This is a genomic window from Nitrosospira multiformis ATCC 25196, from assembly GCF_000196355.1.
Lineage (GTDB): Bacteria > Pseudomonadota > Gammaproteobacteria > Burkholderiales > Nitrosomonadaceae > Nitrosospira > Nitrosospira multiformis.
Genome location: NC_007614.1, coordinates 1,210,045 through 1,440,730, shown reverse-complemented (window position 1 = coordinate 1,440,730; position 230,686 = coordinate 1,210,045). Strand labels below are relative to the sequence as shown.

Sequence of the window (230,686 nt, the reverse complement as noted above, 5' to 3'; positions counted from 1 at the left end):
AGCATTTTGGTTTGCGGCGGTCTGCTGGTTTAAAATAACGATCTTGCCCGCAACCGCCGAGCTTGAGCGAAACCGGTTAAAATCCAACTGAAATCCTTTGCATTTATTACTGGAGAGACATTGTGCTGTTTGAGCGCGTCAAACCTGTGGATCAAATTCTGGAGTCGGCTGAAACCCGAGGGCTCAAACGACAGCTTGGCGCATTTGATCTGACCATGCTGGGAATTGGCGCCGTCATCGGCACCGGCATCTTTGTATTGACTTCGGTTGCCGCGGACAAGGCAGGTCCGGGCATGATGTTTTCCTTCCTCATAGCCGGGTTTGTCTGCGCGCTCGCCGCCCTTGTCTATTCTGAAATTGCCGCGATCGTACCGGTGGCAGGATCGGCCTACACCTACTCTTATGCGGTGTTCGGTGAACTCGCCGCATGGATGGTCGGCTGGGCGCTGATTCTGGAGTATGCGATCGCCGCAGCAGCGGTAGCCGTTGGCTGGTCCGGTTATATCAATGGCTTCCTGAACGAAATAGGCTACGGGCTGCCGGTTGCCCTGACGGCAGGACCGGCGGACACGATTGCCGGGGCGGACGGGACCCCATCGGCAGGAGGATTCAACCTGCTGGCATTTCTGGTGTCGTTGTTCGTCACCGTGCTGCTGGTCATGGGCACGACAAAAAGCGCGAGGTTTACGGCAGTTCTGGTTGTCATAAAAATTATCGCGCTTACTGCATTTATCATTCTTGCCTTGCCGGCGGTAAATTCCGTAAATTTCCAACCCATGCTGCCCAACGGATGGGGCACACCGCTTTCAGGAGTGGGAATCCTGGGTGCCGCTGCCTCCATCTTCTTTGCCTATGTCGGATTCGATGCTGTTTCCACCGCAGCCGAAGAAACGAGCAACCCAAACCGTAATGTGCCGATAGGATTGATAGCTTCATTGACGATTTGCACTCTCATTTATCTCGTCGTCGCCTACGCCGCAGTCGGAGCAGTGGGAGCGCAGCCGGGAGGTGATTTGTCCCTCTCCAAAGAACCGCTGGCATTTGTGCTGCGCGAGGTCGGTTACCCGACCATAGGCAACTGGGTGGCTTCGGCGGCAATTGTCGCACTGCCCTCCGTCGTGCTCATGATGCTCTATGGACAGACCCGCGTCCTCTTCACCATGTCTCATGATGGATTGATGCCCAGTATTTTTTCTCATGTACACAAACGCTTTCACACTCCCCATATTGTCACCCTGGTCACGGGAACGGCCGTCGCGCTGTTCGCTGCCATGTTTCCGGTAGGCATGCTGGCTGATATTTCCAATTCCGGGACGCTCTTCGCTTTCTTCATGGTCGCTCTCGGCGTGATGGTCCTGCGGCGCCGTGCGCCCGATCTCCATCGGCCTTTCAAGACCCCTATGCTGTGGATGGTCGGCCCCCTGGCAATGGGGGGCTGCGGTCTGCTGTTCGTCAGCCTGGGGTGGGAAACAATCAGGCTATTCCTTGCTTGGGCAGGTACCGGCCTGATTATCTATTTCGCATATGCCCGCAAGCACAGCCATCTTGGAAAACAACAGGCAAACTAGTGCTTTCAGATTAAAATGACCGACATGTTTTCCCAATCCCGGTACCATGATTTTGGGTCCACCCGCCCATTCCATGAGTCGCACTGCCCCTGACAATTCGAACGCTGAAGACGAATGGTGGAAGAAAACCACCGTTTATCATGTCTATGTGCGTTCTTTTTACGACTCCAATGGCGATGGAATCGGAGATATCCAGGGCATCATCGAAAAACTGGATTATCTGCACGATCTCGGATATGAAACAATCTGGGTGTCGCCCTTTACGCAAAGTCCACAAAAGGACTTCGGCTACGACATCAGCGATTACCTCTCCATCTCTCCTGAATATGGCGATATGCCGCTCTTTGAGAAACTGGTTGAAGAGGTGCACCGGCGCAGCATGAAACTGATATTCGACCTGGTGCTGAATCACACTTCGAGCGAGCATTCCTGGTTCATCGAATCCGCAAGCTCGCGCGACAATCCCAAAGCCGACTGGTACGTCTGGAAAGATGGAAAAGGCAAAAAGGGTTTGAGGCGCCCAAATAACTGGCGCGCCATGGCAGGTAACAAAGCCTGGACTTACCATCCGCGACGGAAGCAATTCTATTACACCGCTTTCCTCCCTTTTCAGCCCGACCTGAACTACCACAATCCTGAAGTCAAACAGGCGATGTTCGAGGTCATCAGATTCTGGCTGAACAAGGGGGTGGATGGATTCCGTCTCGATATCATCAGTGCCATCTACGAGGACTCAGAATTGCGCAGCAACCCTCCCAGTCCCCGTTTGACCCCATCGGATAAATCGCTGTCCATCTTTTTCCAGAACCTGAAAAACAATTTTCTCCACGAAAAGAGCTTCGAATTCGCTATCGAGCTGCGGCGCGTAGTGGATGAGTTCGATAACCCCAAAAGGGTGCTTATCGGGGAATCACATGGAGATGAAGCACTGATCCATCGCTTCTGTCGAAACGATGGGCAGCATGGATTGCACGCTGTTTTTCTTTTCAAGGCCATTTCCACACCTTTCAAGGCGGAAAAATACCGCGAAATGCTGATGACATTCGAGAAGCATTTTCCCGAACCGCTGATACCCACTCTCGTCTTTGCCAACCATGACCGCAACCGTGTCATCAGCCGCCTGGGAGGGAGTATAGAAAAGGCAAAACTGCTGGCCCTGTTCCAGTTTACCTGCCGGGGGATTCCCTTCACCTACTTCGGTGATGAGATTGGCATACCTCGGGTAAGAATTCCCCTGAAAGACGGAAAAGATGCGATTGCCATCCAGCATAAATGGGTACCGCAGTTTCTGGTTGATCGCAGCAGTGAAATTCTCAATCTAGACGAGTGCCGTACCCCGATGCTATGGAATGAAAGGCCCAGGGCAGGCTTTTGTGGGAGTTCAGCAGAGCCCTGGTTGCCGGTGGCAGACAGCTTCAGGGAAATAAATGTGGAAAAACAGATTTCGGAACCGCATTCCCTTCTCAATTTTTACAGGAAAATCCTCCTGTTTCGCAACAGGACGCCAAGCTTGCATGCGGGGCGCCTTGAAATCTTGCATGACCTCTGCAACCGGAAAATTCTCGCCTACCGCAGAATATTCAATGAAGAGAAGCACGTAGTGCTCCTCAACATGTCCCGCCAGCGGGTTAAAATCCCCTTGAATAAACCCGTACTGCTTTCCACGCATCCTCAAAGCCCTGTGCATCAATTACAACCTTTCGAAGGGCGCATCATCAACGAATCGCATTGACAACGGCAGCGGGAATCTTTCTTTCTCGCTGAGAAGAATGCGGGCTAACCCTGTCAGTTTCATTTGAATGAGTGTTTTCAATATCTACTAGGAGTATGACCTGTGGTAATTCTTCAAGCTTTAACGCGCAACATCATTTCTGCAATTCTGTCTGCAATCCTCATGCTGCCGACGGTGTTGCTGGCCGATTCAACCAGCAGGCCGCTCAAGGCAAGCGTAGAGACCCATGAACAGCCTGGATTCAGAGCGGATTGTCCTTCCAAATTCGGTGGTACCACTACAGGTATCGGCAAAAGTACCCACATGGGCAAGGTTTCGCTCAAGGCGATCGACTGCATTACCCCCATGGAGGATCACTTTATTTTCGAGGGCACGTTCACCTTGACGATGGCAAACGGCGATACCGTTACCGGCTTGTACAAAGGTGCATTTGTACCGGCCGATGATCAATCCAGGTACAACCTGAGGGATGCGAAATTTGAAATAAGCAGCGGAACAGGGCGTTTTAGCGGAGCAAGGGGAATTGCGGAATTGAAAGGAGATCAGGATATCGCGACCGGGAAAGGGAAAATTGAAATTGATGGAACGGTTTCATACTGAACCGCTGAACGGGGATAACAGTGAAAGAGGAATTCTGCCCAGGTTCCCGGCGGCGGATGAATACTTACTATGTCCCGGGAATTCCGGAAATCCTCGCTGCCCCTCGTCGAAGGTTCTGGCATATAAAAAACCCGCTTAGTGCGGGTTTTCTCACTACTCACGCTGATTGTTTTTGTTTTCGGCGTGCCATAAAGCCCATCAGGCCAAGACCTGCCAGGAACATTGCGTAGGTCTCCGGTTCTGGAACTACTCCAGCCACAGGAGTCTGGGTCAGGGAAAATGTATATGTGTTCCCAACACCAGGATCGGGCAAGTCAAGACTGTAATATGACTGAATCGCAGTTTCCCCAGCTTTCAGCTCTCCCGTGAAGTTAAGATCTCGGGGGCCAGTCGGTTCAAAAAGCGCAGGTTGATTTATTGATGAAGAATCGAGTGTGAAGCTGGGAGTGAAATCGGGTGCGAAAAAATCATCAGCCGAGTTAAAGCTGGTAAAGACTACACCATCCCTTGGAGCGCTTGATGACTCATTGATGTGCAAGTGAAAGCTTGAAAAAGCTTCCGGCGTATTATTCTTGATCGCGTCGTATATATGGTAAGGGACACTAACACCAGTACCATCTTCGTGAGCAACCGTGAACTTGAGAGTGATGGGATTAACACTTGAAAACGTCGTTGAAAAATTCAAAACTGCTGACGAACCTAATTCACTAAAAGAAAATGACCCCAAGCCTGGTCCGCTTGCTGTAACTCCGGTAATGACGGAAGAGGCGTCTGCTGTAGCAGCCGATCCTCCAAAAATCATAGCAGCGATTAGATGTAGTAGTTCAGATTTAATCTGACAGTAGGGCCTTGCGAAAAGCGGGGTTACCCGGTTTGATAGAGGTGCGAATCTTTATCAAATTGAGCGCTGAAAGCGCAAAGGAGTAACCCCATGAGTAGTGTTCAACAAAATGTTATTAAGCACAAGGTAGGGCTGCTTAATCTGGCAGCCGAGCTTGGCAATGTATCGCGTGCCTGCAAGGTGATGGGCTTTTCCCGGGATACCTTCTATCGGTATCAGTCAGCGATGGAAAATGGTGGTATCGATGCCCTGATTGATGCCAATCGAAGGAAGCCCAATCCCAAGAATAGAGTTGAAGAAGCAGTCGAGATGGCGGTAGCTGCATTTGCCCTTGAGCAGCCTGCATTCGGGCAAGTGCGCGTTTCCAACGAGTTACGCAAACGCGGCATCTTCATTTCTCCTTCAGGCGTTCGCTCTGTCTGGCTGCGCAGGGACCTGGAATCATTCAAGAAGCGGTTGGCGGCACTGGAATGTCATATCGCGCAGACTGGAGAAGTGCTGACCGAAGCGCAGGTTAGTGCCCTGGAGAAGAAGCAGGACGACGATGTCGCCCATGGGGAGGTGGAAACCGCCCATTCAGGCTACCTTGGCAGTCAGGATACCTTCTATGTGGGCACGATCAAGGGCGTGGGTCGTATTTATCAGCAGACCTTCGTCGACACCTACTCCAAGTGGGCCACAGCCAAGCTCTATACGACCAAAACGCCGATTACAGGCGCGGATTTGCTCAACGATCGGGTACTACCCTTCTTTGCAGAACAGGACATGGGCCTGATCCGAATTCTGACCGACCGAGGCACTGAATATTGCGGCAAGCCAGAGACTCACGATTATCAGCTCTATCTGGCGCTCAATGATATTGAACATACTCGCACCAAAGCCAATCATCCGCAGACCAACGGCATCTGTGAGCGCTTTCACAAGACGATCCTGCAAGAGTTCTACCAGGTCGCGTTCCGGCGCAAGATATACCGATCAATCGAGGAGTTGCAAATTGACCTGGATGACTGGCTGCACTACTACAATCACGACCGCACTCATCAGGGCAAGATGTGCTGCGGGCGAACACCCATGCAAACATTAATTGACGGAAAGGAGGTGTGGAACGATAAAATCACATTACTGAACAGTTGAATCTGATCTGACAACTGCACCAGTCAAATCGGGAAACTGTCTGATGGGATCGCGACTACTACAGATTAGAGATTTTGTTGTTACATTCATTATTTTCCTCCAAAAAATTAAATTTTCCCTCTTGTTACTTACGCCGATCGTTAAATGCTAAAGCCTATTCGTCGGCGTTCGAATGGCATCTTAGATAATCTGCATATGTATTTATATTGAGAAGAGCAGGCGATGAGGCTACTTACAGCTCTTCATTACGCTGCTGTTCCGTCATGCACAAAATTTTATTAATACAGCCTTAAAGCGGGCTCATTGATCTGCAAATCTTTTGCGTTCTGCTCGGCGCTTCCGGCTTTAACATATGACGGGATCAATAAAATGAACGCCTGTCCCACACGGTTGAGCTCATTGTCCGATCGATTATTTTTCTGTTTTAATTTCCGGCAATCATTAGACCGGATGATAATTGCCGGAATTTCTATCTTCCCCGCAACTTATTATTGAGAGACTCTAACCATCCTGCTACGCAAGGAGGGGGGAACATCTTCCAGAAGAACAATGCGGGCGGTGTTTGGCTCAACTGCTCTAGCCCGCTTTGAGCCTTGCAAGGTGACATCTATTTCATTCGTATCCAGTTTCCACATGGCTCCCGTTGCAGGATCAACGATGAGCCAGCCAATAACTCCTCCAAATACCAGATTGCCTGCCACATACCAGCCGTTAACCCTTGTATCCACAGTAACGTTTTGTTCTGCAAACCCTTCTTTTTTTATGTTTACTGAGTACTTTTTACCGCTGAAATAACCCTTTTTCTTCTCGAGGGGCAAGGAGGTAGGCGTTTTGCCCTCGAATATTTTGGTGCCGGATTCATCCACAATCACGACAGTTGCCTGATCAGGTGCACTTCGAACATTCAGAGTTTCATGAGCACTGTTCCCCATGATGGTGGCACAAGCAGTCAGTACAGTCGAAGCGAATAAAACCGGCATTCCTTTCCACATCTTCATATTTCCCTCTTCTTCCTAACAATTGATAAAATGTAAAGCTTGAGTATGAGCTTTAGAATGCCATCCCGATAGAAAAACAGGCAGCATTCGCAGGCCCTGCTCTGACGCAGTTATTGATTATGGATAACAAAACAAGCAACGCTGCAACCCGCGGCAGACGTATCGAACCCGTCTGACGCGAGGTGAAAAGCAGCCTCTCGAGCTGACCCTCTTTCAGGTGGCCCACTCAGGCGGGCCATGTCTATCAAGTTTGCTTTCTTCATCACCGCTTCTCTTGATCATCCGAGCTAGGATCGTGGAATTGAAAGGAAAAATCATAAAAATTCGGTTAAATATCGGTTAAATATTGCTCAACTTATTTTTCTCAACCTCCTCCATAAGACTTGAGATGTGTCAGGAGCAATGGAATGCAGACAACTTACTTGGAATTCCATCCTTTCAGGCTGGATAAGATCAACGCCATCCTATGGCGCAACGATCAAGTAGTACCGTTACGTCCGAAAAATTTCGCTATGTTGTGTTACCTGGCGGAGCGGGCTGGCACCCTGGTGACCAAGGATGAGTTGCTTGACGCGGTATGGCAGCGCCGCTTCGTCGGAGAAGCAGTGCTGAAAGTATGTATCAACGAAGTGCGGCGGGCTCTTGGAGACAGTGTTTCCGCTCCCACCTATCTTTTAACCGTTCCCAAACGCGGCTACCGTTTCATCGCGCAGGTTACTGAAGTCAAGTCGTCAGAGGAAGTGGAAGAAGTAATCTGCCCCGTTTTCCCCAAAAACCAGCGCTCTGACAAGGTCGCATATTGGATAGACCGCCCGTCTCCACAAGCTCGCTTGCTGACAATCTGGCAAAAATCACTGGTGGGTTCGCGCCAGATCGTTTTTGTTACCGGGGAAAGTGGAATCGGCAAGAGCACGCTGATCGAGATGTTTCTCTCCACAATATCCAGTCAAAGCCCGGGGGTTTTGCGCATGCGCTGCATAGAGCGCTTTGGCCAGGGTGAAGCCCTGCTCCCGATGATCGAGGCAATTGAAAAGCGTTGCAATGCGCCAGGGGGGGGAAAACTCGTTGAACTGTTATATCGTCACGCACCGGTTTGGCTTGCGCAATTGCCGTCCGTGCTTCGCCCCGAGGAGCGTGTGGCGCTTCAGCAGGAGATTTTTGGCGCAAGCCGGGAACGCATGGTACGGGAAGGTTGTGAACTGCTGGAAACCTTGAGCAAAGTGCCCCTGATTCTCGTGCTTGAGGATCTTCATTGGAGTGATCATGCGACTCTTGATTTTTTAAGCTTGCTTGCGCAGCGTCATGTGCCAGCATACTTGATGGTGCTCGCCACCTATCGCCCCATCGATGCAAGCCAGCGGGTGCACCCAGTTACAGAAGTTCACCGGGATTTGCAGTTGCGAGGAATCTGTTCTGAAGTCGCCCTTGAGCCGTTTTCCTGCAATGAAGTCAAACATTACCTCACTCGACGTTGCCCAGGCATAAATATTCCCGATTCGATCAGTCAGGCACTTTTCATAAGAACCGGTGGACATCCTTTGTTCATATCCAATCTGATCGAATATTTAATGGAGCAACATCAATGGTCACCGTTATCCCAGCAGATCGGAATCGATACAGCGCTGCCGGAAACGATCCGCCGCGTCATCGAGCGTGAAATCGAACGGCTCAGCCATGATGAACAACGGGTGCTGACGGTGGCGAGTGTCGCGGGAATGCGGTTTAGTGGGAACCTGCTTTGCAGTGTTCTGGGTATGGAGATCGCCGAAGCAGACCGCTGCTGCAATGCCCTGGTTAGACGAGGCCAGATATTGGTGTCCGATGGAATGGAGCAAAGCACGAAAGGAGTTGTCGCGGGCTACTATGCATTCCGCCATGCCCTGTACCTCGAAGTCTTCTACCAACGGCTTTCTCCCTCCGAAACGATACGAATGCACCTTCGCATCGGAGAATACCTTGAAAAGGCATACGGCGAGCAAAACGTGGAGCATGCAGGGGAACTCGCCCTGCATTTTGAAAACGGATGGGATTGGCTTCGCGCCATCCGCTATCTCGTGCAGGCGGCTGACAACAGCACCAGGCGCTTTGCCAATCGGCAGGCACATGACTATCTGGCGCGCGCCGTTCGAATGATAGAACGCTTGCCTGATGAGCAACAAGCGAAAACACGCATAAGCCTCCTCAAGCAATCAGCGGCGGTAAGACGCTCAATGGGCGATATGGCAGGAGCAAAAACTGATCTGGAGAAAATGCTGGCAGCCGCCAAAGCTTTGGGAGACAGCCGGGAACAGGCGGTGGGACTCCTCGAATTGAGCCGCGTCCTTGTTTTGTTGAACCGTCTTGAATGTCTCGAGTTTGCGGAGCAGGCGGTCTCTGCTTCCACAGCACTTGAAGACAAGGTTTTTCATTCAATCGTCAAGGGCATGTGGGGTGGCTTGAATCTGTTGCTCCGGCCATGGCGGGAGGATTATTCTGCCGCTTGTCACGAGTCTATGGATGCGGTGCGCGCAACGGGAAATCCCCTGGCTCTTCACTCGCGCTTGACTCAGCATATTTACGTTGAACTGCTTGCCTCGAATTACCAGGCTGCTGCGACGACAGCAGTCGAAGCTCTGGCGTTATCACGCGTAATGGGAGATGGCTACATGTTCATCGCGGGCCATTATTACTATGGATTAACGCTGCTGCATAAGGGTGAATGGGGCAGATTGCGCGAAACCGCAGAGCAAAGCAGGCGCGCGTTCGAGGGGCATGACGCTGGCTTGCTGCTTCGGTTGCATCGCCACATCCTGCTGGGATGGTTGCATGTGGTAAGTGGCGATTTTTCGGGTGCCAAAGCGTATTGCGAGGAAGCGCTGTCAGAAGGCGTCGGTGCCTGGGCTGACTTCGTTTCGGTTCATTGTTCCGCAATCCTGGGAAAGGCCTTGCACGGGCTAAAAGATTATGCGGGAGCCATTCGATGCTTTGACGCTTTTTTTCAGGCGGAAAAGAATAATGCTCTCCCGATATTCTCCAACTATTTCTTCCCTGCTTGCTTGGGAATGGGAGAAACATGGCTCGCACTGGGAAAACTGGATAAGGCGCGTCGCTATGCGCAGCGCTTATATGATCTTTCCAGCGGTCCCTCTGAACGCACCTACCTTGCACTCAGTCATCGCCTGTTTGCCGAGATTGCGATAGTAGAAGAGAGCTGGGACGAAGTACATTCGCATATTACAAAAGCACTTGAAATCGTGGAAAATGCGGAAATTCCCCTTGCAGCCTGGAGGGTCTACGCGACTGGAGAAAAACTGCATTATCGGCAGGATGACGGGAAAAGGATGGGTTACTACCGATCAAAAAAACAGGATGAAATCGATCAACTCCTCAACTCTCTTCAACCGTCGGATCCTTTAAGGAAACATTTGCTGAATCTTGCTGGAACCCATGAATGCGATTCTCTTTCACCGGTCAGATACAGCCCGCTTTAAGGTCCCTCACGGCCTCCGGCTTCCCATGTACACAGCAAACCGTTAAGGGGCAGTGGCGACAGCCCGAGTCAATTCTCGGGACAGCAACGGCAGAAGTAGGCAAAAGTTGATTTTTCCGGGCTCTCAACTCCGACTATCAACTATAGAGCGGGCCGGCACTCTCCCCCGCTCATCCTCCTTCAGCATCCGGATCGGCCCAGTGTCTGGACATTCCCGCGGCAAACAGGAACATCCACATGACCAGAACAAACGGGAACGTGAGAGTCGGCAAGCCTATGGGGGTAAGGAAGCTGGCAAGGCCTGCCTGGCATACAACTGTCATCAGGCCCGCCAGCACGGCGAGAGCGGCACTTTTCCCGCTGGGTTTGAGAAACACCCAGCCAATGGCCATCATCGTCAAAACCGGATTGAATGCGTACAGACCCATTTCGATCGCATTCAGGTTTGCGTTCAGAAGGGTCGGAAAGACGATGCCGACAAAGGCTCCGCCTACCGCCATCAGGGCGCCGCGCAGGGAAACAATGGCGATGCCGGCCAGAAACAGAATACCGACTGTCACACTATCCGCGAACATGACTTCGCCCACCCCCTTGAATAGCGCGACGGGCCAGTTTTCGACGGCCAGCCCGCCCGCGCCTGGAACAGCAACGGGAATACCGGCAGCCGGCAAAACGGGACTGCGGGTGAAACTTTCAAAACCGTAGACCGCGACCAGGAACATCCACGAGGTCAGGACAAATGGCGAAGTCGAGGCAGGAACCTGGTAGGGGCGAAGAATTCGCATGAGAGCAGCCAGCACGACACTCGATAATATCGATGCAAGAATGACGTACAGCCATAACTGCGGGGAATGCTCCAGAAACAGGAACAGACAGGGACCTACCAGCGTCCCGTTGAAGCCATACAGGCCGGCGTCGATATCCTTTTTCGAGAACGCCAGCAGATGGGCAGTCACGGTACTCGTGAGCACTCCTACGGTTGCCGCTGCCCCGGCAGCCACTCCGCCGATAAAGAGCGCTATCAGAAAAATGAGTCCGGTTAATGCGTTACAGCAGAAAAATACCTGTCCAACACCTCTCAGAATCACCCGCAGGGGTTGAGGGAACGCGCGGTCGACTCGGGATGCCCAGTCCATGATATATGGAAACCCTTACAAAACTATGTATGAAAGATGCAGTAGCGCGCTTTTGCCAGGCTGCCGGAAAAGGAAATCAGGCATGATGATGCTGTGACCGGACCTCATCCAGCAGTCCCTGCTTCACGATGAAGTCGATTACCTGGTCGACTCCTTCCCCCGTATGCAGGTTGGTAAACACGAAGGGCCGTTCGCCACGCATTTTCCTGGCGTCCCGTGCCATGATTTCGAGATTTGCTCCCACGTAGGGAGCAAGATCGATCTTGTTGATGATGAGTAACGCAGCACGGGTAATACCGGGCCCGCCCTTGCGCGGCACTTTTTCGCCCCCGGCCACGTCTATGACATAGATCGTCAGATCGGAAAGTTCGGGGCTGAAGGTGGAAGCAAGGTTGTCGCCGCCCGATTCGATCAGAATGAGATCGAGTTCCGGAAAATCGGCAGTCATGCGCGCGACGGCCTCGAGATTGATGGAAGCATCCTCCCTGATGGCCGTATGGGGACATCCCCCCGTTTCCACGCCCATCAGACGCTCCGGGGGCAGCGCATCGGCACGCAGGAGAATTTCCATATCTTCCCTGGTATAGATGTCATTGGTGATGACAGCCATTTCATACCGATCGCGCATTCTCTTGCTGAGCGCTTCACACAAGGCCGTTTTTCCGGAACCTACGGGACCACCGATTCCGACACGGAGTGGATTAGATTGTTTGTTCATTTTCTGTTCCCATCAAGAACTACGATCGATAGATTCGGCTGTATTGAACCTCGTGTTGCATCGACAGCAGCGACAAGCCGGGAGCCCAGCTCGACAACTCATCATCCGTAAGCTGGCTTGCGCGAATCGAGCAGGCTTCAATGACGGGATGCAGGGACAATAGCAACCGCTGCCCCGAAAGCTGGCCCAGCGGAACCGATTTGACACAGGCCAGCACCTGATTCTCGGCCATTGAAAACAGCATGCCCAGCAAGCTCTCTTCGTGCGGGATACCCAACGCTTCGGCAGCACATGCAAATGCCGTGGGGAGCGGAATCGCCTGTTGGTTTTCCAGGATTGCCCGCATCGAATCATCCCCGAGCTTGAGATCGATGACCAACTTTGCCAGTGAATACCCCATCTGCACCGTTTCGGCACGAAACTCCGAGGTCTCGCGGGAAGCAACGAAGCATTCCGTCCAGAAGCTTACCGCAGCCTCATCCCGCTCCGAAAAGGCCTTCAACAGACGTTGCAGAATCGGCAACTCGAAATCCGTAAAAATTCCCAGCATTTCAACGAGCCACTCGCGTGCGGAGGTTTCATCTCGAACCAATCCTTGCTCAATGGCCGATTCCAGGCCCTGGGAATACGTATAAGCCCCGATCGGAAGCGAAGGGCTGGCAAGGTGCAACAGGGCCAGCAGGGCGCGGTATTCTTTCATTATTACCGGGAAGGAATGTCGGAGGGACGATGGATTTTCTGGTGCACCGGAATCGGAGCGAGCGGACCATGGGCATGCCCCTGGCTCGACTCCCCATGATGATGATGCCCTCCGCTGCCGTATGCCCCCGCCTCCGGCTCGAACTGTGCATCTTCCTCGATGACTGTTGCCCCGAGTCCTTCCAACATTTCCTTCAGCACGTTGTCGCGGGCGATGCGCAAAAACCCTTCACCCACCTGGGTCTGAGTATGGCGGTTACCCAGATGGAAGGCACAACGCAGCAAGTCATGCGGGTTTGCACAGGTGATGCGGTAGGTGGATTCCCGGGCGGCAACGATCTGAACCACGCGACCGTCGTCCCCCATGAGCAAATCGTTGTGCCGCAGCACGGTGCCTCGCGGGATGAAAATGGCTACTTCTTCCCCTGAGGAAAGTGCGGTGCGCAGGCGGCTGTTTTCGCGCGACTCATACGGTAGCACGAGCTGTGCGGATACTTTGTCCGCAGAGTTTATCCTGGTGTTCAAGGTGAGCATCTATAGCCCCTAAAAAAGGAAATACCTTTGCGCCATCGGCAGAACGTCCTCCGCCCCGCAGGTCAGCAACTGTCCATCCGCCCGAACTTCGTATGTTTCCGGATCGACTTCCATTTTAGGTGTCGCCGAGTTATGGATCATATCTTTCTTGCGCAGGTTGCGCGTATTCTTGACCTCGATCAGATTCTTATCCAGCTTCAATTGATCGACCAGACCTGCAGCCAGCGCTGCCTGTGAGACAAAGGTAAAGCACGAGGTCTTGATACCCCCGCCATATCCCCCGAACATGTAACGGTAATGGACAGGTTGCGGGGTGGGAATCGAGGCGTTCGGATCACCCATTAAAGATGCCGCAATCATTCCACCTTTCAGAATCACGGAAGGCTTTACGCCAAAAAACGCGGGCCGCCACAACACCAGATCTGCATATTTGCCCACCTCCACCGAACCGAGGGCGTGCGAGATGCCATGTGTGATCGCCGGATTGATGGTGTATTTGGCGATGTAGCGTTTGACGCGGAAATTATCATTCTTCGATGTATCTTCCTGCAAAGTCCCGCGTTGTATTTTCATTTTGTGCGCGGTTTGCCAGGTACGCAGAACCACCTCTCCAATCCGCCCCATCGCCTGCGAATCAGAGGACATCATGGAGATTGCACCCATATCCTGCAGTATATCCTCCGCAGCTATGGTCTCCTTACGAATGCGCGACTCGGCAAACGCGAGATCTTCCGGGATGTTGGCATGAAGGTGATGGCATACCATCAGCATGTCGAGATGTTCATCCAGCGTGTTGATGGTATAAGGCCGGGTTGGATTGGTTGATGAGGGCAGCACGTTTTCCTGACCTACGACGGCGATGATGTCCGGCGCATGCCCTCCACCGGCCCCCTCGGTGTGGAAAGTATGGATGGTACGGTCCTTCATGGCTGCAATCGTGTTTTCCAGATATCCGCCTTCATTGATGGTATCTGTGTGAACGGCAACCTGGACATCATACTTGTCCGCCACCGCCAGGCAATTGTCGATAGCTGCGTAGGTCGAACCCCAGTCTTCGTGCAGCTTCAGTCCGCATGCCCCGGCAAGAATCTGCTCTTCCAGCGGGGTCGGAAGACTTACATTTCCCTTGCCGTAAAAACCGGTGTTCATCACCATGCCATCCGAGGCCCGCAACATGGAATGAATATGCCAGGGGCCCGGCGTACAGGTCGTGGCTGCCGTGCCCGCTGCCGGGCCAGTGCCTCCCCCCAGCATCGTGGTAATGCCATTCATCATCGCATCTTCTGCCTGCTGCGGGGAAATGAAGTGGATATGTGAATCGATTCCACCCGCGGTCAGAATCATGTTCTCGCCGGCTATGATTTCCGTCGCCGCGCCGATCGACATCGTAACATTCGGCTGGATATCGGGATTGCCCGCTTTGCCGATCTCGGCGATCCTCCCGTTCTTCAGACCGACATCAGCCTTGACGATGCCCCAGTGGTCGATGATTACCGCGTTGGTGATGACCGTATCCATCACTTGATCGTGATTGTGCTGTGATTGCCCCATGCCGTCGCGTATTACCTTGCCGCCCCCGAATTTCACTTCTTCACCATAGGTGGTGAAATCCTTCTCGATTTCGATCATCAGCTCGGTATCAGCCAGGCGAATCCGGTCGCCGGTCGTAGGGCCCATCAATTCCGCGTAAGTCTGGCGGGAAACCTTGAAACTCATTCTTTAGCTCCTTTCTCGTTTGATGCGGCGATCTCTACTTAAGCTTGCCCATTACTTTCTGGTTGAATCCATAGACGATCCGGTTACCCGCCAGCTCCACCAGTTCCACTGTCCGTTCCTGCCCGGGCTCGAAGCGCACGGCCGTTCCGGCCATAATGTTCAGGCGCATGCCGTAGGCTTCCTCGCGATCGAATTTCATCGCCGAGTTGACTTCGTAAAAATGAAAATGGGAACCAATTTGAATCGGGCGATCGCCACCATTTGCAACCTTCAATGTCTTTGTCTTTCTGCCGACATTGAGTTCGATCTCGCCGGGTTGTGTGGTTATCTCGCCTGGTATGAGGGGATCTCTTGCCTTTCTTACCGTCTTTGCCATTATTAATCTCCCACGGTTTCTCTTTATACGATTGGATTGTGGACGGTCACGAGCTTGGTACCATCCGGGAAAGTAGCCTCGACCTGAATATCGGGAATCATTTCCGGCACACCTTCCATGACATCGGCGCGTGTCAGAACTTTTCGCCCCTCCGACATCAGCTCTGCCACCGTATTACCGTCACGCGCCCCCTCGAGAATCGCGCAGGTAATCAAGGCAACCGCTTCGGGATAATTGAGCCGCAAACCGCGCGCCTTTCGTCTTTCCGCGAGCAATCCAGCAGTGAATATCTGGAGCTTGTCTTTCTCTCTCGGTGTCAGATCCATCGTATCTCCTCATTAAAAATCTCAAATGGTGCGGAAAAATGCCTCCCGCGATTTTCCAAGCACCATCCTCCAAAACTTGCAGAACAGAACAGCATCAGGTATTCCAGCTGCGCGGCACGATCGCAGGCCGGCCGAGCGTGATGGGGCGTACGGCCCGCCAGATGCAAAGCATCACATGTCTGGCCACTTCACTCGAATCTCCCAGAAAACGTGCCACCAGCAGCGATTTCAATTGGGTAATCCCCACCTGCCCCGATTCTCCGCCGATGCGCACCGCCTCTTCCCGTACAAGATCGATCGCCTGCGCTGGAAGGGGTTTGCCACTCATGATAAAAGTGGCGCAAACGGCGCGGCCGGCAAGTGCAAGCCTTCCATTCATCGCTTTGCTTCCGCCCTCCAGACGAAGCTTCTCAAACCAGACCAGCTTTCCCTCCTGGCGGATACTCGTATGCTGTTTTATCTCACCGCTATCGAACGATTCTCCGAATGCCGTACGACCAAAGCATAGAATCTCGCAACTCATGTAAACCGAATCTTTCTCCAGCTCGACCTCGTGATGGAGCATCACTCTTGCATTATTGAAAAAAATCGTTTCCTGCGGCATCCACTCCAGTACACCGCCTGCTTCCGCATGCAGGTAAACGTGCTGGCGTGCGGTCCGACCTTTGGATTTGTACCATTTTGTTGCGCCGGGAGAAGTTATCTGAGCATGAGCGGATGGACCGACATGTACTCGTATTCCCAATTCATCCCCTGCGACCACGCCTCCCGGCGGGTGTATGACAACAGCTTGGCATACCTCATAACCCTCCGGATAGAGAGGTTTCTGCACCAACAAGGGGCCATGATGATCTCGCTCCACCATGCGGGTGATGCCGGAACTCTCCGCAAACTTCAACCGCAAATGAGCTCTCAATGGAGAATCTGAAGCCATATTCACCTTCGGATCCGATGGCCTTCCTTCAGAAGAGGTGGGCGGGCACAGAGTAGCAATACTGCCGGATGAAGGTGTCGAATTCCCATCAGGCGGGTTCAAATGGGTTTTTGCGGCTGATTTCAAGATGGCGCTCCCGGAATAACTCAACTAAATCTCCTTCTCCGCACCTCAAACCTCATTCCCGGATAAAAAATCAAATGCATGCCGAGTGCTTGACCGAAATATGTAATGCCTACATTTGCAGTTGAAACGACAGCTTGAATACATCAACTTTCTCGCCAGCCACATCCGGCGCATAGTTCAGCCGTTTGGTGAATAGATCCCCGTGTTGGTAGTACGCTGAAATTCGAGCATTGAAACCGTCAATGATATAGTTGACACCCGCTTCAATTTCTTCCCTGTTGCTGCTGTTATTTGGCTGGATACTTGTGAATCGGCCATAGGGTTGAAACTGGCCAATACCGATCCTCATGGGCAGGAGATAAAGCCCGGTGACTGTCCACGATTTACCATCGAACATGCAAAAGCAATCTGGATCTTGAAACGCCGCAGGTGAATAGTTGGCATAAAACTGCTTGTACTCACCATTTGCGGTGATTACACCCATGTTCCGGGGTAGCACTTTTTCAAAAAGGGCGTCCCCGACCAGTCCCAGGAAATCACTTCGATGCGCGAAGGAGCCGGCGCCATTTTTCTGGTATGAAACGCCGAATGCAAGCGCGAGAATATCGCCGGCCTTGCCAAAATAGGTGCTGCTGGTATAGTAACCAGGATTCTTTTCTGGATTCAAGAAGTTATATGTGAAACGGCCAGCCCATAATACGTCATCGCCCTGATTGGGGCCGGCGCTACGGGATGACTGGACTCCGCGGTAGACACCGACAGCATATCCCAGAGTACCGCTGATGAAGCCAGGTTCAAGGCTTCCCCAGAATGTGCCTCCATCGTCGCGTCCATAGCGTCCAGCTCCACCGCTGCCAAATTTGGTACTGAAATCCTGGGAAAAAAAAGGTGTCTTGAAGGCGTCATGTGTTGATTGAAAAAAAGGACCGCTCAGTTCGCCCCGTTCGGTCGGCACCAGCATACGGCCCCCCCAGATGTTGAAATAACGGTTGAGCTCAAATTTTCCGATCGCATCGAGTACGTTGTACGACATCTTCGGATTATCCCCGGGATGGGTGTTGTTGCAGAAAAAACATTCCGTATTGACTTCGAACTTGAGGTACTGATGTATCTGCCCATTCAAGTAAAAACGGGCATTATCAATGCTGAAATCGCCGCTCCTGAGATTACCCGTGGCAGGATTTTCCACCCATAGCCCGGTTCCACGGAAACCTATTCCAAGCGTCACCCACTTAGTTTCGTCGATTGCATACTTTGGACCTTTTGGAAGCGTGACTTCTGCTGCCTGCGCCCACGAGGAGAGAAACAGGGAATCCATAATCAGCGCCAGTATCGCAAGCGATACGCTGCAAACATGAACGAGAAATTTCCGTGGCTTGCAGAAAAGTTTCCGCGGGCGCACCTCGACCGGTGCCGATTCATTATTTCGTACCTTATCTGCTCTTTGCATGAAGTTCTTCATTACCAAAGTTTCTTTTGTTACCCGACTGATAATCGGTTGCACAATCATGCAGGAATTTTTAGTATTCATCATTAGAAAACATCCACAGCTTCCAAATTTGGTATATGAAAATTTCTTGATATTTATTACATTACGGATCAAAGCTGCTTAAGCAGCCAGCCCTGGCTACAAAAAAACCCACCGCGGGTTCCTGATTATCGTGAATTTGTTCACGCTGATTTTCTGCAAAAAAAGCCCTGCTTGATGGCTATAGGGATATATATATAAAAATATGAGAATCGGTTTTTTCACGAATTTCTCTCTCGCCTCCATCCTATTCGTGCTCACCGTGCTCATATTTCTTTCTTCTCGGGCGTTAAACACGCTCGATGAGGTTACCGAGGCTGAACGTCAGAAGCACCGATCGCTACAACTGGCAAATGAGCTGTTTCGCAGTTCCGAGGATTTGACCAGGATGGCTCGCACCTATGCAGTAACAGGTGATCCTGCCTATGAGCATAGCTTTTTTGAAATACTCGATATCCGGAATGGCATAAGGCCGCGGCCTCAGGATTATCCGATTGCCTATGCTCATCTGGAAAATACCCACCCCCCCGGTGCAAGGGAAAATACGATTTCTCTCATGGAATTGATGCGCCGCGAAGGTTTCAGTGAAGGGGAACTGGATCTGCTGCGGCAGTCGCAGGAAAATTCGGACAACCTCGTCAGGCTGGAAAAGCAGGCATTCGCCGCCGTAAAAGGACTATGTGAAGATCAACAGGGGAATTTCAATGTGCCTTGCCCCTCCCGGCGCAATTTTGCGATCGATCTTTTGTTTGGCAAGCGTTATGAGACTGAGAAAATCAGAATCATGGCACCCATCAACCAGTTCATGCTCGAACTCGACACACGCACCCGGAATAAACTCAGTAATCTGCAGCTCAAGTTCGAGCAACAAATCCTGCTGATACTGGTTGTACTATGCTTTGCGCTGTTCTTTGCGACTCTTGCCACTTTTTATACACGCCGCAACATTCTGCTTCCCCTCGATTACCTCAGACGCCAGGTAAGCGGTATTGCACAAGGCAATTATTCGACTCGTTGTGCTATTTCCACCCGCAATGAAATCGCCGAGCTGGGAGCAGGTTTCAATTCCATGGCAGAAGCCATTGAACATGAAATTATCAAACTTAGACAAGTCGAAGAATCGCTGCGCGAACGGCTGAAGGAAATTAACTGCTTTTATTCGATCCGGCGAGGCATGGAGTCCTCATCGCTGGAAGAAGTATGCGACACAATCGCGACCGAACTCATCGCAGCAATGCAGTTTCCACATCTCGCCGGTGTCAAAATCGAAATGGATGGCAAGGAACTTGTATCCGATCCATACCACGGAAATCATGTACATGAATTGCAAAAACAGATCACCGTTCACGGTGAGATACGTGGCTGGATAAAACTGTTTTATCGCGGGGACCGGTTCTTTCTGCTGCCAGAGGAGCAGAATCTGATCGATGTAATCGGAGACGACCTGGGACGATGGCTGGAACACCAGCAGACCGAGGCACGGGTTCTGGTGGAGCAGGAACTCCGGGTGCGTGACGCAGCGATACGGGAATTTGCCGCCCACCTCGAGCGAATGCGGGAAGAAGATCGCAAATATATTGCACGGGAGATCCATGATGAGCTCGGCCAGCTTCTGGCGGCGCTGCACCTGGAAATCTCGTTGCTAAGAAGCGCGAAAGATCATGGCAGCGAACGGCTTGAAACCATCAGACACAACATGGCCGAACTCGTCGAGAAAGCGGGCCAGAGCGTGCACAATGTGGCGGAACATTTACGTCCTGCTTCACTGGGACTGGGAATCGAATCGGCCCTTACAAAACTGACCAGCGAGTTCAAAAAACATACCGGCATCTATTGTGACCTGCGACTACCCGAGGAACCGGTGAACCTGGACGAAGACCAGACTGTTGCAATATTCCGTATCGTCCAGGAGTCACTGACAAACGTGACGCGGCACTCAGGGGCGAACCGTGTGGAAATCCGGTTATTCCGGGAAAAGGACGAAGTCATTGTCGAAATTTGCGACAATGGCAGAGGATTCGATCCCGAGAGTGCGAAAAAAGGAAAGTCATTTGGATTGGTTGGAATGCGAGAACGGGCCGCAGCACTCCGGGGTTATATCGCTATCACAAGTGGGCCAGGTCAAGGTGCGTTGGTTCGTGTATCAATTCCGCTGAGGCGAAACGAGCATTTTGATTGCACTGCCTCTGGCATTACAAATAGCCCATCCCTCCTTCATTCCATTGTTGCGGAGTACCGCGCGCTGCCCGTATCTTCACAAAATAATGGAATATCCGTTTCATGAGCATCGCTGAGTACCCGTTTTCAGGAGAGCGTGCTTGATCATCAAGACCTTTCTGGCTGACGATCATCGGCTTTTTCGTGATGGTTTGCGACGCATTCTTGCCGAAACAACAGATATCGTAGTCGTAGGCGAGGCTACGGATGGACTCGATGCTTTGAAAAAAATGCGCCTCGGGGGATGGGATGTGGGGTTGCTTGACGTCAGCATGCCTGGAATGAACGGGCTCGAGGTGCTACAACGGATCATGGACGACGATCCAAAGCATCGCATACTGATGCTCAGCACCTACCATGAAGACGAGTATGCCATTCGTGCGATACGCGCCGGTACTTCAGCCTATCTGACAAAAAATAGCCCGACTGACCTGTTGATATCGGTAATTCGCCGACTGGCGCATGGGGGAAGATACATAGATCCGAAACTGGCCGAGAAACTTCTGTTCGACCTGGGTCCCTCTTCCACCATGCCACGCCACTCCGCCCTTTCCAACCGCGAACTCGATGTTCTCAAGCTCATCGCAGTCGGAATATCCCTGACCGAAATCTCCCAGAAGCTGAAACTGAGTGCGAAAACGATCAGTACCTATCGTGCGCGCGTCCTCGAAAAAATGGGCATGCAGAACAACGCGCAACTGATCCGCTACGTGGCGGAGCATAAGCTGCTCGAATAGGAATTCATGCAGATCGATCCCACTTCGTGCAGCGGCCGGATGCGATTCCCGGAATCTCTTCGGCCTGTCCTGGTTTACTATCCGCAGCAACTCGGCTCTTCAGGTAAGAGGACTGCTATGAACATGCGGCTCGGATTCATGAAAATCATGCTCCTGCACGATTTCTATTGGTAGAAGATGCAACTTGCCATGCCGCACTCCCGGTGTGGCGGTAACGAGGTTGGCAAAATTTTTCACACTCTTGATCGTACCCCTCAGAATGGTCACTTCCAGACAATTATCATGATCCATATGCACGTGCATGGTGGAGAGGGTAAGGTTGTGATGATTGTGCTGTGTTGAAGTAACACAGCGCGCCAGCTCACGTTCGTGGTGATTATAGATATAGCTGAGCGTTGCGATACAGTATCCATCAACCTGTTCTTCCTGGCGCGCGGTTTCAATCATGTTTCGTATCAAATCGCGAACGGCTTCGGACCGGTTGAAGTAGCCCAGCTTGTGCATTGCGGATTCGAACTGCTTGGCAAGCTGATCATTCAGTGAGATGGTAAGACGTTCCATTGCCTGGCTCCAGATATTCAATAGTTCGATAGGTTATTCAGCAGTATGCTGATCTTTAAAAATTCCCGACCAGATTGATCCGGAAAGAACGGCTTTCGATAGGATGAAAGTGCCTGTCGGCAATACCGGCATCGGGCTCATTGGGAAGTCGGGAGGTATAGTAGTAATCAATCGCGTGAGCCTTGGTATTGAATAGATTGAATACCTGTAGCATTACGCGGAATTTCTTATCGATCTTTATCCCGATCTGCCCATTGACTGTGACGGTATTGCCCGACTGAATGCTGTTATCCTCCACCTGCGGTCGTTTTCCAAAATAACGGATCTGCATGCTGCCAAAGAGAGGACCCAGATTGTCCACGGCAACAGCAAATTTCCCCACCCCTTTGACTGCGCCGGGAATGTGATTGCCTGCCGGATCCCAATCGGTAAACCTGGCATCGGCCAACGCATAATCCAAATCCATCATTAGCCAGTTATTGGGCATATAGAATGCCGAAAGCTCGAACCCCTTGCGTCGACTGGGACGGCTTGCCTCGGTCGTGCCGGCATCCCCCACGAATAACAGCTCGGAGGCCAGATCCAGTTGAAAAAATGTGATCGACGCCTGCAGTCCGGGGATGATGGCTGTGCGTAGTCCCGCCTCATACCCCGTAGAGCGGACGAGTGGATGGACTCTGCTTACAGGTTCTCGGGATTTAGGATCCACGGTTGTCGTCACACCTCGCGCATCGTTGCTATGGAACCCGCTGCCGTAGTTGAAGTAATACTCCGTCTTCGCCCATGGGCCAAAAATCAGGCTGAGCTTGGGATTCGTGATGCTGTCGTATTCCCTGCCGGAATTGGCGTCAATATTGCTATTGATATCAAACCAGTAAAAGTCGCTACGCACTCCCGCCACGCTGCGAAATTTTTCCAGCCATTGAACGCTGTTTTGGTAATAGAGACCCACACTGTTTTCGAGCACATGGTCTTTACGCGTAACCGACAATACCCGGCGCTGCTGCGTGCTTAGCAGGCCATTATCTATAACATCGCTCTGGACCTGGATGCCCGCCAGATTTTCGAATGCGAACCCTGCCAAACCGGTTACCCACGTATGATTCAGGTTGAAGGCAGACTGGAAGCGTTTGTCGGTTTGGGAAAACTGATCACCATTGATGGGATCGTCGAGGAAATAGGTAAAATTGGAAAACAATGCGAGATTGCTATGGATAGTATAGAGATTTGCTCTCGTCACTCCATGATTGCTCGTGTGTTGCAAGGCCGCCGATAAACTGAAGCGATGGGATTCTCCCCCGTCGCTCGGGTCAATTGCGCCCAGGCGAGGAATCAGACCCCACGTTACTGCGCGTTGTGGTATCTGATCGGTCGCATTCCAGTTTCCACCATAACCCATTGCGGTGATATTGAATCGGGTGTTGCCCGTATTTTGACTGTAGCGCAATACAGCGTTGAATTTCTTGTAATTCTCTTTGTTAATCCAGGGGCCATCCTTGGTCAGCAGTTCAAAAGCATATAAAAAATTGCCGTTGCCCGCCTCATAAGATTTTGCCAATAATCCACGTATGAAGCCCTGCTGGCCTACTCCGTAGTTGGCAATGCCACGCGGCAGCTTATCGACATAACTCATACTGACCGCACCTGCCGAGGAGAAATCGCCCAGATCAGCATAATAAGGGCCCTTTTGATATCGCAATCCACCGGCCAGTTCGGGAATGATGAAATTCATGTCGGCCCAGCCCTGTCCGTGACCGTGGGAACGTTGGTTTACCAGCATGCCATCCACGGTTATCCTCAGATCGGTTCCATGATCGAGATTGAAACCACGCGCAAAGTACTGATTAGCCTTGCCTTCCCCACTATGCTGGGTGACGATAAGGCCGGGAACGGTTTCGAGCAATTCCCCCGGTCGATAAACCGTCCGCTCATCAAGCTGGCGCTTGAGTACAGTGCCCTCGTTTGCCGAATCGGCAGTCCCGATGAGATTTCTGGCATCAGCCCGGACTTCCACTTCATTCAGGGTCAGGATCCCTGCTGCGTTGCTGCACCACGGCACCATCATTCCCGCAAGTACCGCTTCAATCGAAAGAACAACATGGCAAACCGATCGAGCCGAATAAGTGCGGCAATTGTCTCTGATAGCGCGCTCTGATCGATATTCATATCCCACTCGAAACAGGTTCCTTGCTTGATTTCCTTATAGTGAAACTTGAACCACAATAAATAAAATGGTAGGAAATATTGCAGATTCGTAATACCTCCAGACGAAAGACAGGGAAAAACCTGCAATCCAGCTAAAGGTACGTGCAAATAATGCGCATGTCTGTCGGGAGATATCGAAATGACCGGTAGGGCTAAGTGAAGCCTTTGTCAGGATTCCCCTACATCATCGTAAATGGATTGATGGTAAGCTTCATAAGCACCTTAAAGCCTGATCGATCTTCAGCCAAAGCGCGACACCATTTCTCATCGACAAAAAAAACAGCCGTGCAGCTTCGTCAGATTGCCCTTCCATTTCTACTGCTTCTGTTAGTGCAACCGCCACCTTCCCATGCCGGAAATGCGGCCAAAAGGCTCTTTATCGTCACAACCGTGGCGCCCATCACGAATATCGTCCGCAATGTGAGCGGGGATTATGCAAATGTGACTGGAATTGTTCCCGATGGAACCGATTCTCACACCTTCGAGCCGGTTCCCGCAGATGCAAAGCTGCTGGAAACGGCCGATATCATTATTGCCAATGGCCTCGATCTCGAGTTGCCCACCCTGAAGCTGGCGGAAAAGATCACGAAAGGAAGAGTACGGATTCTCGAGCTGGGAAACCGTATCTTGCGCAAGGAGGATTGGCAGTATGATTTCAGCTTTCCCCGCGAGCGTGGCCATCCCAATCCTCATCTCTGGCCCAATATCGCGCTGGCAATGCGTTATGTCGAAGTCGTGCAGGACGAGCTCATCGCGCTCGATCCCGTACACAAGGAAGGATACATGGCAAATGCATCGATGTATCTGGGCAAGCTGCGTAACCTGGATAAGGCAACCTTTGCTTGCGTAAAGACCATTCCGGAGAAAAATCGCAAGCTCGTGACTTATCATGACTCCTTTGCGTACTTCGCTCCCCGGTATGGGATGAAGATCATTGCGGCGGTTCAACCCTCCGATTTTTCGGAACCCGGACCACGAGAGGTAATCCGCATCATAAAGCAGATCAGAAACGAGAATGTACCTGCTATTTTTGGCTCGGAAGTTTTCCCCAGCAAGATCATGGAGCAGATCGCCCGCGAGACGGGCGTCAAGTTCATAGATCAGCTTTCCGATGATGCGCTGCCCCCACCTCCGGAAAACTCTTTCATCGGCATGATGGCGAACAACATGAGGATAATGACGGCAGCACTCGGCGGGAATCCGGGCTGCATGGCAGATGTCGACACGAGCAATATCAAGTACTGAGTCGCACGTACATCCCGCAGCAGTCAGCCTGATCGATGTGACGGCAGGCTACGGACCTCATATCGTCTTCAAGCGCCTGTCATTGAAAATCGACAAAGGTCAATTCGCAGGAATCGTGGGCCCCACCGCCTGCGGCAAAACGACGCTGCTTAAAACCATTCTGGGCACGCAATCGCCCCTTTCCGGCACCGTGCTCCTGGATGGGCAGGCATTGAACGACATTCCGCGCGGCATCATCGGCTATGTGCCGCAATTGGGAAGCGTGGATTGGCGTTTTCCCGTTACCGTGGAAGAGGTCATCCTGATGGGCTTCTATACAGGAAAGCGGATATGGCCCTGGCCAAGCGTGGAAGAGCGGGAGCGTGTCCACGATCTGGCACACAGGCTGGGGATTTACCGCTGCCTGCGCCAGCAGATATCCAATACTTCGGGAGGGCAGCGCCAGCGCGCATTTCTCGCCCGAGCCCTGGTCAACAACCCGGCGCTGCTGGTGCTGGATGAGCCTACCACAGGAGTCGATATCAAGGCTCAACATGAAGTGCTCCATCTGCTGGGGGATATCAATAGCGAAGGTATTACCATTTTGCTCACCACGCATGACCTTAACGCCGTTGCTTCACACCTGCCCTGGGTAATATGTTTCAGGAACGGCCTGATAGCGCAGGGAAGGCCTCGCGACATCTTTACCAATGACATTCTGACCAGGACATACGGGGGCGATATCACTATAGTGAGGCATGAAGATTATTTCCTGATTGCCACTGGTACACCCATTCACTTTTCAGACAGCGACCCGTGATCGAATTTCTTCTTGAGCCGCTGGAGTATGAATTTTTCTGGCATGGTCTGCTGGCGACACTGATGGTGGGGGCTTCCTGCGGCTTGATTGGAGCGCTGGTGATACTGCGCGGGATGAGCTACGTGGGTCACGGACTATCCCATGCAGCGTTCGGCGGAGCAGTGGTTGGATTCATATTGAATCTCAATTTTTATGCCGGTGCAGGGGCAATGGGCTTGCTTGCGGTGCTATTGATCAATAGGATTACCAGGAGCGGCACGATCAAGCTGGATGCAGCCATCGGCATCGTCACGAATGCCATGTTCGCGCTGGGCGTCGCCATCATCAGCCAGGTGCGCGCCTTCAGCCAGAGTTTCGAAGCAGCCCTGTTCGGAAATATCCTTGGAATCACGGAAGGAGATCTGCTGCTCATCGGGTTCGTTTCCCTATCCACCTTGACGACGATGTTCTTGATGTACCGGCCGCTACTCTTCTCTACTTTCGATCAGGAAGCGGCGCGAGTGTTCGGCATCAGGACAGCCAGCGTTCAACTGATATTCTCGCTGCTCCTCACGCTAATCATCATTGCTTCCATGAACGTCGTAGGCGTCACCATGATCGCTGCCACCCTCATCACCCCCGCAGCTACGGCCCGCCTCATGACTGACTGCTTCAGCCGCATGCTGATCTATGCATTGATCATCGGTGGGACAACGGGAGTCGCGGGTATGTATCTGAGCTACATTTTCAATACCGCGTCGGGGGCAACCATCGTTTTATTTGGGGCTTCGTTATACTGTCTGAGCTGGCTTATCAACTTCCTTCATGACAGATATATTCTGCAGAATCATCTTGATGGAAAATCCGATTTCGTTCAAACGCCACAGCATCAAAGTGTTGAACGAAACGAGGGTGGACTTTAAGTCAGATTTGGATCAATGCGCTTGTCACAGAAAATAGCTGAACTCTTGCCCACAAAATCCTAATCATTTTTATCGTTCACCGTACGGAAAAAAATCTCACCCTCCTTGATCATCCCGAGTTCATTGCGCGCGCGCTCTTCGACAGCGTCATATCCCTGCTTGAGGTCCCGCACTTCCGCATCCAGCGCGGAATTGCGAGTCTTGAGTTTTTCGTTGGTTTCATACTGGGTTGCAAGCTGCTGATCGACCTCCCATACTTTCAACCAGCTACCCTTACCCAGCCATAGCGGATATTGCAGCAGAACAATTAATGCCACGAGTATAAGAGTCAATACTTTCACTTCGGCTTCTCCCAGGATTCCTTCCATGAGGAATTCCTGACCTGTCCGCTCGGATTTGAAAAGGCTTATTTCAACTGGTAGAAGGCACCACGACCGGGATAACTGGCGGTGTCGCCCAGATCTTCCTCGATGCGCAGGAGTTGATTGTATTTTGCAAGCCGGTCGGAACGGGAAAGCGAACCGGTCTTGATCTGCAATGCATTGCTTGCCACTGCGATGTCCGCGATCGTGGTATCTTCGGTTTCACCCGAACGGTGCGAGACCACTGCTGTATAGCCGGCACGCTTTGCACTTTCAATCGCATAAAGCGCTTCGGTAAGCGTCCCGATCTGATTGAGCTTGATCAATATGGAATTTGCGATGCCCTGGGAGACCCCTTCTTTCAGAATGCTCGCGTTTGTAACAAAAATATCGTCGCCCACCAGTTGCACGGATTTCCCAAGTCTGCTGGTGAGCAGTTTCCAGCCATCCCAGTCATGTTCGCTCATCCCGTCCTCAATGCTGATAATGGGATATTTGTCGATCCAGGTGGCAAGATAATCGGCAAACTGGGTCGAATCGAGCGCCAGGCCATCCGACTCCAGATGGTATTTGCCGTCACGGTAAAACTCCGAAGCAGCGCAATCCAGCCCAATGGCGACATCCGGTCCCGGAAGATAGCCCGCGTTCTCTATCGCTTCCACGATCAGTTGCAATGCTGCCTCATTATTGGGCAGATCGGGTGCAAAGCCGCCTTCGTCACCCACCGCGGTATGCATGCCTCTCTTGTCGAGCAAGCCTTTCAAGGTATGAAATACTTCCGCGCCGCAACGCAGAGCTTCGCGAAAACTCTGGGCGCCCAGAGGAATGATTACGAACTCCTGCATGTCAATATTGTTATTGGCATGGGCCCCGCCATTGATGACGTTCATCATGGGAACAGGCATGGACATCGATCCCGCTCCCCCGACATACCGGTACAGCGGGAGTCCGCATTCTTCCGCCGCCGCCTTGGCCACCGCAAGCGATACGGAAAGAATCGCGTTGGCGCCGAGCCTTGATTTATTGCCGCTGCCATCGAGATCGATCAGTGTGCGGTCGATAAATGCCTGGTCCATTGCATCCAGTCCCATGATTGCTTCTGAAATTTCGGTGTTCACATTTTCCACCGCCTTCAGTACGCCTTTACCGAAATAGCGCTGAGCGTCCTCATCGCGCAATTCGACAGCCTCCCGGGTGCCAACCGATGCCCCGGAAGGAACAGCCGCCCGGCCCAATACTCCGGATTCAAGCAAAACATCCGCTTCCACGGTTGGGTTTCCGCGCGAGTCAAGAATTTCGCGGGCGATGACATCTACAATTGCACTCATGCTATTTTTCCCTGATCATTTATCTGCAAGTTATTGAAAACGATTCTGCCACTCTCCGAGGACTACCGGAGAATCGGCCTGAGGACTAGAGGCTGAAACGATCTTGAAAGGCGCCTCCAACAATACAGTTATTGGATATAGGCGCCCGTTGTGGTGCGTTCAGGTTTATCAGCCGATATCGCCCCTTCGCTGGAAGGGCTCTTGTCCGCGAACACAGCCGCCGCCTCGATGAATGCCGCAAAGAGAGGGTGTCCGGCGCGGGGAGTCGAGGTGAATTCAGGATGGAACTGGGAGGCAACAAACCATGGATGTTCGGTTTGTGGCAATTCGACCATTTCGCACAACCCCTCTCCGGCCGATACTGCGCTGATACTCATCCCCGCCTGTTCCAGACGGGGGATGTACTGATTATTAACCTCGTAACGATGCCGATGCCGTTCGATAATTTTGTCGGACCCGTAAATTCTGCGGGCAAGAGACCCCTCTTTGAGCAAGCATTCCTGACCGCCCAGACGCATGGTCCCTCCGAGGTCGGAATCCGCAGTCCTGATTTCCAACTGGCCTTCACGGGAGCGCCATTCGATAGTCAGTGCAATAACGGGATAAGCTGTCTCAGGATGAAACTCGGTACTGTGCGCCCCTTGCATGCCAGCCTTGTTACGCGCGTATTCGATGACAGCCAGTTGCATGCCGAGGCAGATGCCGAGGTAGGGAATGCGGTTGGTACGCGCGAAATGGATGGCCATGATCTTGCCCTCTACTCCACGTTTTCCAAACCCCCCGGGCACCAGGATAGCATCCATGCCATCCAGACAGCCCGTACCGTCCTTTTCTATACTCTCGGAATCCACATAATGAATGTTGATTTTGCTGCGGGTGTGAATTCCCGCGTGAATCAGCGCTTCCGACAGAGACTTGTAAGACTCCGTCAAGTCGACATATTTTCCAACCAGCGCGATTTCTATCACCCGCTCCGGATGCTCCAGCGCGTGAACCAGTTTTTTCCAGGTACTGAGATCCGCGGCCTTGGCAAGCAGGTTCAGCTTATGGCAGACGATTTCATCCAGCATCTGATCGTGCAGCAGCGAGGGGATTTTATAGATGCTGTCCACATCCAGCGCCAGAATCACCGCCTCTTCCCGAACATTGGTGAACAGTGCGATTTTGCGGCGTTCATCCGCGGGGAGTGCACGGTCGGCGCGGCACAGCAGCACATCCGGCTGAATGCCGATTTCGCGCAACTCCTTTACCGAGTGCTGCGTTGGCTTGGTTTTAAGTTCTCCGGCGGAGGTGATATAGGGCAGCAATGTGAGATGAATGAAACAAGTATCTTCCCGCGGGAGCTGAACAGCCATCTGCCGGATCGCTTCCAGAAAGGGCAGCGATTCAATATCCCCTACGGTTCCACCGATTTCAACGATGGCTACCTGGGCATCTCCGGCACCCACCCTGATGTAATGCTTGATTTCGTCCGTGATATGCGGAATGACTTGCACGGTGCCACCCAGATAGTCGCCGCGCCGCTCCTTCTTTATCACGCTCTCGTAAATCTGACCTGTGGTAAAGTTGTTGCGCCGAGTCATCTTGCCACTGATGAAGCGCTCGTAGTGCCCCAGGTCGAGGTCCGTTTCCGCGCCATCTTCGGTGACGAAGACCTCGCCATGCTGAAAGGGACTCATGGTGCCCGGATCGACGTTGATATAAGGATCCAGCTTGAGCAGGGTAACTTTGATGCCGCGGGTTTCGAGAATGGCCGCGAGAGAAGCGGCGGCGATGCCTTTCCCCAGAGAAGAAACCACCCCTCCGGTCACGAACACGTACTTTGTCATTGGAGGCCGATCATAAATACGTCCTTTGCCCCAACCAGCGACGCGCCTCTTCCGGCCGATTCGACTTCGTCATAAGGAGATCGCCACAACGCGTACTTTGTCATGGACGTATATGATACCTGAAAACACCTCGCCACTCAAATTGGACTGGGGCTGGATGGCAAAGTCGTGTTTTATGGATGAAGTGCCAGGGAAGCGCCGAATTCACCCTCTTCTCCTTATACCCGATCTTTGTTACAGCCGTAACGTCTCCTTGGAACTTCATCATGTTCGGCTGGCCAAGTCGCATCAAGACTTCCTTTTGATTCGGACTTTGCTCCCTCTGCTCCTTCTGTCCCCTTGAAGTCAGCGGGCGGACGGTACTCAAGCATTCCTGATATCCACCTCCGTTCCCGCCTCCACCAGGTCGAACAGCTCAAGCAGATCCTGATTCCGCATGCGAATGCAGCCGATGGACCCGGGTTTGCCCATCTCCACGCTGTCCGGAGTGCCATGAATGTAGATATACCTGCGCATGGTGTCCACCTTTCCCAGGCGGTTGAAGCCGGGCTCGCAACCTGAGAGCCATAGAATGCGGGTCAGTATCCAGTCACGGCGCGGAAAATTCGCGGCAAATTCTGGCGTATAAATTTCGCCGGTGGGACGGCGTTTCACGAATACCGTATTGACCGGTTGGTCAGTCCCGATCTTGGCACGAATGATATGCCTGCCTAATGGCGTACAAAAGCTGCCGTTCTCCTGACCCACGCCGTTTTTCGCCGAGGAGATACGGTAGCGCCTGACCACAGCATTCTTATCATGCAAATCAAGTGTTTGAGAAGGAATACCGACTTCAATTCTCATCAATTTCTTCCTTATTCGTTGTTCTTGCCTCGCGTCGCTTTGCAAAGAATTGCTTCAGCTTATATCCCCCCTCCTCTGCGAGCACCCCTCTCGTCACCTGCAAGTGATGGTTGAGCCGAAGCTCGGCGGAGAGGTTAATCACGCTTCCACACGCGCCCGTCTTCGGATCTGCAGCCCCATACACCAGCCGGGCGATACGTGCATGAAAAATCGCTCCCATGCACATGGCGCAAGGTTCCAGAGTCACGTAGAGCGTACAGTCTCCCAGCCGGTAGTTGCCGAGATGACGGCCTGCATCCCGTAAGGCCATCACCTCTGCATGCGCAGTGGGGTCTGATGTCGAGATGGGACAATTATAACCGCGTCCAACAATTGTTCCATTCCTGACTACGATCGCTCCAACCGGCACTTCGCCCGCTTGTTCCGCCTGGGCAGAAAGCTCCAATGCAACATGCATGAAGCCAGCATCCGAACTATTCAAATCAATTATTCTTCCCTTTGTATTACTTGTTATTGCTACTTGTTACTGAAAAAATGTTCCGTCCTCGGACTGGCCACCCTGCTCCAAAACCCGCATGCCCTTCGCGATCAGCTTTTGAAACGATGATCTGCCGCCTGCCACCACGGAAAGTGAAGATTATCCCTTTCCTCTCCCCCACTTTCAGAGAACGAATTTATTGATCTGAGTTTCTCCAGATTTCTTGTTACGGGAGGTCTTTCAAGCTTTCTTGCTATTTGAAACAACATGAACTAGAAAAAACTGTAAGGCCAGTGCATTCGAGCTGGTTTGATATAAGCATGCCAGATGAAAATACGTGTCGTGGTCATTGCGATTTCTCTGTTTTCCCGTGTCACCGCATCATCATAATACTATGATAAATAAACATATAGCGGATATGGGGAATGGCTGGCTGAAACTGCCTCCCCTGGAAGCCTGGCAGGATACCTGCAATACCCTCCATATGTGGACTCAAGTCGTGGGGAAGATCAGGCTTATGCTTTCCCCGGATATCAACCACTGCTGGGGCTCCACGCTTTATGTCACCACCCGTGGCCTCACCACTTCGCCCATTCCTTACGGGATATTTACCTTCGCCATCGATTTCGATTTTATCGCGCACACGCTTCACATCACCACATCAAAGGGCGCTGATCACACCTTCGCGCTGGAGCCGATGTCGGTTGCTGATTTCTACCACAAGACCATGCAGGCGCTTCAAGAACTCGGCATCGAGGTAAAAATCCTTGCAAGGCCGGTGGAAGTGGAAGTGGCTATTCCTTTCGAGAAGGATGACCAGCATGCAAGCTATGATAAAGACGCAGTTTCCCTCTTCTGGCGCGCCCTGGTGCAGGCGGACTGTGTCTTGAAGGCTTTCCGAGCCCGCTTCACAGGCAAGGTGAGTCCGGTGCACTTCTTCTGGGGCGCATTCGATCTCGCGGTAACCCGGTTCTCGGGGCGAACTGCGCCGAAGCATCCGGGGGGCGCGCCTAACGTTGCCGCTCGCGTAATGGAAGAGGCCTATTCGCACGAGGTATCGAGTGCAGGCTTCTGGCCTGGAACAGGGCTGGGAGAGGCGGCCTTTTATGCTTATGCCTACCCCACCCCTGCGGGCTTCAACGAATACAAGGTTCAGCCGCAGGCAGCTTATTTTCATGACAAGCTCGGCGAATTCATCCTGCCGTATGAGGCCGTGCGAACAACCGGGAACCCTGCGCAGACACTTCTCTCGTTTTTTCAAACCACTTATGAAGCAGCCGCCACTCTCGCCCATTGGGATAGGGACGCGCTTGAACGTAAGACTGTGGAAGCTTGAGATGGCTCCGGATAGCTCAGCGGATTCGGCGGGCGAACAGGAACGCACAGGGTGCGAACAGCGCATGTAAACAGGAGCAGGCATCAGGACTAGAACCGGCGAACCGAGTTTCAACGCATCGCCGCCGCAAACCATACCCTCCTACTCACAGGAGAAAGCATGCCAAATTCGAATCAATCCCGCCGGCTCGAGCCCAATCAGCACGGGACGCTGAGACTCACATTCCGGGTTGCAGATGGAGCGGTTCACCTTGTCTCGTATGAGCGGCTTCCCATGATTTGTCCGCCTTCGGTCGGAGAAGCCCCTCAGGCCAGGAAAAATGGTGGCTTCTGGATGGAACTCCGGGACGGGAACAACCACGTCCTGTTTCATCGGCTTATCCATTCCCCGCTCATCGGCTCCGTTGAGGTGCACTCACCCGATGGCAAGATCGAACGAAAATTTGGGGAGGTCAAGGAGAGTATTTTTGAAGTGCTTCTTCCGGATAATCCTGCTGCCGAATCCATTGCCCTGATAGGTGAGTCGCTGGACCTTTCCGCTCTTTCTGCTGCGGGCGCGCAGCAGCGTGCCACCTCAACCGAGTTGGCCCGGTTTGACATACCGAGGGGAGAGAAAGGGGACATGCAATGAGTGCGAGTGACGGGTATGTCGTGGGCACCACGAAGATCGTTGATCACGGCTCCGATAGTGTCCGATGGAATCTGGTCATCCTGGGTGATGGATATCGTGCGACCGAGTTGGCGCAGTATCATACCGACGTACAGAACTTTGTCACGGCCCTGCGCACTACTCCGCCCCTGGACGAACTCTTCTGCGGGATCAATGTACACCGTGTCGACATCGTGTCGAATGAAAGCGGCGCGGACGATCCGGGATGCGCCGGAGGAACTCCAACCACGGCCAATACCTATTTTGACGCGACATTTTGCAGCATCTTTGCCGGAACACCGCTCGATCGTCTGCTCACCGTGGATGCCGCGCTCGCGTTGTCCGTTGCGTCCGCCCAGGTCCCGCTCAGGCATCAGGTGCTTTGCATAGTCAATTCGAGCAAGTATGGAGGATCAGGTGGAATGATCGCCACGTGCTCTACCCATGCCCAGGCGGCGCAGATAGCGATCCACGAAATGGGACACAGCGCTTTTGGACTGGCCGATGAGTATGGAGGGAATGGCGCAGGCACACCGGCGGGAGAACCCTCTCAGCCGAATGTAACACGCGATACCAGCCGCACCACTAACAAGTGGCGCGACCTCATCGCGCCGGGCACTCCCATGCCGTCACAATGCGACCCCGGTTGCGCGGCCTCCGTCTGCGTCCCACCCGCGATGCCTCCCGCAGCGGGTGCGGTAGGCACCTATGAAGGCGCAATTTACTCGGACTGCGACACCTATCGCCCTCTGCCAAGCTGTTATATGCGGGATTACGCCCCTTTCTGTCCCGTCTGCGCAGGCGTAATCCGGCAAACGCTGCAACTGTTTCTTCCCCCTGAATCGATCACCCTGACCACCCCGAGTATAAACTTCCTGAATGTTCCCGCCGGGATGGGGGGTGTCGGTGTAACGACACACCGGGCCATCCTATGGGAAGTGGTGTCCTGCCGAAGCCTGACATTTGAGATGACCGCAGGCCCTACCGGCGGATTCGGTACCCCGAATGGCACCTCCGTTGCTGTGGCGAGCGATCCGATTCTGCCGGTTACCTACGCACGGCTCTGGCTGTCCTACACCTCCACGAATCCAGGCGATACTGCAAGCGGCAACGTTACCGTGCGTTGCGTCCAGACGGGGGAAAGCTGGGTAATCAACATTGCTGCCAACACGACTGCGCGTCCCCGTTCTGCAGTCGCGCTCGTGCTCGATCGCTCCGGCAGCATGAATGAAGATGCTGGCGATGGCATCTCCAAGGTCCAGAAACTGCGCGAAGCCGCCAATGTTTTTATCAGTGCCATGCAACCGGCGGACGGTATCGGCTTGGTCCGCTTCAACGAAGCGGCCCAGCGTCTGATGGAAATCCAGGAGGCTGGCGCTGCCCCGGGCGGTACGGGGCGGACCATTGCCCTTGAACATATTGCCGGAAGCGATATCGATCCCGCTGGCGCCACTTCCATCGGTGACGGTGTCGTGAATGGAAAGCAGATGCTGGATGACGCGCAAGCGACGGCGGGTACGCCGTACGATGTTACCGCTATGGTCGTGCTCACCGATGGAATGTGGAATCGTCCCCCGCCTCTAGCCGACGTCATGGGCAGCATCACGGCAAATACCTATGCGGTTGGCCTGGGACTGCCCTCCAACATCAGCATTCCCGCACTGGCGACGCTATGTCAGGTACATAACGGATATCTTCTGGTGACCGGCGCACTTTCGGGCGACCAGCCCATGCGGCTCGGCAAGTATTTCCTGCAAATTCTCGCGGGCGTATCGAATGCCCAGATCACCGCCGATCCGCGGGGTATTCTCAGCAGGGAATCGGAGCATCGTATCCCGGTTTCGATCTGTGAAGCGGATTATGGAATGGATCTGATCGTATTGAGCCCTTTTCCGCGAGCGATCGATTTTCAGCTTGAAGCGCCGGACGGTTCCAGTATTACGCCAGCGTCACCACCGGGATCGACCAATTCACGATTCATCCTGAGCCCGTATGCATCCTATTACCGGTGCGCGTTGCCGGTGCTTCCAGCTCAGTCAGCCGGAAGCCATGCCGGGCAGTGGCATGCAATACTGAAACTGCAGGGCGGAACCTCGGTATCTGCTGCACAGCACGCGGCGCTGCCTTATGAGTTTGTCGCGCACATCTATTCGAGCTTGACCTTCACAACGTATGTCAGGCAAGCGAGTTTCAAGGTGGATACCATTATTCACCTGATCGCTGCACTGTACGAATATGATGCGCCGCTTCAGGGAAATGCAAGGGTCTGGGGGGAGATAGTGCGACCGGATGGAGTTGCTGAGCTTATCCCACTCAGCCGCGATCCACAGGGGCAATTTACCGCTGCCTATCCACTCAAGGTGCAAGGCGTCTTCCACATCCGGGTGCGTGCACGCGGTGAAACGGCACGGGGAACGCCTTTTGAACGGGAACGCACGCTTACTGCGGTTGCGACCCCGGGGGGTAATGTATGGAATCCGAACGAACCAAAAGCCAACGATTTCTGTAACCTGCTGCACTGCCTTCAGGAGAAGGATGTGATCAGCGAGGAACTCATACACAGGCTGAAAGAACAGGGAATCGATGTGCCGACACTGTTGAAATGCCTGGATGAACGGTGTGGCGCCTGGATAAAACCCGAATAACACCCGAAGGAGGAATCGGTCGGGAGTCCTGGCCGGGAGTCTTTCAATCACCCTCCACTTCCACTCTTTCCCATTCGCGGGCAATTGCAAGTTCATCGGCAAGCTCCAGTTTCCGCCCTCAATCCTCCCGCTCCCTTCGGGAATTCATCAATCAACCAAGGAACCGCACATGATTGTTAAACCCATACCCGATGGTTACCACAGCATCACTCCCTACCTCATCATCGATGGAGCAGCTGAGGCGATCGCATTCTACAAACGTGCTTTCAGCGCAATGGAATTGTTCAGGATGGATACGCGAGATGGAAAAGTCGGCCAGCGGAGATTCGGATCGGTGACTCGCGCATCATGATGGCGGATGACTGCGGCGAAGAAAGCCCTTTTCGTAATCCGCAATCCTCCGGCAGTTCTTCGGTCGGTTTGCATTTATATGTGAACGATGTGGATGCGGTGTTTGACCAGGCCGTGGGAGAAGGAGCAAAGATCATCAAGCCGCTGGAAGACCAGTTTTATGGAGACCGGTCAGGCGCGCTGCAAGATCCTTTCGGCCATATCTGGTTCATCACGACGCGTAAGGAAGATCTGTCGCTGGAGCAGATCAGGCAACGCGCCGAGGCAAAGTTCAAGCAATAAGTACTTTTGATGCCTCACGCGCCAGGTTTACCCCACTTGACTTATCCCTGCACGAGACTAAAGTTAAATCGAATTGTTTCAGCGTTTACAGATCTAGAGGCAAATTTACTGAAAGAAAGGAAGAAATATATCAATAGTAAACGGGAGAGTATCGAGATGCCCATACTTACGAATTACTGGTTCAGTGATACAGATTTCCGAGGTAATACGGAGTTTCTGAACATAAGCCATTGCGCCGGGTGTTGGGCGTGGATCAACTGGCCCAATATTGGCTCCACGGACAGCACATTGGTCTGGGAAAGAGAAGACAGGGAAATCGCAATAGATCTTCCGCCCCTACTCAACGCCCCGGATATTCTGGCCGCAGTAGACAGACTACTCGGTGAAAACGCCAGGAGAACGTCTGACATCAAAGCAGGGTGGATACCCTGGCGTCACGTACCTTTCCATGAAAACGATCCAGGCCGCCACGCCGATCTGGATCTTTTGATCAGAATTTTCTTCAATTTTCATGTTTCCACTCCCTGGTATTGTTCGGAGGCAGATGGAAACATAAATTATTACGTGATTCCATATCTGGATTCATCAGGACAACTGGGGGCCTACGTTGATTGGTGGAGCTATCACTATGACGGGGGCGCCCCTTTCTGCACCGGCGCAATAAGTGATACGCTGAATAACGCTGTTCCTGGCGGCATGTCAACGCTCCAATCCATGATCGATGATCGTTTGACACTGTTCTCGGAGCGTCGATTTGACATGCTCTATTTGCTCCCCGGCGACGGAACTCGCACGGGTGGCGGGAACGTCAATGTCGACGAGCATGTTTCCATTGCGCTGCTGCCTCGCTGAGGATAGGAGAGTCAATCAGGAGGATTAAATGAAAGAAACGTCCCGTAACATTCAAGCAGATGTTGTCGACAAGATCCAGGAATGCCTCAGGGAACTGGGTTTTGAAGCCGAAAAAAAACTATCCGATCACGAGGGGATCGTCTTTGCCCAGAAAGAGATCCATGGGAAATGCGTCAAATTTGTCGCGCATATTACCGACCGGGAGTCAAAAACCACTGTCGGCGGTCCAGCAAGTCTTGAAGTGGCGAGAGACAGGGTAACGCAAATAGCTATCCGTCCCACTCTTTCGGCACAAATTGCGACAAGATCTCCTAAGGAACAAAACAGCCAAAAAAACGGCTGCGAGTAGCAGCCGTAGTAATGACCGCTGTCAACGTCATTGGAAGTATGTTTAAAACTCCCCGTACTTCTGACACAAGAGAGACGGGTCCACATCTTCGGGCGAACGCAAACCAGAGGCTTGGAGCGAGGTAATGGGCCACCGTCACCTTGTCCCGAAATTCCTGCTGTTCCCCCTCTCCCCTGCTTCTATCCCTCCTATTCTGATCAATCCCACCACCAGTAATGTCATGAACATCCCGGCTGTACCCAAATCATACTGATTTCCAGCAGTACTGCCGCAGAAACTGGAAGATCAATCCAAAGGCCATCGGCCTTATCGTTACGCTATAATGCTGACTTTTTTGGCGACTGATAATGCCCACGCTGGAAGGAATTGACCTGACATGCATCCGCGGTGACCGCAAGCTGTTCAGTGGCGTCAATTTTTTGCTCGAATCCGGGGGGTTGATGCAGGTTCAGGGCCCCAACGGCAGCGGTAAAACGAGTCTTCTACGCATGTTGTGCGGACTGGCTTCGCCGGCCGAGGGCGAAATCCGCTGGGATGGTACCCAGATTCGCTCTCTTGGCGGAGATTATTTTGGTGCGATGACCTATCTCGGCCATTTAGGCGGGGTAAAAGACGATCTGACTGCCATCGAGAATTTGCGCATCTCCAGCGCACTGGGCGGGGTTGATCTGGATGAACGCAAGGCCCATGACGCCTTGCAGCACATGGGATTGGGCGGACGCGAACTGTTGCCTGCCAAGGTGTTGTCGCAGGGACAGCGCCGCCGGGTGACGCTGGCGCGCCTGCTGGTATGCGGTACCGTGCTCTGGATACTGGATGAGCCCCTGACTGCACTCGATACGAGTGCAGTCAAGCTGGTACAAGGTTTGATAGAGCGGCACCTGGAACACGGGGGCATGATCGTGATGACCACCCACCAGGAAATCGAGATAGCAGGCGCCGCCATCCAGCGGCTGCAGCTCACCTGACATGTTTTTCTGGATCCTCCGCCGAGATCTTCTGCTTGCGGCAAGACGCCGCTCCGATGTCCTGACGACGCTGTTTTTTTTCATCATCGTCGTCAGTCTTTTCCCGCTTGGCGTCGGGCCGGAGATGAACATGCTTCGTGTGATGGCGCCAGGCGTGGTCTGGGTGGCTGCTCTGCTGGCCTCGATGTTATCACTGGGACGCATGTTTTCCAGCGATTATCTGGATGGCACGCTGGAGCAGATGCTGCTCTCGCCCCAATCTCTGCCCCTGCTCGTATTGGGCAAGGCACTGGCCCACTGGCTCGTGACCGGGGTCCCCCTTGTACTGATGGCGCCGGTATTGGGCATTCAGTACGATCTGACGGGTGATGCCCTTCTGGTGCTGACCGCTTCCCTGCTGCTCGGAACGCCCGTGCTGAGCCTGATCGGTGCAATCGGCGCAGCGCTTACTCTGGGCCTGCGCGGCGGGGGCGTATTGGTCTCGCTGCTGGTGTTGCCGCTGTACATTCCTGTGCTGATTTTCGGTGCGGGTGCAGTGGAAGCAAGCTCCGCCGGGTTAGGGGCGGGAGCACACATGTCGCTGCTAGGCGCTTTCCTGCTGGCATCTCTCGTATTGGCGCCGTGGAGTACCGCGGTCGCGCTGCGTATATCCCTGGAATAAAGAAGGTCGAAGAATCCCGGCAGCTCTTCATTGCGGATCGGCGAGCGCGGTGAAGAGGGGGTGCCAATCGCGGCAGGAGGTTTACATGCAAATCCGCTTGGAACGACCCGAGGATATTGCCGCCATCCAAAGCCTCATAACTGCCGCCTTCAAGGAAATGCCTTATGGCAGCCAGACCGAGGGAGCTGTCGCCGATGCGTTGAGGAGCGCGGGAGCATTGATCCTTTCGCTCATCGCCATCGAGGATGGCGAGATCATCGGCCATGTTGCTTTCTCGCCCGTTGCAATCTCCGGTGCAACAAATGGCTGGTATGGACTTGGCCCGGTTTCTGTCCGACCTGATCGACAAGGAAGAGGCATCGGACAGGCTTTGATCCGCGAGGGGCTTGCCCGCCTTAGAGACATGAACGCCCAGGGGTGCGTTGTCCTCGGCGACCCTGGCTACTACAGCCGTTTCGGGTTCATCAGTGATCCTGGACTCCGCTATGGGGACGTGCCACCGGAGTATTTCCAGCGATTGGGGTTCACCGGGATCGTGCCTGAAGGCGAAGTCGTGTTCCACCCTGGGTTTGATGCGACCTGAGAGGATTCTCGCATGAGCTCATGAACACGCTGCTGGAGACCGTCTCCATTAGCCTGATACAGGAAGCACGGGTATATGTACATATGAGCCATTGAGTGAAAGATAAATGATGCCGGAAATATTTTCTCCCATAGCTGTATTCGATTCCGGTATCGGAGGATTGACTGTCCTTCAGGCGCTGAAAAAGCGTTATCCGCAAGAATCTTACGTCTATCTAGGAGATACCGCCCGCCTTCCTTATGGAACCAAGAGCCCTGAAATCGTGCAGCGTTATAGCCAGAGCCTGTGCAGGATTCTGCTGAACTATAACCCGAGTGCCATCGTGATCGCCTGTAATACCGCATCGACTCATGCGCTGGAGGCCGTACGCGCGCTAGCAGCTCCGCTGCCCGTGATCGGCATGATCGAGCCGGCTGCGGCTGCGGCAATTCAGGCAACAAAAAATCAGCATATCGGCGTCATCGCTACCTTCGGCACCATCCGGAGCGGAGTATATGAAAAGGAACTGAAAAAAATCAATCCTCATATAAAGGCATCGTCCCAGGCCTGTCAGATGCTGGTGGCTCTTGCGGAAGAAGGCTGGTCTTCAGGCCCCATAGCCACGGCTATTGTCCGCCAGTATCTCGATCCTATATTCGACACAGCCGAAGCGCCGGACACGTTGATTCTCGGGTGCACCCATTTTCCTGTCTTTGAAGCCCTCTTCCGGGACATTCTGGGATCATCGGTCACACTCATCAACAGCGGTGAAGCGGCAGCCACGCAGCTTTCGGGAATTACGGGAACAAGGGGCCAGATTAAAATGCTGGCAACCGACGATCCTGAGCGCTTTGCCGCCAATGCTTCCAAATTCTTCGACCAGGGACTGGTGGCTGCCGATATAGAACTGATCGACGTAACTGCCGCATCCTAGTGCTGGAATTCATAAGCCCCGCCTGTTGCTCAAGGGCACAGAAACGTATCATCCAAATTGCTGTCCGTATCGCACAACGAGACTGTCGGACCACAATGAGGCGCATCGAATTCCCGTCAGGCAATCGCAACCGGGGCTGCCCACAGATGGGCGCCGACCAGGGCTCGCCAGGGGGAGAATTGCGCGAGCCAGACCTTCGTATTTTCCTCGCTGATTTTGTCCTGCGCCCCGAGCAAGGCTTGCAGGCCTCGCCGGACTGCTGCATCGCCGTGCAGTGAGCCGTCGAGCCAGCCGAAACCGCGCAGCAATCCATAATTCACCGTCCACGGACCGATGCCGCGGACTGCTTCCAGTTTTTCGCGAATGACATCGACCGGAAGCGTCTCCACCCACGCATCCAATGGAAGCTCGTTGTCAGCCACGAGGGCGGAGAGTGCAAGCAAAGTCCTGGTTTTGGTTGTCGAAAAACCCGCTTGCCGTAACGTCTCTTCGGGCAGCTCGAGAATTCGGCGCGCGTCCGGGTAGCAGAACAGGCCACAGGAGTGAGGGGTATTGGTCGCGCCGATCAGCTTTCGCCGCAGGGAAACCGCGGCGTTGACGCTGATTTGTTGGCCGGTGACTGCCCAGGTCAGGGCCTCGAATGGGGTGGCAGTGACCGGCACCCGTAAACCGGGTTGTTGCGCGATCAGGATGCCCAATTGCGGATGATCGCGATACCGTTCCTCGAAGATCTCGATCTCCTGGGTCAGACCCAGCATGCGCCGGACCATACCTTCGAAGATGGGCTGGCGATCCTCCGCTATTTTGCCATCGATGACCAGTGAAGCCTTTGCCAATCCCGGCTCAAAGCTGATAGAAAGGTACGCCGGGGCGCCGCACCAGATCATGGCTTTTTGCACGGAGGCATGGTTGACACGCTCTGCGATCTCTTGCCGGTCGCGCCGATGAAAGGCCAAGATATCGCCGGGACGAAAGGTCGCAGGTAAGGGAATGGAACAGGAAAATTGCATGGTCGCTTTCGGATTTCCGGAACGGAAAGAAGTATCTGCCGGATTATTCGGCTAAATGAAACGATTATGGTCCCAGGATACCTTGCGCGAAATCCTGTTTTCCTGTTTTTGCGCGTATTTTTGCATCTATATCACCTGTAGCCGATCCACACTCCCTCGCTTTCCTCCGCAATATCCCCCTCCCGGTTACAATCAAGCGGTAGTTTTTAACAAACCAATTCTGAATTTGAGGTTTTTAGGTTAAAATTGGGAGTTACGCGCACGGGGCGTAAGGATGGGTAGGTAGATTGGGTTGCAGTGGACGACAGTGTCCTGCGGGATGCACGACCACATGGGATATTATGGCCATATGATCATATGCACGGCGCAATCTATCAAAGCCTCATCGGGGCCTCAATTATGAAGTCTGCTACCTACTTTGCTACATGGCGATAAACTGGTTTAAATATTCCTCTCCGGCAAGCTTCTATTTTCTCGCCGGCAAAATGATTCCCCTGTTTTCCATTGCTGCAATTGTATTGTGCGCAGTGGGACTTTATATCGGCTTTTTTGTAGCTCCCACCGATTTTCAGCAGGGCGAAGCCTATCGTATCATTTTCATCCATGTGCCCGCGGCCTGGCTGTCGATGTTTCTCTACGTCATCATGGCGCTATGGTCGGGTATCGGCCTTGCATTCAATACCCGCCTTTCCGCCATGGTGGCAACCGCCATTGCCCCCACTGGCGCAATGTTCACGTTTATTGCGCTTTGGACCGGGGCCCTGTGGGGCAAGCCCATGTGGGGCACCTGGTGGGTGTGGGATGCGCGCCTTACCTCCGAACTGATTCTTCTGTTCCTCTACATCGGCTTCATGTCTTTGCAGGCGGCCATAGACGATCCGCGCCGTGCGGACAAAGCCGGAGCAGTGATTGCTCTGGTAGGCGTGGTAAACGTCCCCATCATCTATTTTTCTGTGAAGTGGTGGAATACATTGCATCAAGGCGCCTCCGTCAGTCTCACGCAGTCGCCTAAAATGGCCACCACCATGCTTACGGGGATGCTGATCATGTCAATCGCATGCTGGATGTATGCCATCGCGGTGATATTGATACGCACGCGCGCCATTATCCTGGAACGTGAACGTCATACCGCGTGGGTAGGTCAGTTGCAGGAGGCAGCGCAATGAACTGGAACAGTGTGTCTGAATTTCTGGATATGGGCGGGTACGGGTTCTACGTATGGGGGTCCTACCTCGTTACCTTGATCTGCATTGCAGGGGAAATCGTTCTGGTTTCCAACCGCAGGCGAACTTTGCTCAGGCATCTCAGTCTGATTCATCAGTCAACAAAACAAGAGAAGGGAAATGAAACCACGTCATAAAAAATTGGCAATCATCGCTTCGAGCGTGACCGCGCTGGGCGTTGCTTCGGTGCTGGTTTTAAACGCATTTCAGAGTAATCTCGTATTTTTCTTCAGCCCTACCCAGGTGGCCAATAATGAAGCACCCGTTGGCAAGAGTTTCCGTATCGGCGGCCTCGTGGAAGAAGGCAGCGTCAAACGCCAGGCCGACGGCGTGACGGTCAATTTCCTGGTGACGGATACCGCAAAGGTTATTCCGGTCGTATATACCGGCATCCTTCCCGACCTGTTCAAGGAAGGCAAAGGCGTGGTAGCCCAGGGCAAGCTGGCTTCGGATGGCATTTTCCGGGCGGACGAGGTGCTCGCGAAGCACGATGAAAATTATATGCCACCGGAAGCCGCGGGCGCGCTTGATCAAGCCGACAAGGCTCGCAAGACAGTGATGCAGTAGCAAAAAGTTTCGCCCCGAGCCCTTCCCGAACCGAAAGGGCTCTGTCATTCCTGCTCATATCTATTCATATTTTCCATAACCCACAGCCTCAGCCATGATTCCAGAACTTGGTAACTTTGCCCTGATCCTCGCCTTGCTGCTGGCACTCATACAAGGCACCCTGCCCATCATCGGCGCCGCCCGCGGCATCCCTTCCTGGATCGCCCTGGCGCGGCCGGTGGTTCAGGGGCAGTTTGTGTTTGTAGCCATCGCCTTCTTCTGCCTGGCCTATTCATTCGTAAACAGTGATTTTTCCGTGGTCAACGTCGCGCAGAACTCGAATTCGAACCTGCCGCTGCAGTACCGCTTTGCCGCCACATGGGGCTCGCATGAGGGCTCCCTGCTGCTCTGGACGTTCATGCTGGCATGCTGGTCGGTGGCGGTAAGCGTATTCAGCAAGCATTTGCCGAATGAAATGGTGGCGCGCGTGCTGGGCGTCATGGGCCTCGTCAGCGTGGGTTTTCTGATATTCATGCTTTTCACTTCCAATCCTTTCGAGCGGATGCTGCCCGGGGCGATGGAAGGAAGCGACCTCAACCCGCTGCTGCAGGACCCCGGCATGGTCTGCCATCCGCCCATGCTTTACATGGGTTATGTCGGCTTTTCCGTGGCGTTTGCATTCGCCATTTCCGCACTGCTGAGCGGCCAGATGGATGCGACCTGGGCGCGCTGGTCGCGGCCGTGGACCACGGTGGCCTGGATGTTCCTCACCATCGGCATCATGATGGGAAGCTGGTGGGCCTATTATGAACTGGGCTGGGGCGGATGGTGGTTCTGGGATCCGGTTGAAAATGCCTCTTTCATGCCCTGGCTGGTGGGAACTGCCCTGGTTCATTCCCTTGCCGTGACGGAAAAACGCGGCAGCTTCAAGAGCTGGACCGTGCTGCTGGCAATCTGCGCATTTTCCCTGAGCCTGCTCGGTACGTTCCTGGTTCGCTCGGGCGTGCTGACCTCGGTTCACGCTTTTGCAACCGATCCCACGCGCGGTATATTCATCCTGGCCTTTCTGGTGACCATCACTGGAGGCTCTCTGCTGCTTTTTGCATGGCGGGCGCCAAAAATCGGGTTGGGTGGAAAGTTCGAACTGGTTTCACGCGAATCCATGCTGCTCGCCAACAATCTGTTGATGATGGTTGCAGCGGGAAGCATACTGCTGGGCACACTCTATCCCCTGTTCATGGATGCGCTTGAACTCGGCAAGATTTCGGTTGGCCCTCCCTACTTCGAAGCAGTATTCGTCCCGTTGATGACTCCCGCCGTCTTTCTGATCGGCCTTGGCCCCCTTGCGCGCTGGAAGCAGGCAAGCCTGCCTGAGCTTGCGGTACGCCTGCGTTGGGCATTCGGGGTAAGCGCAGTTACCGCTCTCGTCATGCCCTTTATCATGGGTGAATGGAAGCTGATGGTGAGCTTCAGTCTGCTGATGGCTTTCTGGGTCATTACGAGCGTGATCGTCAGCGTAATTCATCGTCTCCGCAGCACCGGCAAGCAGGGCTTGCTTGCGAAGCTGGCCGCGCAATCGCGCAGCTACTACGGCATGCACGCTGCCCACCTTGGGATTGCCTTCTTTATTATCGGTGTGGCGCTTGTGGGTGGTTATGAAACGGAAAAAGATGTGCGCATGGAAATTGGCGACACGGTCGAGGTAGGAGGCTATACCTTCCGCTTCAATGGCGTGAAAAAAGCGCCGGGTCCAAACTACATGTCCGACATCGGCAATGTCGACGTATTGCGCGACGGAAAGAAAATCAATGTACTGGAACCGGAAAAACGAACCTATAACGCATCCGGGATGCCGATGACCGAAGCGGCAATCGATGCCGGTATTCTCCGCGATCTGTATGTTGCTCTGGGTGAACCCCTGGAAAACGGAGCATGGGTCGTGCGTGTTTACCATAAGCCCTTCGTCGACTGGATATGGTTCGGCTGTATGTTGATGGCATTCGGAGGCTTCCTTGCCATCACTGACAGACGTTATCGCCTGTCCTCACGCAAACAGCGCGAGACCGTAGAGATAGAGGAAAGGAAGGTCGCTAAAGCCAGCAAAGCCGGCAGGAAAGCCACTGCGCCCATGATTGCCCGGAGCAAAAAGGCATGACGCGCTTCCTGCTGCCGCTCGCTGTTTTTGTCGTACTGGTAGGTTTTCTGCTCGTCGGCCTGGGTCTCAATCCGCGCCAAGTCCCCTCTCCCCTGGTGGGGAAACCAGCTCCAGAATTCCAGTTGCAGCAATTGCACGAACCGGAAAAAACGCTGACCTCGAAGGAAAACCTGGGCAAGGTATGGCTATTGAATGTGTGGGCCTCGTGGTGCGTTTCCTGCCGGCAGGAACATCCGGTATTGGTGGAACTGTCGAAGTCGGGAATTGTCCCTGTCTACGGACTCAATTACAAGGATCAGCGAGATGACGCATTGAGATGGCTTCAGCAGTTTGGTGATCCCTACGCCGTCAGCGCGGTTGATCCTGAAGGTCGGACCGGCATAGAGTTCGGCGTCTACGGTGTGCCGGAAACTTATGTCATCGACAAGAATGGGGTAATTCGCTATAAGCAGATCGGTCCCGTAACAGTGGAAGCACTGCAGAATAAAATTCTGCCTCTGGTGAGAGAATTACAAGGATGAGATTGAAACTTTTATCCCGGTCGTCTTTGGCGGCTTGTGGCAGCGGTAAAAACGATCAAGGCAACAATGGGGGCGGCTTTGCGCTGTTAAAAGCGGCGCTGCTGCTCTGTCTGTTGCTTCTTGCCCCGTTTGCGGAGGCAAAGGAAGCTGCTCCTGTTGCCGAAAATCCGGAAATAGAGAGACGCATGGTGGCGCTATCCGAAGACCTGCGATGTCTGGTCTGTCAGAATGAGACGATAGCCGCTTCGCGTGCCGACTTTGCCAACGACTTGCGGCGCGAAATCCGCGAACAGATGCAAGCCAACAAGAGTGACAAGGAAATTGTCGACTTTCTGGTGGCGCGCTACGGCGATTTCGTGCTTTATCGTCCACCGATGAAAAGTACCACCCTGCTCCTGTGGTTCGGTCCTTTCATCTTCCTTTTGACTGGCGCAGTCTTCCTGGTGTTTTATCTCAAGCGCCGTCGCAAACACATCGAAGAACCCGCGCTATCCGAACAGCAACTCAAGCAGGCGGAAGCCTTGCTGAAGGAAGGCAAGGGGTGATAAACGCATGACTTCATTCTGGATTGTAGCCGGCATATTTATTGTCGGCGCCCTGCTGTTCGTGTTGCCTACATTGTGGAGCAAGAAGGATCGCGAGGCCGGCGTCGAACGGGATGCCACCAATATCGACGTTTATCGGGATCAGTTGGCGGAACTCGACAGCGATCTGCGCAGCGACATCCTGACGCGGGAACAATACGAGCAAAGCAAGCGTGAGTTGCAGCAAAGAATGCTGCAGGATATTCCCGAAGATGGCAATACGACGACCATGATAATGGGTGGAAGGCACAACGTGGCAACCATGACTGTCACCGCGCTCGTCCTGCCTGTCCTCGCGGTTTCCCTTTACTTGGCGATAGGCAACACCAAGGCGTTGCTGCCGCAGCCTGCCGCGGAGCATCCATCGATGTCGTCCGAGCAAGGACAAGGAGGCCATCCCGATTTTTCCTCGGTGATGGAAAACCTCATTGCGAAGCTTGAGGACAATCCCGACAACGTCGAGGGATGGCTTATGCTTGGTCGGACCTACGCAATGATGCAGCGGTTCAACGAGGCAAAGGAAGCTTATGAAAAGGCGCTTGCCTTGACGCCCGACGACTCCGCCATCATCACGGATTACGCCGATATCGTGGCGATGACGAACAATGGCAGTCTGGTCGGGAAGCCGACGGAACTGATCAAAAAGGCATTGAGCCTGGACCCCAATAACCCCAAGGCGCTGGCCTTGGCAGGCACAGCCGAATTCGAGGAGAAGAGATACAAGGAGGCTGCCAGATATTGGGAAAAACTGGCAGCGCTGATTCCGCCATCCGAGGCTGAGCTGGTGCAATCCGTTAACGCCAGCATCGCAGAAGCAAAATCGCTGGCAGCAGGAAAAGGCAGCTTGGTGGCTAGAGCGCCAGACCAGCCGGGTACTCAGACACCTCCTCCTGCAAATAAACAGGGATCAGCCTCGGGCGCGGGAGGCGCTACCTCCGGCACACTTTCCGGCAAGGTAACACTCAGCCCCGGCCTCGCAAGCAAGGCCTCCCCCGGCGACAGCCTGTATATTTTTGCCCGTGCCAAAGTGGGACCAAAGGCACCCCTTGCGACCCTGCGTCTGCAAGTCAAGGATCTCCCGGCAAGCTTTTCACTGAACGACTCCATGGCTCGGTCCGGCGTGCAGTTATCCACTTTCCCTGCCGAGGTGGTAGTAGGCGCCCGGATTTCGAAATCGGGATCCCCAATGCCGCAAAGCGGCGACCTGCAAGGTTTGAGTCAGCCGGTAATGGTCGGCGCCAGCGGGATTAGCGTGGTTATCGATCAGCAGTTGCCTTAGTAGTCAGTACCCACTGGCAACAGCATAGCTATCTCTGAAGCATGCCCCTGGGGGGGCGCAAAGGCAGAGCCTTTGCGCCCCCTTCTTTCTCTGGAAATCCCCCTAAGGTGATTTCCGGATAAATAGAATCTGCGCCTTCCCACTGCGACTTCGCGTGCTGCCGTTCCAAATCTTTTGCCCGTCTTTCATGCTCCTTCCACAACCTCAGGCTCAGGCTCAGGCTCAGGCTCAGGCTCAGGCTCAGGCTCAGGCTCAGGAGGAATGATATTCATGACACGCTTGCTCGAAAGGAAGAACAAACTTCAAAACAGATCAAAGGGCAATTCGGGGTTTATTGATTTTGATAAATTTCTTGTCGGATCCCACTTTGCTCAATCCGACCTACCAGTTGTTTGGCATAACGCGGGATGACGAAGACGCCGCAGTAATTAATGCATGCTCATCGTTATTAATAAGGTGCATTGCCCCGCTCGGCTTCCAAAAAAATCTTGTCAAAGCCATGAAGGGTATAAAGCTTGCAACAAGCAATCAAAAAAATCATTCACCGACCATGCCCTGCGCGGTGGATAAAGGCGTCGAGGCCAAACTCCTGGAGCGGCCCGCTGCCGACGGACTGAAACGCTCAACTATTGGCGCCGTAGCTCATGATTCACCCAAAGGGCAGCGGTAAACAACAGTAGTGCGCCTGCCTGATGTGCTGCCGCGAGGGTTAGAGGAACAACCAGCAGCAGCGTGGAAATCCCCAGAGTGATCTGCACTGCCAGCATGATCAACAGTAGAGTGCATGCAAGACGAGCCGAGCCTGAAAGTGGCACTGCTCTCGATTTGAGCCAGAAAATCGGAACGAGAATTGCCAGTGTCCATGCAATCAGGCGATGGTCGAATTGCACAGTGGTCATATTGTCGAAGAAATTCCGGTACCAGGGTTCCAGCATGAATAGTTCCGGGGGGATGAAGTGGCCATCCATGAGTGGAAAAGTATTGTAAGCCAGACCTGCCCGAATGCCTGCCACGAACCCGCCCGATAAAACCATTATGAATACCAGGGCAGACAGCATGGTGGAGAAATTGAGCAAACCACGCAGTCCGCTGTTTGCGGACAAACCGCGGCCGGGATTGAGCAGATCGAGGGCTACCCAGAACATTGCGGCATAAATCGCGAAAGCGAGACCCAAGTGCGCAGTCAGACGATACTGGCTGACGTGGGGGTTATCCACCAACCCGCTCTTTACCATGTACCATCCCATCCCACCCTGCAAAGCCCCCAGCAGGAAAATTCCTGACAACTTCAGTCCCAGTGGCCGGTCGACTGCCTTTTTCATCAGAAAATACAGGAATGGTATGAAAAATGCCAACCCGATGACGCGCCCCAATAAGCGGTGGAAATATTCCCACCAGAAGATTGTCTTGAACTCTTCCAGGCTCATGCCAAGATTTACCTTTTTATACTGAGGCGTCTGGTGATATTTCTCGAAGAGCTCATCCCAGTCATTCTGGCTGAGTGGAGGAACCGTGCCAACGAGGGGTTGCCATTCGACGATGGAAAGCCCTGAATCGGTAAGACGGGTTACACCGCCTACAACCACCATGGCGAATACCAGAGCGCAGCAAACGAACAACCAGATAGCAATCGGTTTCTGCACAGCAAACTTTTGATCGGTTTTTTGCGGAAGTGTTGAAGTTTGGACAAACTGCATGGCTAGGAATTTGATCTAAGGTTATAAAATATCGAGGATTATTTTGGACGCATCAACCGCTGCTTGTCGCGTTCCCACTCTTTCTGCTTCTCGGATTCGCGTTTGTCATGCTGCTTCTTGCCCTTTGCAAGACCGATTTCAAGCTTGATTCGCCCTTTCTTATAATGGATATCCAGTGGAACCAGGGTGTAGCCCGCCCGTTCCACTTTGCCGATAAGCCGTTTGATTTCCTCAGCATGCAACAACAGCTTGCGCGTACGAACCGGGTCGGGCTGGATGTGGGTGGAAGCTGCCAGCAAGGGACTGACATGACACCCGATGAGAAACAATTCACCGTTCCGGATAATGACATAGGCTTCCTTCAGCTGCGCTCGTCCCGCGCGAATCGCCTTGACTTCCCATCCTTCCAGAACTGCCCCTGCTTCATGCTTCTCCTCGATAAAATAGTCATGGAAAGCTTTCTTATTCTGGACGATGCTCATTCAGGGATTCTCAAGACAAGGTGCTCGCTGCTCACAAAGAGTGCAAAGGGGCGCAAAGAATAAAAGGTACGATATAAGGAGGTACGATGTTCAAGAAATCCCTGGATATGTCCTCAAGGGAAGAAAAAGGGTGAGTTCAACGCGGGTTTCGTGTATTTTAACAGCTTTCGCCTTGAATTCGGCAGATGGACAAGCTGGAGCACTGACGCAGCTCCGGCCGGAGTTCAGGCTCCGGCAGGTTCATAGGCTGGAAACACCCAAGCAACTAAAACAATGCATATGTATCAATTTTCCAAGTCAAAAAACGAGCAGTCCGCCATCAATTTAAGGTTTCATACTGTCTCGCTGAAGCGGGGCAATTCATCGCATGGCTGACATCGAAAAATCGGTTCTGATCGGTTATTCCGCAAGCCGCATGTTCGAACTGGTGGATGCAGTGGAGGATTATCCGAAATTCTTACCCTGGTGCGGGGGGTCTTCCGTTGTGCATAAAAGCGAGGCGGTCACCCATGCTACCATCATGATCGATTATCATCACATCAAGCACAGTTTCACGACCGAGAACGTACGCAAGCCGCCAGAGCTGATCACAATGACATTATTGAACGGGCCGTTCCAGAACCTGGATGGGCACTGGCGCTTCATTCCCCTCGCGGAAAATGCATGCAAGATCGAGTTTCGCCTGCACTACACGTTCTCGCACATATTTCTGGAAAAACTGGTAGGGCCCGTCTTCTTTGTCATTGCCAATAGCTTCGTGGAAGCATTCATCGAGCGCGCAGAAGAAGTTTATGGGAATTCCTGATCGGGTATTGACGGCGGGAAGTCTATGGAAGTTCCTGGTCGGAATATTGATATCGAAGTGGTGTATGCATTGCCGGAGAGACAGGTTGTACGGCAGATGAATTTGCCGGAGGGCACTACCGTGGAACAAGCGGTAAAACTATCCGGCATCCTCCCCCGGTTTCCCGAGATCGACCTCCTGAAAAACAAGCTCGGTATATATGGCAAACTGGTCCCGCCAACCACGGTTCTGCGCGATCGCGACCGGATAGAAATTTACCGTACTCTGAGGGTCGATCCCAAGGAAGCCCGCAGGAAGCGTGCAAAAAAACGGTGATTGTGCATCACCCCGGAACGAAAATAAGAACCAAGCTTGTGAATGGAGGTGCGCCGTGAACAATTGCGACAAGTGGCCTACGGCATGAACAGATAGGAAAGCTTCGATCGTTCCTGCGCTTCGTCTTCGTTCGGGATGATTCCCCATAGCATCCATGTTCGCTATAATGCCGCTTTGTGAAGGATCACTATCATGCGACTGGTTGAGAAAGCTTTAACCTTTGACGATGTCCTGCTGCTTCCCGCCCACTCCGTTGTTTTACCGCGCAATGTCAATCTGACAACGCGACTCACGCGCGAGATCTCCCTCAATATTCCTCTTGTATCAGCCGCCATGGATACCGTTACCGAGTCGCGGCTCGCAATCGCACTCGCCCAGGAAGGGGGAATCGGCATCATACACAAGAATATGCCGGCGGAATCCCAGGCTGCCCAGGTCTCCAATGTCAAGCGCTTCGAAAGCGGCGTGGTAAAAGATCCCATTACCATTCCGCCTGACATGACGGTGCGGGAAGTGCTCAACCTGATCCACAAATTCAGGATTTCAGGCTTACCCGTGGTGGAAGGTTCGAAAGTGGTGGGGATTGTGACAAACCGCGATCTTCGCTTCGAAACCAACCTGGATCAGCCGATCCGGAATATCATGACCTTGAAGGAGCGGCTGGTCACGGTGAACGAAGGCGCCAGTCGTGAAGAAGCAATGGCCCTGCTGCACAAATACCGGCTGGAGCGTGTGCTCGTCGTGAATAACGACTTCGAGTTGCGCGGACTGATCACCGTGAAAGATATCATCAAGACATCCGAACACCCAAACGCCTGCAAGGACGAACAAGGCCGGCTGCGTGTTGGCGCTGCGATAGGGGTTGGCGAAGGCAGTGAAGAGCGCGCGGAGGCGCTGGTCGATGCAGGTGTGGACGTGATTGTCGTGGATACCGCACATGGACACTCACAGGGTGTGCTTGAACGGGTACGGTGGGTAAAGAAACGGTTCCCTAAAATCCAGGTCATCGGCGGCAATGTAGGTACTGCCGCCGCTGCCAGGGCTTTGGTGGATCATGGCGCCGACGCGGTAAAGGTAGGAATCGGTCCCGGTTCGATATGCACCACCCGCATTGTGGCGGGAGTGGGAATACCTCAGATTACGGCCATCAAAAACGTTTCTGCAGAACTGGCAGGCAGCGGCGTGCCGCTGATCTCCGACGGCGGCATCCGCTATTCGGGGGACATTGCAAAGGCACTGGCCGCCGGGGCGAGTTCAATCATGCTCGGGGGCTTGTTCGCAGGCACGGAAGAATCACCAGGAGAAATAGAACTGTTCCAGGGGCGCTCATACAAGACCTATCGTGGAATGGGTTCACTTTCGGCAATGCAGCAGGGTTCGAGCGACCGCTATTTCCAGCAGGCCGAGCAGGACTCCAGGAAGCTCGTGCCGGAAGGCGTGGAAGGCAGGGTTCCTTTCAAGGGAAGCGTCATCGCGGTCATCCATCAGTTGATTGGCGGCGTACGCTCGGGCATGGGCTATCTGGGCTGCGAAACAATCGATGACATGCACGCCAAGGCAGAGTTTATCGAGATTACTGCCGCAGGCATTCGTGAATCCCACGTCCACAACGTACAGATTACCAAAGAGGCCCCGAACTATCATATCGATTAGGCGGAAATGACGGTGCATGGCAATAACATATGTCTCAGCCTAACTGTTGCACCTTCGGTTGCCCTGCTGCTTTCCTCCCCTCTTCACTGACAGCAATACATTTTAGGACGAATTCCCGCTCTCTGAATGCTCCTATGATCGGGTCCGAGAGCTTTGGTCATGCATCAAAAAATACTCATCCTTGACTTTGGTTCCCAATATACGCAGTTGATTGCCCGCCGCGTGCGGGAAAGCAATGCCTACTGTGAAATTCATCCTTTTGACATAAGCTCGCAATTCATCGGGAATTTCGCTCCGGCAGGCATTATCCTTTCCGGGGGGCCAGCCTCTGTGGCCGAGAATGAAACGCCCCGCGCTCCCCAGATCGTCTTTGAGCTGGGAGTGCCGGTAATGGGCATCTGCTATGGCATGCAAACCATGGCGGCCCAGTTGGGTGGTTCAGTTGAAAACTCGAAGGTGCGGGAATTCGGTTACGCCGAATTGCAGGTAAAAAACCTTGCCGGCCTGCTTCAGGATATCCATGATCGTACTGATGCATCGCGCCAAAAGCTTCTGGATGTGTGGATGAGCCACGGCGACAGCGTAAACACTCTTCCTCCCGGTTTCCAGGTCATGGCAAGCAATCCTGCCACCCCCTTGGCTGCCATAGCGGATGGAGCGCGCAGGTTCTACGGAATGCAATTCCATCCGGAGGTCACTCATACCCCGCAAGGCAAAGCCATTATAGACAGGTTTGTCCATGAAATTTGCGGACTCGCTTATGACTGGAACATGCCCGACTATCTGGAGGAAATGGTTGGCAGAATCCGTTCCGAAGTGGGACCGGACGAGGTTATTCTAGGGCTGTCCGGAGGTGTGGATTCCTCGGTTGCAGCGGCACTCATTCATCGTGCTATTGGCAAGCAGCTTACCTGTGTTTTCGTGGACAACGGCCTGCTGCGCCTGAATGAGGCCGAACAGGTAATGGACACCTTCAGCCGGAATCTCGGCGTAAAAGTCATTCATGTCGATGCCAGCGAAGAATTCTTAGGACATTTGCAAGGCATTACGGATCCGGAAGCGAAGCGCCGCATTATCGGACGCGAATTCGTCGAGGTATTCCAGCGGGAAGCAGCAAAAATCGCTAATGCGCGCTGGCTTGCGCAGGGCACGATTTATCCGGACGTCATCGAATCCGCCGGCGCCAAAACAAAAAAGGCAAACACGATCAAATCCCACCACAATGTCGGCGGCCTGCCGGAAACATTGCATCTGAAGCTTCTGGAGCCATTGCGGGAATTGTTCAAGGATGAAGTACGCGAGCTTGGACTGACCCTGGGGCTGCCGCACGATATGGTCTTTCGTCACCCTTTTCCCGGACCGGGGCTTGGAGTGCGTATTCTCGGTGAAGTCAAGCGCGAGTATGCCGAGTTATTGCGGCGTGCCGATGCAATCTTCATCGAGGAATTACGCAATGCGGGCTGGTATGAAAAAACGTCTCAGGCATTCGCGGTCTTTCTACCGGTGAAATCGGTGGGGGTGATGGGCGACGGCCGCACTTATGATTTTGTCGTAGCCCTGCGCGCCGTTCAGACAGAGGACTTCATGACGGCACGCTGGGCGGAACTGCCTTACGCCCTGCTCGCGAGAATATCCAGCCGCATCGTGAACGAAGTACGTGGAATAAATCGCGTGGTCTATGATATCTCCGGCAAGCCGCCAGCCACTATAGAGTGGGAATGAAAGCATCCGGAGGAAGCCCGAATGCTTTCCTGAATAAACTCACGACGGATTGGAAATTTCGGTAAGCGCATCCGCAACCGGGCCGATATCGGAAGCATCCACTGCAAAATCTCCGAGAGAGACGATTCCCACCAGTCGTTGTTCGGCGTTTACGACCGGCAGGCGGCGAATCTGGTTATCACTCATGATCTCGGCTGCTTCCTCTATGGAATCATCCTCATGAGCCCAGATCACGCCTTCGGACATGATTTCACTGACGGGAGTACTTGGCCCCCTGCCCTCCGCGACCGCTCTGATAGCAATGTCTCGATCAGTGATGACCCCCAGCAACTGCTCTTCATCTCCCACGGGCAAAAGCCCGAAGTCGCCGTCGCGCATTTCCTGGGCCGCCTCCTCAATGGTTGCATCCGGGCTGATGGTCTGCACATCCGAACTCATCACTTCGCTTATCTTTTGCATGTCATTCTCCTCATCGGCTCGCCTGCGGCGTCACGGGCGTAAATAATTAAAGCGGTTTTCGCCCGCTGATTACGCGAAGCAGAATCATTACGATGGCTATTACCAGAAGAAGGTGTATGAAGCCCCCCATCGTATAGGAACTGACCAATCCCAAGAGCCACAGGATGATCAAAACAACAGCGATTGTGTAAAGCATGATAGCCTCCTTTTCATTATCATGAAGTTATCGACAAGCGCCGCCCTTGCATCCTGCCTGGGCTAGATGACGCTTGCTTTACTTGCCAGGGGTATATTCCTCAAGCCCGCTCTTCTGAGTATTGTGCTGATGGAAAACCTCCCGCAAGAGGAATCTGTCCAGAGATTCCTAATCTTCCCTCTTGGCATCCGCTATCGCAGCCGCTTGCGCAGCTTTTGCTTCTTCTAGACACACATCCTTCACATTGCCTGATAAGTCATCACATCGCTCTTTCGCCACCCGATAGTCAGCTTTCGCTTTTGCCGCCCGCACTTCGTACCGGCTTTCTTTCGATGGCCTGTACTTATCTTCCAGCTCGGCCTTTGCAACTTCTTCCCGACCTTTGGCTTCCGCCTCACATATATCCTCGGCATTGCCATCAAGGGAATCACAGCGCTGCTTGTCCGCCTTGTATTCACGCTCGATGCGCTCCTTGTCGGCCGTATATACTTCATAGACATCGGATGGCAGCCGCTGTTGCTGCGCTACCACGGCTGAACTCACCGCGAAGCCGAGTGCGACAAGAATGACATTTGATTTCCCCATGATCCCCTCGCTTTGATAGTTTGACTTGTGATTCGGACAGAGAAACGGCAAACGGCCCTTCATTCCCCGTTTCTCCCTTCCTTTCCCTTCAATAGGAACGATGATGCGTGTCCTGCCGTTTTTCCCATTCGTCGATCTGTTTCTCGGCTTCTTCCTTCGTGATTCCGTATGATTCCTGGATCTGGCCGGAGAGTTGATCCTTCCGTCCGGCGATCTGGTCGATATGATCGTCGGTGAGCTTGCCCCACTGCTCTTTCACTTTACCCTTGAATTGCTTCCAATTGCCTTCTACTTGATCCCAGTTCATTTTTAGCTCCTCCTTTAAGGCTTATCCCGTTTGAAAACTCTTGAGCATGCATGCTCATTGATACCGATCTACTGTCGACAATCTCGAATTCCTATCGCTTGATGCTTATTTTATTGACGACGCTCTTGACACCTTCAACGCCACGGGCAACCTCGACGGCGCGATGCATCTGCGCTTTATCGTTTGCATACCCGCTGAGTTGAACCTTCCCTTCGTGGGTTTCCACCGCGATGTCAGTACTGTTCTTGATGCTGTCATCACCCGCCAGTGCGGCCTTGACCTTGGTGCTGATAATACTGTCATCTATCGTCTCGCCGACGGAGGCCTCGCCCCCCTTTACCATCATTTTGTTGTCAACGTGTTTTACCCCCTTGATACCCTTTGTAATCGCAACGGCCTTGTCAATCTGCTTCTGGCTATCCACATACCCGCTGAGCTGGACCACTCCCTTGCGCGTCTCCACCTTGATATCCAGCCCCTTGACGTGATCGTCCGCCAGAAGCGCAGTTTTTACTTTAGTGGTAATCGCGGTATCGTCGATCTCGGTGCCAATCGTCGTTGGAGCTGTTTGAGCCTCCGACTTAGGTTCTCCCGAGGCATGTTGCTGGGCCATCAGGGCGGAGCTGATTGAAAAGCCAAGTGCGACAAGAATGACATTTGATTTATGCATGATTCCCTCGTTTTTGATGGTTTTATTTTGTACTTGGGCTGGCAAACCAGCCCCCTACCGGTCCACTTTTCTCTTTAATAGGAGCGACGATGTGTATCCTGCTGTTTTTCCCATTCGTCGATCTGTTTCTCGGCTTCTTCCTTCGTGATCCCGTACGTTTCCTGGATCTGGCCAGAGAGTTGATCCTTCCGTCCGGCGATCTGGTCGATATGATCGTCGGTGAGCTTGCCCCACTGCTCTTTCACTTTACCCTTGAATTGCTTCCAGTTGCCTTCTACTTGATCCCAGTTCATTTTTAGCTCCTCTTTCTGGTTTGATTGAGTTAAAAGTCCTGAAATAAGCGCCGCGGTGCAGACGCTTTTGATTCCTATTCCTTGATGCTCATTTTATTGACGACGTTCTTGACCCCTTCAACCCCTCGTGCAACCGCGACGGCACGATCCATCTGGGCCTGATCGTTCGCATGACCGCTAAGCTGAACCTCCCCCTCCTGAGTCTCTACCGCGATGTCAGTACTGTTCTTGATATTGTCATCCCCTGCCAGCGCAGCCTTGATCTTCGTAGTGATGATAGTGTCATCGATCTTTTCGCCTACCGAGGCTTCGCCTCCTTTTACCATCATTTCATTGTTGACGTTTTTGACGCCTTCAATACCCTTCGCAATGGCAACCGCTTTGTCAATCTGCTCCTGGCTATCCACGTATCCACTGAGTTGAACTTCCCCTTTACGAGTCTCCACCTTGATATCCAGTCCCTTGACGTAATCATCCGCCAGAAGCGCAGTTTTTACTTTAGTAGTAATCGCGGTATCGTCGATCTCGGTGCCAATCGTCGTTGGAGCTGTTTGAGCCTCCGACTTCGGCTCCCCCGGGGCAGGGGCTTTCTCCTCTTTCTTTCCGCAACCTGCGAAGGCAAGCGCACTGATGAGCGCAATGGTCAGAACAAGCGATTTATTTTGAATACTCATGCTGTTTTTCTCCCGACTAGATTTGAATTAAGGGTCGCCAATGACGCGCAGCTAAAGGCCATCCATGCCCTGCTCCACACCGGCTTAGCTTACGATCCTACGATTCAATCATCTCGCGCTATCGCTTATGGCTCAGTGCGCTGGCGCACATAAATTGGAAAAAGTCAATTAGCCGCATTTCGACGAATACCATAAGTCTCTGTTGCAAAACGCATAGTTGTGCAAAAAGCCTGCTCCTGCTCGCGGCCACCTTCCCCCTCAAGGAAACTGAGGAGCTGAAGGTGGTTGAAGCAAAAAGCAGTCAGCAACAAAGAAAAAGGTGAGAAACCCGGAAGAATTATTTCGACGAAGCTGCGGGTTTGAAAGAGGGGAAATTACAGTCGGAAAGATAGGAGGAATTTTTGCAGAAGATTGTGGTAGGCATGAATGTCAGTTGGAAATACTCCCATACTGACAGGCGGCTGCAATTTCAGTGAAACGCGCTTGAATGCGTTTGAATTCGGTCGAAAATGCCGCCGTCCGCAAAATGGATGTTTCGAGCCTCCTTCCAGCCTCCAAACATTTCATCGACGGTAAACAATTCGAGAGATGGAAATTGCCTCGAATACCTGGCGGCTATCCTCTCATCACGCGGGCGATAATAGTGTCTGGCTGCTATTTCCTGGGCCTTCAGTGTGTAGAGATAATCGACGTAAGCCTTGGCCACTTCACGCGTTCCATTCTGTGAGGCGGCATCACTTACTATGTTCACAGTGGGTTCGGCCAGGATTGAGAAGGAGGGGGTAATGATCTCAAATTTGTCTCCACCATGCTCTTTGACGATCAGGTGGGCTTCATTTTCCCAAATCAGCAGCACATCCCCTCTGCCGCGTTCGACGAAAGTTATTACTGAACTGCGCGTTCCGTTTTCCAGAGTCTTTACGTTGCCAAATATTTTTTTTATGAATTCGATCGCCGTTACATCACTTCCTCGGGACTGTTTGAGCGCATACCCCCAGGCGGCCAGGTAACTCCAGCGTGCATCCCCCGAAGTCTTTGGATTGGAAGTTACAATCTCGATACCCGGGTTCGCGAGATCATTCCAATCCCGCACCTTCTTCGGGTTGCCATTGCGCACCAGAAAGACAATGGTTGAGGTATATGGTGATTTTCGTGGGAGGGGTTTTTGCCAGTCAGGTAACGAAAATCTATTGGTTTTTTGCAGTATCTCCGGATCATAGGACAGAGCAATTGACGTAACATCGAGTCCATCTATATTCGCCCGGAGAGGTATGCCTGGCTTGCTTTCCGCATGGCGGATCGTCACCTCCACACCCGTTCGCGTTTTCCAGTGCTTGATAAACGCCTTGTTGAAATCATCGAACATTTTGTGACTTGCATCGGAACTGTAGTTCGCGGACATGCTATGCAGCGCGGCAACCGCTGCACTGAAGCTAAGCAGAATTGCCAGAATCGCAAAAACCAGCCGGGAGTGATATGAACGCATCTTTTTCCTCCTGTGGATTGATACCAGGAAATCTAACACCGGTTCATTTCAACAGCATTGCATGGAAATGAAGAAATAGAGCGGGTTACCGTTCTTTCTTTTAGAAAAGCGGGAGGGAAGCCGCTTGCCGTATATCCCCCCCGGCTCGATACAGGAGTCTGTAAATAAATCGCGCTCCGGAGTCCAGGCGTATAAAATTAAAACAGGCAATTGATGCGATAGAAAATGGACGGGCAATTGCAGCGGGATGGGTTTATGAACATCAGAAACTTTATCAGTTTTTCCAATGTCACCCTTGCGCTCCTGCTTGCGGCGATCGGTGCCCTCGTCTTTCATTCGATGGGTATTCGCCAGGAGATCAACATCGCGGAACGGCACCGGTTCCAGGCGCTGCTGCTCGGGGATGAACTGCTTCACACCTCCAACGACCTCACACGCATGGCCCGCACGTATGTGATCACCGGCGACCCGGTCTACAAGCGGTATTTCAACGAAATACTGGATATTCGCAACGGACTCCATCCACGCCCGGTGAATTATTCCCCGACATACTGGGACCTGATGATGGCGGGAAAAACTCCCGTCGTCAGGCAAGGGCGTGCCGTTCCTTTGCGGGAGAGGTTTCAGCAAGAAGGCCTGAACAATGAAGAATATGGCTTGCTGCAGCAATCGCTGGAACGCTCCGACAGGCTGGTCAAGCTTGAGCAGCGCGCCTTTGCCGCAATGGAAGGCTTATATGACGACGGTGAAGGCAATTTTACCGTGCGCGGCAAACCCGACCGTGACCTCGCGATAAAGCTTCTGTTCAGTGAGCAGTATATTGCAGAAAAAGCCGCTGTCATGGAGCCGATTCAGGCGTTCATGGACTTATTCGGTGAACGCATGCAAACTCAATCAAATCTCGGGCTGGCGCGACTCGAGCGCCAGATCATCTTCGAGATGGCGCTTATCTTCGTTGCCCTGGTAGCCACCATGGGCATCATTTTTTATACCCGGCTCAACATACTACGGCCGTTGGCCGATCTGGGCCGGCAGGTCGCGGGAGCCACTCGGGGCATTCTTCCCAGCCGCTATGGGAAAGCGACGAGTAATGAGGTTGCCAAGCTCGGCGAAGCATTAGCCCTCGCAGATGCGGAAAAACGGCAACTTCTCGAGAATGAAACAATCGCCCGAAATGAAGCTGAGCGCGCAAGCCGCCTCAAGGACGAGTTTCTGGCAACCCTTTCTCATGAATTGAGAACCCCGTTAAACGCAATCCTGGGATGGTCCCAACTCATCCTGAGTGGAAACCTTAAAAAAGAGGACATCCACCGGGGACTGGAAACGATCGAGCGAAATGCGCGTGTCCAGAACAAGCTGATTGAAGACCTCCTCGACATGAGCAGCATCATCTCCGGAAAAGTCAGGCTGGATATGCGGCGGCAGGATATCGCCAACCTGGTCGAGACAGCGGTCGAATCAGTAAAGCCGACAGCGCAGGCCAAAGGAGTCATTCTGAAAAAAACGCTGGGCAAAAAATTCGATTCCATCATCGGAGATTCCAACCGGCTCCAGCAGATACTCTGGAACCTGCTCTCCAATTCGATAAAATTCACGCCCAAGGGGGGGAAAATAGAAGTTACAGTAGAACAGCGAAACTTGTTCCTCGAAATCAGGATAAGCGACTCCGGTTCGGGAATCACTTCCGCATTCATGCCCTATGTCTTTGATCGCTTCCGGCAGGGAGACGCTTCGCTTACGCGGCAGTACGGCGGCCTCGGTCTTGGTCTTGCCATTGTGAAACAACTGGTGGAACTTCACGGTGGAACGGTGCGTGCAGAAAGTCCGGGTGAGGGACAAGGATCATCCTTTATCGTAAACCTGCCGGTCGCTCCTCCTGTTTCCGAAACAAAAAGCGAACCGCTCCCTCCGCAGGAATGCATCGAACCGCAGGCGTTATTCAAGGGATTGAAAGTGCTGGTTGTCGATGATGAACTGGATGCACGCGAACTCATCAGGCGGATTCTGGCGCAGCAGGAAGCAAGTGTGATTACGGCTGCACGGGCGACAGATGGCCTGGAACTCTTAAAGACCGAGAAGCCGGATATCGTTATCAGCGATATCAGCATGCCCGAAAAAAACGGGTATCAGTTCATCGCCGAGGTGAGAAGCCTTTCGGCAGAAAATGGGGGAACAATCCCGGCTATCGCCCTCACGGCATTCGCCCATCCGGAGGACAGGGCCAAAATGATGAGCGCAGGCTACCAGAAACACCTGCCCAAGCCCGTGGATTCCGTTGCATTGATTATAGCCATCGATAACCTGGTCGGCTCAAAAAAGCTGGCCCATACCAGCACTAGCGCTACCTGACCAACCATATCTTCAGGTGCCGCAACCGCATTAACTTGTCATCCCGGCCCTCAAGATTCTCCTCCCCGAACGGATTCCCCCGCTGCGCATCTCCAGGTTGCCAGGTTTCCCGCACCCTTCCATATTTATATTTATTTACGTCATATCTCCTCATAGCATTGCTTCTTATGGTCCAATCCACGCTCCCCGTCAATCATTCCATCAGGAAACTGCGACATATTGCCGCATGCGACAATATGCCACATTGATTTGTCGGTATGAATAATAAATACTCCCTGGTATCGGCACTTAAATGTAAATATGCCGATATGTTAAAAATACGGAAAAACACCTACCTTCAACAGACAATCAACGAGGGACTAATATGAAAAAAGCATTCAGGTATCTGCCTGTTGTCGCAGCCACTGTCACCGCTATCATCTCGCTGCCCGCGATGGCGCATGTGGGTTATACGGAGCGCAATTTCGGCACATTCGACAACACCTATAGCAGGACAACGTTATCCAATCAGGCGGTTACGGGTAATTACGGCTGGATCGACGGGACCGACTCCGACAATGGCGATAGCCACAAACTGCGCCCCTATCGTTTTACCCTTGCTGAGGAAACGAACGTTACACTCACATTCGAACAGGCAACTTCCCAAGTGACTGATCATTTGGGGAATGTCTCGACTTCCCGGTTGGGCTTGAAACCTGGTTTCTCCCTCTACGAGGGCCTGGCGCACCTGGCTCCGGTGAAGGCAGATTACGATTCTGCCGAAATATCGATTGCCAATCGTGACCCCGGTACAGAGGGATCATTCAAAGCTTTGGCGGATTGGTCAATCGGTAACGATCCGGGCGATTTGAACGGAACTCCCATTCCGGCAAGCCTGAGCTTCTTCAAGTATATCGGTCATGCCTATGATGGTACCGGCTTCGGCTCCGACGGTACGCCCGACGGCAAGGTTTCGCATACATTCATGAATCTCAAGGCGGGCGACTACTCGGTGTTCGTCGGCGGCACGGACTATTTTGCCCAGGAAGCCAACAATCCCGACCTCTCGACAAAGTATGGCGTTACCGCAACTCTAGTGGCAGGCGTGGTTCCCGAACCTGAAGTTTATGCAATGTTGTTGGCAGGCCTTGGGTTGATGGGCGCAATGATGCGCCGAAGAGGTATGCATTAATCTCCCCTGCCGGATGTTGCCGTCCCGATCGGACGGCTCCCCCCGCCATGCAGTGGCAATTATTACCAGATGAGTAGGAAAGGATGAGGGTCGTTAAAGTCACTCATCACCTCTCAGCATGACCGCGACATTTACATTTTCCAGAGAGTGCTGTCTCATCTTCGCCCTAAGGTCATGTAACCTTAGCTGAACTCCCTGTCTGACCTGATTACAATTGACGCTTGATAAAGAGCTAATCGTGTTATCACCTCTTACGGAGGTTCTGCACGTCTTTGATTGAGAGCCTTTTCGATTTTTTGATCCGTCTTATACTGGCTCAATGCGTACACTGCCCAAATCGTCGCAGGAATCCAGCCGATAAGCGTTATTTGCAGAAGCAAACAGATAACGCCCGTAATGGGCCGGCCAATTGTGAAGAAGGTTAGCCAAGGGAGGAGAAAAGCAATAATCAAACGCATACGCAGCCTTTAAAGGGGTTGAATGACTATTATTGCTCATTCTGCCGAAAAGATAAATTTACCCGGCACTTGCGTGGATAAACGATTGATTACGGGCACCTGTCAAGAGCAGTAACCCAAGCCTAGCCCTTCAAGAGTCAATTACCCTGCACTCATACTATTCAACTGAAATCAGTCTTGATTTGAAATCGAGTGTAGCGGGTCATTCCAGCGCATCGAGGGTTGGAGTTATTGCCGGGTGCGAAGGAGGTCGATCATGCGCCGCCAGGCAATTTTGGGAATGAGTCTACGCTGGTCGACAGGCATGCGATGGTCCAGGCCAGGATCAGCGCGCCCGTGCAGACCGAAATCGTCCAGATGGTAGTCTGATGAACCTTGCGAAGCCAGGCGAGCACCTCATCGTCGACCATTTGCCTGGGAGTGGTCAATCCACCCGGGACCACTACAATGTCAGGTGAGAGAGTCTCCGTCAAAGTGTATGCGGCACCGAGGAGTAAGGCGTCGCCCTCGCTCATGACCGGCCCCGCTTCTTTACCGACAAACCGTATCTCGGTATCGGGCATGCGAGACAATACCTCCCAGGAGCCAACCACGTCCAAGGCAGTCACGCCAGGATAGAGGAGAAACGCGATTTGCAAGGGTACCTTTCTTCCTGGATAACGCCCAATCGGTCCCACCGGGGCGCGCCTCCTGGTTATCTTCCGCGAGGGATTTTGTTCAGTCCTTCCCAGGTCTTATTCCCACATCACGTCACAGTGCTTCCGGACTGCTGCGGAGAGCAGTTCAATCAGTGGTAAGGCGCGATACTTCAGGCTCACACTCTGGTCATCAGCCTGTTCGGCATTGTCCCGGGGCTTTGCCTCTTCCGCTCTTTCCGCCTCGACGGCATGCTTCAGACGCTCGAGCGCTGCAGGTACTTCATCCGCCACCATCGCACTGGGTATGGTCCCACTATGCCCCATCATCTTCAGCAACTGTTTTGCAACGTCACCGAACATGATGATGTCAGCATGGGCAGAAGTCTTGAATGTCACCAGCATGGGAACGGAAATATCGTGGAAACCGTTTCAGGCAATATCCTCACCTCTATCACTTCGACATCTGCACTTATACCTGCCGCCGCGCCGGCATGGTTTTTTGTCTCCTGCCTGCTGTGGAGGCAAGCACCAGCAGGCCAAGCATGAACATAAAGATCGTTGCTGGTTCCGGCACTGCAGCCGCGAAAGCCGCACCGAGAATCGCGTGAGCGTTGGTGGTGGGATGAAAATCATCCCAGAAGAGACGTACCTCGGGATTGTCGCATGTAACCCCCAGCAGGGTGAAACACGGATTGGTCACATCGGTAAGTCCATAGTTCATCGGATTCTGGACGACATCGTTCAATAACGAGAAGGTGTCGAAGCGCTGTATGTTTAACCCTGGAAAAGTGCCATCGAGACTTCCGAGCTGACTCGCCAATTCCGTATTGAACACTACGGAATAGTCGTGCGCCAGCGACACTTCGTTATCCATCCTGGCGGATGGGGTAAGACCGAGATCAGGCAGGTTTGGCACAAGAAAATTCCTCGCTCCCGCCGCTGCAAGCACATTCACATAACTTCCTATGTTTCGGGCGGCCTGAACGGGAGAATCATGGATAAGATAATCATTGCTTCCGCCCCATACGAAGTACAACGCGTTTGGATCTGCTGCTCCGCCTGCATTACTCAGGTAGAGATTCACCTCCTGCTGCATGCCCGGCAAGTTCAATATTCCTGTTGGATCAGCATCATTACCGACGTTGTGGTTACCCGACGTCGCACCCGCGACGGCATAGCCCTGAAAATTAGCCGTATTTACGCCGGCGGGAAAGAGGTTTTTCGCCAGATACTCCGAGGCGACGGGCCCGTTGGAGAAGCGGCCACCATCATACGACGGCCCAAGTTGTGATGGCAGGCAGGGATGCAAGGGATCGCAATTACCGCCGAGCTCTTTGTAAAGACTGTTGACGCCGGAAGGATTGTCTCCCACATCGGACAGGCTGTCTCCGAATACGATAAGACTGCTGAAAGGGGAAGCAGCACCGGCGCTTCCGCCAGACAGCAACACGACAAGTGCGACAACTGTTGTTGATATTTTCATTGTCAGTCCTCCTTGGCTCAGAGATCGTTTTTTTAAGGGAGCACCAAATGTCGCCTAAACAGCGGGATGGTTTTCAGGATGCTTTTCCTGGCGAATATCATCGATCCTTTTCCCTTGCCCCCGCTTCTCCATCACAGTTCCTGGCTAATCGCGCGGGCTTATCAAATACCCGACCAGGATCCCCACGGCAATCGCCAGCCCGACCGTCTGCCATGCATTCTCATGTACGTATTCATCAGTAGCACGTGCGGCGACTCTGGATTTATCCACCACCACATCCTCAAAATTACGTAAATATTCCTTGGCTACATTCAGGTTCTGGTTAAGCTTGTCCCGCACCATTTGCGCCTTGCCTTCCCCCTCGTTGCTTACGAGCTTCATTAATTCTTCTGTGTCAGCAATAACCGAACGGAAATCTTTGATGAGTTTTTCTTTGCTTCCCCTGCCGGTTCTAACCATTACAACCTCCTATGAGCTGTGAATAGAGTAAATCAAATCGAACATTCCTTATCTCGTGCACGAGCATAACCGATTTTTTCTTTTTTCAAAGCACATGTCTGTCTGGCACCGCACATACCGCGGTGTAAATTGACAGGTAATCTCTTTCGAAGAACAAAGGAAAAATTTTTATTGGACCGCCGAATAGTGAGGAACACATGTCACATATTCTTACTCCCACGCAAAACCTTTCTCACAGTCAAAATCTTTTGTTAGCGGCTCTCCCTCAAAAGGATTATGAACGTTTGCAACCTTCCCTTGAACTTGTCGCACTCTCACAAGGCTGGCCGGTCTATGAAAACGGGGGCGAGCTGGACCTGGTGTATTTCCCCACCAGCAGCGTCATTTCCCTGCTTACTGTTTCCGATAAAGGAGAGACGGTAAAAATTGCCGCTATCGGCAAGGAAGGGGTATTCGGTATTTCCATGCTGATGGGGAGAAAGATCGCGCCGACTCAGGCTCTGGTGGCAACCGCGGGCTACGCTTATCGCCTCAGTGCCGCAAGCCTGAGAAGCGAGTTTGAGTTGGGAAGCCCTCTGCGTTATCTACTCCAGCGTTATACCCGCGCCCTGACAAGCGGGTTTATCCACTCCCCCATGCCTGGGGCGCATCCGTCAGCAAGACAAGGCACGCCAATAAAAGCTCCCTCTACTCCGGCTGCCAGGATTTCCCCACGCATATTCGCCCATTCTCCTCCTGACGACGCCCCTTGTCGGCTTCCGTCTCGTTCCGCTCACGCTCCTGGTCATTCCCTATAATCTGGGCTTGAGCAAGATTGGACTCTCGGGAAGGGAACTCCATCTCGCTCAACCCGATCCAGCCCTTACTACCCATGCGCGGAGTAAAGTGGCATAAATCGATAATCCAGAGGCGACGTGGCACATATTCAACGGCTCGGGCTCATGGCTCGGGCTCATTGTTGTGTGAGCTATCGCGAGAGCGGCTCACCCGCACTTCTACATTGTGAGGGGCTCTGTCATCGACTAGGCTGAGAGTCAACTCGCGCTGCTCGGTACCGTCAGCGATAACGACCTCCTCGTCCGGATCGATGTCTGCCTGGTTAACACTGATCGGATAGACGGTTTCTCCATAGCGGTATTTCACCGTAAAACTGGTCCAGTCTTGCGGCAGGCAGGGATTGAAATGAAGTTTCGCCCCTTCCCTTGTAAGACCCAGCATTGTTTCCAGCATCAGGCGGTATAACCAACCGGCGGAACCTGTGTACCACGACCATCCCCCCCGGCCCGTATGAGGAAGCACCGCGTAAACATCGGCTGAGACGACATAGGGCTCGGTCTTGTAAACCGATACAGCCTCCAAGGATCGGCCGTGATTTACAGGATTGATCATGGAAAGCAGTTCCCATGCCCGTTTATGATCGCGCAGGACTGCAAAGGCCATTGTTGCCCATATCGCTGCATGCGTATATTGTCCCCCGTTCTCCCGCACGCCCGGCACATACCCCTTGATATAACCCGGATCGAGGTCTGAGTGATCGAAAGGGGGATCGAGAAGCTGAATCAGGCGAGCATCCCGACGGACCAGTTGTTCATCTACCGCTTGCATCGCCTCCCGCTGCCGCTGGGGGGAGCCCCCGCGAGATAAAACCGACCAGCTTTGCGCGATCGAGTCAATGCGGCATTCGGTATTGCTGGAAGAACCCAGTGGAGAACCATCGTCGAAATAGGCGCGGAGATACCACTTTCCATCCCAGCCGTGCTGTTCGATATTCTTGCCCAGCTTGTCTGCTTCCTTCTTGCATCGTTCGGCAAAGGCCGCGTCGCCGTGCCCGACAGCGAGATCGGAAAATTGAATGAGAATGTCATACAGGAAAAAACCGAGCCAGATGCTTTCACCCCGGCCATGGAAACCGACGAGATTCATCCCATCGTTCCAGTCCCCTGTACCCATCAAAGGAAGACCATGTTCCCCAAACCGCAACCCATGCGTGATGGCGCGAACACAATGGTCATACAGACTGGATACCTGCGCGGAATGAGCAGGCAAATCATAGTATGATTCCTCGTCCAGAGCGACAGGGCGGCCTTCAAGAAAGGACACTGTCTCGGTCAGTACTCCGGTATCCCCGGTGGCAACGACATAGTGACAAGCAACCAGCGGCAGCCAGAGGTAATCATCCGAGCAGCGGCTTCTGATACCGCGGCCCACCGGAGGATGCCACCAGTGCTGAACATCCCCTTCGATAAACTGGCGGGCCGCAGCCCGCAACAAGTGCTCGCGTACCAGAGCGGGTTCAACATGAACCAGCGCCATCACATCCTGCAATTGATCGCGGAATCCAAAAGCGCCCCCGGATTGGTAGTATCCGCTGCGCCCCCAGAGACGACAGGCAATTACCTGATACAGCAGCCAGCCATTGACCATCACGTTGACGGATGGATCAGGGGTTTCCACCTGCACACCCCCGAGCGTTCGGTCCCAGTAGCGGCGCACCTTTTCAAGTTCATCATGTGCCACTTGTAGTCCGCGCATCCTCTGGACGGTTTCCAGCGCAGCTTCACGGTGAAGGCCCGCGCCCAGGCGAAAAACAACCTCGCGCGTCGCGCCCTCGGGCAAATCAAAAGGAACACGGATAGCGCCGCAGGGATCCAGTCCCGCTCCTACCCGGCCCGAAAGATCCTGAGCAATCATACCTGCGGGATTTCGCATTCGTCCATTGCGCCCGATAAATTCCGTCCGGTCACCCGTTACACTTTGCGTTCTGTCATCGACATCGAAAAACGCTACCCGACTTGAAAACTCGTTATTGTAGGGATTGCGCGCAAGCAGCACCCCGCTTGCCGGATCGATCTCCGTGACCACATGCATTCGCGTCTTCTCGGGAAGGTCTCCTAACACCCACTCCACGTACCCTGTTGCGGAAAGTCTCCGGAACCGGCCGGAATCGTTGCGAATCCGCAATACAACGAACTTGACCGGAACGTCGCGAGCAACATAAATCCAGAGTTCGGAAAAAACCCCCTTTCCTGCATGTTCGAATACACTGTAGCCGAATCCGTGGCGGGTAACGTAGGAAGCGGCTCCAGGACTCGGAAGGGGAGCGGGTGACCAGAAATCTCCGCTTTCTTCGTCCCGCAGATAGTAGGCCTCTCCACTGGAATCGCAGACCGGGTCGTTATGCCATGGAGTCAGCCGGTATTCATGGGCATTCTCACACCAGGTATAAACATTTCCGCTTTCGGAGATAACCGTCCCGAATTGCGGATTCGCCAGAATATTTGACCAGGGAACCGGGGTTCTCTGCTCCTGCCCAACAGTGATGACGTATTCGCGCGCATCGGAAGCAAAACCACCAAAACCGTTATTAAACAATAGATTCCGTTGCGGCAATACCGGGGGTTTTTCGGGGCTGGAGCGCCGCACCGGTTTCAGGGGGTGTGGCCGCAGCGGAAGGTCGGCCGGAAGGCGGCTCGTCAACTGCTCGACCAGTTTCCCATTCGTGTCGAGAATAATCACGCGCGCCACGGCCTGCATCAGAATCCGGTCTTCCGGAGCAATCTGCTCCCCACGCCGGATGAAAATACCGCCTGGCCGATCGAGCACATGAGCTTCCGCACTCCCGGCCAGAAGCCCCATGATGTGATCATGCAGTTGCTGGCGGTAACTTGAGTGATCTTCGTTCCAGATGACCAGATCGACTGCCATCCCTTTCACGCGCCAATAGGCATGAGCCTGCACCAGCTGGCGTACCAGATCGATATTGGCCATATCGGTGATCTGCAGCAATACAATAGGCAGGTCGCCGGAAATGGCATAACCCCATAAACCCGATTGTCCCTGCCGGTTCTTGCTCAGCAGCGCCTCGTCGGCGCGCAGATAAGGACTTGCATACAGGATGGAACCCGCCATTCGCCCAAAAAGCTGTGCATCGGTTTCAGTCGCATTGAGTTGGCGCAGGACAACGAGGCTATGAGTCCAGGCGAGATCGAAAACGCGATTTTTCAGATGCTGGTCCTGGTATTTTTCTACCAGATGCATGACCGCGTGACGTGAATCTCCCGCACCCGTGACAATATCCACGATTGCCGACTCCCCCGGCTCGAGCATCATTCGCTTTCGGATAGCAACGACGGGGTCGAGCACTGAACCCGAACTGCCGGATAGGGGTTCCGCTTCCATCATTGCCGCCGGCGCAGACACGTCGTTTCCCCGTCCGATGAATGCCATGCGACTGGTTTCATAAGAAGCCGCGTCAGGAGTGACCCCGTCCACTGTCATCAAGTGGAACATCCATGGTACCAGGTCGCTTTGGGAACGAGGACGCCTGCTGCATAAAATGGCGTGCCGGTCCGCCAATATTTCCGTTTGCACGAAGAGATTGCCGAAGGCGGGTGCCTGGGCATCGGCAATCGCGGGCGCCAGCACGACCTCGGCATAAGACGTGATCTCGATTTCCCGCCGCGTCCATGCGCGATTGGTGATTCGAACCCGCCGGAGCTCGATATCATCCTCGGGCGATACGGTAATCTCGGTATGGGTATCGAAATCAAGATCCCGTCGGCGGAACTCGACCCTTCCTTCAGAAAAAACCACTCCATAGCGCTTTGGCTCTTTCAGCACAGGCTGATAGGTATTCGACCAGAACTCACCGCTTGCAATGTCGCGCAAATAACAGAAATTCCCCCAGTAGTCGCAGGTTCCATCTTCCCGCCAGCGCGTAATGGCCAGATCCTTCCAGCGGCTGCTTCCCGCTCCGCTGTTGGTCACCATGACATGGTACCGGCCGTTGGAGAGAAGCTGCACCTCCGGAATCGGCGTGTTGGCGGTTGAAAGCAGCCGGATCGGCATTTCCGGAAGTTCCTTGATAACCCGCACATCGGGGAGCTCGGCGATGGGAGAACGTATGACAGTGGCTTTGGGAATTCTCTCCTGCAGCAGGAGCATGGTTGCCTGGAATATGGGCTCGGAATCGAACCGCCGCTGCATGGGCCGGTCAAGCAGCAGGTATGCAAGCGAAAGAAAGCTCATTCCCTGATGGTGAGCCATGAATGAGCGCACGATCGCGTACGTCTCGCCCCGGCGCAATCGGGAAGGCGTATAATCCAACGCTTCGTAAAAGCCGAATTTTCCCATCATCCCCAGAGCGGTCAGCTCCTCCAGATTCCGGCAGGCAGCTTCCGGTGCAATCATCAATGCCAGGGCGGATGCATAAGGTGCAATGACCAGGTCTTCTCCCAGGCCGCGCTTGATGCCCAGGCCAGGCACCCCGAATGCCCGATACTGATAATTGAACTGAACGTCTACAGCGTTGTAACCGGACTCCGAAATACCCCAGGGCACCCCCCGCTCCCGCCCATAGGCAATCTGCCTGTTGACAGCCGCCTTGCAAGTCTGGTCAAGAAGCGTGTTCTCAAAGGTGGGCATTACCAGCAACGGCATCAGGTATTCGAACATCGAGCCGCTCCAGGAGAGCAGAGCGGTCTCCCCATCATGAGCTGTAAGCATGCGTCCCAGCGCAAACCAGCTTTCCTGCGGCAGCTGGCCCTGTGCAATCGCGACAAAATTGGTAAACCGCGCTTCCGAGGCCAGCAAGTCATAGTAGCTGGCGTCCCGTCGCTGCTCACCCACGTTGTACCCGATGGCAAGCTGCCGCTGCGCGGGGTTGAACAGGAAGCCATACTCCATTTTCGCCATTTCTCCCGCCTGAAAGACCAGGCGTTCGAGAGCAGCCAGATGTTCACGCGCCGCCTCTCCACCTTGATGGGCAAGTTGTCGCAAAGAGGGGATCTCCGCGGGCGTGTTGCGGTCCTCCAGTGCTGCAGACGGCATGAAGTGGGCAAGTTCGGTTAGGGCGAGCTCACATTGCCGGTTTAATGCCCTCGCCCATTCAAGGGGTTCCTGTCCGGTTGAAGCACGTCGTGCTTTCTCGATCTCATGCATGATTTCCCTGGAAAACGCAGTCAGTCGATCGAGTTCGGCATGCAGGCTGAAAGGTGCGTGTGGAGAGTTTTCCCTTGCGAGCCTCAGCGCTTTCCCGAATTGTGATAAGGGTGTACTGGCAGCCTCGGAACCAGGAGTACTTTCGAGAATCTGCAGAGTGTCGGCAAGCGCCTGAAATAACTCTTCGTGTACGATCGGCCTATCTGCTATTGCCATTAACGCGACACGCAATGTCAATAGGTGGCCTGCGAGATTACCGCTGTCCACGCTCGATACGTATCGTGTCAGGGGAGTTTTTGTCTGCGTATCGTACCAATTGTAAAAATGACCGGCATGCCGTTCCAGGGTTTCCATCGATTCGAGGGTATTTCGGGTCCTTTCGATGAGTTGCAACGGGCCAATATAGCCGAAGTCATAGGCAGTCACATTTGCAAGCAGTGCCAATCCCATGTTGGTTGGCGAGGTCCTGTGGGCGACAGTCGGTACCGGGTGCTCCTGAAAATTATCAGGCGGCAGCCAGTTATTCTCGGAATTGACGAAATTTTCGAAGAAATACCACGTACGGCGCGAAGTCTGACGTAAAAAGTGGATTTGCCCCTTGTTTAACTCGGTGCTGCGCAGCGGAAGAGGTTGGCTTATCCACCAGGCAATAAATGGCGCCGCTCCCCACAAAAGCAGTATGGGCAAGGCCGAAATCAAGGCCACGGGAGCAACGACCATCATTCCTGCGCCTGCTGCTACCGCGGTCGCCGGCGCTATCCACATCGACCTGAAGGAAGCGCCGACGCCGCCCCATCTATTCGTCGAATCATATTCGCGTTCCGCAAGATGGGAAGGAGTCCATTCAAGAAGCCGGCGGTGCGTAAGGAGGAGTCGCACATGGGTGCGCAGTATCGCATCGAGGCTGAAATAAGCCTCGTACGGGAGGCAGACCAGCCCGAACAGGTTTTGTGCGAAATGGCGGCCGCCAGTGCGTAGCGTAGTGATGACGTGAGCGCGCAGAGGGGCGTCGCCCTGTCTTTTCAGCAGATCGGAGGCCATGGTAATGGCGCTCGGAATAATGACCGTACCGATTACCACCAGTGTCCAGAACCACGCGTTGTCGAGAGCCAGCCAACCCACCAGCAGAAGCAGCAGCAGGGCTACCGGCACAAGACTGCGCCGGAGGTTATCCATCAGCTTCCATCTCGACAGAATCGACAACGGGTTTGGCTGATTACTTCCGCCGGGACCCGGAACCCGGGCAAGCAACCAGCTCGCCAATTGCCAGTCTCCCCGTATCCAGCGGTGGCGACGGCTTACATCCGCACTGTACCGGGATGGAAATTGCTCATACAACTGTACATCGCTCAACAGGCCGGCGCGAGCGTAGCAGCCTTCCAGAAGATCATGGCTTAAAATCCTGTTCTCTGGAAAACGTCGGCAGACCGATTGCTCGAACGCATCCACGTCGTAGATCCCTTTTCCGATAAAGGAGCCTTCGTAGAATAAATCCTGATATACGTCCGAAACGACCCTGGTATAGGGATCGATGCCTGCTTCACCGCCAAATAGCCATGCATACCGGGACCGGTTGGTGCTCGATAACGTCACCGCCACCCGGGGCTGCAGAATGCCATAGCCTTCCGTTACCACAGCGTTCCCGCTGGTCCTCTTGAGGCGGGGGCGATTCAGGGGGTGAGCCATCGCTCCGACAAATTGATGAACGATCTCCCGCGGCAATTGGGTATCGGTATCGAGGGTGATGACGTACTTGATATTGACAAGCAAATCCGTATTGCCCACTACCACGGAAAATGCCTCCCTCCCCTCGCCACGCAGGAGCGCATTCAAGTCCGCCAGTTTTCCGCGCTTGCGCTCATGACCCATCCACACTCCTTCTTGGGGATTCCAGCGGCGAGGGCGATGGAACAAAAAAAACCGCGTTTCCTGTTTCTGCGCTGACGCTTCCGGAGCGCCATTCATGCCACCGATCATGTTACCTGCACTATGGTTCGCATACTTTCGATTGAGATCCTCGATTCCGGTGCGGGCGATTCTCAATAGGGAATCGTCTTCGGGGAGCGTTTCCTGATTCGCATCCATGAAGTCGGTGAGCAAGCCGAAATAGACATTCTCGTCCTGATTTGCCAAAAACCGGACTTCAAGCGCCTCCACCAAGGCCGCGACTTCGGATTCCCGCGAAAGCATGGTTGGAACCACGACCAGCGTTTGAAACGAGGAGGGAATACCACTGGAGAAATCCAGGCGCGGCAGCAGATGAGGTTTCACCAGAAAAGGACTCGCCCAATTGACCAGGGCAACAGCCAATTGACTCATCGCAAGCAGCGCGAGGATGCCAACAAGACCTAACAACCATCCATTTGCGCCATCCTCGAGCGCTTCGACCAGCAGGGCACTGGTCAGACCCAGCGTAACGAATGCGATGCTACTGAGATACCAGAAGAGCGGGTATTTGCGGGCGGTGCGCCAGAATTGCTCATGCAGCGACCAGCGGACCTTTATCGCTTCCTCAAGATCAGCGAGACCATCCCCCGTCAGATAAAATCCGACATGCTCCTTAACGTTCTCCCCAGCAGTACTTGTCGCCGGGTTATGCGCCAGGCGAAGCGCTGTCCGGGCCACGTCCACTTCCGACAGAGGACTTACCTTGGCCAACCGCTCCACCACATGCCGGTAGTGGTCGCGGCTGGCGAAATCCATGTCCGCATAGATTCCACTTGGATCTTCCCGGAGAGTCTGTTCCACAACGCTGGTGGTTTCGACGAATTCGCGCCAGTCTATGGCGCCCAGACTCCGCAAGCTGTTGATGCTGTTCGAGATGGAAACCTGATCGGCAGCCTGCTGCTGATTTCCCAGTTGCACCAGTTGGTCGATCGTCTGGTTTGATTCAGCCAGCCGCTGCTCGATCCAGGTCAATGGCAGCACCAGGGTCGGTCCCTGACCCTGCAATCGGCGCACCAGTTCCGAAATGAACGGGGTTGTCATGGGAGGATTCGATCTCGCCATATCTGCAATGACGAGAACAAGACTTTTCGGATCTTTTGCCGCCACCCGGATGATTTCATCAGCCCAGGTATCAGCGAGATTGCGGTCTGCCCGGCCCGCTGCCACATGCACGCCCACGCGGCGGAGATTTTCGATCAGCGATAGCCGCAGCATGATCGGTATCGCCCATAGTTCACCCAGTTGCAGATTGACGACGGACTGGTACGCGGTTACGAAGCGCCTGAGACTCTCTGTATCCACCCTGCCGTCCCCGTGCGATATGGCCTGCAATGCTATATCGTATACACGGGGGAGATTGGCGGATGCGCCCTTGGCAAGGAGGGGTAATTCGCGGCTATAGCTTTTGGGAAGGTGCCGCTTGGCAATGCGGATCTGTTCCTCGACGAGGTAAAAGTTGTCATAGAGCCACTCCCCTGCCGGAGTGAGCAGCTTGTCCGCCATGACTGCCTCGGTCAGCACACGGCAGATATTGAATAACGTTGCCTCATTCTCATCCAGCCTGGCCAGCAACTGATCGGTGCCGCGCGCCGATGATAACTCGTGTGAAGCCGCCAGTATGCCCCCGTAAAGCTCCATCTGATCCGCGCCGAACAGTTCGGATCGCAGGGGGAGTTCTTCATTCAGTGGAATACGCGGCTTTCCGATATTGCGAAGCCGCGCTGTAACCGGCCTCAAAAGCTCGGAAACAGGAATACCTTTAACGTTCAATTCGGATATTCTCCAGGCTATGTCCGGTCAGCAGCAGAAGTATTAAAATTGCCTCCCCTTCGAATCGAGGGGTTGAGCCACATGACATTCTGCTCCCGTCCTTTCTTTGGATACCGGAAGGTCATGCCCCACCTCAAGTTGACAGCTCTTTCCGGAATCTGGACGGTTAAAAGAAAAGGGAAAGAGCGATTCTGGAAGTGTTGTCTGGCACCTTCTTTACAGGGTGTCTTCATAGGGCTGTTACCTGGCTGGAGCGGTCCCGCATTAAATTTTTACCAGGATTTCAGGGGACATCGTTACAATTTCCAGTCCCACGTCCTCTTGTCTTGCAATTCTCTCCGGATATCGGGCCGGTGTATAAAGAAACCGGCTTGAACGATGCAAACATCTTTTCGACGCAGGCCACAGCCGTCTTTGCAGGCATTTTTCTAGGCAGGAAAATGATAAACGGATACCTCATCCGTAGTATGTACGCTAGCGCACAATATGGCAGCCGGCAAAATGGGATACTGCAAAGCCTTGTCGCCCGCCTCGGGTCTCTGGAAAGAAATGCTATCATAGGTCTGAACGGGTACCTTGCAGCCGTAAACCTGTGAAATTCGCCTGTGAGATCCTTTTAATGCATCTGCATTTCTTTCAGCGTGCCCAGGCTACAACCGATTTTATGAGACTTTTTCTCTCCTACTAGCGGATGCAAAATCCCCCGCCACCGTTCAACCAAAACCACCTTCTAGCCGCTCTGCCCCCGGCAGAACTCGAACGTCTGAAACCCCACCTGGAACTGGTTCATATGCCGCTTGGCGACGTGCTGTGCGAATCCGGGGGGCGCCTTTCCTACGTCTATTTTCCTACGTCGGCCATCATTTCTCTGCACTATATTCTGGAAAATGGTTCATCGTCAGAAGTTGCCGGCGTAGGGAATGAGGGTCTGCTAGGCATTTCGTTGTTCATGGGCGGCGAGAATACTCCTACGTGGGCAACGGTTCAGACAGCTGGCTACTGTTACCGTCTGAAAGGCCCTCTCCTGCTGCAGGAGTTCAACCAGGGAGGCCCGCTGCAGCGCGTATTGCTGCGCTATACCCAAGCGCTCATAACACAGATCTCCCAGACCGCCGTATGCAATCGACATCACACGATCGAACAGCAGTTGTGCCGCTGGTTATTGCTGACGCTCGATCGACTGAACTCCCAGGAACTGGTCATGACTCAGGAGCTCATCGCCAGTATGCTGGGCGTGCGCCGAGAAGGCATTACCGAGGCCGCCGGCAAGTTACAGCAAGCCGAAATCATTCGCTACCGCCGGGGACATATTACCGTCCTCAACCGTGCGGGACTGGAGGGACATGTCTGTGAATGCTATGAGGTCGTCAAGAAGGAGTTCGAGCGCCTGTTTCGCGATGTAAAAAAATCCTGACTGTCAGTCTTTTCTTCGTCCCGCATCCCGAGCGCTGCGTTTTTCTATCGCATTTATCCCATTTCCAGCCAACAAACCGAACCTGCAGGTGGTTGCAGGTACCCCCTGCACTCTTCTTAGTGTGCGCTGACGTACCGAACCGTTGTATGGGCAGAAGTATCATGACCCTCTTCTTCTGCTTTGGGCTCAGAAACCCGCCTTTGCCATGAGAGTGCGTACCAAGCAAATATTATCGATCTCCGGCGTTGCACTGCTGCTGCTTGTCATCGCATTCGTCCTGTGGTTCGACTGGAATATGCTGAAACCATATATCGAACGGCAGGTTACCGAGAGGACGGGCCGTGAATTCACGATTCGGGGCGATCTCGATGTAAACCTTTCGCTCAATCCCCTCGTCAGCGTTGAAGGACTTTCGCTAGCGAATGCCGAGTGGGGGACCGAACAACCCATGGTTGCCGTGGATAAGGTTGCTGTGCGCATCAGTCTATGGGATCTCCTGTCCGGCGATATCGTGTTGCCCGAGCTATCCATCACGCGGCCCCGGGTACTCCTGGAAAAAAGCATGGATGGAAAGCGAAACTGGGATCTGAAAAAAGAAGAAAAAAAGAAGATGGAACTGCCTCAAATTGGCCAATTCACCCTGGATCAGGGAAAAGTTCTCTTCCGCGATCCGAAGACCAAGACAGATATAGCAGCCGACGTATTCACGGATCCGGCGGTGGACGCCGGAGAATTGCCCCTTCATGTGGCAGCGGAAGGTAAATTTACCGACCTGAAATTCACCGCGCAAGCGCAAGGCGGCAAGATAATGTCGCTTGCGGATAAGACTATCCCCTATCCGATCAAAGCGAGTGCCGAGATGGGAACAACGCGCGCAAGCGCGGATGGAACCATCAAAGGGCTGGCCGAGATGGCGGAAGTGGATCTGAAGCTGGACTTACACGGAGAGGATTTATCTGCGCTCTACCCCGTAACCGGCATCGTTATTTTCCCCTCCCCCCCGTACCACATTTCCGGAAGGATTTTGCACCACGATACCGAGTGGTCCATGAAGGGATTTTCCGGAAATGTAGGCAACAGCGATCTTGGCGGGGATATCGTATTCGACACGGGAGGCGAGCGGCCGCTCCTTCGAGGCGACGTGGTATCCAAAGTACTCGACCTGAGCGATTTGCAAGGTTTTATTGGGGCGCGGCGAGGCCCCCAACCACAGGATACGCCTGCGGAAAAGAAAGAAAAAAAGGAATCAATGAAGAAACAGCGGCATCGTCTTCTACCAGACCAGGAATTCCGGATAGACCGTTTGAAAGCCATGGACGCAGACGTAAGGTTCACTGGAGAATCGATCCGCAACAAGGAACTGCCGGTGAAGCATATCGTGAGCCACTTGAAAATAGACAACGGGCTTCTGACCCTCAACCCCGTCAACTTTGCGGTGGCGGGTGGGAATATCATTTCGAATATCACAATCAACACGCGTCCCGAAGTGCCCAAGGGAGAAATCAAAGTCGACGTCAAGCGCCTGCAATTGCAAAAGCTCTTTCCTAAGCTCGAAATCACGAAGAATAGTGCAGGTGTAATCGGCGGTGCAATAGACATTAATAGCCACGGCAAGTCCGTCGGCGCGCTGCTGGCTTCGGCCGATGGAAACTTTGGCCTGATCATGTCCGGCGGCCAGATCAGCAAGCTGTTGCTGGAAGTGATCGGACTTGATGGGGGGCAGATCATCAAGCTCCTGTTTGCCGGAGACAAAAACGTGCCGGTGCGGTGCGGGGTAATCGACTTTGATATCAAGAAAGGCATCATGAGCAGCAAAGCTTTCGTCATCGACACGACCGATACCAAAATTGTCGCTAAAGGACAGATAAGCCTGGCTGAAGAAAAGATTGACATGAAGCTGTCTCCCAAAGCCAAGGATGTCAGCATCCTGAGCCTTCGCACCCCTATTCACATAGAAGGCACTTTCAAGGATCCCACAATCCTTCCCGACAAGATACTTGCCATACGGGCGGGAGCAGCGGTCGTACTGGGAGTTCTTGCGACACCTCTAGCAGCGCTCATCCCGACCATTGAAACCGGACTGGCCAAAGATGCCAATTGCAGGGCATTGATTGCTTCAGTGGAAACGCCAGCGAAGCGCGCGGCTGGAGTCAAAGATAAGAAAGATGAGGATCATCCCCCGGCGTCCCAGACGTCCCGGTCAAAGTAATAGGAAGGAATATTCAGAGATGACCGCCCTCCTACTTATTTTACTCGCTTCCCAACCGGGAATGCACTTTCCGATCCTGATGGGCGAGCGAATGGAGTAAAAATCACAACCGTGGAAAATTGACTGTTTTCTGCGGAATGACAAGCAATGGCAAGAAAATGCTTCAATACCTGGTCTTGTCTGTTACTCATCAACCAGATTATCGAAATTATCGAAAAGAACCCCGAATCGCCCACCCATCGGTGGACAACATACCCGGATACGGGCTTAACCAGATCAGCGAGAGAGTCATGACCAATGAGACCGAGAAATACGAGAAAAAAGGCAGTGACATTCCGAAGCAGCAGCAATCACGTCAACCCGGGCTGCAGACTGAAATGCACCCTCAACCCGATTCCGGCATGGCCGAATATCATGGAAGCGGTAAACTGGAGTCAAAAGTTGCGATCGTTACCGGAGGAGATAGTGGTATTGGACGATCTGTCGCCATTGCTTTCGCAAAGGAAGGAGCAGACATTGCAATCGCCTATCTCGACGAGCATGAAGATGCTCAACGCACTAAAGAAGAGGTCGAGAAGTGCGGAAGAAAATGCATTTTAATCGCGGGTGATGTGGGGGACGAAAAATTCTGTGCCGAGATAGTGGAAAAAACGGTTTCCACCTTTCATCATGTCGAAATACTTGTAAATAACTCGGCCGAGCAGCATGTTCAGGAAAGCATTCTCGATATCGATAAGGCCCAACTCGAGAAAACTTTCCGCACGAACATATTCTCAATGTTCCATATGGTGAAGGCTGTACTCCCGCATCTGAAAAAAGGAGCGCGCATCATCAACACCACCTCTGTCACCGCCTACAAGGGAAGTCCTCACCTGCTTGATTACTCTGCGACCAAGGGTGCAATTGTCGCGTTTACCCGTTCTCTGTCTCTCCAGCTGATCGAACAGGGAATACATGTAAATGCGGTTGCTCCCGGTCCAATATGGACACCGCTGATACCGGCCACTTTTCCTCCGGATAAAGTCGGCGATTTTGGAAAGAACGTCCCCATGAAACGCGCGGGGCAGCCTGATGAAGTCGCTCCTTGTTATGTCTTTCTCGCCTCTCAGGATTGTTCTTACATGTCAGGACAGGTACTGCATCCCAATGGCGGTAATATAATAAACGGATAATAACAATTTGCAGGAGTTACTCCTGATAGGGTAAGCGTCACAGAGATATGATTACTCAACAGGATATATAAATATAATCCCGTTTCGAGGTAGAAGAGAGGAGCCGAGATGTTCAATTTAGGGTCGATGTTCAACTTGGGCCCTTCCGAGCCAGTAGTGGGTAAGGCTAGCATTCTTCTTGAATGCCCGGCCGGAAAGGCATTCAAATTTATCGGCGAAAATCTCTTTTTGAACTACCCCAGATGGTCGCCGGAGGTAAAGGAACTCGAGCAACTCACCCATGGTCCGGTCTGCCTCGGAACCATCGCACGCCAGGTGCGTGTTGACCAGGGACATCGTTCGGAATCGAAGTTCAGGATTACGATTTATGAGCCCGATCGCCGCGTGGCATTTGCCGGCATCTCGGACCCCTTTCGCTGCGTCTACGAGTTGCTGGACGAGCAGAATTCAGGCTCAACCAGGCTTCTTTTTAAGTTCGAATTGCTTGAGATCCAGATGATAATGCGGCCGTTCGAGCCAATGATCAGGACCGCGGTGCAGGATGGAGCGGAACGAACGGTACAAAATATAAAGCGCCTGGTGGAAAGCGAACCAGGCGCATGAGCCAACGTGTCTCCATCATTCCCGTTCAACGATCCCGCTAGATGATCCCCAGTCTCGAGGAACTGCAATGACCCAAGCTTCCATGAACACACCCCCCAAGCAGATAGAAGACGACCGCCCCCTATGGGATGTCGTGCTTGGAGTGTATGGCTACCCCGCCTTACTGCTGGCGCACAAGCTGAAAATATTCCCCCTGCTTGCCGATAAGCCTTTGTCGCTCACCGCTATCTGTGGCAAATTGAATATCAAAGCGCGGCCCACGGAAGCCATTTTAACCACTGCAACCGCGGCCGGTTTCTTATCCTTTCAGGACGGGCTCTATTATCTCACGCCCCTTGCGAGGCACTATCTGCTGGAGACGAGCCCGAACTATTTCGGCTATTTGTGGGATCTGATGATAGACGATGATCAAGTACACTCATTTGCCAGCCTGAAAAAAGCAATTCTCTCGGACAGTCCCCAGGTCTACGGAGGAGCAGGTATATATCAATCTCCCGAGGAACAGGCTGAGCAAGTGCGGAAGTTTACCCGTGGCATGTACAGTTTCAGTATTACCTCCGCATTCTATTGGCCGGGTATTCTTGATCTGTCCAACTACCGGACAATGCTCGATATCGGAGGCAGTTCAGGCGCTCATTCGATTGGAGCCGTATCGAAATGGCCGCAGCTGCAGGCCATCGTTTTCGATTTCCCGCTCGTTTGCGAGATCGCCCAGGAATTCATCGCTCGCCATGGTCTGCAGGACCGTATTCGAACACAGGAAGGAAACATGTGGAGCGATACGCTGCCTGCCGCCGATCTTCACTTTTATTCCACGGTCTACAACGACTGGCCTCCGGAAAAATGTAATTTCCTCACCGCTAAAAGCTTCAACAGTCTTCCTTCCGGCGGGCGCATCATCATCCACGGCATGCTTTACAACGATGAAAAAACCGGACCGTTTGCGGCCGCTGCCTTCAGCATGCTGATGATGGGATGGACGGAAGGCAGATCATACTCTGGCAGGGAGCTTTCAACCATGCTGGCGGAAGCGGGATTTGAGGGCATCGAAGTGCATCCGGCCTTCGGTTACTACAGCCTGGTTACAGGAGTGAAGCCATGAGATTTGTCCGGATAGCGCCTTCATGCCTTTGATGAAGGGGTGAATCCCAGCTTTTTCATGGCAGGAACTATCGATTGATTCGTCTCTGCGTAGTCGGCCCAGGGGTCATTACCCTTATCCAGGCGTTCATGAATATTGGAAGCGGACCAGCGAGTACTGCTTTTCAGCGAGGACAGCTCTTCCCACGCCAGCGGTACAGAAACGCCCAATCCAGGCCGGGCGCGTACTGACCAGGCGGATACGGTGGTGGCTCCGAACCCATTGCGCAGGTAATCGATGAAGATCTTTCCCACCCGGTTGCGAGGCCCGCTTTTTGCGGTGAAACGCGTCGGAATGGTTTTAGCCAGATGCTGTACGATGGCCTGAGAGAAACCTTTCACCGTATCCCAATCACGCAGCCTCCTGATCGGCACGACGATGTGCAGGCCTTTGCCCCCACTCGTTTTCAGAAAAGATTTCAACCCCAGTTCCCTGAGAAAGACATTGACGAGCTGCGCCGACTCCTGGATGAGGGCCCATTCGACTCCGCTGCCGGGGTCCAGGTCGAACGCGATTCTGTCAGGCTTGCCAATGACATTCTTGGTGGCGTTCCACGTATGAAACTCGATCACGTTCATCTGCACTGCGGAAAGAAGGCCTTCAGCGGTTGAAACTTCGAGCAGCGGAGGATGGTCGGGGTCGAGCGATGGATCAAGCTGCTCGATCCCCGGCATGTTCTCTTTCTCCCAATGCTTCTGAAAAAAGAGTTCGCCCGATACCCCCTCGGGAGCACGCACGAGTGAAACCGGCCGCCGTGCGAGGTGAGGCAGCATCAAAGGCGCTACCAGCGCGTAGTAGCGTATGAGATCGACCTTTGTAAACCCGGTGGAGGGATCGATCACTCGGTCCGGGTTCGTCACTTTCAGGGATTTTGGAATGGCGCTTGCAGGCGCCGACTTCGCCGCGGGATGCACGGGCTTCTCGCGAACAATGACATCCGCTTTTTTGTCGGATCTCAAACCGTGGAATACCGAGTGACGAATGTGACCTCCTCGCGTCCATTCACCGAAGGAAACTTCCGCGATAAGCCGGGGTTCGACCCAATGCGCGTTTTTATCGAGGCCATTTGCTTTCACAAAAGGGCTATCCGTCAAAGCAATTCTGTCCAACCTTGCCCTGAGGTCCTCCAGCGTCTTATCGCTGAATCCCGCGCCTACATTCCCTGCATATCTGAGTTTTCGGTCTTCATCATAATAACCGAGCAGAAGAGAACCAATACCCTTCCGCGTACCTTTGGGATCTGTATATCCGCCGATAACGAATTCCTGGCGGTTTTTACATTTGAGCTTTATCCAGTCCTGGGATCGGCGCGAGACATAAACCGAGGTTTTACGTTTGCCGATCACTCCTTCCAGTCCAAGCCGGCAAGCGGAATCGAGAATTTCCGCTGGAGAAACATCGAAAACGTCGCTGAAGCGTATTTCATCAGGGGCGTGTGCCTCAAACAGTTTTTGCAGTAAGGCGCGGCGTTCGACAAGGGAAGCGTCCCGCAAATCATATCCCTCGTAAAAGGGCACATCGAAGAGATAATAAATGATGCTCTCGGTATGCGCGCTGTCGAAGGCATTCTGCAACGACTGGAAATCGGGAATACCGTTTTCATCCAGCACCGCAATTTCGCCATCGAGCCAGGACGACTTCAGTTTGAGCTTTCCCAACGCTTTTATCAGATGCGGCAGCTTATGAGACCAGTCATTTCCGTTTCGGGTTATGAGGCGGACTTCTCCTCCCTCTATTCTGCTCAACATCCGGTACCCGTCAAACTTGATTTCGTAAATCCACTCTTCCGGATCCACAGGAGGCTCGTCCACCAGCGTGGCGAGCTCCGGCGTCAATGTCCGCGGAAGCTCAGCCTTGCGCGCATTGTCCGGCAAGGTCGTTTTCGTTCCCTTGCGGAATATCGAACTGCTTTTGGGTGAGCTGCTTCCCGATGTTGCGGAAGCTTTGGAAGGTTGTGGCACGTCTGGCACGTCAAGTTCGGCCACACTGTCCGGCATTTCGTCCACCACGCTATACTCCCGCGATGAACGGACATATTCATCCTTTTCTTTTATCAGCAGCCAGGGTTCCTGCTTTTTGTTTTCTTCCTTTCTCATGCGCACCAAGGCCCAGTGCCCTTTCAGCTTGAGCCCCCGCAGCTCGAATTTCAGCTTGCCGTCACGATACCCCTTGTGCGGATCTTCGAGAGGAATCCAGGTTCCCTTATCCCAAATAATGACTTTACCGGCGCCATACTGACCTGAGGGTATCTCGCCTTCAAAACTGTTATAGGAAATGGGATGGTCTTCGACGTGGACCGCCATGCGTTTGTCGTTAGGGTCGAAACTGGGGCCTTTGGGAACAGCCCAGCTCTTCATCGTTCCTTCCAGTTCCAGCCTGAAGTCGTAGTGCAGACGCGTTGCCCAGTGCTTCTGGACAACAAACGACAAAACCTTGGCAGTACTCTTGATGGCTGTCTTGCCACTGGCAACGCCGCTTGGCTCAGGTGTTACCGAGAAATCACGTTTGGCCCGGTAAGTTTTAAGCGAGTCATCATTTGTCATTCTATCGAATTCGCCCTATACCGCCCGGCGCTTGTGTGCGCTGCGGGCAGGCGCAGATGAGGCAGTCGTCGATTTGGCGGGCTTTCTGACAGGTCGCCGGTCACGGTCTTCGTTGTCTGTGTGTTTCTTCAGGCTGCGCTGGAGCAATTCAGTGAGATCGAGTATTTGCGCACCGCCACGCTGTAACTCGACTTCTTCCGGCTCTGCTACGGTTTGTATATCACCCGTTTCAACTTTCTCGTTCACAAGTTTCATGATTTCGTCCTTAAACGAATCATGAAATTCTTCCGGGTTCCATTTGCCACTCATGTCCATTACCAACTGCTCAGCCATTTTCAATTCTTTATCGGTAATGCCGGTTTCCTTGGCGCCTTCGGCCGGAAAACTCATATTTTCCGAGCTGCGGATTTCATCTCCCCAGCGCAATAGATTAAGAACCAATGCGCGACCGAACGGAATAAGAGCGGCAAGATGCTGCTTTGTCTGAATAATCACTCGGGCAATGCCGACCCGCCCTGTCCTGGACAGGGTCTCGCGCAAAAGCGCATAAACTTTTTCGCCTTTATTGGCGGGTGTGACATAGTAGGGACGCTCCAGATAGATGAAGGGTATATCAGTTGCCGGCACGAACATTTCGATCGCGATCGTCTGCGTGGTCTTGGGATAAGCGGCAGCAATCTCCTCTTGGCTCAAAATCACGTAATGATCATCCTCGTACTCGATTCCCTTGACGATATCTTCCTTATCGATCTCCTTCCCGGTCCTCTTGTTGATGCGTTTATACCCGACAGGATCCATACTGCGCTTGTCCAGCCAGTCGAAATTCAAACCCTGCTCTGTCGTTGCGGTATGAAGGGCCACGGGGATATGCACCAGTCCAAAACTGATGGCGCCCTTCCATAAAGCCCGGGTGGAGGCAGATGCAACCATGATTGATCGGAAATGAGCCCCTTTCCAGGGCCAAATATCGAAATACAAATCATGCTCCTCCCCCCTCCGCTTGTATGTGCGATTGCGCACCCTGGAGATACAAGCCTTTTCCACTCCGCCACTCTGATTTGTGTTCTTTCGAACGGAACTACGAGTCTATGGATGAGATGATCGGTTCAAGGTGAAACTGGACACGAAGCCCTGATCGCTGGAGCGAAAAGATGTGTCGGCGGGCCTACGTTCGGCATGCATGCCTTTAACGCTTTTTACGCATTGAATTTAACATAACACATATATCTACATATATCGCTGAAGCACAGCTTGTTTTCCGGAAAATGGAGGAATATGGATTACATCAATTTACTACAGTGGCCTGCCATGGTGATCAATATTCTTTCGGTCTGGCTTCTGACCTACCAGGCCAAGCGCATGCGTCACGCGGGTTTTCTGTTTTCCCTCCTCAGCAATGTATTATGGGTAATCTGGGGATGGCATGTCGAAGCATTCGCGGTTCTCGGTCTCCAGCTGGCTCTGGCAACGATCAATATCCGCGGAGCTCGAAAGACCGACTGAATAATCCGGAACAAGCGCACAGGCACATCCTGTCCGCAATTCCGCCCGATCCGTTGCTTCAGAATATGTACTCACTTTCACTGTCTGTCCTTTTCCCTGCATGACCCTCCATTACGCCCCGCTTTGCGGCTGAATTTCCCCATGGAATTCCTCGTTAATGGAAGGGTTTTTTCAAGACCGTGCCCGTAATTTAGGTTATGATAACTCCATAGTCTGCAGACCCAACTTATGCGAACTCTCTTTGCCTATTGCATGCTTTCCCCGAGGCGTACTGCGTACGTCCTGGTTGCGCTTCTGGCGGCAGGCATTGCAGAAGGCTTAAGCCTCACTGCCCTCCTTCCCCTCCTTTCGATCGCTGTCGGCGATTCCGCCAGTTCGGACATGGGTCGGCACATCGCCGAAGTTCTCCAGAACATCGGGATCTCTCCCACCATAGGGGCCATGCTGCTGATCATCGTGGGAGGAATGATCCTCAAAAGCCTCATATTACTGATGGCGAACAGGCAGGTGGGTTATGCGGTCGCCCATGTGGCCACCGTCCTCCGCCTCGAACTGATCGACGCGCTGCTTGCCAGCCGGTGGCAGTATTACCTGCGCCAGCCGATGGGTTCGCTTGCCAATTCCGTCGCCACTGAAGCCTACCGGGCAGCCAATGGCTTTGAGCACAGCGTCACTGTACTCGCACTGGCCGTACAGGTTGTCGTCTACGGAACCGTAGCCATGTTTGTTTCATGGGAGGCCACCCTTACTTCCATTCTGGTCGGCATCATCATGATGCAGGTACTGCACCAGTTGATTCGTGCGACACGCAAGGCGGGAACCAGGCAGACCCATCTGCTGCGAAACCTGCTGACGTACCTTTCGGATGTGCTCGTTTCGGTAAAATCGCTCAAGGCCATGGCGAGAGACAATGTAGCCGAAGCGATCCTGCGCGATCAGACCCAGCAACTGGAAAAGGCTACCCGGCGGGAAATCATCGCGCGCGAGGCCCTGATGGCGCTGCAGGAGCCTATCCTTGCCACACTGATGGCAATCGGCCTTTATCTGGCTCTGGAAATATGGGGGCTCTCGTTGCCCTCGGTGATGGTGATGGTTTTTCTTCTGACCCGGCTCCTCAGTCTGCTCAACAAGACGCAGAGGAAATACCAGAATCTGATGGCGCAGGAAAGCGCCTACTGGGCCTTGCGTACCGCTGTCGCAGAAGCGCGTGCGGCAGCGGAAAGAACCTCGGGCACACGCGAACCCACCCTTGAAAAGGGCATCAGCCTGCGCCACGTCAATTTCGATTATGATACCCGGCCGATTTTTCAGGACCTGACTCTCGAAATCCCGGTCAGATCCTTCACCACCATAGCCGGCCCGTCGGGGGTCGGCAAAAGCACCATGCTGGATCTCCTGTGCGGCCTGGTGGACCCCAAGTCAGGCGAAATCCTCGTGGATGGCGTGCCCATGCGCGACATCAATCCACGTGCCTGGCGCCGCATGATCGGATATGTCGCCCAGGAGAACGTCCTGCTGCATGACAGTATTCTCAATAATATTCTCGTCGGCGCACCCGAACTGACTGAAGCGGATGCGGAAAGAGCACTGCGCCAAGCGGGCGCATGGGAGTTCGTCAGTGGATTGCCGGAGGGTCTCTATACCATTGTCGGCGAGCGTGGCGGCCTGTTATCCGGGGGACAGCGCCAACGCATTGCCATTGCCCGGGCACTGGCTCACCGACCGCTCTTTCTGGTACTGGATGAACCGACGAGTGCGCTCGATCCGGAAAGTGAGCGACTTGTCTGTGAAACCCTGCGAAACCTCACACAGGAGCTCACGGTTGTTGCCGTCTCCCACCAGCCAGCGCTAATCAACGCAGCGGATGTGATTTTTGCGCTTTCCAAAGGAAAAGCGGAACGGGTGCAGCCGGCGGAGGCAGCCCGTTATGCACCTGCGGAGCGGGATACTCCCCCCTTGTCTCACAGGGAAGCGGTTTTCGTTTCCCGCTGAGCGGTCAACGAATGCCTGCCTGAGCTTTCGTCTCCGTTCCCTTGCTCCGGAGTCGTCGAAGGATCGAGGGGGCGTGCAGTGCCCGGGACACGCTCGTTCGCCAGGCTCAGAGACAAGTGTATCGGCGCTTCGGCAAAGAAGAGATGATCAACCCTATTTCGCGAACACAAAGCAGGTTTCACCCCAATTCCGGGTGGTTTTGAATCTGACTTTCAAACCTGCCTGCTCCATTAGCGCTACCGCTTCCTGCTGCTCCTCGATTGTTCCCAGCTCGACGATGACGGATCTCAGCGCCGGATTCCTGAGCACATTCCCGCCACCCCGGATGATAGCCAGCTCGATGCCATCCACATCGATCTTGATGTAGTTGGGATAGGGAAATCCCCATTTGGAGCATAAGTCGTCGAGTGTCACGCCGAACATGCCCTGAATATGCGCGGCGGATTTTTTCATATTCTTCAAATCTTCCTTTCCGAACTGGGAGCGGTTTCCACCGCCTATGAATTTGGGAATATAAAGTTTCGAAAAGCCTTCCTCTCCGGAAACAGCTACGCAATAGGCGGTAATATTTTTATCGAGCTTGTTGAGGTAGATGTTTTTATTCAATAAATAATAATTGGCGCACTGGGGCTCGAACGAGTATACCTGGATGTCCTTCCCGTATTTCTTTGCTGGATACAGGGAATACTGCCCGATATTCGCTCCCAGATCGAAGAAGCAGGAACCCGGTTCAAAGCCGTCAAGCCAGTCCAGGGTATCGGGTTCTTTCATTGAATATGTTTTTGCTCGCTGGAGCGTCCGAAAATTGTCCACCGCGATACGTATGGATTGACCTTTGACATTGACTTCAGTGTAACCGCCCTTCAATCCGTAAAGCGCTACAGCGCATCCGGATAATACATCCATGAAAAATGAAGACATCTATGCTGATCGTAACTTTATGAGTGGAAGTGAAAACAGTGGAAGGGCGAAGGATATCCGGTTTATAGTCCCGGAGCCCAGATATTTTTGCTGCAATCCCCGAGTGCGGATCCTCAACAGGGTGAGCAGTGCGCTTGCAGGTTGCTCGATCGTCACTTCAGCGGAAGGGGCAAATCCGTATGCGAGGGTTCCGGATTCCTTCTTCGAGGCTTTCAAGGGAATGACGAAGGGAAATCGCCGTCGAGCAATTCTGTCTTATCCGCGGGGCAATATCCAGTCGTTGAGAATTTCTGTCTCGTAGGGAGAGCCCGCCTCCGCGAGGACCGCTGAAACTTCCCCCAAGCTCACACCTCTTCTTGTCAGCACGCTTTTTTTGAGGAACGGGAATCCAGACTCGGCAATAAGCGGCTTCCACAGGTGAAAGGTCGATTCGACCCATTGCAGCGGCCTTTGATGGTAATCAGTTCGAGCAAGAACCTGTCCCAGACTGTAGAGCGCTGCAAGGCGAAAGCGCCGGCTGAGGAAGCGGGAAAAACCGACTTCATATCTGCGAACAATGGCCGGCTTGAATTCCAGAACCTCGATTTCCGTGAAGAAGCGAAGAAATTCATCGGAGGATACGGTTTTTTTCTTGCAGTAGAGGAAATAGGACTGCAGGTGGGGATAAAAACGAAAAGAATCCGTCATTCCCACGATATCAGCCTCGCTACCTTCAAGTCTGGCGATGATATTATCGATGCTGAAAAGCGGACCGAGAACGCTGTCGTTGGCTAACAGAAGACCGCTGTGCTCGCGATATTCGGGATATTTTTCCAGAGCCGTTTTCCACCCATAGAAATCGTAGCCTTTGTTCTCACGGTTTATTATTGCGATACAGCATCGAGACAGTTTTTCCAGATCGCTTCCAGAAATCATGCCGCTTGAACTGACGAATACGATATCGAAACCGGCCAGCATCAGAGCATTGAGATAGTAATACACGTTCTCCCTGACAACGCTATCCTTGTCGAAGCTGCAAAAAAGGCAAACGGGACGATCATAACGGGGAGATAGGGCCTTTTCATATAACCTCACCAGCGGCCTTTCATCTGCCTTCTCTCGTTTAAGCAGGTAGAAGGATAAATCACGCGCATACTTCAAGTCTTTGACTACGCCCTTCACCGCCCATTTTACGGGTAAAACGCGGTTGGGTTTGCGGCGCAATTCAGACAGCTCTTCAGGCGGGGTTTTCATGACCCTCTGCCCCCCAGCATGGCAATCAATGTATTCAGGGTATCAGCTTCGCTTGCTTTTCTGTCATCACGAACCGCAGCATACGGGGAAAGCACAGTGCAGCACTTGCTTGATGCCGGGTCGAGGGTGTACGGATCAATCTTCGATTTCCACCGGATACCAGGTTCTTGATGCGACCCATGCCATATTGCGCGTTTATCCCCTTGAGTGTACATAGCCGCGCTGGATGAACCGGAACCTAAAAAAGAAAAAAAGCAATAGCAGCTATTGCTTCTGATATAGCCCCACGAGTTCCGATTGCGCGATCACATGGCCCTGCATCTCCTGTTCGAGGATTGCCTTGGTGGGATGTTTCAGATCCGGAAGCATGATATCCAGCGCGTAGAGTTTATGAAAGTATCGATGCTTCCCGATAGGGGGGCAGGGCCCGCCATACCCTGTGCGCTGCCAGTCATTGAGCCCGCCGAGTGTTCCAATGGGAAGATCGGCTTCCGCCACACCCTCGGGTAAACCTTGAGCGGCAGGAGGAATGTTATATAGCACCCAGTGTACCCAGGTCAGCTTGGGAGCGGCAGGATCGGGCGCATCCGGATCGTCCACAATCAAAACCAGGCTTTTCGCATTTTCCGGTATATTTTCCCAGAACAGCTCGGGTGAAGTATCATGTCCCTGGCAGGTATGACGAATAGGAATCTCCCCGTGATTCGCAAAGGATGAAGATGTTATTGCCATAGACATGCGAGACGCCTCCTTCTTTGGTTTTCTTTCCTTCTGGCTCAAGGGAATGTCGGGCTCAGCCGCTACGGAGATCGAAGCTGCCAGCATAGTGGTCATTACACCCGCGATCAGGCGGATAAGCATAATTTCCGGCAGGGTGCGCCGGCGCTGAAAAGCAAAATCCCACCTTGTCATGATATGGAAATAAATCTTCTCTTTTCAACATTCAGCTTGGGGAGACGAACGGTCAGCACGCCGTTCTTGTAATCCGCTTCCGCTTTATCTTCATTCACCTCGACCGGTAACGGCAAGGTTCGTTGAAAAACGCCGTAAGCACGCTCCATGACATGATACTTGCTATCATTTGTATCACGCTCAAAGCGTTTCTCCCCTCTCAGAGAAAGCGTCTTGCCCTCTATGCTGATCTCAAAGTCTTTTTTCTCCATGCCGGGCACTTCTATCCGTACCACGATTTCCCTGTCCGTTTCTTCCATATCCCCTGCCAGAATACTCCAGCGAGGAAAAGCTGGCGTGCTGGCAGCGGCCTCCTGTCCTTTGTCTTCCTCACCCTTGCGGTGTACAAAGTGCGTAAGCGCATCGCTGCCATGGTGGACGAGTTCACGCCAGCCGTCTGAAATGTGATCCCATGTCCGACTGAGTCTCCGGCTGATATTTTCACTTGCATTCTTCACGGAATCCATCATGATCGTGCTCCTTTCGATTATGGGAAAAGCTGGCAATGGCCGGCTCGCCGAAAACTCCGTTCGCGTATTTCCAGTCGCTCCTTGATCCCGTTGATCCTTTAATGCCGCTGTCTGGCTTCCCTCTGCCGCTGATAATTTGTCAGACGAGAAATCGCCAGCAATTCTTCCGATAGGAGTTCCAGCAAGTCATCGAGCGTAAGAATGCCCACCAGCGTGCCATTTTCGCCCACTACCGGCAAGCGCCGTACCGTCTTGCTGCGCATGTATTGAATCGCCTCGAATACCCCCACGCTTTCTTTCACGGTGACGAGTTCCTGCTCCATGATGTCGCCCACGGTGATGACAACAGCATCCAATCCGGTTGCCATGATTTCCACCACGAGATCGCGATCGGTGACAATTCCGACGGGAATATTGAGACCATCCCGCTCTTCGATAACGACCACATCGCCCACATGGTGCTGGCGCATGAGTTTGGCTGCCTCTCCAATCGTCTCATCCCGCTTCACGATTACAGTATCACGATTACAAATTTCACCCACAGGCATCCTGCCCTCCACTTTGATCACGCTCTCGTTGCAGGGACGGTGAGGTATGTTGCAATTGGGAATACGTATCGGGGGTTTGTCCCCAAATGCTACCTTCACAAAGTTTTTTCTAACGCGCCCAGTGCACGCGCAACAAATACTCTTCCGGGTTATAGTGAAATTCCAGATCGCCCTGATATGCATCGTGTACGGCTTCGCCGATGCCTCTCGCCAAGTGGATATCGGTGGTCGTCACCAGGGTTCCTCCGTCTTTTTCTTCAATGGCCATAATGCGATTGAACGGATGCTCGACCTTTTCACGCTTTTCCACGTTGTGCACGATGTGCATGATTTCATTGCGGTGGGTGCTATAGAACCCGCCGCTCAGGGTAACGAAGCCGGCGGGGAAATCATCCCGGATACGCTGGCAGGCCGCACACATTTCCTGGTGAGCGCCTGCGGGTGCTTCGCCCCATTGCCAGCGTCCCTCATGGAATACAGCCCCACAACTGGGACAGACAGCAGGTTCAGGCAGTTTGTGCCGTGCTCTGTAAGGATCGTGGATACGCTCCTTGAAGAGCTTGTCATGTCGTGAAATCTGGCGAAAACCGACAAATGGAGAGTGTGTCATGGTGGAGCTCCGGTTATGGGGAGCAGAACGATCGGTCTGATGACCCGAAGAGCACTGCCCGGATTATTTCACCTCGATACGTTTGGCGGTTTTTCCCTCCTTCTTCGGCAACGTCAGCTCCAATGTGCCGTTTTCATATTTTGCCTCGGCCCTGGCCTCATCCACTTCGCTTCCCAGGGTGAAACTCCTGTAGCTCGATCCCTGATGGCATTCCCGGCAAATCACCCTCTCACCTTCTTTTTCCTCTTTTTCCTGCTTTGTTTCGCAGCTGATGGAAACACGATTGCCCTCTACCTGAACCTTGACATCCTCCTTTTTTACTCCCGGTATGTCTGCACGAACCGTATAGGCATTGTCATTTTCGGTAAGATCGATCTTGATCTGGGGGGTGGTTTCCATATCCATCGAGAATGGACGCATTCCCCAATTCTTGAACCAGTCATCCAGATTGTAAAACGGGTCATAGCGCATGATGTCGCCCACAAGAGGCGAACGACGAGCAATGTTTGCCATGGTTTTCTCCTTTCGAATGGATGTGAATTAAATGAACGACCTTTTCTACACTTGCTGCCTCATTTCTATCTCACTCTTCTGTCTCACTCGATCCTGCCAGCATTACGCATTGCATGCCCTGAATCCTTTGCCTGAATCTCTGCATCTCCCGCTGTCAAAAATTCCTGCCGGAATAGGGCGTTCCATCCGCTTCCGGATCCGCGTCGGACCAGTCCTGTGTTTCCCCATACCCATAGCGGGTGCTGCCGCGCCGCTCCACCTGGTAATAACTGGCGGTAGAAATCACTTGATGACTTTTCCTCCGCTCCTGCCTGTAGGCTCCATAAAACCCGGTTGCTGCCGGGCTATCGGTAATCGCTTTTTCTGTATTCTCGACCGGGTTGCCGATCCCGCTCTCGTTGATCCTTGCGTTGCCTCTGTCAGATGATGTGCTCAAGATTTTCCCTCTGGAACTGTTGATCGATTGCGCCTGTACCGCTTGACCGTGCCACTGCGATTAAGCGGCCTAGCTCTTTCTAACGGCCGGACCTTCCGATTTTTAACACCTGATCAAGGAATCTCTCTGTACGTTGTCTAACGTTCGGGTGAAAAACTCCGGATAAGCTGTCCGCCACGGGTAACAAGACCTGCTTATCCAGAGTAGTCATAAGGCCTCCAAAGATTAACCTGTATTCCCGTTGCTTCTATCTTTTACCCTTGCAGATTCCCGGACAGTCCGCGCCGCCCCGGGTGGGATCGCAATCATCCCTGGGGTCATCCATACAAGCTTGGCCTTCAGGGCAGGGTATCCCGGCTATCCCGCCGCAGGCTTGTGGCTCGGACTTCTTGCACTCCCCTTCATGTTCGACGGAAACACCGGCCGCCGCTGCGGTGCATGAGTTGCTGTAAGTCTTGCCGTCACATCCACAAACAGGCTTGAAGATTTGCGGACAAATGGTGGGCTTGGTTTTGCATTGACCTTGTGCGTCCGGCATCTTGCATTTGGCCCCAAAGTCGCAATACTGGTTTGCCTCGGGGCAACGTGTTCCGGCGATACCTCCGCAAACAGCACCGCCCCCTCCGCCTTCAATAGGTTTGCACTGATCGGTGAGCTCCACATTGAGGAACGTTCCCGCCTTGGGACGAATATCACGCAGACGCTTGACGAATGCTTTGAATTCTCCCGGCTTCGAGCTGAAGCCTGCTTCCGCGCAGGCGTTCAATCCTCCCTCTATCGGAATAGGCCCCCCTGCTCTTGGACTATAAACAGCGAAAGTATCCACCGTCTCTTCGCTGATAGCCTTCCCCACCGTCTTTCGTACGGATTTCAGCGCGCCCCTGTCCAGCGCCCCTCCGGTACTGCCGAGATTGATGTTCACGGCGCGGTTTGCAGCCTCTCCCCCGACTCCCTTATCATCATTCTGTTGCGCAAAAACCGGGGTTGTGCCAAATAGGGCTGCTGCCACCAGAAACGCAACATAACTCAATTTCTTCATCGCTTCCTCCATCAACAGGTAATGTGGTTACATCATTTGCCCCTTTCCCTTTTGATGATGTCTACGTTTTGTATTTTTTATCCAAATCACGGTCAACTCGATCAGAACGAGGATACTCTCACCCCCGGATAGGATTCCTCCGTCGGCGCCACCGCTGGTCGCTACACTGATTTGATTTTTGTCTGTTCATGGCTTCTTTTTATATACAAGGGCAATATTTTTTAAAATAGACGGCTTTTATCAAAAAGCAAGAAAATCAGGCATTGAATATGAATTCATATCGAGATAGCGGAGGCGGAATTTCAGTGATGGATTGTAGAGAAAGGACAGGTTGAGGCAGCAGGTATAAGGAGGAAAGCATGACTGGGAATACCGGAATCGACTCCTCCTGCGGGGATGAGAGCTCCCATCAGCCCAGTCCCACAAAAAACGTGAGGGACGGGTGCGCTCCAGGTAGGGCAGTTACCTGTGGGGTAACGTCGTGCTCGTTACAGATAACGCCAAAGTTTACGGGCGCGCCGAACTGGAACGAGTTCGCATGCGAATTTCTAATTCAGGACACTAGGGAATCGGAGATACAGGAAACACCCCCAAGAACACGCCAGGGACATTAATTCCAAAATCACCCTTGTAGAAATCTATCTCTTGAATGGCAGGTTGGCATCCCATTTGGAGAAACGAGCCTTTTACCCCGACCACGAAAATGAGGGTATAGCCAGCGGGAAGATAGAATTGACTATTATCAAACAGTGTTGACTGGTCACTTAGATACCCATGATTGGCAGCTCCTAAAAAATCGAACGGGCCGGTTTCTGCGCAATAATCATACTGATCAGAAGTCTGGCTGGCTGTATTAGCAAGGTTACTGATAAGACAGCCTTCTGAATTTTGATGCAGATCGAAATTAGGCGGCGGAGTGAAATACCTGAGGCTTGAGGAATAGGTGACGCATTCCTTGTTGGAATGAAAGGGATCCCATCCCGAGTATACAAAACCGGTCCCATTTGGCTGCACAAATGTGACCGCATTTACGTAAGCATCTACGTTAGCTGTCCAGTGGAAATAGAAATCCGCAGTAAATTCAGCGTAGCCAGGGATACAGAATCGGGGTCCGAGATGGAATGGCGTATCACTGAACATATAAGCTTTTATAAAATTATGATTACTAGCGGGGGGATCACTCTTTATGTCAATCTCAAAATCATCAGATCTTTGGCTGATGGGTGGATTTAAGACAATAGCGTCTGCTACATCTAATGTAATCAGGAACTGAGCCTTAGCAAAAATTCCTAAATGAGAGAGTATTCCTTGGCTTTGGCGAGTGAGCCGATCATATTGCTGGGCAATAATGTTAGATCGATCAATGAACGACTGCTTCTTTTTGTTAAAGATTGCGCGCATTTCATTGCCATTGCGCTCACTGCATTGCTCCATTTCGATTTGGTCGATTCCGCCTACCGCGAGCATTCGTTCCAGAAGACTCTGACAATCAGCACTTACAGCTGAGGATTCATGCTTTCCGTTTTTTTCGATAACTGATGGACGGGAATGTGCTGCATTTACCGATTTGATAGCTGCATCCAATATATCTTTTTCAAGGGGAGAAACTTTTCCCATTTCATTTTTCATTTTCGAATCTCCGTTCAGTAGATATGCGGCATATCCAGACTGGCAGTGCGCTTCGCTTTCTGCACCGCCACCTTGAGAATCGAGAAACGCGGTCTCCTACAAGCCTGAAGGATAGGTCTCATCCATTTCACCCGCCCGGCGGCGGACGAATGCGGGCAACGGTTGTAGCGCTTCCGTCTTGTCGATATGAATCATGAAATCGAATTGCCACGGGAGACAGGCATAGAAGTAATGGCTCATCCTCTCGGTTTCAGGCCGGTAGATCACTCCGATAGCCCGTTGCAGCCGCTCCTCCCGTAGAAACTCCATGGCTTCGCCGTCAGTAGTGAGATCGAAAAAGAAACGTTTCTTGGCCAGTTGCGAAAAAATTTCTTCGTAACTGCCTGCAACCGGTTCGCGAACGGTTTTCGTTTCGGCGGGTCCATCCCAATCAGTTGCCGCAGTCACGCTGCCCCGGCTCGTCGAAAATCCGATGCGGAATGACTTATCCGGATATTTCTCGGTAACGAGCTGGCCGATGTTGAATTCGCCCCGCCGCCCCATTTCGGTGGCCGCCGCATTGCCCAGATGAGAATTGTGGGCCCAGACAATGATGCGCGCTTCCCGCTTCAGTCGGTCTTCCAGATGGCTGGCGAGCTTTTCGAGCGTCTCGAACATGTGCCGGTCTCTCAGGTTCCATGTATTGGGCCTTCCCCTGAACATGGCGCGATAATACTCCTCCGCATTTTTTACCAGCTCGGCATTCTGCTGCGCCGAGAAATATTCATTTCCGGCAAAAACCCCATCCTTTTCAACGTAAAGCCGTCCTTTTCGCTGAAGCTGCATAAGCTGTGCGATCACTTCCTGTTCGCACGAATCCCACCGCCCGGACGCAATGGCATAACCATACGCCTGCGGATTTTCGATGAATTGGCCAAAGCAACGGTAGCGTGCCCGGGCGGCGCGAGCTTCTTCCGGATCGATCTTTTCCAGATATGCCAGCACTGCCCGCATCGAGGTTGTCATACTGTATAAATCGAGTCCATAAAACCCCACCGGTTCCTGTTGCTCGCGCTTGTGTCTCCCCGTCTCCTGGTTATAGTTGCGCAACCATGTGATGAAAGCGAATACCTCGGTATTCCTCCACATCCACGTGGGAAACCGTTCGAAATTGGACAATGCTGCATCCGCATCCTTATCTTCCGAACGGTCGGCAACAAAACGGTTGACCCGATAGGCATCCGGCCAGTCCGCCTCGACCGCAACAGCGTCGAATCCGTCCTCGACAATGAGGTGTTGAGTAATTTCAGCACGCAGGCGATAAAATTCGGCTGTACCGTGGCTTGCTTCACCGATCAGGACAAACTTTTTCCCCTGCACATGCTCGCGTACCGCGCGGATCAACTCATGACCTGCACTGTATTCCGCAACAGTATGCGCGTCCTGCTCCAGCACATCGATCAAATGGTAATCAAAATCGATATTAGCCATAATGAAATCCTCCTCGAGCCTCAGGCGACGGAATCCTGCAATTCCCTCCGTCTCCCCTTAAGTCGCTCTCTTTGGAGTTTCGGTTGTTCGCCGAAGGGTTGTTTTCAGCTTCGGAAGCGCCAGAACCAAGGACGTCGGTTCTTCCAGCGTAGACCGACAACGCGTCTCCCAGTATCCTCCCTGCTTCGGCTCTGTCTGCGAAGTGATATCCAGCGCCAGACATGGCTTTATTGCCGATCTAGCAATGGTTTTGAAACCATTCGGCGGCAAGACCGGCAACTGTCTCCAGCGTTCCCGGTTCTTCAAACAGATGAGTGGCCTTCGGCACGATTTCCAGTTTCGATTCGGTATTGAGGCGGGCGAGCGCTTCCTTGTTCAGCTCCAGAACCTGCTGATCGTTTTCCCCCACGATGAGAAGTACAGGCGCTACAACCTCCGGTAAATAAGCACCCGCGAGATCAGGACGTCCACCTCGTGAAACCACGGCCATGATATTTTCCGGACGCTGCGCCGCTGCAATCAGCGCTGCCCCAGCGCCGGTGCTCGCCCCAAACCAGCCTATTTTCAAATCCGTCGTCTGCGACTCCTGCTGGAGCCAGGAAGCGATATCGATCAACCTGTCCGCGAGCATCGGAATATCGAACCGCAGATGCCGCGTGCGCATGTCAGTGACCTCCTCCTCTTCAGTCAGGAGATCGGCAAGGAGAGTGGCGAAGTTATATGCGTTCAACATTTCGGCCACGTAGCGATTGCGAATGCTGTGCCGGCTGCTGCCGCTGCCATGAGCGAAGGCAATAATGGCCCGCGGATGGGGCGGCACCGTCAGATCGGCATTCAGCACGACTCCGCTTGCCGGAATGCGAACAGCCCGGGCTTCAGAAACGTCATCATACAAGGAGTTCATAGCGCACATCCCCAGTGATTAAACGCAGGTACCCATTAACAAAAGCAAAAGGAGCAATGCGACAAAACGATCTGGTTATCCCAAACAGAGTGTACGATGTTCGCTTCCTTTTCCGTTCGCTGCCGAACATAGCGAGTTCCCGGATATTTCACCAAACCCGCCTGAGAATTATGGAAAGCGGCAGCAACAAAGAAAGTACGGAATATTTCTGGCAGTAGCTATGATTCGAAGTCACCGATATCCGCTCCACAATCGACGGAAAGGAAGCGACCGAATGAAAACGGTCGCTCGCATTTATCCGGCAGTAGGAATTGCCCACATAGGAAACAGCGAGAAGACGTATTTTCTGGCTCCCGAATCTCCCGGAATCGTTCCCGCCGAACCCAATCGCGACAATTCCGGAAAAATAAAGCCAAAGCCCCGCGATTCCGGACCTATAAATTCATTCGGCATGATTTCGGCAAGGAAACCATCGACAGCGAGATCGTTGGGAATGAAAAAACAACGATTAGATCTGTGGTAGGCAACGCGACGCCCTGTCGATGTCATCCCCGCCTCCAGGCTGCGCCCGTTTTCCCGCGGCATAGAGGACTATGTTGACATGGTCCGGTGGTGGACCGAATTGGGCTTTACCGTGAAGAAGGACGACCAATATGTCGAGGATGAGCGCAGACCCATCGCCGGCGAGACCTGATCCGGCCAGGAAGGAAAAAAGGAGGATACTCTAGCAGAACCTGTGCCGCTCAGCCCCGTCCTTCCTTTTCTCAAACCTGCGCCTGCTTGAAGACAGATGGATCGAGCTGGTATCGCTGCAGCAGCTTGTAGAACTCCGTGCGGTTGCGCTTGGCGAGGCGGGCTGCCTGGGTGACGTTTCCTCCGGTGATTTTAAGTACGCGCACCAGATAATCCCGTTCAAAACTTCTGCGGGCATCCTCGAAAGACACGAGTTGCTCTTCTTCCCGGTGCATCGCATCGTAGACCAGCACGGGCGAAATAAGGGGCGCAGTACTCAATGCAACGCATCTCTCGACGACGTTCATGAGTTGGCGCACATTGCCGGGCCAGGACGCGGCAACCAGTGTTTCCATGGCCTCGGGAGAGAAGCCATTGATATTTTTCTGGTATTTCTCTGAAAATGTGCTGAGGAAGTAATTTACCAGTAAAGGAATATCTTCGCGCCTTTGCGCCAGAACCGGGATGGTAAGGGACACCACGTCCAGTCTGTAATACAGGTCTTCCCGAAATGTTCCAGCAGCGATTTCCGTTTTCAGATCGCGGTGAGTAGCCGAAATAATACGCACATCCACCGGAATCGATTGTGCCGACCCAACCGGTCGAACCTGCCTTTCCTGGAGAACACGCAACAGCTTGACCTGAAGCAAAACCGGCATATCGCCGATTTCGTCGAGAAAGAGAGTGCCCCCCTCGGCCAGCTGGAATAAACCCTTGTGATCCCTGACAGCCCCGGTAAATGCCCCTTTGACATGCCCGAACAGCTCGGATTCCAGCAACTGTTCCGGAATGGCGGCGCAATTGATCGCCACGAACGGATGATCGGATCGTTTGGATGCATCATGTATGGCATGCGCGAACAGCTCCTTGCCCACTCCGCTTTCTCCATAGATCAGCACGCTGGCGTCACCTTCCGCAACCAGTCCCGCCCGGGTAAGAAGATCCTCCATGACGGCGCTCTGAGTGATGATATTCTTGCGCCACGGTGCCTGCGACAGTTCCTTCTGCGATACGGCGCCCGGAACGAACTTGAGCGCCTGACTGATATTTGCCAGCAACGTCTTGCTGTCAAAAGGTTTGGCAAGATAGCCGAATACCCCTCGCTGGACAGCCGTGACGGCATCGGGGATCGTTCCGTGCGCCGTGAGTATGATCACCGGCAAGGTCGGCAAGGAGCGATGGATTTGTTCAAATAATGCCATGCCGTCCATGCCGCTCATCTGCATATCGCTGATGACCAGTTGCGGACGGGACACGTCCAGATAGTTCAGCGCCGCCTCTGCGCTTGGAACGGCGTCCACTTTGTATCCCGCCGCTGTAAGGCGCATGGTCAGCAGCTCAAGCAGATCGGTGTCGTCGTCAACGATCAGAATTCTGGGTTTTGCATCGGACATGATTTTAGGTTTCTTTACAATTCCAATTCTTTAAGCAGATTCTTTTCCATGCTTTTTATGGCATCGATCTGACTCTGCAGGGTTTCTACACGCTTCTGCTCATCTTTCAGTTTCTGCGAAAGCTCCTCGATGCTGTGATTCAGCCGTTGTTGCTCCGCAAGCAGACCGATCAGCAGGTTTTTGAAACTCTGCAAATTATTTGCCGATTTCGAGTCCTTCGGCCATTCGTTGAGCAGATGCATTGCAGAGGTAACATCTCGAAAGGACGTATTCGGCAGGATGAGAAGCAATACCAGGCGGGCCCGGTTGGTATCGCTTTTGTTCCGCATGAAGCTCTGTTTCGCCTTGTCGTATACCCGGCTCACCTCTGCCGGCGACTGCCTGCGGATGGAATCGTAAAACTCCATCATATCATCCATTTGTCCGGTCACAACCAGTTCGGTCGGCGCGGGCTCGACGGCCTGCGGGCTTTCAACGCTTTCAACGGCTACGCACGCGGTCAGAAACATCAACGCCGCTATCGGCGGAACCAGCCCGAGTTCTCGTATGCGCACCATGCTCCTCATGCTGATCCTTCAGGCACATCATGAACGGGGAGAGTGAGCCGAAAGTGGGCGCCGCGGTCAGGCAGCGGTACGAGCTCGATGTTCCCGCCATGCGCAAGCGCATACTCCCGGGCGATCGACAATCCCAAGCCCGTTCCCCTCACGTGACTGTCAAGCACTCTCCGCCCTTGATAAAACGGTTCGAATACTTTCTCCCGATCGGCATCATCCACTCCGGGTCCAGCGTCCACTATATCCAGTTGCGCAACCCCTGCTGTCTCACTTGTCCAGATGCGGATGCACCCTCCCCGGGGGGAGAATTTCACAGCGTTCGATAAAAGATTGTCCACAATCACTTTGACTTTTTGCGGCTCGCACTCCAGCATCACTTCCGGGCAAGACAAATCCATTCGCAGGCCTTTGTTCATAATGATGAGATTCTGATCGTGCAATACCACATCCAGAATCTTCTTCAAATCCACCTCCTGTTTCACCAGTGCGGCTTTCTCGGTCTGAAGGGCGCTATAACTCAGCAAGTCCTCGATGCGGCGCTGCAACTGCAGGCTATTGCTATGAAGAATGCTGGCAACGCGCTGCTGCTCTTCCGTCAGCTTGCCCGCCACACCTTCCACGAGCAAATCCGCCCCTTCCCGCATGGCTGTCAGCGGGGTCTTGAGTTCGTGAGAAACATGCTGCAGGAACCGCGTCTTCTGTTCTTCGAGCTTTAGCAGGCGCTGTCTCATCCAGTCCAGTCTTTCGCCAAAATAAACCAAGTCCTGAGGACCATCCACCCGAATCGCCTTATGCAGCTTTCCCTGTCCCATGCTGCGGATAGCCTCTTCAATCTGGCGAATCGGGCGGGCGATCCGGAAGGAAAAAAAGAAGGCAAGTAATATGGCAAATGGAATCAGTGCAAGCAGTTGCCAGCCAACGGTAAAGCGCGCTGATCCCGCCATATCCTGCATTTCGTCCACTTCGCGCTCTATGAGCGCGTACCCGAGCGAGAAAAAGAAGCGTGCGGAATCCCGCAGATGACCAAAATTGCCGATCAGCTTACGCAACTCTTCCGGTGATTGCTTAACGGCTGAAATTTCCTCGAAAATAGCGGCCTCCTCTGATTTCAGCTGTCCCAGCAATCGTCTCTGCTCATCGCTGAGAGAGAGTTCGGCAAGGCCCGCGGCGATTTTCTCGAATCCGGCATGTCCACGGAAATAACCCTCCAGCAGGGCAGTATCGCCCAGAATGTGAGTCTGGCGCACCGCCCGCTCCATATTCGCGATTTCATCCGCAAGAGCGCGGCTGCTGTGCGCAATCTCCGCCGCCTGATATACAGCCTTCCGGCTCTGATTTGCCAACCGGTCAATGGAAAAAGCGCTATTGATGAGCGCCACGATCAGTGGCAAGCCAACCAGAGCAAAACCCAGCAGAATGAGTTTGACAAAGGATTTGGGCTTACGCCGCAGTCTTACCCATGAACCGCTTACGCTATCCTGTCTTCCGGCTTCCACGGGGGCAATCATTTCTCTTCTTTGGTTCCTTTGAGGAATCGAAGCAATTTTATTTGCATGCCTCATACTGATCCTGCCACTCAGGCTTGGAAACCCCCTTGTGGTGATTCAAACGATCGGAAGTGCCGGAATTTGGCAGCGCGAGGCAGGATACTTACTGGTTCTATCCAGTACGTCGGAGCATTCGGCCTTTTCTGATTTCTATTTTTTCGTCCGGGACGAATTCCCTGTGGTGGCACTGGAGGCGCCGGGAGCAAGATAAGGTTTGCAATAATGCTTGGAAGGATACTCCTTGTTCCGCCGTGAATTCATGACAACGTCACCACCATTTCTTACACATTCCATGATCGACTTGTCCAGGCTCGCGTAATGCTCGTTCGGCTCGGTATTTGCGGAAACCGGCGGTACTTTTTCCCTGATCTTGCGACAGGCATCCGGTTCATCCTGCATCGCGGGAGCATTTTTTGAAGGTGGCAACGGACACAGCCGGCACGGATTTCCAGGGCAAAGGCATCCGGAACATTCGGCTTCCGCACCAATGGCGGCATTGGTTCCTGCCAGGGCAGCGGGAATAAGGCAGGCAATTATCCTTAACGCTTTGATTAACCTGAAATTCATTATCGCTTTCCGAACATGGTTAGCATATCACAAATTGATTCGCGAGTTTCCTCGGCTCCAGGGTTCACCCTTTCATGGGCGCAAACCGTGTCAACGGATACGGCTTTGAAGAGGATATGTTACAACAACTTCGTTACATTCTCCGGGGGACGGCATAGCACCGCCTGATTGCCTCTTACAACGATGGGACGCTGGATCAGATCCGGATTCTCCACCATGATTTTCATCAATTCCTCATCGGATAACTCCCCCATCCGGTGTCGCTCGACAAGCTTGAGGTCGTGTGCGAGCGATTCCTCGCGACGCAATACATCCATTATCGGAATACCAAGCTTGTCAATCAGTTCATGCAGCCGTTCAACGGTCAGCCGTGCGTCATAATAGTTGACTGCCTCGAACTCTTCCCCGCTTTCTTTCAGCAGAGCGAGCGTAGCCCGGCATTTGCTGCACGTCGGTTTCTGATAAATGGTGATCTTGTCGGTCATTGAATTCTCCTTCCTATATTCCGAACCCCGACCAGGGTTCGGCCATTCGTCCGGCGAAACGATGAAAATGCATTCAAGTCAAACCTAAGTCAAACCTTGCCGCTTTATGTGTTCGTGCACCGGATGCTCGGCATCCATATCGGTTTTGGGGAAGTTCGCCAGCACATGCCGTACCATGCTGAACGCAAGTTCGTGTTCCCCGAGGAACACCATTCCTCCGCTTTCCTTTCTCAGTAGCGTTGCCTCTTCTTCGTTATGCGTACGCACAATAATCCCGACCGATGGGTTAAGTATACGTGCAGTTTCGATCATTCGGCGAGCGCGCAATGTATCGGGAACCGCGATCACCAGCATCGCAGCCCGCGCGATGTGGGCCTGGATAAGCACTGCGGGCTCCGCGGCATCTCCCGCAACGGCGTGAATGCCTCGTTTGCGCAACCCTTCGACGGTCTCCCGATTCTGCTCGGCCACAACTAGGGGAACCCCCTCTTTCCTGAGCGTTTCACCGATGTGTCCGCCTACGCGCCCATATCCCACCAGCACGACATGGTTCGTAACATAACTTGATGTGACAGTGGTCGGCAACTCCGCCAGGGGATCGTCCGAACGTTCCAGGATGCGCGCCACCCCGGAACGGGAACGTATCCATGCCTGCGCCGGTTCAACCAGCTTGAATATCAGCGGATTCAAGGTGATCGAGATGAAGGCTGCCGCGAGTATGAGACTCTGCGCTTCAACCGGCAGGAGTCCGAGCGACACTCCCAGACCGGCAAGGATAAAAGAGAATTCCCCGATCTGCGCCAGACTGGCTGATACGGTAAGCGCCGTATTCAAGGGGTAACGGAAGGCGAGTACCAGCAGGAAGGCAGCGAGTGATTTAACAATGATGATGATGCCGAGTGTGGCGACAAGGTGAAGAGGCTGCTCTAACAGCACATCGGGATCGAACAGCATTCCCACGGAGACAAAAAACAAAACCGAGAACGCGTCCCGAAGGGGCAGCGATTCATGAGCGGCGCGATGACTGAGATCCGACTCCCTCATCACCATGCCGGCAAAGAACGCCCCCAGCGCGAACGAAACACCGAAGAGCATGGCCGAGCCATAGGCGATGCCTATCGCAACGGCGATCACGCTCAGGATGAAGAGTTCATTGGAGTTGGTGCTGGCAACATACCAAAGCAATTTGGGAAAAACGCGCCTTCCCACCACCAGCATCAGCGCAATGAAAATAGCCACCTTGCCAAAGGTAAACAGCACCGAGATCAGCAAACTGAGGCCCGATACATCCGTTGTGGCACCACTCACGTCGCTGCGCAACCAGTCCGCAAGCGGCGGCAGCAATACAAGAACAAGAACCATGGCCACATCTTCGACGATCAGCCATCCCACTGCAATCGAACCATTGACTGATTTGAGCAGGCCCCGCTGCTCCAGGGCTCTCAGCAATACAACGGTGCTCGCGGTCGAAAGCGACACGCCATACACGATACTGATGGCCGGATTCCAGCCCCAGGAAAGGGCAACAGCGGCGCCGAAGGCCGTAGCGACGCTAATCTGAACGAGAGCGCCAGGCAAAGCGATACGACGCACCGCCAACAGATCCTTGAGCGAGAAATGCAATCCCACCCCGAACATCAGTAAAATGACCCCGATTTCCGCCAGTTGACCTGAAAGCTCCATATCGGCGACGAACCCGGGGGTGTTGGCGCTCATGATGACGCCTGCGGTCAGATAGCCCACCAGGACGGGCAACTTCAGCCGGTTGGCGATCACCCCCATCAGCAGGGCAAGGCCGAAGCTGACGGCAATGGTAGTGATCAGGGTAAAACTATGGGGCATGGGATTTGCCGGAGATAGTAAGGAAACCATGATAAGCCCCTTTTTCTGATGGGTTTATCGGGAATTTGCCTGGACAGGGTCCAAAACTGAGACAGGAACGCGATCAGTGGTATGAATGCGGCGTGCGCCGACATGGAAAACTACTTTTTGTTTTATTATTGGGAGCGCGTGAAAATACCAGACCCCGAACAGCGAAGCCTGCCAGGAACTCAACTGACCTTAGCCTCTGCGGCGAACCCCGTTTGACCGCCTAGGAGTCCCAACCCGGCAAGCATTATGGCCAAGATCTCCATTTCTAGTATCGCAGAAACTTCCCAGCTCATATCATTCACGGCCTCATGATCCATTCGCCAAAATATTTGCCCAGGTCAGAGGTAATGGCAAAGTCTGGCTTGCCAGGAACAACGGGGCGAACAGCATGACGAGAAATGTCGAGTAGGGTAACTTCATCTTGCTCTCCCGATATTTCCAATGTCAGGATTTTGATCAGGCATTACCCAATGCCTGCAAGGGATCGACATATTGCATATCAAATTCCTGTGCAATAGCGGGATAAGTGACCGCTCCGCGATGCGTGTTCATTCCGAATTTCAATGCCGGATTTTTTCTGACCGCATTCACACCTTCATCCGCCAGCTGCACGACGTAGATCGCCGTCTGAATACTCAGCGCAAAGGTACTGGTACGAGGAACGGCGCTCGGCATGTTCGCAACACAATAATGCACCACTCCGTCGATCTCATAGGTTGGATTGCTATGAGTAGTAGGTCGGCTTGTTTCAATGCATCCCCCCTGATCCACCGCCACATCGACGATGACCGATCCTCTTCGCATTTTCGGCAACATATCCGTCGTTACCAGCCAGGGAGTTCGTCCCCCCGGGATCAAAACCGCACCGATGACAAGATCGGCGTCGTAGACCGCTTCCTCGATATTGTATTCATCGCTGAAGCGCGTCTGCAATTGCCCCCGATATATGTCATCCAGGTATTTCAGACGGTCGTGGCTCACATCCAGCACGGTGACCTGAGCGCCACATCCCGCAGCCACACGGGCGGCGTTCGTTCCCACGATGCCCGCGCCGAGAATGGCGACGTTGGCCGCGGCCACACCAGGGACACCTCCCATCAACACGCCTCGCCCCCCTTGTGTTTTTTGCAGATAGGTCGCCCCGATTTGAGTAGCCATGCGTCCTGCCACCTCGCTCATGGGCGCCAGCAGTGGCAATTTCCCATCTGCGGTTTGCACCGTTTCGTAAGCCACAGCTGTAACCCCGCTCGAGAGCAAAGCCTCGACAAGAGGGCGGTCCGAGGCCAGATGAAGATAAGTGAAAAGCATCATGTCCCGATGCAGGTAACCGTATTCCGCAGGAGTCGGTTCCTTGACCTTGACCACGAGCTGCGCTGCCCACGCATCTTCCGCCCGGGGGACAATCGTAGCCCCTGCCAAGCGATATTCGTCGTCCGAAAGAAAACTTCCTTCTCCTGCTCCGCTTTGTACCAGCACGCGGTGACCACGTCGCGTCAACCCTTTGACATTGCTCGGAGTCATGCCTACTCTGTTTTCATGGTCTTTCGTTTCTTTGGGCAATCCGATCAGCATGGGCATATATAACTGGGGTAACAGGGGAATGAGGAAAACGTTTTTTTGTGTATGACTGAGTCTGGAGAATTAGCAGGGACAGCGCGCAAATGTTGCCGGGAAGCCGCCTCTCATCTCCCTTTCAAGTATACAACCGGCGTGAAATCACTCAAAAAAAATATTCGACCGGCGCTGCAACCGGTAAGAACGAGCCCGGATATTTCACCGGCTTACCAGCTAATGGAGCGAGGTGTTTTGGGAGTAGATTTGCGTATCCTCCGCCCCTAGTCAATATCGGGGCTATCGACATGAAGCGGGGGGACGTGAAAACGCCGCAAAACACCCCTCAGTGCCTGTGAAAGCCGCGGATAAACCGGTTTCAGCCATGGTTGAGATCGTGCTCATCCCGCTTTCTACAATTGTCAGGTCGGTTGGGTGGAATATCCGGGCTGGGAGGAACCAAGCAATTGTTTGCGCAAATGCTGAAGCACAACTTCACGTGTATCGACTCCACCTTTGAGTGCTGCCGGATAATCCAGCGTGAGAGTGGAATGCGCTTTCCCCGGTACCGTAACAGAGTGAAAGCGCGGAACAGGTGACGCTGGCGCAGGTTGAAGTGAAGCTTCCAGTCGGTTGAATCGGCTCGCGGGGCAAAGCGCATCGTCCTCGAAACGAAGTCCGAGTAACGACATCGTATCCCTGCGGGCGGATGCGAAGGACAGCGCTTCGGGTTCGACATCGAGCCCTTCGGGCTGACAGAGCGGCAAACTCGGCTGCGCGGCGACGGGTGCGAGGAGTGAGGCTTCAAGCATCATGGCCAAAACGAATCCGCCTGTGTAACACATGCCAATGGCGCCCACACCCGGGCCACCGCACTCGGCGTGTATTTTTCGGCACAAAGTCCGAAGCGGCAGGGTGATAGTGCTCGATTTACCGGTCGCCAGCGTGTTGAATTCCCTCCGTATGCATATGAAAGGCGCTTGCAGCAGGCCCCGCACCACAGGCTGGAGCGGGCTGCCGAACAGAAGTGGCATGACGACGTGAAATCCCCGATCTACCAGCCATTCCGCAAACTCCACAGTCTCCGAAGTAAGGCCCGGCAGTTCGTGCAGAAGGATGACACCGTACCCTCCACCTTTCCGGAAAATGGGGAATGTATGACCGTCCGCAGTGAACAGTTCTTCAGAAAAACCCTTGATTGCGCTCACTGCGTCCTTACATCTGGCATCATCCGATGCTGCTGGCGATGTTCAATGTTACAAGGCCTTGACCATATCCTCGACGACCTTCTTGGCATCCCCGAATATCATCATGGTCTTGTCCATGTAGAAGAGATCGTTGTCCAGGCCAGCATAACCCGCTGCCATGCTGCGTTTGACCACCATTACCGTACGCGCTTTATGCGCATCCAGAATGGGCATGCCGTAGATCGGACTACCGGGCACATTTGCCGCCGGATTCACCACGTCGTTTGCGCCAAGCACAAGCACCACGTCGGTATTGGAAAAATCGCTGTTGATCTCATCCATCTCCAGCACCTGCTCATACGGTATCTCGGCTTCGGCGAGCAGCACGTTCATGTGCCCCGGCATGCGCCCCGCAACAGGATGGATGGCAAAACGCACGTTCACGCCTTTCTTGTGCAGCATTTCCGCCAGTTCCTTCACCGCATGCTGCGCCCTGGCCACAGCCAGGCCGTAGCCCGGCACGATGATGACGCTATCGGCATTTCCCATGATGAAAGCAGCATCATCCGCACTGCCGCTGCGATAGGTCTTTTGCGTCCCATCTCCTGCCGCGGCGGCCCCCCCCTCACTTCCGAACCCACCCAGTATGACGGAGAGGAAGGGACGGTTCATCGCCTTGCACATGATATAGGACAGGATCGCACCCGAACTGCCCACCAGTGATCCCGCGATGATCAGCATGGGATTGCCAAGCGAGAACCCGATACCGGCTGCGGCCCACCCGGAGTAGGAATTGAGCATGGAAATGACCACGGGCATGTCAGCGCCGCCAATCGGAATGATGATGAGAAAGCCGAGCACGAACGCAACCGCGGTCATGGCGGCGAAGGCAGTCCAGTTCGTGGTGGCGCTGAAGAAAAACCCCAGGCCGAATCCAATCATGATGATCGCCAGGGCCAGATTGACCTTATGCTGACCGCCGAAAGTGATGGGTGCGCCACTCATCCGGCCTGACAATTTGAGGAAGGCGATCACCGAACCCGACCAGGTCATGGCCCCGATGAATGTGCCAAGAAACAATTCCAGCTTGCTGCCCATCGGCAATGTCTCGGGCAAACCAAAGGAAGCGGGATTATTGACTGCGGCGATGGCGATGAATACCGCCGCCAGACCGACGAGGGAGTGCATGAACGCAACCAGTTCGGGCATCGCGGTCATCTGCACACGCCGGGCCACCACCGCGCCGATGGCCCCTCCCAGCGCGATGCAGACAATGATCAACGCCCAGTTCTTGGTGATGGTAAGCGTGGTAATGACCGCAATTACCATTCCGACGATCCCGAACAGATTCCCGCGTCGGGCGGAGAGCGGCGAGCTTAAACCTTTTAACGCCAGGATGAAGAAGACCGAGGCGATAAGATACGCGAGAGCGACCGTATTTGCCGACATTGACTAGCTTCCTTTTTTATCTTTTTTTCTGAACATTTCCAGCATCCGCTGGGTAACGAGAAATCCCCCGAATACATTGATCGCGGCCAGGGTTACCGCGGCAGCCCCCAGCCATACGCCCCAGTCGGTTTCCGCCGGCCCCGCGGCGAGCATGGCGCCGACGAGAATAATGCCGGAAATCGCGTTGGTCACCGACATCAATGGCGTGTGCAGGGCCGGGGTCACATTCCAGACTACGTGATAACCCACGAACACGGCCAGCACGAATACGGTGAGATTAATAATGGTCGGGTCAATTTCACCAATCATGATCGCTCCTTCTAATCTGTTAACTTTTTACCAGGACACGAACCGGGGGAGGAAAAGCAACGGTTAAGACACAGGCGGTGCTTTTCAGTCCGAGGCGTGTTTTCCTTCAGGTTTTCCCGATGACTTCCCCGTTGGCGCATACCAAGGTTCCGGCGATGATTTCGTCTTCACGATTTATGTTGAGTTCGCCTGTCTTTGCATCGAGCATCAGGTTCACGAAATTCATCAGGTTGCGCGCATACAGGGCGCTGGAATCGGCGGCTACCAGTCCGGGCAGATTGGCAATGCCGACGAGATGCACGCCATGTTTCACGACGACCTTGTTCAATTCAGACAAGGGACAGTTGCCACCGGCTTCAACCGCCAGGTCGACAATGACGGAACCCGGTTTCATCGCCTGCACCGTTTCTTCCCGGATCAGCACGGGGGCCGGACGGCCGGGAATCAGCGCCGTCGTAATGATGATGTCGGCTGCAGAGGCGCGCTGGTGCACCAGTTCGCCCTGGCGGCGTTTGTAATCCTCCGACATTTCCCGCGCGTATCCACCTGCGGTTTCCGCTTGCGCCTTTTCCTCGTCGCTGAGCGCAACCTCGACAAACTTGGCGCCCAGGCTTTCCACCTGTTCCTTGGCTGCCGGGCGCACATCGAATGCTTCGATTACCGCCCCCAGCCGTTTGGCGGTGGCAATGGCCTGCAATCCCGCCACTCCTGCGCCCAGAACCAGTACTCTCGCCGCCTTTACCGTACCCGCCGCTGTCATCAGCATGGGGAAAAATTTCTGGTAGATATTGGCTGCCATGATCACCGCCTTGTATCCGGCGATGTTGGCCTGTGACGACAGCACATCCATGCTCTGGGCACGCGAAATACGCGGCAGTTTCTCCATCGAAAAAGCGGTTATACCGTGAGCGGCAAGCACTTCGATACCCTCGGCCTGATGTGGAGAAAGCAGTCCAACCAATACGGCATCCTTGCGCATCAATGCGAGTTCAGACGCTTCGGGGGCCCGCACCTTGAGCACGATCTGAGATTGCCCATACAGTTCGCCGGGATCGGTCACGATACTTGCGCCGGCAGCCTGGTATTCCTCATCCGCTATGCTCGCGCCCGCACCCGCGCCCGACTGCACCAGAACGACATGCAAACCTTTGGCGGTAAATTTCTTGACCGTCTCCGGCGTGGCGGCAACCCGGGTTTCTCCCCCACGGGTCTCTGCCGGTATTCCTATATGCATGAATATCTCCCTTTATCTTTCTTGTATGCGCCACGCTCGGTGGCGAGGTAAAAAGCCCCTCGCACCCATCGCGGAGCCCTGTTCCAACAAAAACCCCGAATTATAAATGAACCTGGGCACAATGCAGTGCTCGATCAAATGAAAAACCGATTCTTTTCTCCAACTTTCCGCCAGTTCTTTCTCTTGCAAGGGTGATCAGCGGACTTGAAAAGATCACGATTGCGCGCTTCCGGTTATAACAATTCATGAAAGTGCGGAAGTGCAGGCAAGCTCTGCGGACAACGTTTTCATCGTCCCGCAGAACCGTCCCGCAATTGTTTTGATTTGGAAAAAACCCGGATTCCTGTTTTCCGGAAAGGCGATGTTCCCTATTTAGAGACGGGCTCCGCAGAAACTTCGAGTTCCGGCTGGCTCGTCTCTTTCAGGCAATGACTGATCCAGCGGGTGGTCAATTTCTCCTGCACGCTGTTCTGGCGCAAACGCGACGCCAATCCGCCGAAATCGACCTGATCGAGCGGTTGATCCTGGTTGAAGCACGAAAACACATATGTAATTTCTCCGGTCTTCGGGTCCTTATGGGGTTGCAGGCATTGAGCGCAGATTTCCTTCATCATGCACTGCATCGGCGAGTTGATGGAGCCGATCGCGAAGTGATCCGTTTTCAGGTAGGGTTTCAACCGAGTATGGCGGGCAGCGCCTACGGCCGCCATCATCCTGTCGGAACCAATGGCAATGATGCGATCGGCATCTGCCAGACGGATTTTCTGCGGTCCCAGCGCGCCGCTTCCGTAAGCGGCCATTGCCTCGACGATGTTTCCCACAAAACTGTAATCACCCGGCCTGGAAGGCGTGAAACCCGGCGCTTCATCGCAGCACCAGATCACCACGTCGGCCGCAGCCTCGATTTCCGCCACCTTGTAACGGTCGATCAGCTTCTTGTAGCCTGCAAAATACAGGATTTTCGATCCCGCAGCCCGTGCCGCAGCACCGATGGAGAACAGCACGGCATTCCCCAGTCCCCCGCCCACCAGTGCCACGGTCTCATCCGGCAGAATCTCTGTAGGCGTGCCGGTCGGGCCCATCAGAACGACAGGATCTCCCGGATTGAGTCTTGCACATAAATCCGCGGACCCGCCCATCTCCAGTGCAATGAGCGAAACCAGCCCGCGGGAAACATCCACCGAGGCGCCGGTAAGCGCAATGCCTTCCATCGCAAGTTTGGTATCGCCTGCGGTTGTGGCAAGCGTTGCAAAATTCTGGAAGCGATAGAATTGCCCCGGATGAAAGCGTTCCACTGCCATCGGCGCATGCACGACGACCTCCACGATATTGGGCGTGAGGCGTTCGACTTTGTGCACGGTTGCGCGCAGCCGGCCATTGATCTCTGCAAAAAACAGCCAGGCAGGCTTCGTGGAAGCGGGTGGCAGGCGGTCAAGCACGTGGCTGACCACCGGATAACCCTGCTTGGCGCTGGACATCGCTTTCACCACATTCCCCGAATAGGACGGATGCAGGTCGCCGAAGAAGCTGATGAAACGCCCATCCTCGTTACGGCTCAGCAGTACGGTGGGATGCTCGGGCTTGGGATTCCCGCGTGCCGGACTTGCCGGATCGCCGTTTTCATCGCAGGCGGCAAAATAGCGTCCATGCAGCTTGAAATGTTTATCGTCCTCCCGGGCAAGCACCGTATTGGGCTGCGTGCCCGCCGCGACCAGAACAGCGCGTGCAGGCAATACGGCTTGCCCGGTTTTCTGCCAGGAACCGGTTTCGTCGAGCGCCTGTACCGCAAAATGCACAGCCTTCGCGTGCTCCCATCTATCGGTATCCACGCGGACGGGAGTGAGCCCTTCGGCAAACCATATGCCCTCCTCCATGGCTTTTTCGACTTCTTCATGGTTGAGCGTGTAGGAAGGGCTGTCGATGAGGCGTTTTCGATAAGCGATCGTCGCGCCTCCCCAGGATTGCAGCAACTCAAGTATTCGCGGGGCGCGTCCTTCCCGTTCCGCTTCCTTGCGCTCTGCCCGAATGGCGCGGGCATGGCCGAGAAACTCCTCGGCAATTTCTCGTTCTTCCTCATCCCAGGCTCCACGGATCGCTGCTTCGCCCTGGACGGCAACAAGAATTTCATAGCGGCGGAGGAACTTGTCCACTTGCACGGGATAGTATGCCAGCGCTTCGGTCGCGGTATCGATGGCCGTCAACCCCCCGCCGATGACCACCACCGGCAGGCGCAACTGCATGTTGGCAACCGAGTTGCTCTGAGCAGCCCCGGTCAACTGCAATGCCATCAGGAAATCGGACGCAGCGCGAACCCCGCGCGCCAGGCCATTGGGCAAATCGAGCACGGTAGGACGTCCTGCTCCTGCGGCGAGCGCTACATGATCGAATCCCATGGCAAACGCATCGTCCGCGGTGAGTGTTCCGCCGAAGCGGACACCGCCAAAAAGCGCAAACTCTTCCCGCCGCTCGAGAAGCAGGCGGATCAGCTTGAGAAAGTTCTTGTCCCAGCGGACGGTGATGCCGTATTCTGCAACACCGCCGAACCCCCCGGGCAGGCGCTCATCCAGATTCTCTGCCAACTCATCCGCATTGCGGATGGCCCTGAACGGAACGTGCTCTCCCTGCTTGTTCACGCCGGAGAGTTCCGGTTCCAGGGGCTCGATCTTAAGACCATCGATTCCAACCACGGTATGGCCGTCGTTCATCAAATGATGCGCCAGGGTATATCCCGCTGGTCCCATGCCCACCACCAGCACCTTGCGCCCCGTCGGTGCTTTCGGCACAGGGCGGCGCAGATTGAGCGGATTCCAGCGAGTCAGGAGGCTGTATATCTCGAATCCCCAGGGCAGTTCCAGGACATCCTTGAGGGTGCGCGTCTCGGCCTGCGGGATATCGACCGGTTCCTGCTTCTGATAAATGCATGATTTCATGCAGTCATTGCAGATACGGTGACCCGTGCCGGCACACATGGGGTTGTCGATGACAATCATTGCCAGGCCGCCTATCGCCACGCCCTGCGTCTTGAGTTTGTGAAATTCCGAAATGCGCTCTTCCAGGGGACAGCCTGTCAGCAGCACGCCAAGCTGGCTTTTCTTGAAGGTAACAGGTTCATCGGGCGTTTTTTGTTTTTCTTTCATTCCCTTGGAACAGGAATCCTTCCCCTGTTCATGGCACCAGATGCAATAATTCGCCTCATCCAGGGCTCCCACGAGGTCGGTTCCCCGGTCGGTGAGGGAAAATCCTTCGCGGCGGCGTATATGATGAAGCTTGTGAATCGTATAACCTGCCGACGTGTCCGTTTCCGTTGACAGCAGATGCAGGAAATCGAGCTTGGCCGGGGCCTTGAACAATACGCCAGTTGCATTGCGCTCCCGCCCCGCAGGAGTCTTCAACGCCCAGGCGGCATACAGCAAGGCATCCTTGAGGCGGTCTTCATTCGCGCCCTCGTCCAGCAGCCATTCCGTCACTTTTGTTGCAAAAGCCAGCTCCGAGAAAGAAGTGCCGAATTCGGCCACCAGTTTTGCTTCCAGTGCAACACCATCCACTGCGGCGGCATCCGCCTCACTGACCTTGTTCATGGCGCGCCGCTGCACGAAGAGCCTCTTGCAGGAATAAAGGGGGGCGAGCTGATGATGACGTGCGGCAAGCGCTCCGGCTTCTTTCTCTATGCCGAACAGCTTGGCAATGAAATCCTCCATCCAGGGCGCGACTTCAATCAGCAGTGCAGCTTCTTCCTTGCGATCGAGATGATCGGGTTGGATTCGCGCATGCTCCAGACGAAGACGCAGTCCCGGCTCTCCTTCATCGAGAAAACCAAGGAATGCCTGGTCCAGTCTCACCAGCCCTTCCCGACGATACAGGTCGGCAAAAGCCATGCCAAACCCCAGCGCCGGAGATGGAACGTCAGATACCTGTGCCGGGTGAAGCGGCGATTGTAAACTTGTCATGATAAAGTCATTCAAAAGTTATAAGTGAAATCAAAAAGGGGCAAAAAACATCAGCCATCAACACTGATTACATACGAAAAGTTTTATATCCCTTTTCAGTTTGTGCTTTTTCCCGCTTTAAAAATACAAAAGCGGCAAGGTCCTGTTCCCCTTATCCGCCCCTTATCTCCCCATACGCCTTGTTGAGCTATCCGGACTGTGTTGCTGCCAGTCCTGCAGCATTAAAACACCTGCTACTTCCTGACAGCCCTCGGGCTTACCGACCCTAACCTTTTGAAGGGCAAATCATCCCTGCGGCCACGGTATTGTTCGTAACCTCATCAATCACGATGAAGCTGCCGGTGGCATGGTTACGCTGATATGCATCCCATACGAGAGGTTGATGAACCTTGAGCGATACCCGCGCAATGTCATTCATTTTGAGAATATCGGCGCCTTCATGTTTCAGGGTATTGATATCCAGCCGGTACTCTATGCGGGATATGACGGCTTTTACCAGCCGTGTAGAATGCTTGATCAGGTATTTGCGTCGGGGATCGAGGCTCTGCTCAGACAACCAGCACAGCATCGCATCAAATTCTCTTGTAACCTGGGGAAGCTGGGAAATTTTTACCAGCATGTCTCCCCTTGATATGTCCAGATGATCTTCAATCGTCAGCGTTACCGACTGGGGCGCAACTGCCTCCTCGACATTTCCTTCATAGGTAACAATCTCCTTGATGCGCGAAGTCAAGCCGGAGGGCAGAACCTGCACCTCGTCACCCACACTGATGGAACCGGATTCGATACGGCCCATGTAGCCCCGAAAGTCGTGCCATTCCTCCGTTTGCGGGCGACACACCAATTGCACGGGAAAGCGAAAATCTTCAAGGTTGATGTCATGGTCGACCGGAACCTTTTCCAGTAAATCCATCAACGTCATGCCTTCGTACCAGCCGAGGTTGTTGCCGCGCTCGACTACCATATCGCCGTTGAGCGCGGACATCGGAATATAGGCGATGTTTTTCAGATTGAGCCCGGCAACGAAACGGTGAAACTCCTGGCAGATTCGTTCAAATACATCCCGGGAGTAATTCACCAGATCCATCTTGTTTACCGCCACCACCAGATGAGGAATACCGACGAGGCTGGCGAGGTAGGCATGACGGCGGGATTGCGTGAGCACACCCTTGCGCGCATCGATCAGGATAATGGCAAGATTGGCGGTGGAAGCGCCGGTCACCATGTTGCGGGTATATTGCTCATGGCCTGGCGTGTCAGCAATGATGAATTTGCGCTTGGGAGTGGCGAAGTAACGATAGGCCACATCGATGGTAATGCCTTGTTCGCGCTCTGCCTGGAGGCCATCGGTGAGCAGCGACAGATCGACAGCCTCCATCCCGCGCTTGCGCGAAGTATGGGTGATCGCGCTCAACTGATCTTCAAAAATCGATTTTGAGTCATGCAGCAAGCGCCCGATCAGCGTGCTTTTGCCGTCATCCACACTACCTGCGGTAATGAAACGCAACAATTCCGAATGATCGAAAGAAATATTTTCAATAGCTGACATTTAACACTCGTCTTGAAATTCTGCTTTCCCGTTACTTTATAAACTGAAGCAAAGATGAAACAAGATCGGAGATTACCTGCTTTCAGAAGCTGTCATCTTAAAAAAGGAAAACCGGAGTCGCTCGGGAGATGGCAACGCCTCTCAGAAATATCCTTCTCTCTTGCGCAACTCCATGGAAGCCTCCGATGTCTGGTCGTCCATGCGCGTTGCACCCCGCTCGGTAATTCGCGTAACCGCCGTCTCTGCAATGATTTCCCCAATACCGACCGCTGCCGACTCCACCGGACAGGTGCAGCTCATGTCACCCACCGTCCGGAAGCGCACCATGAGATTTTCAACCTTTTCCCCTTCCTTCGGCTGAACCAGGTGGGATATCGGCAAAAGCCCACTGCCGCGCCGGATGACATCACGCCTGTGGGCGAAATAGATATGCGGCACCTCCAGCCCCTCGCGTGAAATGTATTCCCACACATCGAGTTCCGTCCAGTTGCTGATGGGAAATACGCGGATATTTTCTCCCGGATGAACTCTTGCATTGTAAAGATCCCATAATTCCGGGCGCTGATTCTTCGGATCCCATTGGCCGAATTCATCCCGGAAGGAGAATATGCGTTCCTTTGCCCGAGCTTTCTCCTCGTCGCGCCGGGCGCCGCCAATGCAGGCATCGAAACCGTGTTCGGCGATGGCATCCAGCAGCGTCACGGATTGAAAGGGATTACGGCTCTGATTTTCCGAGCGCAGCACCACCCTTCCCTGCTTGATCGAGTCTTCCATGCTGGCAACAATTAAGCGCTCACCGAGCTGTTTGACACGGCGGTCACGAAACTCGATCACTTCCGGAAAATTATGGCCGGTATCGACATGCATCAAAGGAAACGGGAAACGTCCGGGACGGAAAGCCTTTTCCGCCAGACGCAGAAGAACAATCGAGTCCTTGCCACCGGAAAAGAGTAGAGCTGGATTGGCACACTCGGCCGCGACCTCGCGCATGATATGGATTGCTTCGCTTTCCAGTGCTTCAAGGTGGCTAAGTTGTCGCGCGGCACGCCGCTTGATGACGACGGGTTCATTCTTCATCACAAGACCTGCAACCGGTCCTGCAACAGGTGCAAATTCATCCATTTGATTCAAAATAACGTCCATCAAACAATCCCCATTCAGTTCAGGAGGCGCTCCACGCAATTCCTTCGTCCCTACTATCCCTGCTTATTATTCCTACTGTGCCCGCCGATGTCTTTTATTCCCGCTTTCCGGGATCCCGTATTCAGTCTGAAACAGCCAGATCCTTTACTGCCGCGCCTGAACCGGCAGTAGTTGCGCTGGCGATATTATGGGCGCCGCGTTTTTTGCCAGGATGCAGGCCACATTCCTTGATTTCCGGATCCTCCCACCACCAGCGGCCCGCACGAACATCCTCACCGGGGGTAATGGCGCGAGTGCAAGGAGCGCATCCGATACTCGTGTAACCTTTGTCGTGCAGAGCGTTGTATGGCACATCGAACTGCTTGAGATACGCCCACACGTCAGCCTGGCTCCAGTCCAGCAAAGGGCTGAATTTTTGCAGACCGTTCTCGGCATCGAACTCCGATTCGACCAAACCCTTCCGCGTGGGCGCCTGATCCCGGCGCAAACCGGTAATCCATGCGCGCTTATCCCTCAAGGCCCGTTTCAATGGTTCGACCTTGCGGATGTGGCAGCACTTCTTGCGCAAATCCACGCTGTCGTAAAACGCATTGGGGCCGTTCTGCGCCACGTACGCTTCCACTGCGGCAGCATCCGGAAAATAGACTGGAATCCGGATGCCGTACCGCTCGGTAACCTGCTGCATGAGGTCATAGGTTTCCTGCGGAAGCCGTCCGGTATCCAATGTGAACATTTCGATATCCGGATAATGCCGCGCAATGAGATCGGTCAGCACCATATCCTCAGCGCCGAAACTGTTTGCGAAAGTGGCAGGCAAATAATCTTTCTGCACCCTCTCGAGCAGGGTTCGCACCTCTGCAATTTTTTGATCCAGGCTCATGTCCTCAACCAATCATTCCCGGCCAATCATTCATCGAGTTAATCAGACAGTTGCCGATGAAGGTACCCGTCCCAACGCTGACTTCGCGGGAAGCGGCCTCGGCAGCGCACCCTCCAGATCGAGCCCACGGTCGAAATCCAGGCAGAACTGCGCGACCTCCATCGTCCACGTATCCAATTCGGCAAACCACTCGGTCAGGCGAGCGTCATTCAACTCTTCCGCAGGGCTCGCGAAATCTTCCGCAAATTTGGCCAACTGCCGGGACAGCCGCGGCTTGGTGGGCAGCAAACGTCGGAATTCCTCCGCCAAATCCGACAAGTCGTCGCGCTTCTGGCCGCCAATCAGTTCCAGCGTACCTTGTGCGAGCAGGCGCGCAATTTCTTCGGCGCACCCAACAGAATCGGCAAATTTCAGTTGAAACTTGAGCGCATCCCGATAATTGCGCTCATGTGCCGCTTCGAAAAAGCTCGTGCCCGTCCTTGTCTGTACTATGCCCGCACACTCACCCCCGCCCAATTGCAACACCTTGAAATCAGCCTTCTGGCCATGATCGCGTAGAACAGATTCCACTTGTTCGGGCTTGACCTCCACCAGATCCGCCAGCAGATCATTGAAATAGGCTTTATCCTTCCGATGCGCCCAGGAAAAGAATGGCTCATCCGCTTCACGTGTAGCTGAAAAAGCCGATTGCACCCGTTTCACCGCCTCCTCGATACGCGCTGTCGGTATCGATGGGCCTTTGAACGCCAGCGCGCCGCGCGCCATCCCATTACCCCCGAAGTGCATCTGGTAATGCGGCACGAGTTTGCCGTGCATGCGCTTGCCTTCACCGTAGATGCCGATATCTCCCGCTTCCGGCTGTGCGCAGCCATTATGACATCCTGATACCCGTATCTTCAGGTCATGCTCGCCCCCGCTCAGTTTGGGTCCCACGATCGTGCTGGAAGTAATCCCCAAACGGCACGTCGATGTTCCCGGACAGGCCACCACATCATCGCCCGCCTTCGGCACTCCCAATCCCAACGCAGCAAGGGCAGCGCGCAGGGGCTCGATTTTGGCTTCGGGCACGTCTGACAGGAACATGTTCTGATCCTGGCTTGTGCGGATATCGGGCAACTCGAAGGTGTCACAGATATCGGCGAGGGCGCGCAATTGGCTTGCGTTCAGGTTGCCCATCGGCACGCTGATGGGGAATACATAGTAGCCTGCCTGTTTCTGCGGGAAAATACGGCGCGGGGCGCCAATGCCTGGCGCTTCCCCCTCCTTGCCGGGACTCCATTCGCCTTTCGGGTAATCAATGTTTGCCAGTGCCGATTTGGTACGCACCAACTCTTCGCGATATTTTTCGACAAACCCTTCAGGACCGAATTTGTCCACCAGAAACTTGATTCGCGATTTCGCGCGTTTGGTACGATCCGAATAGCGGTTGTGCAGTTGAATCACTGCTTCCATCACCGCCAGCAGATCCTTCTCCTCGATGAATTCTTCTACAACGATAGCTTCATGCGGCTTGTGTCCGAGACCACCGCCCGCAACAACCTTGAAGCCGAAGTGCTCCCCATTGCGTACCGCGATGGCCCCGAGATCATGCATCATCCCCTGCGCACAATCAGCCTCGCACGCTGACAGGCTGATCTTGAACTTGCGCGGCATCTGCTGCGTCAAGGGATTGCGCAGCATATGCCGCACCGTTCCCTCCAGGTGATGGGTGACGTCGGTATGCTGGCGAGGACACACCCCGGAAAGCGGGCAAGTCGTTATATTCCGTATCGTATTGCCGCAGGCCTCGCGGGTGGTCAACCCCCCTTCCGCCAAGTGGCGCAGGGTGGCCGGTGTTTGCTCCAGGGGCACGTAATGCATCTGGATATCCTGGCGCGTGGTGATATGGACCACATCGTGCCGGGAAAATTTCTCCAAGGCGGAGGCGATCGTTCTCAGTTTCGGAGCGGATACCCGTCCGCCGGGCAGCTTGATACGCACCATGTTGACCCCTTCCTGCCGCTGGCCATAAATCCCCATTTGAAGGCGGCCGGCAGTAAAGCGCGTAACATCCATTTTCAGATCGCGGTACTCCTGTACCGACTGATCGTACAAAGCTATTTCCCCGTCATTTGCGAGGTTATCCAGATAACCCATTTACGTCCTCCACTATTCCACTGTGTCTGCCATATCCCATCACCTCTCCCCGCTTCGCCCACACATGCGAGGAGCAGGAAACCGCGCATGATGCATCGAAAACGCGATAATAGCAATGAACATATATATCGTGAAAGAATATTATGTTAGATTAACATAACCAAACATTATTTAGATCACGACTCATGAAATTGCAGCAATTACGTTATCTATGCGAAGTCGCCAACCAGGGCTTGAACTTATCCAAGGCGGCGGAAATTCTCCATACCTCCCAGCCCGGCATCAGCAAGCAGATCCGCCTGCTGGAAAACGAATTGGGGGTGGATATTTTTGTACGGAACGGCAAGCGGGTGGTCGAAACCACGCCGCCCGGCCGGGCGATTCTTGAAATTGCCGAAAGAATGTTAAGAGACGCAAAAAACCTGAAGCAGGTGGGGCAGGAATTTGCCAATGAAGCCAGCGGCTCTCTGACGATCGCGACGACCCATACACAAGCGCGGTATGCACTGCCTTCCGCAATTCAGCATTTTACCGCACGCTACCCCAAGGTGCGACTGGTTTTACGCCAGGGCAATCCGACACAGATCGCTGAACTGGTCACCTCCGGAGTGGCCGATATAGCGATTGCCACGGAAGCAATCGAACTGTTCAGCGAACTCGTCATGCTGCCCTGCTACCAGTGGAACCGCTGCGTAATTGTTCCGCCTAGGCATCCGCTGCTCAAACTCAAGGGATTGACACTGGAAGCAATCGCCGAGCATCCGATCATCACTTATGATTTTGCATTCACCGGCCGCTCGAAGATCAATCAGGCATTCGATGCAAAAGGCCTGGTCCCCAATGTCGTGCTCACGGCGATTGATGCGGATGTCATTAAAACCTATGTGGAACTGGGACTGGGAATCGGGATACTGGCGCAGATGGCGTTTGAACCTTCGCGCGACAGGCATTTGCGAGCCATTGACGCCAGCCATCTGTTCGAACCCAGCACGACACGCATTGGTATCAGCCGCAACAGTTATCTGCGCAAATACGTATATGATTTCATCGAAATGTTTGCCCCCCATCTTGACCGGGCAACCGTTGCGGCGGCCATGACCGAACGTCCATAAACGGCAAATGGGCATAGCGGGTATAAGGTACATACGGGTACATAAGGGCACATAGGGTAGCGAACGGAAACAGCGTTTCACCCGTCCCCGTTTTACTGTTCCCTTTTCATCGATCCTTTCATCCGTTCTTTGCCTCCCCTCACCTTCGTGTTAATCATCGCTTCCCGCCTCTCCTGCCACCTGCCACCTGCCACCCCCTGCCAGCCGTCTTTTAGCTGCGCAAACGAGAGCGGGGCAGCGCGACATACGAGCGACAGGCGAAATCTGCAGGAGACTTGTTCAGGGCTTTTCGGCTCCGGGCAGTATAATGAAGAGATGCCCTGCCAATGTGATCAGCCATGAATGCAATCCAACCCCTGCCCGATCTTCTCATCAGCCAGATTGCGGCGGGAGAAGTCGTTGAACGTCCCGCTTCGGCGCTCAAGGAACTACTGGAAAACAGCCTCGATGCGGGAGCAACCGAAGTAACGGTGCAGCTTTTCCAGGGCGGTGTCAAGCTTGTGCGGGTGGCAGACAATGGCGCGGGAATTTCCGGAGAAGACCTGCCCCTTGCACTTGCCCGCCACGCCACCAGCAAGATAAGGACTCTGGAGGATTTGCAGAATGTGCCCAGTTTGGGTTTTCGCGGCGAAGCGCTTGCAAGCATCGCTTCCGTTTCCCGGCTGGCTCTGGTAAGCCGCAGCGCGGGAGATAAGCACGCCTGGCGGATAGAGGCGGAAGCAGGACGGTTCACCCCGCCTGAGCCTGCTGCGTTCGCCCAGGGAACAGCCGTGGAAATGCGCGATCTCTACTTCAACACTCCCGCCCGGCGGAAATTTCTGAAAACAGAAGCTACCGAATTTGCGCATTGCGAGAGCGTGTTCAAGCGTATTGCCCTCTCACGGCCCAGCGTCGGTTTCACCTTGCAGCACAATGGCACTGTACGCAGCCATTTGCGGACAGCGGATGCAAGACTGCGCATTGCTGCAGTATTAGGAGATGAATTCAGTCAGGCCTCGGTATTCGTCGATGATCAGGCAGCGGATCTACGGTTATGGGGCATGGCCGCACTCCCTGCCTACAGCCGGTCTTCTGGCGATGCCCAATATTTCTTCGTCAATGGGCGTTTCGTACGTGACAAACTCGTTGCCCACGCCCTGCGCGAAGCCTATCGCGACATCCTCCATCTGGATCGGCATCCGGCGTTTGTACTATTCCTGGAAATAAATGGGGGCGGTGTGGACGTTAACGTGCACCCAAGCAAAACGGAGGTGAGATTCCGCGATCCGCGTGCGCTCCATCAATTCATCTTTCATACGGTTGACAAGGCTCTGGCCATGCCGCACCTGACGGGTGGAGCAGCAGTACCTGTAGCCGGGAAACTTCCTGAATTCACCCGGAAGGCAGCCGGAGAAGTATCCCTTGCACCTCCCGCTTATTCCCGGCAGGATGCGATTCCTTTTGCCTCGGCGGCGCCTCAGATAAAAGCGGCTCAACCGCAGGCTTTCTACCAGGTGCTTTTCGGTTCCGATTCCAATGCCGGCACTCGTCAGACTGGATATCAGGCTGGGATCAATGGGCAATCTGCCTTCATGAAGCCGGAAGGGACTGTTCGGGAACCGGAAATCCCGCCATTGGGATTCGCGCTGGCGCAGCTTCTCGGCGTCTACATCCTGTCGCAGAATGAAAGAGGCCTGCTTATCGTGGATATGCACGCCGCGCACGAACGCATCCTGTACGAGAAACTCAAGTCGGCGCTCGACAACCACACGCTCTCCATGCAGCCCCTGCTGATTCCGGCCGCATTCCGGGCAGATAGCCAGGATATCGCCACGGCGGAAGAAAACAGTGCGGTTTTGCATGATATCGGATTCGAGATCTCCCCCTTCTCACCGGTGATGCTCGCGGTACGAGCCGTACCGGCCGCGCTCAAGGATGCCGATGTGGTGACCCTCGCGCGTGACGTATTGAATGAAATCCGGGAATTTGGAGGGAGTCAGGTACTTGTCAGCAGGCGAAACGAACTCCTCGCCACCATGGCCTGCCATGGAGCGATTCGGGCTAACCGTAGCCTGAGCATTCCGGAAATGAATGCACTGCTGCGTGAAATGGAAATCACTGAACGTTCCGGCCAGTGTAATCACGGCAGGCCCACATGGTTTGAGATCAGCCGCACTGACCTGGATAAGATGTTCATGCGTGGCAGATAAAAGAATTGCTTGCATCCGGTTATCGCCGGAAAAGTCCGAAATGATTGCACCGTTGCCCCGCTGTATGTCGTGCAGCCATTGTTACCTTCACCAAAACGCTCACACCGGTAATCCCATGACGAAAATCCGGCTTTTAGGCGGCCTCTCGCCCAGCGACTTCCTTCAGGATCATTGGCAGAAAAAACCTTTGCTGATACGCAAAGCCTTGCCGGATTTCAGCGGACTGCTGGATGCCAATGAGCTTATCGACCTGGCCTGTCAGGAAGATGCGCAATCGCGTCTGGTTACCCGTAGAAACGGCCGATGGGAGGTGAGGCATGGCCCCTTCGCACCTCGCGCTTTCGCACGGCTGCCGCAGAAAGGCTGGACTCTGCTGGTGCAGGACGTCAATCACTTCCTTCCGGCGGCGCGTGAACTGCTGCTGAAATTCAACTTCATTCCACATTCCCGGCTCGATGATCTGATGGTCAGCTACGCTCCCGAAGACGGGGGCGTGGGGCCCCACTTTGACTCCTACGACGTTTTTCTGCTGCAAGGAACAGGCCGCAGACGCTGGCGAATATCGGGCCAGAAGGACAGAACGCTGGTGGCCGCCGCACCGCTCAAGATTCTGCAGGATTTCAGGCCGGAGCAGGAATGGGTACTGGAACCAGGCGACATGCTGTATTTGCCGCCCGGCTATGCGCACGATGGAGTTGCGGTGGAACCCTGCATGACCTATTCCATCGGTTTTCGCGCACCCACCTATCAGGAGCTCGCGATGCAGTTTCTCGTTCATCTCCAGGACAGCTGTGAAATAGCGGGTATCTACGAGGATCCGGATCTCAGGATTCAAACTCATCCCGGACAAATCAGTTCCGCGATGCTGGATCAGGTCAACGCGGCGCTCGACAAAATCGAGTGGGACAACGTTGAAGTGGAACGTTTTATCGGTATGTATTTAACCGAACCCAAACCTCACGTTTTTTTTATGCCTCCTCAGGAGCCGATATCCGAACGGAAATTCGTGCATCAGATAAGAAAAGGAAAACTGCAACTGGATCTGAAAAGCCGCATGCTCTTCAGGGAAAACAGAATTTTCCTGAACGGAGACGTATATGAAGTAGGAAAAACCGCACAACGGATACTAGGAGAGCTGGCCGATCGTCTTGCCTTATCCCCTGTGAGAGATATCGATGCCGAAACACAGGCGCTGCTATATCAGTGGTACCTCGATGGTTACGTCGTTTATGTTGAAGATACCGGGGCAGTTGAGGAAATCCAGGAATCGATAATAGAAAGAAAGTAACCTGATGCGGCGAGCCGAGCAAAAGACAGAGCAGCAAGTCAGTGAAGGCATGCAGTGATTCAGAAATGCAATCCCAGGTTCCCCGAGTCCCGTTCCAGTAAAAAATGGATTTTTCAATCGGCCTTGTGATAACCAAAGACCCTATACTGGAATGGCGTAAAATACAACGACTAGACAATATTTCCTAATTCTGCTATTAAAGTAATGGCAATTCTGCTGTTACGATAGGTGCTGCTAGTTGGTGGTCCGCTCAGATTTGAATGGCCGAAACGCTCTTGTAACTTACCCATGATTTGTTATAAACCTTATAAGGAGATTAAAAAAATGAAGTACTCGCTCCTCGCTGCAGCGTTGGTAACATTGGCATTTTCCGCATGCGATCAAATGAAACAGCACCAGCCGGGAGAAGGAAAGCCTGGTCAATATCCGCCGAGCCTTTGGGAGAAACGTGAGGGACAGCTCAGTGATGCGGACATTGAAGCGGCCCAGAAAGAAGGTGCCGGGACGGAGACAAAGAAAGATGAACCACCGAAAGATGAGGCAAAGTAACAATACGCCTAACCAAGCGTTAAAAAAGGCCGTCCCCCGGGACGGCCTTTTTTATGGCCAGGTCCAGGCTCCGCTCCAGAAAGAGAAGGACCGGAGCAAGGGGATTTGAATCCTCAAACGCTTCTGTTACACTATCGTTTTTGCACTACTCTATAGGATGATTGAATAATGAAATACTCACTCCTTGCCATTGTGCTGGCAGCTGCTGCGCTGTCCGCTTGTGAATACAAAAAACATCCTATGGATAAACCCCCACCCTCCGCGATGGTCGAGCGCGATTCGGCACCCGATTTCAGCGAACTTGATAAAGAAGAACCTGCGGGGAATACACCAGCACCTGTCGGCGGCGATACCAAGCGGGAGGCTCCGGCACAATAACGGCGGCCAAAAGGCAACCTTCATCAGTCGATAAAGTGCGATCTGCAAACTCAGTGCTTCAAGAGGCAGGAAATTTCGATTGAATGGAAATTTTTTATTATATAATGTGATTCTCGTCATATCATTTCATTTTTATTAAGGACGCTCGACAATGAAACTTTCACTTCTCGCCGCAGCTTTGATGGCAGCACTCGCTCTTTCCGCATGCAAAAGACCGGAACAGGCCTTGCCTGCAAATTCGACGTCGTATGGAACCCGGACTGAAGAAGGTACGACTCTGGATCAAGAGCGTGGCGCGGCTGCTGGCGACAAGAGTTCAGCAGCTCCGGCCGGCGACTCAACGGCTTCAGCCGCTGGCACAAATCCGGATGATGAATACTCCGGACAAGCTGTTCTCCCTGGGCATAAACTCGACGGGAATGGCAACCCCCTTCCCGAGGGACAAAGCGCAATACCGGAAGGACACTAAGTCTAGATGCCAGGCAAAAAAACCATCCCTTCGGATGGTTTTTTTTGTCCAAATATTTCGAGCTCCCCGAATGACAGGAGCAAGCGAACACACTCGCCTGATGACCTGTCCCACGCCGCTTATCAGCGACCCGAGCTTCCTTATTCTCCTTGTCTCTTGAAGCACAACGGCATTCCGATGTAGAATGTTGATTTCATAATCAACTATCAAGAGGGAATAAATGATAAGACTCTCGCTCCTGGCTGCCACAGTAGTACTGACAATGACCGCTTGCGGCAAGCCGAACCAGGCGCTCCCCGAGCAGGAAAAGGAAAACTACTCGAAAATCATGTCGCAAGGATCCTCAACTCCGGATCAGCCTGCTGTCGAATCCAGCATTTCTTCCGAAGTAAAGTAAAACGCTTTTAACGTAATAAACGAAGCCGTCCCGGGACGGCTTTTTGTTGTTTTATTGGTTTTGCTGTTCCTGTCAGAATAACTGGCGCCATTCAAAACCCTCGCTCTGCGTGGCTACGCCAATCCAGGCCGCTTCACAGTTTAAAGCATTGCTCAGCATTCCCTGCACAAGCGGAGGGGTATTGTTCTTCTGGCTCAGATGGGCTGCTATGACATGCTGCAGACGGTTGCAATTAAGTTTGGCGAGAAGACTTGCCGAAGCAGCATTCTCAAGATGACCGAAACGCCCTCCCACCCTCCGCTTCAGGCTTTCCGGATAATCGCTGTTTGCCAGCATCCGGGCATCATGGTTGCATTCCAGCACAAGAGCGTCACATTCATTCAGGACAGCTTCGATATGGGGAGTCGAGCAACCTGTATCAGTCAATACGCCCAGTCGCAGTGAACCGTTTCCAAACACGAATTGCGCAGGCTCCTCTGCATCATGCGGAACCGGGTAAGGCTCTACTTCGATGGCCCCGATGGAAAAACGCTGATAACCTTCTATGATATTGACTCCTGGCAGCTTCCCGAACGCTTTCCCCGCACTGCGCAACGTGCCATGCGTCAGCCAGACAGGAATACCGAACTTGCGGGCAAACCGGGCAACACCGCAAATATGATCACTATGCTCATGAGTTACGACAACGGCATCTATGGTGTCCGGTTCGAGCCCGAGCCGGGCGAGGCGAATAACGGTTTCCCGGAGCGTAAAGCCACAATCCAGTAACAACCGGGTGTTCCCCGCTTCGACTACCAGAGCGTTGCCCTGCGAACCACTTCCCAAACAGGCAAAGCGCATGCTCATGAACAAAACAAATTATGAGAGATAAAAGAGAGTGACAGGAAGCAACGGATATATATTTTACCCGTTCCAGGCCCCACAGTAATGCTCTCCGTCCTGATCCTGAATTTATACCCCTCTTCTTCTTTTCTCCTTACGCTCGGCTTGGGGTAGCGCCCGACTAGCGACATGGTGGCGCTCGATGAGACGTCAAGGAATCCCTGAACACCCTTGGGGGCGGTGACGGGAAAATCTGCCAGGCTCAATCTCAAGAACTACAGGCAGATTCGCCAGTATTGGGCCGGCATGGAGTGGGTTTAAGCCGCCGATTTCCGCTCAATAGCAATTGGGATATTTCGTTTGCAGGGAGCGGAGGTGACAAGTAGAAACCCTGTACTTCGTCGCACCCTCTTCCTTTCAGAAAATCAAATTGTTCGGCAGTTTCCACACCCTCCGCTACCACTCTCACATGAAGGCTGTGGGCCATGTCGATGATTGCAGTCGTAATGGCGGCATCGGCGGAATTTGTGGTGATCTCCTGGATAAAAGAACGGTCGATCTTCAGCACATCTATTGGAAACCGTTTTACGTATGCCAGGCTTGAATAACCGGTTCCGAAGTCATCGATCGAGATCTGGATTCCGAGTGCCTTCAATCTCTGTAGGATACTTACTGTCTTCTTTGCATGCATCATCAAAGAGCTTTCCGTCAGCTCCAGTTCCAGCAGATCGGAATCGATGCTGTTTTCCCGCAATGCTCTTTCCGTCTGCAATTCGAATTCGAGGAGTGCGGGTTGGATGCCGTTCGCCTGAGTTGCCCGAATGACATCCTGGTTCAAGGTGCTCCGCGAAAACTGCCTTCCCGAGACATTGACTGAAACCGGGATTTCTCCTATCCCCGCATGACGCCACTCCGCAATCTGTCTGCATACGCTCTCGATAACCCAGGCGCCCACTCGGGTTATCAATCCAGTCTGTTCGAGTGCCGGAATGAATTCCAGCGGCTCCACCACGCCATGTTCGGGCCGCTTCCATCTCAGGAGCGCTTCCATGCCGGTGACCCATCCGTTGGAGAGATCCACTTTCGGCTGATAATGCAAGACAAACTCCTCCCGATCGAGCGCCTTCCGCAAAGCATTTTCCTGGTCGAGCTTCTCGATTGCCCGAATATTCATTTCCGGCGTAAAGAAGCGATAGGTATCCCTGCCTGCCGTCTTGGACTGATACATCGCAGTATCCCCATTTTTTACGAGCGTATCGGCATCGATTGAATCTATCGGGTACACACTGATTCCGATACTCGCTGTTACCGTGACCTGATGTCCCTGCAAATCGAAGGGTTGACGCAACGCTTCCCTGATCTTGCTTGCCACCAGGCCCGCATTTCCCAAATCGTCAGCACTGACAAGAATGCAACCAAATTCATCTCCTCCGATGCGCGCGACGATATCGGTTACACGCAGGCATTCCAGCAAACGAAGACTGAACTCACGCAGCAGTTCATCTCCCAGTGCGAAACCCAGCGTATCATTTATATTTTTGAAGTTATCGATATCGAGAAACAATACCGAAACGATCCGATGATTCATTTCAGATTGTTTGATTACCTTGCGCAGTGACTCATAAAACAGGATACGGTTGGGAAGATGCGTGAGCGCGTCATAACGGGATACCTGCAGCAACTGCTGGTCGGCCTGCTTGCGCTGGGTGATGTCATCCATTACCCCTACGATTCGATGCACGCCGGCTGAATCCTTGATAGGGAAAGTGCGCGAATGAACCCAGCGTATCGACATATCCGGTAATAGCAACCGGTAATCATGGTCCACTCCCCCCCGTGGCAGATCTGCCGCTTCGCGCAGGACACGCTCCATGTCCTCGGGGTGCACGGCTTCGAAAATCTTTTCCAGCCTATCTCCCCGGCCAACCCGCTGCCCTGTCATTTTCTCCCACTCAGGGTTAATGTAGCGAAAGGTTTGGTCGTGAACATCCCAGATCCAGAACACCTGGGGAAGGTTACCCGCAAGCTGATCAAACAAATCCCCGGTTTCCCGGGGAAAAATTTTCTCCTCTGACACACCTTCACTGCGTACCGCAAATTTCTGCAGCTGTTTCTGCAACTGCCTGATCTCAAGCACGTCATGAATATGGGTCAGCATCTGCAGACGGTCAAAAGGTTTAGTAATAAAACCTTTGGCCCCTGCCCGCAAGGCTCTCTCCTTATGCTGCGGCTGGGCAGTGATTACCAGGACGGGAAGAGCCGTGCGCTCACCTTGAGATTGAACCTGTAACCCGCTTGATTCTATTTCTCTCAAGCATTCCATCACCTGAAATCCATCCATTCCCGGCATCATCAGATCGAGGAGGATGAGATCATACCGATTGGCGCGATGAAGATCGCATACTTCCCGGGGATTCATGGTGCAGGTGATTGAAGTATAACCTGCGCTCGAAAGCATGCCATGAAGGAGCTCGGCATTACCTTTCCGGTCGTCGACCACTAAAATCCGGGCATTAAGAATATCGGAAGAAGACGTCATCGAATTTTCCGTTTTAATACCTGTTTAACACTGGATCCGTCCAGGGCTAATAAATTTTTGTTCGATTCCCAATCCAATCCGCGCTTCACACCCAATCTGTTCCCTCACATATACTATCGCTGCTCCCATTCCAACCCGGATGAAAGCGGAAAGAATCTCATCCGCTTGCGTACCGATTGATTATCCGGATTTATCCCTTATTTAGATGGGGGTGAAGACGCCGCACTCTTCACCCCACCCTACAATATTCGTGGAACCTAAAAATACCGCAGCTTGCGCAATACACCAGAGCCGGTACGGAAACGTCGTACTTCAAAAACAAGCAGGATCCGCGCCATCCCCTTAGCCTCGCCTGAAGAGCCGTTCTTCCCAAACAACAGTAAAATCACTGTAAAATTTTCCGATATCCCCAAAGGCAAATGTACTATCATGCGAAACTCGCTGCTCGCCGCCCATAGCTGCTAATATACCAATTAAATATGACCCTGGAAATCAGGACTGAAAAATGCTGGATAACATGATGGCATTTCTGGCCCATTGGGGCGTTACATCGCTCTCGCTATGGGTAGCGAGCCTGATGTTTAATGGGATTTCATTCAGCAGTAAAAAATCACTGCTCATATCCGCTTTGCTGTTGGGCCTGGTCAATGCTGTCGTGAAGCCTGTCATTATCATTCTGACCATCCCGCTGACATTGATCACCTTCGGCTTTTTCCTGCTGGTTATCAATGCTCTTATGATGATGCTGGTATCGGCGCTCGTTCCGGGATTCAGGGTTTCTGGATTCTGGACTGCGTTCTTTGCGAGTATCGTGGTCACAATCGTCAGCCTATTCATCGGCACGATGGTATTTCAATCCGAAGAAAATTATTTCGAGATACCCACTCAGCAAAAAGGTGTGATGATCTGAAAGCAATAAACCAATTTTGGTTCGATACAGGTTTAATAAACAATTATTGAACTGAAGCGTTTTTCAGAGCTGCCGCATTCTCAAATGGCACTCAGGGAAGGCAGTCATTTCCATGGCCACGCAACGACCCGCAGTCAAGGATCAGCGGAGCTTCACAACGCCTTGAAAGAAACGTCGCGGAGTCCGGCACTTCGTACCTGTTTGACAAAACTGTCAGTTACAAAAACGGGTGACGCCCTCATCGGCAGCTTGAAGACTTCCGCCGTTCCGATCCTGCCTCTGTCGAAGACATAGCGTTCGATTGCCAGAATGCCGCCGTCGTCGAAGTACACGATGTGGGAGCGCTCATGATCAAGCGCGTCGAGCACAGTCGTTGCGTTGAAGAGCCAAACTTCTTCTCCTCGCACGGGCAGAAGCTGTCCATACTTCAGCAAGACGTGCCCTAGAGCCTCTACCGCAGGCTTCCTCAAAAACGGCACATGCTCGCCCAACCAAGGGAAGTCGGAATAGAACCTTCTCTCGTGATTGAACAGAAACCGTTCATACTTCAGCAAGATCACCGCCGGCTTTCGCAAAAATGGCACATGTTCATCAAGCCAGGGAAAGCTGGAACTAAATCTCTCCTCATGATTGATCTCGCGATTGACCCTCATGACAGGTGGATCCCAGTTCGAGATAACCTTCCCATTCATCGCGAAGAACAGTTCGAAATGGTCTTCGTCGACCGGGAATATCCATTCCTGGCCCAGCCCCACCTCGAATGTGTAAACCGTAAATGTCATCGCGGCGCAAGAAAAGCGCAGAGGTGACAACGGGGATGATTCTTGCCATTTTGTTCCATCAATACCTCACCTCGAATGTCGAGCTTCCTTCGGTCGTGTCTTGCGGTGACCGTAGGGGGAATAGTAAGAATGTTGACATGCTCCAGCCGGCATAGATTTTACTCAATGATTAGCTATTGTATTCTCCCTATTTCCCCACTTTGACCTCCGATTGTAGTAATAGTCCAACCCTCCGGGAGGCCTCTTCCGGTAGTAGATCTGGCCCCGGCTGAGTTGCGCGTATTCTTCAGCTGGTATGGCCAGTGTGGCGTCCCGGTTCTCAGAAGAATGATGTAGTAGGTTTACCCCCTTCGCCACAGATCGAGAACTTATCCGACGGCGTTTTCCTCTTCACCTGCTCGTCGGTGATTTTGACGATAGCATCCATCAACCTCATTGATCCAGGAAAACGAAGACTGGTGTTCTTAGACTGCCCCTTACTGAAGACTTGTTCCTAAGAAATCCTCTCGGCTGTCTCATGAGCTAGCTCTCATGCCCTTAAAAATACCGTAATAAACCCGCAGTAAGATGTGCGAACCAAATCCGCCCGGGAGTAAACAGATGTTTAAATACGCTGTGTATATAAGGACCAAAGAGGGCTATATCGAGCGCATGAATAACGTTATTTCTAATCTGGCCTGCGATCCGAAAGAAACTTATGGTTCTTTAGCTCCCTATGTGTACGAAGAAGAGCTCGTGGGTTTTCCTGAATCGGTAGTGCACTGGGAAAAAAGTACGGGGCCCAGCGTAGGTCTGGCTCCCATTAATCCTTCTTCTCCCTCTGCTGATCGCAACCCCCTGCGTTATCGGGGGGATAGGCCCTGAGGTGCCGGCCCACCGGTTTCCCCAAGCGGGTCGTCAAGTCTATTTCCGTGGAATGTTCGGTACGATACCGAACATATTCCTCCCCTTAAAGATTGTAAAAATCCAACCGGCCCTGAAATGGGAGCTTTTTTAGCTGATATGTTTTCTCACCTCTGAAGAAACGTTATGAAGAAACGAAGATACACCGACCTGTATGGTTATACATCGGATGAGTTTGATCGCTGGCTGGAAAGAGGCATTAATAAAAAGCTTCGCTCTGCCGGAAAATCCAGATCAGAGTTAGACATGTCCACTATTTTTGCGGCTTATGAAGATGAAAGCCGCAAACTTCCGCGTCGCAGGCGCCGCGAAATGCGCACTGCCACCTGATCTCTGGCTTTTCAAGATACCTTCTAACACAGCGCGGGTTTTTTGAGGGGATTTCAAGGCGTTGAAAGTTTATACCCTGTCCTTTCATGAAGACCAGGCGCTGAGGAAGTGCGTGCCACTCTCGATTCGGCGAAGTTAGGGGTAATGCTGTCGGATATGACCGTTATGATTCTGCGGAACAGGAGCCAGTCGACGCGGATCAGCTCGCGTACTTATTCGCTCACGCTGCATAGGGACCTTTGTAATCTGCGCATTCCACGAATTTCTTTGGGCTTTTTTCAATCCTGCAGCAGAAAGCGGAGATTACCTCGCATTCATAAAAAAGAAACATGCCTGCTACTAGAATAGGTGCGTAACACCTGCTTTACTCTTTCGTCAAAAGCATTTTTCTTTGGAGACCCTCTTGGCAAGCCTGCCCCTATATTCGTAGCCCAGGGGGACAATTGAGCGCGTTGCACATGTAACCTCTCTTTTGACGGGCGTGTTTCCGGATTTCCGCTTACTTTTTTGAGGAGGTAAAAATGGCAACCGGCACAGTAAAATGGTTCAATGGAACAAAAGGCTTTGGTTTTATTACCCCTGATGAGGGCAATGAGGATTTATTCGCTCACTTCTCCGCAATCAATATTTTTGGAAACACCGGCGGATTCAAAACGCTTCAGGAAGGTCAAAAAGTAACGTTTGAGATTACGAACGGCCCGAAGGGCAAACAGGCATCAAACATTCAATCCGCTTAAAGATTTTATGCCAGGGACAAACGCATCCTCTGTAGTCATTGCAGAATTACTTAATTCAAACAAGAGCGGAAAAAAGCCATAGTCAGTAATATTTCGGGTTCCGAAGTTGTTTAACCTTACCATTCTCCATTACCCACCGCATCTTCCATACTCCAGTATGGATTACCCATGATCCCGACGAAAATCGACAGTATCTGGTAATTCGACGAACCGTGGTTTACCAGCTACATCACTTCTATGCTGCAACAAATCTGAGCAACCCCAGTAGATCTATCCCAAATATAGACTTACCGAACTTATCCACAGCGCTATCCCCGATCTATCCCCGGCAACAGGGGAAAACCTCATGGGATTAACCGGACGTGGATGCAAGTCAGCGCTTCTACATCAATTTGCAAACATTTTACTGAACTATGTTGATAACCGAGCAGATCAGCCTGAAAGACGCGTGGTATTAAATAGACTTGGCTATCGCAACCAGCCAATTAATGGGTGGCCATTACACATAGGAGCAAAAAATGATTGTGACCAGCAAGATTCTTATCATCGTTACCAACTCTGACCTGTTTGAAAAGGTGGGATACAGAACGGGACTGTGGCTTAGCGAACTCGTCGAATTTTGGGATATTGCTGAAGAAGCAGGCTATAAGATGGATATTGCCAGTCCGTCGGGTGGCAAAACTCCCCTTGATCCCGAAAGCCTGCTCATCACGGAAATGGGTGACGCCATCGGCCTCAGGGGGAGTCTTTCCAGGCGCTACGAAGATAAGGGCTTCATGAGTCGGCTGGACAACACGTTGAAAGTATCCGACGCGGATCCGGCCGGGTACGATGCCATCTATATGACGGGGGGGCACGGGGTCATGTTCGACTTTCCAAAAAGCGCATCATTGGCGGAATTGACCGCCGGATTCTATGAAGCCGGCAAGATTGTTTCGGCCGCGTGCCATGGACCTTGCGGGCTGCTGGAAGTGAAACTGAGCGACGGGACATATCTTATTAATGGTAAGCAGATAACGGGTTTTTCGTGGAAGGAAGAGAAATTGGCAAACCGCGATGAGGCGGTTCCGTTCAACCTGGAGGAAGAACTACAAAAGCGAGGGGGGCGATACAGCAAGGCAATGATGCCGTTTGGCTCCCATGTGGTGGAGGATGGCCTCCTGATTACGGCCCAGAATCCAAAAAGTACCAAAAATCTGGGCCAGGCCGTGATCAAGAAGCTCAAGGAACTCAAAGAAATAGATTCCTTGCCAAAGGAAATGTTTTTATGAACGATGATACATCGTCTACAGAAGTTGCCGATCTGGATGAAAAATGCAACAACGGCAAGCGCCGTAGGGTGCAGTGCCGCTAGATTACAGAGTAGCGAGCGCCGGGGCCTTGGATTGTGGCTCCAATCCAAGATGTTCGAGGATCCTCTCGATCACCCCCAGGAGCGCCGCAATGATCTGCAACTACCCACACCGCAGCTCGGACAGCGCTGCATGTCGATGCCGAAGACTCGCTTGAACAACCTCACCCCGCTGATGCAGTGGTTTTTGGGTGGATGTTGAAGGCCGTTCCCCATGGCAGACTCACCCCGCTCCGCTAAGGGATGAGCTAAGCTCGAGTTTCGCGATCACTGCTACTCAGCCTACCGGCAATGCCCCACAACCTTCCGTTGCAACAGCTCAGCTTAAAATCCGGCAGGCAAAAAGTATATGAGCCGATCAGTCTAGTTTGTGCCACTCCACCGCACTGGTCTTTCCACATACCAGTATGACTAAGGTTCTGCGGAATAGGTGCCAAACGGCTGTTTGCGTTCAGGCGATGCTTGGCAGCTGCGTGTTGTTGTTTTAAGCCGTCAAGGATGGTGGGGTACTTTATCCGCATCTTGACGATTCTGCTCCCAGGATTTCCGCTTGGGCCAGGCAGGGGCACAAGGCATAATGGTAATGCCTTGGGTATGCCCCTCAGCAGAGCTTCGCGGAACGCACTTCTATTAGGAGCTCATCCCGATTCTTGCAATATCCAGCAAGGACGACAAATCCCTGGCATCATGGTTCTGATCGTAAGGCAATATACCCAGCAGTGGACAGTCAAGCCGCTGCTCCAGGGCCAGTACGTTCTCCTTGAAAACCGCCATTTCCGGATCGATCCGGTTTGCCACCCATCCCGCCAGCGGAATTTGGGCTGCTCGAACGGCATGGGCCGTCAACAGTGCGTGGTTGATACAGCCGAGCCGCATCCCCACCACCAGCAGGACCGCTAGACCCAAAGCCTGCACCAGGGCTACGCTGTCCTCATGATCGTTCAAGGGGACGAGAAATCCTCCTGCTCCTTCCACGATCACAATATCCGCTTTTTTTTTCAGCTCAAGGTGTGCCTGGCGAATGACTTCGAGATCGATTTCAATGCCTGCCCTGTCTGCAGCAATGTGCGGAGCAATTGGAGGAACCAGCGCATAAGGATTGATATGCTCGCGTTGCACGGAAATGTTGCTTGCAGCAGCCAGTAATTCGACATCAGGCCACATCCCGTTTTCGCATCCGGCTGCGACAGGCTTCATGCCCACCACAGTTTTTCCGGTGGCAGCAAAGGCATGCAGCAGGGCGCAGGTCACGCGCGTTTTACCCACGCCGGTATCTGTCCCGGTGACGAAATACCCCTTTCCCATTCCCATATCCTTATTCCAGGCCGATGTGGCGGCGTGTTTCCGGTGTAAGAATGGATGTTCGGGGCGCCGGTTTCCAGGCATGGCCATACACCACTTCAAAAGTCGCTGGCAATTTTCCCCCTGTACGCAGCGTCTCGTAATGGCCGATAGCTTTTTGCCACGCATTTTTTCCCGTCAACCCGCGATGCCGCGCCCCGGTGGCATTATGGGCGCCGATGGCTTTGAGATCGCGCATGACGCTGATAACTTCGTCATAAGTCAGGGTAATATATTCCATATCCATGACCGGGGTGGCAAAGCCGCTATGCACCAGCATGTCGCCTATGTCGTGCATGTCCGCAAAGCGATTGACATGACTGTAATCATCCGCATGGCGAAAAGCCTGGCGCAATTCTTTCAGAGTATCCGGCCCGAAAGTGCTGAACATGAACAAACCACCATTTTTCAGGATACGCCGCATCTCATCAAAGGTTTTTTTGAGATCATTACACCATTGCAGCGCCAGATTGGACCAGACAAGGCCGGCACAGGAATCTTCCAACGGTAATTGCTCAATATCCCCTGCAACATAACGGACCCGGCTTGTACGCTGATTGCGGCCCACCCCGAACAACTGTCGCCAGCGCGGAATCATGGAATTCATCCGCTGCCGGGCTTGGTGATGCATGCCGGTCGCAATATCGATGGCGAGCATGGAGGCGTCGGGGTAGCGTTCAAGCAGCTTGCACGTGCCATAGCCGGTGCCGCTTCCGGCATCGAGAACAACATCGGGCATATATTTGATGTATTCAAGGCGGGACAGCATCCGGTCGCATACTTCACGCTGAAGGACCGCAGCCTGATCATATAAAGGCGCAGCCCGTTCAAACGCCTTTCGCACCCGGCGCTTATCGATGAAGTGATCGTAATTCACTACAGACTCATTTCCACTCATTTGAACTCATCTGGCGAAGCGAACGATATTCGCAATGAATTTATCAGGATAGGACAAGAAAGGCACATGACTGCAATTCGGTAGCATGGCCAGCTCGACATCCTGAAATTGCTGCTTCATCCATGCCGCTGCCTCGGGATGGGCAATGACATCGTTCTCGCCGTGTATCAGCAAAGTGGGTTGAACGATGTTTCGCAGCTTTCCGCGAAGGTCGTTCGCAAGCACGATCTGTAACCCCGCTTCCAATGCTTCAGGCTCCGGCGCACTGCGCTCGAACAAAAGTCTCCGCATCTCGGGCAATACCTTCCCGGCATCCCCTCCCCCACTCACCTGCAGGGTAAGAAACCGCTTCATGGTGGTACTGAAGTCCCGCCTGAGATTTTCCGCAAACGCCTTCAATGTCAATTCCTCCATCCCCCATTGCCAGTCCTCGCGTTTGACGAAGCTGGGCGTGGTGGAAGTCAAAATGATTTTCTCCACGCGCGCCGGCTCGCGCAAGGCGAGTTCGATTGCGAGCTGTCCCCCCAGCGACCATCCACAAATTACACAATCGGGAGGCAGAACCTCCACCACCCTCTCGACCATATCCTCGCTGACACCATTTTTCTCTCCCCTTTTGTAAGGTAAGGCTCCCCGGCTGAATCCATGACCCGGCAAATCGACGAGATGCAAGCGGAAATGCTGGGCCAGTGATCGCCGGGTGCTACCCCACATTCCGCTATGCATGGCCCACCCATGCAGCAGAACGAGATCGGGACCTTCACCCAAGGATTCGACGTAAAGGCTTACCTGGCCCATCGAGCATTCCACATTGTATCCGCGAGGTCGCCCTTACAAGGCGAATGTCATATCCGGCGTAAAGGTGCCCAGTCATTCCATAGTCATTCCATATCCCGGTCGATTTCCCGCAGTGCCGCTCCCAGTTCCATAACATCCTCGATATCATGGGAACTGGATAACGAGATACGCAGGCGCGCTGTCCCCTCGGGCACGGTAGGCGGTCGAATGGCGGTTACCAGAATGCCTTTCTGGCGCAATGCTTCGCTGACCTGCAGAGCTTCGGCATTCTCTCCCATGACCAGCGGCTGGATGGGAGTATCCGAAGGCAGCAGTTGCCACCGCAGCGGATGACACTCCTGCTTGAGCAGCTTGGTGAGTTGCGCCAGTTTTTCACGTCGCCCTGCACCGCCTGCAATCAGCTCCAGGCTTTTCAGCAAGGCATGAGACAGGAAGGGTGGAGTCGCAGTAGTATAGATGTAGCTTCGCGCGCACTGGATGAGCGTTTCGATGATTTCTTCCTGAGCAGCTACGAATGCCCCAAATACACCCGCCGCTTTGCCGAGTGTCCCCATGTAGATAATGCGCGGCGAACTGATATTGAAGTGCGCCAGACTCCCCCTCCCCTGATTGCCCAATACTCCGAATCCGTGCGCATCGTCGAGCAGCAACCAGGCGTCGTATCTTTCACACAACTCCAGCAACTCTGGAAGCGGTGCGATATCTCCATCCATGCTGAATACCGCATCCGATATCACGAGTTTGCGTCTGGCTGGAGATGCGGCAAGCTGCCGCTCCAGGGTCGCCAGATCCAGATGGGGATAACGACTCAACCTCGCGCGCGATAGAAGCGCTGCATCGTTGAGGGAGGCATGATTGAGTTTGTCCCCGAATACGGCATCACCCCGGCCGGTCAACGCTGTTACTACGCCTGCGTTTGCCATGTATCCTGTGGAAAATAGCAATGCCCGGGGGAATCGGGTAAAGGATGCCAGCGCTTCCTCCAGCAGATGGTGTGCCCGCGAATGTCCGCTGACGAGATGCGACGTACCCGCTCCCACGCCGTACTGCGTCGCGCCTTCGCAAAGCGCTGCAATCAGTTCGGGATGATTGGCAAGACCGAGATAATCATTACTGCAAAATGCCAAGTATTCACGACCGCTTACCGTTATCCGAGGGGCCTGAGGACTCTCAAGTGTCAGGCGATACCGATACAAGCTCCGGTTTCCACGGCTGCGCAGGTATTCGCGCAGCCCTTCATCCGTTTGATGAATTGAATCCAAGTCGTTGAGCATACGAGCAGAGGTTGCCCGATAAGATCATTTGCCGCAGGGTAGTGGAAAATAAAGAAGATCGAGGTGAAAAGCTGCTATATGGAATGCAGCCCCAGCCTGTCAAATAACGCTTTATCCCGTTCGGCTTCAGGATTGCCGGTAGTAAGCAGCTTATCGCCGTAAAAAATGGAATTGGCGCCAGCGAGAAAACACAGTGCCTGCACTGCATCCGGCATTTCTCTCCTGCCGGCTGATAACCTTACCATTGCCTTCGGCATGGTAATGCGCGCAGCCGCAATCGTGCGCACGAATTCCAGAGGATCCAGCGCCTCTGTCCCGTGAAGCGGCGTGCCTTCGACCTGCACCAGATGGTTGATGGGAACGGACTCGGGATAAGGATCGAGATTAGCCAACTGGGCGATGAGTCCAGCCCGGGCGCGACGCGATTCGCCCATGCCCACAATGCCTCCACAGCACACATTGATACCCGCATGACGAACCTTTTGCAAGGTGTCGAGCCGATCCTCGTAATCGCGGGTTGTAATGATCTCCCCGTAAAATTCGGGTGACGTATCGAGGTTATGGTTGTAATAGTCGAGACCCGCCTCTTGGAGCTGTTCCGCCTGTCCCGGCTTCAACATGCCCAACGTCGTGCACGCTTCAAGCCCCAACGCTTTTACAGCCCTCACCATTTCCACCACGCTTTTCATATCCCGCTCCTTGGGACCGCGCCACGCTGCGCCCATGCAAAACCGCGTGGCCCCCTGCGCTTTGGCGGCTGCCGCTGCTGCTATCACGTCTTCAACCGTGAGCATGTCCTGATTTTCCACATTCGTATGATAGCGCGCCGCCTGCGGACAATATCCGCAATCCTCAGGACACCCCCCGGTCTTGACGGAAATCAGTGTGGAAAGTTGCACTCCGTTGGGATCGTGATATTGACGATGAACCAGTTGCGCCCGATGAATCAGATCGCTGAACGGCAGATCGAGCAACGCTTCGACGCGGCGAACGTCCCACCGCCGAAAATCAGCACTGATGCCGGAAAGTTTGTCAGCGAAACTGTCGACTGCTCCGCCCGAAGACGTTTCAATGTTGACGATACCGGAAGCTGATTGGCTCATATCCTACCCTTCAATGTTTGACAATCGATTTGTCTGAACCCTGTTCACGATAAACGAAATGAAAGCCAAATGGCTCTCATTTTCCCGCCTCGTCTTTAGTAGCGAATGGCATAATCACAAATTGCGCCGTTGTTGTCAATTTTTTGCTCGATTTTTTTGAACTATCGCTTAAAAATAGTGCAGTTGTTATTCGGGAGAAATTGCTTCCTCTGTGGAAGCGCCGCTACTGAAGACCTTTGCACGCCTTGCCGGGACAGCCTGCCTCATATTTCAGGCCCTCACTGCCCGGTTTGCGCGTTACCCATGGAGGAAGCCCGTGTCTGCGGTGCCTGCCTTGCTCATCCCCCGGCCTTTGATCTTACGCTCGCCGCTGTAAATTATGCCTTTCCGATCGATGCGCTTCTCCACTCACTCAAATACCGGACTAATCTTGCCTTGGCACCGGTCCTGGCAGATTTGCTGCTGGCGCAGATCGACAAGGCTGTATTACCGGATTTCATCGTCCCGATGCCATTACACGCGGTAAGATTGCGGGAACGGGGTTTCAACCAGGCGATGGAGATAGGCCGGCAGATATCGAAAAAACTGGATGTTCCCCTGCTGCCCGCGCTATGTCGTCGCGTCAGGGATACGGCTTCCCAGACCCGGCTTCCGTGGAAGGAGCGAGAAAAAAATATTCGAAATGCGTTTGACTGCGAGGAGAACTTAGACGGAAAGCATATTGCAATCGTCGATGATGTAATGACCACGGGCGCAACGTTGAACGAGTTGGCCAGAGTACTGCGTAAATGCGGCGCCGTTCATATCAGCGCGTGGGTAGTCGCACGCACGCTTCCCGGCACTCCATAAAAACATTCCATAAAAACAACATGTAAGACAGAATCAATATGTTCGACGTAATTCTGTATCAACCCGAGATTCCACCCAATACCGGCAATATCATTCGCCTTTGCGCTAATACAGGCATCCGCTTACATCTGGTCAAGCCCCTCGGCTTTACCCTGGAAGACAAACTACTGCTTCGTGCCGGACTGGATTATCACGAGTTTGCCAGTATCACGGTGCATGCAGACTGGGTAGAATGTATGGACGAGCTCGGGGACAGGGACAGACGCTTTTTTGCAATTTCCACCAAGGGAAAACAACGCTATGACCTTGTTACCTATTCGCCTGGTGACGCCTTTCTTTTCGGCCCTGAAAGCCGCGGCCTGCCAACTGATCTACTGGAAAATTTCCCTGAGCAGCACCGCCTTCGCGTACCGATGGCAGCGGGAAGCCGCAGTCTCAATCTATCGAATGCCGTTGCGGTGATAGTCTATGAGGCATGGCGCCAGACGGGATTCGCATAGCGCCGGAGGAGTTGAATGTGTTGAGGTACTGTCTTCTCTATGTCTTTCGATCCGCTCAATAGATTTCCGATTTCGGTTCACGATTGAGCAACGCTTCTACTGCCTGCCCAGCCGGAACACCGTCATCCAGTATACTGCAAACCCCCTTTGTGATCGGCATTTCAATGCCCAGCAGGTGACTTAATCGCAATACCTCCCGGGCGGTGTGGACACCTTCGGCGATATGCCCCAGTTCCTGCAGAATGTCGGGGAGGGAGCGACCCGCCGCGAGTGCCAGCCCAACCCGGCGATTGCGCGACAAATCCCCAGTGCAGGTCAATATCAGATCACCCACCCCGGTCAAACCCAGGAAGGTCTCCATGCGTCCCCCCAGTTTTAAACCCAATCGGGTAATTTCCGCAAGGCCACGGGTGATCAAGGCCGCCCGGGCGTTGGACCCGAATCCCATGCCGTCGCAAATGCCTGCGGCAATCGATATGACGTTCTTGACTGCGCCCCCCGTTTCCACACCCACTACATCGGTACAAGAATAAACCCGCAGCCGCGGAGCGTGCAGTTGCGCCGCTACCTCTCGTGCGAATTCCCCATCCCTGGAGGCAAGAGTCAAGGCCGCGGGCAAGCCTTGCGCGATTTCAAGCGCAAAACTGGGACCCGATAGAACGCCATATGGCGCGGCTCCGGCATACTCCTCCTCGGCCACCTGATGCGGCAGCTTTGCCGATTGCGATTCAAATCCCTTGCATCCCCAGATGACAGGGATCTTCTTCCCGCTTGCTGCAATTTCCCGCAAAGTTTCGCGCAAACCGGAAACCGGCACAACGATCAGGGCGAGTTCGGCGTCCTCGACAGCCTCTTCGAGCCCTGCGGTCAACCGCAATGATGCCGGTAAGGGAAAAGCGGAAAAATAGCGGCGATTGATACGCTGTGAAACGAGATCGGCCAGATGTTGGCGGCTGCGTGTCCATAATGTCACCTGATGGGAAGAGGCGGTGCTTGCACAAAGACTGAGAGCCAGCGCGGTGCCCCATGCGCCGGCTCCCATCACCGCTATTCTCATGAACCCCAGACCTGACTGGTCCTGACGTACCCGGTTTGACCGTCGCGATGCCGCACCCTCACCCATCCGTTGGCCGGGGGCTCAAGCCACTCCAGGATTACACCTTGCTGTACCTGGAACATCAGGGGCGAATTGATAGTTGCTACCTGATAGACATCCGCCAGCGGTGAGGTAACGAGGATATGGCGCTTCTCGCTCAGGGCTTTTTCTTCTACCCAGGCGAGCGCTCCTTCACTGTCGCGAACCTTTACCCATCCGTCGACTTTTACGATAGCCTCAACAGGCAGATTGCGGCTGGCCACATAGACCTTCCCCGCCTTGAGTGATGGGGCGTCATACATGATGACCCCATTGTCATTGATCGAATAAAACTCCAGCGCCGCAATGGCGAGCGATGGAAACATCGACACCGTCATTCCGAGGATGGCCAGTCCCCGGCTCAGCAAGGAGGATATTTTCAGCGATGAACCGCGCACACGCCTCATCTTTATTCTAATGCGTGATTTGCTGTGTCTCCGGAGTCTGCGGCGCCGCCGAATTCTCCGTCTGCTGCTTTCTCTGGTAGTAAAGTGCCTCGAAATTCACCGGATTCAAAATGACCGGATGAAATCCCGCGCGCGTTACAGTATCCGAAACTGCCTCGCGCAGATAGGGGAAGAGAATATTTGGGCATGCAATACCGAGCACAAGCTCCATTTCAGCTTCCGGAACATGACGAATCTGAAAAACACCTCCTTGCTGTATCTCCACCAGAAACATCGTCTTGTCCTTGATTTTTGCGGTGACGGTCGTTGTCAGCACGACCTCATACAAGGTTTCATCGATGCGCTCGCTCTTGCTGTGCAGTTGGATGTTCACTTCAGGTGTCTCGCGCTCCAGGTATATTCTGGGCGCGTTTGGTATTTCAACAGAAAGGTCTTTGACATAGACCTTTTCGATGCTGAAAACCGGTTGCTGCTGCTCATCGCTCATGTCGGGTTCCAAAGAATGATAAAACTATGAACCAGGTGAACATTAATCCGAAATCATCATCCCCGGAAATAAAATTGTTCACAAAAGGTATTCCCATCTGCTCAAATCTGCTGCGACCCCCCTCGCCGCCTCACCCTTTTCGAGAGGCAGCTCATATTGCGAGGAGCTTTGCCAGCCCTTCATTGCGGTCGAGCCTCGCCAGATCGTCGTAACCGCCTACATGCGTATCGCCAATGTAGATCTGTGGAACCGTGCGACGTCCGGTTTTCTCCATCATCTCCGCCCGGCGTGCGGGTTCAAGATCCACCCGTATTTTTTCTATTTCCTCCACGCCCCTGGCTCGCAGCAACCGTTCCGCCATGACACAATACGGGCAGAAACCGGTGGAATACATCAATACCTTTGCAGATCCCTCGCTCATTTTTTTATTACCGGCAAATTGGCCTGCTGCCAGGAATCAAAACCACCTGCAAGGTTGTGCACGTGCTGGAAACCCTGGTTCCTCAGAAGGGAACCCGCCTTCCCGCTGGTATTGGCTCCACTGCGATGGATCAATATCACCGGCTTGTCCTTGAATTTATCCAACTCCTGCAACCGCTGTTCGAGCTTGTCGGCTGGAATATGCTTTGAATTGGGAACATGCCCCGACGCATATTCGCTCCCTTCGCGTACATCCAGCACCAGCGCCTCCTTGTAATTGATGAGCTGTACCGCTGCCATCGTATCCACTTCCTTGCCACGCCGCGAAATCACCGGCCATAACAGCAGGATACCGCTCGCCACAGCAGCAACAATCAGGGCAATGTTATTCTGCACGAATGATGACACACCGAATGATGACACACCAAATCTCCTAAAAATACCTTCTTTAGTCTCTTGTTTCCTTGACTTTCGTATCCAACTATTCTATCAGAGACAGAAGGCGTACGGAATTCTCCCGCTCCGTTCCTTTTTTCAGTCTTTGTTCGCGTTTGCGCCCCCCCGCGGAACAGGTGTGGAAGAATCCTGGTCCAGCGGAGATGCGGGCGAGTCGTCCTGTAGAGGTGACAGTTGGCCAGGCTGCTGCGGTAGTATCGAAAATACGGTAAAATTTAAAGTTTTCCCGTCGCGGAAAATCTTATCTACCCAAGAACATGAAAAAACTCGTTCTCCTGCGACATGGAGAAAGTACCTGGAACAAGGAGAATCGCTTTACGGGCTGGACAGACGTGGACTTAACTCCAAAAGGAGCGGAGGAGGCCCACAATTCCGGACGCCTGCTGCGGGAAGCCGGATTCACCTTCGATATCGCCTATACTTCGGTACTGAAGCGCGCCATTCGCACATTATGGATCGTGCTGGATGAAATGGATCAGATGTGGATTCCCGTCGAATCATCGTGGCGGCTGAATGAGCGTCATTATGGGGCGCTGCAAGGCCTGAACAAACTTGAAACTGCAGTTGCATATGGTGAAGAGCAGGTATTGATCTGGCGGCGAAGTTACGATATTCGCCCCCCCGCCCTCACTCCCGATGATCCCCGGTACCCGGGATGCGACCCTCGCTACCGGAACTTGCCAAAGCAGGATATTCCCCTTACCGAGTGCCTGCAGGATACCGTGTCACGGTTTCTGCCCTATTGGCGTGAAAGCATTGCTCCCCAGGTCAAAAGTGACAAAAGCGTGCTCATCACCGCGCATGGAAATTCGCTCCGGGCCCTCGTCATGTATCTTGACAACCTTTCCGAAGGGGAAATCATGGAGCTCAATATTCCGACCGGCATTCCGCTCGTATATGAGCTTGACGACGGCCTGAAACCAATCCGCAGCTATTATCTCGGAGACCAGGCAAAAATCGAGCAGGCCATGCAGGTCGTCGCGAATCAGGGAAAAATTCTGCCCAACCTTTAACTTTTGGTTTAATCTCTGTTTTTCCTATTGCCGTACTTGCCGTGCCTGTTCTTTATACGCATACTCTCTGACTTCTGGTCCGGCTGCCTTTTCCTTCTCATCCCACTGCTTGATGGCGTAGGATCTGCTCACGCTCGATACGTTTGAAAATTTCAGCCTCAATCCGTATTCATCTCTGGCTCAAGGTCTGCCGTACGTTTATCCCTGCGTGTGCGCTCTTACTCTTGATGTGGCAAGCACCTGTGACCGCAGAGCCATCCGATAGTGAAGAGTTGAAACAACTGAGAAACAAGATCGAGACGCTGGAAAAGGAACTCACGGATACGGAGGGATACAGATCCGAAGCGGCGGGAGCGCTGCGCGAATCGGAAAAAGCGATCGATGTCGCTAACCGGAGGCTTGCGGAACTCGCCAAGCAGCGGCGTGCCGCGAACAGCAAGCTTGGTCAACTGAAAGCGCAGTCGGCCCAGATCAAGAAGGAAATAGCTGCGCAGCAACTGCAGTTGAGGAACCTGCTTTACGGGCTCTATATCGCCGGAGGCGGACGAAAAGAGTACTTGAGTCTCTTGTTGAGCCAGCGGAATCCTAATGAAATAGCCCGCAATCTCCACTATTACGAATATTTCTCACGCGCTCGCAAGGAAGGTATCGATGGCCTGCGTGCGAATCTTGAGAAGCTCAATACGCTCAGCCTCGCCAGCCGGGAAAAAAGCGCGGAGATCTCGGGTGTGCATGCACGCCACGCTGAGCAGAAAATACAGCTCGAACAACAAAAAGACAGCCATGCGAAGCTTCTGGCAGAAATATCACTGCAAGCCGAAGAGCAGCGGCGCGAAATCAACCGCCTCAGGCGTAATGAAGACCGCCTCACCAGGCTGGTGGAAAAACTTACCAGGATGCTTGCGAAGAAAAAGAAATTCGAATCATCTGAAAAACCTTCCGAGCCAGGCGCACCCCCTACTCCTGCCAGCAACAGCGGTTCCCCCGATTTATCTGAGAATGCGACGCCATTCACGAATGGAACGTCCTTCTCCTCCCTTCGCGGCCACCTGAATTCACCGGTGCGCGGGGAACTTGCAAACCGCTTCGGCAGTCCACGTGCAGATGGTGGCGTTACCTGGAAAGGGTTGTTCATCCGCGCCGCTGGCGGCGAGAGTGTGAAGGCGATTGCAAATGGACGCGTCGTATTCGCCGACTGGCTCAGAGGGTTCGGCAACCTGATGATTCTGGACCACGGCGACAACTATATGAGTCTTTATGGAAATAATGAAGCAGTCCATAAGCGGGTGGGAGACGTGATCAATGCCGGAGAGACGATAGCCACAGTAGGCAATAGCAGTGGAAATTCCGATACCGGCCTATACTTCGAATTGCGCCATCAGGGCAAACCGTTTGACCCTTTGAACTGGGTCAGAATAAAATGATCTAAGCAACAATTTGACTTGTTTGGAGAATATTTAATGGGCGACAAAATGCGGCAGTTCGGCCTCGTCATTTTCGGTGCAATCGCCGGCGTGATGCTGAGCCTCAATTTTTCTGCTGTTGCCAATAAGGAACCGCAGGGGGTCCTGCATCCCCTTCCGGTGGAGGAGCTTCGGGCCTTCACAGAAGTGTTCGGCCGGATAAAAAATGATTACGTCGAACCGGTAGAAGACAAAAAGCTCATCACTGAAGCCATCAATGGCATGCTGACAGGCCTCGATCCCCATTCCGCCTATCTGGATGCAGATGCTTTCAAGGAGCTGCAGATTGGCACTCAGGGTGAGTTCGGGGGCCTGGGCATCGAAGTGAGCATGGAAGACGGATTTGTCAAGGTCATTTCTCCTATCGAGGATACGCCCGCCTTCCGCGCCGGGATAAAACCCGGAGATCTTATCATCAAGCTGGACGATACCGCGGTCAAGGGGCTCTCGCTTACGGAGGCCATCAAGCGCATGCGCGGCAAGCCCGATACGCCTATTACCCTTACCGTCGTGCGCAAGGGCGAGGCCAAGCCGATTGTGTTCCCACTGGTTCGCGCCGTCATCAGGATACAAAGCGTGAAGTCGAAAATGATCGAGCCTGGCTACGGATATATTCGTATCACCCAGTTTCAGGAACAGACGGGGGAAAACCTGGCGAAGGCGATAGATAAGCTTTTCAAGGAAAGCGGTGGCTCGATGAAGGGACTGGTGCTGGACTTGCGTAATGACCCGGGGGGCCTGTTGAATGGAGCAGTGGCAGTATCTGCGGCCTTTTTACCGGAGGATTCTCTGGTTGTCTATACCGATGGCCGTAGCGAAGATGCGAAGATGAAACTCAAGGCCAGTCCCGAGTTCTATCTGCGCGATACGAAGAACGACTACGTCAAGCGGCTCCCAGCGGGTATCAAGACCGTACCGATGGTGACACTCGTAAATGGCGGCTCGGCTTCGGCTTCGGAAATCGTTGCCGGCGCGCTGCAGGATCATAAACGGTCGATCGTGATGGGAACGCAAACCTTCGGTAAAGGTTCGGTGCAAACCATTTTACCGCTGGGAAACAACACAGCTATCAAATTGACCACGGCACGGTACTATACGCCAAATGGACAATCCATCCAGGCCAAGGGAATCACGCCTGATGTCATGGATGAATTGGCAAAGGATGAAGTCGAGCGCCTGCGTGAAGCTGATCTCGATCGTCATCTATCCAATGGCAAGGCTGAGGACCAGAAACGGGAGACGGAGGCGAAGGGAGTGCCGGAAACAAAGGTCGCGCCAAAACCGGGAGTCAAGCCGGTCAAGTCCGAGAACGAGGAAGACAAGAACAAGAAGCGTGAGTCACCTGCTGAGTTCGGTTCCAGCGATGACCTGCTGCTGGTTCAGGCTATCAGCTATATCAAGGAAAACGCCAGCAAGCGCGCAACTGCAAAAGTAGAAAACTGAGGCAGCCCCGAACATCAGGCAGCGGAAGAATCGAGGCAAAATGCCATAATTCTTTCGCTGCCTGCATCCCTGCCAAATTCACAAATGTCGTGCATTAGTCGAGCACGCTTCGCTTAATATCCCCCTCGCTTGTTGCGTTCCCGCTTTTATCCTCATCCAGGGAAGTTCACATCGGTAGCCCATGCATTGGTTGCCACGCATCCGCGATGTTCCCTATGCCCTTCTTCTGAAAAAGGACGATGTCCGTATCACTCTCACTCGCGGACTGCAGCGAAACATTTTCCAAATGAATGACGATCAGTTGCTGCGTTACAGCCGTCACATCCTGTTGCCGGAGATAGGAATACAGGGGCAGGAAGCCTTGATCCGGTCGCATGTACTGGTAGTCGGGGCGGGAGGACTCGGCTCTCCTGCCAGCATGTACCTTGCCTCGAGCGGAGTCGGCACGCTCACTATCTGTGACAATGACAGGGTTGACCTGACCAACCTCCAGCGCCAGATCATTCACGGTACAGACGACATTGGCGCACCAAAAACACACTCTGCCAGAAAAACTCTTGCGAAAATCAACCCTGAAGTCGAAGTGATCGAACTCGACGAGCGTATGGATGAAAAAAGATTGCTGCAACTGGTCGGAGACGCCGACGTGGTCGTGGACGCAAGCGATAACTTTTCCACCCGTTATGCTATCAACCATTCTTGTGTCCTTCTCCGCAAGCCGCTCGTATCAGGTGCAGCCGTGCGTTTTGAGGGGCAAATCGCGGTATTCGATCTCAGGCACCCAGACAATCCATGCTATCACTGCTTGTTTCCAGCAGGCGGGGAAGATCAGGACATGCGCTGCGGGGTGATGGGCGTGCTTGCACCGCTGGTAGGAATCATTGGCTGCATGCAGGCTGCAGAAACACTAAAAATTCTCACCAACGCCGGCCAAACCTTGAACGGCCGCCTGCTTACGCTGGACGGTCTTGCCATGAAATGGAAATCATCCGAACTGAGAAAGGATCCAGGGTGCGAGGTTTGCGGAAACCCAGCGTAGCGCTTGCGTTCCGAGGGGGCCGAGGAACCCAGCGCATACCCCTCCCGGCGGTTTCACCAGGCACCCCTTTCGCACCGATTTAAACAGTGCTGTGGGGCTTCGGAAAAGGCAAGGTTTCCACCGAAGACACAGTCTTGAAAAGCCAAAGCGGCTTACTCACCTACAACTACAGTGTTTTGGTGCAATATATTGCGATGGCGTAATGAGGAAGCATTGCTCCTCGAAGAAAAGGCAGAAGAAGGATTGCAATCCTCCCAATACAGCATTGCTACGAAACCACCTGCCCGAAGGAATTGCTGGAAACTATTTCTCTAAACTGTGCTTCCCAATATTCCATCGGATCGCGTTTGAAACCGCTTTTGGCAAACTGGTGCCAACGGCCCACAACATAACATAGCAGCATATTTGCGTGAGCGGATACGTCCAGATCCTCTACTATTTCCCGCTGGCTTACTGCAAAACGTAATGCCTGCTTGAGCGTTGCCTCCAGACGGTCGTGCAGTTGGGTGACGCGATTTTGCAAACGCTCATTCTCGTTTATCAAAGCATCCCCAATCAACACTCTGGTCATTCCAGGATTTTTCTTTGCAAAACCAAGCAATAGAGCAAGAATGCCTTCGATCTGCCTGATGCCGCTTTTTTCTTCCGCTACCATCTTATTGATGAAAGTGAACAGGGTCTTTTCTATGAACTCGATCAAACTGTCAAACATTTGTGCTTTGCTGGCGAAATGACGGTAAAGCGCAGCCTCGGAAACATCCAGCTTAGCCGCCAGAGCCGCCGTGGTAATTTTACCTGCCCTAGGCTCTTCCAGCATCTCTGCCAGAACCTGCAGAATCTGATCTTTTCTTTCCCCAGGCCTGCCCGTCATTGATTCCTCGCTTCAATACCGAATTTCAAGCTCTGCCACCTATTATAACTACCGCGCGACATGGATGGGCTGCAGTGCGTGAGATGAGATTGTAAAAACGATATCTGATATCGCCGTCAAAGATCCACTCCTTCCCAGAAACGTCCGGCAACTCCCTCCTCAAAGGGAATCCATAAGGATCTGGACGAAATATTTGCCAGGGGTAACAGTTTGCCTCCCGGATTTGCCATGAAGCAGTAAATCAGTTCGCCTTTATGAGTGTTCCAACTCCCTCATCCGTCAGCACTTCGAGCAATAATCCGTGTTCGACGCGTCCATCGATGATGTGGCATGTTTTGACACCACTCTTGACTGCGTCCAGGGCAGAACTGATCTTGGGAATCATTCCCCCTGAAATGGTGCCATCGGCAATTAGCTCATCCACTTCCTGTGCAGTCAACCCTGTCAGTAAACTGCCATCCTTGTTCAGCACCCCCGGTGTGTTGGTAAGAAGTATCAGTTTTTCCGCGTTCAAAACCAGCGCCAGTCCCCCGGCGACTAGGTCAGCATTGATATTATAGGATTCGCCGCGGCTGCCCACCCCGACCGGGGCGATTACCGGGATGAAATCGCGGGTCTCGAGCAACTCGATCAGAGCGGGATCGATGCCCTCGATTTCTCCGACCTGGCCGAGATCAACCCATTCTTGCCCTCTCTCCTTGTCACGCACCAGCATTTTTTTTGCGCGGATAAAGCTGCCATCCTTGCCTGTCAGGCCGACTGCACGCCCCCCATGCTGATTGATGAGATTGACGATTTCCTTGTTGATCAGCCCCAGCACCATCTCGACGACATCCATGGTTTCGGCATCGGTAACACGCATGCCCTGAATGAAGGCACCCTGCTTGCCGACCCGCTTCAACATATCGTTGATCTGGGGACCTCCCCCGTGCACGATTACCGGGTTCATGCCAACCACTTTCAGCAGCGCTACGTCATGAGCGAAACACTTTTTGAGATTCTCTTCCGTCATGGCGTTGCCACCATACTTGATGACGATGGTTTTCCCGTGAAAGCGCTGGATATAAGGTAGTGCCTCAGCCAGAATTTTTGCTTTGTCTTGTGAAGAAGGTTGAGATGGCATGTCTTATTGAGGAAATTTTCTGCGCTATTTTACCTTGAGTAGCGCGCTGCCGGGTTTCAAAAATTCGATACTCTCGACGGCATTAACATGACATAGGAGGCTATCTCAGAGATTGCTTCCATCGCGATACAGCGAGCGGATTCAATTGGCAGGACCCAGATAAGGCCCTCGCCGATCTTGCCGGTACGGCCTTCACGCATGATAACGTCGGTAATGCTGTCGACCATGGTGATCAGCAACAAGGGTGCAAGGCATGACTTTTCCGGCGAAATCAGTGAGTGCGTGCCTCCCTCAGGGTGGGATTGTCGATGAGCGCAGGAGCGGAGAGTCCCTTTGCTTCAAGCACTGTCAAGCCGGGAAAGCCTGGAATAGCGCGCAATCCCCGCCGCAATTCATGCAGCCGCTCCGGGCAGCATATCGCACGAATTTCCTTCATCTTGATTCCTCCTCAGATTTCTACCGGCTTTTCGTCGAACCAGCGGTATAACGTCGGCAATACTACCAGTGTCAGCAGGGTTGAAGTGATCAATCCACCGATGACTACCACGGCGAGGGGACGCTGCACTTCCGAACCCGGACCGGTCGCGAAGAGAAACGGTATCAAGCCAAGCATCGCAACTGTTGCTGTCATCAAAACTGGGCGGAAGCGTTGCTCACAGCCCTTGATAACCGATTCCGCAACGCTTGCTCCCTGTTCGCGCAGTTTCCGGATATAGGAAATCAGCACGACCCCATTCAGCACTGCAATACCCCACAACGCGATAAAACCTACGGAGGCCGGCACTGAAAGATATTCGCCAGTGACAAAAAGTCCTATGACGCCGCCGATGGACGCAAATGGCAGCACGAGGATGATGAGTCCGGCGAGTTTGATCGAATTGAACAGCACAAACAGCAGGAAGAAAATCGCAGCGATGGTAAGCGGGACTATTATCGAAAGTGTTTCCATCGCGCGTTCCATGTTCTCGAACTGGCCACCCCAGACAAAGTAATAGCCTGTCGGCAGTTGCACTTCCTTCGCGATGCGCTGCTGCACTTCTTCAACAAAGCCTCCGAGATCGCGTTCATGCACATTAACCCCTACCACCACCCGCCGTTTCGCATATTCACGGGATACCTGTGCCGGCCCATCGACAATACGAATATCCGCAACGGCGCTTAGCGGTACCAGGATGCCTCCATTTGCCAAGGCGCCGTTCGCGCCACGTACGCCAGCCCGCCGCAGAAGAAGATCACGAATCGACTCCACGTCATCGCGAAACCGCTCCGGAAAGCGCAGAACAAGCGCTATGCGTCGTTCACGCTCGAATACGGTCGTCACCGCCTTTCCCCCGATGGCCGTCTGGATCAGTTCATTCACATCGGCAACATTGAGGCCGTGACGAGCGATCGCGTACCGGTCGATATCGATGGTCAGGGATTGCTGTCCCGATAAGCGCTCGATGCGAAGATCACGCGCACCCCGTACAGACTTCAGAATGCGTGCTACCTGTTCAGACAATTCGCGCAACTTTTCCAGATCATCGCCAAAAATTTTGAGGGCAACCTCCGAGCGTACACCGGTCACCATCTCGTCAACACGTTGTGCGATAGGTTGAGACAAGACGATGGATACACCGGGTAAGACCGTCAGAACCTTGCGAATGTCCTCCTCGACTTCCGCCTGGGTTCGCCCGGATTCCGGATCCAGTGCAGCAATGGGATCAGACTCGTTCTGCGAGGCGGGGTCAGCGGGAGACTCTCCCCGGCCAAGCTTAGATACAACGGTCTTGACACCCGGCACTGCCGCAATCAACGCCATTGCCTCCGATTCGATCTCGATAGCTTCATCCAGCGATATTGAGGGGACACGGATGATGACAGGCGTAATGGAACCCTCCTGCATGGTCGGGATGAAGGATTTACCGAGGAGCGGGAACAAAGAAAACGATAATGCGAGCAGGCCGATGGCAGTGAGGATCGTTATTTTCTCGTGCGCCAAGGCAGAATTCAGCAACCGATGATAGGCCTTCTTGAGGAAGGCTATGATCCGCGTGTCTTTATCGGCGCCACCCTTGAGAATGTAGGCACAGAGCACGGGTGAAAGCGTCAATGATACGATCAGCGATACAGCCAATGCAATGGCGATGGTGAGTGCAAGCGGACTGAACATCTTGCCCTCCATGCCCTGCAACGCCATAAGCGGAAGAAACACCAGAATGATGATGCAAATACCGAAAATCACCGGCGTTCCCACCTCGACGACGGCATCGAGGATGCTCTGCAGCTTCGACTCCCGGGTGCCGCTCGCATGGCCAAGGCGATGATAGACATTTTCCACCACTACCACGGTGGAATCGACCATCAAACCAATGGCGATGGCAAGCCCTCCGAGCGACATCAGGTTGGCGGAAATCTCCTGCTGGTTCATCACCATAAAGGTGATCAGCGGTGTGATGATCAGCGTCGCCACGACGATCAGACTGGAACGGACATCCCCCAGAAATATGAACAATACGACCACAACCAGAAAAATGCCTTCCATCAGCACTTTGCTGACCGTCCACAATGCAGCATCCACGAGGTCGGTACGATCATAGAATGGAACGATCTGGAGACCCCCCGGCAGCAGCTTGCGATCATTGATTTCGGCAACCTTTGCCTTTATCCGCCCGACAATTTCCTTCGCATTCCCACCCCGCAGCATCATCACAATAGCCGCGACGGACTCGGTATATCCGCCCTTGATGCTCGCGCCCTGCCGCACTTCCGCCCCGAATTTCACCTCGGCGACATCCCGTACGAACACGGGGACGCCGTCGACTTCTTTCAGAACAATGTTTCTGATGTCATCCAAAGACTGGATCAGTCCGACACCCCTGATCAGGTACTGCTCGGCATGCAGGGGCAATAGATTGCCGCTCGAGTTGGCGTTATTGCTCGCGATCGCCTGATCCACCTGCGCCAAGGTCAGATCGTAGTGACGCAGGCGATCAGGATTGACCAGCACATGATATTGCTTGACGTAACCCCCCTGCGAATTGATTTCGGCCACCCCCTGCACCGAACGCAACAACGGCCGTACTACCCAGTCCTGTATGGTGCGCCGCCGCGTCAGCTCCTCCACTGAAAGCGCTTTCTTGCCGTCATCGGGATGCTCCAGGGTATATTGATAGACTTCCCCCAGGCCGGTAGTGACAGGGCCAAGTACCGGGGTAATACCGGGAGGCATCTTGCTGGCAACCTCCAGCAACCGCTCCATTACCAGCTGGCGCGCAAAATAGACATCGGTCTGATCGGTGAAAACCAACGTGATGAGCGATATTCCGCTCTTGTTCAGAGAGCGCATTTCCACCAGGCCGGGCAATCCGGTCATTGCAATTTCCACCGGTACGGTGACAATACGCTCGATCTCTTCGGGGCTGCGGCCCGGCGCCTCGGTGGCGACCTGCACCTGCACGTTGGTCACGTCTGGAAAGGCATCTACCGACAGCTTGGTTGAGGCGTGCATGCCGGCAGCCACCAGCCCCAGCGCGATGACCACCACTATCAGGCGTTGCTTGAGCATCACGCGAACGATTGATGCCAGCATGGATTATTCCAGTTCGGCGAGCTTGCGCTCGTTTTCCAGGTGAAATGCGCCGTCGACCACGATGGTCTGGTCGATGGAAAGGCCTTTCAGCACAGGGCGCATATCCCCTACCTCTGCACCCAGTTCGACAGGAACGCGAAGGAACCGGTTGTCGCCCTGGGCAAGAAATACATAATCCTGATTGTTTTCGCGCACCACCGCTGTCTCCGGCACCACCAGACTTTCAACGGGGTTGTCCAGAATATGCATGCTCGCGAGCATGGCGGGCTTGAGCTTCCTCCGCGGGTTTTCTACAACGGTGCGCACCATCACAGTCCTCGTCAACGGATTCACGGTATCGGCGACGAAGATGATCAAACCGTCGAAGCTGATATTTCCCAGCGCCGGAACATGAATCTCCACGTGCTGGCCCACCTGCACATCGCGCGCAATCTGCTCCGGTACGTCACCCACGACCCAAACGGAAGAAAGATCGGCAACCTGAAACAACAGGTCGGAGGGCTGGACTACCTGTCCAATGGCTACATTCCGTTCGATAACGGTGCCCGGCTTGGAGGTCTTGATCGCTACTGACGGCATGATGGTTCCCTCTTTTCCGAGCTTGTTTATGGCTCTGCTGCCCATGCCCAGCAAGCGCAGTTGATCTGCTGCCGCCCCCAGTTCTGCCTGTGAAACCTGCAGTTCAGACTCGCGCCGCTGCATTTCCGCCACGCTGATGACATCCGCGGCGAGCAAGTGGCGCGCCCGCTCGGCTGCTTTTTCCGCCAGGGTTTCAAGGGAGAATGCCCGCAGGTAAGCCAGTTGCGCCTGGGTCAGCTCCGGACTGGAAATACGGGCGAGCTCGGCGCCCGCCTCGACATTGTCACCCAGCATGGCGTACACATCGATAATCCGGCCGGTGACGTTGGCCCCGACACGGACCAGCCTGTGCTCATCCACCTCGACCTGGCTCGGCGCCTGCAGCTTGTCGGCGATATTGATCAAGGTGGGTTCCCCAACCTTGACATGATGCGTCTTTTCAGGCTCAAGCGTGACGAGATCCGGGTTTTCCGGCTCTTCTTTGACAGTCTCCTCCTTGTCTGCAGGCTTCCCGCCCCCGCAACCAGCAATAAGCAATACAAGCATGATGCCGATTAACGGCAGGGTGATTTTCATTCGAGGTCTTCCTTGGGATAATAGGCTCGCAGGCGATCGATCTCTGTAACCGCAGCCTGCAAATCGAAGCGCGCCTGCAGGAGATCCGAAAGCACGCCGCGCAGCACGCGCTGCGTATCGAGCACTTCGATCAGGCCCCGTTCGCCAAACCGATAGGCTGCCTGCGCAATTTCCAGAGCGTTTTCCGCTTCCTTCACCAATCCGCCTTCGAACATGTCCACTCTGCGCTGGGCGATCTGCTTGGCCTGCCAGGCGGATTCAAGCAACTGCCCTATTTCGAAGCGCCGAAACTCCAGTATCCCGCGCGCCCGCTCGGAATCCGCTACAGCGGCGTTGATCTCCCCACGCCGCCGATAAAACAAAGGGATGGTTACGTTTACGCCTGCCAGGTTCGAGGTGTATTGCGCCTCCTGAAAATTGCTGAGCAATACCGTTAACGATGGCAGCACCGCCGCACGTTCCTGGTCGATTCGCCGCCGGGCCCGCTTCCATTCGGCCTCCAGGCGCGTCACCTCGGGATTGACTGCAGGCACAGTTTCGCGCAGTTCTTCGAGAGGAGGAAGGTTTACGGACTCTGTCAGCGACCCCGTTACCTGGAAATCAGGCTGCAAAGCACCAGCGGTAAGCTGAATCAGGGCTATGCGAGCCCTCTGCGCATTCAACTGCGCCGCTTCCTTACGCGAAGCTGCGGCCAGAACTTCCGTTTCGGCCCTGATCAGTTCGAAGCGCGGCGCCTCCCCCACATCGACACGCATCCTGACGCGGCGACGTATTTCCTCCATCAAATCGGAAACGCTTGCCTCCACTCGCGCCACTTCCTGACGCAGGATCAGTTCATAGGCGGCAACCCGCAGTTGCGCCGCCAAATCGGCCCTCACCTGCTCCAGGCCTGCATGACTGGCATCCACTCCTGCTTCTGCCGAGTCGATGCGCGCGCTCCGCAGGAACGGATTCTCGATCGTCTGAGATATAGTAAATTGACGGTGGCTGTTTGCAGGCAAGGCCTGCGGCACGACCCGCGCATGCTGGGGGCCTGCCATGAAGGTGAGTTGCGGGTTGGGGTAAGCCGAAGCACCCACCACACCCGCTTCCGCAGCTTTTATTTGGAAATTGGCTGCCTGCACCAGGCCATTGGCCCTCAATCCCAGTCGCTGCAACTCCTCAATGGTGAGAACTTGGGAAGGTGGCGTCGTTGGCGTTGGCATGGTCGGACCCGGTGCGGCAGGAGCCAGCAAGCCGGGTACCCGTCCCGTTGCCGGTCCGGGCACGGTTGGACCGGGTGCAGTGGCCGGCGGCAGCGCCGGCGACCGGGGTGCAGGCATGACAGGGGGCGCGGGGGCGGGCGCCATAGCTGGCGGAAGCGCCGGAGGCGGGGTAATGGCAGGAATCGTCGAAGGCTCCAGAGCCAAGGCCGGCGGGAGTGGCGAAACAAGAATCAGGGTCGACAAAATACGGCAAAGACGTGATATATGCATGTACTACCCGTTGAATTCTTCGAGGCGACGCCTGAACGATCGCACTGCATACGTTGAGGCTGCGGGAAAGAGGGTTTCAACAACCGGAACAAGAACGCCAGCAGCACTGTTATCGATGGAAACGGCGAAAGGAACATCAACAAAAGCGAATGCGGAATAAACAGATGACGGCACCAAGCTCATCGGATTTAGTCTAGATGAGAAATTGCATCAAGGAAAGTAGTATCTTGCTGATGATATAATCGGTTTTAACGAAGTATTGTATTCGCTTGCATATCGATGCTTAATTACAAGCAATTGAATTATTTCTGGGCAGTGGCCAAGGCAGGCAGCATTGTCCGCGCAAGCGAACGCCTGAATCTCACGCCCCAGACTCTGAGCGGCCAGATCGGATTATTGGAAGACGCGCTGGGGGTGCCACTTTTTTTACGAGTGGGGAGACGCCTTGAATTGACCGAAACAGGACGACTTGCCCTCTCGTATGCCGACGAAATCTTTCAGATTGGAAATGAACTGGAAGAAGCATTGCGGGCCCGCCCGGAACGTCATGCGATTCCATTCCGGGTGGGTGTCGACGATGCCGTCCCCAAGTCCATCGCCTACCGATTGTTAACGCCTGCCATGGGACTTGCTTCGCCTGTACGCATTGTCTGCCGCGAGGACAAACTGGCGCGTTTGCTGGTGGAATTGGCGATCCAGCGAGTCGATCTGATACTTGCCGACCGCCCCATGCCGGATGAAGCGAATGTGAAAGGCTACAGCCATAAGCTGGGAAACTGCGGCATTACATTTTTTGCCGCGCCGTGTCTTGCAAAAACCTTCAAAAAAAAATGGCCTCATGTTCTTGATGCGGCCCCCTTGCTCATTCCCGGTAAAGACGCCGCCATACGGCTACCATTGATGCGATGGTTCGACGTGCACCAACTCCGCCCCCACATCGTGGGAGAGTTCGACGATAGCGCATTGATGCAGGCATTCGGACAGGCCGGCATCGGCATTTTCATTGCACCATCCGTAATAGCTGACGAGGTGCAGCGTGAACATGGCGTTGTTGTTGTCGGCTGCACCGACGAGGTTACCGAACAGTTTTACGCCATCTCCCTGGAACGCCGTCTCACACACCCCGCCGTCGTCGCCATCAACGACACAGCCCACCGGGAGCTATTCGCGACCCTGGCTGCCTCCTGACCCGGATATTTCACCCGGATCATGGGAGAGGGACAAGGTGTTCCGGGTGCAGATTTGCGCATCCCGCGCCGAACCAATAGCCAGGACTATTGGCGCGAGGCAGGAGCGCAAAGATGCCGCAAAACACCCGGCAGGATACGTGAGGGCCGAGGGTACAAACGGATTTTCAGGCTTGGTTGATCAAATACCCGTTTTCATACCGCTTTCCGATCTCCTGCCCGTTTGGGGAAATATCCTGCCAATTATTCCTTGCTCCCCGTGCTCAGGAACAACTGATTGATACGTTTGACAAAACTGGCAGGATCCTCCAGTTGCCCGCCCTCGGCCAACAGCGCTTGGTCGAACAAAATGTGGCTCCAGTCGGCGAAATGAGTCTCCTCCGATTTCAGGCGCTCTACCATGGGATGGTACGGATTGATTTCCAGGATAGGTTTGGTATGCGTGACCTTCTGCCCGGCAGACTTAAGCAGCCGCTCCAGATTTCCGCTCATGTCATGGGTTTCCGTCACCAGGCAGGCGGGGGACTCGGTCAGACGCAAGGTGATCCGCACATCCTTTACCTGCTCGCCGAGCACTTCTTTTATTTTCTCGGTGAGTTCCTTGTATTCACCCGCTTCTTTTTCCTGTTCCTTTTTCTCCGCCTCGTCCTCCAGTTTACCCAGATCGAGACTGCCCTTTGCTACGGACTGCAGGTGTTTACCCTCGAACTCAGGCAGATTTGCCACCAGCCACTCATCCACGCGATCGAACAGTAGAATGACTTCAATGTCTTTCTTGCGGAAAATTTCGAGGTGTGGACTGCTTTTAGCCGCCGTGAGACTGTCGGCGGTGACATAGTAGATCTTCTCCTGCCCGTCCTTCATGCGCCCCACATAATCGCTCAGGGAGACGTCCTGCTCTTCCGAATCGGAATGGGTAGAAACAAAGCGCAGCAGCTTGGCAATGCGCTCGCGGTTGGCATAGTCTTCCGCTACCCCCTCTTTCATCACCTGTCCGAATTCCTTCCAGAAGGTCTTGAATTTGGCCTTCCCTTCGTCGGTTTCGCTTTGCGCCAGGTCGTCGAGTAATCCCAGCACCTTTTTCACCGAGCCGGCCCGCATGGCTTCAATGTCCTTCGATTCCTGCAATATCTCGCGGGAAACATTCAGTGGCAGATCATTCGAATCTATTATTCCTCGTACGAAACGCAGGTAATTGGGCAGCAACTGTTTGGCATCATCCATGATGAATACTCTTCTGACATACAGTTTGATGCCGTGGCGGGATTCGCGGTCATACAGATCGAACGGGGCGCGGGAAGGAACGTAGAGCAGTTGTGTATATTCCTGCTTGCCCTCTACCCTGGCATGCACATACGCCAGCGGAGGTTCGAAATCATGCGCGACATGCTTGTAGAATTCGTTGTACTGCTCTTCGCTGATCTCGTTTTTCGGCCGCGCCCACAAGGCACTTGCCTGGTTGATGGTTTCGTCTTCTTCCGTAACGGTGTTTTCATTTTTTTCCTGGGACCATTCCTCTTTTTTCATCACGATGGGAAGGGTGATATGGTCCGAGTACTTGCGGATGATGGAGCGGAGCCGCCATCCATTGAGCAGTTCATCCTCTCCTTCGCGCAAATGCAAGGTTACCTCAGTGCCACGGCCAGGTTTATCGATTGTCTCAAGGGTGTAATCTCCCTCACCGCCCGATTCCCAGCGAACCCCGTGTTCGTGCGTCAGGCCCGCGCGCCGTGTGGTAAGCGTCACTTTGTCAGCAACAATGAATGCGGAATAAAAACCCACCCCGAACTGGCCGATCAGGTGCGCATCCTTGGCCTGGTCGCCGGTTAGTGCGTCGAAGAATTCTCGTGTGCCGGATTTGGCAATAGTACCGATATGGTCTATCACCTCCTGCCGCGACATGCCGATGCCATTATCGGCAACAGTAATGGTGCGTGCCTCCTTATCGTAACTTACACGTATTTTCAGATCCGAATCAGATTCGTACAGCGCCCCGTCGGTCAAGGCTTCGAACCGCAGCTTGTCGGCAGCATCCGACGCGTTGGAAATCAGTTCGCGCAAGAAAATTTCCTTGTTACTATACAGGGAATGGATCATCAGCTTGAGGAGTTGCTTGACCTCGGTCTGAAAATTCAAATGTTCTTTTGTAGCCGTTGCTTCCATTGTTTTCCTCCAAAAAAAATGCAATAAAATAAATAAGGGCAAATCCGGGATTTTCAAGTTGAAAAGCTTCATACCGATCATTTTCCGCGCTATCTCTCTGCCCTATTCCTTCATTTGCCGCATACACTCGATTTGATTTCTGAATATCGTTAAACCGGAGTCTGACCATGCCCATCACAAAAATTCTCATACGTTTCATGGCCACTTGCCTGCTCTGTTATGGCTTACCTGCGATGGCAGACAGCAAAACCGGCAAGCTGCCGCTGGACAAGATCAAGTTACCGGCCGGATTTTCGATCGAAGTGTGGGCTGAAGTACCGAACGCGCGGGGACTGGCACTGGGAAAAAACGGCACGGTGTTTGCAGGCTCGATGGACGAGGGGAATGTCTATGCCATCAGGGACAATGGAGGGGAGCGTGAAGTAAAAACCATCGCCAGAGGGCTTAATCTTCCCATAGGGGTCGCCTTTCGCGATGGCGCGTTATATGCCTCCTCGGTCGACCGCATCCTGCGTTTTGACGGTATTGAGGAAAAACTCGATCAGCCCGGAAAACCGTACGTTGTCACCGAACGATTTCCCAACGAGAAACACCATGGGGGCAGATATATAGGTTTTGGCCCGGATGGTCTTCTGTATGTGGCGGTGGGCGCTCCATGCAATGTCTGCGAAACGGAGCCGGAGAAGTTTTCGCTGATTTCCCGCATCAATCCGGATGGCTCGAACTATGAGGTCTTCGCATACGGGATACGAAACTCGGTAGGATTCGATTGGCATCCCGAAACAAAGGAATTGTGGTTTACCGATAACGGTCGGGACTGGATGGGAGACAACTTGCCGCCGGACGAACTCAACCGTGCGCCAAAAAAGGGAATGCATTTCGGCTATCCCTACTGCCATTCCGACGACATCCTTGACCCGAAATACGGTGCAAAGCGGGATTGCCGCAAGCTCGTTTCACCCGCAGCGAAACTTCCCCCGCACGCAGGCGCCCTGGGGATGCGCTTCTATACAGGGACCATGTTTCCTCCCCAATATCGCAACAGCATCTTTATAGCCGAACATGGCTCATGGAACCGGCGCAATAAAATCGGCTACCGCATCGAGTTCGCAAAGATAAAGAACAACAAGGTGATAAAGCAGGAAGTGTTTGCCGAAGGCTGGCTGGAAAATGAAAAAAATTGGGGAAGACCCGTGGATGTGCTGGTGATGCCGGACGGGGCACTGCTCGTGTCGGATGATTTCGCCGGGGTGATTTATCGGATCAGCTACAGGAAACCTTGAGCAGGCAATGCAAAACGAGCGCAACCAACAATTCCGGGCAGCCTTCATTTGAGTGACCGGTGTGGGAACAGCAGATAATTCGGCTCCAAATGATTTCTCCACGCTTTCTCCTGAACGCGTGTTGCATGCTTTGGAAAGCTTGGGTTTCCACAGCGATGGACGGCTGCTGGCACTCAACAGCTACGAGAACCGCGTCTACCAAATCGGCCTCGAAAACGGTGCGCCAGTCATAGCAAAATTCTACCGCCCGGAACGCTGGACGAACAACGCCATTCTCGAGGAACACGCGTTCGTGCGGGAACTGGCCGAGCACGAAATTCCTGTAGTACCCCCATTGGTGCTGCAAGGAATATCGCTGCATTATTTTGAGGGATTTCGTTTCACTGTTTTTCCAAGGCATGGTGGTCGCGCGCCCGAACTGGAAGATCCCCATACCCTGGAATGGATGGGGCGCTTCCTAGGACGTATCCATGCGGTTGGCGCACTGAATCCCTTTCTTGAACGCCCGGAATTGAATATCGCCAACTTCGGCGAACAACCCCGCGACTATCTGTTGGCACATGGATTCGTTCCGCCTGATATTGAGGCTGCCTATCGCAGTGCCGTGAATCAGGCGTTAGACAGTGCACGGCACTGTTTTGGACGCGCAGGTAAAGTACGCGCGTTACGCCTGCACGGGGACTGTCATGCAGGCAATGTTTTGTGGACTGACGATGGACCGCACTTCGTCGATTTTGACGACAGCCGCATGGGACCAGCAGTACAGGACTTGTGGATGCTGTTATCCGGCGAACGGGCCGACATGAGGAAGCAGTTGGACAGCGTGCTGGCCGGGTATGAAAACTTCTTCGATTTCGACGAAAGGGAATTGCATCTGGTCGAGGCGTTACGCACTCTGCGCTTGATCCACTACGCGGCGTGGCTTGCACAGCGATGGGACGACCCTGCTTTCAAGCGAGCGTTTCCCTGGTTCAACACCCAACGCTACTGGCAGGATCGCATTCTCGAATTGCGGGAGCAGATCGCCCTTATGGATGAACCGCCGCTATGACAGGATTTACAGGCATGATCGTTGCTCCCAAGTTTATTGTTCCACATGCACCCGATCATGATCATGGAAAATTGAAGTTTCCATTTTAAGTCTTTATGACAAGTTTATATGAATGCAAAAACGACGTCCTGTCCGTGCGGTTACACGGAGATAACAGCGAGACCAGCGGGAACTCGGCAGGCTCGTCCTTCCGCGAATAGCGGCAAAAAGTATGCTGACTGCTGCGGCCGCTACCTGGATGACGGCGAAACAGTTCCCACAGCGGAAGCATTGATGCGTTCGCGCTATACTGCATACGCCCTCGGTCGTGAAGAATACCTGCTGGCGACCTGGAATCAAGACACGCGCCCAGCATCACTTGGATTGGAAAATAAACAGCATGAAAAATGGCTGGGACTGGAAGTGAAACTTCATGAACAGCCAGGGCCGGATCACGCCATGGTGGAATTCGTGGCACGTTACAAGGTGGATGGGCGCGCGCACCGTTTGCATGAAATCAGCCGCTTCGTGCGTAAGAACGGGCAATGGTTCTATGTGGACGGCGATATTATAAGATCTTGAGGCTTAAAAATGATATCGCGTACCTGGAACACCGAGCGGTTATTTCCCCGTGGAATATCCGGACGCTACAAAATTTCGAACGCCAGGCCCCATATTTGCCCCTTTGGAGGTCATGTGGGATATCAGCTTGAGCTTGAATCCAGCGTTCATCGTCTTCACCCGTCGCGTTATGCAAACAAGCCCTGAACGATATTGGATCTACTGGGTTAGCGGGTTCTGAAGGTTTAGGTTGGATAACGTGGCAATAGTTGCGCGAGAAAACGTACTTTCGAAAAGGGAGCTCCGTTTATAGATTTCCATCGCCCTCTTTAAAACGCCACGAATTTCTTTCATGGACAACTTTTTATGTTCCCGGCAGTTGTGTTGTCGGGTTAGAACAGGAGGCTTTAATTTAGAAATATACAGATCAAGATTGTTAAAACTCGAAGCTCTTTTCAAACATCCCTAGTTACGGGGGATGAAGCAGAAAAAAACAGCAAATCTGGCGGTGAATTACCGCCAAAGAATGAGACTGCCAAGCCAATATTGCGTCCAATCGGCAGCATTCATTGCTTATAAATTTGGAAGCCTGCGATTCTTCGGCGCTTCCTCAGTAAGATGCGGGAATGATTCAATTATCCATTCAAATCTGGCGGAAGGATTATCTGCTGTGGTTTCTTGCCGGACTCCTCACCGTCCTGACCATAGCGGAGCCTGCACGACTCTTTTCATATCCTGGCCTCGTAGACTGGCCCACCCTCAGTGGCGTAGCGGGATTGCTCATACTTGCCAAAGGTATTGAACTCTCCGGCTATCTGCACCGCCTCGGCAAACGACTGATAGAAATCATGCGCACCAGCCGATCCCTTGCAGTATTGCTCGTTCTGGCAGCAGCGTTACTTTCCATGGCGCTGACCAACGATGTCGCCCTGTTCATAATGGTGCCGTTGACCACGGGCTTGCATGGTGCCGGCGTGATTCCTGTGACGCGCCTCATCGTGGTCGAGGCATTGGCTGTAAATGCAGGTTCAGCTCTTACACCGATCGGCAACCCACAAAACCTGTTTTTGTGGAAAGTATCCGGTGTATCCTTTCACGAATACGTACAAGCGATGCTGCCTCTAGCGCTCATCCTCATCACCAGTCTCCTGGTGTTGATCGCATTCATGTTCGATAGCAATCGCATTCAGGTCAGGGAAGAGGTTGATATGCCAATAGCGAACAACAGGCTATTCCATTCATCCTTGATTCTCTATCTACCATTTCTGATTCTTATTGATCTCCATCAGGCGGAACTGGCGGTTTTGCTGATACTCATGGTCTTCTTTATCCGGCATCGCAGCATTCTCGGGAATGTGGATTGGGGCCTCATTCTCGTACTTGCCCTCATGTTCGTGAACATGCGCCTTATTGCTGATAGCCACACTATTCATTCATTTTTTACAGAATTGAGGCTGGACGAGCCTGAGCGGCTTTACTTTGCGGGGATCGGGCTTGCACAGATCATGAGCAATGTGCCTGCTGCAATTTTATTGGCCGGTTATTCAAGCAACTGGCAACTGATTGCCTACGCAGTGAACGTTGGGGGATTTGGCTTAGTATTGGGCTCTCTCGCCAATTTAATAGCCCTACGGCTCGCCCGGGACAGAAAAGCATGGTTGATATTTCATGCCTACTCCCTGCCATTTCTGCTCGTCACGGGTACTTTCGTCTATCTGTTGCTATTCATTGGTTAACTTCCATTGGAGTTGCCCGTTGCCGCACCTCCTCTATAAGGAAGAGAGAGCAGGCGCGGTTCTGCGTGCAATAAATGGAAACCTCTTCACGCGTCCAGATACGGAATCGTCTGCAAGCGCCGCCTGTCCCTTATGCAGGAATAGGCGGCTTGTGATGCGGAAAGGCGGATCAAGCAGATTGCTGTATCGCGTAGGTGCAGAGGGCAATAAGCGACTGGGGGAAGATGCCGAATGCGAGTATTGCGAGGCCGTTGGCGCTCAGCAATACCTTTACGTCACCTTTTGGTGCGATGACCGCATCGGTTTCAGGCTCGTCGAAATACATGAGCTTGACGATACGCAGGTAATAGAATACCCCGATCAGCGAAAGGAGCACAGCCAGCACGGCGAGCCAGGTGTACCCTGCGTTCAGCACGGCCTGAAGCACTGACAGCTTGGCATAAATGCCCACGGTGGGGGGGATGCCAGCCATGGAGAACATCAGCAGCAGCATGATAAAAGCATACCATGGATTGCGCCGGTTGAGCCCTTTGTAATCATCCAGTTTGTCGGCTTCAAAACCCGCGCGCGAGAGAAGCATGATAATGCCGAACGTACCCATTGTCATGAGCACGTAGACCACGACGTAAAACATTGCGGCACTGTAGCCGTTTTCATTCGCGCCGATAAGGCCAAGCAGCATGAACCCCATGTGCGAGATGGTGGAATAGGCCAGCATGCGCTTGATGTTGCTCTGGGCGATAGCGGCAATATTGCCGATCACCATTGACGTGATTGCAAGTATGATCAGCATGCCCTGCCAGTCGCCGGACATTGCACCCAGGCCTTCCACCAGCAGGCGCATGACAAAACCGAATGCCGCGAGCTTCGGCGCTGAACCGACAAACAGCACCACTGCTGAAGACGCTCCTTCATAAACATCGGGCGCCCACATATGGAAAGGCGCTGCGCTCAGCTTGAAACTAATGCCGGCCACAATGAAAACCAGACCGACAACCAGCACACCCCGGCTGATGATTCCGCCTTCGATCGCTTTTGTCACACTGGCGATATCAAGCGAGCCAGTGGCCCCATAAATCATCGACATGCCATACAGCAGAAAGCCGGATGCCAGAGCACCCAGGACAAAAAACTTTATTGCGGCCTCCGTGGCTCCTGCCGAGTCACGCCTCAACGCAACCATCGCATAGAGGGACAAGGAAAGGAGTTCCAACCCCAGGTAGAGTGTCATGAAGTGGGTGGCGGAAATCATGACCATCATTCCGAGGGTCGCGAACAGCGCCAGGCTGAAGAATTCTCCGCTGAGTATTCCCCGCTCCGAAATATAAGTACGGGAATAAACCAGGACTATGGAGACGGTGATATAAACCAGCATCTTGAGAATGTCGGCGAGCCTGTCATCGACAAACATGCCGGAAAACGTATGGACTGTGTCGGGTTGCAAGGTACCGAAGGTGATCAGCATGCAGCCGAACAACGTCAGTTGGGCTAAAAGATAGGCAGTGCCGGGCTTCTTGTCGCCCCAGGCAAGATCAGCCATTAATACTCCGCACACCATCACCAGAAGGAATATTTCCGGATAGGCTGGCGCGAAATTAGGCAGCATAAAATTCATTTATCATCCTTAGCCGAGTCGGAGCGCTTCACTCACTGCAATTTGCTGCGAGCAACATGCGCAAGTAAATCATCAACTGTGGTATGCATGACTTCCGTCAAGGGTAGCGGATATAGTCCCATCCCCAATACCGCCACCGCGAGTACGGTCAATACAAGAATCTCGCGCGCGCCGATATCTTTCATTTCCTCCACTGCGGGATGTACAACGGCGCCGAATATCACGCGCTTGTACATCCACAGGGTATAAGCTGCGCCTGTGATGAGCGTCGTGGCGGCCAGAAACGCATACCAGAAATTCACTTTCATCGATGCCATGATGACCATGAACTCGCCGACGAAACCGCTGGTGCCGGGCAACCCGGAGTTAGCCATGGCAAACAGCATGAAAAAAGCGGCAAAGGCAGGCATGCGGTGCGCCACTCCCCCATAATCCACGATCTGGCGGGAATGCAGCCTGTCATACATGACGCCAATACAAAGAAACATTGCAGCCGAAATAAAACCATGTGAAACCATCTGGACCATGGCGCCTTCGAGGCCGTAATTATTGAACAGGAAAAAACCGAGGGTGACGAAACCCATATGTGCCACCGATGAGTAGGCGATCAGCTTTTTCATGTCCGCCTGCACCAGGGCAACCAGGCCGATATAGACGACCGCGATCAGCGACAATGCGATCATCATGCCCGCGAGCTGGTGACTCGCATCCGGCAGGATCGGCAGCGAAAACCGCAGGAACCCGTAGCCTCCCATTTTCAGCAGGATAGCGGCAAGCACCACCGAACCTCCGGTCGGCGCTTCCACGTGCGCGTCGGGTAGCCACGTATGGACGGGCCACATGGGGACTTTGACAGCAAAAGCCAGCAGGAAGGCGATGAATATCAGGATCTGCGATGCCATCGACAACGGCAGTTTATGATATTCAAGTATCGAGAAGCTACCCTCGGAAACCTGGTAAAGATAGATGAATGCCACCAGCATCAGCAGTGAACCGAGCAGCGTATAAAGGAAAAACTTGATTGCCGCATAAACCCGGTTGGGTCCCCCCCACACGCCAATGATAAGAAACATCGGAATGAGGGAAGCTTCCCAGAAGACATAGAAGAGAATTGCATCCAGCGACGAAAAAACACCGTTGACGATGCCGGACATGATGAGAAAGGCCCCCATATACTGCGATACGCGCCGGGTAATCACTTCCCATCCCGCGATCACTACCAGAGGGGTGGTAAAAGCATTCAGCAGTATCAGGGGCATGGCGATTCCATCCACCCCGAGGTGATAGTGGACGTTGAAGCGTTCGATCCACACATGGCTCTCGACAAATTGCATAGTGCTCGTCGACGGATCGAAGCTGGTATAAAGCGGAATCGCCACCAGAAAACCCGCAATAGATCCGACGAGGGCGATCATGCGCGCAAGGGGAGCATTACGATCTCCACCGGTAGCGAGTACAGCAACACCGGCGAGGATAGGCAGCCAGATAACCAGACTTAACAGGGGGAAACCAAACAACATGTCTATTCCATTTTTTTCATTAGCGTGCAGCGGATGCGGGAGGGTCCCACAACTAACATTTTTATTGTATTTTTCGTTGTCCCATTACCAGAACAACCACAAACTCATCAGTATAAACACGCCAACGATCATGGTAAACGCGTAGTGATAGATGTAGCCGGTCTGGAAGCGGCGCATCAATGTGGAGGCTCCGGCTACTAACCCCGCCGTGCCATTCACAAAGAACCCGTCAATTACCTTGACATCCCCGAACTTCCACAATCCCCGGCCAAGCAGGCGCGCACCGCCTGCAAACAGCCAGGAATAGAGTTCGTCTATGAAGTATTTGCGCTCAAGCAGCGTTGCAAACGGTCCCGCCGCCCACTTGATTTTCCCGGGCAGATCGGGTTTTGCAATATAGAGATACCAGGCGGCAAAGATACCAGCAACGGATAACCAGAAGGGGATGGTGGAAAGCGCATGCCTCATCATTTCCGGTATGCCGTGAAACTCCGCTGCCAATTTCGCCATTGCTTCGTGTTGAGGCGCGATCTGTATCGTATTGGCAAAGTAATCGCCAAACAGCATCGGGCCTATCAGCCAGCCTGCGCCGACGGTCGGTATGGCGAGAGCAACGAGAGGCAGGGTCACTACCCAGGGAGATTCATGCAAGTGCTCTTCAGTGTGATGGTCCATGCGCGGCTGACCGTGGAACGTCATGAACAGCAGGCGAAAGGTATAAAATGCGGTTACGAAGACAGTAGCCACGGCACAGAAATAGGCAAAGCCAGCCCCGGGGATATCGGCAAGGTGCACCGCTTCTATGATCGACTCCTTCGAGAAGAAGCCCGAGAGGCCCGGGACACCGGCACTGGCGAGTGCGGCAACAAACATTGTCCAGTAAGTAATGGGCATGTATTTCTTGAGCCCGCCCATCTTGCGCATATCCTGTTCATGATGCATCGCAATAATCACGGAACCTGCGCCCAGGAACAGCACCGCCTTGAAAAAGGCATGCGTCATGAGGTGAAAAATCGCGGCCGGATAAGCGGACGCCCCGAGCGCCACCGTCATGTAGCCGAGTTGCGACAGGGTCGAGTATGCCACGACGCGCTTGATGTCATACTGGACGATCGCCACCAGCGCCATGAACAAGGTCGTGATGCCGCCTATCACCAGCACTACGGAGAGTGCGGTCTCGGTCAGTTCGAACAGGGGTGACATGCGCGCCACCATGAAAATACCGGCGGTAACCATGGTTGCAGCATGAATCAGCGCCGAAATGGGCGTGGGACCTTCCATCGAATCCGGCAGCCATACATGGAGCGGGAACTGAGCCGATTTACCCATGGCGCCGACGAAAAGCAGGATACAGATGACGGTCAGTATTGCCCAAGGCGAACCGGAAGTGATTTCGATCGTCTCAGCCGCGACGTTGGGCGCCTGGGCAAACACGGCAGCATAATCCAGCGTGCCGAAATACACCAGTACTAGACCGATGCCGAGGAGAAAACCGAAGTCCCCGACACGATTGACCAGGAACGCCTTCAGATTCGCGTAAATGGCCGTCGGGCGCGTATACCAGAAGCCGATCAGGAGATATGAGACCAGCCCTACCGCTTCCCATCCGAAGAACAGCTGGAGGAAATTGTTGGACATCACCAGCATCAGCATGGAGAAGGTAAAAAGCGAGATATAGCTGAAAAAGCGCTGATAGCCTGGGTCGTCATGCATATAACCGATGGTATAGATATGCACCATCAGCGATACGAAACTCACCACAATCATCATGGTCGCGGAAAGCTGATCGATCAGAAACCCTACTTCGAAACGCACACCGCCCGATGTCAGCCAGGTATAAACCGTGCCGTTGTACACGTTTCCTTTCAGCACATCGAGGAACACGGCAATGGACGCTGCCAGGCAAACGAACATAAGGGCAATGGTGACGCGATGGCTTGCGGCAGGACCAATCACACGTCCAAGCAGGCCGGCTATGAGCGCCCCCGCCAGCGGCGCCAGAGGCACCAACAGGTATAGATTTTGCATCTCAGTCATGAAATTCAGGTTTTTGTTTTTGAACCAGCGATACCGACTCCGAACTATTGACCCTGGATTAGCCCGTCAGCCTTTAAGGCTATCCAGGTCATCGACATCGATGGTGCGCAGGCCACGAAACAGCACAACCAGTATCGCAAGCCCGATGGCAGATTCCGCTGCAGCAACGGTAAGGATGAAAAACACGAACACTTGACCGGATGCGTCCTGCAGATAATGCGAAAAAGCAACAAAATTCATGTTTACCGCCAATAGCATCAGTTCAATGGCCATCAACAGGATGATCACGTTCTTTCTGTTGAGGAAGATACCGACAATGCTGATGGCAAACAGAATCGCACCGATAACAAGATAATGGGATAACGAAACCACTACACCCCCTTTCATGGCGGCGTAAAAACGCCGCAATATATTACTTTTATTCTTTCTTCTCGGATGCCATCGACACGATGCGGATGCGGTCTTCACGCTTCACCGCTACCTGTTTGGCGACATCCATGGATTTGCTCTCGCCCCGCTGACGCAAGGTGAGCGCGATTGCAGCCACGATCGCAACCAGCAGGATCACCGCCGCGAGCTCAAAGGCATAAACGTATTCGGTATAGATCAGGCGCCCCAGTTCCTTGGTATTGCTGTAGTCGGCCGCCCGCGCCGCCGGAGCGGGAAGCTCGTTGGCACCGAACTGTTTGCCCGTCAGAACCATGGCCATCTCAATCGACATCACCAGGCCGAGCAATAATCCGAACGGAAACCACTTCCAGAAGCCTTCCCGAAGCCGGGCAAGATTGATGTCGAGCATCATCACGACGAACAGGAACAGTACCATCACTGCTCCCACGTAGACCAACACCAGGGTAATGGCAAGAAATTCCGCTTCCAGCAGCAGCCATAATCCGGCGGAGGCAAAAAAGGCCAGCACCAGCAGCAACGCCGAATGCACCGGATTGCGCGCGGTGATGACTCCGAGGGCCGATGCCACTAATACCGCGGAAAAAAAGTAGAAGATTATATCTGTAAAACTCATATGGCTACTTCTAGAAATCTGGGGGTCTGGAAGGGTTCACGTAAGATAAAGATGAACTCATGAAAATGCCTTCCGCTTGTTTCTGCGGATAAGCGTGACGAGCGGCAACAGTCCAGCGCTCGCACGACGGAAGACAGTGCAAGTCCGGGGTTGATGAGAATATCCGCTGCCAATATTGGCGAACCAGGCACGATTCATCGGTAACCTGCATCAGCTGCCCGATCCTTTGCTATCTGTTCCTCGTACCGATCCCCGACCGCCAGCAGCATCTGCTTGGTATAGATGAGGTCGCCACGCTTCTCTCCGTGGTATTCCAGAATGCGCGTCTCGACGATGGAATCCACCGGACAGGATTCCTCGCAGAAACCGCAAAATATGCACTTCGTCAGATCGATGTCATATCGCGTGGTACGGCGCGTACCATCCTCGCGCTGCTCGGATTCGATGGTAATCGCCAATGCCGGGCATACCGCTTCACACAGCTTGCAAGCTATGCAGCGCTCTTCTCCGTTAGGATATCTGCGCAAGGCATGCAAACCTCTGAAACGAGGGGATTGCGGCGTCTTTTCTTCGGGAAAATACACCGTGATCTTCCGCGCGAACATGTTTCGCCCTGTCAGCATCATTCCTTTGATGAGCTCGAACAGTAGGAAAGTGCGGAAAAAATCCTTGATTCGGTTCATGGTTTCCTCCTGTGTCAGTGAAACCACAAGTTAAGCGGGAATGCGCCCCGAATCGATGCCGGAAGCTGCATCACCAGGCCAAGCACCACTATCCAGACGAGCGTGATCGGAATGAATACCTTCCAGCCAAGACGCATGATCTGGTCGTAACGATAACGTGGAAACGTGGCCCGGAACCAGAGAAAACAGAACAATAGAAATGATGCTTTCAGGATCAGCCAGATGAAGCCGGGAACAAGGGTAAACGGCGCAACGTTGACAGGAGGCAGCCAGCCACCCAGGAATATGATGCTTGCAAGCATGGCCACCAGAATCATGTTGGAATATTCGGCCAGGAAAAACACCGTGAACGCCATGCCCGAATACTCGACATGAAAACCTGCCACGATTTCGGACTCACCCTCGGCGACATCGAATGGAGCACGATTGGTTTCCGCGACGCCGGAAATAAAATAAACCAGAAACATGGGAAACAGCGGTATCAGATACCAGTTCAGCATGCTGGCCCCTTGCTGGCCCTTGACAATGTCACCCAGGTTCAGGCTCTGGGACATCATGAGCACGCACACCAGCGCAAAACCCATGGCCAGTTCGTAGGAAACCACTTGAGCCGCCGAACGCATTGCTCCCAGGAATGCGTATTTGGAGTTGGAGGCCCACCCCGCAATGATAATGCCATAGACTCCCATCGAGGTCATGGCCAGAATATAAAGCAGACCTGCATTGATGTCCGCCAGAACCACATCCGGAGAAAAGGGAATGACCGCCCAGGCCGCCAGTGCCGGCGCGAACGTCAGTATGGGCGCAAGCACGAACAGGACTTTGTTCGCTCCGCTCGGGATGATGATTTCTTTCATCACCGCCTTTACCGCATCGGCAATGGGCTGCGCCCACCCCCCCAGCCAGGGAATGCCAAAGAACGTTACCCGATTGGGACCCACGCGCAACTGCATATAGCCAATGATCTTGCGTTCGGCAAATGTGAGATAGGCAACCGCCAGCATCAGTGGCAGCACGATGGCCACGATCAGAAGGACATTCTTCACCAGCAGGAAAAGAGCAGGTCCCCACTCAGGACCGAAAAAATCCCCGAACAGTTGTTGCGCGTATTCCATCAGATAATCCGAGTATCGTTCGTCACGATTTTTCCACCGTGATCAGATCAAACATTCCGCCCAAGGCCGCAGTCGAAGGATGGGCGGAGGCAACCCTTATACAGTTGGCAGGCAACTTGTCATCCTGTGCGACGGGCAATTGCACCTCACCTTCTCCCTGCCTCAGCCGTATGACTTCTTCGGTCTGCAGGTTCAACTGTGCCATGAGGCTGCCCGACATCCATGCTAAAGGCGCCGCCGCATCGCGCGTGCGCTGCAACGACTCCGCCCGCCGCACGATGAGGTCAGCCTGATAAATCGGAACCTCACCGATACGTTGCAATCCTTCGCTTCCCTTATTTTCCTCACCGGCTTCAATGGGATTCACGGCAAGGCTTCCCAGATTGCTATTCAACCACGCACTGACGTCGTTCCCGGCTGGAAGAACGTCCGCCCGCACCTGCTCCGATGTTTCATAATCGAAGCCATTGAGTTGCAGGATATTGCCCAGCACCCGCAATACCTTCCATGCGGGACGCGTTTCCCCGAGCGGCGCAACCACTCCGTTGAAGCTTTGCACCCGCCCTTCCGTGCTGACGAAAGTACCCGAGGTTTCCGTGAAGGGCGCGATCGGCAGCAATACATCCGCATAGTTGTCCTGAATGGCGGAATGGTTCTTGTATGCGCTCATCATTACAACCAGATCGGCCGCTGCCAGCGTTTTGACTGCGCGCCGGGTGTTGTAGCAATCCAGCTCCGGCTCCAGGTTCAACAGGATGTATGCCTTGCACCCGGTTCCGCTTGCCATCTCGTCCATGCCGAGCATTTGTGAGGCATTGGCGCCCTGCCCTCCATGCCTGTCCCCGGCAATATCTGCGTCATGGTTACCAAAGGGAACCGCACCGGCAATATAAGCTCCGACGCTGTTGGCAGCCTCTCCCAGTACTCCGAAGCGGACGCCGGAAATTTGTGCGATATGCTGGGCAAGCTTGCAGATATCCGTGTAGCGGGGGTGGTGTTGCGCGAGATTCCCGATGAAAATTGCAGCGGGTTTGTTGTCGCTGAGACTGGTCGCCATCGCACGGGCAGTATCGCTCGCGCTGACAGTGCTCAAGGCGTTTTTAGCGTCATCGGGAATCTCCACGCCCTTCAACTCGGCAATGGCTTTCAACACCTCTGCCAGCATGGATACCATTTTGTCGGGCGCAACAATAGCACGATTTCTTACCTTGGTCAGCAGGTCATCGTCGACCGGATTGATCACATTCAATTCCGCGCCGTGCTTCACTGCCTGGCGGATACGATGCGCAAGGAGAGGATGATCCTTTCGCAAGATACTGCCTATGACGAGTAATGACTTCAATTGCGCAACTTCGGCAATGGGCATTCCCAACCAGGGAGCACCCTGCATCTGCGAGTCCGCGCGAAAATCGCTCTGACGCACGCGATGATCCACGCTTGCGCTGCCTAATCCCCTTACAAGTTTCTGCAACAGGTAAAGTTCTTCAAGCGTGCTGTGAGCAGAACCCAGCGCGCCGATGCTTTCCGCTCCATACTTTTCTTTCACATCTTTGAGGCCATTGGCCACAAACTCCAGCGCAGTTTGCCAGTCGCATTCCTGCCACACGCCTCCCTGCTTTATCATCGGCCTGGTAAGACGCTCCTCAGAGTTTAAACCCTCGTAGGAAAAACGGTCTTTGTCCGATAACCAGCACTCGTTGATTTCCTCGTTCTCGCGGGGCAGCACACGCATCACGCGGTTCTGTTTTATCTGGACAATGAGGTTGGAGCCGAGGCCGCAATGCGGGCTTATGGATTTTCGGCGTGATAGCTCCCAAGTGCGCGCGGAATAGCGGAATGGCTTGCTGACAAGGGCGCCCACGGGGCATAGATCGATCACATTGCCGGATAACTCCGAATCCACGGTTTTACCGACAAAGGCGAGTATCTCCGAATGCTCTCCACGTCCCGCCATGCCCAATTCCATGATCCCCGCGATTTCCTGCCCGAAGCGGACGCAACGCGTGCAATGAATACAACGGGTCATGTCGGTGGAAATCAGCGGACCGAGATTCTTGTTCGCCACCACACGCTTGGCTTCGGTATAACGCGATGAGCTTGCTCCATAGCCCACGGCCAGATCCTGTAACTGACACTCTCCGCCCTGATCACAAATCGGACAGTCCAGGGGGTGATTGATGAGCAGGAATTCCATCACACCTTTCTGCGCCGTTACTGCCTGCCCGGAGTGGGTGAAAACCTTCATGCCCTCCATCGCGGGCGTGGCACACGCCGGCAGGGGCTTGGGGGCCTTCTCCACCTGCACGAGGCACATGCGGCAGTTGGCGGCAATGGAGAGCTTCTTGTGATAGCAGAAATGAGGAATGTATATGCCGAGCTGATTGGCACCATCCATGACAGTGCCATTCTTGGGCACGGACACCGGTTTACCGTCGATTTCGAAATTGATCATTACTTATGTGCTCCGGGGCAACAAGCAGCCGCAAACAAGAAAAGACTCATGACTTCATCCGTGTCACACCAGGCATTTCTTGTGTTCGACGTGATACGCAAATTCGTCACGGAAATGCTGAATCATGGCGCGCACCGGCATGGCGGCCGCGTCACCCAATGCGCAGATGGTACGCCCCTGAATGTTGTCGGCGAGATTATTGAGCAAATCCAGGTCTTCCATGCGGCCTTTTCCTGTTTCGATCCGGTGGACGATGCGGTAAAGCCATCCCGTGCCTTCACGGCAGGGGGTGCACTGGCCGCAGGATTCTTCATAGTAAAAATAGGATAAGCGCTCCAGGGCCCTGACCATGCAGGTCGTATCGTCCATGATAATGACCGCGCCTGAACCGAGAAATGATCCTGCCTTGGCAATCGAGTCATAGTCCATGTCGGTCTGCATCATGACATCACCCGGCAATACCGGCATGGATGAACCTCCGGGAATACAGCCTTTCAGCTTGCGTCCGCCGCGCATGCCACCAGCCATCTCCAGCAAGGCTGCGAATGGCGTGCCAAGAGGCACTTCATAATTGCCGGGCTTGTTCACGTGCCCGGAAACGGAAAAAATCTTGGTTCCGCCATTGTTTGGCTTACCCAGTTGCAGAAACTTGTCACCCCCGTGCCTGATAATCCAGGGGACCGACGCGAATGTCTCCGTGTTGTTGATGGTAGTCGGTTTACCATAGAGACCGAAACTTGCGGGAAAAGGCGGCTTGAAGCGCGGCTGACCTTTTTTGCCCTCCAGCGACTCGAGCAGCGCTGTTTCCTCGCCGCAGATATAGGCGCCGTAGCCATGATGGTTGTATAACTGGAAGCTGAAATCGGAACCGAGGATGTTATCCCCGAGATAACCCGCCGCACGGGCTTCATCCACTGCCTCCTCCATGCGCTCGTAGACGTCCCAGATTTCGCCATGCACGTAGTTGTAGCCCGCCCTGATGCCCATCGCATAGGCTCCGATCAGCATGCCCTCGATCAGCATATGAGGGTTGTAACGCATGATGTCACGATCCTTGAAGGTGCCAGGTTCGCCTTCATCCGAATTGCATACCAGGTATTTGTCGCCTTCGTACTGCTTGGGCATGAAACTCCATTTCAACCCGGTCGGAAAACCGGCTCCGCCGCGACCCCGCAAGGCGGATTTCTTTACCTCCTCGATGATCTTTTCCGGAGGAATTTTATCGCTCAGGATTTTTCTGAGCGCAGCATATCCTTCACGCTGTTCGTAATTATTCAGCCGCCAATCGTTGGGATCCGATGGATTCAATCCGGCCAGCAGTATCTGGGCAGGCTGGTTCATTTGCTCAAATCCTCCAGCAACTGGTCGATCTTGTCGTTGGACATGAAACTGCACATGCGTTTGTTATTGACCAGGAGAACCGGCGCATCTCCACATGCACCCATACACTCCCCTTCTTTCAAGGTAAATTTTCCGTCCGCAGTGGTTTCGTTGAAGCCTATTCCCAGCTTTTCCCGGAAATGGGCGACTGCCTCGTTTGCGCCGGACAGCGCACATGGAAGATTCGTGCAGACCGTGATCTTGTATTTTCCGATGGGCTGCAAATTGTACATGGTGTAGAAAGTAGCCACTTCGTATACGGCGATCGACGGCATGCCCAAGTACTCCGCCACAAAATCCATCGTTTCGGTGGTCAGCCACCCTTTCTCATCCTGGGCGATGGCGAGCGCCGACATTACCGCGGATTGCTTCTGGTCTGCGGGATACTTGGTCAACTCGTAATCGATTTTTTTCAGAGACTCTGCGCTTAGCATGTTGATAGCCGTTTCACCTTCAGTACGTCATCTGTCTATTTCACCAAACACAATATCCTGGGTACCAATGATGGCAACCACATCGGCAATCATATGGCCGCGCGACATCTCGTCCAGCGCTGCCAGATGGGCAAAGCCGGGAGCGCGGATTTTCATGCGGTAAGGCATGTTGGCGCCATCCGATATCAGGTAAATGCCGAATTCCCCTTTCGGGTGCTCGACTGCCGCATAGGTTTCACCGGGCGGCACGTGAAACCCTTCAGTGAAAAGCTTGAAATGATGGATCAGTTCCTCCATGTTCTGCTTCATGTTCACACGGGAAGGCGGCGCGACCTTGTGGTTATCCGTTATGACCGGCCCCGGATTTTTACGAAGCCAGTCGACACATTGCCTGATGATGCGATTGGACTGCCGGAATTCTTCGATCCGGACCAGATAGCGGTCGTAGCAATCCCCATTGACGCCGACAGGTATATCGAAATCGAGCTGATCATAAACTTCATAGGGCTGCTTCTTCCGCAGATCCCATTCGACGCCGGACCCGCGCAGCATGGGGCCGGTGAATCCCAGAGCCATGGCCCGCTCGGGCGAAACCGTTCCAATGCCTACCAGTCTCTGTTTCCAGATACGGTTATCGGTAAGCAGGGTCTCGTACTCATCGACGTACGTGGGAAACCGGTTGGTGAAGTCTTCGATGAAATCGAGCAGCGAACCCTGGCGGTTTTCATTGCGCGCCTTGGTTGTTTTTTCGTCGTGAATTTTTGACGCCTTATACTGCGGCATTGAATCCGGCAAGTCCCGATAAACGCCGCCAGGCCGATAGTAAGCGGCATGCATCCTTGCGCCCGAAACCGATTCGTAGGCATCCATCAAGTCTTCCCGGTCACGGAAAGCGTAAAGGAATACCGTCATCGCGCCCACATCCAGCGCGTGTGCTCCCAGCCACAGAAGATGATTGAGTATCCGCGTGATTTCGTCGAACATCACCCGGATATACTGCGCGCGTATGGGCACTTCGAGTTGAAGCAACTTCTCGATCGCCATCACATACGCGTGCTCGTTGGCCATCATGGAGACGTAGTCCAATCTGTCCATGTAAGGGACTGACTGGATATATGTCTTGTACTCGGCAAGCTTTTCCGTTGCACGATGCAGCAGACCGATGTGCGGATCGGCACGTTGTATGACTTCCCCGTCGAGCTCCAGCACCAGTCGCAAGACACCGTGGGCGGCCGGATGCTGCGGGCCGAAGTTCATCGTGTAATTACGTATCTCAGCCATCGTTAACAGCCCACAAAAATCTCATTCAGAGTCCCCATAATGCTCTTCCCGGATAACGCGCGGCGTGATCTGGCGCGGTTCTATGGTGACCGGCTGATAGACGACCCGCTGTTGGTCGGGATCGTAGCGCATCTCCACATTGCCACTGAGCGGAAAATCCTTGCGGAATGGGTTACCGATAAATCCGTAATCCGTGAGGATACGGCGCAGGTCGGGGTGACCGGTGAACACGATGCCATAAAGATCGAATGCTTCGCGTTCAAACCAGTTGGCGGAAGGCCATATATCTATTACCGAGACCACAACCGGAAATTCGTCATCCTCGGGGAATGCCTTTACACGCACTCTGCGGTTATGCCGGATCGAAAGCAGGTGATAAACGACAGCGAAGCGTTTGCCCTCACGTCCCTGCTCCGAAGTGGGCTCTACTCCATAGATGGAGTAATCCACTCCACACAGGTCGATGAGCATCTCGAAACCCAGTTCGGGATGGTCGCGCAAGACGCTCATCACCGGCAACAGGTTAACCGGAGACACCGTAATGATGAGCTGGTCCAGTTGCTGATCGACGTTGGCAAGTTTATCCGCCAACACATTCTGAAGGCAAAGGGCGAGCGTTTCCAGACGAGTGGACGACATAGATGAGCCTAACGAGCGATGGTATTGGTGCGATGGATCTTGTTCTGGAGCTGGATAATGCCGTACAGCAGGGCTTCTGCGGTAGGCGGGCAACCGGGAACATAAATATCGACCGGGACGATACGATCACATCCACGCACCACCGAGTAGGAGTAATGATAATAACCGCCGCCATTGGCGCAGGAGCCCATGGATATCACCCAGCGCGGCTCCGCCATCTGGTCATACACCTTGCGGAGGGCAGGCGCCATTTTATTACAAAGGGTTCCGGCAACAATCATGACGTCCGACTGACGCGGGCTGGGACGAAACACAATTCCAAAGCGGTCGAGATCGTAACGGGATGCGCCTGCCTGCATCATTTCGACGGCGCAGCATGCCAGGCCAAAAGTCATCGGCCACATCGAGCCGGTACGCCCCCAGTTGATGACCGAGTCAAGGCTGGTAGTGACAAAGCCTTTTTCCATTACTCCGTTCGTACTCATGGCCTCAATCCCACTCCAGAGCGCCCTTCGTCCACTCGTAGATGAAGCCGACGACAAGGATGCCGAGAAAAACCATCATTGCAATAAAACCGAACAGACCGATTTCATTCAGTACCACTGCCCATGGGAACAGAAACGCTATCTCCAGATCGAACAGAATAAATAGAATAGCTACCAGGTAGTAGCGCACGTCGAATTTCATGCGTGCGTCTTCAAATGCCTCGAATCCGCATTCATATGGAGACAGTTTTTCGCTGTCCGGACGATTGGGACCGAACAGCCAGCCAAAACCCATTGCCAAAGCTCCTATGGCAAGGCCAAGCAGGATAAACAACAGAATAGGAAAATAGTTTTCGAGCATGTAATGTGTTAGCTATCGAACAAATATAAGACTTGTTTCCAGGTAGCGTTTATATACCTTTGTCGGTATCTTCTGCTGGCCTGATACTCAGCCCTGTTGCTGCAAATGGTGCCGACGGCGAGACTCGAACTCGCACAGCTTTCGCCACCGCCCCCTCAAGACGGCGTGTCTACCAATTCCACCACGTCGGCAGCTTAATCTGAATGCCGTTTAATCTGAACACCGGGTCGGAACGTAATCTGGTTAGAACACAATTCCAACCGGTTGTTCAATTAGCTCAGCATTAACTTACTCAGGTATTTCTGTTGCCTTGGAAGGTTCCTCTTCTGCTGCAGGCGCTGGCGGAGCGGGCTCCGCGGGCTTGACAGATTGAATCGGCACAGCTTTGTCCATCACTCCTCCACTCTCGCTCCTGTTGGTGGAAAGATAGGTCAGGCCAAGGCTGGTCATGAAAAATACGGCAGCCAGAACGCCTGTCGTCCGGCTGAGGAAGTTCGCGGAACCACTGGCGCCAAACAAACTTCCTGACGAGCCACTGCCAAAAGCCGCGCCCATATCCGCGCCTTTGCCGTGCTGCAGCAGAACCAGGACGATTACGCCCGCTGCGGACAAGACATGTAGTATCCAGATCAGTGTTTCCAAAGTTGCTCCAATAAGAATTAGTCTTTCGCGGCCCGGGCAATCGCGATAAATTCTTCGGCAACGAGCGAAGCGCCGCCAATCAATCCACCGTCAATGTCGGGCATGGCGAAGAGCTCAGCGGCGTTGGCCGCCTTGACACTGCCGCCATAAAGAATCTTCAATCCCTCGGCTACTTCCGCTGCGTCGGCAGCAATTCTGCCGCGAATAAACGAATGTACCTCCTGAGCCTGAGCAGGGCTCGCGGTCTTGCCGGTGCCGATGGCCCATACCGGTTCATAAGCCAGCACCGCCGTACCCAAGGCATTTATTCCCGCCGACTTCACCACCGCCTCCAACTGCTTTGCCACAACCTGCTCCGTAATCCCGGCCTCCCGCTGCTCGAGCGTTTCACCCACACATAAAATAGGTATCACGCCGACGCTTTGTGCCGCCCTGAATTTGAGCGCTACAGTGTGGCTATCCTCACCATACAGCGCCCGCCGCTCGGAGTGACCGACAATCACGTAGCGACAGCCAAAATCCAGCAGCATGGACGCTGAAACTTCACCGGTATAGGCGCCTTTTTCGTGCTGACTCACGTTCTGGGCGCCCCAGGAAACGTTCGTACCTTGCAGAATCGATTGCACTTGGGGTAAGTAAGGATAAGGTACGCATACCGCCAACTCGACTCCGCTCAGGTCTGCCGTCGCAGAAAGAACCGCATTCAGCAAATCCCGGTTCTGCAGCGTTCCGCCGTGCATTTTCCAATTACCCGCAACCAGCTTGGAACGTATAGCCATGAAGGATTCGCCTTTAACTTGAAAGCTGCGAATGTTACCCGTGAATGGATACGGGGTCAATCGGGGTCTGCGTCAAGCCTTGAACCGCTCGGCAGACAAGTATTCCTGCAAGCCCGTATTTTTCAGACAGAAAGCCTTACGACTGAATGAATAACAATTTCCCGGCAACCGAAAAGGGAAAAGAGGGAAAAATCGGAGCGAAGCACTCCTTATCCAAAGCGCCCGGTAATGTAATCTTCCGTCTGCTTGTTTTTAGGTTTGATGAAAATCGTATCCGTCACACCAAACTCGATCACTTCGCCCAGGTACATGTAGGCGGTGTAATCCGACACACGGGCAGCTTGCTGCATGTTATGTGTAACGATCAGGATCGTTACCTTATCTTTCAGATCAGCTATAAGTTCCTCTATACTCGCCGTGGCAATGGGGTCAAGTGCAGAAGTGGGTTCATCGAACAGGAGAATTTCAGGGTCGGTTGCAAGTGCGCGCGCGATGCACAACCGCTGCTGCTGTCCGCCCGAAAGATTGTAGGCAAGCTGATGCAGGCGATCCTTCACTTCATCCCACAGAGCGGCACCCCTGAGTGCGTCTTCCACTTTTTCATCCAGTATCGCGCGGCGTCTGACACCCCGGACCCGTAAACCATAGGCAACGTTCTCATAAATGGATTTCGGAAAAGGATTGGGTTTCTGAAATACCATGCTGATGCGCATGCGTACTTCAATAGGGTCCACGCTCCGGGAAAGAATATTGACATTATCCGGGTGAAGAATAATGTCTCCCATGTAGCGATTCCCTGGATAGAGATCATGCATGCGGTTGAAGCAGCGCAAGAACGTCGATTTGCCGCACCCCGAGGGACCGATCAAGGCGGTCACCTTTTTTTCATGCAGCATCATGTTGATATTCTTGAGTGCCAAAAATGAACCGTAGTAGAAACTCAGATTCCTGACTTCGGACTTGTATTGGGAGGGCGAAACATCTCCCAGCGGATGCTGGGACGAAAAATCTTTTACCATTTGAGATTCTTGCGCATCCGGTAGCGCAGATAGATCGCGAGCGCATTCATGGTGAGAGTCATTATCACCAGTACCAAGCCAGCCGCGGCGGCGTTCATCTGAAACGCTTCTTCCGGCCGTGATACCCAGTTGAACATCTGGATAGGCATGACGGTAAATGGCGCCATCAGCCATTCGAAGGAAATATAAGGAAACTCTTCCTTGAAAGGAGATGGCGGTAGAAAAGCAATAAAGGTCAAGGCACCGATGGTGATAATGGGAGCCGTCTCTCCAATTGCACGCGCAAGGCCGATTATGATGCCGGTAAGAATGCCGGCTGCGGAATAAGGCAGAAGATGGTCAGAAACAGTCTGCCATTTGGTTGCCCCCAGCGCATAGGCGCCTTCACGTATGGTGACCGGAATCGCGCGTATTGCCTCCCGGGTCGCAACGATAACGATCGGAAGAATGAGCAGGGCCAGCGCAAGTCCTGCGGAGAGAATGCTTTGCCCGAATCCAAGTTGATGAACAAACAGGCTCAGTGCCAGAAGCCCGTAGATAATCGATGGCACGCCGGCAAGGTTGGTCACATTGATCTCGATGATCTCGGTAAGAATATTTTTAGGGGCATATTCTTCCAGATAGATGCCTGCTCCAACTCCCAGAGGCACCGCTGCCGCGGCTGTCACTATCATTACGAGGGTGGTTCCCACCCAGGCGGAGAGTATGCCCGCCGATTCTGGACGCCGCGAGGGGAAAGACGTGAAGAAATCCCAGGACAAGCGAGGAAGACCATCAATAAGCATGTGCGAAAACAAGGCGATGAACGTAAGTACGGCAATCATCAGCACAAGCAAGCCGGTAACAAGGAAAATCAGATCCCCCAGCTTGTGCCGGGCGATGATAGCGCGAATCTCCCTCAGATTTTGAGCATCACTGTCACTCATGGGCGCATTCTTGCAAAGGAAATGAAAACCGTGGGGGTTGAATTCAACAGGAACCGCCCCCGGAATTTTCGAGATGAAATGAATTGGTCATGAACACAGGTATCGAACCATGCTTCAATATACCTCGCGGAAACGCTTGCGCAGAAGATGTCCGATAATGTTGAATACCAAAGTTATAAGCAGCAGGGTCAATCCCGCTGCAAAGATAGTCTGGTATCCGATACTGCCGTGCGGCAGATCGCCCAGACTTACCTGAACGATATAAGCGGTGATGGTAGCTGCAGGCTCCATCGGATTCCAAGTAAGATTTGGCTGCATTCCCGCTGCTATCGCAACCACCATCGTTTCCCCCACCGCCCGGGAAATACCCAGAATATAAGCCGCGGCAATGCCGGAGAATGCCCCCGGCATCACCACGCGAACAGCCGTCTGAAACCGGGTCGCCCCCATTGCATAAGAGCCTTCCCGCAGATGCATGGGTACTGCGCGCATCGCATCTTCCGCCATGGAACTTACATAGGGAATGATCATGATACCCATCACCAGTCCTGCCGAAAGAAGACTGAAACCGGGCAATTCCGGAAAAATTTTCTGCAATAGAGGCGTAACAAACAGCAATGCAAAGTAACCGTATACAACTGTTGGAACGCCCCCAAGCAGTTCAAGAAAGGGCTTGGCCATCTCACGAACGGTGAAAGGCGCGAACTCGGATAGATAGATTGCGGTGATGGTGCCCATCGGGATGGCAACGAGCAGGGCCACAGCAGAGCTTACTACGGTGCCGGAAACGAGTGGAAGTATACCGTAATGCGCATTATCGAAAAGAGGCGTCCACTGCGTGTCAGTAAGAAATTCCCAAAGAGAGACATGCTTGAAAAATGAAAGGGATTCCGTGACCAGCATCACGACAATCGCAAGAGTAATGGCGACAGAAACGAATGCCGTCAAAAAAAGCACGGCTTCAATAAAACGCTCACTCAGATGACGTCGATAGTTATATCCGAGTGCACTGGAGTCGGAATTATTATCGGAACGGCGCGCTGTCACAGGGAACTGCACCTTGAAGTGAGACCATTGGGAGGGGCCTAAATAGTATGATGGGAATGTTACAGTTTCGTGACAACCATTCACACAAAAGAAATCCACTCTCGCTATGGGGGAGCCAGAAAATCATTCGGTGATTATGCCATCGGGGGTTAATCCCGAACGCTGTTATATAAACGCAGCGTCCTGAGAATAACCCATAACGACAGGAATCGGATTCTCGATCAGGAAATTCAGGCTGAACCGGTTAAGCGGGAAGCATAGCAGATCGCAGAATGTTTCACTGGATTCGGCTTCGAATCCAGTGAAAACACCGGAGGCAACGAGAAAGTATAAACTGGATCGGTAATTACAGCAGCAGCAAGGGAACACCCTGCTCTCTGCCGAGATCCGGCTTACTCCTCGTCTTCCTCATCCTCGTCGTCGTCATCCTTTTTTTCGGGCTTGAGCACCATCTTGCCCTGCTTGATGCTCTCGTTCAGGTCGGTTTCTGCAACTTCCTTGTGCACCAGGTTCTGGTGGCAGTCGATGCAGGTGGCGCCTTCCGTCTCCATCTTCTTGTGCGCGGCCTTGGCATCGGCTCCGGGAGGCTGCGGATTCTTGTGGCAGGCGCGGCAGGTGCGGCTGTCCCACTTCTTGAGATTCATGCGCGCATCGTGCGCCATGATCAGGCGGCGCTCGTTGAATTTCTCCAGCGTGGAGTAGTCATTGACCATCTCCAGATAAAGCTCGCGCGCTCCGTCCACCACATGGGTCGCCACCGCCAGGTGGAAGTTCTGCAATCCCTGCGGGATGTGGCAGTCCTTGCAACCGGGGTTGGCGCCCAGGGCGCCATAGTGCGAGGATTCCTTCAACTCCTCGGCCGGATAAGTCATGGAGTGGCAACTGGTGCAGAATTCGGTGGTGGAGACGGCCGCTTCGCCGCCCAATACCACCGCCACCATCACCACGCCCAAGAGTGTGCCCACCAGGAGGGCACTACCTGTCTTCATCGCCATGTCAGTCGTCCGAACCTTTCTCGCCTACCTTGGCGCTGGACTGGAATTCATCGTGGTACTTGAACTTCGGATCCCCCGTGAAGACCCCATCGAGCTTGTAGTGCTCGTGCATGGCCTTGGTGTCCTTGACGTACTTGTCAAAGTCGAAGGTGTATTTCTTGTCCACGTCCGGGGTGAAGGGGGTGTAGGGTTCCTTGGCACCTTTCCACGGGCTGCCCTTGTAGTTCATGTGGCAGGCATTGCAGCTTTCCTCGAAGCTGAAGTCCTGCCCGGCATCGGCCAGCACCTGGCGGGAGGTGGTCTTCTTCGATTTCTCGAAAGCGGCGCCGGATTTGCGGTGGATGCCGCGGTACTTGGAGCCGGGTCCATGGCAGGATTCGCAGCCTACCCCGGTCAGGAACTTGCTCGGGTCGTCAATCGTGTAGCCGCCTTCCTTGCCCCAGCCATCCACATGACAGCCGACGCAGTCCTTGTCCTTGGTGTAGTCCTTGGCAGGATCGAGCTTGGCCTTCTTCTTGGCTTCGGCCTTGTTGTTGGGCTTCAGCGAGTCCATGGCCTTGGCGTGCGCCGTGCTGCCCCAGGATTCGGCCTGGCTCTTGTGACAGGAACTGCATTTCTTGCGGCCTTCAAACGATTCGGCAGAGGCGCTGCCGGCCATGACCGCAAACAGGGCTGCTGCGGCCAGGGCGAGTGTCATGCGATGGTTCATCCTTCCTCCTTTTTTCTTTCGGCAAATATATCCGTTGTTTCCGTTATATCCCTGGATTCGATTCTTGTATTTCTTCCAGCTCCATGCGACTGCAACCTGATCCGCATCCTGTTTTTCATTGCTTCCTGCTGCTTGTTCTTGTTCTTGTTCTTTTTTACTGTATTTCCCTGTTATTGTAATGCGCTTGCAATGATCGCAATGTCAGGACACACTTTTTATTGTGTCCATACTGTATCTCTGGTTCATACAGACGGGTAGCACCAGTACCATCACTCTTTCTGGTACCACTGGTACCGGTGGCACCCCCAGCGCAGCACGGGGGACCCGCAAAGCGGGGTCGGGCAGGGGGACCCGGAGCGCGGCGCGAGGGGCCCGCAAAGCGGGATCGGGCAGCGGGGGGGCGCCGGGATCGCGCCTGATACAAAGTGTACGGATGCATGGCTGTATCGTCGCCGAATTCTTTTTTCCCACGCGCGATCCCTTCCCGCAGCTTATATCCGGTATCGTGTTTCGGCTTGCTACAGCAAAAATCCTTGTTCCCGTGCAGGCCGCTTTGCAGTTCGATCGCCTTGAGAAGTACCGCGGCCGTGCCGGGTGCAGATGCGCAGAGGATCTGCGACAGGCTCAGCGTCGGTCGGGGACAAGGGCTACAGATGAATGGAAGAAACGCGGGCAACAGACATGACCTGTTCCGCATTCTGAATCAGGACTCAACAAGCTGTCAGGCAGAACCTGGCCTGCTTCAGGTAAATAAAAACAGCCCGGGCAAAGCCGGGCTGTGTTGCTACGTTTGATGAGGTGGCCCTACAGATGCGGTTGTCGGCAGAAGTGGGTGGTCATTAACCTGTGCCGTTTGCGTCAACCGCGATAGCGGATTTACTCGGCGGCCGGAGGCAGGACGGGCGCCGGAAAGGAGGCGGCATCCTCCGGGGTGGCGCCGGCTGAGGCAGGTTCCTTGCCGCCCGGTATCCTGTACACCCAGTAGCCCCCGGTCTGGTAGATGAGCTGCACCGCGGTCAGGTCAAGCGGCATCGACTGGGTGAAGGGCAGCATCTGCGCAATCAGGGTCTGGTCGCTTTTGTCATCCTTGAGGAAGTAGCCGCGCACCAGCCTGTCCGAGAGGGATTGCAGGGTGTAGGTCTTGTAGTTGTTGTCCAGCACCCATCGCTTGAGATAGTCGACCATGCCATGCATGTTGCCTTCCATGGGGAAGTTGCGATAGGCAACGTCGAACCGCCCCGGACGCATGACGCCAAGCTTGTACAGGTCGGTGACATGAATGGCAAGATAGGCTTCGCGATCGCCCGCCAGTTCGCGCAGGATGGCAGCCCCCGCTTGAGGTTCGGCCATCAGGGCATCGGCAAAGCGCTCGAATTTCTGCTCTTCTTCCCGTCCTGCCTTGCCGCCCCAGAAGTCGTCTTCGTATTTGCGGATGGCGTCAGCCTGCTTCTGCCACGGCGTCGGTATGACGAGGTAATCGGAGAACTGTCCGCTGAACAGGGTGTCGCGCTTCGAGAGAAGCTTGAGCTGGCGCGAGGTGTCCCACCAGCCAAGCACCAGCGCATCCTTGCCCGCGTACTTGTCGATGGCGGCAGCCAGAGTGGCCAGTTCGTTGAGTTTGAGATCGGTCGTGAGCAGCAGCTCACTCGTGCGGTTTTCCCAGTCGAGCCTCACCTGCGGGCCATTGGCCTGACGTGCCGCATGCAGCACCGCCAGCGGCTGGGGAATGTCTTCGGCAAAGACTTCATACCGGGCAATGGAAAGGTCCGGCCACTTGCCCAGTCCAAGCTGCGGGAATTTGTCTGCGCTGCCTTCTTCCGCCAGCTGGTAGCGGTAGGGGGCAGGCCCGGGATTGAACCATGCCCAGGCAAACCACAGGAGCAAAAGAATTCCTCCCGCCACCAGGAGAATGCCCAGTGAGGGGAGGAGTTTAGAGCCAGGCCGCGCCCCCGGGGTGGGGGCAGCGGCGCGGCTGGAAGTTGAGGCTGTCAAACTTGTTATCTAACCTTCAGTGCTGATAGTGCTTACTGACGCTCGCTTTTCTCGCGCCGGCGCCAGCCTGCCAGGGCAAGCGTGCCAGCTAGCAGCATGCCGCCACCCAGACCGCCAAGCGAGAGCTTCTCGCTGCTGTCAAGGTCGAACAGGCTTGCCTTGCGCTTGGCCTCGAGCTTCGCTACCTTCGCCTGCAACGCCGCCATTTCACGGATCTTGGTGTTCTCGTCCATGACTTCGACGTAGTCGCGGTTCATCGGGCCCCAGCCTTCGGTATAGGTCCAGCCGCCCGGGTTGACGTGCGCCAGCCCTACGTGCAGTTTGGGAAGGTTGTTCTCTCCCATTTCCAGTACCTTGAGCTCGATCGCAGCAGGGTTGTTGTCCTTGCTCCAGTAGAGCTGGGTGAAGCCTGCGAACATTTCCTTGTCGGGCGGCAGCGGCGTCGGACGGTTGGTCTTCTGGCCGGTCAGCAGCCCTTCCTTGTAGAGCTTCTCAGCCACCGCGTGCGCTTCCTTGTACTTGGCGATGCCGTGCAGCGTGCCCTTGTCCATGAATTCAAGATAGGAGCGGGCAAAACGCTCGGAGTGGCAGGAGGTGCAGGTCTTGACCCAGGAGTCAAGCCGCGCTTCCGACCATTCGCTGTTGATGTTCTCGGCTATGCCGGGAACCGCAGGGTAGTTGGCCCAGCGTATCTTCCTCACGACGTTGTGGCTGTACTTGCCTTCATATTCGAAGTGGCAGCCGGCACAGGTGGGCGCAGTCTGCCCGCCCTTGGTGTAGGCGTCCTTGAGCGGCGCATTCCAGTTCCACTTGTCCCCCATGATCGCTACGGTCTTGCCGTGCTTGCTCATGGAGTAGGCTTCCCAGTTGTTGTGGTCTACCCCGCTGTGGCAGGTGGCGCACGCTTCAGGATGACGCGACTCGGCAGCAGAGAATTCGTGCCGCGTGTGGCAGGAGTCGCATTTGTTCTGGTTGGTGTGGCACATGCTGCAGCCTTCGGCAATCTCGCGCTGCGGCATGGAGGCAAATACCGCTACTTCTACGTTGGCCTTCCAGTCCAGCGAGTGCGAGGGGCGTCCCTGCGGCCATTGCTTGTTCGGCCATACCAGCGTGTCGCGCTCGGATTCGCGTTCGGCAAATTCCTGCAGGTGGCAGGTGCCGCATACGTCCGCCGTCGGCATCCGCAGATCCTTCATGTGGTCTGCCTTGTCCTTCTTGTTGATGTCAACGTGACAGTCGATGCATCCTACTTCCTTGAGCTTGTCGTTGGCCCCAAGCTTGCCCATCGAGCGAAGATTCTTCTCCACGTCTTCAAGCTTCGCCTTCTTGTAGTACGTCGGGTCTTCAGGCTTCAGGTTCCGGATCTTGTCCAGGTTCGCGTGCGTGCTCCGCTTCCACGCACTCACCCATACCGGCGATTCGTCCGTGTGGCATTTGACGCATTCCTCACGCGCCGCTACTTCCTTCATCGAGGTCGGCGGCTTGTAGTACGAGGCAGGGTCAAAGTACATGCTCATCGGGATCGGCTCCCAGTACTTCGCCAGCGTGCCGCGCCCCGCTCCCTGCGCAGGATCCTTGTATCGCTTCACCAGCGCCGAATGCAGTTCCTTCGGCGAGGCCGACTGCTCCAGCTTCAGCGCCTTATACGTCTCTTTGGGAACGCTGGGAAAGTTAGCCCACGTGGCGCCCGCAAACAGCACCCCACACGCAAGCGTAACCAGCCTCAGCCAAGGCTTCATTAACATCTGCTTCTCTCCTTTACTCCGTAATGATGTTGTTGTTTATCAGGAACGTTGAACAAGTCCTTGCGAAAGGACGTCGCAGAGTAAAATCGGGATAACCGGAAGGCGCAAAAAATGCTGCAATTCCGCGAAATCATTCAATGTTCCCCGGATATCTGCATCACCGCATCCATATTGAATACGGCCTCCCCTGCACATATCCGCTGCGCCCGGAAAGACCCACGTAACGGGGTCAGACCAAAACAGCGCGTAGCCTAACCGGACACACATCCCATGTCAAGAAAATTGAAATCAGACCACGAGCCTGAATATGACAGCGGCAAACCCCCCCAGAAGCAGGATACAAACAGTAAGCAACATTTTCACACGAACTCGAAAAACCTCGATTGCCTCGACCATCAGGGCGTTCTGCTCGGCGAGCGACTTTATCAATTCGGCAGAAGACCTTTGCTCATCGCTCAACTCGATGAGTTTTGCCTCCAAGAAACGAACGCGTTTATCCAGGCTGCCGGAGATATCTCCTGTCTGCCAATCGGCCGAGAAATCGGCTGTTTCCTTCTTTGTGGCAGAAAAAAGGTGTTTGGCCGCCTTTACGATATGCGGTGCGGATTCCACCACATTCCCCCAGGGAATGATTTTTAACGCTGTCATCCAGATTGACATATCAAGCCTCCACGTTCATTTCAAAAAGTGCGGGGCAAAATCTTTTGCGCGCTTACATCTTAGCCAAGACCTTTGCGACTGTCTCCCCTATGGCTGAAGGAGTGGGGGAAATGGTGACCCCAAGTTCTTTCAAGATGGCAACTTTTTCCGCAGCGCTTTCACCCGCCGCGGAGATAATCGCACCCGCATGTCCCATGCGACGCCCTTCCGGTGCGGTCAGTCCGGCAATATACGCCACCAGGGGTTTGCTCATGTAGTCTCTGGAGAAAATGCCTGCCTCGACTTCCTGGGGTCCTCCAATTTCTCCAATCATGACCACTACTTTTGTTTCGGGATCCTCTTCGAATCTCTCCAGAATATCGCGATGGGAACTGCCAATAATCGGGTCTCCGCCAATCCCGACCGATGTCGATATGCCGATGCCCAATGTCCGCATTTGATCTGCGGCTTCATACCCCAAGGTTCCGGAACGGCCAACGACGCCCACATCACCCGCCATGTAGATATGGCCCGGCATGATTCCCAGCATCGCCCTGCCCGGGCTGATCGTACCCGCACAATTCGGCCCGGTAAGTACCATGCGTTCTTCGATAGGAAAGCGGCGTAAAAAGTTCTTGACCGTCATCATATCCTGCGTAGGAATACCGTCAGTAATGGCAACGCAATATTTGATGCCTGCGTCGGCTGCTTCCATGATCGAGTCCGCTGCAAATGCCGGAGGCACAAACACGATGCTTGCATTCGCACCGACTTGCTGAACAGCCTCTTTCACCGTATTGAAAACCGGTCGCCCCAGATGCTGTTGCCCCCCTTTACCGGGGGTTACGCCGCCGACAATGTTGGAACCGTAATTGATCATATCCTGTGCATGAAAGGTACCGATCTTGCCGGTGAAACCCTGAACTATGATCCGTGTGTTCTCATCAATTAAAATCGCCATTTATATCCCTTTGCACTCTTCCGCAACCGCGCCATTGCGCGCCTGGACAACCTTCTCCGCTGCTTCCGCCAGCGTTCCCGCTGTGATGATCGGCAAACCGCTTTCGGCAATGATCCGCTGGCCCTCCTCGACATTTGTACCGGACAAGCGCACGACCAGCGGGATTTTCATATCGATATTTCTTACCGCCTGCACGACGCCTTGCGCAATCCAGTCGCAGCGATTAATACCTGCAAAAATATTGACCAGCATCGCCTTGACTCCTTTATCAGCCAAAACCAGGCGAAACGCCTTTTCCGTACGCTCCGCGGACGCCCCTCCTCCCACATCAAGGAAATTTGCCGGCTCGCCGCCCGCGAGCTTGATCATATCCATCGTTGCCATGGCAAGCCCGGCGCCGTTTATCATGCATCCGATGTCACCGTTCAATCCGATGTAGCTCAAGCCATGATCGGAGGCTGCCACCTCCCGAGGATCGGCTTGTGTTTTATCACGCAATTCGGCAACCTCGTGCCGGCGAAACAAGGCGTTTTCGTCGAAGCTCATTTTTGCGTCAAGAGCAAGAAGTTCGCCGCTCCCAGTGATCACGAGGGGGTTGATTTCCACCATGTTCGCATCCAGATCACGCAAGGCGCGGTAACACCCCCGAATGGTTTTAACGGCATGAGGCAGTTGTGCCGCTTCCACCCCTAGTGCAAAAGCCATCTCTCTCGCTTGAAAATCCTGCAACCCAACTGCGGGTTCGATAAAAATCTTCTTGATGGCCTGAGGATTTGTGTGAGCCAGTTCCTCGATTTCCATTCCACCCTGCCCCGAGCCTATCATGACGATGCGCTCCGAACTCCTGTCTATCAGAAAGCAGAGATACATCTCCCTGGCAATGTGCGTGCCCGCTTCCACATATACCCGTGTACACACCTTCCCCACGGCTCCGGTCTGACGGGTCACCAGAATCTTTCCCAGCAACTCCTCAGAGGCTGCCCGGACTTCGTCATGAGTCCTGCATACCTTGATGCCGCCCGCCTTGCCCCGCCCCCCCGAATGGATCTGCGCCTTCACCACCCATACATTGCCGTCGATTTCCCTGGCACGCTGCACACTTTCTTCTATCGTATATGCCAACCCCCCTTCCGCTATCTTGACCCCATACCTCATTAAAATTTCTTTTGCCTGATACTCATGTATATCCAATGCGTCACCTTATTTATCAACAATGATTTTCACTATTCCCCGGGGTCATGACTCTCGCAATTCAGGAGGCTTCATGGATTCCTTGAATTGCTCAAGCACAAAGCGAACCTGCCTGATGGAAACGGCTTCACACTTCACAGTAATGTACCGGCCAACCTGAGTGTCTCCACCGGCAGGATCAGGAGAAAAAGAAAGACCGCTCGATGCGGTCGGAAGGCTATGTCGCGGTTGCGCCTATCGCCTCTGCCATTTTTACCACGTTATTGGCCATTCTTGCGGATGCGGCATCGATCAGGCGCCCGTCCAGCGCAGCTGCCCCTTTCCCTTGAGCTGCCGCTTCCTGCAATGCCGCAAGGATACGTTGTGCTTTTTCAACTTCGGATGGAGGTGGCGTGAAAACCTCGTTGGCAAGATCGATTTGCGACGGATGGATAGCCCATTTACCTTCACAGCCCAAAGCGGCAGCTCGTCGGGCCGCCGCTTTATAGCCTTCCGGATCCTGGATATCGCCAAAAGGACCATCTATCGGCCTTAAACCATAGGCACGGCAGGCGACAGTCATCCGGCTGATGGCGGCATGCCACTGGTCCCCAGGATAGTCCGGATTGAGGCCGCCGATATTTGTCGTTCTGGCGCGATTGCTGGCCGCGTAATCCGCCACCCCGAAGTGGAGCGCCTCCAGCCGTCCGCGCACACCATGGCGCGCGATGTCTTCCACATTCGCCATACCCAGGGCCGTTTCAATCAATGCTTCAATGCCTATCCGGTTTTTCAATCCCTGCTGCATCTCCAGCTGGTTGAGCATGGCTTCAACCATATAGACATCAGAATATACTCCCACCTTCGGGATCAGTATGGTATCCAGTTTATGGCCTGCTTTTTCGACCACATCCACCACATCACGAACCATGAACTGGGTATCCAGACCGTTTATCCGTACTGAAACAGTCACCCCGTGACCTCTCCAATCCAGGTCGTTGAGCGCCTCGATAACGTTTTTTCGCGCAGTCAGCTTGTCATCCGGGGCAACGGCGTCTTCGAGATCGAGAAAAACGAAATCTACCCCGCTTTTCAGGGCTTTCTCGAACATGCCAGGATTTGAACCGGGAACAGCCAGTTCGCATCGTTGCACACGAATGACAGAGGCTTCATATAGTGTATGACTCATTTGCTCCTTCCTGATTGAGTTATTTAATTTTGGAGACTGATGGGGAGGGGAACTGGCGCGGCCCGGATGGCTGAAGACATCCGGCTCAGCTCTGCTTATCGTTGTGATAAATAACGCACTATTTTACTTTTGAAGAAGGTAATATTCAATTTAACTTTTGCGAAAGGGGTTGAAATCAGGATTAAATAAGGGAAAAAGTGCTACCTTTCACGAGTGCGGGTACACATATGTCATGGGAGCGGATGCTACCGTTTCTGATATTTGGAAACGGCCCGGTTATGGTCAGACAGATTGCTGGAAAAATGCGACTCTCCGTTCCCTTTCGCAACAAAATACAGCGCGTCAGTCGTTGCGGGGTTGAGCACGGCGCGGATTGAAGCCAAACCAGGCAAGGCAATGGGAGTTGGTGGCAAGCCAGGACGTATGTAAGTGTTATATTCCTGGTCGCTCAAGAGATCTTTTTTACGCAGATTGCCATCGAATTTATCGCCCAGACCATAAATAACTGTCGGATCCGTCTGTAGCAACATGCGTGACCGCAAGCGGTTGATAAACACGGCTGCAACCATTCCGCGATCATCCTCCCGGCCTGTTTCCTTTTCAACGATCGATGCCAGGATCAGTGCCTCGTACGGATCTTTCAGAGGAAGGTTTGCTGCCCGCTGTGCCCAGGCGCTATCCATGTGGTTGCGCATCGCGCGATAGGCGCGTTTCAATACTGCCACATCGCTGCTCCCGCGGGCAAAGAAATAGGTGTCCGGAAAAAACAGCCCCTCTGCCGCAGTCTCGGTTGCTCCGATCAGCCGCAGAATCTCCGCATTGCTCAGGTGAGTGGTCTGGTGACGGAGAGCCGGGTGCTCATCCAATATTCGCCTGAGTTGGGAAAACGTCCAACCCTCAATGAATCTGATTTCACTCTGGCTGCTATCACCCCTGGTTATCCGCTGTAGCAATTGAAATGGCGAAATGCTCGCAGTGAGCTCATAGTCCCCCGCCTTGAGCGATGTAGCGACACCCATCAAGCGCGACAACAGGACAAAAGACCAAGCGTCAGGCAAAACACCGGCATACGCCAGTTGACTGGCTATGGTTTTTACACTGCTGCCTTGCTCGATCGAAAATTCATAAGGAACGATGGGAAGCTCAACAGGTTTGCTGACTCTATACCCCACCCATGCGGAAAAGAACGCCATTCCCAGAAAAATGACGCGGATGAAGCGCTTCAGTAGTTTCGCCACAAAGCAAAAATCAGGCTCTTCGGAAAATCAAGGTGCCATTCGTGCCGCCAAAACCAAATGAGTTCGACATTGCCACATCGATCTTCATTTCTCGCGCATGGTTGGGAACATAATCCAGATCGCACTCCGGGTCCTGATCGAAAATATTGATCGTGGGAGGTGAAACCTGGTGGTGTACGGCCAGTGCACTGAATATTGCTTCTACCCCGCCTGCCGCACCGAGCAGATGACCCGTCATGGATTTTGTAGAATTCATCACGAGCTGTTTTGCATGCTCTCCAAAGCATCGCTTTACTGCAACGGTTTCTGCAACATCCCCCAATGGCGTCGATGTACCATGGGCATTGATATAGTCGACCTCATCTGCGTTCAGCCCGGCATTCCGGAGCGCATTCGTCATGCAACGCGCAGCGCCCTCCCCGTCTTCAGAGGGTGCAGTCATGTGGTACGCATCGGCACTCATGCCAAAACCGGCAAGCTCAGCATAAATCCTGGCTCCGCGACGTCGGGCATGCTCCATCTCTTCCAGCACCAGAACACCGGCTCCCTCGCCCAGGACAAAACCATCGCGCCCCTTATCCCATGGCCGACTGGCAGTGGCAGGGTCATCATTACGGGTGGAAAGCGCCCGTGCTGCCGCAAATCCCCCTATCGCCAGGGGCGTTACACAGGATTCGGCTCCACCCGCGATCATCACATCCACATCGCCATATTCTATCAACCGGGCTGAATCCCCCACACAGTGGGTAGCGGTGGTGCAAGCGGTGACAATGGCCAGATTCGGTCCTTGAAAACCATACATGATGGACAGGTTACCTGCGATCATGTTGATGATGGTGCTGGGAATGAAAAATGGGGAAATCTTGCGCACGCCACCAGCGTGATAGGCGTCATACGTTCCCTCGATCATGGACAGTCCCCCGATACCGGAGCCAATATTGACGCCGATTCGTTCAGGATCGAGCTTACTGGCGGCTATGTCTCCAATACCCGCATCCTTTACCGCCTGAATCCCTGCAGCCATGCCGTAATGAATGAACACATCCATTCGACGTGCGTCCTTGGCGGTAAGATAATTCGTGATATCAAAACCTTTGACTTCTCCGGCTATCTGAGAAGCGAAGGGGGAAGAGTCGAAACGGCTGATTCGAGTAACCCCGGATTTTCCGGCAAGAATATTGGCCCAGGCATCTGAAACCGAATTACCGACCGGCGAGATTATGCCTAGTCCGGTGATCACTACCCTACGTTTCGACAAAATGACTCCGATATGGATTTACTGGAAACAAAATCAGTTGCTGTGAGAATTGATATAGTCGATTGCCTGTTGAACAGTATTTATTTTCTCAGCCTGTTCGTCAGGAATTTCGCACTCGAATTCCTCTTCCAGCGCCATCACAAGCTCCACTGTATCGAGCGAATCGGCCCCCAGATCATCCACAAAGGAGGATTCGCTTTTGACATCAGCCTCGTTGACGCCCAATTGCTCCGCTACGATTTTTTTTATACGTTGTTCCACGTTTTCCATCTAGATAACCTCTCTCCGTAAGAAAAAACGCCGCCATTCTAGCAAGTTTTCCATATTAGTAAAATCGACGCATTCCAGACTGAAGACCCCGGACATCAAAACTCACCCTGAAAGCTTCATAGCCCCATATTGCGGCTGGATGAGATGGAATCCATTTATGGCGCGCCGTTCCCGTTGCTAATCCATATACATTCCACCGTTCACGTGAAGGGTGACGCCCGTTATGTATGCAGCGGCGGGTGAGGCAATAAAAGCCACTGCTGCCGCCACATCTTCGGGGCATCCAAGTCTTCCAAGCGGAATCTGCTGAAATAATGCCTGCTGTTGTTTTTCTGTAAGGGATTGAGTCATGTCTGTTGCAATGAACCCGGGCGCAATACAGTTGACCGTGATATTGCGACCAGCTACCTCCCGAGCCAGGGACTTGCTGAAACCGAATATTCCGGCCTTTGCAGCGGCATAATTAGCTTGGCCGATATTTCCGGTCGCGCCGACTATCGAGGAAATATTGATGATGCGCCCGTACCGAACTCTCACCATTGATCTCAGCACGGCGCGGCTCAAGCGAAACACGGATTTGAGATCCGTTTCCATGATCTCATCCCATTCCTCGTCCTTCATGCGGAGAAGCAGGTTGTCGCGGGTGATGCCGGCATTGTTCACCAGAATTGTGATCCCGCCAAACTCCTCTTGTACTGCCTTGACAACACTTTCCACCTGGGAAGGATTATTCACGTTCAATGCCATCCCCCTGCCTTTGCAGCCAGCCTCTTTCAGGAAGTGATCGACATTTCGGGCGCCCTCCTCTGTTGTGGCTGTACCGATGACGGTAATCCCCTGTCTGCCGAGTTCAAGGGCAATGGCTTGTCCGATTCCCCGACTGGCGCCGGTTACAAGTGCTATCTGATTTTGCAGCATGATCTTCCAGTACGTCGTTCAATGATGAGCAATGCGGCCCTGCTGGATATGCCCGCCTGACCTTTATCCTGCCAAAGCCGCTGCATGACCCAGCGCCGCCTCGTCAGTCAATGCCAGGCTCTGCAAATTCGCATCTATACGTTTGTTGAGTCCTGACAGGACTTTGCCGGGGCCGCATTCCACCACATGATGGATTCCGGCTCCGGAAATAAAACGAATGATTTCCGTCCAGCGGACAGGATTAAACAACTGCCGGACCAGAATTTCCTTGATGCTCTCAATATCCTCGTGCTGTTCCACATCCGCATTGTGCAATAGCGGGATTTTGGGTGAACGAAGTGTTACTTGTGCCAGTTGTTGGCGCATTTTTTCCGCTGCGGGTTTCATCAGGGAGCAGTGCGAAGGAATGCTCATGGGCAATATGACGGTCCGCTTTGCGCCTTTAGACCTTGCCGCTTCCATGCCGCGAACCACCGCGTTTTTGTGCCCCGCAACCACGACTTGGCCGGGTGAGTTGAAGTTTGCAGGTTCCAGCGACTCCCCATTCGATGCTTCTGTAACCTCCTGACAGATCGACCGTACAACGTCATCATCGAGTCCGAGAATCGCCGCCATCGCACCCACTCCTTCAGGTACAGCCTGCTGCATTATCTCCGCACGAAAGCGTACCAATGGCAAGGCATCAGCAAAAGACAATGCCTCAGAAGCTACCAGCGCCGTATATTCCCCGAGACTATGGCCGGCCACGAAAGAGGGCCTCACTCCACCCAAGGTCTGCCACGCCCGGTAAATCGCTACTCCGGCAGTCAGCATCAGCGGCTGAGTATTAACGGTCAGGTTGAGGGTTTCGGCCGGACCGTCACACACCATCCCCCACAAATCCAGCTTCAGCACATCGGATGCTTCAGCAAAAGTCTGCCGTACCACCGGAAAGCTATCATATCCGGCCATCATCCCTATGGACTGAGACCCCTGTCCCGGGAAAACACATGCAAATTTAACCTGTGCGCTCATCAGTATCAGTACCAATCCTTCGACAGTTCCATCTGCGGCAGGTAGCGAAAAACCTTCGAGCCGAAGAAAAAAAGTTGTTAAAATCCGGCTGAAAAGGGAACTGAAACAAGAATAATTAAAATGTAGGAGGCAAGCAGCAGGAACTGGCTTACCAGCGGATCAATGCCGCTCCCCAGGTAAAACCTCCCCCCACGCCTTCCAGAAGCACATGCTGGCCGGATTTGATGCGTCCGTCGCGGGCAGCGATGTCGAGGGCAAGCGGAATCGAGGCGGCGGAAGTGTTGCCGTGCTTATCCACGGTGGCAACGACCTTATCCATGGGAATGCCGAGTTTTTTTGCGGTCGAAGCAATAATACGGATATTGGCCTGGTGCGGGATCAGCCAATCGATATCCGACGACTCCAGATTGTTTTCAGTCAAAGCCTCGTGTACGACTTCTTCAAGAACCTTTACTGCAAACTTGAAAACCGTATTACCCTCCATCACGACAAAGGGTTTGCCTTGTACTTTGCCGCCACAGATGTTAGCCGGCGCGGAAAGAATCTTGCTCTGGCTCCCGTCCGCATGCAAATGCGTTGAAAGGACTCCGGGCCGTTCATCGCCCGTCAGCAGCACAGCGCCGGCGCCGTCACCGAACAATACGCAAGTGCTGCGGTCGCTCCAGTCCAATATACGTGAATAGACTTCTGCCCCAACAACCAGCGCCGTCTGGCATTTCCCGGCTCGAATGAACATATCTGCAGTGGCAAGCGCGTAGATAAAACCGCTGCATACCGCCTGTACATCAAATGCGGCGCAATCCCCGATACCGAGCTTGTCCTGCAGGATGCACGCCGTGCTGGGAAATATCATGTCGGGCGTAGTGGTGGCGACAATTACCAGCTCGATCTCCCGCGCGTCGATCCCACCTGCCTTTATTGCTTCACGGCTCGCGTTCAAGGCGAGATCGCTCGCCATTTCCGAGTCGGCGGCGATGTGCCGTTGTGCAATGCCGGTACGGGTCCGGATCCACTCGTCGCTCGTGTCGACCATGCGCTCCAGATCATGATTGGTGAGAATTTTCTCGGGCAAATAACTGCCTGTTCCAATGACTCTGGCGTACTTCATACCGGGCTCTCTTCCGGGAGCGACCGGCGGTATGAGGAGGATTGCATGGATTGATGCGATAATTGCGCCACCCGCTCGCTTATATGGCGCAACATGCCGCCCCGTACTTCATCCACGGCGCGCGCAATTGCAAAGCCGAAGGCGCGCCTGTCAGCCGAACCATGGCTCTTGATGACGATGCCCCGGAGTCCCAGCAAACTGGCCCCGTTATAGCGCCGATGATCGACACGGCGCTTGAAGGCACTGATCACAGGCAAGGCGATAAGTCCCGCAAGTTTGGTGAGAAGGTTTCGCCTGAATTCTTCGCGCAGGTAATGGGAAAGCATTTGAGCCACGCCCTCCGAGGTTTTCAGCGCAACATTGCCGACGAAGCCGTCGCACACAACCACATCGGTCGTTCCTTTATAGATATCGTTTCCCTCGATATTTCCGTAGAAATTAAGCCCACTGTCACGTAGCAGCTCAGCCGCGCGCTTCACCACATCATTTCCTTTGATCTCTTCCTCGCCGATATTCAACAAACCGATACTCGGTTTTTCCTTGTTCTCGATGCTCGATACCAAGGTGGCGCCCATCACACCGAATTGAAGCAGGTGCTCCGCAGTGCAATCCACGTTTGCACCGAGATCAAGCACATAGGTATGCCCTCTCATGGTAGGCAATACTACAGCAAGCGCTGGCCGGTCGATGCCAGGAAGCGTCTTCAGCACAAATCGGGAAGTCGCTAACAACGCTCCGGTGTTACCGGCGCTGACGCAGGCCTGGGCTTCGCCGCTCTTGACCAGGTTGAGCGCAACGCGCATCGAAGAATTTTTTTTACCCCGTAATGCCGTGGCCGGAGACTCGTCCATGCCGACAACCTCGCTTGCAGCATGAATCCTGAGCCGAGGGCTCTGCGTATACCCCAAGGCGCGCAATTCGGATTCAATAACATCGGGCAACCCTACCAGAACCACGTCGATTGCGGGGTTACTTTGGAGATAGCTGACGGTTGCAGGAACCGTCACATGAGGGCCGTGATCGCCGCCCATGCAGTCTACAGCTACGGTTATAGTCAATTTCTGCCCTTAAGGCCGGAATAAACTTCGGACCGAAAAATCAACAGGCGAAATTCAATCTTCTTTTGTTTTGATGACCTTTTTGCCGCGATAATAGCCGTTAGGGCTGATGTGATGGCGCAAATGCACCTCACCCGTGCCGGGATCAACCGACAAGGGCGTCGTCCTCAGGAAGTCATGCGATCGGTGCATGCCCCGTTTGGAGGGGGACTTCTTGTTTTGTTGCACTGCCATAAATTCGACTCCTCAATAAATTCAATGTGTTTTTTTCAATGCCGCCAGAGCGGCAAAGGGAGATGCTTCCCTTATTGCTTTCCCATCCTCCCGTCCGCCAGGCATACATCCGTCCTGTTCATGGCGCGGGGATACGGGCAGAGCCAGAATGATTTCATCCTCGATAAGCAATAGAACGTCCATTTCGGGCTGAGCCAGAATACAGTCCACAAATTCGTCCTCATCAAGGCTCTTGAGCTCTTGCTCATTTTGCGCCAGTAGCAACTCTGTATGGATGTCGAGCACATGCTCAAGCTCCTCCAGACAACGCTGGCATCGGAGGCTTACGACGCTTTGAATGTCTACGCGTAAAACCGGTCTTCCGTTTGCATCCACCGCTCCAGTAACTGTGTATCCAAGTTCACCGGAGTCGTTAACCAGATAATCCTGCAGGCGCTGAAATCTGGCAATCGCGATCTTACCACGGCGCACTTCCGCGTTACATGCGAAATCCAGGGAATCTATGACAAGCGGGACAGCCATAAACGTTACGCTCTTGTCTCCTGCCGGCTTCAAAATCTCGCTGCCTTTCTGGAAATACCCGGGATGATAGGGTTGCCTGACATAAGCCATGACTTTATATGCTTTATATCCGCAAGCCCGCCTGGTACTCAATTGATGTCGGCGCGTACTTGGTATTACAATCCCGGTGAATTTGCAGCGTTATACGGCGCGCATGATATATTTTTTGCCCTTGAGTGTCAAAAAAGCTCCCTCCCCTCCAAAATAATAAACATTGAAAACACAGCAGATTGCGCAACAGCTTATATTAGGATCCAGTTCCATTTATCGCCGGGATCTTCTCCAGCGCCTACAGATCCCCTTCGACGTAAGTAATCCGGATATCGATGAAACGCCTTTGCCCGGTGAAACTCCGGACGCTACTGCCGTTCGCCTGGCTGCTGCAAAAACCCGTGCAGTTGCAGCAACTCATCCTGGCGCTTTAATTATTGGTGCCGACCAGGTGGCGGTTTTCGAGGGTATCCAGCTTGGAAAACCCCTGAACCATCTCAACGCCACCCGGCAGTTGCAGCTTATCCGGGGAAAAGAAGTTTCGTTTTATACTGCACTCTGCCTTTTCAATAGTGCTCAAGACACGACGCGGGCACGCCTCGTGCCCTCGCGCGTCAAATTCCGTCTATTAAGCGACCGTCAGATAGAAAATTATCTCGATAAGGAACAACCCTATCATTGTGCGGCCAGTTCGAAGCTCGAGGGGCTCGGGATCGCCCTCATAGAGCATATGGAAGGAGAGGATCCCACCGCATTGATCGGTTTACCGCTGATTGCGCTTGTTGAAATGCTGACGCTTGAAGGTGTCGAGATAGTTTGAGTACAGGAACGCTCTATCTCATCCCTGCCCCACTGGGCAACAGCGATATTGGCTGGACAGTGCCTCCCGCGGTCCGTGAATGTATTGCCCGACTTGATCGTTATATTGTCGAGCATCCAAAAACAGCCAGGCAATTCCTGAAACAGGTGGGCTGTGCTCTCCCCTTGCAGCAGATTACCATGCAGGTGTTGGACGAACACACTCAAGCCAGGGAGTTTGAGAATCTGCTTGCGCCACTGCTCGCGGGAATAGATACAGGATTGTTATCGGAGGCTGGCTGCCCCGCAATAGCCGATCCGGGAACTGGGCTGGTGCGCGTGGCCCACCAGAAGAACATCCGGGTAGTTCCTCTCGTCGGTCCCTCCTCCATTCTTCTCGCGCTGATGTCCTCCGGATTGAATGGTCAGCGCTTTGCGTTTCATGGCTATCTGCCGGTTGAAAATAGCAAGCGTATAAAAAAAATCATTGAACTGGAAAAGAATTCCATTACCGGCGATCAAACCCAGATATTCATCGAAACGCCTTATCGCAATCAAAGGCTGCTGGAGGTGATTAATGCCACCTGCCGCGAAGGAACGGCTCTCTGTATCGCATGCAACCTCACCGTCGCAGACGAATTCATCGCCACCAGGACCATCAAGGAATGGAAGCGCGTTTCGCCCGACATCAGCAACAAACCGGCTGTCTTTTTGTTGCATGGAGGCGCCCCGAGAGCATAGGCCCAGGCCCGCAAACGGGATTGGGCAGGGCGCCGCGACCACGCCCTATGTCAGCGTGTACGCTTGGGGGAAGCGTATCGTCACAGAGATACTTTTCCCCGCGGGGTCGCCTTGCAGTTTCCCGTTTCGGGATCGAATCTTCCTTCGGAAGCTACTGCTCCACCCGCCACGGTCGCCCCGAGGGTGCTCCGGCGAAATATCCGGGTTAGTGGAGTTCCGCACTCATTCCCAAACCACTCAGCGTTTCCGCCAGGACTCCTCCAAAGCGTTTGGCGAGGCGCTCGGCAACTCCCTCCCGGGTCGTATAGTCGACGATGTGTTCCGCCTTGATAATTTCCCGCGCCACGTATTCCGCGCTGCCCATTCCGTCAGCAAGTCCCAGTTCGACACTTTTTTGACCTGTCCACACCTTGCCGCTGAATATTTCCGGCTTTTCCTTCAGGCGTTCGCCCCGGCCTTGCTGAACTACCTGAATGAATTGCTCATGGATATCACCCAGCATTTTCTTGGCATATTCCTCCTGCTCGCGATTGTTGGGAGAAAATGGATCGAGAAAAGCCTTGTTTTCTCCTGCCGTGATCAAGCGCCTTTCGATGCCAAGTTTTTCCATTGCTTTTGTAAAACCGAACCCGTTTATCAGGACGCCGATGGAACCAATGATACTTGCCTTGTCCACATATATCTTGTCGGCGGCAACCGCTACATAATAGCCGCCCGAAGCGCAGATATCTTCCACGACAGCGTAGAGGGGTATTTCAGGATATTCTGCACGCAGGCGGCGTATCTCATCGTTGATGTATCCTGCCTGAACGGGACTCCCCCCGGGACTGTTGATGCGCAGGATCACCCCCTGCGTTTTTGCGTCCTTGAATGCCTGCTGCAGGCCGGCAGTGATGTTTTCCGCGCTGCTGATGCTATCGGGAGAGATTACACCGCGCAAATCGACGAGAGCGGTATGCTTGCCGGAAATGGACATACTGCTGTCTCCAAACCAGCCAAGACCGAAAAACAGGAGGATAAACAGCCAGATAAAAGTAAGGGACTTGAAAAACACCCCCCACTGCCGCGTGCGGCGCTGTTCCTGCAAGGTGGAGAACACCAGCTTTTCCAGCACCTGCCTGTCCCAACCTTCGTTTCGATTCTGTGAATCAGACATGATTATTTTGATCCTTCAAGTCAAATAAAGCGCCCTGCCGCAGCGACAGGCCAAAATATGAAACTGCCAAAACTGCTCGTTGTTTCCGCCTCCGGCTACATACCCTGTAGCGATCTCTATTGAATAAGATACTTGAACTGCCGTTAGGGAAAGTCAGGAGAATGTCCTTTCCGCCGGAAGCTTCGGTGGTTTATCGGGGTTATTCATCACATCCAGAAATTTTTGCAGATCGTCCGGCAGGGGCGCTTCAAGACGAAGTTTCTCATGCGTGACGGGATGCGTGAATTCGACCGCCCAAGCATGGAGAAACATCCGTCCCAAACCAGGAACACGCCGGGCAATATCCTTATTCAAGACAAAATCGCCATATTTGTCGTCTCCCGCTATAGGGAAACCGAGATAGGCAAGGTGCACACGAATCTGATGCGTACGCCCGGTTTTCAGTTCAGCCTCCAGCAGGCTGAAGCTCTGCCATGATTCCCGCAGGATGAAAACGGTATGAGCGCTCATTCCACCTTTTTTTTCATCTGCATCCTTTTCCACCGCTACCCTCCGTTCGCCGCCGGGTGTCAGATATTTCCTGAGCGACAGCCTGACACTCTGCCGCCCATTACGCCACCTGCCCTTGACCAGGGTCAGGTAGTGTTTTTCCACCTCTCCCATGCGGAGTTGCCGATGCAACTCTACAAGTGCCGCCCGGTTCTTGGCAAGGAGCAGCACGCCAGAAGTTTCCCTGTCCAGGCGATGTGCGAGCTCCAGAAATCTCCAGTCAGGATGTTGAGCGCGCAATTGCTCTATCACGCCGAAACTTATGCCGCTTCCACCATGCACCGCAACTCCCGGAGGCTTGTTGACAGCAATCAGTGCATCATCCTCGAACAAAACCTGGAATGCAATAAAACCCGGTTTGCTCAATTTCTTCGGGGGCAGCGCCGATTTTTCCACCGTTCTCACCGGGGGTATGCGAACAATATCTCCGGATTGGAGATGGTAGTCCGGGGGGGCGCGCTTGCTGTTGATGCGCACCTGCCCGCTGCGCAACAACCGGTAGACGTGACTTTTGGGCACGTTTTTCAAGCGTTTGATTAAAAAATTATCAATACGCTGCCCTTTGCTCTCCTCCCCTATGATTTCCCTCACCGCAGGACTTGGAGGAAATTCTTTGCGTAAATCTTTAACTCTACTTATACTTATCAAGTCAGGGTTCCAGCCTATCCTTTATCCGGTGCACGAAGTGGTACTGTTGATGGGATTTTATCCGAGGGAAAAGAGCTGACCTCAAGATATGGTTAATGTCGCTCACCAATAAAGTAGCGATAGTAATGGATTTACGCGCTCAAAGCACACGTCGATTTCAGTTTTCAGTTTCGAAGCGCCTGGTTACGGGCAGCCCTAGTCGAAGCCTGATTGAAACTAATTTCCTGGTTCTGCTTGCGAAATAAAGCAGGGCCACAGTGACAAGCCAGAGAATAAGCCAGAGAAATGGCCATTTTTAACAAGCAGCCCTGACGCCATGATCAAGTTGTCTGACTAAAAGCTCTCGTATACGCCGCGCAGGACATGTTCTCCTGCGCGCGTAGGCTGTCTGCCGTGACTAGAGCGCGGGAGGCATAAAATGAAACGCATGCTATTTAATGCGACACAGCCGGAGGAATTGCGTGTCGCTATTGTCGATGGTCAAAAGCTCATCGATCTCGACATTGAATCTGCCGGCAAGGAACAACGCAAGAGCAATATCTACAAAGCTGTTATCACCCGTCTTGAACCGAGCCTCGAAGCCGCCTTCGTCGAGTACGGGGGGGAGCGGCATGGTTTTCTGCCGTTCAAGGAGATTTCCCGCTCCTATTTGAAAGAGAGTCCGGACCCTGGGCGGGTCCGAGTCCAGGACGCGCTTCATGAAGGCCAGGAACTCATCGTCCAGGTGGACAAGGACGAACGGGGAACAAAAGGAGCCGCACTTACCACCTATATCTCGCTCGCGGGCCGTTATCTGGTGCTGATGCCCAATAATCCGCGCGGGGGAGGTGTCTCGCGCCGCATAGAAGGCGAAGATCGCGCCGAACTGCGCGATGTCATGTCGCATTTGAACATTCCTCAGGGCATGAGCATCATTGCGCGGACGGCGGGGATAGGACGCACCGAAGAAGAGTTGCAGTGGGACCTCAACTACCTGCTGCAGTTGTGGCGTGCTATTGAAGATGCTTCCAAAGGCCAGAGCGGTGCTTTCCTTATTTACCAGGAAAGCAGTCTCGTCATCAGGGCAATCCGGGATTACTTCAATCAGGAAATCGGTGAAATCCTGATTGATACGGAAAGCATCTATGAGCAGGCATGCCAGTTCATGGGTCATGTCATGCCCGGCAACGTAGCGCGGGTCAAGCTCTATCGGGATGACGTGCCCCTGTTTTCCCGCTTTCAAATCGAGCACCAGATCGAAACCGCATATTCGCGGCAGGTTACCCTCCCCTCGGGCGGCGCGATCGTGATCGACCATACGGAAGCCCTGGTTTCGGTGGACGTAAATTCAGCCCGTGCCACCCGCGGTTCCGACATCGAGCAGACGGCCCTGGCTACCAATCTGGAGGCGGCAGATGAAATTGCGCGGCAACTGCGCCTGCGCGACCTCGGCGGACTTGTGGTCATCGACTTTATCGACATGGAAGTCTCCCGCAACCAGCGGGAGGTGGAAAACCGGTTGCACGACGCGTTGCGCTACGATCGGGCACGGGTGCAAATGGGCAAGATTTCCCGCTTCGGTTTGCTTGAATTATCGCGCCAGCGCCTGCGGCCTTCCCTGGGGGAAAGCAGCTATATTTCCTGTCCGCGCTGCCACGGTACCGGTCACATCCGGGGTACCGATTCCTCGGCGTTGCATATCCTCAGAATCATTCAGGAAGAAGCGATGAAGGAGAATACGGCAGTGCTGCATGCTCAGGTGCCGGTAGATGTAGCGACTTATCTGCTGAACGAAAAACGGGCGGAAATTCATGCAATCGAAGCACGCCTGAAAGTAAGTGTCGTTCTGATCCCCAACATCCATCTCGAAACGCCCAATTACAGCATCACCCGCCTGCGTCATGACGACGTAAAACTTGGTGAAGTTCAGACGAGTTACCAGATGGTGGAAAAACCCGCCCAAGATATCCCTCTGCCTTCCAGCGGACAGGAGCCCAAGCCTATGCGGCAGCAGGCAGCGGTACGAGGCATCACACCGGCACAACCTGCTCCGGTACGCGAGCAAAAACCGCAGCATGAACCGGAACCGCTTTCCCTGCTCGATAAAATATTCGGCTGGTTTAAACAGGGGGGGGTCGGCGAAAAGACCGTTCGGCACGAACCGCCTGTCGCTGCTGCACATCCTGAGGAACGGGGTCAGGGACGTCGTGACCGCCGGGAAGGACGCATTGGCGAAAATGAAAAGGCAGCACGCGCCGTCCAACGTCCACGCGATGCACGCGCGGAGCGAGGGGCCGAAATCAGCCCAAGCGGTGCTCCGGACTTGACGCGCGAAGCTGTGCCGCAGCGCCAGGAACGCAGCGAGGCAAAAACTCAGGGTGAAAGAGCTGCTGCAAAAAAACATCCCCGGTCGCAGCGTGAAGAAAAGCCGCGGACGGAACTCAAACCCTCTTCCGAGCTACCCCCTGCCACGGAAGAAGCCGTACAGCCGAGTGAGGAAGGCAGCCGCCGCAGACGGCGTGGTGGCAGGCAACGCGACCGGAGCGAGCGCCTGGATCGTGCAGCGCGTGAAGCTAGGCAGGCAATTGCAAAGGATTCTCCTCTCCAGCAATCTGCCGAGCAGGTAGCGCACGAGGAAAATCCTGCGGCAGATCTCATTTCGGGAGCCATAAATGGAATACCGCCACTTATCTTGGCTTCTACCCCTCTGGAGCAAAAAGAGGCATCAAAGGAATCCCCTGCAGGAGCAAAGAATAATACCCCTTCCGAACTTTTGCGGACAGATAGAACTTTGCCGGTAATTATGCCCGAAGCTGTATCCGAAGCTTCGCCCGAAGTCGTACCCCAAGTGGCTGCGATGGAATCTACCTCTGCTCCGGCGGTCACGATAGCCGAAAAAGTGGCTCTGGCGAATGAACAGCAGATTACTCCTGAGTCACCTGACAGACTTCCTGAGGATCGGAGAGAGGCAGCGACCGCAGCAGCAGTTACCGTTACCGGTGCGCCGATTTTAATTGCGTCAGAGCCGCTGGTTGAAGTTGAAGCAGCAAGAGTCGTTCCGGAGGACATCCCCTCCCAGATTCCCCTGAGCGCCTTGGAAACGGCTATGCCCCATACAAAAATCGAACAGGAAGAAGTTCCTGCAAAAGAAGGACACCAAGCAGTGCCTCCTCAGCAACCAGGGGCTACGCCATCTCTCGATTTAGGTGCGGCCGGTCTGATCATGATCGAGACCCTTCCCGAAAAAATAAGACCTGCTGAAACCGAAGCAGAAGGAGAAGCAATGAAAGCACAGCCTCGACGTAGAAGAACGCCTCCTCCCCCGGTAATCGAGCAGCAGGAAGCGCTGGTACAGGTGGAGACCCATAAATAAAAGTCTCATAAAAGAAAGAGGCGACAAACGTCGCCTCTTTTAAAGATTCAGGCAAGCCTGCCAAAGGCCAAACCTATACTTTCAGTATAGTATATTACCTCTCCTACCGAATAGGATACGAACGGCATATATTCCATTCCGCCCCCGGCGGATAGAGCAGACTCGTAGTTCCTATTCTGGCTCGCTTTATTTTCCGTTACGAATCCGGTTAAGCAATCCCCGACCGGCATCCTCCACCAGGTTGAGCACATGCTCGAAGCCCTGGCTTCCCCCAAAATAAGGATCCGGCACTTCCTGTACTCCTTCGGAGAACTTCTCACTGTACTGCATCAATAATCCGAGCTTATGACTGTATTCCGCTGGACATTCTCTCTGAAGAACAGCAAGATTCGCCCTGTCCATTGCCAGAATATAGTGAAAAAACTCAAAATCCTTTTCATCTACAATGCGAGCACGCAATGCTTTTGTGTCATAACCCCTTCTTCCCGCTGCTCTTTGCGCCCTTTCATCCGGCGGCTCGCCGATGTGGTAATCATGTGTACCGGCAGAGTCGATGTAAATTTCTTCCTCCACGCCAGCCGCGATGACCTGGTGCCGGAAAACGGCCTCCGCGGTGGGCGAGCGACAGATATTGCCCATGCAAACGAACAAAACGTTGGTCCTGGCGCCCTCTCTCCTGTTCATCATATTCAGTTATATCTCAGCTTGACTTCCCGCTCGGGATTTCCATTCCTGCGACTTGATGGCAACGTCCTTCAGAACATTCAGCAGCTCATCAGCATGTGGAGGAAAGGAGATTTCCCCTCAGCTGATGAGGCAGTTCCGCATCCGGTTTGATTTTCAGGATCGCTGTGCAAAAATCCTTCTGAATACGCTGCAAAGCTGCCTCGCTATCCGCCTCGAAACGCAGCACGATTACCGGCATGGTATTGGATGAACGCGCAAGACCAAAACCGTCTTCATATTCGACTCGCATTCCATCGGTGGTAATGATGCGTTCAGCCCGGGCAAAGTGCGCTGTTTTCTGCAACTGCGCGATAATCGCGTAGTTTTCCCCTTCCTTCAACCCGATCTGCAACTCCGGCGTGCTGACCGCATCCGGAATCGAGTTGAATACCGCGTCGATATCCATCCTGGAACTGAGCAGCTCCAGCAAACGCGCTCCGGCATAGAGTCCGTCGTCGAAGCCATACCAGCGCTCCTTGAAAAAGATATGCCCACTCATCTCTCCCGCCAGCAGCGCCCCGGTTTCCTTCAGTTTCCCCTTGATGAAAGAGTGCCCGGTTTTCCACATGATCGGCTCGCCTCCGTGCTGCATGATCCATGGCGCCAGGTTACGCGTACATTTCACATCGAAAATGACCCGCCCACCCGGATTCCGCGATAATACATCGGCTGCAAACAACATCAGTTGCCGATCCGGATAAATGACCGTTCCATTTTTGGTAACCACACCCACGCGGTCACCATCTCCATCGAACGCCAGCCCTATCTCGGCATCAGTCGTTTCAAGCGCCTGCACCACATCCCGAAGATTCCCGGGTACCGAGGGATCCGGATGATGATTGGGAAAAGTGCCGTCGACCTCGCAAAACAGCTCGGTTACATCGCATCCAAGCCTGCGGTACAGTTCCGGAGCATATAAACCGGGGATCCCATTGCCACAATCAACGATAATCTTCATGGGCCGCGCCAGCTTTATATCCGCTGCTATGCGCTGAAGATATCCTTCCGCAATATCCTGCTTGTGGTAGCTTCCATTGCCGTGAGCAAGGTTTTCATTTTCGATACGCGCACGCAAGGCTTGTATTGATTCCGCAGCAAGTGTTTCTCCCCCCAATACCATTTTAAAACCATTGTATTCCGGCGGGTTATGGCTCCCGGTTACCATCACGCCGGAATAACCGGACAATTCATGCGCCGCGTAGTAGAGCATCGGGGTCGCGACAGCACCGACATCGATTACGTTGATACCACTTCCTTGCAAACCCCTGGCCAGGGCTTGCACCAGCTCGGGGCCCGACAACCTGCCGTCGCGCCCTATGGTGATTGCGGCAAGTCCGCGCGCACGCCCCTCGGAGCCGATGGCATGACCAATCGCTTCGGCACCTTCAACTGTCAGTGTTTTTCCGAAAACACCTCGGATGTCATAGGCTTTGAAGATTTCTGGTGGAAGTTGGCGCATGGATGATGGGCGGATAAGAGATGAACTTCAGCTGTATCAGGGTATCAAAGTTGTTCAGTGGCAGCATTCACATCGTTTACGACCGTGCTGCTCGTATTTGGACTTTAGGGCATGTTCAGGTCAATGGTGGCCTGCAACTGCGCCGCCCTTGAGTACATAATGGGTGCCGCAGTAAGGACACAGCGCTTCCCCCGTATCTTCTATGGGCAGAAAAACACGGGGGTGCGAATTCCATAACAGCATGGAAGGCGTGGGACAATGAAGCGGCAAATCATCGGGTGTCACCTCGATCTCGCGCTGGGTATTGGAGGCAAGCTTCTGCATCAGATTTTCCTGGACGTATCGCTTAAATGTATCGGTGAGGATATAACGTTTTATCAGACATGGGTGAGCCACTCGGCATGTTTGCCGTTGCCTCTGGCACATTCAAAAAAGAGGGCCTGGAGCTTTTCTGTAATAGGACCACGCCTGCCGCTGCCGATCGTGCGGTTATCCAGTTCCCTGATTGGTGTTACCTCGGCTGCGGTGCCGGTGAAAAAGGCTTCATCCGCGCAATAGACTTCATCGCGGGTGATGCGCTTCTCGATAACCGGGATTCCGATTTCTTCCGCAAGCTCTATGAGAGATGCGCGCGTAATGCCTTCCAGACAGGAAGTCAAGTCAGGCGTATACAATTTGCCCTGCTTCACGATGAATATGTTTTCACCAGCCCCTTCAGCAACATAGCCGTCCACATCGAGAAGCAGCGCCTCATCATAGCCATCATGCGCTACCTCCTGATGCGCGAGGATGGAATTTGCATAGGTCGTGACCGACTTGGCACGGCACATATTGATATTCACATGATGCCGCGTAAATGACGAAGTCTTGACACGGATGCCTTTTTCGAGGCCATCAGGACCAAGATACGTGCCCCACGCCCAAGCTGCAATAGCCACGTGCACCGAAAGCGTTTTAGCTGAAATGCCCATGGCTTCGGAACCATAAAACACGATGGGACGGATATAACACGACTTCAGATCGTTCTGCCTTACGACATCGCACTGCGCCTGTATCAGCGTCGCCTTGTCATAGGGCATCTTCATCATGAAGATGTGCGCGGAATTGAACAAACGATCGGTGTGTTCTTTCAGACGGAAAATTGCAGATCCGCGGGGGGTTTCGTAGGCACGCAATCCTTCGAATACCCCCATCCCATAATGCAGGGTGTGGGTGAGTACATGTGTGGTAGCCTCACGCCACGGAATCATCTTTCCATCACTCCAGATCACACCGTCGCGGTCAGCCATTGACATTCACAAACTCCGGAGAGAATTTAAGTTCGTATATTCTAACGCATTTCCTGATCCTCGGGATTCCCTTTCGAGAGAAGGGGTACAGGAAAGCAGACTGTTTGCACGAGACTTGCAACCATTCCACATACCTGCCAGGCTCGTCCGTTAGTGCCTGGATTATTCTGGAATTGCTATCAAAGTGGAATTTATCCTGAATACCAGCGAGGCAGATGCGGTTTCGCGACAGGCGGAAGATTGGAGTTTACTGCCGTCGGTTTTTAGGATTGAGTACAATCGCCGGTGATTGCCGCTGGAGTACCGATAGAGTGTATAAGCCGGTTATAGGCAAATACGATTGCAGAGGGGCTGAGAGCGTTTGGGTGGTTTGCGGGAACAGCTGGTTACTTTGAATCCTTCTCAGCAATACGGCGATAAAAATAATGTCGCTGAAAAACAAACCCCATTCGCTGAGATGGGGTTTGTTTGAAATGATGCTAGAGCTGGTTAAACGCGGATTTTTTGCGATAGGCAATCAAACCAAGCAAGCTAAGGCCCGCCAGCATCAAGGCATAAGATGACGGCTCGGGAATGGCTGCTGCCACGGTCGGTTCCGCGTAGACGAAATCATCGGTGACGGCAAGATCAGTACCGGCAGCAAGATTTTCACCGCCAAAGGACTGAAAATGAGTGCCATCGAAGTTGAACAGGGTGTTTGTCCCCACAGCCAGTTTCACGTCCGTCACCACCGGCTGATCGAACAGCACACCGAGGAACTGCGGTTCGCCGCTGGTACCCGTGGGCACATTAAAGGTGCCGAGGCTGATCTCGTGTCCGCTGCTGTCATGACCGAAGTATTCGATGCTGCTGCTGCCAGCTTTTTCTACATCGACAAAGATGGCACCGAAACCGCGTGTCCCTGCTGCTGTCGCCGTGCCGGGAATGGTGAAGCTTTGGCCGATGAAGCGGTCATCGAACTGGTATGGAGTGTCATCCTGCATGACGAAGGTATTGTTGGGGCTGAAGGCAGGAAACTGCCCCGCTGTGGCGGGGTTAACACTGGCAAAGCCATCTCCGCTTACCGCATAGGGATCCTCGAATAATGCGCCCTGGGCGCGGAAACGATCAACTGGGATGATGACTGTATGACCGCTGTCAACCACTTGAGTGTTCGGATTCACGTCTGTACCGTCAAGCCTGACTCCATCCCAACTGATTTCGCGGCGACCGCTCATTTCGGGCGCGCCGGTATTCTTGGCGCCTCCGATTGCGGCGCGAAAAGCGTCAAGAGCGGTAGTTGCGTTGGCGCCCGATCCGCTGTACACCACGGGGGCGGCGGACCACGCGGAGGGACTGCAAAGAATGGCGGAAGCAAACGCTGCTCCGGCGAGCATTTTGACTGAGTGCATGGTAAACCTCCCTTTTCTCCCCTCTTTCTTAAAAGATTCAATAGGCTTTACGGACCTATAACCAGAGAAAACGTCGAATTTTTTCAGGACTTTTTAGAGGTATAGCACTTCGTACCCAAACCGCAAGAGACAATTGCTCCATTAGTTAAAGAAATATTTCCAGCGCGTGCGCATTCATCTCATCGAACTGCTGAATTATGATGGAGGTGTACCCTGAATCCGGGAGGACTAAACCGCGGATGCGCCGAAGACTTCGCTCCACAAGCCGGAAACTGCCGCGATTTCATTCTCAAAATAATCTGCTTCAACGCGTGCAAATTTTTGCGATTTGCCGTTCGCGGAAGATGAACCCGCAAGGTCGGAGTAACCGCTCAATCTCAGCCAGTGTTGCGTCCGCCGAAATTCCCGGTAGGCATTAAGGGCCGGTTCTGCGACTTCATTCCTGATCAACCCCAGCTTTGCCGCCAGCTTCAACAACGCGATATTACCGATATTGCCGGTCAATTCCTTGTGATGGCAGGCGTATCCAAGGACGAGGTATTGCACGATGAACTCGACGTCGATAAGGCCTCCACGGTCATGCTTGATGTCGAATAACCCGCTGTTGTTGGGGTGAGCGTCGAGCATTTTTTGCCGCATTACCAATACTTCCCGTTTCAGATCCGACAATTCCCGCGGGTGACGCAGCACTTCCCTGCGAATACGCTCGAATGCCTCCCCTACCTGTGCATCTCCGGCCACGAATCGCGCCCGGCTCAACGCCTGATGCTCCCAGACCCATGCATGATGATGCTGATATTCAGCAAATGCCTGAACCGAACTTACCAGCAGGCCGCTGCTGCCGTTGGGGCGCAAGCGCAGGTCTGTCTGATAGAGTAAGCCGGCTGAAGTATAGCTGGTGAGCCATGAGTTGATACGCTGGCTCAGCCGGGCATAGCTTTCTGAAGCGTCGGCATGGGGATCGTCATAGAGAAAAATGATATCGAGGTCGGAGGCATAGCCAAGTTCCTTGCCGCCAAGCTTGCCATAGCCGATGATGGCAAAAGCGGGGATATCTCTATGCCTCCTTCTCAACCCCGCCCAGGCAAGGTGCAATACAGCATCGAGCAACAAGTCGGCAAGATCGGAAAGATGGTCACTCAAGATCTCAAGGGGCAGCAATCCTTCCACATCCCGCGCCAGCAACTGAAATACCTGGGCATGGTGGAAATGCCGCAATATATCCATTTGCTGTTCGACATCCGTGCCGCCAGAACCCTGCGCGTCCTGCAATTGGCGCATCAATCTTTCCTTGGCACGAGACCAATCAAGCGGATTTCGGAACTGTCCCGGAAGCAGTTCGTCCAGCAGGATCGGATGCCTGTTCAGGTATTCGCTGGCCCACTGGCTTGCGCTGACCAGCTTGGCTACCCGCCCTAAAGCCTGGGGATACTCGCGCAGCAGAGCCAGATAAGCTGAGCGCCTGCTGACGGTTTCCAGTAACCGTATCAGCCGTTCCAGCGTGAGGTCTGCGGAAGGAAACTTCGCAGCCACTTCGATCAGAGTGGGAACAAGCGCATCGATGCGTTTTTTGCTCGTTTGCGGCAACTGCCTGTAGCGGGTGCCCGAGCGAAATTCCTCCACACACTCGAGAACTTTCTGCGGATTGGAAAACCCCAGTTTAGCGAGTTGCGTCTGCGCGGCTTCGGCTTGAACGCCGTTTTCTCCAGCCTTCCACAAGTCGGCAAGCGCATTGGAGGCCTGCGAAGTACGAGGGGTCGCGAAGATAGCTTCAAAATGTCGCGTTATATTCGAGCGATGGGCGTTGAGCTTCTTTAAAAATCCGTCATAGGACGAAAAACCCATCGAGGCTGCAATCACCGACTGATCCGGGGGGGTTGCAGGGAGGAGGTGAGTCTGTTGATCGTCAAGATACTGCAGGCGATGTTCGAGATTGCGTAAAAAGGTGTATGCCTCGACCAGCTCTGTCACCGCTTCCCCTGGTAACTGCTGCTTTTCCCCCAGCAAACCCAGTACAGCAAGCGTGGGCCGGATGCGGAAATCCGGATCGCGCCCGCCCCGGATCAGCTGGAATACCTGGGCAATGAACTCGATTTCGCGAATACCGCCCGCCCCAAGCTTGATATTTCCGTGCATTTCCCGGCGCTGAACCTCCCGGCGGATTTGGGCATGAAGCGCGCGCATGGATTCATAAGCACCGAAGTCCAGATATTTGCGAAACACGAAGGGTTGCGCGATCTGCTCTACAAGTACCGGTTTTTCTTCGCGCGGACCTGCTACGACGCGGCTTTTGATCCATGCGTAACGCTCCCATTCGCGTCCCTGGGTGATCAGATATTCTTCCAACATCGCAAAGCTCATCGTCAGCGGTCCGCTTTCCCCATAAGGCCGCAACCGCATATCCACCCGGAAAACGAAACCCTCCGCGGTAATGTCATTCAAACTTGTAATCAGCTTCCGTCCCAGACGAACGAAAAAATCCTGATTGGAAATTGATCGGTGCCCATCGGTCTCGCCATCTTCCGGATATACGAAAATAAGATCCACATCAGAGGAAACATTGAGTTCCCCGCCCCCAAGCTTTCCCATCCCGACGACCAGCATCTGCTGAATGCGGTTATCGGTGTTTTTCGGTTGACCGTACCGCCCTGGCTCGGCTAGCCAGGCATACAAGCGCTCGAGTGCGAAACCGATGGTAAGCTCTGCCAGGATTGTCATGGATGACATCACCTCGGCCAGGTCAGCCAGCCCTGCCAAGTCCCGTATCGCCACTCGCAGCAGCACCTGCTTGCGCAAGCCGCGCAAGACTGCGTGCAGCCCTTCCTCATTATTTATCCCTTCGGCGGAGGCCTGCAAAAATGCCTGCATTTCTTCTCGCATGAAGGGGCGGCGCAGGTTTTGCTCCAACTCAGCCAGCAGAGCGGCATCGTTTGCCAGCTGAGCCTGAGCGTAACGGCTCAGCGGCAGGACAGATTGCACTATTTCTCCAGCGGGGCGATCAGAAGGCATGGTTGAATTCAGGTTAAAATAAAACGGGAGGATAATGGGTGGAGTAGATAATTCCTGCACAACCTGTGTCGCGGCTTCTATTGAAGGATTGAACACAGAAGCAGCTGCCGCATCTAATCCGCTTTGTCGCATCTGCCCCCGCCATTTACCTCCGGATCAGATTTCTTCCGGTAAGTATGATTTAACGCATACTCAGCGGGGTCCGAATGTTCCTGCGTCCTTCCCCCAGCACCCGTATCGGAACAATTTATTGAACCTGTCAGCAATTTTATCTTTTATGCTACGGAGCTTCCTGTTCCGGCTTTCCATGTGGGTACTGATTGCAGTGGCAGCCGTCTTTTCGGTTCTGCTGCTGTCTCTCCGCTATTGGCTGCTGCCGAATATCGAACAGTACCGTGAAAACCTCGCTTCCGCCATCAGCCATGCTTCCGGTCAATATGTAACACTGGGCGAGATCAGCGCGAATTGGGACGGGTTCCGTCCCCACATGATGCTGCGTGATGTGCGCGTGCATGATAACCAGGGTGTCACCTTGCTGCTGAATCGCCTTGAAGGCACGCTTTCATGGCGTTCGATATTGCATGGCGAATTGCTTTTTCGTGAAATCGCAATCGATCAGCCTGATTTGATCGTACGTCGAGACACTGCCGGTGTCATTCATGTCGCCGGATTCGCACTAAAGCAGGAATTTACCGAAAGTGAAGATGGCTTTTTCGACTGGCTCCTCAACCAGAGGCAAGTCATCATAAACAATGCCAATATTCTCTGGCAGGATGACCAGCGCACCGCGCCGCAACTGGAACTGCTGGTCAACCTGCGCCTCGAGAACCGGGGCAGACATCATCGCTTCGGCATCCGCGCCATACCCCCCACGCGGCTTGCCGCTCACCTTGATATGCGCGGGGATTTCAAGGGAGAGTCGTTGGCCAACCCCGGATTGTGGCGGGGCCGGCTTTTCATGCAGATAACCCGTGCCGATATAGCGGGGTGGCAGGCCTGGCTGCCTTTCCCCGAGGAAATAAAGTTGAATCGGGGCGTTGGCGCGCTGCGGATCTGGGCAAATATCGACGGCACAGACATGAACAAAGTTACGGCAGACATGCGCTTGCAGAATGTAAAGGCGCGGCTCGAGTCGACTCTGCCGGAAGTGAGCCTCACCAGGCTGGCAGGCAGGGTAGGATGGCACAAGGTGGAGGACAACGGCAGCAACGGCAGTCAATTTTTTGCCCGTCGGCTCGATGCCGCGTTTTATGGCAAACCGCCTTTGCCTTTGCTGGATTTTTCGTTCCAGCAGCTTCACCACGATGCCAGCCAACCGGATAGCAACACATTGAGCGTCCAGAATCTGAGACTGGATAAACTGGAGGAGTTGGCGAAATACCTGCCGATGAGTGAGCCGCTCCGGGCTAAAATCCGCGCTGTTTCTCCCCGCGGTAAACTGCATTCGGTGTTGATAAAATGGACGGGGGAATGGGCGGAGCCTTCTTCTTTCCATGCCACTGGAAGATTTACCAAACTGGGAATGAAAAGGTCCGATGGCATGCCTGCCTTCACTGGCGTCAGCGGGAATATTCATATTACCGAACAGGGAGGCACGCTGAATCTGGATTCCCAAAACACGGTGCTGCAACTACCGGATCCAACGATTGAACCGGTAACACTGAATACACTTGCTGGACAGATAAGATGGAATCTGACCAGCAACGGTTCAAAGTTGGTAAAATTCAGCAATATCTCCTTCTCCAGCGCGTACGCAGCCGGGTCAGCCTATGGAAATTACCAGACAGCGCCCGCCAGCCCGGGTATCCTCGACTTGACAACTCATCTCACGCGCGCCGATATACCTTCTCTGCTGCGTCTCCTGCCGGCGAAAGGAAAAGGGAGGGAGTATCTTCCTGATTGGCTGGGTGAATCCATTGTTGCAGGGAGTATTTCGAATGGCTGGTTTCACCTAAAGGGAAATCTGGCTCGACCTCCCTTTGTTTCAAGCAATCCCGGTGTCTTCGAATTTGCCGCAAAGATATCGGGCATGTTGCTCGATCCCCTCCCCGGCTGGCCGCGAATAGAGAATCTCGCCGGAACAGTGCGTCTTAACGATAAACGCATGGAGATCAATGTTTCCAAAGGAGATATTCTTGGGGCGCGCCTTGGGAAGGCAAGATTGATCATTCCTGACATGACTGCCACCGAGGCTAGGCTCAAAACCGAACTGGAAGCGACCGGCGCCACTCGTCAGTTTCTGGCATTCGCTGCCGCAAAAACACCGGACACCTACGATAACTGGCTGATGGAGAATACCCGTATTTTTGGCGACGGGAGATTGCTGCTCAAACTTGATACTCCACTGCGCGGCCCAGGGGAAACTAGACTGTGGGGTCGCTACCAATTCATGAACAACCGGATCGCCCCGAGCTCCTCATATATTCCCGAGCTGGAGCAATTGAATGGCACGTTGACCTTTACCGATTCTGAAATAAGAACGAAAAACCTGAGCGGCCGTCTTCTCGGCGGCCCCGTGCTGATCAGTTCCACTGATATGCCAGGCGGTGGCGTACGTTTTTCCGCTATCGGAAAGGTCGACTTCGATAACCTGAATGCCATTTCGCAACCCACCGGGTCACGCGATATCCCTTTCTGGACCAGACATATACACGGCAGCGGCGATTGGCGAGCAGCCGTGCTCGTAGGCAACCGGTCCACAGATGTGAGCGTTGAATCATCATTGGAGGGAATTTCCTCGGATCTGCCCGAGCCTTTGTCGAAGGCGGCGCATGATGCAATACCAGTGAAATTCGAAGGAAAGGCGACGGGTACGCAGAGCGAGGAACTGCATCTGAGCTATGGCGAGCGCATCAAGGCAAAGATTAGCCGCACCCGTGACGATTCCGGTCATTTTCATGTGGAACGTGGTTCCATCGTTTTCGGTCCCTCACCCGTTTTTCTCCCTGAAGAGCCGGGTATCGTGATAAAGGGTGCATTGCCCGTATTGAATCTCGACCGTTGGCGCCTCTTGCTCAAGCAATTCGAAATCCAACCCGCCGCCCCTTTCAGTTTGAATGGCTTAAACCTGTATATAGAATCGCTTGGCTTTCTGGGCAGGCAGTTCGATGATGTCACACTGGATGCCAATAGAAAAGACGGCCTGTGGTATTGCAGGATCACAAGCGAGGAGGTCAATGGAGGCATTACCTGGAATCCATCCGGTACCGGCAAGATAGTGGCGCGATTGAACAGGCTGATCATTCCTGCAAACCCTCCTTCCGGCCCAGGCACGGTATCCAGAAGCAGGCAACAGGAAAAGGATCTGCCGGCGCTCGATGTAATCGTGGATGACTTTGTTTTTGGCGAGAAACAGCTGGGGAAGCTGGAACTGGTTGCAAATCAGGAAGAACGGAACTGGTATATCGACAAACTGCACATTGTCAACCCCGACAGTTCGATAAAAATGCGAGGACTATGGAAAAACCGGGTTCCGACTCCACAGACGCAGGCCACAGTCATGCTGGAAACAGATGACATTGGGAAATTCCTTGAGCGGCTCGCCCTTCCTGATCGCGTAACCAGTGGAAGCGGTACGCTCGAGGGCATCCTGTCCTGGCAGGGGGATCCCCTATCGATAGATTACTCCACCTTGTCCGGCAGGTTCAAGCTTGGTGCAAGACGCGGACAATTTCCCAGGTTTGAGCCCGGAATCGGCAGGCTCTTCGGCATTTTCAATCTCCGTTCACTACCGCGGAGGATCACGCTGGACTTTCGCGATGTGTTCAGTGAAGGTTTCGGATTTGACGACATTTCCGGCAGCATAAATATCGCGAGTGGCATTGCATCGACCGATGAGCTTAAAATAAACGGGCCGGCTGCAAGGGTTACAATGAATGGACAGATGAATCTCGAAGCGGAAACGCAAAAACTTCACATCAGGGTGACCCCTTCCTATGGACTTGCCTCCCCCGTAGTGGGGATGGCATCGGTGATTGCAAGCACAGCCATGAAGAAAACACCTGCTCCATCAAGAGACTACAACATTACCGGCACCTGGGCAGATCCTGTCGTAACCCGGATAGGGCAGCCGGCCCAGGAACTAGCGGAGCCTCAACCCTGACCAGAGTCTCCTCGCATGAGGTCTTTGGCAGCACGCATTGACTGATCACGCCCGTTATACTGCGCTCGCCACCAACGTATGCGTGGGGTCTGTTAATGCTTGTTTCGCGCCCGTGAGCGATCTGTGGCCAATGTCGGATTCGGTATCAACCACAATACTTTATAAAGACAATCTTTTAAGTTACCCTGTATTCTCCGCTCCCCGAAAAATACACCTCAAATATGCAAGACTCCCTAGCCTGTAACTCACTGCCTCCTGAAACAGTTCCCACGGGCCCGGTTCGTGTTGCGGCCATTCAGATGGCGGCAGGCCCGAATATCTACGCCAATCTGGAAGAAGCCGGACGGCTTCTGGATATTGCTGCATCACGCGGCGCGAAGCTGGCGGCGCTCCCCGAGTATTTCTGCCTGATGGGAATGGAGGATGCCGATAGAGTAGCGGCCCGTGAGCAGGATAATCAGGGGCCGATACAGGAATTCCTGGGCAATACTGCCAAGCGTCTCGGCATATGGCTGGTAGGCGGTTCAGTACCCCTGGTTTCTTCCCGGCCTGACAAGGTGCGAAACAGTTGCCTGGTATACAACGACAACGGTGAGCAGGTCGCACGGTACGACAAAATACATTTGTTCGGCCTGGAGCTGGGAACTGAACGCTATGCCGAAGAAGAAACCATCGAGGCAGGCCAGGGTGTCGTTGCCCTGGAATCCCCCTTTGGCCGCATCGGACTTTCCATCTGCTACGATATCCGCTTTCCCGAGCTTTACCGTTCCATGGGGCAGGTAGACATTATCTTCGCCCCGGCGGCTTTCACCGCCACGACGGGCAAGGCGCATTGGGAAACCTTGATTCGTGCCCGGGCCATCGAAAATCTGGCATACGTCGTTGCGCCTGCTCAGGGTGGATACCATATCAATGGGCGGGAAACCCATGGGGACAGCATGATAGTCGATCCCTGGGGCGTGGTGCTGGACCGCCTCCCGCGCGGACCCGGAGTTGTCATCGCGGATATTGATCCTGAATATCAGGCGAGCTTGCGCAGCAGCCTGCCCGCCTTGAATCACCGCACGCTGCGTTACTTTTGAATTCCGTTGAACCTTGTTCTCCTTCTCCCCCACTAACTACCATGATTACAGAACAGACTATCCAGGTTAACGATCTTTTCGCGACGGCCAACAATTGTCTGCTTGCACCTCATGAACTGGATGCAACCGGGTTACAGAACGTGTTCGGCCAGCTGCTTGCGCACCGCATCGATTATGCCGACCTGTATTTTCAGTATAGCCGAGCCGAGGGCTGGGCTCTGGAAGAAGGCATAGTCAAATCCGGCAGCTTTAATATCGATCAAGGCGTGGGTGTACGCGCAGTCAGCGGAGATAAGACCGCCTTTGCGTATTCGGACGACATCAGCATGCCTGCGCTGGTGTCTGCCGCACAGGCTACGCGAGCCATCGCTCGCCATGGCGTCACGCAATCGGTGCAAGTTGTCAAACGCAGCAAGGGGCGGGAGCTTTATCTGCCTGAAGACCCGATTGCCAGCCTCAAGGATACGGACAAGGTGGCTTTGCTCGAAAAGCTCGAAAGTTATGCGCGGGCGCTGGACAAACGTGTTATCCAAGTCATGGCTTCCCTCTCAGGGGAATACGAAGTGGTTCTCGTTGCCCGCAGTGATGGTCTTCTGGCAGCCGATGTGCGCCCGCTTGTGCGTCTCTCATTGCAGGTTATTGCCGAGGAAAACGGCAACCGTGAGCAAGGAGTTGCAGGAGGAGGAGGACGCTTCGACTATGCATACTTCACGGATGACGTGCTGCGCGACTATGCTGCAAAAGCGGTTCACCAAGCGGTTGTCAACCTGCATGCAAAACCGGCGCCTGCCGGAACCATGACTGTGGTGCTCGGTTCGGGTTGGCCGGGAATACTGTTGCATGAGGCCATTGGCCACGGGTTGGAAGGAGACTTCAACCGCAAAGGGAGTTCCGCATTTGCGGGTCGAATCGGCGAACGCGTGGCTGCACCGGGAGTGACGGTGGTGGATGATGGCACTATTGCACGCCGGCGGGGCTCGCTCAACGTCGATGACGAAGGGAACCCCACCCAGTGCACAATGCTGATCGAAAACGGAATACTCAAGGGTTATTTGCAGGACAGCCTGAATGCACGGCTGATGAACGTTCCCGTCACAGGAAATGCAAGACGCGAATCATTTGCGCACATTCCCATGCCGCGCATGACGAATACTTATATGCTGAATGGGGACAAAACTCCGGAAGAAATCATCGCTTCCGTGAAGCACGGATTATATGCGGTCAATTTCGGCGGGGGACAGGTAGATATCACCAGCGGAAAATTCGTATTTTCGGCTGCGGAAGCCTACATGATCGAAAATGGAAAAATTTCGTATCCGGTGAAGGGCGCCACTCTCATTGGCAATGGTCCTGATATACTCACCCGCGTTTCGATGATCGGCAACGATCTGTCGCTTGATCCCGGGGTCGGGACGTGTGGCAAGGAAGGCCAGAGCGTGCCCGTAGGCGTGGGTCAACCCACCCTTCGCATAGATGGACTGACGGTGGGAGGAACAGCGTAGCCTCGGGCAGTATTCCCTATCAGCCATTGAAGCAGCCGATTTGAAGCGGGGGTTTCACGGCAAGATGACGAGCGCCCCCTATACGTTCCCGTCAGGTTTCTTACTGCTCGATCTTCACGATCCGGGTACCCGCAAGCCGATCATGCAGGAACAATCCATCCCGGTCGAATAATGCCCATAATATTCCGCAACCGAGCAAAAAGATGCCGATGACGGCAAACAGATAACGTGCAAACGCCTGCTTCAAATTAAGGCGGCTTCCATCGGCACTGATTACACGAAGCTTCCAGGTTTGCATGGGCAATGTTTGTCCACCGTGAGTCCAGAACCAGGTGAAATAAATACCTGCAACCACGAGCAGATAAAGCTGGAATGCGGGTCGAAAAAAAACGGAACTGGTATCCCGGAAAACAAGATGAAAAACGAAACTGGCGACAAACAGAACTGCAACCAGAATCAGCGATTCGTACAACATACTCAGTAATCTCCGCCCCAGCCCCGGCGCGGAAATTTTCATGGTATCGGGAATTTCATTCAGAAAAGCTTTCGTATTGGTCTTATTGCAGTACAGTATTGGAAAAAAACAGAAAGCAACCAGAACTCAGAAGACCCGAGGGCGCCTGTCTTTTGAACCGGCTGCTATAGTAGGATGCTTCATTGCTGGTGCTCATGCTCACGCCATTTGCGCTTTATTTCCTGGCGCTTTTCCGGCGGTAATTTCTTGATGGTTTTATACTTTTCACGTACCAGCTCCCGCTGTTCGGGAGTCAGCGAATACCAGTCCCGCATCTGCAATTGGGTCCGGTGCTGCTCCTCGGGTGTCATATGCGGATAGCGTTTGGCAATACCCAGCCATTTCTTCTTCTTGGCAGGGTCCATCCCGTTCCACTCCTGTGCGAGCGGAGCCAAAGCCTCTTTTTGCTGCGGCTTCAATTCTTCCCAGGCAGGTTGACCTGCTTCAACCGGGACCGAAAGTAACAGATACAGCGCCGAGGTGATGGCTATGACTGATTTAACCATTCACCGAACTCATCGTCCAGATAGGCATCTATCGGCAGATCATCCACGAGCAGCATTATCTCGATTTCCTCATTCTCATCACTCTGCTGCAAATTCTGCCAATAAATGGCACCCGCCAAAGCCAGCAATAATGTTATCACCGATAACAACTTGCCAACTCGCGAATGACCATGATGCCCCCCTCGCGATGAAACGACCTGCCCGCTCCGGCCAAGCTGGACGACTGTTTCCGCCACATGGTAATTTTCCAGAGAAGCCCTGCGCGCAGACTGAAGACGATTCAATGTACCCTGCTTGAGGTCATCGAGTCCGCGATCCAGCAACCGCGCTACTCCCCTCCCTACATCAGTTTCACTCATAGCCCAATTCCATGTTTTTTCAACATTGCGGCAAGTGTATGAGTTGCACGGGAACAGTGCGTTTTCACACTCCCCTCGGAGCACCCCATGATTTTTGCAGTTTCCATAACATCCATTTCCTCCCAGTAACGCAGTAGAAAAGCCTCGCGTTGACGTGCTGGCAGGGTTTCAATAGCCCTCTCGAGCAGATTGATAAGTTGCGACTGTTCGAGTTGTTGGTGGGGGTCATTAACCTTAGATGATGACGGGTCGGATTGCAAAGTTTCCAGCAGATCGAAATCTTCGCTTTCCTTTTCATGATCGGAAGGAATGAATGCTGAAAACAGCGTCGTCCACAGTGAACGCGTTTTCTGTCGACGATAAAAATCCCGGATGGTATTTTGCAGGATGCGTTGAAACAGGAGAGGTAATTCTTCCAGCGGTTTGGCCGAATACTTCTCGACAAGCTTCATCATCGAATCCTGAACAATATCCAGGGCAAGATGTTCATCGCGTATGGCAAACAAAGCTTGCTTGTAGGCGCGCCGTTCGATTTCAGCCAGAAAATTCGAAAATTCCTGTTTTGTAGCCAGGACGATTCGCCTCTTGGAAGATGAAAGAACAGGAGCAAACTCACCGGCGGCAATGTTATCAAACTTTTGACGGGTTACTATAGTTGTTTTAACAAAGCAGGTAATGCCAGGGGAAGTTTATTCCAGCAGGAGTTTATTCGTATGCCCCTCAAGGGATCGGCTTGAGCAAGGTATGCAGAAATATAATCTTCATGATCTCATGCTCCATATCGTATCGCAAGAAGCCCGGGATCGGACTCGAGTCTAAGGAAGTTTTTCGGAGGAACTATCTTCTGCTCCTGCGACAATTTGTCACATTGCGATAATGCTTTTTCCTGCCTATCATGGATGCGGGATCGTCGGAGATATGGAAAATTCCTTTCCAAAGTTGAAAAAAGTTGACCAAAAAATTCTGAAACTGCATTCGAATATTTGTGCGGCCGACTGTTAGTGGTACAATCCCGCCTTGAATTGCAAGTGATTCTTAATTAGATTTACATTACCACCAATGCCCAGTACTCTGAAATTCCCGTCTGCCCCGGCCCTCCACCGTCCGGCAGGTAGTTACGGCAGTCTTGTACTTCGGATGGCACTCGTACTGATGTTCTTCCTCGGTGCTGTCGACATTGTCGCCGCAGCGGAAAGTATTCGCCCTTTTACATCGGGGAGTCTCAAGCAGGTGCTTGCATCCCGGGCGAACAAACCTTTCATCCTCGTCCTCTGGTCTCTCGACTGCCAGTATTGCCCCACCGAACTCAAAATGCTAAGCGAGCTTGAAAAGAGTCACCCCGGGCTGGATGTGGTACTGATTGCTACCGACACGGTCGATGATATGCCTCAACTCGCCGACCGGGCGGGAAACTATGGAACGGCCAAATTCGAACAATGGGTTTTCGCAGAGGATATGCCGGAACGCCTGCGCCAGGAAATCGATGGCCGCTGGTACGGCGAAGTGCCGCGGACCTATTTCTATGATCAGAAACACCAGCGCACGGTCAAGATGGGCCTGATCAACAAGTCGCTCGTCGAGGAATGGCTGGCGCGAAATGCCGTCGATACCGCGAACGGAAAGCAGAATGGAAAGTATTGAGACCGCAGGGCAGGCAATGACCTTCAAGCACAGCAGCATATCCTTGTCTGGCCTGGTGTTCGTCGTTGTGATCCACGCCGGATTGCTTTATTTCCTGTTCAAGCAACAGTTGATTCCCCCGCCGGAACAATTAGCGACACTGATGGTAAATTTCATTCCTTCGCCCCAGCCGAAGGAAGAGGCCAAGCCTGAAACGCCACCTCCTCCGCCCAAGCCCAAGCCTAAACCTGTAAAGAAACCGCAACCGCAGCAACTCGTTGCAAAAGCGCCCCCATTGTCCGAGAGTGAGCCAGTCGCCCCGCCTCCCCCGCCGGAACCGGCACTCGAAGCCGAGCCTGAAGCCGAACCCGAACCGGTAGTGGAAGCAGCTCCTGCGCCGCAAATGCCGGCTGGTCCGGTTTCACTTTCCTCGGAATTATCAGTCGCGTGCCCCCACTTGAATGCACCGACTTACCCGGCACTTTCGAAACGGCTGGGTGAAGAAGGAAAGCTCGTGCTAAGAGTGGAACTGGATGAAAAAGGATACGTCGATGTGGCACACGTAGTGAACAGCAGCGGTTTCAAACGGTTGGACGAAGCTGCCATGGCCGCTGTCAAAACCTGGCGCTGCACACCCACCGTACGCAATGGTCAACCGGTGCGGGCTGTTGCCCTGCAACCCTTCAACTTTGTACTCCAAGGAGATTAACCTAATGCAAACAGGTCTCGGATTTTCAAATTTTCTGGCGCAGCTCGACGGCGTCGGTATGACGGTGCTCATACTGCTGCTTGCACTCTCTGTAGCAAGCTGGTATCTCATCCTGACCAAGGGTATCTCCAATATCATGGCGGGAAAGCGGGCTGACGCCTTTCTCAAGCGCTTCTGGAGCGCGGGGTCGTTGCAAGAAGTAAATTCGACGCTGAAAGAGGACGCCGATGACAACGCCTTTGCGCAACTTGCCCGATTGGCAATGAACGCGGCCGCCGATTCGGAGAAACACGGATTGCAAAATCTCGCTGCAGCGGGGGGCGCGAGCGAATTCATCACCCGCGTACTGCGCAATGGTCTCGACCAGGAAGCAGCACAGGTGGAAAATGGTCTCACCGTGATCGCATCCGCGGGTTCGGCGGCACCCTATATCGGATTGTTTGGCACGGTATGGGGCATCTATCACGCCTTGATCCAGATTGGATTATCCGGCCAAGGAACGCTGGACAAGGTAGCAGGTCCCGTGGGAGAAGCGTTGATCATGACAGCGCTCGGGCTGGCAGTGGCAATTCCCGCGGTTTTGGCCTATAACACATTTGGACGGCGCAATCGCATCTGGCTGGCACGACTCGATGCCTTTGCCCATGATCTTTTCGTCCTGATCACGGTTGGAACAAAAACAGGCGGGGCTCCCGGTGACGAGCGTTCCTTGCGGGTGGTTACCCCGCTGATTTCCCCGGCAGCGGCACCGGGCGAAAGGAGGCTGTAATGGCATTCGGCAGCATGAACAGCAGTAACCGGCCGCTCCCCATGGCTGAAATCAACGTCGTACCCCTGGTGGACGTGATGCTGGTACTACTGGTGATTTTTATCATTACGGCGCCGTTGCTCACGCATTCCGT

213 protein-coding genes and 1 tRNA gene (1 of these 214 cut by a window edge) are annotated in these 230,686 nt (G+C 53.6%); 78 read left to right on the top strand and 136 right to left on the bottom strand.

Features of this window, described 5'->3' with window-relative positions; translation table 11 throughout:
• Positions 1 to 122 precede the first annotated feature (122 nt).
• From NMUL_RS06570 to NMUL_RS06560, 3 genes are all read left to right on the top strand, one after another.
• Positions 123 to 1,568: an amino acid permease gene (locus NMUL_RS06570; protein ID WP_011380596.1), complete on the top strand. Its 1,446-nt coding sequence runs from the start codon at positions 123 to 125 to the stop codon at positions 1,566 to 1,568.
• A 73-nt stretch (positions 1,569 to 1,641) separates the two neighbouring features.
• The gene (locus tag NMUL_RS06565; protein ID WP_167535559.1) at positions 1,642 to 3,300 is read left to right on the top strand and encodes a glycoside hydrolase family 13 protein; all 1,659 of its coding nucleotides are present in this window, start codon (positions 1,642 to 1,644) and stop codon (positions 3,298 to 3,300) included.
• A 102-nt stretch (positions 3,301 to 3,402) separates the two neighbouring features.
• Positions 3,403 to 3,900, top strand: a complete 498-nt coding sequence (locus NMUL_RS06560) for a hypothetical protein (protein WP_011380594.1) — start codon at positions 3,403 to 3,405, stop codon at positions 3,898 to 3,900.
• Positions 3,901 to 4,057: 157 nt separating this feature from the next.
• On the opposite strand, the gene NMUL_RS06555 is transcribed toward NMUL_RS06560, so the two are convergent.
• On the bottom strand, positions 4,058 to 4,702 hold the full coding sequence (locus NMUL_RS06555) for a PEP-CTERM sorting domain-containing protein (protein WP_011380593.1): 645 nt from the start codon (positions 4,700 to 4,702) through the stop codon (positions 4,058 to 4,060).
• Positions 4,703 to 4,831: 129 nt separating this feature from the next.
• Between NMUL_RS06555 and NMUL_RS06550 the strand changes: the two genes are divergently transcribed.
• Entirely contained in the window at positions 4,832 to 5,875 is a 1,044-nt protein-coding gene (locus NMUL_RS06550; RefSeq protein ID WP_011380592.1) for an IS481 family transposase, read from the top strand.
• Between the two features lie 488 nt (positions 5,876 to 6,363).
• On the opposite strand, the gene NMUL_RS06545 is transcribed toward NMUL_RS06550, so the two are convergent.
• Positions 6,364 to 6,873, bottom strand: a complete 510-nt coding sequence (locus NMUL_RS06545) for a hypothetical protein (protein WP_011380591.1) — start codon at positions 6,871 to 6,873, stop codon at positions 6,364 to 6,366.
• A 407-nt stretch (positions 6,874 to 7,280) separates the two neighbouring features.
• On the opposite strand from NMUL_RS06545, the gene NMUL_RS06540 reads away from it, so the two are divergent.
• Positions 7,281 to 10,343: an AAA family ATPase gene (locus NMUL_RS06540; protein WP_011380590.1), complete on the top strand. Its 3,063-nt coding sequence runs from the start codon at positions 7,281 to 7,283 to the stop codon at positions 10,341 to 10,343.
• Between the two features lie 169 nt (positions 10,344 to 10,512).
• Here the strand turns inward: NMUL_RS06540 and yut are convergent, their stop codons facing one another.
• The 9 genes from yut to NMUL_RS06495 form a co-directional block, all read right to left on the bottom strand.
• Positions 10,513 to 11,478, bottom strand: coding sequence for an urea transporter (gene yut, locus NMUL_RS06535; protein ID WP_011380589.1), 966 nt, complete (start codon positions 11,476 to 11,478; stop codon positions 10,513 to 10,515).
• Positions 11,479 to 11,554: 76 nt separating this feature from the next.
• On the bottom strand, positions 11,555 to 12,196 hold the full coding sequence (gene ureG / locus NMUL_RS06530) for an urease accessory protein UreG (protein WP_011380588.1): 642 nt from the start codon (positions 12,194 to 12,196) through the stop codon (positions 11,555 to 11,557).
• Between the two features lie 19 nt (positions 12,197 to 12,215).
• Positions 12,216 to 12,896 (bottom strand): urease accessory protein UreF, encoded by a 681-nt coding sequence (locus NMUL_RS06525; RefSeq protein ID WP_011380587.1) that lies wholly within the window; start codon positions 12,894 to 12,896, stop codon positions 12,216 to 12,218.
• A gap of 2 nt (positions 12,897 to 12,898) precedes the next feature.
• Complete coding sequence (gene ureE / locus NMUL_RS06520; RefSeq protein WP_011380586.1) at positions 12,899 to 13,429, bottom strand: urease accessory protein UreE; 531 nt, start codon at positions 13,427 to 13,429, stop codon at positions 12,899 to 12,901.
• Positions 13,430 to 13,438: 9 nt separating this feature from the next.
• Complete coding sequence (ureC, locus tag NMUL_RS06515; protein WP_011380585.1) at positions 13,439 to 15,145, bottom strand: urease subunit alpha; 1,707 nt, start codon at positions 15,143 to 15,145, stop codon at positions 13,439 to 13,441.
• A gap of 34 nt (positions 15,146 to 15,179) precedes the next feature.
• Positions 15,180 to 15,521 (bottom strand): urease subunit beta, encoded by a 342-nt coding sequence (locus NMUL_RS06510; RefSeq protein WP_011380584.1) that lies wholly within the window; start codon positions 15,519 to 15,521, stop codon positions 15,180 to 15,182.
• Between the two features lie 23 nt (positions 15,522 to 15,544).
• Entirely contained in the window at positions 15,545 to 15,847 is a 303-nt protein-coding gene (gene ureA / locus NMUL_RS06505; protein ID WP_011380583.1) for an urease subunit gamma, read from the bottom strand.
• A gap of 94 nt (positions 15,848 to 15,941) precedes the next feature.
• Positions 15,942 to 16,781, bottom strand: coding sequence for an urease accessory protein UreD (locus NMUL_RS06500; protein WP_041352427.1), 840 nt, complete (start codon positions 16,779 to 16,781; stop codon positions 15,942 to 15,944).
• 235 nt (positions 16,782 to 17,016) lie between these two features.
• Entirely contained in the window at positions 17,017 to 18,357 is a 1,341-nt protein-coding gene (locus NMUL_RS06495) for a hypothetical protein (protein WP_238529883.1), read from the bottom strand.
• 283 nt (positions 18,358 to 18,640) lie between these two features.
• Here NMUL_RS06495 and NMUL_RS14875 point away from each other — a divergent pair, with 283 nt between their 5' ends.
• Both NMUL_RS14875 and NMUL_RS06480 read left to right on the top strand, forming a co-directional pair.
• Positions 18,641 to 20,719, top strand: a complete 2,079-nt coding sequence (locus NMUL_RS14875; protein WP_011380580.1) for an ATP-binding protein — start codon at positions 18,641 to 18,643, stop codon at positions 20,717 to 20,719.
• Between the two features lie 34 nt (positions 20,720 to 20,753).
• Positions 20,754 to 21,389, top strand: a complete 636-nt coding sequence (locus NMUL_RS06480) for a response regulator (RefSeq protein WP_011380579.1) — start codon at positions 20,754 to 20,756, stop codon at positions 21,387 to 21,389.
• Positions 21,390 to 21,488: 99 nt separating this feature from the next.
• On the opposite strand, the gene nikR is transcribed toward NMUL_RS06480, so the two are convergent.
• Entirely contained in the window at positions 21,489 to 21,950 is a 462-nt protein-coding gene (gene nikR, locus NMUL_RS06475; protein ID WP_011380578.1) for a nickel-responsive transcriptional regulator NikR, read from the bottom strand.
• 55 nt (positions 21,951 to 22,005) lie between these two features.
• Entirely contained in the window at positions 22,006 to 24,123 is a 2,118-nt protein-coding gene (locus NMUL_RS06470) for a TonB-dependent receptor (protein WP_011380577.1), read from the bottom strand.
• Positions 24,124 to 24,311: 188 nt separating this feature from the next.
• On the opposite strand from NMUL_RS06470, the gene NMUL_RS06465 reads away from it, so the two are divergent.
• Genes NMUL_RS06465 through NMUL_RS06455 form a run of 3 tightly spaced genes read left to right on the top strand, consistent with a single transcriptional unit; the run spans position 24,312 to position 27,101 of the window.
• Complete coding sequence (locus NMUL_RS06465; RefSeq protein WP_238529882.1) at positions 24,312 to 25,400, top strand: metal ABC transporter substrate-binding protein; 1,089 nt, start codon at positions 24,312 to 24,314, stop codon at positions 25,398 to 25,400.
• Positions 25,372 to 26,199, top strand: a complete 828-nt coding sequence (locus NMUL_RS06460) for a metal ABC transporter ATP-binding protein (RefSeq protein ID WP_011380575.1) — start codon at positions 25,372 to 25,374, stop codon at positions 26,197 to 26,199. The genes NMUL_RS06465 and NMUL_RS06460 overlap by 29 nt, the downstream gene beginning before the upstream one ends.
• Positions 26,196 to 27,101: a metal ABC transporter permease gene (locus tag NMUL_RS06455; protein WP_011380574.1), complete on the top strand. Its 906-nt coding sequence runs from the start codon at positions 26,196 to 26,198 to the stop codon at positions 27,099 to 27,101. The genes NMUL_RS06460 and NMUL_RS06455 overlap by 4 nt, the downstream gene beginning before the upstream one ends.
• A gap of 59 nt (positions 27,102 to 27,160) precedes the next feature.
• On the opposite strand, the gene ftsB is transcribed toward NMUL_RS06455, so the two are convergent.
• The 5 genes from ftsB to tadA all read right to left on the bottom strand — a co-directional run bounded on the left by ftsB (position 27,161) and on the right by tadA (position 31,944).
• Positions 27,161 to 27,469 (bottom strand): cell division protein FtsB, encoded by a 309-nt coding sequence (ftsB, locus tag NMUL_RS06450; RefSeq protein ID WP_011380573.1) that lies wholly within the window; start codon positions 27,467 to 27,469, stop codon positions 27,161 to 27,163.
• A 38-nt stretch (positions 27,470 to 27,507) separates the two neighbouring features.
• Entirely contained in the window at positions 27,508 to 28,791 is a 1,284-nt protein-coding gene (gene eno, locus NMUL_RS06445) for a phosphopyruvate hydratase (protein ID WP_011380572.1), read from the bottom strand.
• 128 nt (positions 28,792 to 28,919) lie between these two features.
• Positions 28,920 to 30,620, bottom strand: coding sequence for a CTP synthase (locus NMUL_RS06440; protein ID WP_011380571.1), 1,701 nt, complete (start codon positions 30,618 to 30,620; stop codon positions 28,920 to 28,922).
• Positions 30,621 to 30,983: 363 nt separating this feature from the next.
• On the bottom strand, positions 30,984 to 31,463 hold the full coding sequence (locus NMUL_RS06430) for a L,D-transpeptidase (RefSeq protein ID WP_011380570.1): 480 nt from the start codon (positions 31,461 to 31,463) through the stop codon (positions 30,984 to 30,986).
• The gene (gene tadA / locus NMUL_RS06425) at positions 31,453 to 31,944 is read right to left on the bottom strand and encodes a tRNA adenosine(34) deaminase TadA (protein WP_011380569.1); all 492 of its coding nucleotides are present in this window, start codon (positions 31,942 to 31,944) and stop codon (positions 31,453 to 31,455) included. Before tadA ends, NMUL_RS06430 begins: the two co-directional genes overlap by 11 nt.
• Positions 31,945 to 32,335: 391 nt before the next feature.
• Here tadA and NMUL_RS06420 point away from each other — a divergent pair, with 391 nt between their 5' ends.
• From NMUL_RS06420 to murI, 11 genes are all read left to right on the top strand, one after another.
• The gene (locus NMUL_RS06420) at positions 32,336 to 33,277 is read left to right on the top strand and encodes a DUF5996 family protein (protein WP_011380568.1); all 942 of its coding nucleotides are present in this window, start codon (positions 32,336 to 32,338) and stop codon (positions 33,275 to 33,277) included.
• A gap of 159 nt (positions 33,278 to 33,436) precedes the next feature.
• Complete coding sequence (locus NMUL_RS06415) at positions 33,437 to 33,907, top strand: hypothetical protein (protein WP_011380567.1); 471 nt, start codon at positions 33,437 to 33,439, stop codon at positions 33,905 to 33,907.
• Positions 33,904 to 36,570: a M64 family metallopeptidase gene (locus NMUL_RS06410; protein ID WP_011380566.1), complete on the top strand. Its 2,667-nt coding sequence runs from the start codon at positions 33,904 to 33,906 to the stop codon at positions 36,568 to 36,570. The genes NMUL_RS06415 and NMUL_RS06410 overlap by 4 nt, the downstream gene beginning before the upstream one ends.
• A 169-nt stretch (positions 36,571 to 36,739) precedes the next feature.
• The gene (locus tag NMUL_RS16295; protein WP_011380565.1) at positions 36,740 to 36,922 is read left to right on the top strand and encodes a VOC family protein; all 183 of its coding nucleotides are present in this window, start codon (positions 36,740 to 36,742) and stop codon (positions 36,920 to 36,922) included.
• Positions 36,919 to 37,203 (top strand): VOC family protein, encoded by a 285-nt coding sequence (locus tag NMUL_RS16290; protein ID WP_011380564.1) that lies wholly within the window; start codon positions 36,919 to 36,921, stop codon positions 37,201 to 37,203. Before NMUL_RS16295 ends, NMUL_RS16290 begins: the two co-directional genes overlap by 4 nt.
• Before the next feature lie 156 nt (positions 37,204 to 37,359).
• Positions 37,360 to 38,055 carry a hypothetical protein gene (locus tag NMUL_RS06400; RefSeq protein WP_041352425.1) on the top strand — a complete coding sequence of 232 codons (696 nt, stop codon included), beginning with the start codon at positions 37,360 to 37,362 and terminating at the stop codon, positions 38,053 to 38,055.
• Positions 38,056 to 38,083: 28 nt separating this feature from the next.
• A complete protein-coding gene (locus tag NMUL_RS06395) occupies positions 38,084 to 38,404 on the top strand; it encodes a hypothetical protein (protein ID WP_011380562.1) in 321 nt (106 codons plus the stop codon).
• A gap of 347 nt (positions 38,405 to 38,751) precedes the next feature.
• On the top strand, positions 38,752 to 39,372 hold the full coding sequence (gene ccmA / locus NMUL_RS06390) for a cytochrome c biogenesis heme-transporting ATPase CcmA (protein ID WP_011380561.1): 621 nt from the start codon (positions 38,752 to 38,754) through the stop codon (positions 39,370 to 39,372).
• 1 nt (position 39,373) lies between these two features.
• Positions 39,374 to 40,033, top strand: a complete 660-nt coding sequence (gene ccmB / locus NMUL_RS06385) for a heme exporter protein CcmB (protein WP_011380560.1) — start codon at positions 39,374 to 39,376, stop codon at positions 40,031 to 40,033.
• An 85-nt stretch (positions 40,034 to 40,118) separates the two neighbouring features.
• The gene (locus tag NMUL_RS06380) at positions 40,119 to 40,616 is read left to right on the top strand and encodes a GNAT family N-acetyltransferase (protein ID WP_011380559.1); all 498 of its coding nucleotides are present in this window, start codon (positions 40,119 to 40,121) and stop codon (positions 40,614 to 40,616) included.
• 106 nt (positions 40,617 to 40,722) lie between these two features.
• Positions 40,723 to 41,529 carry a glutamate racemase gene (gene murI, locus NMUL_RS06375; RefSeq protein ID WP_011380558.1) on the top strand — a complete coding sequence of 269 codons (807 nt, stop codon included), beginning with the start codon at positions 40,723 to 40,725 and terminating at the stop codon, positions 41,527 to 41,529.
• 116 nt (positions 41,530 to 41,645) lie between these two features.
• On the opposite strand, the gene NMUL_RS06370 is transcribed toward murI, so the two are convergent.
• Positions 41,646 to 42,539, bottom strand: a complete 894-nt coding sequence (locus NMUL_RS06370) for a 3-methyladenine DNA glycosylase 2 (RefSeq protein WP_011380557.1) — start codon at positions 42,537 to 42,539, stop codon at positions 41,646 to 41,648.
• Between the two features lie 425 nt (positions 42,540 to 42,964).
• Between NMUL_RS06370 and ccmC the strand changes: the two genes are divergently transcribed.
• From ccmC to NMUL_RS15645, 8 genes are all read left to right on the top strand, one after another.
• Positions 42,965 to 43,705, top strand: a complete 741-nt coding sequence (ccmC, locus tag NMUL_RS06365; protein ID WP_011380556.1) for a heme ABC transporter permease CcmC — start codon at positions 42,965 to 42,967, stop codon at positions 43,703 to 43,705.
• Positions 43,702 to 43,899: a heme exporter protein CcmD gene (gene ccmD, locus NMUL_RS06360; protein ID WP_011380555.1), complete on the top strand. Its 198-nt coding sequence runs from the start codon at positions 43,702 to 43,704 to the stop codon at positions 43,897 to 43,899. Before ccmC ends, ccmD begins: the two co-directional genes overlap by 4 nt.
• Positions 43,883 to 44,329, top strand: coding sequence for a cytochrome c maturation protein CcmE (gene ccmE, locus NMUL_RS06355; protein ID WP_011380554.1), 447 nt, complete (start codon positions 43,883 to 43,885; stop codon positions 44,327 to 44,329). Before ccmD ends, ccmE begins: the two co-directional genes overlap by 17 nt.
• 94 nt (positions 44,330 to 44,423) lie before the next feature.
• Entirely contained in the window at positions 44,424 to 46,463 is a 2,040-nt protein-coding gene (locus NMUL_RS06350; protein WP_011380553.1) for a heme lyase CcmF/NrfE family subunit, read from the top strand.
• Complete coding sequence (locus NMUL_RS06345; RefSeq protein ID WP_011380552.1) at positions 46,460 to 46,984, top strand: DsbE family thiol:disulfide interchange protein; 525 nt, start codon at positions 46,460 to 46,462, stop codon at positions 46,982 to 46,984. Before NMUL_RS06350 ends, NMUL_RS06345 begins: the two co-directional genes overlap by 4 nt.
• Complete coding sequence (locus tag NMUL_RS06340; RefSeq protein WP_011380551.1) at positions 46,981 to 47,529, top strand: cytochrome c-type biogenesis protein; 549 nt, start codon at positions 46,981 to 46,983, stop codon at positions 47,527 to 47,529. Before NMUL_RS06345 ends, NMUL_RS06340 begins: the two co-directional genes overlap by 4 nt.
• Positions 47,530 to 47,536: 7 nt before the next feature.
• Positions 47,537 to 48,847 (top strand): c-type cytochrome biogenesis protein CcmI, encoded by a 1,311-nt coding sequence (ccmI, locus tag NMUL_RS06335; protein WP_011380550.1) that lies wholly within the window; start codon positions 47,537 to 47,539, stop codon positions 48,845 to 48,847.
• 352 nt (positions 48,848 to 49,199) lie between these two features.
• The gene (locus NMUL_RS15645) at positions 49,200 to 49,517 is read left to right on the top strand and encodes a hypothetical protein (RefSeq protein WP_146063206.1); all 318 of its coding nucleotides are present in this window, start codon (positions 49,200 to 49,202) and stop codon (positions 49,515 to 49,517) included.
• On the opposite strand, the gene NMUL_RS06330 is transcribed toward NMUL_RS15645, so the two are convergent.
• Positions 49,474 to 50,544 (bottom strand): COX15/CtaA family protein, encoded by a 1,071-nt coding sequence (locus NMUL_RS06330; protein ID WP_011380548.1) that lies wholly within the window; start codon positions 50,542 to 50,544, stop codon positions 49,474 to 49,476. The genes NMUL_RS15645 and NMUL_RS06330 overlap by 44 nt on opposite strands.
• Positions 50,545 to 50,582: 38 nt before the next feature.
• The gene (smpB, locus tag NMUL_RS06325; protein ID WP_011380547.1) at positions 50,583 to 51,026 is read right to left on the bottom strand and encodes an SsrA-binding protein SmpB; all 444 of its coding nucleotides are present in this window, start codon (positions 51,024 to 51,026) and stop codon (positions 50,583 to 50,585) included.
• A gap of 367 nt (positions 51,027 to 51,393) precedes the next feature.
• Here smpB and NMUL_RS06320 point away from each other — a divergent pair, with 367 nt between their 5' ends.
• The 4 genes from NMUL_RS06320 to guaA all read left to right on the top strand — a co-directional run bounded on the left by NMUL_RS06320 (position 51,394) and on the right by guaA (position 55,521).
• Positions 51,394 to 51,831 (top strand): type II toxin-antitoxin system RatA family toxin, encoded by a 438-nt coding sequence (locus NMUL_RS06320; protein ID WP_011380546.1) that lies wholly within the window; start codon positions 51,394 to 51,396, stop codon positions 51,829 to 51,831.
• Between the two features lie 24 nt (positions 51,832 to 51,855).
• Positions 51,856 to 52,146, top strand: a complete 291-nt coding sequence (locus NMUL_RS06315; RefSeq protein ID WP_011380545.1) for an RnfH family protein — start codon at positions 51,856 to 51,858, stop codon at positions 52,144 to 52,146.
• Positions 52,147 to 52,338: 192 nt separating this feature from the next.
• Positions 52,339 to 53,799, top strand: coding sequence for an IMP dehydrogenase (gene guaB / locus NMUL_RS06310; RefSeq protein ID WP_011380544.1), 1,461 nt, complete (start codon positions 52,339 to 52,341; stop codon positions 53,797 to 53,799).
• 159 nt (positions 53,800 to 53,958) lie between these two features.
• A complete protein-coding gene (gene guaA, locus NMUL_RS06305; RefSeq protein ID WP_041352424.1) occupies positions 53,959 to 55,521 on the top strand; it encodes a glutamine-hydrolyzing GMP synthase in 1,563 nt (520 codons plus the stop codon).
• A 39-nt stretch (positions 55,522 to 55,560) separates the two neighbouring features.
• On the opposite strand, the gene NMUL_RS06300 is transcribed toward guaA, so the two are convergent.
• From NMUL_RS06300 to NMUL_RS06270, 8 genes are all read right to left on the bottom strand, one after another.
• A complete protein-coding gene (locus NMUL_RS06300) occupies positions 55,561 to 55,980 on the bottom strand; it encodes a CBS domain-containing protein (protein ID WP_011380542.1) in 420 nt (139 codons plus the stop codon).
• A gap of 46 nt (positions 55,981 to 56,026) precedes the next feature.
• The gene (locus NMUL_RS15640; RefSeq protein WP_104009713.1) at positions 56,027 to 56,176 is read right to left on the bottom strand and encodes a lmo0937 family membrane protein; all 150 of its coding nucleotides are present in this window, start codon (positions 56,174 to 56,176) and stop codon (positions 56,027 to 56,029) included.
• Between the two features lie 168 nt (positions 56,177 to 56,344).
• Positions 56,345 to 56,761 carry a hypothetical protein gene (locus tag NMUL_RS06295; protein WP_041352940.1) on the bottom strand — a complete coding sequence of 139 codons (417 nt, stop codon included), beginning with the start codon at positions 56,759 to 56,761 and terminating at the stop codon, positions 56,345 to 56,347.
• Between the two features lie 88 nt (positions 56,762 to 56,849).
• Positions 56,850 to 57,068: a CsbD family protein gene (locus NMUL_RS06290; protein WP_011380540.1), complete on the bottom strand. Its 219-nt coding sequence runs from the start codon at positions 57,066 to 57,068 to the stop codon at positions 56,850 to 56,852.
• Positions 57,069 to 57,159: 91 nt separating this feature from the next.
• Positions 57,160 to 57,738: a BON domain-containing protein gene (locus NMUL_RS06285; RefSeq protein ID WP_011380539.1), complete on the bottom strand. Its 579-nt coding sequence runs from the start codon at positions 57,736 to 57,738 to the stop codon at positions 57,160 to 57,162.
• A 74-nt stretch (positions 57,739 to 57,812) separates the two neighbouring features.
• Complete coding sequence (locus NMUL_RS06280) at positions 57,813 to 58,031, bottom strand: CsbD family protein (RefSeq protein WP_011380538.1); 219 nt, start codon at positions 58,029 to 58,031, stop codon at positions 57,813 to 57,815.
• A gap of 74 nt (positions 58,032 to 58,105) precedes the next feature.
• Positions 58,106 to 58,705, bottom strand: a complete 600-nt coding sequence (locus NMUL_RS06275) for a BON domain-containing protein (RefSeq protein WP_011380537.1) — start codon at positions 58,703 to 58,705, stop codon at positions 58,106 to 58,108.
• Positions 58,706 to 59,174: 469 nt separating this feature from the next.
• Complete coding sequence (locus NMUL_RS06270) at positions 59,175 to 60,191, bottom strand: sulfate ABC transporter substrate-binding protein (RefSeq protein ID WP_011380536.1); 1,017 nt, start codon at positions 60,189 to 60,191, stop codon at positions 59,175 to 59,177.
• Positions 60,192 to 60,446: 255 nt separating this feature from the next.
• Between NMUL_RS06270 and NMUL_RS06265 the strand changes: the two genes are divergently transcribed.
• Both NMUL_RS06265 and NMUL_RS06260 read left to right on the top strand, forming a co-directional pair.
• Positions 60,447 to 62,540, top strand: a complete 2,094-nt coding sequence (locus NMUL_RS06265; protein WP_011380535.1) for a hybrid sensor histidine kinase/response regulator — start codon at positions 60,447 to 60,449, stop codon at positions 62,538 to 62,540.
• A gap of 364 nt (positions 62,541 to 62,904) precedes the next feature.
• Positions 62,905 to 63,711, top strand: a complete 807-nt coding sequence (locus tag NMUL_RS06260; protein ID WP_011380534.1) for a PEP-CTERM sorting domain-containing protein — start codon at positions 62,905 to 62,907, stop codon at positions 63,709 to 63,711.
• 251 nt (positions 63,712 to 63,962) lie between these two features.
• Here the strand turns inward: NMUL_RS06260 and NMUL_RS06255 are convergent, their stop codons facing one another.
• From NMUL_RS06255 to NMUL_RS06235, 5 genes are all read right to left on the bottom strand, one after another.
• A complete protein-coding gene (locus NMUL_RS06255; RefSeq protein WP_011380533.1) occupies positions 63,963 to 64,169 on the bottom strand; it encodes a YqaE/Pmp3 family membrane protein in 207 nt (68 codons plus the stop codon).
• A 254-nt stretch (positions 64,170 to 64,423) separates the two neighbouring features.
• Entirely contained in the window at positions 64,424 to 64,807 is a 384-nt protein-coding gene (locus tag NMUL_RS06250) for a DJ-1/PfpI family protein (protein WP_049783071.1), read from the bottom strand.
• Between the two features lie 96 nt (positions 64,808 to 64,903).
• Complete coding sequence (locus tag NMUL_RS06245; RefSeq protein ID WP_011380531.1) at positions 64,904 to 65,209, bottom strand: DUF1840 domain-containing protein; 306 nt, start codon at positions 65,207 to 65,209, stop codon at positions 64,904 to 64,906.
• Positions 65,210 to 65,276: 67 nt separating this feature from the next.
• Positions 65,277 to 66,290: an SGNH/GDSL hydrolase family protein gene (locus NMUL_RS06240; protein WP_011380530.1), complete on the bottom strand. Its 1,014-nt coding sequence runs from the start codon at positions 66,288 to 66,290 to the stop codon at positions 65,277 to 65,279.
• Positions 66,291 to 66,434: 144 nt separating this feature from the next.
• Entirely contained in the window at positions 66,435 to 66,749 is a 315-nt protein-coding gene (locus NMUL_RS06235) for an ElaB/YgaM/YqjD family protein (protein ID WP_011380529.1), read from the bottom strand.
• Positions 66,750 to 67,033: 284 nt separating this feature from the next.
• On the opposite strand from NMUL_RS06235, the gene NMUL_RS06230 reads away from it, so the two are divergent.
• Positions 67,034 to 67,546, top strand: coding sequence for a cyclic nucleotide-binding domain-containing protein (locus tag NMUL_RS06230; RefSeq protein WP_146063205.1), 513 nt, complete (start codon positions 67,034 to 67,036; stop codon positions 67,544 to 67,546).
• Between the two features lie 142 nt (positions 67,547 to 67,688).
• Here NMUL_RS06230 and NMUL_RS06225 read toward each other — a convergent pair whose 3' ends face one another.
• Entirely contained in the window at positions 67,689 to 76,406 is an 8,718-nt protein-coding gene (locus NMUL_RS06225; RefSeq protein WP_011380527.1) for a glycoside hydrolase family 94 protein, read from the bottom strand.
• A 691-nt stretch (positions 76,407 to 77,097) separates the two neighbouring features.
• On the opposite strand from NMUL_RS06225, the gene NMUL_RS06215 reads away from it, so the two are divergent.
• The 5 genes from NMUL_RS06215 to NMUL_RS06195 all read left to right on the top strand — a co-directional run bounded on the left by NMUL_RS06215 (position 77,098) and on the right by NMUL_RS06195 (position 82,906).
• Positions 77,098 to 77,820 carry a Crp/Fnr family transcriptional regulator gene (locus tag NMUL_RS06215; protein ID WP_011380526.1) on the top strand — a complete coding sequence of 241 codons (723 nt, stop codon included), beginning with the start codon at positions 77,098 to 77,100 and terminating at the stop codon, positions 77,818 to 77,820.
• Positions 77,821 to 78,025: 205 nt separating this feature from the next.
• The gene (locus NMUL_RS06210) at positions 78,026 to 80,029 is read left to right on the top strand and encodes an AsmA family protein (RefSeq protein ID WP_011380525.1); all 2,004 of its coding nucleotides are present in this window, start codon (positions 78,026 to 78,028) and stop codon (positions 80,027 to 80,029) included.
• A gap of 158 nt (positions 80,030 to 80,187) precedes the next feature.
• Complete coding sequence (locus NMUL_RS06205; RefSeq protein ID WP_238529880.1) at positions 80,188 to 81,201, top strand: SDR family oxidoreductase; 1,014 nt, start codon at positions 80,188 to 80,190, stop codon at positions 81,199 to 81,201.
• 108 nt (positions 81,202 to 81,309) lie between these two features.
• The gene (locus tag NMUL_RS06200) at positions 81,310 to 81,804 is read left to right on the top strand and encodes an SRPBCC family protein (protein WP_011380523.1); all 495 of its coding nucleotides are present in this window, start codon (positions 81,310 to 81,312) and stop codon (positions 81,802 to 81,804) included.
• 67 nt (positions 81,805 to 81,871) lie between these two features.
• Positions 81,872 to 82,906: a methyltransferase gene (locus NMUL_RS06195; RefSeq protein WP_011380522.1), complete on the top strand. Its 1,035-nt coding sequence runs from the start codon at positions 81,872 to 81,874 to the stop codon at positions 82,904 to 82,906.
• A 20-nt stretch (positions 82,907 to 82,926) separates the two neighbouring features.
• Here the strand turns inward: NMUL_RS06195 and ligD are convergent, their stop codons facing one another.
• Together ligD and ku are read right to left on the bottom strand one after the other, a co-directional pair.
• Entirely contained in the window at positions 82,927 to 85,488 is a 2,562-nt protein-coding gene (gene ligD, locus NMUL_RS06190) for a DNA ligase D (protein WP_011380521.1), read from the bottom strand.
• 15 nt (positions 85,489 to 85,503) lie between these two features.
• Positions 85,504 to 86,418, bottom strand: coding sequence for a non-homologous end joining protein Ku (ku, locus tag NMUL_RS06185; protein WP_041352928.1), 915 nt, complete (start codon positions 86,416 to 86,418; stop codon positions 85,504 to 85,506).
• 345 nt (positions 86,419 to 86,763) lie between these two features.
• Between ku and NMUL_RS06180 the strand changes: the two genes are divergently transcribed.
• Both NMUL_RS06180 and NMUL_RS06175 read left to right on the top strand, forming a co-directional pair.
• Positions 86,764 to 86,991 (top strand): hypothetical protein, encoded by a 228-nt coding sequence (locus NMUL_RS06180; RefSeq protein WP_041352422.1) that lies wholly within the window; start codon positions 86,764 to 86,766, stop codon positions 86,989 to 86,991.
• 228 nt (positions 86,992 to 87,219) lie between these two features.
• Positions 87,220 to 88,983 (top strand): ABC transporter ATP-binding protein, encoded by a 1,764-nt coding sequence (locus NMUL_RS06175; RefSeq protein WP_011380518.1) that lies wholly within the window; start codon positions 87,220 to 87,222, stop codon positions 88,981 to 88,983.
• A gap of 153 nt (positions 88,984 to 89,136) precedes the next feature.
• Here the strand turns inward: NMUL_RS06175 and NMUL_RS06170 are convergent, their stop codons facing one another.
• The 12 genes from NMUL_RS06170 to NMUL_RS06115 form a co-directional block, all read right to left on the bottom strand.
• Positions 89,137 to 89,904, bottom strand: coding sequence for an FkbM family methyltransferase (locus NMUL_RS06170; RefSeq protein ID WP_011380517.1), 768 nt, complete (start codon positions 89,902 to 89,904; stop codon positions 89,137 to 89,139).
• Positions 89,905 to 90,159: 255 nt separating this feature from the next.
• Positions 90,160 to 91,137, bottom strand: a complete 978-nt coding sequence (locus NMUL_RS06165) for a rhamnan synthesis F family protein (protein WP_011380516.1) — start codon at positions 91,135 to 91,137, stop codon at positions 90,160 to 90,162.
• Between the two features lie 264 nt (positions 91,138 to 91,401).
• Entirely contained in the window at positions 91,402 to 91,875 is a 474-nt protein-coding gene (locus tag NMUL_RS06160) for a YbhB/YbcL family Raf kinase inhibitor-like protein (RefSeq protein WP_011380515.1), read from the bottom strand.
• Between the two features lie 170 nt (positions 91,876 to 92,045).
• Positions 92,046 to 92,558, bottom strand: coding sequence for an Hsp20/alpha crystallin family protein (locus NMUL_RS06155; protein WP_011380514.1), 513 nt, complete (start codon positions 92,556 to 92,558; stop codon positions 92,046 to 92,048).
• Positions 92,559 to 92,656: 98 nt separating this feature from the next.
• Positions 92,657 to 93,106, bottom strand: a complete 450-nt coding sequence (locus tag NMUL_RS06150) for a CBS domain-containing protein (RefSeq protein WP_011380513.1) — start codon at positions 93,104 to 93,106, stop codon at positions 92,657 to 92,659.
• 109 nt (positions 93,107 to 93,215) lie between these two features.
• Positions 93,216 to 93,716 (bottom strand): BCAM0308 family protein, encoded by a 501-nt coding sequence (locus NMUL_RS06145; RefSeq protein WP_011380512.1) that lies wholly within the window; start codon positions 93,714 to 93,716, stop codon positions 93,216 to 93,218.
• Positions 93,717 to 93,779: 63 nt separating this feature from the next.
• Positions 93,780 to 94,229 (bottom strand): Hsp20/alpha crystallin family protein, encoded by a 450-nt coding sequence (locus tag NMUL_RS06140; protein ID WP_011380511.1) that lies wholly within the window; start codon positions 94,227 to 94,229, stop codon positions 93,780 to 93,782.
• A 154-nt stretch (positions 94,230 to 94,383) separates the two neighbouring features.
• A complete protein-coding gene (locus NMUL_RS06135; protein WP_041352421.1) occupies positions 94,384 to 94,665 on the bottom strand; it encodes a hypothetical protein in 282 nt (93 codons plus the stop codon).
• A gap of 247 nt (positions 94,666 to 94,912) precedes the next feature.
• Positions 94,913 to 95,704, bottom strand: coding sequence for a Kazal-type serine protease inhibitor family protein (locus NMUL_RS06130; RefSeq protein WP_011380510.1), 792 nt, complete (start codon positions 95,702 to 95,704; stop codon positions 94,913 to 94,915).
• Between the two features lie 561 nt (positions 95,705 to 96,265).
• Positions 96,266 to 97,333 carry a hypothetical protein gene (locus NMUL_RS06125; protein WP_011380509.1) on the bottom strand — a complete coding sequence of 356 codons (1,068 nt, stop codon included), beginning with the start codon at positions 97,331 to 97,333 and terminating at the stop codon, positions 96,266 to 96,268.
• 96 nt (positions 97,334 to 97,429) lie between these two features.
• Positions 97,430 to 98,803, bottom strand: a complete 1,374-nt coding sequence (locus NMUL_RS06120; RefSeq protein ID WP_011380508.1) for an erythromycin esterase family protein — start codon at positions 98,801 to 98,803, stop codon at positions 97,430 to 97,432.
• Positions 98,804 to 99,041: 238 nt separating this feature from the next.
• Complete coding sequence (locus NMUL_RS06115; RefSeq protein ID WP_011380507.1) at positions 99,042 to 99,707, bottom strand: dienelactone hydrolase family protein; 666 nt, start codon at positions 99,705 to 99,707, stop codon at positions 99,042 to 99,044.
• Between the two features lie 220 nt (positions 99,708 to 99,927).
• On the opposite strand from NMUL_RS06115, the gene NMUL_RS15930 reads away from it, so the two are divergent.
• Positions 99,928 to 100,230, top strand: coding sequence for a LodA/GoxA family CTQ-dependent oxidase (locus NMUL_RS15930; protein WP_308457446.1), 303 nt, complete (start codon positions 99,928 to 99,930; stop codon positions 100,228 to 100,230).
• Positions 100,231 to 100,471: 241 nt separating this feature from the next.
• On the opposite strand, the gene NMUL_RS06105 is transcribed toward NMUL_RS15930, so the two are convergent.
• The 16 genes from NMUL_RS06105 to NMUL_RS06030 form a co-directional block, all read right to left on the bottom strand.
• On the bottom strand, positions 100,472 to 101,833 hold the full coding sequence (locus NMUL_RS06105) for a sigma 54-interacting transcriptional regulator (protein WP_011380505.1): 1,362 nt from the start codon (positions 101,831 to 101,833) through the stop codon (positions 100,472 to 100,474).
• Between the two features lie 14 nt (positions 101,834 to 101,847).
• Positions 101,848 to 102,390 carry a dihydrolipoamide acyltransferase gene (locus NMUL_RS06100; RefSeq protein ID WP_143034436.1) on the bottom strand — a complete coding sequence of 181 codons (543 nt, stop codon included), beginning with the start codon at positions 102,388 to 102,390 and terminating at the stop codon, positions 101,848 to 101,850.
• A gap of 5 nt (positions 102,391 to 102,395) precedes the next feature.
• Complete coding sequence (locus tag NMUL_RS06095; RefSeq protein WP_049783070.1) at positions 102,396 to 103,898, bottom strand: sensor histidine kinase; 1,503 nt, start codon at positions 103,896 to 103,898, stop codon at positions 102,396 to 102,398.
• Positions 103,899 to 104,087: 189 nt separating this feature from the next.
• Positions 104,088 to 104,504 carry a hypothetical protein gene (locus NMUL_RS06090; RefSeq protein WP_011380502.1) on the bottom strand — a complete coding sequence of 139 codons (417 nt, stop codon included), beginning with the start codon at positions 104,502 to 104,504 and terminating at the stop codon, positions 104,088 to 104,090.
• A gap of 119 nt (positions 104,505 to 104,623) precedes the next feature.
• Positions 104,624 to 104,989 (bottom strand): arsenate reductase family protein, encoded by a 366-nt coding sequence (locus NMUL_RS06085; protein WP_011380501.1) that lies wholly within the window; start codon positions 104,987 to 104,989, stop codon positions 104,624 to 104,626.
• 84 nt (positions 104,990 to 105,073) lie between these two features.
• A complete protein-coding gene (locus tag NMUL_RS06080) occupies positions 105,074 to 106,831 on the bottom strand; it encodes a cation:proton antiporter domain-containing protein (protein WP_049783069.1) in 1,758 nt (585 codons plus the stop codon).
• 486 nt (positions 106,832 to 107,317) lie between these two features.
• On the bottom strand, positions 107,318 to 108,439 hold the full coding sequence (gene ald / locus NMUL_RS06075; protein WP_011380499.1) for an alanine dehydrogenase: 1,122 nt from the start codon (positions 108,437 to 108,439) through the stop codon (positions 107,318 to 107,320).
• Positions 108,440 to 108,834: 395 nt separating this feature from the next.
• Positions 108,835 to 109,620, bottom strand: a complete 786-nt coding sequence (locus NMUL_RS06070; RefSeq protein WP_011380498.1) for a dienelactone hydrolase family protein — start codon at positions 109,618 to 109,620, stop codon at positions 108,835 to 108,837.
• A gap of 48 nt (positions 109,621 to 109,668) precedes the next feature.
• On the bottom strand, positions 109,669 to 111,048 hold the full coding sequence (locus NMUL_RS06065) for an NAD(P)(+) transhydrogenase (Re/Si-specific) subunit beta (protein WP_011380497.1): 1,380 nt from the start codon (positions 111,046 to 111,048) through the stop codon (positions 109,669 to 109,671).
• A 3-nt stretch (positions 111,049 to 111,051) separates the two neighbouring features.
• Positions 111,052 to 111,357 carry an NAD(P) transhydrogenase subunit alpha part 2 gene (locus tag NMUL_RS06060; RefSeq protein ID WP_011380496.1) on the bottom strand — a complete coding sequence of 102 codons (306 nt, stop codon included), beginning with the start codon at positions 111,355 to 111,357 and terminating at the stop codon, positions 111,052 to 111,054.
• A 106-nt stretch (positions 111,358 to 111,463) separates the two neighbouring features.
• The gene (locus NMUL_RS06055; protein WP_011380495.1) at positions 111,464 to 112,591 is read right to left on the bottom strand and encodes a Re/Si-specific NAD(P)(+) transhydrogenase subunit alpha; all 1,128 of its coding nucleotides are present in this window, start codon (positions 112,589 to 112,591) and stop codon (positions 111,464 to 111,466) included.
• 368 nt (positions 112,592 to 112,959) lie between these two features.
• Complete coding sequence (locus NMUL_RS06050; RefSeq protein ID WP_011380494.1) at positions 112,960 to 116,538, bottom strand: FAD-dependent oxidoreductase; 3,579 nt, start codon at positions 116,536 to 116,538, stop codon at positions 112,960 to 112,962.
• A 265-nt stretch (positions 116,539 to 116,803) separates the two neighbouring features.
• Positions 116,804 to 118,087, bottom strand: a complete 1,284-nt coding sequence (cysN, locus tag NMUL_RS06045) for a sulfate adenylyltransferase subunit CysN (protein WP_011380493.1) — start codon at positions 118,085 to 118,087, stop codon at positions 116,804 to 116,806.
• Positions 118,088 to 118,228: 141 nt separating this feature from the next.
• Positions 118,229 to 119,164 carry a sulfate adenylyltransferase subunit CysD gene (gene cysD, locus NMUL_RS06040; RefSeq protein WP_049783149.1) on the bottom strand — a complete coding sequence of 312 codons (936 nt, stop codon included), beginning with the start codon at positions 119,162 to 119,164 and terminating at the stop codon, positions 118,229 to 118,231.
• Between the two features lie 187 nt (positions 119,165 to 119,351).
• Complete coding sequence (locus NMUL_RS06035; protein WP_049783068.1) at positions 119,352 to 120,110, bottom strand: phosphoadenylyl-sulfate reductase; 759 nt, start codon at positions 120,108 to 120,110, stop codon at positions 119,352 to 119,354.
• A gap of 42 nt (positions 120,111 to 120,152) precedes the next feature.
• Positions 120,153 to 122,246 (bottom strand): nitrite/sulfite reductase, encoded by a 2,094-nt coding sequence (locus NMUL_RS06030; protein ID WP_011380490.1) that lies wholly within the window; start codon positions 122,244 to 122,246, stop codon positions 120,153 to 120,155.
• A gap of 185 nt (positions 122,247 to 122,431) precedes the next feature.
• On the opposite strand from NMUL_RS06030, the gene cysB reads away from it, so the two are divergent.
• The 7 genes from cysB to NMUL_RS15925 all read left to right on the top strand — a co-directional run bounded on the left by cysB (position 122,432) and on the right by NMUL_RS15925 (position 128,628).
• Positions 122,432 to 123,358: an HTH-type transcriptional regulator CysB gene (gene cysB, locus NMUL_RS06025; protein WP_011380489.1), complete on the top strand. Its 927-nt coding sequence runs from the start codon at positions 122,432 to 122,434 to the stop codon at positions 123,356 to 123,358.
• A gap of 338 nt (positions 123,359 to 123,696) precedes the next feature.
• Positions 123,697 to 125,547 (top strand): DNA mismatch repair endonuclease MutL, encoded by a 1,851-nt coding sequence (gene mutL, locus NMUL_RS06020; protein WP_011380488.1) that lies wholly within the window; start codon positions 123,697 to 123,699, stop codon positions 125,545 to 125,547.
• A gap of 115 nt (positions 125,548 to 125,662) precedes the next feature.
• Positions 125,663 to 126,835, top strand: a complete 1,173-nt coding sequence (locus NMUL_RS06015; protein WP_049783067.1) for a cupin domain-containing protein — start codon at positions 125,663 to 125,665, stop codon at positions 126,833 to 126,835.
• Positions 126,836 to 127,159: 324 nt separating this feature from the next.
• Positions 127,160 to 127,384, top strand: coding sequence for a hypothetical protein (locus NMUL_RS06010; RefSeq protein ID WP_041352419.1), 225 nt, complete (start codon positions 127,160 to 127,162; stop codon positions 127,382 to 127,384).
• 168 nt (positions 127,385 to 127,552) lie between these two features.
• Complete coding sequence (locus NMUL_RS06005) at positions 127,553 to 127,762, top strand: hypothetical protein (protein ID WP_041352418.1); 210 nt, start codon at positions 127,553 to 127,555, stop codon at positions 127,760 to 127,762.
• A 151-nt stretch (positions 127,763 to 127,913) separates the two neighbouring features.
• Positions 127,914 to 128,231 (top strand): hypothetical protein, encoded by a 318-nt coding sequence (locus NMUL_RS15280; RefSeq protein WP_011380484.1) that lies wholly within the window; start codon positions 127,914 to 127,916, stop codon positions 128,229 to 128,231.
• Positions 128,232 to 128,451: 220 nt separating this feature from the next.
• Positions 128,452 to 128,628, top strand: coding sequence for a hypothetical protein (locus NMUL_RS15925; RefSeq protein WP_167535558.1), 177 nt, complete (start codon positions 128,452 to 128,454; stop codon positions 128,626 to 128,628).
• Positions 128,629 to 128,700: 72 nt separating this feature from the next.
• Here NMUL_RS15925 and NMUL_RS05995 read toward each other — a convergent pair whose 3' ends face one another.
• Both NMUL_RS05995 and NMUL_RS05990 read right to left on the bottom strand, forming a co-directional pair.
• Positions 128,701 to 129,468: an MBL fold metallo-hydrolase gene (locus NMUL_RS05995; RefSeq protein WP_041352416.1), complete on the bottom strand. Its 768-nt coding sequence runs from the start codon at positions 129,466 to 129,468 to the stop codon at positions 128,701 to 128,703.
• A gap of 250 nt (positions 129,469 to 129,718) precedes the next feature.
• A complete protein-coding gene (locus tag NMUL_RS05990) occupies positions 129,719 to 131,989 on the bottom strand; it encodes an EAL domain-containing response regulator (protein WP_011380482.1) in 2,271 nt (756 codons plus the stop codon).
• A gap of 505 nt (positions 131,990 to 132,494) precedes the next feature.
• Here NMUL_RS05990 and NMUL_RS05985 point away from each other — a divergent pair.
• Positions 132,495 to 132,899, top strand: coding sequence for a phage holin family protein (locus tag NMUL_RS05985; RefSeq protein ID WP_011380481.1), 405 nt, complete (start codon positions 132,495 to 132,497; stop codon positions 132,897 to 132,899).
• 152 nt (positions 132,900 to 133,051) lie between these two features.
• On the opposite strand, the gene NMUL_RS16070 is transcribed toward NMUL_RS05985, so the two are convergent.
• Complete coding sequence (locus NMUL_RS16070) at positions 133,052 to 133,681, bottom strand: imm11 family protein (protein ID WP_011380480.1); 630 nt, start codon at positions 133,679 to 133,681, stop codon at positions 133,052 to 133,054.
• 600 nt (positions 133,682 to 134,281) lie between these two features.
• Here NMUL_RS16070 and NMUL_RS05975 point away from each other — a divergent pair.
• From NMUL_RS05975 to NMUL_RS05960, 4 genes are all read left to right on the top strand, one after another.
• Positions 134,282 to 134,545 (top strand): hypothetical protein, encoded by a 264-nt coding sequence (locus NMUL_RS05975; protein WP_041352415.1) that lies wholly within the window; start codon positions 134,282 to 134,284, stop codon positions 134,543 to 134,545.
• Between the two features lie 165 nt (positions 134,546 to 134,710).
• Positions 134,711 to 134,914 carry a hypothetical protein gene (locus NMUL_RS05970; RefSeq protein ID WP_041352414.1) on the top strand — a complete coding sequence of 68 codons (204 nt, stop codon included), beginning with the start codon at positions 134,711 to 134,713 and terminating at the stop codon, positions 134,912 to 134,914.
• A gap of 521 nt (positions 134,915 to 135,435) precedes the next feature.
• Positions 135,436 to 135,651: a cold-shock protein gene (locus NMUL_RS05965; RefSeq protein WP_011380479.1), complete on the top strand. Its 216-nt coding sequence runs from the start codon at positions 135,436 to 135,438 to the stop codon at positions 135,649 to 135,651.
• Positions 135,652 to 136,169: 518 nt separating this feature from the next.
• Positions 136,170 to 136,922 carry a type 1 glutamine amidotransferase domain-containing protein gene (locus tag NMUL_RS05960; protein WP_011380478.1) on the top strand — a complete coding sequence of 251 codons (753 nt, stop codon included), beginning with the start codon at positions 136,170 to 136,172 and terminating at the stop codon, positions 136,920 to 136,922.
• A 710-nt stretch (positions 136,923 to 137,632) separates the two neighbouring features.
• Here NMUL_RS05960 and bioD read toward each other — a convergent pair.
• The 5 genes from bioD to bioB form a co-directional block, all read right to left on the bottom strand.
• A complete protein-coding gene (gene bioD, locus NMUL_RS05950; protein ID WP_011380477.1) occupies positions 137,633 to 138,313 on the bottom strand; it encodes a dethiobiotin synthase in 681 nt (226 codons plus the stop codon).
• A 4-nt stretch (positions 138,314 to 138,317) separates the two neighbouring features.
• The gene (bioC, locus tag NMUL_RS05945; protein WP_011380476.1) at positions 138,318 to 139,241 is read right to left on the bottom strand and encodes a malonyl-ACP O-methyltransferase BioC; all 924 of its coding nucleotides are present in this window, start codon (positions 139,239 to 139,241) and stop codon (positions 138,318 to 138,320) included.
• 6 nt (positions 139,242 to 139,247) lie between these two features.
• Positions 139,248 to 140,039, bottom strand: a complete 792-nt coding sequence (gene bioH, locus NMUL_RS05940; protein ID WP_011380475.1) for a pimeloyl-ACP methyl ester esterase BioH — start codon at positions 140,037 to 140,039, stop codon at positions 139,248 to 139,250.
• An 83-nt stretch (positions 140,040 to 140,122) separates the two neighbouring features.
• Positions 140,123 to 141,313, bottom strand: a complete 1,191-nt coding sequence (gene bioF, locus NMUL_RS05935) for an 8-amino-7-oxononanoate synthase (RefSeq protein WP_011380474.1) — start codon at positions 141,311 to 141,313, stop codon at positions 140,123 to 140,125.
• 74 nt (positions 141,314 to 141,387) lie between these two features.
• Positions 141,388 to 142,416: a biotin synthase BioB gene (bioB, locus tag NMUL_RS05930; RefSeq protein WP_011380473.1), complete on the bottom strand. Its 1,029-nt coding sequence runs from the start codon at positions 142,414 to 142,416 to the stop codon at positions 141,388 to 141,390.
• Between the two features lie 177 nt (positions 142,417 to 142,593).
• Here bioB and NMUL_RS05925 point away from each other — a divergent pair, with 177 nt between their 5' ends.
• Together NMUL_RS05925 and NMUL_RS05920 are read left to right on the top strand one after the other, a co-directional pair.
• Positions 142,594 to 143,265, top strand: a complete 672-nt coding sequence (locus NMUL_RS05925; protein ID WP_308457445.1) for a ComF family protein — start codon at positions 142,594 to 142,596, stop codon at positions 143,263 to 143,265.
• Positions 143,266 to 143,303: 38 nt separating this feature from the next.
• Positions 143,304 to 143,765, top strand: a complete 462-nt coding sequence (locus NMUL_RS05920) for a tRNA (cytidine(34)-2'-O)-methyltransferase (RefSeq protein ID WP_011380471.1) — start codon at positions 143,304 to 143,306, stop codon at positions 143,763 to 143,765.
• Positions 143,766 to 143,820: 55 nt separating this feature from the next.
• Here NMUL_RS05920 and NMUL_RS05915 read toward each other — a convergent pair whose 3' ends face one another.
• The 5 genes from NMUL_RS05915 to NMUL_RS05895 form a co-directional block, all read right to left on the bottom strand.
• Positions 143,821 to 144,822: an NAD(P)H-dependent glycerol-3-phosphate dehydrogenase gene (locus tag NMUL_RS05915; protein ID WP_011380470.1), complete on the bottom strand. Its 1,002-nt coding sequence runs from the start codon at positions 144,820 to 144,822 to the stop codon at positions 143,821 to 143,823.
• Positions 144,819 to 145,307 carry an SH3 domain-containing protein gene (locus NMUL_RS05910; RefSeq protein ID WP_011380469.1) on the bottom strand — a complete coding sequence of 163 codons (489 nt, stop codon included), beginning with the start codon at positions 145,305 to 145,307 and terminating at the stop codon, positions 144,819 to 144,821. Before NMUL_RS05910 ends, NMUL_RS05915 begins: the two co-directional genes overlap by 4 nt.
• A gap of 7 nt (positions 145,308 to 145,314) precedes the next feature.
• Positions 145,315 to 145,794: a protein-export chaperone SecB gene (gene secB / locus NMUL_RS05905; protein ID WP_011380468.1), complete on the bottom strand. Its 480-nt coding sequence runs from the start codon at positions 145,792 to 145,794 to the stop codon at positions 145,315 to 145,317.
• 151 nt (positions 145,795 to 145,945) lie between these two features.
• Positions 145,946 to 146,215 (bottom strand): glutaredoxin 3, encoded by a 270-nt coding sequence (gene grxC / locus NMUL_RS05900; RefSeq protein WP_011380467.1) that lies wholly within the window; start codon positions 146,213 to 146,215, stop codon positions 145,946 to 145,948.
• Positions 146,212 to 146,637 carry a rhodanese-like domain-containing protein gene (locus NMUL_RS05895; RefSeq protein WP_011380466.1) on the bottom strand — a complete coding sequence of 142 codons (426 nt, stop codon included), beginning with the start codon at positions 146,635 to 146,637 and terminating at the stop codon, positions 146,212 to 146,214. The genes grxC and NMUL_RS05895 overlap by 4 nt, the downstream gene beginning before the upstream one ends.
• Before the next feature lie 290 nt (positions 146,638 to 146,927).
• Here NMUL_RS05895 and gpmA point away from each other — a divergent pair, with 290 nt between their 5' ends.
• From gpmA to NMUL_RS05875, 4 genes are all read left to right on the top strand, one after another.
• Positions 146,928 to 147,683, top strand: a complete 756-nt coding sequence (gene gpmA / locus NMUL_RS05890; RefSeq protein WP_011380465.1) for a 2,3-diphosphoglycerate-dependent phosphoglycerate mutase — start codon at positions 146,928 to 146,930, stop codon at positions 147,681 to 147,683.
• Between the two features lie 242 nt (positions 147,684 to 147,925).
• Positions 147,926 to 149,107: a murein hydrolase activator EnvC family protein gene (locus NMUL_RS05885; RefSeq protein ID WP_238529878.1), complete on the top strand. Its 1,182-nt coding sequence runs from the start codon at positions 147,926 to 147,928 to the stop codon at positions 149,105 to 149,107.
• A gap of 36 nt (positions 149,108 to 149,143) precedes the next feature.
• Positions 149,144 to 150,589 (top strand): S41 family peptidase, encoded by a 1,446-nt coding sequence (locus tag NMUL_RS05880; RefSeq protein ID WP_011380463.1) that lies wholly within the window; start codon positions 149,144 to 149,146, stop codon positions 150,587 to 150,589.
• Positions 150,590 to 150,875: 286 nt separating this feature from the next.
• Positions 150,876 to 151,628, top strand: a complete 753-nt coding sequence (locus NMUL_RS05875; protein ID WP_011380462.1) for a HesA/MoeB/ThiF family protein — start codon at positions 150,876 to 150,878, stop codon at positions 151,626 to 151,628.
• Between the two features lie 268 nt (positions 151,629 to 151,896).
• Here NMUL_RS05875 and slmA read toward each other — a convergent pair whose 3' ends face one another.
• From slmA to NMUL_RS05845, 7 genes are all read right to left on the bottom strand, one after another.
• Complete coding sequence (slmA, locus tag NMUL_RS05870) at positions 151,897 to 152,499, bottom strand: nucleoid occlusion factor SlmA (protein WP_011380461.1); 603 nt, start codon at positions 152,497 to 152,499, stop codon at positions 151,897 to 151,899.
• A gap of 241 nt (positions 152,500 to 152,740) precedes the next feature.
• Positions 152,741 to 153,622, bottom strand: a complete 882-nt coding sequence (gene argB / locus NMUL_RS05865; protein WP_011380460.1) for an acetylglutamate kinase — start codon at positions 153,620 to 153,622, stop codon at positions 152,741 to 152,743.
• 56 nt (positions 153,623 to 153,678) lie between these two features.
• The gene (locus NMUL_RS16130; RefSeq protein ID WP_202944840.1) at positions 153,679 to 153,849 is read right to left on the bottom strand and encodes a P-II family nitrogen regulator; all 171 of its coding nucleotides are present in this window, start codon (positions 153,847 to 153,849) and stop codon (positions 153,679 to 153,681) included.
• Positions 153,850 to 153,893: 44 nt separating this feature from the next.
• Positions 153,894 to 154,058, bottom strand: coding sequence for a P-II family nitrogen regulator (locus NMUL_RS16125; protein WP_011380458.1), 165 nt, complete (start codon positions 154,056 to 154,058; stop codon positions 153,894 to 153,896).
• Positions 154,059 to 154,070: 12 nt separating this feature from the next.
• On the bottom strand, positions 154,071 to 157,193 hold the full coding sequence (locus tag NMUL_RS05855; protein WP_011380457.1) for an efflux RND transporter permease subunit: 3,123 nt from the start codon (positions 157,191 to 157,193) through the stop codon (positions 154,071 to 154,073).
• A gap of 3 nt (positions 157,194 to 157,196) precedes the next feature.
• Positions 157,197 to 158,348: an efflux RND transporter periplasmic adaptor subunit gene (locus NMUL_RS05850; protein WP_011380456.1), complete on the bottom strand. Its 1,152-nt coding sequence runs from the start codon at positions 158,346 to 158,348 to the stop codon at positions 157,197 to 157,199.
• Positions 158,345 to 159,553 (bottom strand): TolC family protein, encoded by a 1,209-nt coding sequence (locus tag NMUL_RS05845; protein ID WP_238529877.1) that lies wholly within the window; start codon positions 159,551 to 159,553, stop codon positions 158,345 to 158,347. The genes NMUL_RS05850 and NMUL_RS05845 overlap by 4 nt, the downstream gene beginning before the upstream one ends.
• Between NMUL_RS05845 and NMUL_RS16285 the strand changes: the two genes are divergently transcribed.
• Together NMUL_RS16285 and nhaR are read left to right on the top strand one after the other, a co-directional pair.
• On the top strand, positions 159,552 to 159,983 hold the full coding sequence (locus tag NMUL_RS16285) for a hypothetical protein (protein WP_238529876.1): 432 nt from the start codon (positions 159,552 to 159,554) through the stop codon (positions 159,981 to 159,983). The two genes, NMUL_RS05845 and NMUL_RS16285, sit on opposite strands and share 2 nt — an antisense overlap.
• 119 nt (positions 159,984 to 160,102) lie before the next feature.
• A complete protein-coding gene (nhaR, locus tag NMUL_RS05835; RefSeq protein ID WP_011380454.1) occupies positions 160,103 to 161,011 on the top strand; it encodes a transcriptional activator NhaR in 909 nt (302 codons plus the stop codon).
• 242 nt (positions 161,012 to 161,253) lie between these two features.
• Here nhaR and htpG read toward each other — a convergent pair whose 3' ends face one another.
• Positions 161,254 to 163,173 (bottom strand): molecular chaperone HtpG, encoded by a 1,920-nt coding sequence (gene htpG / locus NMUL_RS05830; protein WP_011380453.1) that lies wholly within the window; start codon positions 163,171 to 163,173, stop codon positions 161,254 to 161,256.
• Positions 163,088 to 163,372, bottom strand: coding sequence for a hypothetical protein (locus tag NMUL_RS15920; RefSeq protein ID WP_146063198.1), 285 nt, complete (start codon positions 163,370 to 163,372; stop codon positions 163,088 to 163,090). Before NMUL_RS15920 ends, htpG begins: the two co-directional genes overlap by 86 nt.
• Here NMUL_RS15920 and NMUL_RS05825 point away from each other — a divergent pair.
• The 4 genes from NMUL_RS05825 (at position 163,341) to NMUL_RS05810 (ending at position 167,783) form a co-directional block, all read left to right on the top strand.
• Positions 163,341 to 164,456 carry a PQQ-dependent sugar dehydrogenase gene (locus NMUL_RS05825; RefSeq protein ID WP_011380452.1) on the top strand — a complete coding sequence of 372 codons (1,116 nt, stop codon included), beginning with the start codon at positions 163,341 to 163,343 and terminating at the stop codon, positions 164,454 to 164,456. The two genes, NMUL_RS15920 and NMUL_RS05825, sit on opposite strands and share 32 nt — an antisense overlap.
• Positions 164,457 to 164,517: 61 nt before the next feature.
• On the top strand, positions 164,518 to 165,507 hold the full coding sequence (locus NMUL_RS05820; protein WP_011380451.1) for a serine/threonine protein kinase: 990 nt from the start codon (positions 164,518 to 164,520) through the stop codon (positions 165,505 to 165,507).
• A 108-nt stretch (positions 165,508 to 165,615) separates the two neighbouring features.
• Positions 165,616 to 166,068, top strand: coding sequence for a YchJ family protein (locus NMUL_RS05815; protein WP_011380450.1), 453 nt, complete (start codon positions 165,616 to 165,618; stop codon positions 166,066 to 166,068).
• A gap of 605 nt (positions 166,069 to 166,673) precedes the next feature.
• Entirely contained in the window at positions 166,674 to 167,783 is a 1,110-nt protein-coding gene (locus tag NMUL_RS05810; RefSeq protein ID WP_011380449.1) for an SLC13 family permease, read from the top strand.
• A 169-nt stretch (positions 167,784 to 167,952) separates the two neighbouring features.
• Here NMUL_RS05810 and nuoN read toward each other — a convergent pair whose 3' ends face one another.
• The 37 genes from nuoN to NMUL_RS05620 form a co-directional block, all read right to left on the bottom strand.
• Positions 167,953 to 169,398: an NADH-quinone oxidoreductase subunit NuoN gene (nuoN, locus tag NMUL_RS05805; RefSeq protein ID WP_011380448.1), complete on the bottom strand. Its 1,446-nt coding sequence runs from the start codon at positions 169,396 to 169,398 to the stop codon at positions 167,953 to 167,955.
• 32 nt (positions 169,399 to 169,430) lie between these two features.
• Positions 169,431 to 170,918: an NADH-quinone oxidoreductase subunit M gene (locus NMUL_RS05800; protein WP_011380447.1), complete on the bottom strand. Its 1,488-nt coding sequence runs from the start codon at positions 170,916 to 170,918 to the stop codon at positions 169,431 to 169,433.
• A gap of 84 nt (positions 170,919 to 171,002) precedes the next feature.
• Positions 171,003 to 172,955, bottom strand: coding sequence for an NADH-quinone oxidoreductase subunit L (nuoL, locus tag NMUL_RS05795; protein ID WP_011380446.1), 1,953 nt, complete (start codon positions 172,953 to 172,955; stop codon positions 171,003 to 171,005).
• 66 nt (positions 172,956 to 173,021) lie between these two features.
• Complete coding sequence (gene nuoK, locus NMUL_RS05790; RefSeq protein ID WP_176980959.1) at positions 173,022 to 173,327, bottom strand: NADH-quinone oxidoreductase subunit NuoK; 306 nt, start codon at positions 173,325 to 173,327, stop codon at positions 173,022 to 173,024.
• Between the two features lie 46 nt (positions 173,328 to 173,373).
• Positions 173,374 to 173,979: an NADH-quinone oxidoreductase subunit J gene (locus NMUL_RS05785; protein WP_011380444.1), complete on the bottom strand. Its 606-nt coding sequence runs from the start codon at positions 173,977 to 173,979 to the stop codon at positions 173,374 to 173,376.
• Positions 173,980 to 174,173: 194 nt separating this feature from the next.
• Positions 174,174 to 174,662, bottom strand: a complete 489-nt coding sequence (nuoI, locus tag NMUL_RS05780) for an NADH-quinone oxidoreductase subunit NuoI (RefSeq protein ID WP_011380443.1) — start codon at positions 174,660 to 174,662, stop codon at positions 174,174 to 174,176.
• 14 nt (positions 174,663 to 174,676) lie between these two features.
• A complete protein-coding gene (gene nuoH, locus NMUL_RS05775) occupies positions 174,677 to 175,777 on the bottom strand; it encodes an NADH-quinone oxidoreductase subunit NuoH (RefSeq protein WP_011380442.1) in 1,101 nt (366 codons plus the stop codon).
• 22 nt (positions 175,778 to 175,799) lie between these two features.
• Positions 175,800 to 178,229 (bottom strand): NADH-quinone oxidoreductase subunit NuoG, encoded by a 2,430-nt coding sequence (gene nuoG / locus NMUL_RS05770; RefSeq protein ID WP_011380441.1) that lies wholly within the window; start codon positions 178,227 to 178,229, stop codon positions 175,800 to 175,802.
• A 63-nt stretch (positions 178,230 to 178,292) separates the two neighbouring features.
• Positions 178,293 to 179,570, bottom strand: coding sequence for an NADH-quinone oxidoreductase subunit NuoF (gene nuoF, locus NMUL_RS05765; RefSeq protein WP_011380440.1), 1,278 nt, complete (start codon positions 179,568 to 179,570; stop codon positions 178,293 to 178,295).
• Positions 179,567 to 180,043, bottom strand: a complete 477-nt coding sequence (gene nuoE, locus NMUL_RS05760) for an NADH-quinone oxidoreductase subunit NuoE (RefSeq protein ID WP_011380439.1) — start codon at positions 180,041 to 180,043, stop codon at positions 179,567 to 179,569. Before nuoE ends, nuoF begins: the two co-directional genes overlap by 4 nt.
• Positions 180,044 to 180,070: 27 nt before the next feature.
• Positions 180,071 to 181,324: an NADH-quinone oxidoreductase subunit D gene (locus NMUL_RS05755; RefSeq protein ID WP_011380438.1), complete on the bottom strand. Its 1,254-nt coding sequence runs from the start codon at positions 181,322 to 181,324 to the stop codon at positions 180,071 to 180,073.
• 21 nt (positions 181,325 to 181,345) lie between these two features.
• Positions 181,346 to 181,963: an NADH-quinone oxidoreductase subunit C gene (locus NMUL_RS05750; RefSeq protein ID WP_011380437.1), complete on the bottom strand. Its 618-nt coding sequence runs from the start codon at positions 181,961 to 181,963 to the stop codon at positions 181,346 to 181,348.
• 8 nt (positions 181,964 to 181,971) lie between these two features.
• Positions 181,972 to 182,448, bottom strand: a complete 477-nt coding sequence (locus NMUL_RS05745; RefSeq protein ID WP_011380436.1) for a NuoB/complex I 20 kDa subunit family protein — start codon at positions 182,446 to 182,448, stop codon at positions 181,972 to 181,974.
• 4 nt (positions 182,449 to 182,452) lie between these two features.
• Positions 182,453 to 182,809, bottom strand: coding sequence for an NADH-quinone oxidoreductase subunit A (locus tag NMUL_RS05740; RefSeq protein ID WP_011380435.1), 357 nt, complete (start codon positions 182,807 to 182,809; stop codon positions 182,453 to 182,455).
• A 106-nt stretch (positions 182,810 to 182,915) separates the two neighbouring features.
• A tRNA-Leu gene (locus NMUL_RS05735) sits at positions 182,916 to 183,000 on the bottom strand.
• Positions 183,001 to 183,097: 97 nt separating this feature from the next.
• Complete coding sequence (gene secG / locus NMUL_RS05730; protein ID WP_011380434.1) at positions 183,098 to 183,451, bottom strand: preprotein translocase subunit SecG; 354 nt, start codon at positions 183,449 to 183,451, stop codon at positions 183,098 to 183,100.
• 17 nt (positions 183,452 to 183,468) lie between these two features.
• Positions 183,469 to 184,224: a triose-phosphate isomerase gene (gene tpiA / locus NMUL_RS05725; protein ID WP_041352896.1), complete on the bottom strand. Its 756-nt coding sequence runs from the start codon at positions 184,222 to 184,224 to the stop codon at positions 183,469 to 183,471.
• A gap of 215 nt (positions 184,225 to 184,439) precedes the next feature.
• A complete protein-coding gene (gene pstB / locus NMUL_RS05720) occupies positions 184,440 to 185,249 on the bottom strand; it encodes a phosphate ABC transporter ATP-binding protein PstB (protein WP_011380432.1) in 810 nt (269 codons plus the stop codon).
• Positions 185,243 to 186,175, bottom strand: coding sequence for a phosphate ABC transporter permease PstA (pstA, locus tag NMUL_RS05715; RefSeq protein ID WP_011380431.1), 933 nt, complete (start codon positions 186,173 to 186,175; stop codon positions 185,243 to 185,245). The genes pstB and pstA overlap by 7 nt, the downstream gene beginning before the upstream one ends.
• 114 nt (positions 186,176 to 186,289) lie before the next feature.
• Complete coding sequence (gene pstC, locus NMUL_RS05710; protein WP_011380430.1) at positions 186,290 to 187,222, bottom strand: phosphate ABC transporter permease subunit PstC; 933 nt, start codon at positions 187,220 to 187,222, stop codon at positions 186,290 to 186,292.
• A 392-nt stretch (positions 187,223 to 187,614) separates the two neighbouring features.
• Positions 187,615 to 188,217, bottom strand: coding sequence for a NapC/NirT family cytochrome c (locus tag NMUL_RS05705; protein ID WP_011380157.1), 603 nt, complete (start codon positions 188,215 to 188,217; stop codon positions 187,615 to 187,617).
• Position 188,218: 1 nt separating this feature from the next.
• Positions 188,219 to 188,926 (bottom strand): cytochrome c-550 CycA, encoded by a 708-nt coding sequence (gene cycA, locus NMUL_RS05700; RefSeq protein ID WP_011380158.1) that lies wholly within the window; start codon positions 188,924 to 188,926, stop codon positions 188,219 to 188,221.
• Between the two features lie 876 nt (positions 188,927 to 189,802).
• The gene (gene haoB / locus NMUL_RS05690) at positions 189,803 to 190,918 is read right to left on the bottom strand and encodes a hydroxylamine oxidation protein HaoB (protein ID WP_011380159.1); all 1,116 of its coding nucleotides are present in this window, start codon (positions 190,916 to 190,918) and stop codon (positions 189,803 to 189,805) included.
• A 32-nt stretch (positions 190,919 to 190,950) separates the two neighbouring features.
• Positions 190,951 to 192,657 carry a multiheme c-type cytochrome gene (locus tag NMUL_RS05685; protein ID WP_238529862.1) on the bottom strand — a complete coding sequence of 569 codons (1,707 nt, stop codon included), beginning with the start codon at positions 192,655 to 192,657 and terminating at the stop codon, positions 190,951 to 190,953.
• Between the two features lie 294 nt (positions 192,658 to 192,951).
• Positions 192,952 to 193,323 carry a hypothetical protein gene (locus NMUL_RS05680; RefSeq protein ID WP_011380429.1) on the bottom strand — a complete coding sequence of 124 codons (372 nt, stop codon included), beginning with the start codon at positions 193,321 to 193,323 and terminating at the stop codon, positions 192,952 to 192,954.
• Positions 193,324 to 193,375: 52 nt separating this feature from the next.
• The gene (gene sucD / locus NMUL_RS05675; protein WP_011380428.1) at positions 193,376 to 194,263 is read right to left on the bottom strand and encodes a succinate--CoA ligase subunit alpha; all 888 of its coding nucleotides are present in this window, start codon (positions 194,261 to 194,263) and stop codon (positions 193,376 to 193,378) included.
• Positions 194,264 to 195,454, bottom strand: coding sequence for a malate--CoA ligase subunit beta (locus NMUL_RS05670; protein WP_011380427.1), 1,191 nt, complete (start codon positions 195,452 to 195,454; stop codon positions 194,264 to 194,266).
• 217 nt (positions 195,455 to 195,671) lie between these two features.
• Positions 195,672 to 196,622, bottom strand: a complete 951-nt coding sequence (locus tag NMUL_RS05665; protein WP_011380426.1) for an HpcH/HpaI aldolase/citrate lyase family protein — start codon at positions 196,620 to 196,622, stop codon at positions 195,672 to 195,674.
• 245 nt (positions 196,623 to 196,867) lie between these two features.
• A complete protein-coding gene (gene mltG, locus NMUL_RS05660; protein WP_104009601.1) occupies positions 196,868 to 197,860 on the bottom strand; it encodes an endolytic transglycosylase MltG in 993 nt (330 codons plus the stop codon).
• Between the two features lie 10 nt (positions 197,861 to 197,870).
• A complete protein-coding gene (gene fabF, locus NMUL_RS05655) occupies positions 197,871 to 199,118 on the bottom strand; it encodes a beta-ketoacyl-ACP synthase II (RefSeq protein ID WP_011380424.1) in 1,248 nt (415 codons plus the stop codon).
• A gap of 33 nt (positions 199,119 to 199,151) precedes the next feature.
• Positions 199,152 to 199,388 carry an acyl carrier protein gene (gene acpP, locus NMUL_RS05650; RefSeq protein WP_011380423.1) on the bottom strand — a complete coding sequence of 79 codons (237 nt, stop codon included), beginning with the start codon at positions 199,386 to 199,388 and terminating at the stop codon, positions 199,152 to 199,154.
• Between the two features lie 177 nt (positions 199,389 to 199,565).
• Positions 199,566 to 200,306, bottom strand: a complete 741-nt coding sequence (gene fabG, locus NMUL_RS05645) for a 3-oxoacyl-ACP reductase FabG (RefSeq protein WP_011380422.1) — start codon at positions 200,304 to 200,306, stop codon at positions 199,566 to 199,568.
• Positions 200,307 to 200,369: 63 nt separating this feature from the next.
• Positions 200,370 to 201,320: an ACP S-malonyltransferase gene (gene fabD, locus NMUL_RS05640; protein WP_011380421.1), complete on the bottom strand. Its 951-nt coding sequence runs from the start codon at positions 201,318 to 201,320 to the stop codon at positions 200,370 to 200,372.
• Between the two features lie 148 nt (positions 201,321 to 201,468).
• Positions 201,469 to 202,428 carry a beta-ketoacyl-ACP synthase III gene (locus NMUL_RS05635; protein ID WP_011380420.1) on the bottom strand — a complete coding sequence of 320 codons (960 nt, stop codon included), beginning with the start codon at positions 202,426 to 202,428 and terminating at the stop codon, positions 201,469 to 201,471.
• Complete coding sequence (plsX, locus tag NMUL_RS05630) at positions 202,425 to 203,486, bottom strand: phosphate acyltransferase PlsX (protein ID WP_011380419.1); 1,062 nt, start codon at positions 203,484 to 203,486, stop codon at positions 202,425 to 202,427. Before plsX ends, NMUL_RS05635 begins: the two co-directional genes overlap by 4 nt.
• Before the next feature lie 54 nt (positions 203,487 to 203,540).
• Positions 203,541 to 203,720 (bottom strand): 50S ribosomal protein L32, encoded by a 180-nt coding sequence (gene rpmF / locus NMUL_RS05625; RefSeq protein WP_011380418.1) that lies wholly within the window; start codon positions 203,718 to 203,720, stop codon positions 203,541 to 203,543.
• 21 nt (positions 203,721 to 203,741) lie between these two features.
• Positions 203,742 to 204,332 carry a YceD family protein gene (locus tag NMUL_RS05620; protein ID WP_238529875.1) on the bottom strand — a complete coding sequence of 197 codons (591 nt, stop codon included), beginning with the start codon at positions 204,330 to 204,332 and terminating at the stop codon, positions 203,742 to 203,744.
• 163 nt (positions 204,333 to 204,495) lie between these two features.
• Here NMUL_RS05620 and NMUL_RS05615 point away from each other — a divergent pair, with 163 nt between their 5' ends.
• Together NMUL_RS05615 and NMUL_RS05610 are read left to right on the top strand one after the other, a co-directional pair.
• Complete coding sequence (locus NMUL_RS05615) at positions 204,496 to 205,092, top strand: Maf family nucleotide pyrophosphatase (RefSeq protein WP_011380416.1); 597 nt, start codon at positions 204,496 to 204,498, stop codon at positions 205,090 to 205,092.
• Positions 205,089 to 205,811, top strand: a complete 723-nt coding sequence (locus tag NMUL_RS05610; protein ID WP_011380415.1) for an SAM-dependent methyltransferase — start codon at positions 205,089 to 205,091, stop codon at positions 205,809 to 205,811. Before NMUL_RS05615 ends, NMUL_RS05610 begins: the two co-directional genes overlap by 4 nt.
• 205 nt (positions 205,812 to 206,016) lie before the next feature.
• Here NMUL_RS05610 and NMUL_RS05605 read toward each other — a convergent pair whose 3' ends face one another.
• Both NMUL_RS05605 and NMUL_RS05600 read right to left on the bottom strand, forming a co-directional pair.
• Positions 206,017 to 206,967 carry a S49 family peptidase gene (locus NMUL_RS05605; RefSeq protein WP_011380414.1) on the bottom strand — a complete coding sequence of 317 codons (951 nt, stop codon included), beginning with the start codon at positions 206,965 to 206,967 and terminating at the stop codon, positions 206,017 to 206,019.
• A 153-nt stretch (positions 206,968 to 207,120) separates the two neighbouring features.
• Positions 207,121 to 208,107 (bottom strand): RluA family pseudouridine synthase, encoded by a 987-nt coding sequence (locus tag NMUL_RS05600; protein ID WP_011380413.1) that lies wholly within the window; start codon positions 208,105 to 208,107, stop codon positions 207,121 to 207,123.
• A 475-nt stretch (positions 208,108 to 208,582) separates the two neighbouring features.
• On the opposite strand from NMUL_RS05600, the gene NMUL_RS05595 reads away from it, so the two are divergent.
• Positions 208,583 to 211,516 (top strand): Rne/Rng family ribonuclease, encoded by a 2,934-nt coding sequence (locus tag NMUL_RS05595; protein WP_011380412.1) that lies wholly within the window; start codon positions 208,583 to 208,585, stop codon positions 211,514 to 211,516.
• Positions 211,517 to 211,702: 186 nt separating this feature from the next.
• Here the strand turns inward: NMUL_RS05595 and NMUL_RS05590 are convergent, their stop codons facing one another.
• The 6 genes from NMUL_RS05590 to glnE all read right to left on the bottom strand — a co-directional run bounded on the left by NMUL_RS05590 (position 211,703) and on the right by glnE (position 219,390).
• Complete coding sequence (locus tag NMUL_RS05590) at positions 211,703 to 212,203, bottom strand: low molecular weight protein-tyrosine-phosphatase (protein ID WP_011380411.1); 501 nt, start codon at positions 212,201 to 212,203, stop codon at positions 211,703 to 211,705.
• Positions 212,204 to 212,291: 88 nt separating this feature from the next.
• On the bottom strand, positions 212,292 to 213,701 hold the full coding sequence (locus NMUL_RS05585) for a phosphomannomutase/phosphoglucomutase (RefSeq protein WP_011380410.1): 1,410 nt from the start codon (positions 213,699 to 213,701) through the stop codon (positions 212,292 to 212,294).
• 120 nt (positions 213,702 to 213,821) lie between these two features.
• A complete protein-coding gene (locus NMUL_RS05580; protein ID WP_011380409.1) occupies positions 213,822 to 214,025 on the bottom strand; it encodes a zinc-finger domain-containing protein in 204 nt (67 codons plus the stop codon).
• Between the two features lie 53 nt (positions 214,026 to 214,078).
• Positions 214,079 to 214,996, bottom strand: a complete 918-nt coding sequence (locus NMUL_RS05575; RefSeq protein ID WP_011380408.1) for a branched-chain amino acid transaminase — start codon at positions 214,994 to 214,996, stop codon at positions 214,079 to 214,081.
• Between the two features lie 473 nt (positions 214,997 to 215,469).
• Positions 215,470 to 216,381: a PEP-CTERM sorting domain-containing protein gene (locus NMUL_RS16120; protein ID WP_011380407.1), complete on the bottom strand. Its 912-nt coding sequence runs from the start codon at positions 216,379 to 216,381 to the stop codon at positions 215,470 to 215,472.
• Positions 216,382 to 216,609: 228 nt separating this feature from the next.
• Entirely contained in the window at positions 216,610 to 219,390 is a 2,781-nt protein-coding gene (glnE, locus tag NMUL_RS05565) for a bifunctional [glutamate--ammonia ligase]-adenylyl-L-tyrosine phosphorylase/[glutamate--ammonia-ligase] adenylyltransferase (RefSeq protein ID WP_011380406.1), read from the bottom strand.
• A 277-nt stretch (positions 219,391 to 219,667) separates the two neighbouring features.
• On the opposite strand from glnE, the gene NMUL_RS05560 reads away from it, so the two are divergent.
• From NMUL_RS05560 to tldD, 3 genes are all read left to right on the top strand, one after another.
• Positions 219,668 to 223,492: a YhdP family protein gene (locus tag NMUL_RS05560; RefSeq protein WP_238529874.1), complete on the top strand. Its 3,825-nt coding sequence runs from the start codon at positions 219,668 to 219,670 to the stop codon at positions 223,490 to 223,492.
• Positions 223,493 to 223,713: 221 nt separating this feature from the next.
• Entirely contained in the window at positions 223,714 to 224,574 is an 861-nt protein-coding gene (locus tag NMUL_RS05555; RefSeq protein WP_011380404.1) for a carbon-nitrogen hydrolase family protein, read from the top strand.
• 41 nt (positions 224,575 to 224,615) lie between these two features.
• Positions 224,616 to 226,076: a metalloprotease TldD gene (gene tldD, locus NMUL_RS05550; protein WP_011380403.1), complete on the top strand. Its 1,461-nt coding sequence runs from the start codon at positions 224,616 to 224,618 to the stop codon at positions 226,074 to 226,076.
• Between the two features lie 100 nt (positions 226,077 to 226,176).
• Here tldD and NMUL_RS05545 read toward each other — a convergent pair whose 3' ends face one another.
• The 4 genes from NMUL_RS05545 to NMUL_RS05530 all read right to left on the bottom strand — a co-directional run bounded on the left by NMUL_RS05545 (position 226,177) and on the right by NMUL_RS05530 (position 228,027).
• Positions 226,177 to 226,593 carry an RDD family protein gene (locus NMUL_RS05545; RefSeq protein WP_011380402.1) on the bottom strand — a complete coding sequence of 139 codons (417 nt, stop codon included), beginning with the start codon at positions 226,591 to 226,593 and terminating at the stop codon, positions 226,177 to 226,179.
• Positions 226,594 to 226,730: 137 nt separating this feature from the next.
• A complete protein-coding gene (locus NMUL_RS05540) occupies positions 226,731 to 227,096 on the bottom strand; it encodes a DUF3106 domain-containing protein (RefSeq protein ID WP_011380401.1) in 366 nt (121 codons plus the stop codon).
• Positions 227,078 to 227,455, bottom strand: coding sequence for a DUF3619 family protein (locus NMUL_RS05535; RefSeq protein ID WP_011380400.1), 378 nt, complete (start codon positions 227,453 to 227,455; stop codon positions 227,078 to 227,080). The genes NMUL_RS05540 and NMUL_RS05535 overlap by 19 nt, the downstream gene beginning before the upstream one ends.
• Complete coding sequence (locus NMUL_RS05530; RefSeq protein WP_074773466.1) at positions 227,452 to 228,027, bottom strand: RNA polymerase sigma factor; 576 nt, start codon at positions 228,025 to 228,027, stop codon at positions 227,452 to 227,454. Before NMUL_RS05530 ends, NMUL_RS05535 begins: the two co-directional genes overlap by 4 nt.
• Positions 228,028 to 228,592: 565 nt before the next feature.
• Here NMUL_RS05530 and NMUL_RS05525 point away from each other — a divergent pair.
• The 4 genes in view from NMUL_RS05525 to NMUL_RS05510 are tightly spaced (at most 16 nt apart) and all read left to right on the top strand, a layout consistent with a single transcriptional unit that may run on beyond the window.
• The gene (locus NMUL_RS05525) at positions 228,593 to 229,096 is read left to right on the top strand and encodes a redoxin domain-containing protein (protein ID WP_041352409.1); all 504 of its coding nucleotides are present in this window, start codon (positions 228,593 to 228,595) and stop codon (positions 229,094 to 229,096) included.
• 16 nt (positions 229,097 to 229,112) lie between these two features.
• Positions 229,113 to 229,784 (top strand): energy transducer TonB, encoded by a 672-nt coding sequence (locus NMUL_RS05520; RefSeq protein ID WP_011380397.1) that lies wholly within the window; start codon positions 229,113 to 229,115, stop codon positions 229,782 to 229,784.
• 4 nt (positions 229,785 to 229,788) lie between these two features.
• Positions 229,789 to 230,553 (top strand): MotA/TolQ/ExbB proton channel family protein, encoded by a 765-nt coding sequence (locus NMUL_RS05515; protein WP_011380396.1) that lies wholly within the window; start codon positions 229,789 to 229,791, stop codon positions 230,551 to 230,553.
• Positions 230,553 to 230,686, top strand: the beginning of a protein-coding gene (locus NMUL_RS05510) for an ExbD/TolR family protein (protein WP_011380395.1). Its footprint extends 286 nt past the window's final position; only the first 134 of its 420 coding nucleotides appear in the window; it begins with the start codon at positions 230,553 to 230,555; the stop codon falls past the right edge of the window. Before NMUL_RS05515 ends, NMUL_RS05510 begins: the two co-directional genes overlap by 1 nt.

What these genes read in the sequence shown, in the direction of transcription:
- NMUL_RS06265 (WP_011380535.1), top strand. Translation starts at nt 60,447, where the DNA reads ATGAACATCAGAAACTTTATCAGTTTTTCCAATGTCACCCTTGCGCTC.
- NMUL_RS06245 (WP_011380531.1), bottom strand. Translation starts at nt 65,209, where the DNA reads ATGCTGGTGACATTCAAGACTTCTGCCCATGCTGACATCATCATGTTC.
- nuoL (WP_011380446.1), bottom strand. Translation starts at nt 172,955, where the DNA reads ATGACTGAGATGCAAAATCTATACCTGTTGGTGCCTCTGGCGCCGCTG.
- NMUL_RS05575 (WP_011380408.1), bottom strand. Translation starts at nt 214,996, where the DNA reads ATGTCAATGGCTGACCGCGACGGTGTGATCTGGAGTGATGGAAAGATG.
- ku (WP_041352928.1), bottom strand. Translation starts at nt 86,418, where the DNA reads ATGGTTGCATCTGCCTCCACCCGGGCTTTATGGAAGGGCGCCATCAGT.
- NMUL_RS05540 (WP_011380401.1), bottom strand. Translation starts at nt 227,096, where the DNA reads ATGGTTAAATCAGTCATAGCCATCACCTCGGCGCTGTATCTGTTACTT.
- ald (WP_011380499.1), bottom strand. Translation starts at nt 108,439, where the DNA reads ATGCCCATGCTGATCGGATTGCCCAAAGAAACGAAAGACCATGAAAAC.
- fabG (WP_011380422.1), bottom strand. Translation starts at nt 200,306, where the DNA reads ATGCTGCAAAATCAGATAGCACTTGTAACCGGCGCCAGTCGGGGAATC.
- tldD (WP_011380403.1), top strand. Translation starts at nt 224,616, where the DNA reads ATGATTACAGAACAGACTATCCAGGTTAACGATCTTTTCGCGACGGCC.
- NMUL_RS06175 (WP_011380518.1), top strand. Translation starts at nt 87,220, where the DNA reads ATGCGAACTCTCTTTGCCTATTGCATGCTTTCCCCGAGGCGTACTGCG.
- bioD (WP_011380477.1), bottom strand. Translation starts at nt 138,313, where the DNA reads ATGGGAATGGGAAAGGGGTATTTCGTCACCGGGACAGATACCGGCGTG.
- NMUL_RS05755 (WP_011380438.1), bottom strand. Translation starts at nt 181,324, where the DNA reads ATGGCTGAGATACGTAATTACACGATGAACTTCGGCCCGCAGCATCCG.
- nuoE (WP_011380439.1), bottom strand. Translation starts at nt 180,043, where the DNA reads ATGCTAAGCGCAGAGTCTCTGAAAAAAATCGATTACGAGTTGACCAAG.
- NMUL_RS15930 (WP_308457446.1), top strand. Translation starts at nt 99,928, where the DNA reads ATGATTCGAAGTCACCGATATCCGCTCCACAATCGACGGAAAGGAAGC.
- nuoN (WP_011380448.1), bottom strand. Translation starts at nt 169,398, where the DNA reads ATGAATTTTATGCTGCCTAATTTCGCGCCAGCCTATCCGGAAATATTC.
- NMUL_RS05960 (WP_011380478.1), top strand. Translation starts at nt 136,170, where the DNA reads ATGATTGTGACCAGCAAGATTCTTATCATCGTTACCAACTCTGACCTG.
- NMUL_RS06145 (WP_011380512.1), bottom strand. Translation starts at nt 93,716, where the DNA reads ATGACACACTCTCCATTTGTCGGTTTTCGCCAGATTTCACGACATGAC.
- NMUL_RS06320 (WP_011380546.1), top strand. Translation starts at nt 51,394, where the DNA reads ATGGCTGACATCGAAAAATCGGTTCTGATCGGTTATTCCGCAAGCCGC.
- NMUL_RS06085 (WP_011380501.1), bottom strand. Translation starts at nt 104,989, where the DNA reads ATGACCGACAAGATCACCATTTATCAGAAACCGACGTGCAGCAAATGC.
- NMUL_RS06545 (WP_011380591.1), bottom strand. Translation starts at nt 6,873, where the DNA reads ATGAAGATGTGGAAAGGAATGCCGGTTTTATTCGCTTCGACTGTACTG.
- NMUL_RS06430 (WP_011380570.1), bottom strand. Translation starts at nt 31,463, where the DNA reads ATGAGAATTGAAGTCGGTATTCCTTCTCAAACACTTGATTTGCATGAT.
- NMUL_RS06205 (WP_238529880.1), top strand. Translation starts at nt 80,188, where the DNA reads ATGCTTCAATACCTGGTCTTGTCTGTTACTCATCAACCAGATTATCGA.
- NMUL_RS06050 (WP_011380494.1), bottom strand. Translation starts at nt 116,538, where the DNA reads ATGACAAGTTTACAATCGCCGCTTCACCCGGCACAGGTATCTGACGTT.
- NMUL_RS06285 (WP_011380539.1), bottom strand. Translation starts at nt 57,738, where the DNA reads ATGCATAAATCAAATGTCATTCTTGTCGCACTTGGCTTTTCAATCAGC.
- NMUL_RS06080 (WP_049783069.1), bottom strand. Translation starts at nt 106,831, where the DNA reads ATGCCCCATAGTTTTACCCTGATCACTACCATTGCCGTCAGCTTCGGC.
- NMUL_RS16120 (WP_011380407.1), bottom strand. Translation starts at nt 216,381, where the DNA reads ATGCACTCAGTCAAAATGCTCGCCGGAGCAGCGTTTGCTTCCGCCATT.
- NMUL_RS05850 (WP_011380456.1), bottom strand. Translation starts at nt 158,348, where the DNA reads ATGAAAATCACCCTGCCGTTAATCGGCATCATGCTTGTATTGCTTATT.
- NMUL_RS06350 (WP_011380553.1), top strand. Translation starts at nt 44,424, where the DNA reads ATGATTCCAGAACTTGGTAACTTTGCCCTGATCCTCGCCTTGCTGCTG.
- NMUL_RS06125 (WP_011380509.1), bottom strand. Translation starts at nt 97,333, where the DNA reads ATGAAAAATGAAATGGGAAAAGTTTCTCCCCTTGAAAAAGATATATTG.
- NMUL_RS06275 (WP_011380537.1), bottom strand. Translation starts at nt 58,705, where the DNA reads ATGAGTATTCAAAATAAATCGCTTGTTCTGACCATTGCGCTCATCAGT.
- smpB (WP_011380547.1), bottom strand. Translation starts at nt 51,026, where the DNA reads ATGAGCATCGTCCAGAATAAGAAAGCTTTCCATGACTATTTTATCGAG.
- pstB (WP_011380432.1), bottom strand. Translation starts at nt 185,249, where the DNA reads ATGGTAAAAGATTTTTCGTCCCAGCATCCGCTGGGAGATGTTTCGCCC.
- NMUL_RS06420 (WP_011380568.1), top strand. Translation starts at nt 32,336, where the DNA reads ATGATAAATAAACATATAGCGGATATGGGGAATGGCTGGCTGAAACTG.
- NMUL_RS06550 (WP_011380592.1), top strand. Translation starts at nt 4,832, where the DNA reads ATGAGTAGTGTTCAACAAAATGTTATTAAGCACAAGGTAGGGCTGCTT.
- NMUL_RS05855 (WP_011380457.1), bottom strand. Translation starts at nt 157,193, where the DNA reads ATGCTGGCATCAATCGTTCGCGTGATGCTCAAGCAACGCCTGATAGTG.
- ccmB (WP_011380560.1), top strand. Translation starts at nt 39,374, where the DNA reads ATGTTTTTCTGGATCCTCCGCCGAGATCTTCTGCTTGCGGCAAGACGC.
- cycA (WP_011380158.1), bottom strand. Translation starts at nt 188,926, where the DNA reads ATGAACCATCGCATGACACTCGCCCTGGCCGCAGCAGCCCTGTTTGCG.
- NMUL_RS06100 (WP_143034436.1), bottom strand. Translation starts at nt 102,390, where the DNA reads ATGGTGCGCATACGAGAACTCGGGCTGGTTCCGCCGATAGCGGCGTTG.
- yut (WP_011380589.1), bottom strand. Translation starts at nt 11,478, where the DNA reads ATGGACTGGGCATCCCGAGTCGACCGCGCGTTCCCTCAACCCCTGCGG.
- NMUL_RS06095 (WP_049783070.1), bottom strand. Translation starts at nt 103,898, where the DNA reads ATGATTGCCCCCGTGGAAGCCGGAAGACAGGATAGCGTAAGCGGTTCA.
- nhaR (WP_011380454.1), top strand. Translation starts at nt 160,103, where the DNA reads ATGCTTAATTACAAGCAATTGAATTATTTCTGGGCAGTGGCCAAGGCA.
- nuoG (WP_011380441.1), bottom strand. Translation starts at nt 178,229, where the DNA reads ATGATCAATTTCGAAATCGACGGTAAACCGGTGTCCGTGCCCAAGAAT.
- mutL (WP_011380488.1), top strand. Translation starts at nt 123,697, where the DNA reads ATGAATGCAATCCAACCCCTGCCCGATCTTCTCATCAGCCAGATTGCG.
- NMUL_RS05990 (WP_011380482.1), bottom strand. Translation starts at nt 131,989, where the DNA reads ATGACGTCTTCTTCCGATATTCTTAATGCCCGGATTTTAGTGGTCGAC.
- NMUL_RS05635 (WP_011380420.1), bottom strand. Translation starts at nt 202,428, where the DNA reads ATGAAGTACGCCAGAGTCATTGGAACAGGCAGTTATTTGCCCGAGAAA.
- fabD (WP_011380421.1), bottom strand. Translation starts at nt 201,320, where the DNA reads ATGAGCGCACAGGTTAAATTTGCATGTGTTTTCCCGGGACAGGGGTCT.
- NMUL_RS06460 (WP_011380575.1), top strand. Translation starts at nt 25,372, where the DNA reads ATGTCGACACGAGCAATATCAAGTACTGAGTCGCACGTACATCCCGCA.
- NMUL_RS05995 (WP_041352416.1), bottom strand. Translation starts at nt 129,468, where the DNA reads ATGCGCTTTGCCTGTTTGGGAAGTGGTTCGCAGGGCAACGCTCTGGTA.
- NMUL_RS05585 (WP_011380410.1), bottom strand. Translation starts at nt 213,701, where the DNA reads ATGCGCCAACTTCCACCAGAAATCTTCAAAGCCTATGACATCCGAGGT.
- NMUL_RS06120 (WP_011380508.1), bottom strand. Translation starts at nt 98,803, where the DNA reads ATGGCTAATATCGATTTTGATTACCATTTGATCGATGTGCTGGAGCAG.
- NMUL_RS15280 (WP_011380484.1), top strand. Translation starts at nt 127,914, where the DNA reads ATGAAACTTTCACTTCTCGCCGCAGCTTTGATGGCAGCACTCGCTCTT.
- nuoI (WP_011380443.1), bottom strand. Translation starts at nt 174,662, where the DNA reads ATGAACCGAATCAAGGATTTTTTCCGCACTTTCCTACTGTTCGAGCTC.
- NMUL_RS06330 (WP_011380548.1), bottom strand. Translation starts at nt 50,544, where the DNA reads ATGCAGTTTGTCCAAACTTCAACACTTCCGCAAAAAACCGATCAAAAG.
- NMUL_RS06090 (WP_011380502.1), bottom strand. Translation starts at nt 104,504, where the DNA reads ATGAATTTCAGGTTAATCAAAGCGTTAAGGATAATTGCCTGCCTTATT.
- NMUL_RS05620 (WP_238529875.1), bottom strand. Translation starts at nt 204,332, where the DNA reads ATGGCTTATGTCAGGCAACCCTATCATCCCGGGTATTTCCAGAAAGGC.
- argB (WP_011380460.1), bottom strand. Translation starts at nt 153,622, where the DNA reads ATGCCATCTCAACCTTCTTCACAAGACAAAGCAAAAATTCTGGCTGAG.
- ccmE (WP_011380554.1), top strand. Translation starts at nt 43,883, where the DNA reads ATGAAACCACGTCATAAAAAATTGGCAATCATCGCTTCGAGCGTGACC.
- cysB (WP_011380489.1), top strand. Translation starts at nt 122,432, where the DNA reads ATGAAATTGCAGCAATTACGTTATCTATGCGAAGTCGCCAACCAGGGC.
- NMUL_RS06140 (WP_011380511.1), bottom strand. Translation starts at nt 94,229, where the DNA reads ATGGCAAACATTGCTCGTCGTTCGCCTCTTGTGGGCGACATCATGCGC.
- NMUL_RS05815 (WP_011380450.1), top strand. Translation starts at nt 165,616, where the DNA reads ATGAATGCAAAAACGACGTCCTGTCCGTGCGGTTACACGGAGATAACA.
- NMUL_RS06065 (WP_011380497.1), bottom strand. Translation starts at nt 111,048, where the DNA reads ATGTCGGCAAATACGGTCGCTCTCGCGTATCTTATCGCCTCGGTCTTC.
- NMUL_RS05910 (WP_011380469.1), bottom strand. Translation starts at nt 145,307, where the DNA reads ATGAGGCGTGTGCGCGGTTCATCGCTGAAAATATCCTCCTTGCTGAGC.
- bioF (WP_011380474.1), bottom strand. Translation starts at nt 141,313, where the DNA reads ATGCTCAACGACTTGGATTCAATTCATCAAACGGATGAAGGGCTGCGC.
- NMUL_RS06345 (WP_011380552.1), top strand. Translation starts at nt 46,460, where the DNA reads ATGACGCGCTTCCTGCTGCCGCTCGCTGTTTTTGTCGTACTGGTAGGT.
- NMUL_RS06210 (WP_011380525.1), top strand. Translation starts at nt 78,026, where the DNA reads ATGAGAGTGCGTACCAAGCAAATATTATCGATCTCCGGCGTTGCACTG.
- ccmI (WP_011380550.1), top strand. Translation starts at nt 47,537, where the DNA reads ATGACTTCATTCTGGATTGTAGCCGGCATATTTATTGTCGGCGCCCTG.
- acpP (WP_011380423.1), bottom strand. Translation starts at nt 199,388, where the DNA reads ATGGAAAACGTGGAACAACGTATAAAAAAAATCGTAGCGGAGCAATTG.
- ureC (WP_011380585.1), bottom strand. Translation starts at nt 15,145, where the DNA reads ATGAGTTTCAAGGTTTCCCGCCAGACTTACGCGGAATTGATGGGCCCT.
- grxC (WP_011380467.1), bottom strand. Translation starts at nt 146,215, where the DNA reads ATGAGCGAGGGATCTGCAAAGGTATTGATGTATTCCACCGGTTTCTGC.
- NMUL_RS16285 (WP_238529876.1), top strand. Translation starts at nt 159,552, where the DNA reads ATGGTCGGACCCGGTGCGGCAGGAGCCAGCAAGCCGGGTACCCGTCCC.
- nuoH (WP_011380442.1), bottom strand. Translation starts at nt 175,777, where the DNA reads ATGGAATACGCGCAACAACTGTTCGGGGATTTTTTCGGTCCTGAGTGG.
- cysD (WP_049783149.1), bottom strand. Translation starts at nt 119,164, where the DNA reads ATGAAGAATGAACCCGTCGTCATCAAGCGGCGTGCCGCGCGACAACTT.
- NMUL_RS06060 (WP_011380496.1), bottom strand. Translation starts at nt 111,357, where the DNA reads ATGATTGGTGAAATTGACCCGACCATTATTAATCTCACCGTATTCGTG.
- ftsB (WP_011380573.1), bottom strand. Translation starts at nt 27,469, where the DNA reads ATGGAAGGAATCCTGGGAGAAGCCGAAGTGAAAGTATTGACTCTTATA.
- NMUL_RS06315 (WP_011380545.1), top strand. Translation starts at nt 51,856, where the DNA reads ATGGAAGTTCCTGGTCGGAATATTGATATCGAAGTGGTGTATGCATTG.
- gpmA (WP_011380465.1), top strand. Translation starts at nt 146,928, where the DNA reads ATGAAAAAACTCGTTCTCCTGCGACATGGAGAAAGTACCTGGAACAAG.
- NMUL_RS16125 (WP_011380458.1), bottom strand. Translation starts at nt 154,058, where the DNA reads ATGAAGGAAATTCGTGCGATATGCTGCCCGGAGCGGCTGCATGAATTG.
- NMUL_RS06115 (WP_011380507.1), bottom strand. Translation starts at nt 99,707, where the DNA reads ATGAACTCCTTGTATGATGACGTTTCTGAAGCCCGGGCTGTTCGCATT.
- sucD (WP_011380428.1), bottom strand. Translation starts at nt 194,263, where the DNA reads ATGGCGATTTTAATTGATGAGAACACACGGATCATAGTTCAGGGTTTC.
- guaA (WP_041352424.1), top strand. Translation starts at nt 53,959, where the DNA reads ATGCATCAAAAAATACTCATCCTTGACTTTGGTTCCCAATATACGCAG.
- NMUL_RS05560 (WP_238529874.1), top strand. Translation starts at nt 219,668, where the DNA reads ATGCTACGGAGCTTCCTGTTCCGGCTTTCCATGTGGGTACTGATTGCA.
- NMUL_RS06165 (WP_011380516.1), bottom strand. Translation starts at nt 91,137, where the DNA reads ATGAAAACCCCGCCTGAAGAGCTGTCTGAATTGCGCCGCAAACCCAAC.
- NMUL_RS15925 (WP_167535558.1), top strand. Translation starts at nt 128,452, where the DNA reads ATGATAAGACTCTCGCTCCTGGCTGCCACAGTAGTACTGACAATGACC.
- slmA (WP_011380461.1), bottom strand. Translation starts at nt 152,499, where the DNA reads ATGACGGGCAGGCCTGGGGAAAGAAAAGATCAGATTCTGCAGGTTCTG.
- NMUL_RS05515 (WP_011380396.1), top strand. Translation starts at nt 229,789, where the DNA reads ATGCAAACAGGTCTCGGATTTTCAAATTTTCTGGCGCAGCTCGACGGC.
- NMUL_RS06170 (WP_011380517.1), bottom strand. Translation starts at nt 89,904, where the DNA reads ATGTCTTCATTTTTCATGGATGTATTATCCGGATGCGCTGTAGCGCTT.
- NMUL_RS06300 (WP_011380542.1), bottom strand. Translation starts at nt 55,980, where the DNA reads ATGCAAAAGATAAGCGAAGTGATGAGTTCGGATGTGCAGACCATCAGC.
- bioB (WP_011380473.1), bottom strand. Translation starts at nt 142,416, where the DNA reads ATGAGCCAATCAGCTTCCGGTATCGTCAACATTGAAACGTCTTCGGGC.
- NMUL_RS06260 (WP_011380534.1), top strand. Translation starts at nt 62,905, where the DNA reads ATGAAAAAAGCATTCAGGTATCTGCCTGTTGTCGCAGCCACTGTCACC.
- NMUL_RS06415 (WP_011380567.1), top strand. Translation starts at nt 33,437, where the DNA reads ATGCCAAATTCGAATCAATCCCGCCGGCTCGAGCCCAATCAGCACGGG.
- NMUL_RS06400 (WP_041352425.1), top strand. Translation starts at nt 37,360, where the DNA reads ATGCCCATACTTACGAATTACTGGTTCAGTGATACAGATTTCCGAGGT.
- cysN (WP_011380493.1), bottom strand. Translation starts at nt 118,087, where the DNA reads ATGTCAGCTATTGAAAATATTTCTTTCGATCATTCGGAATTGTTGCGT.
- NMUL_RS16290 (WP_011380564.1), top strand. Translation starts at nt 36,919, where the DNA reads ATGATGGCGGATGACTGCGGCGAAGAAAGCCCTTTTCGTAATCCGCAA.
- guaB (WP_011380544.1), top strand. Translation starts at nt 52,339, where the DNA reads ATGCGACTGGTTGAGAAAGCTTTAACCTTTGACGATGTCCTGCTGCTT.
- pstA (WP_011380431.1), bottom strand. Translation starts at nt 186,175, where the DNA reads ATGAGTGACAGTGATGCTCAAAATCTGAGGGAGATTCGCGCTATCATC.
- NMUL_RS05590 (WP_011380411.1), bottom strand. Translation starts at nt 212,203, where the DNA reads ATGATGAACAGGAGAGAGGGCGCCAGGACCAACGTTTTGTTCGTTTGC.
- ureA (WP_011380583.1), bottom strand. Translation starts at nt 15,847, where the DNA reads ATGGATCTGACACCGAGAGAGAAAGACAAGCTCCAGATATTCACTGCT.
- eno (WP_011380572.1), bottom strand. Translation starts at nt 28,791, where the DNA reads ATGAGTGCAATTGTAGATGTCATCGCCCGCGAAATTCTTGACTCGCGC.
- NMUL_RS06130 (WP_011380510.1), bottom strand. Translation starts at nt 95,704, where the DNA reads ATGAAGAAATTGAGTTATGTTGCGTTTCTGGTGGCAGCAGCCCTATTT.
- bioC (WP_011380476.1), bottom strand. Translation starts at nt 139,241, where the DNA reads ATGAGTGGAAATGAGTCTGTAGTGAATTACGATCACTTCATCGATAAG.
- ccmC (WP_011380556.1), top strand. Translation starts at nt 42,965, where the DNA reads ATGGCGATAAACTGGTTTAAATATTCCTCTCCGGCAAGCTTCTATTTT.
- NMUL_RS05880 (WP_011380463.1), top strand. Translation starts at nt 149,144, where the DNA reads ATGGGCGACAAAATGCGGCAGTTCGGCCTCGTCATTTTCGGTGCAATC.
- NMUL_RS05920 (WP_011380471.1), top strand. Translation starts at nt 143,304, where the DNA reads ATGTTCGACGTAATTCTGTATCAACCCGAGATTCCACCCAATACCGGC.
- NMUL_RS06105 (WP_011380505.1), bottom strand. Translation starts at nt 101,833, where the DNA reads ATGTCCGATGCAAAACCCAGAATTCTGATCGTTGACGACGACACCGAT.
- glnE (WP_011380406.1), bottom strand. Translation starts at nt 219,390, where the DNA reads ATGCCTTCTGATCGCCCCGCTGGAGAAATAGTGCAATCTGTCCTGCCG.
- NMUL_RS05665 (WP_011380426.1), bottom strand. Translation starts at nt 196,622, where the DNA reads ATGAGTCATACACTATATGAAGCCTCTGTCATTCGTGTGCAACGATGC.
- NMUL_RS06525 (WP_011380587.1), bottom strand. Translation starts at nt 12,896, where the DNA reads ATGAAAGAATACCGCGCCCTGCTGGCCCTGTTGCACCTTGCCAGCCCT.
- NMUL_RS16295 (WP_011380565.1), top strand. Translation starts at nt 36,740, where the DNA reads ATGATTGTTAAACCCATACCCGATGGTTACCACAGCATCACTCCCTAC.
- NMUL_RS06010 (WP_041352419.1), top strand. Translation starts at nt 127,160, where the DNA reads ATGAAGTACTCGCTCCTCGCTGCAGCGTTGGTAACATTGGCATTTTCC.
- NMUL_RS06195 (WP_011380522.1), top strand. Translation starts at nt 81,872, where the DNA reads ATGACCCAAGCTTCCATGAACACACCCCCCAAGCAGATAGAAGACGAC.
- NMUL_RS06370 (WP_011380557.1), bottom strand. Translation starts at nt 42,539, where the DNA reads ATGCAATTTTCCTGTTCCATTCCCTTACCTGCGACCTTTCGTCCCGGC.
- NMUL_RS05605 (WP_011380414.1), bottom strand. Translation starts at nt 206,967, where the DNA reads ATGTCTGATTCACAGAATCGAAACGAAGGTTGGGACAGGCAGGTGCTG.
- NMUL_RS06280 (WP_011380538.1), bottom strand. Translation starts at nt 58,031, where the DNA reads ATGAACTGGGATCAAGTAGAAGGCAACTGGAAGCAATTCAAGGGTAAA.
- NMUL_RS06290 (WP_011380540.1), bottom strand. Translation starts at nt 57,068, where the DNA reads ATGAACTGGGATCAAGTAGAAGGCAATTGGAAGCAATTCAAGGGTAAA.
- NMUL_RS05985 (WP_011380481.1), top strand. Translation starts at nt 132,495, where the DNA reads ATGCTGGATAACATGATGGCATTTCTGGCCCATTGGGGCGTTACATCG.
- NMUL_RS06500 (WP_041352427.1), bottom strand. Translation starts at nt 16,781, where the DNA reads ATGGCTTCAGATTCTCCATTGAGAGCTCATTTGCGGTTGAAGTTTGCG.
- NMUL_RS05685 (WP_238529862.1), bottom strand. Translation starts at nt 192,657, where the DNA reads ATGAAGCCTTGGCTGAGGCTGGTTACGCTTGCGTGTGGGGTGCTGTTT.
- NMUL_RS06015 (WP_049783067.1), top strand. Translation starts at nt 125,663, where the DNA reads ATGACGAAAATCCGGCTTTTAGGCGGCCTCTCGCCCAGCGACTTCCTT.
- NMUL_RS15920 (WP_146063198.1), bottom strand. Translation starts at nt 163,372, where the DNA reads ATGAAACGTATGAGAATTTTTGTGATGGGCATGGTCAGACTCCGGTTT.
- NMUL_RS05810 (WP_011380449.1), top strand. Translation starts at nt 166,674, where the DNA reads ATGATTCAATTATCCATTCAAATCTGGCGGAAGGATTATCTGCTGTGG.
- NMUL_RS05595 (WP_011380412.1), top strand. Translation starts at nt 208,583, where the DNA reads ATGAAACGCATGCTATTTAATGCGACACAGCCGGAGGAATTGCGTGTC.
- NMUL_RS06035 (WP_049783068.1), bottom strand. Translation starts at nt 120,110, where the DNA reads ATGAGCCTGGATCAAAAAATTGCAGAGGTGCGAACCCTGCTCGAGAGG.
- NMUL_RS06440 (WP_011380571.1), bottom strand. Translation starts at nt 30,620, where the DNA reads ATGACAAAGTACGTGTTCGTGACCGGAGGGGTGGTTTCTTCTCTGGGG.
- NMUL_RS06255 (WP_011380533.1), bottom strand. Translation starts at nt 64,169, where the DNA reads ATGCGTTTGATTATTGCTTTTCTCCTCCCTTGGCTAACCTTCTTCACA.
- NMUL_RS06270 (WP_011380536.1), bottom strand. Translation starts at nt 60,191, where the DNA reads ATGCGTTCATATCACTCCCGGCTGGTTTTTGCGATTCTGGCAATTCTG.
- NMUL_RS06215 (WP_011380526.1), top strand. Translation starts at nt 77,098, where the DNA reads ATGCAAAATCCCCCGCCACCGTTCAACCAAAACCACCTTCTAGCCGCT.
- NMUL_RS05535 (WP_011380400.1), bottom strand. Translation starts at nt 227,455, where the DNA reads ATGAGTGAAACTGATGTAGGGAGGGGAGTAGCGCGGTTGCTGGATCGC.
- NMUL_RS05520 (WP_011380397.1), top strand. Translation starts at nt 229,113, where the DNA reads ATGACCTTCAAGCACAGCAGCATATCCTTGTCTGGCCTGGTGTTCGTC.
- NMUL_RS06295 (WP_041352940.1), bottom strand. Translation starts at nt 56,761, where the DNA reads ATGGGGAAATCAAATGTCATTCTTGTCGCACTCGGCTTCGCGGTGAGT.
- NMUL_RS14875 (WP_011380580.1), top strand. Translation starts at nt 18,641, where the DNA reads ATGAGAATCGGTTTTTTCACGAATTTCTCTCTCGCCTCCATCCTATTC.
- NMUL_RS05745 (WP_011380436.1), bottom strand. Translation starts at nt 182,448, where the DNA reads ATGAGTACGAACGGAGTAATGGAAAAAGGCTTTGTCACTACCAGCCTT.
- NMUL_RS06200 (WP_011380523.1), top strand. Translation starts at nt 81,310, where the DNA reads ATGTTCAATTTAGGGTCGATGTTCAACTTGGGCCCTTCCGAGCCAGTA.
- NMUL_RS05705 (WP_011380157.1), bottom strand. Translation starts at nt 188,217, where the DNA reads ATGGCGATGAAGACAGGTAGTGCCCTCCTGGTGGGCACACTCTTGGGC.
- ccmA (WP_011380561.1), top strand. Translation starts at nt 38,752, where the DNA reads ATGCCCACGCTGGAAGGAATTGACCTGACATGCATCCGCGGTGACCGC.
- htpG (WP_011380453.1), bottom strand. Translation starts at nt 163,173, where the DNA reads ATGGAAGCAACGGCTACAAAAGAACATTTGAATTTTCAGACCGAGGTC.
- NMUL_RS06395 (WP_011380562.1), top strand. Translation starts at nt 38,084, where the DNA reads ATGAAAGAAACGTCCCGTAACATTCAAGCAGATGTTGTCGACAAGATC.
- NMUL_RS05525 (WP_041352409.1), top strand. Translation starts at nt 228,593, where the DNA reads ATGGCACTCGTACTGATGTTCTTCCTCGGTGCTGTCGACATTGTCGCC.
- NMUL_RS06005 (WP_041352418.1), top strand. Translation starts at nt 127,553, where the DNA reads ATGAAATACTCACTCCTTGCCATTGTGCTGGCAGCTGCTGCGCTGTCC.
- ccmD (WP_011380555.1), top strand. Translation starts at nt 43,702, where the DNA reads ATGAACTGGAACAGTGTGTCTGAATTTCTGGATATGGGCGGGTACGGG.
- NMUL_RS06495 (WP_238529883.1), bottom strand. Translation starts at nt 18,357, where the DNA reads ATGCAAAGAGCAGATAAGGTACGAAATAATGAATCGGCACCGGTCGAG.
- NMUL_RS06180 (WP_041352422.1), top strand. Translation starts at nt 86,764, where the DNA reads ATGGATTACATCAATTTACTACAGTGGCCTGCCATGGTGATCAATATT.
- NMUL_RS06540 (WP_011380590.1), top strand. Translation starts at nt 7,281, where the DNA reads ATGCAGACAACTTACTTGGAATTCCATCCTTTCAGGCTGGATAAGATC.
- NMUL_RS16130 (WP_202944840.1), bottom strand. Translation starts at nt 153,849, where the DNA reads ATGGTCGACAGCATTACCGACGTTATCATGCGTGAAGGCCGTACCGGC.
- NMUL_RS05875 (WP_011380462.1), top strand. Translation starts at nt 150,876, where the DNA reads ATGAATGACGATCAGTTGCTGCGTTACAGCCGTCACATCCTGTTGCCG.
- NMUL_RS06380 (WP_011380559.1), top strand. Translation starts at nt 40,119, where the DNA reads ATGCAAATCCGCTTGGAACGACCCGAGGATATTGCCGCCATCCAAAGC.
- NMUL_RS06510 (WP_011380584.1), bottom strand. Translation starts at nt 15,521, where the DNA reads ATGGCAAAGACGGTAAGAAAGGCAAGAGATCCCCTCATACCAGGCGAG.
- NMUL_RS06150 (WP_011380513.1), bottom strand. Translation starts at nt 93,106, where the DNA reads ATGCCTGTGGGTGAAATTTGTAATCGTGATACTGTAATCGTGAAGCGG.
- secB (WP_011380468.1), bottom strand. Translation starts at nt 145,794, where the DNA reads ATGAGCGATGAGCAGCAGCAACCGGTTTTCAGCATCGAAAAGGTCTAT.
- NMUL_RS05825 (WP_011380452.1), top strand. Translation starts at nt 163,341, where the DNA reads ATGCCCATCACAAAAATTCTCATACGTTTCATGGCCACTTGCCTGCTC.
- NMUL_RS06410 (WP_011380566.1), top strand. Translation starts at nt 33,904, where the DNA reads ATGAGTGCGAGTGACGGGTATGTCGTGGGCACCACGAAGATCGTTGAT.
- NMUL_RS05800 (WP_011380447.1), bottom strand. Translation starts at nt 170,918, where the DNA reads ATGTTGTTTGGTTTCCCCCTGTTAAGTCTGGTTATCTGGCTGCCTATC.
- NMUL_RS05580 (WP_011380409.1), bottom strand. Translation starts at nt 214,025, where the DNA reads ATGCAGAAGCTTGCCTCCAATACCCAGCGCGAGATCGAGGTGACACCC.
- NMUL_RS06155 (WP_011380514.1), bottom strand. Translation starts at nt 92,558, where the DNA reads ATGATGGATTCCGTGAAGAATGCAAGTGAAAATATCAGCCGGAGACTC.
- NMUL_RS05680 (WP_011380429.1), bottom strand. Translation starts at nt 193,323, where the DNA reads ATGTCAATCTGGATGACAGCGTTAAAAATCATTCCCTGGGGGAATGTG.
- NMUL_RS05555 (WP_011380404.1), top strand. Translation starts at nt 223,714, where the DNA reads ATGCAAGACTCCCTAGCCTGTAACTCACTGCCTCCTGAAACAGTTCCC.
- ureE (WP_011380586.1), bottom strand. Translation starts at nt 13,429, where the DNA reads ATGCTCACCTTGAACACCAGGATAAACTCTGCGGACAAAGTATCCGCA.
- NMUL_RS05545 (WP_011380402.1), bottom strand. Translation starts at nt 226,593, where the DNA reads ATGAAAATTTCCGCGCCGGGGCTGGGGCGGAGATTACTGAGTATGTTG.
- NMUL_RS06340 (WP_011380551.1), top strand. Translation starts at nt 46,981, where the DNA reads ATGAGATTGAAACTTTTATCCCGGTCGTCTTTGGCGGCTTGTGGCAGC.
- rpmF (WP_011380418.1), bottom strand. Translation starts at nt 203,720, where the DNA reads ATGGCAGTGCAACAAAACAAGAAGTCCCCCTCCAAACGGGGCATGCAC.
- NMUL_RS05785 (WP_011380444.1), bottom strand. Translation starts at nt 173,979, where the DNA reads ATGAGTTTTACAGATATAATCTTCTACTTTTTTTCCGCGGTATTAGTG.
- NMUL_RS06235 (WP_011380529.1), bottom strand. Translation starts at nt 66,749, where the DNA reads ATGGTTAGAACCGGCAGGGGAAGCAAAGAAAAACTCATCAAAGATTTC.
- NMUL_RS16070 (WP_011380480.1), bottom strand. Translation starts at nt 133,681, where the DNA reads ATGACATTTACGGTTTACACATTCGAGGTGGGGCTGGGCCAGGAATGG.
- NMUL_RS06030 (WP_011380490.1), bottom strand. Translation starts at nt 122,246, where the DNA reads ATGGGTTATCTGGATAACCTCGCAAATGACGGGGAAATAGCTTTGTAC.
- nikR (WP_011380578.1), bottom strand. Translation starts at nt 21,950, where the DNA reads ATGGAACGTCTTACCATCTCACTGAATGATCAGCTTGCCAAGCAGTTC.
- murI (WP_011380558.1), top strand. Translation starts at nt 40,723, where the DNA reads ATGATGCCGGAAATATTTTCTCCCATAGCTGTATTCGATTCCGGTATC.
- NMUL_RS05845 (WP_238529877.1), bottom strand. Translation starts at nt 159,553, where the DNA reads ATGCCAACGCCAACGACGCCACCTTCCCAAGTTCTCACCATTGAGGAG.
- NMUL_RS05975 (WP_041352415.1), top strand. Translation starts at nt 134,282, where the DNA reads ATGTTTAAATACGCTGTGTATATAAGGACCAAAGAGGGCTATATCGAG.
- nuoF (WP_011380440.1), bottom strand. Translation starts at nt 179,570, where the DNA reads ATGAACCAGCCTGCCCAGATACTGCTGGCCGGATTGAATCCATCGGAT.
- ligD (WP_011380521.1), bottom strand. Translation starts at nt 85,488, where the DNA reads ATGACAAATGATGACTCGCTTAAAACTTACCGGGCCAAACGTGATTTC.
- NMUL_RS05750 (WP_011380437.1), bottom strand. Translation starts at nt 181,963, where the DNA reads ATGTCGTCCACTCGTCTGGAAACGCTCGCCCTTTGCCTTCAGAATGTG.
- NMUL_RS05965 (WP_011380479.1), top strand. Translation starts at nt 135,436, where the DNA reads ATGGCAACCGGCACAGTAAAATGGTTCAATGGAACAAAAGGCTTTGGT.
- bioH (WP_011380475.1), bottom strand. Translation starts at nt 140,039, where the DNA reads ATGGGCCAGGTAAGCCTTTACGTCGAATCCTTGGGTGAAGGTCCCGAT.
- NMUL_RS06555 (WP_011380593.1), bottom strand. Translation starts at nt 4,702, where the DNA reads ATGATTTTTGGAGGATCGGCTGCTACAGCAGACGCCTCTTCCGTCATT.
- NMUL_RS06565 (WP_167535559.1), top strand. Translation starts at nt 1,642, where the DNA reads ATGAGTCGCACTGCCCCTGACAATTCGAACGCTGAAGACGAATGGTGG.
- NMUL_RS06160 (WP_011380515.1), bottom strand. Translation starts at nt 91,875, where the DNA reads ATGTCTATGGCAATAACATCTTCATCCTTTGCGAATCACGGGGAGATT.
- NMUL_RS06055 (WP_011380495.1), bottom strand. Translation starts at nt 112,591, where the DNA reads ATGCATATAGGAATACCGGCAGAGACCCGTGGGGGAGAAACCCGGGTT.
- NMUL_RS06240 (WP_011380530.1), bottom strand. Translation starts at nt 66,290, where the DNA reads ATGAAAATATCAACAACAGTTGTCGCACTTGTCGTGTTGCTGTCTGGC.
- ureG (WP_011380588.1), bottom strand. Translation starts at nt 12,196, where the DNA reads ATGAACAAACAATCTAATCCACTCCGTGTCGGAATCGGTGGTCCCGTA.
- NMUL_RS05915 (WP_011380470.1), bottom strand. Translation starts at nt 144,822, where the DNA reads ATGAGAATAGCGGTGATGGGAGCCGGCGCATGGGGCACCGCGCTGGCT.
- NMUL_RS05970 (WP_041352414.1), top strand. Translation starts at nt 134,711, where the DNA reads ATGAAGAAACGAAGATACACCGACCTGTATGGTTATACATCGGATGAG.
- NMUL_RS15640 (WP_104009713.1), bottom strand. Translation starts at nt 56,176, where the DNA reads ATGCTTTACACAATCGCTGTTGTTTTGATCATCCTGTGGCTCTTGGGA.
- NMUL_RS05740 (WP_011380435.1), bottom strand. Translation starts at nt 182,809, where the DNA reads ATGCTCGAAAACTATTTTCCTATTCTGTTGTTTATCCTGCTTGGCCTT.